The sequence below is a fragment of the Blautia sp. TM10-2 genome (assembly GCF_003480845.1).
Classification (GTDB): Bacteria; Bacillota; Clostridia; order Lachnospirales; family Lachnospiraceae; genus Fusicatenibacter; species Fusicatenibacter saccharivorans.
In genome coordinates, this window is record NZ_QUJZ01000006.1 from 1 (window position 1) to 230,686 (window position 230,686).

The 230,686-nt window shown below is 48.0% G+C and carries 198 protein-coding genes, 7 tRNA genes and 4 pseudogenes (1 of these 209 cut by a window edge); 174 read left to right on the forward strand and 35 right to left on the reverse strand.

From position 1 onward, the window contains the following. Positions 1-101 precede the first annotated feature (101 nt). The 4 genes from DXD92_RS07100 to DXD92_RS07115 all read left to right on the forward strand — a co-directional run bounded on the left by DXD92_RS07100 (position 102) and on the right by DXD92_RS07115 (position 458). Positions 102-173: transfer RNA gene (locus tag DXD92_RS07100), tRNA-Glu, on the forward strand. Between the two features lie 26 nt (positions 174-199). Continuing rightward, a tRNA-Thr gene (locus DXD92_RS07105) sits at positions 200-272 on the forward strand. Between the two features lie 4 nt (positions 273-276). Beyond that, a tRNA-Ile gene (locus DXD92_RS07110) sits at positions 277-350 on the forward strand. A gap of 34 nt (positions 351-384) precedes the next feature. Next, positions 385-458 (forward strand) — tRNA-Asp (locus DXD92_RS07115). Positions 459-578: 120 nt separating this feature from the next. On the opposite strand, the gene DXD92_RS07120 is transcribed toward DXD92_RS07115, so the two are convergent. Further along, the gene (locus tag DXD92_RS07120; protein ID WP_118640321.1) at positions 579-1,196 is read right to left on the reverse strand and encodes a flavodoxin family protein; all 618 of its coding nucleotides are present in this window, start codon (positions 1,194-1,196) and stop codon (positions 579-581) included. A 159-nt stretch (positions 1,197-1,355) separates the two neighbouring features. On the opposite strand from DXD92_RS07120, the gene DXD92_RS07125 reads away from it, so the two are divergent. Next, complete coding sequence (locus DXD92_RS07125) at positions 1,356-4,688, forward strand: alpha-L-rhamnosidase (RefSeq protein ID WP_158581771.1); 3,333 nt, start codon at positions 1,356-1,358, stop codon at positions 4,686-4,688. Between the two features lie 104 nt (positions 4,689-4,792). Here DXD92_RS07125 and DXD92_RS07130 read toward each other — a convergent pair whose 3' ends face one another. Then, positions 4,793-5,167, reverse strand: coding sequence for a metal-dependent transcriptional regulator (locus DXD92_RS07130; protein WP_055221737.1), 375 nt, complete (start codon positions 5,165-5,167; stop codon positions 4,793-4,795). Between the two features lie 220 nt (positions 5,168-5,387). Between DXD92_RS07130 and DXD92_RS07135 the strand changes: the two genes are divergently transcribed. The 8 genes from DXD92_RS07135 (at position 5,388) to DXD92_RS07170 (ending at position 21,435) form a co-directional block, all read left to right on the forward strand. Continuing rightward, entirely contained in the window at positions 5,388-6,596 is a 1,209-nt protein-coding gene (locus DXD92_RS07135; protein WP_243002049.1) for a serine hydrolase domain-containing protein, read from the forward strand. A gap of 332 nt (positions 6,597-6,928) precedes the next feature. Continuing rightward, complete coding sequence (locus tag DXD92_RS07140; protein ID WP_147326098.1) at positions 6,929-7,156, forward strand: HPr family phosphocarrier protein; 228 nt, start codon at positions 6,929-6,931, stop codon at positions 7,154-7,156. A 186-nt stretch (positions 7,157-7,342) separates the two neighbouring features. Next, positions 7,343-10,609: a 3'-5' exonuclease gene (locus DXD92_RS07145; RefSeq protein ID WP_243104857.1), complete on the forward strand. Its 3,267-nt coding sequence runs from the start codon at positions 7,343-7,345 to the stop codon at positions 10,607-10,609. Positions 10,610-10,625: 16 nt separating this feature from the next. Then, positions 10,626-12,815, forward strand: a complete 2,190-nt coding sequence (locus DXD92_RS07150; protein ID WP_118640323.1) for a DNA topoisomerase III — start codon at positions 10,626-10,628, stop codon at positions 12,813-12,815. A 176-nt stretch (positions 12,816-12,991) separates the two neighbouring features. Beyond that, positions 12,992-15,202 (forward strand): beta-glucosidase BglX, encoded by a 2,211-nt coding sequence (bglX, locus tag DXD92_RS07155; RefSeq protein ID WP_118640324.1) that lies wholly within the window; start codon positions 12,992-12,994, stop codon positions 15,200-15,202. A gap of 26 nt (positions 15,203-15,228) precedes the next feature. After that, positions 15,229-17,478 carry a glycoside hydrolase family 3 protein gene (locus DXD92_RS07160; protein ID WP_117802015.1) on the forward strand — a complete coding sequence of 750 codons (2,250 nt, stop codon included), beginning with the start codon at positions 15,229-15,231 and terminating at the stop codon, positions 17,476-17,478. Positions 17,479-17,572: 94 nt separating this feature from the next. Then, positions 17,573-20,626 carry a glycoside hydrolase family 2 TIM barrel-domain containing protein gene (locus DXD92_RS07165; RefSeq protein WP_118640325.1) on the forward strand — a complete coding sequence of 1,018 codons (3,054 nt, stop codon included), beginning with the start codon at positions 17,573-17,575 and terminating at the stop codon, positions 20,624-20,626. Between the two features lie 200 nt (positions 20,627-20,826). Beyond that, entirely contained in the window at positions 20,827-21,435 is a 609-nt protein-coding gene (locus tag DXD92_RS07170) for a hydrolase (RefSeq protein WP_118640326.1), read from the forward strand. Positions 21,436-21,482: 47 nt separating this feature from the next. Here DXD92_RS07170 and DXD92_RS07175 read toward each other — a convergent pair whose 3' ends face one another. After that, the gene (locus DXD92_RS07175; RefSeq protein WP_022462419.1) at positions 21,483-22,172 is read right to left on the reverse strand and encodes a DUF6198 family protein; all 690 of its coding nucleotides are present in this window, start codon (positions 22,170-22,172) and stop codon (positions 21,483-21,485) included. Positions 22,173-22,338: 166 nt separating this feature from the next. Between DXD92_RS07175 and DXD92_RS07180 the strand changes: the two genes are divergently transcribed. From DXD92_RS07180 to DXD92_RS07330, 31 genes are all read left to right on the forward strand, one after another. Further along, complete coding sequence (locus DXD92_RS07180; RefSeq protein ID WP_022462418.1) at positions 22,339-23,193, forward strand: LysR family transcriptional regulator; 855 nt, start codon at positions 22,339-22,341, stop codon at positions 23,191-23,193. A gap of 60 nt (positions 23,194-23,253) precedes the next feature. After that, positions 23,254-23,586: a helix-turn-helix domain-containing protein gene (locus tag DXD92_RS07185; RefSeq protein WP_055221741.1), complete on the forward strand. Its 333-nt coding sequence runs from the start codon at positions 23,254-23,256 to the stop codon at positions 23,584-23,586. Between the two features lies 1 nt (position 23,587). After that, positions 23,588-24,460 carry a hypothetical protein gene (locus tag DXD92_RS18965; protein WP_243104859.1) on the forward strand — a complete coding sequence of 291 codons (873 nt, stop codon included), beginning with the start codon at positions 23,588-23,590 and terminating at the stop codon, positions 24,458-24,460. Between the two features lie 179 nt (positions 24,461-24,639). Then, complete coding sequence (locus DXD92_RS07195; RefSeq protein ID WP_117802020.1) at positions 24,640-25,629, forward strand: helix-turn-helix domain-containing protein; 990 nt, start codon at positions 24,640-24,642, stop codon at positions 25,627-25,629. Positions 25,630-25,722: 93 nt separating this feature from the next. Continuing rightward, positions 25,723-27,009, forward strand: a complete 1,287-nt coding sequence (locus DXD92_RS07200) for an amidohydrolase family protein (RefSeq protein ID WP_117802021.1) — start codon at positions 25,723-25,725, stop codon at positions 27,007-27,009. A 26-nt stretch (positions 27,010-27,035) separates the two neighbouring features. Then, a complete protein-coding gene (locus tag DXD92_RS07205) occupies positions 27,036-27,485 on the forward strand; it encodes a hypothetical protein (protein ID WP_243001876.1) in 450 nt (149 codons plus the stop codon). 502 nt (positions 27,486-27,987) lie between these two features. After that, entirely contained in the window at positions 27,988-29,925 is a 1,938-nt protein-coding gene (gene thrS, locus DXD92_RS07210) for a threonine--tRNA ligase (RefSeq protein ID WP_117760611.1), read from the forward strand. Between the two features lie 293 nt (positions 29,926-30,218). Beyond that, complete coding sequence (locus DXD92_RS07215) at positions 30,219-30,542, forward strand: DUF1540 domain-containing protein (protein WP_118640327.1); 324 nt, start codon at positions 30,219-30,221, stop codon at positions 30,540-30,542. A 308-nt stretch (positions 30,543-30,850) separates the two neighbouring features. Next, positions 30,851-31,345, forward strand: coding sequence for a translation initiation factor IF-3 (gene infC, locus DXD92_RS07220; RefSeq protein WP_022461743.1), 495 nt, complete (start codon positions 30,851-30,853; stop codon positions 31,343-31,345). Positions 31,346-31,380: 35 nt separating this feature from the next. Continuing rightward, positions 31,381-31,578, forward strand: a complete 198-nt coding sequence (rpmI, locus tag DXD92_RS07225) for a 50S ribosomal protein L35 (RefSeq protein ID WP_022461742.1) — start codon at positions 31,381-31,383, stop codon at positions 31,576-31,578. Between the two features lie 49 nt (positions 31,579-31,627). Next, complete coding sequence (gene rplT / locus DXD92_RS07230; protein ID WP_022461741.1) at positions 31,628-31,984, forward strand: 50S ribosomal protein L20; 357 nt, start codon at positions 31,628-31,630, stop codon at positions 31,982-31,984. A 95-nt stretch (positions 31,985-32,079) separates the two neighbouring features. Next, complete coding sequence (locus tag DXD92_RS07235) at positions 32,080-33,231, forward strand: DUF362 domain-containing protein (RefSeq protein WP_117804769.1); 1,152 nt, start codon at positions 32,080-32,082, stop codon at positions 33,229-33,231. A gap of 89 nt (positions 33,232-33,320) precedes the next feature. Beyond that, the gene (locus DXD92_RS07240; protein ID WP_055221697.1) at positions 33,321-33,758 is read left to right on the forward strand and encodes a GatB/YqeY domain-containing protein; all 438 of its coding nucleotides are present in this window, start codon (positions 33,321-33,323) and stop codon (positions 33,756-33,758) included. After that, the gene (locus DXD92_RS07245; protein WP_118640328.1) at positions 33,755-35,569 is read left to right on the forward strand and encodes an ABC-F family ATP-binding cassette domain-containing protein; all 1,815 of its coding nucleotides are present in this window, start codon (positions 33,755-33,757) and stop codon (positions 35,567-35,569) included. Before DXD92_RS07240 ends, DXD92_RS07245 begins: the two co-directional genes overlap by 4 nt. 304 nt (positions 35,570-35,873) lie before the next feature. Beyond that, the gene (nifJ, locus tag DXD92_RS07250) at positions 35,874-39,425 is read left to right on the forward strand and encodes a pyruvate:ferredoxin (flavodoxin) oxidoreductase (RefSeq protein WP_117760614.1); all 3,552 of its coding nucleotides are present in this window, start codon (positions 35,874-35,876) and stop codon (positions 39,423-39,425) included. A gap of 238 nt (positions 39,426-39,663) precedes the next feature. Continuing rightward, positions 39,664-40,104 carry a DUF4869 domain-containing protein gene (locus DXD92_RS07255; RefSeq protein ID WP_055227895.1) on the forward strand — a complete coding sequence of 147 codons (441 nt, stop codon included), beginning with the start codon at positions 39,664-39,666 and terminating at the stop codon, positions 40,102-40,104. An 8-nt stretch (positions 40,105-40,112) separates the two neighbouring features. After that, on the forward strand, positions 40,113-41,090 hold the full coding sequence (locus DXD92_RS07260) for a hypothetical protein (RefSeq protein ID WP_055227896.1): 978 nt from the start codon (positions 40,113-40,115) through the stop codon (positions 41,088-41,090). A 30-nt stretch (positions 41,091-41,120) separates the two neighbouring features. Next, on the forward strand, positions 41,121-42,428 hold the full coding sequence (locus tag DXD92_RS07265; RefSeq protein ID WP_117509406.1) for a putative ABC transporter permease: 1,308 nt from the start codon (positions 41,121-41,123) through the stop codon (positions 42,426-42,428). 226 nt (positions 42,429-42,654) lie between these two features. Further along, positions 42,655-43,620 carry an SseB family protein gene (locus DXD92_RS07270; protein WP_158554973.1) on the forward strand — a complete coding sequence of 322 codons (966 nt, stop codon included), beginning with the start codon at positions 42,655-42,657 and terminating at the stop codon, positions 43,618-43,620. Between the two features lie 108 nt (positions 43,621-43,728). Next, positions 43,729-46,644, forward strand: coding sequence for an insulinase family protein (locus DXD92_RS07275; RefSeq protein WP_118600913.1), 2,916 nt, complete (start codon positions 43,729-43,731; stop codon positions 46,642-46,644). 19 nt (positions 46,645-46,663) lie between these two features. Beyond that, positions 46,664-47,581, forward strand: coding sequence for a GTPase Era (gene era / locus DXD92_RS07280; protein ID WP_055227900.1), 918 nt, complete (start codon positions 46,664-46,666; stop codon positions 47,579-47,581). A 25-nt stretch (positions 47,582-47,606) separates the two neighbouring features. Continuing rightward, positions 47,607-48,350 (forward strand): DNA repair protein RecO, encoded by a 744-nt coding sequence (gene recO / locus DXD92_RS07285; protein ID WP_118595043.1) that lies wholly within the window; start codon positions 47,607-47,609, stop codon positions 48,348-48,350. 264 nt (positions 48,351-48,614) lie between these two features. After that, positions 48,615-50,057, forward strand: a complete 1,443-nt coding sequence (locus DXD92_RS07290; protein ID WP_117509402.1) for a sugar transferase — start codon at positions 48,615-48,617, stop codon at positions 50,055-50,057. Positions 50,058-50,466: 409 nt separating this feature from the next. Further along, complete coding sequence (locus tag DXD92_RS07295) at positions 50,467-52,245, forward strand: phosphotransferase (RefSeq protein WP_117760618.1); 1,779 nt, start codon at positions 50,467-50,469, stop codon at positions 52,243-52,245. Further along, positions 52,233-52,964: an NTP transferase domain-containing protein gene (locus DXD92_RS07300; protein WP_118640329.1), complete on the forward strand. Its 732-nt coding sequence runs from the start codon at positions 52,233-52,235 to the stop codon at positions 52,962-52,964. Before DXD92_RS07295 ends, DXD92_RS07300 begins: the two co-directional genes overlap by 13 nt. Then, a complete protein-coding gene (locus DXD92_RS07305) occupies positions 52,954-54,522 on the forward strand; it encodes a BCCT family transporter (protein ID WP_055227905.1) in 1,569 nt (522 codons plus the stop codon). The genes DXD92_RS07300 and DXD92_RS07305 overlap by 11 nt, the downstream gene beginning before the upstream one ends. Then, positions 54,494-54,841, forward strand: a complete 348-nt coding sequence (locus DXD92_RS07310) for a hypothetical protein (protein WP_118640330.1) — start codon at positions 54,494-54,496, stop codon at positions 54,839-54,841. Before DXD92_RS07305 ends, DXD92_RS07310 begins: the two co-directional genes overlap by 29 nt. A gap of 128 nt (positions 54,842-54,969) precedes the next feature. Further along, the gene (locus tag DXD92_RS07315; RefSeq protein WP_158581772.1) at positions 54,970-56,406 is read left to right on the forward strand and encodes a lipopolysaccharide biosynthesis protein; all 1,437 of its coding nucleotides are present in this window, start codon (positions 54,970-54,972) and stop codon (positions 56,404-56,406) included. Positions 56,407-56,544: 138 nt separating this feature from the next. Next, positions 56,545-57,744 carry an ATP-binding protein gene (locus DXD92_RS07320; RefSeq protein ID WP_118640332.1) on the forward strand — a complete coding sequence of 400 codons (1,200 nt, stop codon included), beginning with the start codon at positions 56,545-56,547 and terminating at the stop codon, positions 57,742-57,744. Next, positions 57,744-57,998, forward strand: a complete 255-nt coding sequence (locus DXD92_RS07325) for a helix-turn-helix domain-containing protein (protein ID WP_022462342.1) — start codon at positions 57,744-57,746, stop codon at positions 57,996-57,998. Before DXD92_RS07320 ends, DXD92_RS07325 begins: the two co-directional genes overlap by 1 nt. 5 nt (positions 57,999-58,003) lie before the next feature. Next, entirely contained in the window at positions 58,004-58,576 is a 573-nt protein-coding gene (locus DXD92_RS07330) for a VanZ family protein (RefSeq protein WP_117509397.1), read from the forward strand. A gap of 75 nt (positions 58,577-58,651) precedes the next feature. Here DXD92_RS07330 and DXD92_RS07335 read toward each other — a convergent pair whose 3' ends face one another. Beyond that, positions 58,652-59,539: a DegV family protein gene (locus DXD92_RS07335; protein WP_118640333.1), complete on the reverse strand. Its 888-nt coding sequence runs from the start codon at positions 59,537-59,539 to the stop codon at positions 58,652-58,654. 206 nt (positions 59,540-59,745) lie between these two features. On the opposite strand from DXD92_RS07335, the gene udp reads away from it, so the two are divergent. Together udp and DXD92_RS07345 are read left to right on the forward strand one after the other, a co-directional pair. After that, positions 59,746-60,522, forward strand: coding sequence for a uridine phosphorylase (gene udp / locus DXD92_RS07340; protein ID WP_055220432.1), 777 nt, complete (start codon positions 59,746-59,748; stop codon positions 60,520-60,522). A gap of 41 nt (positions 60,523-60,563) precedes the next feature. After that, positions 60,564-60,995, forward strand: a complete 432-nt coding sequence (locus DXD92_RS07345) for a cytidine deaminase (protein ID WP_117760908.1) — start codon at positions 60,564-60,566, stop codon at positions 60,993-60,995. 85 nt (positions 60,996-61,080) lie between these two features. Here DXD92_RS07345 and DXD92_RS07350 read toward each other — a convergent pair whose 3' ends face one another. After that, positions 61,081-62,541: a DUF1846 domain-containing protein gene (locus DXD92_RS07350; protein ID WP_118640334.1), complete on the reverse strand. Its 1,461-nt coding sequence runs from the start codon at positions 62,539-62,541 to the stop codon at positions 61,081-61,083. Positions 62,542-63,117: 576 nt separating this feature from the next. On the opposite strand from DXD92_RS07350, the gene DXD92_RS07355 reads away from it, so the two are divergent. The 5 genes and pseudogenes from DXD92_RS07355 (at position 63,118) to DXD92_RS07375 (ending at position 66,306) form a co-directional block, all read left to right on the forward strand. Continuing rightward, positions 63,118-63,729, forward strand: a complete 612-nt coding sequence (locus DXD92_RS07355; RefSeq protein WP_118640377.1) for a DedA family protein — start codon at positions 63,118-63,120, stop codon at positions 63,727-63,729. 319 nt (positions 63,730-64,048) lie between these two features. Then, complete coding sequence (locus DXD92_RS07360; RefSeq protein ID WP_118640335.1) at positions 64,049-64,468, forward strand: hypothetical protein; 420 nt, start codon at positions 64,049-64,051, stop codon at positions 64,466-64,468. A gap of 207 nt (positions 64,469-64,675) precedes the next feature. After that, on the forward strand, positions 64,676-65,371 hold the full coding sequence (tsaA, locus tag DXD92_RS07365) for a tRNA (N6-threonylcarbamoyladenosine(37)-N6)-methyltransferase TrmO (protein WP_118640336.1): 696 nt from the start codon (positions 64,676-64,678) through the stop codon (positions 65,369-65,371). Positions 65,372-65,485: 114 nt separating this feature from the next. Further along, a pseudogene (locus DXD92_RS07370) lies at positions 65,486-65,626 on the forward strand (glycoside hydrolase family 2 TIM barrel-domain containing protein); the annotation flags it as partial. Between the two features lie 20 nt (positions 65,627-65,646). Next, positions 65,647-66,306 (forward strand): YkgJ family cysteine cluster protein, encoded by a 660-nt coding sequence (locus DXD92_RS07375; RefSeq protein WP_118640337.1) that lies wholly within the window; start codon positions 65,647-65,649, stop codon positions 66,304-66,306. Between the two features lie 110 nt (positions 66,307-66,416). On the opposite strand, the gene DXD92_RS07380 is transcribed toward DXD92_RS07375, so the two are convergent. Then, on the reverse strand, positions 66,417-66,815 hold the full coding sequence (locus DXD92_RS07380) for a LytTR family DNA-binding domain-containing protein (RefSeq protein ID WP_158565867.1): 399 nt from the start codon (positions 66,813-66,815) through the stop codon (positions 66,417-66,419). Between the two features lie 422 nt (positions 66,816-67,237). Here DXD92_RS07380 and DXD92_RS07385 point away from each other — a divergent pair, with 422 nt between their 5' ends. The 24 genes and pseudogenes from DXD92_RS07385 (at position 67,238) to DXD92_RS07500 (ending at position 91,447) form a co-directional block, all read left to right on the forward strand. Further along, positions 67,238-67,678, forward strand: a complete 441-nt coding sequence (locus DXD92_RS07385) for a hypothetical protein (RefSeq protein WP_147399293.1) — start codon at positions 67,238-67,240, stop codon at positions 67,676-67,678. 63 nt (positions 67,679-67,741) lie between these two features. Further along, positions 67,742-68,854 (forward strand): annotated as a pseudogene (locus DXD92_RS07390) (UDP-N-acetylglucosamine 4,6-dehydratase family protein); the annotation flags it as partial. Beyond that, positions 68,817-69,605 carry a tyrosine-protein phosphatase gene (locus DXD92_RS07395; RefSeq protein ID WP_118640339.1) on the forward strand — a complete coding sequence of 263 codons (789 nt, stop codon included), beginning with the start codon at positions 68,817-68,819 and terminating at the stop codon, positions 69,603-69,605. The pseudogene DXD92_RS07390 and the gene DXD92_RS07395, both read left to right, overlap by 38 nt. 26 nt (positions 69,606-69,631) lie before the next feature. Continuing rightward, positions 69,632-70,507, forward strand: a complete 876-nt coding sequence (locus DXD92_RS07400) for a DUF5011 domain-containing protein (RefSeq protein ID WP_118640340.1) — start codon at positions 69,632-69,634, stop codon at positions 70,505-70,507. 11 nt (positions 70,508-70,518) lie between these two features. After that, complete coding sequence (locus tag DXD92_RS07405) at positions 70,519-71,922, forward strand: polysaccharide biosynthesis tyrosine autokinase (protein ID WP_158576263.1); 1,404 nt, start codon at positions 70,519-70,521, stop codon at positions 71,920-71,922. Between the two features lie 16 nt (positions 71,923-71,938). Further along, positions 71,939-73,441 (forward strand): polysaccharide biosynthesis tyrosine autokinase, encoded by a 1,503-nt coding sequence (locus tag DXD92_RS07410; protein WP_158576264.1) that lies wholly within the window; start codon positions 71,939-71,941, stop codon positions 73,439-73,441. After that, complete coding sequence (locus DXD92_RS07415; protein ID WP_118640343.1) at positions 73,438-74,061, forward strand: sugar transferase; 624 nt, start codon at positions 73,438-73,440, stop codon at positions 74,059-74,061. The genes DXD92_RS07410 and DXD92_RS07415 overlap by 4 nt, the downstream gene beginning before the upstream one ends. A 180-nt stretch (positions 74,062-74,241) precedes the next feature. After that, entirely contained in the window at positions 74,242-75,342 is a 1,101-nt protein-coding gene (locus DXD92_RS07420) for a glycosyltransferase family 4 protein (RefSeq protein WP_118640344.1), read from the forward strand. 118 nt (positions 75,343-75,460) lie between these two features. Beyond that, positions 75,461-76,477, forward strand: coding sequence for an EpsG family protein (locus tag DXD92_RS07425; RefSeq protein WP_158579550.1), 1,017 nt, complete (start codon positions 75,461-75,463; stop codon positions 76,475-76,477). After that, positions 76,474-77,304 carry a glycosyltransferase family 2 protein gene (locus DXD92_RS07430; protein WP_118600897.1) on the forward strand — a complete coding sequence of 277 codons (831 nt, stop codon included), beginning with the start codon at positions 76,474-76,476 and terminating at the stop codon, positions 77,302-77,304. The genes DXD92_RS07425 and DXD92_RS07430 overlap by 4 nt, the downstream gene beginning before the upstream one ends. A 26-nt stretch (positions 77,305-77,330) precedes the next feature. After that, positions 77,331-78,029 carry a glycosyltransferase family 32 protein gene (locus tag DXD92_RS07435; protein WP_199671268.1) on the forward strand — a complete coding sequence of 233 codons (699 nt, stop codon included), beginning with the start codon at positions 77,331-77,333 and terminating at the stop codon, positions 78,027-78,029. After that, entirely contained in the window at positions 78,026-79,225 is a 1,200-nt protein-coding gene (locus tag DXD92_RS07440; protein ID WP_118600895.1) for a glycosyltransferase, read from the forward strand. The genes DXD92_RS07435 and DXD92_RS07440 overlap by 4 nt, the downstream gene beginning before the upstream one ends. Positions 79,226-79,227: 2 nt before the next feature. Continuing rightward, positions 79,228-80,334 carry a polysaccharide pyruvyl transferase family protein gene (locus tag DXD92_RS07445; RefSeq protein WP_118600894.1) on the forward strand — a complete coding sequence of 369 codons (1,107 nt, stop codon included), beginning with the start codon at positions 79,228-79,230 and terminating at the stop codon, positions 80,332-80,334. Further along, positions 80,327-81,343 carry a glycosyltransferase family 2 protein gene (locus DXD92_RS07450; RefSeq protein ID WP_055220466.1) on the forward strand — a complete coding sequence of 339 codons (1,017 nt, stop codon included), beginning with the start codon at positions 80,327-80,329 and terminating at the stop codon, positions 81,341-81,343. The genes DXD92_RS07445 and DXD92_RS07450 overlap by 8 nt, the downstream gene beginning before the upstream one ends. Before the next feature lie 13 nt (positions 81,344-81,356). Next, a complete protein-coding gene (locus DXD92_RS07455) occupies positions 81,357-82,427 on the forward strand; it encodes a glycosyltransferase family 2 protein (RefSeq protein ID WP_118600893.1) in 1,071 nt (356 codons plus the stop codon). Further along, positions 82,424-83,203: a glycosyltransferase family 32 protein gene (locus DXD92_RS07460; RefSeq protein ID WP_118600892.1), complete on the forward strand. Its 780-nt coding sequence runs from the start codon at positions 82,424-82,426 to the stop codon at positions 83,201-83,203. Before DXD92_RS07455 ends, DXD92_RS07460 begins: the two co-directional genes overlap by 4 nt. A 3-nt stretch (positions 83,204-83,206) precedes the next feature. Next, positions 83,207-84,199 (forward strand): glycosyltransferase family 2 protein, encoded by a 993-nt coding sequence (locus DXD92_RS07465; RefSeq protein ID WP_118640345.1) that lies wholly within the window; start codon positions 83,207-83,209, stop codon positions 84,197-84,199. Continuing rightward, positions 84,186-85,337, forward strand: a complete 1,152-nt coding sequence (locus DXD92_RS07470) for a glycosyltransferase WbsX family protein (protein ID WP_118600890.1) — start codon at positions 84,186-84,188, stop codon at positions 85,335-85,337. Before DXD92_RS07465 ends, DXD92_RS07470 begins: the two co-directional genes overlap by 14 nt. A gap of 12 nt (positions 85,338-85,349) precedes the next feature. Further along, on the forward strand, positions 85,350-86,561 hold the full coding sequence (locus DXD92_RS07475; RefSeq protein ID WP_118600889.1) for a Coenzyme F420 hydrogenase/dehydrogenase, beta subunit C-terminal domain: 1,212 nt from the start codon (positions 85,350-85,352) through the stop codon (positions 86,559-86,561). A 16-nt stretch (positions 86,562-86,577) separates the two neighbouring features. Next, entirely contained in the window at positions 86,578-87,447 is an 870-nt protein-coding gene (locus DXD92_RS07480) for an ABC transporter permease (RefSeq protein ID WP_118600888.1), read from the forward strand. Positions 87,448-87,457: 10 nt separating this feature from the next. Then, on the forward strand, positions 87,458-88,753 hold the full coding sequence (locus DXD92_RS07485) for an ABC transporter ATP-binding protein (protein ID WP_117804738.1): 1,296 nt from the start codon (positions 87,458-87,460) through the stop codon (positions 88,751-88,753). Next, on the forward strand, positions 88,743-89,531 hold the full coding sequence (locus tag DXD92_RS07490; protein WP_118640346.1) for a glycosyltransferase family 32 protein: 789 nt from the start codon (positions 88,743-88,745) through the stop codon (positions 89,529-89,531). The genes DXD92_RS07485 and DXD92_RS07490 overlap by 11 nt, the downstream gene beginning before the upstream one ends. Next, complete coding sequence (locus tag DXD92_RS07495) at positions 89,518-90,528, forward strand: glycosyltransferase family 2 protein (protein ID WP_118640347.1); 1,011 nt, start codon at positions 89,518-89,520, stop codon at positions 90,526-90,528. The genes DXD92_RS07490 and DXD92_RS07495 overlap by 14 nt, the downstream gene beginning before the upstream one ends. A gap of 76 nt (positions 90,529-90,604) precedes the next feature. Further along, positions 90,605-91,447, forward strand: coding sequence for a metallophosphoesterase (locus DXD92_RS07500; protein WP_158583742.1), 843 nt, complete (start codon positions 90,605-90,607; stop codon positions 91,445-91,447). A 64-nt stretch (positions 91,448-91,511) separates the two neighbouring features. Here the strand turns inward: DXD92_RS07500 and DXD92_RS07505 are convergent, their stop codons facing one another. Beyond that, entirely contained in the window at positions 91,512-91,703 is a 192-nt protein-coding gene (locus DXD92_RS07505) for a hypothetical protein (protein ID WP_022461561.1), read from the reverse strand. Beyond that, positions 91,703-92,833 (reverse strand): glycoside hydrolase family 27 protein, encoded by a 1,131-nt coding sequence (locus tag DXD92_RS07510; RefSeq protein WP_118640349.1) that lies wholly within the window; start codon positions 92,831-92,833, stop codon positions 91,703-91,705. Before DXD92_RS07510 ends, DXD92_RS07505 begins: the two co-directional genes overlap by 1 nt. A 130-nt stretch (positions 92,834-92,963) precedes the next feature. Between DXD92_RS07510 and DXD92_RS07515 the strand changes: the two genes are divergently transcribed. Then, positions 92,964-93,767, forward strand: a complete 804-nt coding sequence (locus DXD92_RS07515) for an AraC family transcriptional regulator (protein WP_117509373.1) — start codon at positions 92,964-92,966, stop codon at positions 93,765-93,767. 10 nt (positions 93,768-93,777) lie between these two features. On the opposite strand, the gene sigG is transcribed toward DXD92_RS07515, so the two are convergent. After that, a complete protein-coding gene (gene sigG / locus DXD92_RS07520; RefSeq protein WP_055220491.1) occupies positions 93,778-94,563 on the reverse strand; it encodes an RNA polymerase sporulation sigma factor SigG in 786 nt (261 codons plus the stop codon). 220 nt (positions 94,564-94,783) lie between these two features. Here sigG and DXD92_RS07525 point away from each other — a divergent pair, with 220 nt between their 5' ends. The 4 genes from DXD92_RS07525 (at position 94,784) to DXD92_RS07540 (ending at position 97,545) form a co-directional block, all read left to right on the forward strand. Next, complete coding sequence (locus tag DXD92_RS07525; protein ID WP_055220692.1) at positions 94,784-95,299, forward strand: transcription repressor NadR; 516 nt, start codon at positions 94,784-94,786, stop codon at positions 95,297-95,299. A 153-nt stretch (positions 95,300-95,452) separates the two neighbouring features. Next, positions 95,453-95,526: transfer RNA gene (locus DXD92_RS07530), tRNA-Arg, on the forward strand. A 200-nt stretch (positions 95,527-95,726) separates the two neighbouring features. Next, positions 95,727-97,229: an alpha-N-arabinofuranosidase gene (locus tag DXD92_RS07535; protein WP_118595035.1), complete on the forward strand. Its 1,503-nt coding sequence runs from the start codon at positions 95,727-95,729 to the stop codon at positions 97,227-97,229. Between the two features lie 61 nt (positions 97,230-97,290). Then, the gene (locus tag DXD92_RS07540; protein ID WP_117813736.1) at positions 97,291-97,545 is read left to right on the forward strand and encodes a DUF6171 family protein; all 255 of its coding nucleotides are present in this window, start codon (positions 97,291-97,293) and stop codon (positions 97,543-97,545) included. A gap of 58 nt (positions 97,546-97,603) precedes the next feature. Here DXD92_RS07540 and DXD92_RS07545 read toward each other — a convergent pair whose 3' ends face one another. Then, positions 97,604-98,950 (reverse strand): MATE family efflux transporter, encoded by a 1,347-nt coding sequence (locus DXD92_RS07545; protein WP_118640350.1) that lies wholly within the window; start codon positions 98,948-98,950, stop codon positions 97,604-97,606. 184 nt (positions 98,951-99,134) lie between these two features. Between DXD92_RS07545 and DXD92_RS07550 the strand changes: the two genes are divergently transcribed. From DXD92_RS07550 to DXD92_RS07660, 23 genes are all read left to right on the forward strand, one after another. Continuing rightward, positions 99,135-99,974, forward strand: a complete 840-nt coding sequence (locus DXD92_RS07550; protein WP_055227940.1) for a MerR family transcriptional regulator — start codon at positions 99,135-99,137, stop codon at positions 99,972-99,974. Between the two features lie 148 nt (positions 99,975-100,122). Then, a complete protein-coding gene (gene rfbB, locus DXD92_RS07555; protein WP_022461570.1) occupies positions 100,123-101,145 on the forward strand; it encodes a dTDP-glucose 4,6-dehydratase in 1,023 nt (340 codons plus the stop codon). 59 nt (positions 101,146-101,204) lie between these two features. Then, positions 101,205-102,386, forward strand: a complete 1,182-nt coding sequence (locus DXD92_RS07560) for a MerR family transcriptional regulator (RefSeq protein WP_118640351.1) — start codon at positions 101,205-101,207, stop codon at positions 102,384-102,386. Positions 102,387-102,575: 189 nt separating this feature from the next. Next, complete coding sequence (locus DXD92_RS07565) at positions 102,576-103,304, forward strand: CpsB/CapC family capsule biosynthesis tyrosine phosphatase (protein WP_055227942.1); 729 nt, start codon at positions 102,576-102,578, stop codon at positions 103,302-103,304. A 19-nt stretch (positions 103,305-103,323) separates the two neighbouring features. Continuing rightward, a complete protein-coding gene (locus DXD92_RS07570; RefSeq protein ID WP_055228010.1) occupies positions 103,324-104,067 on the forward strand; it encodes a YveK family protein in 744 nt (247 codons plus the stop codon). A gap of 15 nt (positions 104,068-104,082) precedes the next feature. Continuing rightward, positions 104,083-104,784 (forward strand): polysaccharide biosynthesis tyrosine autokinase, encoded by a 702-nt coding sequence (locus DXD92_RS07575; protein ID WP_055227943.1) that lies wholly within the window; start codon positions 104,083-104,085, stop codon positions 104,782-104,784. A 5-nt stretch (positions 104,785-104,789) separates the two neighbouring features. Next, on the forward strand, positions 104,790-105,524 hold the full coding sequence (locus DXD92_RS07580; RefSeq protein ID WP_118640352.1) for an immunoglobulin-like domain-containing protein: 735 nt from the start codon (positions 104,790-104,792) through the stop codon (positions 105,522-105,524). Between the two features lie 190 nt (positions 105,525-105,714). Continuing rightward, the gene (gene yqeC, locus DXD92_RS07585; RefSeq protein ID WP_118640353.1) at positions 105,715-106,500 is read left to right on the forward strand and encodes a selenium cofactor biosynthesis protein YqeC; all 786 of its coding nucleotides are present in this window, start codon (positions 105,715-105,717) and stop codon (positions 106,498-106,500) included. A gap of 25 nt (positions 106,501-106,525) precedes the next feature. Next, positions 106,526-107,014, forward strand: a complete 489-nt coding sequence (moaC, locus tag DXD92_RS07590) for a cyclic pyranopterin monophosphate synthase MoaC (RefSeq protein WP_022462471.1) — start codon at positions 106,526-106,528, stop codon at positions 107,012-107,014. Positions 107,015-107,017: 3 nt separating this feature from the next. Continuing rightward, a complete protein-coding gene (locus tag DXD92_RS07595) occupies positions 107,018-107,533 on the forward strand; it encodes a MogA/MoaB family molybdenum cofactor biosynthesis protein (protein ID WP_117804729.1) in 516 nt (171 codons plus the stop codon). Positions 107,534-107,554: 21 nt separating this feature from the next. Continuing rightward, positions 107,555-108,598 carry a selenide, water dikinase SelD gene (gene selD / locus DXD92_RS07600; protein WP_055220516.1) on the forward strand — a complete coding sequence of 348 codons (1,044 nt, stop codon included), beginning with the start codon at positions 107,555-107,557 and terminating at the stop codon, positions 108,596-108,598. Positions 108,599-108,624: 26 nt separating this feature from the next. Continuing rightward, positions 108,625-109,239, forward strand: coding sequence for a sulfurtransferase-like selenium metabolism protein YedF (gene yedF / locus DXD92_RS07605; RefSeq protein WP_082424685.1), 615 nt, complete (start codon positions 108,625-108,627; stop codon positions 109,237-109,239). Then, on the forward strand, positions 109,236-110,384 hold the full coding sequence (locus tag DXD92_RS07610; protein ID WP_118640354.1) for an aminotransferase class V-fold PLP-dependent enzyme: 1,149 nt from the start codon (positions 109,236-109,238) through the stop codon (positions 110,382-110,384). Before yedF ends, DXD92_RS07610 begins: the two co-directional genes overlap by 4 nt. 57 nt (positions 110,385-110,441) lie before the next feature. Then, on the forward strand, positions 110,442-110,678 hold the full coding sequence (locus DXD92_RS07615; RefSeq protein WP_022462466.1) for a DUF3343 domain-containing protein: 237 nt from the start codon (positions 110,442-110,444) through the stop codon (positions 110,676-110,678). Positions 110,679-110,693: 15 nt separating this feature from the next. Then, positions 110,694-111,065 carry a winged helix-turn-helix domain-containing protein gene (locus tag DXD92_RS07620; protein ID WP_022462465.1) on the forward strand — a complete coding sequence of 124 codons (372 nt, stop codon included), beginning with the start codon at positions 110,694-110,696 and terminating at the stop codon, positions 111,063-111,065. 151 nt (positions 111,066-111,216) lie between these two features. Continuing rightward, on the forward strand, positions 111,217-112,062 hold the full coding sequence (yqeB, locus tag DXD92_RS07625) for a selenium-dependent molybdenum cofactor biosynthesis protein YqeB (RefSeq protein ID WP_022462464.1): 846 nt from the start codon (positions 111,217-111,219) through the stop codon (positions 112,060-112,062). Positions 112,063-112,091: 29 nt separating this feature from the next. Then, entirely contained in the window at positions 112,092-113,117 is a 1,026-nt protein-coding gene (locus DXD92_RS07630; protein WP_117802062.1) for a molybdopterin-binding protein, read from the forward strand. 3 nt (positions 113,118-113,120) lie between these two features. Further along, positions 113,121-114,092: a GTP 3',8-cyclase MoaA gene (moaA, locus tag DXD92_RS07635; protein WP_118640355.1), complete on the forward strand. Its 972-nt coding sequence runs from the start codon at positions 113,121-113,123 to the stop codon at positions 114,090-114,092. 37 nt (positions 114,093-114,129) lie between these two features. Further along, positions 114,130-114,567, forward strand: coding sequence for an MOSC domain-containing protein (locus DXD92_RS07640; protein WP_022462461.1), 438 nt, complete (start codon positions 114,130-114,132; stop codon positions 114,565-114,567). 29 nt (positions 114,568-114,596) lie between these two features. After that, on the forward strand, positions 114,597-115,619 hold the full coding sequence (locus DXD92_RS07645) for an XdhC family protein (RefSeq protein WP_118640356.1): 1,023 nt from the start codon (positions 114,597-114,599) through the stop codon (positions 115,617-115,619). 26 nt (positions 115,620-115,645) lie between these two features. Continuing rightward, complete coding sequence (gene modA, locus DXD92_RS07650) at positions 115,646-116,593, forward strand: molybdate ABC transporter substrate-binding protein (RefSeq protein ID WP_118640357.1); 948 nt, start codon at positions 115,646-115,648, stop codon at positions 116,591-116,593. Between the two features lie 153 nt (positions 116,594-116,746). Further along, entirely contained in the window at positions 116,747-117,451 is a 705-nt protein-coding gene (modB, locus tag DXD92_RS07655; RefSeq protein WP_118640358.1) for a molybdate ABC transporter permease subunit, read from the forward strand. Positions 117,452-117,461: 10 nt separating this feature from the next. Further along, entirely contained in the window at positions 117,462-118,505 is a 1,044-nt protein-coding gene (locus DXD92_RS07660) for a sulfate/molybdate ABC transporter ATP-binding protein (RefSeq protein WP_118595021.1), read from the forward strand. Between the two features lie 91 nt (positions 118,506-118,596). Here the strand turns inward: DXD92_RS07660 and DXD92_RS07665 are convergent, their stop codons facing one another. Beyond that, complete coding sequence (locus DXD92_RS07665; protein WP_118595019.1) at positions 118,597-119,970, reverse strand: sodium-dependent transporter; 1,374 nt, start codon at positions 119,968-119,970, stop codon at positions 118,597-118,599. A 124-nt stretch (positions 119,971-120,094) separates the two neighbouring features. After that, on the reverse strand, positions 120,095-121,171 hold the full coding sequence (locus tag DXD92_RS07670) for an NAD(P)H-dependent flavin oxidoreductase (RefSeq protein ID WP_118640359.1): 1,077 nt from the start codon (positions 121,169-121,171) through the stop codon (positions 120,095-120,097). A 253-nt stretch (positions 121,172-121,424) separates the two neighbouring features. Between DXD92_RS07670 and DXD92_RS07675 the strand changes: the two genes are divergently transcribed. The 12 genes from DXD92_RS07675 (at position 121,425) to atpC (ending at position 132,682) form a co-directional block, all read left to right on the forward strand. Then, entirely contained in the window at positions 121,425-122,003 is a 579-nt protein-coding gene (locus tag DXD92_RS07675; RefSeq protein WP_118640360.1) for a nitroreductase family protein, read from the forward strand. A 411-nt stretch (positions 122,004-122,414) separates the two neighbouring features. Beyond that, positions 122,415-125,012: an alpha-L-rhamnosidase gene (locus tag DXD92_RS07680; protein WP_118640378.1), complete on the forward strand. Its 2,598-nt coding sequence runs from the start codon at positions 122,415-122,417 to the stop codon at positions 125,010-125,012. A 248-nt stretch (positions 125,013-125,260) separates the two neighbouring features. Continuing rightward, positions 125,261-125,545 (forward strand): AtpZ/AtpI family protein, encoded by a 285-nt coding sequence (locus DXD92_RS07685; protein ID WP_055220696.1) that lies wholly within the window; start codon positions 125,261-125,263, stop codon positions 125,543-125,545. 104 nt (positions 125,546-125,649) lie between these two features. Continuing rightward, the gene (locus DXD92_RS07690; protein WP_055227959.1) at positions 125,650-126,072 is read left to right on the forward strand and encodes a hypothetical protein; all 423 of its coding nucleotides are present in this window, start codon (positions 125,650-125,652) and stop codon (positions 126,070-126,072) included. 166 nt (positions 126,073-126,238) lie between these two features. Then, positions 126,239-127,000 (forward strand): F0F1 ATP synthase subunit A, encoded by a 762-nt coding sequence (locus tag DXD92_RS07695; RefSeq protein ID WP_055227960.1) that lies wholly within the window; start codon positions 126,239-126,241, stop codon positions 126,998-127,000. Between the two features lie 50 nt (positions 127,001-127,050). Further along, positions 127,051-127,329 carry an ATP synthase F0 subunit C gene (gene atpE, locus DXD92_RS07700; RefSeq protein ID WP_022462449.1) on the forward strand — a complete coding sequence of 93 codons (279 nt, stop codon included), beginning with the start codon at positions 127,051-127,053 and terminating at the stop codon, positions 127,327-127,329. Positions 127,330-127,366: 37 nt separating this feature from the next. Continuing rightward, positions 127,367-127,870, forward strand: a complete 504-nt coding sequence (gene atpF / locus DXD92_RS07705) for a F0F1 ATP synthase subunit B (protein ID WP_022462448.1) — start codon at positions 127,367-127,369, stop codon at positions 127,868-127,870. Then, positions 127,867-128,406: an ATP synthase F1 subunit delta gene (gene atpH / locus DXD92_RS07710; RefSeq protein WP_117802067.1), complete on the forward strand. Its 540-nt coding sequence runs from the start codon at positions 127,867-127,869 to the stop codon at positions 128,404-128,406. Before atpF ends, atpH begins: the two co-directional genes overlap by 4 nt. 9 nt (positions 128,407-128,415) lie before the next feature. Continuing rightward, the gene (gene atpA / locus DXD92_RS07715) at positions 128,416-129,945 is read left to right on the forward strand and encodes a F0F1 ATP synthase subunit alpha (RefSeq protein WP_055220549.1); all 1,530 of its coding nucleotides are present in this window, start codon (positions 128,416-128,418) and stop codon (positions 129,943-129,945) included. A gap of 18 nt (positions 129,946-129,963) precedes the next feature. Next, positions 129,964-130,830, forward strand: coding sequence for an ATP synthase F1 subunit gamma (gene atpG, locus DXD92_RS07720; RefSeq protein ID WP_055220552.1), 867 nt, complete (start codon positions 129,964-129,966; stop codon positions 130,828-130,830). A gap of 35 nt (positions 130,831-130,865) precedes the next feature. Beyond that, positions 130,866-132,266 (forward strand): F0F1 ATP synthase subunit beta, encoded by a 1,401-nt coding sequence (gene atpD, locus DXD92_RS07725; RefSeq protein ID WP_022462236.1) that lies wholly within the window; start codon positions 130,866-130,868, stop codon positions 132,264-132,266. A gap of 14 nt (positions 132,267-132,280) precedes the next feature. Then, positions 132,281-132,682 carry an ATP synthase F1 subunit epsilon gene (gene atpC, locus DXD92_RS07730; protein WP_022462237.1) on the forward strand — a complete coding sequence of 134 codons (402 nt, stop codon included), beginning with the start codon at positions 132,281-132,283 and terminating at the stop codon, positions 132,680-132,682. Positions 132,683-132,756: 74 nt separating this feature from the next. On the opposite strand, the gene DXD92_RS07735 is transcribed toward atpC, so the two are convergent. The 8 genes from DXD92_RS07735 to DXD92_RS07770 form a co-directional block, all read right to left on the reverse strand. Next, entirely contained in the window at positions 132,757-134,154 is a 1,398-nt protein-coding gene (locus tag DXD92_RS07735; protein WP_118640361.1) for a Na+/H+ antiporter NhaC family protein, read from the reverse strand. A 78-nt stretch (positions 134,155-134,232) separates the two neighbouring features. Continuing rightward, positions 134,233-135,111 (reverse strand): N-carbamoylputrescine amidase, encoded by an 879-nt coding sequence (gene aguB / locus DXD92_RS07740; RefSeq protein WP_118640362.1) that lies wholly within the window; start codon positions 135,109-135,111, stop codon positions 134,233-134,235. Then, positions 135,099-136,238 carry an agmatine deiminase gene (gene aguA, locus DXD92_RS07745; RefSeq protein WP_118640363.1) on the reverse strand — a complete coding sequence of 380 codons (1,140 nt, stop codon included), beginning with the start codon at positions 136,236-136,238 and terminating at the stop codon, positions 135,099-135,101. The genes aguB and aguA overlap by 13 nt, the downstream gene beginning before the upstream one ends. Beyond that, a complete protein-coding gene (gene nspC / locus DXD92_RS07750; protein WP_118640364.1) occupies positions 136,210-137,343 on the reverse strand; it encodes a carboxynorspermidine decarboxylase in 1,134 nt (377 codons plus the stop codon). The genes aguA and nspC overlap by 29 nt, the downstream gene beginning before the upstream one ends. 4 nt (positions 137,344-137,347) lie before the next feature. After that, positions 137,348-138,607 (reverse strand): saccharopine dehydrogenase family protein, encoded by a 1,260-nt coding sequence (locus tag DXD92_RS07755; RefSeq protein WP_022462242.1) that lies wholly within the window; start codon positions 138,605-138,607, stop codon positions 137,348-137,350. Between the two features lie 470 nt (positions 138,608-139,077). Continuing rightward, positions 139,078-139,608, reverse strand: a complete 531-nt coding sequence (locus tag DXD92_RS07760; RefSeq protein WP_022462243.1) for a GNAT family N-acetyltransferase — start codon at positions 139,606-139,608, stop codon at positions 139,078-139,080. Positions 139,609-139,610: 2 nt separating this feature from the next. Then, on the reverse strand, positions 139,611-140,129 hold the full coding sequence (locus DXD92_RS07765; protein ID WP_055227969.1) for a peptidylprolyl isomerase: 519 nt from the start codon (positions 140,127-140,129) through the stop codon (positions 139,611-139,613). Positions 140,130-140,279: 150 nt separating this feature from the next. After that, entirely contained in the window at positions 140,280-141,488 is a 1,209-nt protein-coding gene (locus DXD92_RS07770) for an aspartate kinase (protein ID WP_117760673.1), read from the reverse strand. Positions 141,489-141,733: 245 nt separating this feature from the next. Here DXD92_RS07770 and tsaE point away from each other — a divergent pair, with 245 nt between their 5' ends. The 5 genes from tsaE to DXD92_RS07795 all read left to right on the forward strand — a co-directional run bounded on the left by tsaE (position 141,734) and on the right by DXD92_RS07795 (position 144,931). Beyond that, positions 141,734-142,153 (forward strand): tRNA (adenosine(37)-N6)-threonylcarbamoyltransferase complex ATPase subunit type 1 TsaE, encoded by a 420-nt coding sequence (gene tsaE / locus DXD92_RS07775; RefSeq protein ID WP_022462246.1) that lies wholly within the window; start codon positions 141,734-141,736, stop codon positions 142,151-142,153. A 117-nt stretch (positions 142,154-142,270) separates the two neighbouring features. Continuing rightward, positions 142,271-143,023 carry a tRNA (adenosine(37)-N6)-threonylcarbamoyltransferase complex dimerization subunit type 1 TsaB gene (gene tsaB / locus DXD92_RS07780; RefSeq protein WP_117509348.1) on the forward strand — a complete coding sequence of 251 codons (753 nt, stop codon included), beginning with the start codon at positions 142,271-142,273 and terminating at the stop codon, positions 143,021-143,023. Further along, positions 143,020-143,475 carry a ribosomal protein S18-alanine N-acetyltransferase gene (rimI, locus tag DXD92_RS07785; RefSeq protein WP_179962753.1) on the forward strand — a complete coding sequence of 152 codons (456 nt, stop codon included), beginning with the start codon at positions 143,020-143,022 and terminating at the stop codon, positions 143,473-143,475. The genes tsaB and rimI overlap by 4 nt, the downstream gene beginning before the upstream one ends. Positions 143,476-143,643: 168 nt before the next feature. Beyond that, positions 143,644-143,886 (forward strand): hypothetical protein, encoded by a 243-nt coding sequence (locus DXD92_RS07790; protein ID WP_022462249.1) that lies wholly within the window; start codon positions 143,644-143,646, stop codon positions 143,884-143,886. Between the two features lie 46 nt (positions 143,887-143,932). Next, on the forward strand, positions 143,933-144,931 hold the full coding sequence (locus DXD92_RS07795) for an alpha/beta fold hydrolase (protein WP_118595005.1): 999 nt from the start codon (positions 143,933-143,935) through the stop codon (positions 144,929-144,931). Between the two features lie 75 nt (positions 144,932-145,006). Here the strand turns inward: DXD92_RS07795 and DXD92_RS07800 are convergent, their stop codons facing one another. Next, on the reverse strand, positions 145,007-146,095 hold the full coding sequence (locus tag DXD92_RS07800; protein ID WP_118595003.1) for an MFS transporter: 1,089 nt from the start codon (positions 146,093-146,095) through the stop codon (positions 145,007-145,009). A gap of 358 nt (positions 146,096-146,453) precedes the next feature. Here DXD92_RS07800 and DXD92_RS07805 point away from each other — a divergent pair, with 358 nt between their 5' ends. The 11 genes from DXD92_RS07805 (at position 146,454) to DXD92_RS07860 (ending at position 160,121) form a co-directional block, all read left to right on the forward strand. After that, positions 146,454-147,590: an aldo/keto reductase gene (locus DXD92_RS07805; RefSeq protein WP_238061242.1), complete on the forward strand. Its 1,137-nt coding sequence runs from the start codon at positions 146,454-146,456 to the stop codon at positions 147,588-147,590. 390 nt (positions 147,591-147,980) lie between these two features. Then, the gene (locus tag DXD92_RS07815) at positions 147,981-148,937 is read left to right on the forward strand and encodes a substrate-binding domain-containing protein (RefSeq protein ID WP_118595001.1); all 957 of its coding nucleotides are present in this window, start codon (positions 147,981-147,983) and stop codon (positions 148,935-148,937) included. 188 nt (positions 148,938-149,125) lie between these two features. Further along, entirely contained in the window at positions 149,126-149,980 is an 855-nt protein-coding gene (gene pstC, locus DXD92_RS07820) for a phosphate ABC transporter permease subunit PstC (RefSeq protein WP_022462254.1), read from the forward strand. After that, positions 149,970-150,872, forward strand: coding sequence for a phosphate ABC transporter permease PstA (gene pstA / locus DXD92_RS07825; RefSeq protein WP_330378100.1), 903 nt, complete (start codon positions 149,970-149,972; stop codon positions 150,870-150,872). Before pstC ends, pstA begins: the two co-directional genes overlap by 11 nt. Positions 150,873-150,892: 20 nt before the next feature. Further along, positions 150,893-151,645, forward strand: a complete 753-nt coding sequence (gene pstB, locus DXD92_RS07830) for a phosphate ABC transporter ATP-binding protein PstB (protein ID WP_118594999.1) — start codon at positions 150,893-150,895, stop codon at positions 151,643-151,645. A gap of 1 nt (position 151,646) precedes the next feature. Beyond that, positions 151,647-152,291, forward strand: coding sequence for a phosphate signaling complex protein PhoU (gene phoU / locus DXD92_RS07835; RefSeq protein WP_117804708.1), 645 nt, complete (start codon positions 151,647-151,649; stop codon positions 152,289-152,291). Between the two features lie 3 nt (positions 152,292-152,294). Beyond that, the gene (locus tag DXD92_RS07840) at positions 152,295-152,966 is read left to right on the forward strand and encodes a winged helix-turn-helix domain-containing protein (RefSeq protein ID WP_022462258.1); all 672 of its coding nucleotides are present in this window, start codon (positions 152,295-152,297) and stop codon (positions 152,964-152,966) included. A gap of 9 nt (positions 152,967-152,975) precedes the next feature. Next, positions 152,976-154,634, forward strand: coding sequence for a sensor histidine kinase (locus tag DXD92_RS07845; RefSeq protein ID WP_118594997.1), 1,659 nt, complete (start codon positions 152,976-152,978; stop codon positions 154,632-154,634). Between the two features lie 439 nt (positions 154,635-155,073). Continuing rightward, positions 155,074-156,555 (forward strand): 4-alpha-glucanotransferase, encoded by a 1,482-nt coding sequence (malQ, locus tag DXD92_RS07850; protein ID WP_118594995.1) that lies wholly within the window; start codon positions 155,074-155,076, stop codon positions 156,553-156,555. Positions 156,556-156,653: 98 nt separating this feature from the next. Beyond that, entirely contained in the window at positions 156,654-157,688 is a 1,035-nt protein-coding gene (locus DXD92_RS07855; protein ID WP_055227979.1) for a LacI family DNA-binding transcriptional regulator, read from the forward strand. Positions 157,689-157,856: 168 nt separating this feature from the next. Further along, positions 157,857-160,121, forward strand: coding sequence for a glycogen/starch/alpha-glucan phosphorylase (locus DXD92_RS07860; protein ID WP_055227980.1), 2,265 nt, complete (start codon positions 157,857-157,859; stop codon positions 160,119-160,121). Between the two features lie 73 nt (positions 160,122-160,194). Here DXD92_RS07860 and DXD92_RS07865 read toward each other — a convergent pair whose 3' ends face one another. The 3 genes from DXD92_RS07865 to DXD92_RS07875 are packed head-to-tail and all read right to left on the reverse strand — an operon-like array spanning position 160,195 to position 162,090. Further along, entirely contained in the window at positions 160,195-161,028 is an 834-nt protein-coding gene (locus DXD92_RS07865; protein ID WP_118594993.1) for a hypothetical protein, read from the reverse strand. Then, entirely contained in the window at positions 161,022-161,720 is a 699-nt protein-coding gene (locus tag DXD92_RS07870) for an ATP-binding cassette domain-containing protein (RefSeq protein WP_118594992.1), read from the reverse strand. Before DXD92_RS07870 ends, DXD92_RS07865 begins: the two co-directional genes overlap by 7 nt. Further along, positions 161,713-162,090 (reverse strand): GntR family transcriptional regulator, encoded by a 378-nt coding sequence (locus DXD92_RS07875; RefSeq protein ID WP_118594990.1) that lies wholly within the window; start codon positions 162,088-162,090, stop codon positions 161,713-161,715. Before DXD92_RS07875 ends, DXD92_RS07870 begins: the two co-directional genes overlap by 8 nt. Positions 162,091-162,293: 203 nt before the next feature. On the opposite strand from DXD92_RS07875, the gene pepF reads away from it, so the two are divergent. The 4 genes from pepF (at position 162,294) to DXD92_RS07900 (ending at position 167,025) form a co-directional block, all read left to right on the forward strand. Continuing rightward, positions 162,294-164,105 (forward strand): oligoendopeptidase F, encoded by a 1,812-nt coding sequence (gene pepF / locus DXD92_RS07880; RefSeq protein ID WP_118594989.1) that lies wholly within the window; start codon positions 162,294-162,296, stop codon positions 164,103-164,105. Positions 164,106-164,397: 292 nt separating this feature from the next. After that, a complete protein-coding gene (locus DXD92_RS07885; RefSeq protein WP_022462268.1) occupies positions 164,398-165,162 on the forward strand; it encodes a nitroreductase family protein in 765 nt (254 codons plus the stop codon). Between the two features lie 733 nt (positions 165,163-165,895). After that, positions 165,896-165,967, forward strand: a tRNA-Gly gene (locus DXD92_RS07890). Between the two features lie 530 nt (positions 165,968-166,497). After that, complete coding sequence (locus DXD92_RS07900) at positions 166,498-167,025, forward strand: flavin reductase (RefSeq protein WP_117509337.1); 528 nt, start codon at positions 166,498-166,500, stop codon at positions 167,023-167,025. Between the two features lie 304 nt (positions 167,026-167,329). On the opposite strand, the gene DXD92_RS07910 is transcribed toward DXD92_RS07900, so the two are convergent. Continuing rightward, positions 167,330-168,517 (reverse strand): MFS transporter, encoded by a 1,188-nt coding sequence (locus DXD92_RS07910; RefSeq protein WP_118640365.1) that lies wholly within the window; start codon positions 168,515-168,517, stop codon positions 167,330-167,332. A gap of 368 nt (positions 168,518-168,885) precedes the next feature. Here DXD92_RS07910 and DXD92_RS07915 point away from each other — a divergent pair, with 368 nt between their 5' ends. The 7 genes from DXD92_RS07915 (at position 168,886) to DXD92_RS07945 (ending at position 179,997) form a co-directional block, all read left to right on the forward strand. Continuing rightward, positions 168,886-170,298 (forward strand): amidophosphoribosyltransferase, encoded by a 1,413-nt coding sequence (locus tag DXD92_RS07915; protein WP_055227987.1) that lies wholly within the window; start codon positions 168,886-168,888, stop codon positions 170,296-170,298. Positions 170,299-170,404: 106 nt separating this feature from the next. Continuing rightward, on the forward strand, positions 170,405-171,967 hold the full coding sequence (locus tag DXD92_RS07920) for a response regulator transcription factor (protein WP_117802085.1): 1,563 nt from the start codon (positions 170,405-170,407) through the stop codon (positions 171,965-171,967). A gap of 253 nt (positions 171,968-172,220) precedes the next feature. Further along, positions 172,221-173,162 (forward strand): ABC transporter permease, encoded by a 942-nt coding sequence (locus tag DXD92_RS07925; protein WP_243104862.1) that lies wholly within the window; start codon positions 172,221-172,223, stop codon positions 173,160-173,162. 38 nt (positions 173,163-173,200) lie between these two features. Beyond that, complete coding sequence (locus DXD92_RS07930) at positions 173,201-174,112, forward strand: carbohydrate ABC transporter permease (RefSeq protein WP_118640366.1); 912 nt, start codon at positions 173,201-173,203, stop codon at positions 174,110-174,112. Positions 174,113-174,166: 54 nt separating this feature from the next. Continuing rightward, positions 174,167-175,837 carry an extracellular solute-binding protein gene (locus DXD92_RS07935; RefSeq protein ID WP_158581773.1) on the forward strand — a complete coding sequence of 557 codons (1,671 nt, stop codon included), beginning with the start codon at positions 174,167-174,169 and terminating at the stop codon, positions 175,835-175,837. A 127-nt stretch (positions 175,838-175,964) separates the two neighbouring features. Further along, the gene (locus tag DXD92_RS07940; RefSeq protein WP_118640368.1) at positions 175,965-178,010 is read left to right on the forward strand and encodes a glycoside hydrolase family 31 protein; all 2,046 of its coding nucleotides are present in this window, start codon (positions 175,965-175,967) and stop codon (positions 178,008-178,010) included. Between the two features lie 232 nt (positions 178,011-178,242). Further along, a complete protein-coding gene (locus DXD92_RS07945) occupies positions 178,243-179,997 on the forward strand; it encodes a sensor histidine kinase (protein ID WP_118640369.1) in 1,755 nt (584 codons plus the stop codon). A gap of 143 nt (positions 179,998-180,140) precedes the next feature. Here the strand turns inward: DXD92_RS07945 and DXD92_RS07950 are convergent, their stop codons facing one another. Next, complete coding sequence (locus DXD92_RS07950) at positions 180,141-182,093, reverse strand: glycoside hydrolase family 31 protein (RefSeq protein WP_118640370.1); 1,953 nt, start codon at positions 182,091-182,093, stop codon at positions 180,141-180,143. A 151-nt stretch (positions 182,094-182,244) separates the two neighbouring features. Beyond that, the gene (locus DXD92_RS07955; protein WP_022462407.1) at positions 182,245-183,153 is read right to left on the reverse strand and encodes an AraC family transcriptional regulator; all 909 of its coding nucleotides are present in this window, start codon (positions 183,151-183,153) and stop codon (positions 182,245-182,247) included. A gap of 130 nt (positions 183,154-183,283) precedes the next feature. Here DXD92_RS07955 and DXD92_RS07960 point away from each other — a divergent pair, with 130 nt between their 5' ends. Together DXD92_RS07960 and DXD92_RS07965 are read left to right on the forward strand one after the other, a co-directional pair. Continuing rightward, positions 183,284-183,631 carry an MATE family efflux transporter gene (locus tag DXD92_RS07960; RefSeq protein WP_022462408.1) on the forward strand — a complete coding sequence of 116 codons (348 nt, stop codon included), beginning with the start codon at positions 183,284-183,286 and terminating at the stop codon, positions 183,629-183,631. After that, a complete protein-coding gene (locus DXD92_RS07965) occupies positions 183,628-184,248 on the forward strand; it encodes a sugar O-acetyltransferase (protein ID WP_022462409.1) in 621 nt (206 codons plus the stop codon). Before DXD92_RS07960 ends, DXD92_RS07965 begins: the two co-directional genes overlap by 4 nt. Before the next feature lie 170 nt (positions 184,249-184,418). Here the strand turns inward: DXD92_RS07965 and DXD92_RS07970 are convergent. Further along, positions 184,419-184,491, reverse strand: a tRNA-Phe gene (locus DXD92_RS07970). Between the two features lie 180 nt (positions 184,492-184,671). On the opposite strand from DXD92_RS07970, the gene DXD92_RS07975 reads away from it, so the two are divergent. From DXD92_RS07975 to trmL, 6 genes are all read left to right on the forward strand, one after another. After that, positions 184,672-186,423 (forward strand): B12-binding domain-containing radical SAM protein, encoded by a 1,752-nt coding sequence (locus tag DXD92_RS07975; RefSeq protein WP_118640371.1) that lies wholly within the window; start codon positions 184,672-184,674, stop codon positions 186,421-186,423. 41 nt (positions 186,424-186,464) lie between these two features. Further along, positions 186,465-187,202, forward strand: a complete 738-nt coding sequence (locus DXD92_RS07980; protein ID WP_055220616.1) for a 3'-5' exonuclease — start codon at positions 186,465-186,467, stop codon at positions 187,200-187,202. A gap of 24 nt (positions 187,203-187,226) precedes the next feature. Then, positions 187,227-187,385, forward strand: a complete 159-nt coding sequence (locus tag DXD92_RS18515; protein ID WP_022462412.1) for a hypothetical protein — start codon at positions 187,227-187,229, stop codon at positions 187,383-187,385. 55 nt (positions 187,386-187,440) lie between these two features. After that, positions 187,441-188,994 (forward strand): VanW family protein, encoded by a 1,554-nt coding sequence (locus DXD92_RS07985; RefSeq protein WP_118600860.1) that lies wholly within the window; start codon positions 187,441-187,443, stop codon positions 188,992-188,994. Positions 188,995-189,129: 135 nt separating this feature from the next. Further along, positions 189,130-190,110, forward strand: coding sequence for an AIR synthase-related protein (locus DXD92_RS07990; RefSeq protein ID WP_118666573.1), 981 nt, complete (start codon positions 189,130-189,132; stop codon positions 190,108-190,110). A 32-nt stretch (positions 190,111-190,142) separates the two neighbouring features. Then, on the forward strand, positions 190,143-190,643 hold the full coding sequence (gene trmL, locus DXD92_RS07995) for a tRNA (uridine(34)/cytosine(34)/5-carboxymethylaminomethyluridine(34)-2'-O)-methyltransferase TrmL (protein WP_117802093.1): 501 nt from the start codon (positions 190,143-190,145) through the stop codon (positions 190,641-190,643). Positions 190,644-190,685: 42 nt separating this feature from the next. Here the strand turns inward: trmL and DXD92_RS08000 are convergent, their stop codons facing one another. The 4 genes from DXD92_RS08000 to DXD92_RS08015 all read right to left on the reverse strand — a co-directional run bounded on the left by DXD92_RS08000 (position 190,686) and on the right by DXD92_RS08015 (position 195,813). Further along, complete coding sequence (locus DXD92_RS08000; protein ID WP_022461605.1) at positions 190,686-191,177, reverse strand: CinA family protein; 492 nt, start codon at positions 191,175-191,177, stop codon at positions 190,686-190,688. Positions 191,178-191,240: 63 nt separating this feature from the next. Further along, positions 191,241-192,659 carry a sensor histidine kinase gene (locus tag DXD92_RS08005; RefSeq protein WP_022461606.1) on the reverse strand — a complete coding sequence of 473 codons (1,419 nt, stop codon included), beginning with the start codon at positions 192,657-192,659 and terminating at the stop codon, positions 191,241-191,243. Beyond that, a complete protein-coding gene (locus DXD92_RS08010; protein WP_022461607.1) occupies positions 192,659-193,363 on the reverse strand; it encodes a response regulator transcription factor in 705 nt (234 codons plus the stop codon). Before DXD92_RS08010 ends, DXD92_RS08005 begins: the two co-directional genes overlap by 1 nt. A 74-nt stretch (positions 193,364-193,437) precedes the next feature. Then, complete coding sequence (locus tag DXD92_RS08015; RefSeq protein WP_055220632.1) at positions 193,438-195,813, reverse strand: endonuclease MutS2; 2,376 nt, start codon at positions 195,811-195,813, stop codon at positions 193,438-193,440. Positions 195,814-196,314: 501 nt separating this feature from the next. On the opposite strand from DXD92_RS08015, the gene DXD92_RS08020 reads away from it, so the two are divergent. The 7 genes and pseudogenes from DXD92_RS08020 to rhaD form a co-directional block, all read left to right on the forward strand. Continuing rightward, positions 196,315-197,769 carry a S1C family serine protease gene (locus DXD92_RS08020; RefSeq protein ID WP_055266337.1) on the forward strand — a complete coding sequence of 485 codons (1,455 nt, stop codon included), beginning with the start codon at positions 196,315-196,317 and terminating at the stop codon, positions 197,767-197,769. Positions 197,770-198,006: 237 nt separating this feature from the next. Beyond that, positions 198,007-198,957 carry a 3'-5' exoribonuclease YhaM family protein gene (locus DXD92_RS08025; protein ID WP_118640379.1) on the forward strand — a complete coding sequence of 317 codons (951 nt, stop codon included), beginning with the start codon at positions 198,007-198,009 and terminating at the stop codon, positions 198,955-198,957. Continuing rightward, positions 198,954-200,342, forward strand: coding sequence for a 23S rRNA (uracil(1939)-C(5))-methyltransferase RlmD (gene rlmD, locus DXD92_RS08030; RefSeq protein WP_118640372.1), 1,389 nt, complete (start codon positions 198,954-198,956; stop codon positions 200,340-200,342). The genes DXD92_RS08025 and rlmD overlap by 4 nt, the downstream gene beginning before the upstream one ends. A 396-nt stretch (positions 200,343-200,738) precedes the next feature. After that, positions 200,739-201,032, forward strand: coding sequence for a ParB N-terminal domain-containing protein (locus DXD92_RS08040; protein WP_055267517.1), 294 nt, complete (start codon positions 200,739-200,741; stop codon positions 201,030-201,032). Positions 201,033-201,461: 429 nt separating this feature from the next. After that, entirely contained in the window at positions 201,462-201,725 is a 264-nt protein-coding gene (locus DXD92_RS18970) for a hypothetical protein (RefSeq protein ID WP_055267519.1), read from the forward strand. 414 nt (positions 201,726-202,139) lie between these two features. Next, on the forward strand, positions 202,140-202,376 hold the full coding sequence (locus DXD92_RS08050) for a hypothetical protein (RefSeq protein WP_118700810.1): 237 nt from the start codon (positions 202,140-202,142) through the stop codon (positions 202,374-202,376). 90 nt (positions 202,377-202,466) lie between these two features. After that, positions 202,467-203,009 (forward strand): annotated as a pseudogene (gene rhaD, locus DXD92_RS08055) (rhamnulose-1-phosphate aldolase); the annotation flags it as partial. Between the two features lie 8 nt (positions 203,010-203,017). On the opposite strand, the gene DXD92_RS08060 reads toward rhaD, so the two are convergent. Beyond that, a complete protein-coding gene (locus tag DXD92_RS08060; protein WP_158565064.1) occupies positions 203,018-204,055 on the reverse strand; it encodes an AraC family transcriptional regulator in 1,038 nt (345 codons plus the stop codon). Positions 204,056-204,269: 214 nt separating this feature from the next. Between DXD92_RS08060 and DXD92_RS08065 the strand changes: the two genes are divergently transcribed. The 13 genes from DXD92_RS08065 to DXD92_RS18520 all read left to right on the forward strand — a co-directional run bounded on the left by DXD92_RS08065 (position 204,270) and on the right by DXD92_RS18520 (position 226,050). After that, on the forward strand, positions 204,270-205,361 hold the full coding sequence (locus DXD92_RS08065; protein ID WP_055267525.1) for an alpha/beta hydrolase: 1,092 nt from the start codon (positions 204,270-204,272) through the stop codon (positions 205,359-205,361). Positions 205,362-205,396: 35 nt separating this feature from the next. Further along, entirely contained in the window at positions 205,397-207,649 is a 2,253-nt protein-coding gene (locus DXD92_RS08070; protein WP_117802661.1) for a glycoside hydrolase family 3 C-terminal domain-containing protein, read from the forward strand. A gap of 62 nt (positions 207,650-207,711) precedes the next feature. Next, positions 207,712-210,507, forward strand: a complete 2,796-nt coding sequence (locus tag DXD92_RS08075) for an alpha-L-rhamnosidase (protein WP_118594967.1) — start codon at positions 207,712-207,714, stop codon at positions 210,505-210,507. Between the two features lie 14 nt (positions 210,508-210,521). Continuing rightward, positions 210,522-213,152, forward strand: a complete 2,631-nt coding sequence (locus DXD92_RS08080; protein ID WP_117813817.1) for a family 78 glycoside hydrolase catalytic domain — start codon at positions 210,522-210,524, stop codon at positions 213,150-213,152. Positions 213,153-213,257: 105 nt separating this feature from the next. Further along, positions 213,258-214,070, forward strand: a complete 813-nt coding sequence (locus DXD92_RS08085; protein WP_227093632.1) for an SGNH/GDSL hydrolase family protein — start codon at positions 213,258-213,260, stop codon at positions 214,068-214,070. Positions 214,071-214,173: 103 nt separating this feature from the next. After that, on the forward strand, positions 214,174-215,550 hold the full coding sequence (locus DXD92_RS08090; RefSeq protein ID WP_117509310.1) for an MFS transporter: 1,377 nt from the start codon (positions 214,174-214,176) through the stop codon (positions 215,548-215,550). Between the two features lie 23 nt (positions 215,551-215,573). Continuing rightward, positions 215,574-217,829: a beta-glucosidase gene (locus DXD92_RS08095; protein WP_117813819.1), complete on the forward strand. Its 2,256-nt coding sequence runs from the start codon at positions 215,574-215,576 to the stop codon at positions 217,827-217,829. A gap of 213 nt (positions 217,830-218,042) precedes the next feature. Then, entirely contained in the window at positions 218,043-220,853 is a 2,811-nt protein-coding gene (locus tag DXD92_RS08100) for an alpha-L-rhamnosidase (RefSeq protein WP_055267552.1), read from the forward strand. Positions 220,854-220,867: 14 nt separating this feature from the next. Next, positions 220,868-222,220 carry an MFS transporter gene (locus DXD92_RS08105; protein WP_118640373.1) on the forward strand — a complete coding sequence of 451 codons (1,353 nt, stop codon included), beginning with the start codon at positions 220,868-220,870 and terminating at the stop codon, positions 222,218-222,220. Between the two features lie 212 nt (positions 222,221-222,432). After that, positions 222,433-222,843, forward strand: a complete 411-nt coding sequence (locus DXD92_RS08110) for a family 78 glycoside hydrolase catalytic domain (protein WP_081633645.1) — start codon at positions 222,433-222,435, stop codon at positions 222,841-222,843. Then, the gene (locus tag DXD92_RS08115; protein ID WP_055267539.1) at positions 222,840-223,934 is read left to right on the forward strand and encodes an alpha/beta hydrolase; all 1,095 of its coding nucleotides are present in this window, start codon (positions 222,840-222,842) and stop codon (positions 223,932-223,934) included. Before DXD92_RS08110 ends, DXD92_RS08115 begins: the two co-directional genes overlap by 4 nt. Before the next feature lie 888 nt (positions 223,935-224,822). Beyond that, on the forward strand, positions 224,823-225,653 hold the full coding sequence (locus tag DXD92_RS08125) for an alpha/beta hydrolase (protein WP_147326096.1): 831 nt from the start codon (positions 224,823-224,825) through the stop codon (positions 225,651-225,653). 82 nt (positions 225,654-225,735) lie between these two features. Further along, the gene (locus DXD92_RS18520) at positions 225,736-226,050 is read left to right on the forward strand and encodes a hypothetical protein (protein ID WP_010782299.1); all 315 of its coding nucleotides are present in this window, start codon (positions 225,736-225,738) and stop codon (positions 226,048-226,050) included. 2 nt (positions 226,051-226,052) lie between these two features. On the opposite strand, the gene DXD92_RS08130 is transcribed toward DXD92_RS18520, so the two are convergent. Then, positions 226,053-226,370, reverse strand: coding sequence for a hypothetical protein (locus tag DXD92_RS08130; protein WP_010782300.1), 318 nt, complete (start codon positions 226,368-226,370; stop codon positions 226,053-226,055). A 3-nt stretch (positions 226,371-226,373) separates the two neighbouring features. Continuing rightward, positions 226,374-227,291: pseudogene (locus DXD92_RS19490) on the reverse strand (ParM/StbA family protein). A 220-nt stretch (positions 227,292-227,511) separates the two neighbouring features. Between DXD92_RS19490 and DXD92_RS08140 the strand changes: the two are divergent. The 4 genes from DXD92_RS08140 to DXD92_RS08155 form a co-directional block, all read left to right on the forward strand. After that, positions 227,512-228,186: a response regulator transcription factor gene (locus DXD92_RS08140; RefSeq protein WP_014080778.1), complete on the forward strand. Its 675-nt coding sequence runs from the start codon at positions 227,512-227,514 to the stop codon at positions 228,184-228,186. Further along, positions 228,174-229,352: a HAMP domain-containing sensor histidine kinase gene (locus DXD92_RS08145; RefSeq protein WP_118640374.1), complete on the forward strand. Its 1,179-nt coding sequence runs from the start codon at positions 228,174-228,176 to the stop codon at positions 229,350-229,352. The genes DXD92_RS08140 and DXD92_RS08145 overlap by 13 nt, the downstream gene beginning before the upstream one ends. A gap of 116 nt (positions 229,353-229,468) precedes the next feature. Continuing rightward, a complete protein-coding gene (locus tag DXD92_RS08150) occupies positions 229,469-230,539 on the forward strand; it encodes an ABC transporter permease subunit (RefSeq protein ID WP_117509306.1) in 1,071 nt (356 codons plus the stop codon). Continuing rightward, on the forward strand, positions 230,536-230,686 hold the beginning of the coding sequence (locus DXD92_RS08155; protein WP_243002043.1) for a transporter. 506 nt of this gene lie beyond the right edge of the window; the window shows 151 of its 657 coding nt (coding positions 1-151); it begins with the start codon at positions 230,536-230,538; the stop codon falls past the right edge of the window. Before DXD92_RS08150 ends, DXD92_RS08155 begins: the two co-directional genes overlap by 4 nt.

A 230,686-nucleotide genomic window follows, 5' to 3' on the forward strand; every position in this document is an offset into this window, starting at 1 on the left:
TTCGGCTGTTAACCGAAGGGTTGTTGGTTCGAGCCCAACTCGGGGAGTGAATGCGACCTGTAAGAAACTCTTACAGGTCAGTTCTTTCAAAAAGTAAATATGGCTCCGTGGTCAAGCGGTTAAGACATCGCCCTTTCACGGCGGTAACACGGGTTCGATTCCCGTCGGAGTCACTGAATATAAAATATTTGTTATGTATGCCGATGTGGCTCAATTGGCAGAGCAGCTGATTTGTAATCAGCAGGTTATCGGTTCGAGTCCGATCATCGGCTCTTTGGACCTTTAGCTCAGTTGGTTAGAGCAACCGGCTCATAACCGGTCGGTCCCGGGTTCGAGTCCCTGAAGGTCCACTTTAGTTCTATATTTTATATTCTGTATATGTCTGGCCCGGTGGCTCAGCTGGTTAGAGCGCCGCCCTGTCACGGCGGAGGTCGTCGGTTCGATCCCGATCCGGGTCGCTTTAAAAAGTCTGCGGAAGCAGGCTTTTTTCGTGTATAAAATTTCTTCCAGCTATAAAAGATGCCGTATTCCAGACATAGAAAAAAGTCTGAAATACGGCATCTTGCTTAACAGATAAATTAACGGATAAAGTTTGTGCCGACGCGCGGTTCCTTTTCCGGAAGACCCAAGGATTCTTTTCCGAGCTGGATGCTCTTCATCAGAAAACTCATATTCCGTGCAAGGGTACGCATGATCTGCAGGCCTTCGAGATCTTGTTGTGCCTCGTCCGCATTATTTCCATGGATACTGTTCCAATACTGGCCGGAAGCAACCGGCATGCCGGAGATGGTGAAGTATTTGTTCAGCTCATCAAAGGTAGCGGAAAGACCGCCGCGGCGTGCAGAGACAACCGAAGCGCCGACTTTCATGGTCTTGTCAAAGTGTGTGCTGTAGAACAGCCGGTCAAGAAAAGCAATAAGTGTTGCATTTGCAGATGCATAATAAACCGGACTTCCGACAACAAGGCCGTCAGCCTCTTCAAATTTCGGAGCAACCTCATTTACCATATCGGAAAAAGCACATTTTCCGAGCTTGGAACAGGCACCGCAGGCAACACAGCCGCGGATATCTTTATTTCCGATATGTACGATTTCCGCCTCAATACCATTTTCTGTAAAGACTTTTTCCATTTCGTGCAGGGCAGTATAAGTGCTGCCTTTTGCGTGAGGACTTCCGTTGATTAATAATACTTTCATTTGATGGTACCTCTCTTTCATAATTTCCTTTATTATAACACCGGAAAAGATGCAAATAAAGACGCTTTTTTGGGCAAAAACTGATCTTAACAGAAATAGCTGCTGGACGGTATAATACAATCAGCAAAGAAGGCAAAACTTGCAATGGGAGGTTACCAAATGAAGATAGAGAGAATTCTGATTGAAGATCAGATGGCACCGATCGGGCTGGATGAGAAAAAACCGGCATTTTCCTGGCTGCTGACGGCAGAAGAAGGAGAACAGAATCTGATGCAGAGCGCATGCCGGATCGTTGTGCGCACCGGAGAAGATACTGTGTGGGACAGCGGAAAAATGGAAACCGGCGTATCAACAGGGATTGGTTATGAAGGAGAAGCACTGCAGCCCTGTACCAAATATGAGGTAAAAGCAGAGGTGTGGGATAACCACGGCGGAAAAGCAGAAGCAGAAAGTTCCTTCGAGACAGGCCTTATGGATTCTTTGTATGCAGCATGGGAGGGAGCTGAGTGGATCGGCGCACCGCATGCGACGGTATGCGCGGAAAACCGCGGTGTTTTTACGATCGAGAGTGAATTTCGGATGGAAGGCGGGAAGGGAGAAGCGGGTATCGTCTTTGGAGCCAATGACTTCCGTCTGAACGATCATACGAAAAATGAGCTTGGCATGGAAGGGGAGAACTATATCCGTTATGCTGTGTGCCTTGAGGAGGGAGATGCACGCCTCGAAATTTACCGCGTGGGCTATGCGCCGGAGGATACAGCGGAAAAACCGTTTGCCGTTACGAAACTGGTCAACTGGAAAGAGAAAACACAGGAAATCCTGACACCAGAGAATGCCAATGCCTTTCATAAGCTGACCGTAGAGGTTGACGGCAATGTGGCATACGCCTATGTCGACGGCATCCTCGTGGATGCCATTGAAGAGCATGGATTTTTTGGAACGAAAGTATCAGGCCGCCAGCTGAATCCGAGAGGAAATAACGATGTGCTGCCGTATCCGAGACTGAATGAGATCGGATTTTATGCAGGAAAAGGGACGACAGGATATTTTAAGAATCTGACCGTAAGAAACGTAAGAAAACCATCCGCGGAAATTGTTCGTGAGACGCCGGAAGGACGGCTGGATGGGGAAAAAAGTATCTTTGCGGATCAGATTCCGGTGGAAAACGGATACTTTAAAGTAGAAGACAGCCAGATTACGGCAGATCCGTCCCATCATTCAATTCCAATGCTGCGGTCGTGTATTTCCTGCCAGAAAGAGAAAAAACTGGTATCGGCACGCCTTTATATTACTGCGCGCGGTATCTACGACTGCCGGATCAACGGACAGGAGATCACGGAAGATCTGCTGCGTCCGGGTCTGACACAGTATGACCACAGAATGAACTATCAGACATACGATATCACAGGGCTGATGAAACCGGGCCGAAACGGAATCGGCGTGGCGCTGGCATCGGGCTGGTGGAGCGAGGCACAGACCTTTGTGGTGAAGAACTTCAATTACTTTGGAGACAAGGAGAGTCTGCTTGCCAAGGTTGTCATGAAGTACGAGGACGGCAGCCGCGAGGTCTTTGGAACAAATACCGAGGATTGGAAGTATTTCGGAGAAGGTCCTTACCTGTTTTCCAGCTACTTTGCCGGAGAGCAGTACGATGCGCGCCGGGCAGAGGTTTACGAAACTTATTCTCTGCCGGAGTTTGATGACAGCACCTGGGAAAAGCCAGTTGTTGTGGATACCGTCATGATCGAAGAGTTCTGCACGATGCCGGGCTTTGGACGGTCCTGGCCAGCGGTTCATGAGCAGAAGCCGGAATATATCGGTGAGTACGATGCGCCGGTGCGGATTGTAGACCGGAGAACGGCAAAGACGAGAAAAGAGCTGTTCCCGGGTGTGTATCTCTACGATCTGGAACAGGAGATGGCCGGTGTACCGCGGATTACACTGCATGAGAAGGCGGGCACAAAGATCATCATCCGCTATGCGGAGGTGCTTTATCCGGATCTGCCGGAGTATGCCGGAAAAGAAGGCACGATGATGCTGGAAAATTACCGGGATGCGACGAGTACGGATGTTTATATCTGCCGCGGCGGGGAAGAGGTGTTCCAGCCGAAGTTTACCTTCCACGGCTACCGCTATATTGAGATCAGCGGTGTGGAGCATGCGCCGGAGCTGGAAGAAGTAGAGAGTCTTCAGTATTCTTCTGTGACGGAATTCCATGGAAGCCTTACGAGTAGCCATAAACTGCTGAATCGGTTTGCCGAGAATGTTTCCTGGTCACAGAAATGCAACTTTATCAACATTCCGACCGACTGCCCGCAGAGAAATGAGCGCATGGGCTGGGCGGGCGATACGCATATTTTCTGCCATACGGCGCTCAACAACAGCAGCCTGAAGAAATTCTATGAGCGGAACCTGCAGGCGATGCGTGATCTGCAGACACCGGAAGGCCAGTACCCGGAGATTGCACCGGTGGGCGGCGGATTCGGCGGCATTACGTATGAGTGTGCGAGTATTTTTATGGCGTGGGAACTGTATGAGCAGTATGGGGATATCCGCACACTGGAGAAATTTTATCCTGGCATGCAGAAATATATGGACTATATGAAGGATAAGGGTCTGCCGGGAACGAAGGTAAATCCGGCGATCGGACCGCTTGGCGACTGGCTGGCACCGGAAGAGACGGATCTGCTGCTTTTATGGAATGCATTCTATTATAAAGAAGCCGATCTGATGAGCCGGATTGCCGGTGCGCTCGGAAGAACAGAGGAGCAGCATCAGTATGAGGCGCTTGCTGCGAAGGTGAAGAAATTCTGGAATGAGACATTTGTACTTCCGGATTCCGGAAAGACCTGCAATGCGGACGGAACGCTGTGTGATACGCAGTGCTCGTATGCAATTGCACTGTCTTATGGTGTGGCAGAAGACAGAAAGGGAATAGGAGAGCATCTGATCCGAAAGACGAGAGCGATCGGCCATACGGTCGGAACGGGATTCTTTGGAACGGGTATTCTGAACCAGATGCTGACCGAGCAGGGCGCTGTGGAGGATGCCTGGAAGATGATGCTGCAGACGGCATTCCCGTCGTGGCTGTATCCGGTGACCCAGGGAGCGACGACGATCTGGGAGCACTGGGATTCCTACACGAAGGAAAAAGGCTTCGGCGGACAGAATGCGATGAACTCGTTCAATCATTATTCTCTCGGAAGCGTTCTTTCCTGGCTGTATCACACGGGACTTGGTATCCAGAGAGACGAGACAAAACCGGGTTATCAGCACATTCTGCTGAAACCGCAGCCGGGCCCGCTCGAGTTTATGAAAGGTTCCGTAGACAGCCCGTACGGCGTGATTTCTGCCGGATGGGAGCGGAAAGGTGACAAAATAGAGTATCAGGTTACGATTCCGGTCAATACAACGGCAACCCTGTTTAAAAACACGCAGGATCCGGCGGATACCGTGGAACTGGGAAGCGGAACGTATACTTTTATGCTGTAAAAAGAAAACCCGAAAGGCTCCGGCAAAGAAATGGGAGACTTTCGGGCGGAAAGAGAAACGCTGTCGGAGAGAAGAGAACTCCGGCAGCGTTTTCTTTGTCATGTTTATTTTTCGGCAGTCATGTGCAGATGACGTTTGATCGCTTCAAAGCTTTCCTGGCTGATGACATGCTCGATGCGGCAGGCATCTTCCGTGGCGGTCTGCTCATCAACACCAAGGCTCATCAGGCCGCGGGAGAGGAGCTGGTGGCGCTCATAGATCATCTCTGCGATCGCGCGTCCGCTGTCGGTCAGGTAGATGTAGCCTTCCGGCGTTACGCGGATCTGCTCTTTTTCTCTTAAGTTTTTCATGGCAACGCTGACACTTGATTTTTTAAAGCCAAGTTCTTCTGCAATATCAACACCGCGTACAACGGGTTTTTTCTGACTTAAGACTAAAATAGTTTCCAAATAATTTTCTGCGGATTCGTTCGTTTTCAGCAAGATGTTCACCTCGTTTTTCTAAATAGCTGAAGATTCATAAATATATATACATATAGAATAGCATATTTTTCGGAATAGGGCAATGATGGTTTTTGATGGTTTTTCTTAATTTCAGAAAAGTTGTAAGATTTCAGAAAAAAAGACAATGAGGATAGAAGAAGAAAAGCAAGATAAAAGATGACAGGGGGCAAAAAGAGAGGTAAAATAGGAAAAAACAATGAAATTTAGATGGAGGTTAGGACATACCATGGAACAGGTGATAAAGAAAAGACTGCAGCAGGTGATGGATGCATCCGTTGCAAAAGGAGAGACACCGGGCTGTCTTCTGATGGTGATCAAAGACGGAGAAGAGCAAGTTTATCTGGAGAGCGGATATGCGGATATCGAAGCGAAAAAGCCGGTTTCCCGCGATAATATTTTCCGTCTCTACTCCATGAGCAAGCCGATTACCGCGACGGCCATGATGATTCTGGTAGAGCGCGGAATCGTCGATCTGGCGGATCCGGTCAGCAAGTATCTGCCGGGCTTCCGGAACCCGGTTGTATGTACAGCGGATGGGAAGATAGAAAAAGCGGAGAGGGAGATCCTTCTGGAGGATATTATGAATATGACATCCGGGCTGACGTACGGCGGAACGGATGAGACGGGACGGCAGACCGATGCACTTTTTCAGGAGGTGATCCACGGACTTAAGGAAGAAAACGGCGGAACGATCAGTACAGTAGAATTTGCAAACCGTCTTGGAAAAGTCCCGCTTCTGTATCAGCCGGGCCAGTCCTGGAGTTATGGAACGTCGGCGGATGTCGTAGGTGCGGTGATTGAGGTGGCAAGCGGCATGCGCTTTGGGGATTTTCTGAAAAAAGAAATTTTCGAGCCGCTCGGCATGAACGATACCGATTTCTGGGTTCCGGCAGAAAAGCAGGATCGTCTGGCGAAGGTGTATGACTGCAGGGAGGGACAGCCGTCCGTCCGTTATCTGGACAATAACCTTGGCATTCAGAACGATATGGCGTACCGCCCGGCATATGAGGCAGGCGGAGCAGGCCTTGCATCTACCATCGACGATTATGCGAAATTTACGCAGATGCTGCTGAACGGCGGCACCTACAACGGTGTACAGATTCTCCGTCCGGCGACGGTAAAATTTCTGGGAGGCCACACATTAAGCGCGGTACAGCAGGCAGGCTTTGATAACTGGATCGGTCTGGAAGGATTTTCCTACGGAAATCTGATGCGTGTTCTGGTAGATCCGACGCGTGCGGTAACGCTGGGAAGCAAGGGTGAGTTCGGCTGGGACGGCTGGCTTGGATGCTACATGGAAGTCGTGCCGGAGCAGAATATGACATTTCTGATGATGACCCAGAAAAAAGATGCCGGAACGTACACCCTGTCCCGGAAGATCCGAAATATTATTTTCAGCGAATAACTTTTCATGAGAGTGATTCTCAAGTAAGGCCTTCCGGCCCGTCAGATCAGACGAAAAAAGTGCCGGAAAAGAAACAACTTAACGAATCAGACGAAACATATGAGCAAATTGCTGTAAAACTACGTCGAATTTTGTCTAAAACGGATATTTGCAGTGAGACAGATGTATGCTATTTTAGTGTCAGTCGAAAATGAAGGCGATTTCATTACTACTTTCAGAAAAAACAGCAAAAAAGGGATATCGTGTAAGCTTTTGACCGATTTTGAAGGAAATAAAAGAAAGAATTCAAAATCATGAAAAAAAGACCAAAAAGCAGAAAGGATGCAGAAAATATGATTTCGTTACCGTTAAAGTTTGATGAAGTAGAGAGTGTAGAAGAATTTGTAAATATGGTGAAACGCCTGGATTACGACGTTGACGTAAAAATAGGACGATGCGTCTTTGATGCGAAATCCCTGATGAGTGTCCTGATGATCGCCGGAAACCCGGATGCGGTTGTGGAAGCCCATACGAACGATATCGAAGCATTTAAAAAGAAATTTAAGGATTACCTTCAGTAAGAAAAAAAGTCGGAAAGGCACTGTGTGTAAGATGCATGGTGTCTTTTTTGATGCACGAAAAAGCGGGTGAAGTATCTTGCCGGGGAGACGTGTGCATGGTAAAATAAAGTCTATTGGGATGGAAATAAGAGAATCAAAAGAACGGGCTGATGTAGAAGAAGTTTTTCGTAAAAAAGGAGGTACAAAGTGGAAGAAGAGAAACTGGAAAGAAGCATCAGAAAATCAGAGATTCCCGGACTTACGAGGGAAGAGGAGGAAGCGCAGCTTGAAAAGGTCATCGGGATTGCCGAGCGGAATCTGGAGCAGGCGAAGGCAGATATCCGGTCGGCCAATGAGGATCTGGCGGATCTGATGGAGACGTATGACGCGAAAGAGGCGGAAGGTCTGGCGCTCTGGAACAATGCGACGGCGAAGCTGAATGCGTACCAGCACGGCATGGCGCGGCTGGAAAAAGCGAGAAAGAAGCCGTATTTCGGGCGGATTGATTTTCAGGATCCGCGGCTTTCGTTTTTAGAGTCCTATTACATCGGGCGCGTCGGCATTTCCGATGAGAAGGCGGAGCCGGTTGTGCTGGACTGGCGGGCGCCGATTTCCTCCGTCTATTATGAGAACAGCACCGGGCCGTGCAGCTATACGGTGAGTTCAGAGGGTACTTTTTCGATTGATCTGAAAAGAAAGCGGACGTATGAGATTGAAAATGACCATCTGAAAGACTTTTTTGATTCCGATGTGGTAGCGAACGATGAGCTGCTGACAAAGTATCTGGCGAAGAACAAAAAAGCGGTGCTCGGTGAGATCATTGCGACGATCCAGCAGGAGCAGAACCTCATTATCCGCAGATCCCCGAAGACGAATCTGATCGTACAGGGCGTGGCTGGCTCCGGAAAGACGACGGTGGCGATGCACAGGATTTCGTACATCCTCTATAATTACGAGGAGGACTTCCGGCCGGAGGATTTCTATATCATTGGAAGCAACCGCATTCTGCTGAACTACATTACCAGCGTTCTGCCGGAACTCGATGTGTACGGCATCCGTCAGATGACGATGGAGCAGCTTTTCATCCGGCTTCTGTATGAGGACTGGGACGAAGAAAAGTACATGGTACACACCATCGACCGCGCGGATGAGAAAAACAGCATAAAGGGCGGAAGCGGCTGGTTTTTCGATCTGGAAAATTTCTGCCGTACGTACGAGGCAGAGCAGATTCCGCGGGAGCCGGTGCGGCTGGAAAAAACGGGAACATTGCTTCTGGACGCCGAGTATATTGATAACTATTGCAGGGAGCAGTCCACACTTTCCATGGAAGGAAAGATGTGCATGCTGAACGAGATCCTGCTGGCAAAATTTGAGAATGAGGTTTCGGGAAAAGAAGTGACGTTTCCGGCGCGCGAAAAAAAGGCGCTGAAGCGGAAATACGAGAAATATTTTGGAGATGGAAAATGGCGGGGATCCATTTTTGATCTCTATTTACAGTTTCTGGAGCAGCAGGCGGAGAAAGGAAAAGCGGTGGAAGTGCCGGAAAACTCCTTTGATGTCTATGATCTGGCGGCGCTGGCATACCTCTATAAGCGGATCAAGGAAAACGATCCCGTGCGCGAGGCGAGCCATGTGGTCATCGACGAGGCGCAGGATTTCGGGATGATGGCTTACCAGGTGCTTCATTACTGTCTGCGTGACTGTACGTATACCATTATGGGAGATACGTCGCAGAATATCCATTTTTCCTACGGCCTGAACGACTGGGAGGAGCTGAAAAAGCTGATTCTGACCGGCACGTACGATGCGTTCGGCGTTCTGCGGAAGAGTTACCGGAACACGGTGGAGATCTCCGATTTTGCAAATGAAATCCTGCGGCACGGGGATTTTGCGATTTATCCGGTGGAGCCGGTGCTGCGGCATGGAACGACGGTGCAAAAGGAAGCGTTTGCGGATGAGGCTGCGCTTCTGGCAGCTGGAGTGCAGAAGATCAAAGCGTGGCAGGAGCAGGGATATGAGACAATTGCCGTTGTATGCCGGGATGAGGCAGAAGCGGCTGCGACGGCGCGGAAGCTGAAAAAATATGTGCCGGTTGTGGAGGAGGATCTCGAGACGGCAGAATTTGGCGAGGGCGTGATGGTGCTTCCGGTTGCGTATACGAAGGGACTCGAGTTTGACGCGGTGCTGCTTCTTGATCCGACAGAAGAAAAATATCCGGAGAATGACGGACAGGTAAAGCTGCTTTATGTAGCGGCAACGCGTGCGCTGCATGAGCTGGCAGTGCTGTATACGGGAAAACTCACAGGAATCCTTGCAAAGAAAGCGCCAAAGGGCCGTCACAATCAGGAATTTGCCATGGAGACGCTGACGAAGGCGAAAGAGTATGAGAAGGTTTCGCTGACGCAAAAAGAGACGCGTGAGGAGAACCGCGCGATCGGCATCCAGGAGATGGACGAGCGGAACAGCCACGGACCAAAAAGGATTGTAATTAAGCCGGAGCAGATACCGGGAAGGGCGCCTGGAAATACAAGCACGACGGGAACAGCGGTGATGCCAAAAAGCAGTACGGGCATGCGGAAAGCAGCGGCAGAAACAGGAAAAGAAATTGCCGCAAAGACGATGCAGCAGCGTGCGCCGGAAGGAGTTTCTGCTGTCTTTGCCGGTGCCGCCTACCGTGGAAAGACAGGCGGCAAAGCACCGGGCAGCAGACCGGCGACTGCAGGAATACAGTCAGAAAAAGCCGAACAGCCAGAGCACATGAATACATCGCCCTACGCTTTTGGGGCAATTCCGGAAAATGAACTGCTGCGCATGAAGGGGCATTCGAGGATCAAGTGCGCGGTGAAATGGGCAAAGAAAGGAAAAGCAGCGGTTGAGATGGCGAGCATGTACGGCATTCTGCGCATCACGCCGATTACGCCGGAGGTCATCCGCATCAGCTTCGTAAAAGGTGTGACGGCAAAAGTCCAGGACACGTACTGGAAGCCAAAGGCGGATACCTCGTTCCCCTGGAGTGCAAAGGAATCGAAGACGGCGGTTCTTGTTGAGACAGAGAAGCTGCGTGTCATGGTGGAAAAAAAGGACGGCGCGGTGCAGTTCTTTACGCCGGATCACAAACTGGTTCTTTCCGAGAAACGAGACGAGCCGCGCATGATCGACGGCGGCATGACATGGACATTCTTTGACTGGAGCGGTTCCGAAAAGCTGAAAGCCAAGGGCATTCTCTCGACAGAGTGGCTGGATCTGACCGCGAAGGCGCGCTACGTCTCGTTTGGCGGAAAGCAGGCGCGGATGCCGCTTGTCGTCTCAAACCGCGGCTATGGTATTGCAGCCGCCGCTTCCAGAACGGCACTGCTGTGCAATGTGCGGACGTTTGGAACGTATCTTCATACCGCCGGGGACGGACAGATCGATTATTACTTTATTCTCGGAAAAGACCGGGATGAAATTATAAAACAGTATAAAGAGCTATAAAAGGAGCAGACATTTCATGAAAACTCTGGTAATTGCAGAAAAACCATCTGTGGCACGCGATATTGCACGCGTGCTCGGATGTGCGAAAAAAGAAAACGGAGCACTGGAAGGAAACCAGTATATTGTGACCTGGGCGCTCGGCCACCTCGTGACCTTAAAAGACCCGGAGGACTATGATAAAAAGTATAAGGAATGGAATATGGCAGTTCTGCCGATGATGCCGGAGAAACTGCAGATCAAGGTCATTCCGCAGACGGGAAAACAGTATCACGCTGTGACGACACAGCTTGCGCGGAAAGATGTCGGTGAGGTGGTCATTGCGACAGATGCCGGCCGTGAAGGCGAGCTGGTGGCGCGGTGGATTCTTGACAAGGCGCACAATCAGAAGCCGTGTAAGCGTCTCTGGATTTCGTCCGTTACCGACAAGGCAATCCGTGAGGGATTTGCCAGCCTGAAAGATGCGAAAGAGTACGATAATCTCTACCGGGCTGCTGTTTCCCGTGCAGAGGCGGACTGGCTTGTCGGCATTAACGCAACGCGGGCACTGACATGCAAATACAATGCACAGCTTTCCTGCGGCCGTGTGCAGACACCGACGCTCGCCATGATTGCACAGCGCGAGCAGGAAATCCGAGAATTTGTCCCGAAGCCGTACTACACCGTAACGGCAGCAGCAGGCGGCGCAGTATACACCTGGAAGGATGAAAAATCGGGCGGAACACGGATTTCTGATCCGGAAAAGGCAAAGCAGATCGCAGAAAAAGCAAAACGGTATCCGCTTGTCCTGCAAAAAGTAGAAAAGAAGAAAAAACAGAAAGAGGCGCCGCTGCTCTACGATCTGACGGAGCTGCAGCGCGATGCCAGTGCACGGTTCGGTTATTCGGCAAAACAGACCCTGAATCTGATGCAGAGCCTCTATGAGACGCACAAAGTCCTCACGTATCCGCGGACGGATTCGCGGTATCTGACAAAGGATATTGTACCGACTTTAAAAGAGCGCCTCGATGCCGTGAGTATCGGGCCGTACAAGACGCTGGCACAGCAGGCGAAGCGCCGTCCGCTGAAGGAAAAGCCAGGTTTTGTGAATGATGCAAAGGTTTCCGACCACCACGCCATTATCCCGACGGAGCAGTATGTGCAGCTTTCTGCACTTTCCAATGAGGAACGCCGCATTTATGATCTCGTGGTGCGCCGTTTTCTTGCGGTGCTGCTGCCGCCCTGCGTATACGAGGAGACTGTGATCCAGGCTTCCATCGAAAAAGAATGCTTTACGGCGCGTGGAAAGCGCATGGTCGAGAAAGGCTGGCAGGAGGCGTACGAGGATAACCGGTATGACGACGAGGACGAGGCGAAAGAAGAGGTGCGGGAGCAGAATCTGCCGCTTTTGCAGGCAGGCATGAAGTTCGACCAGCCAAAGATCAGCCTCCGGGAGGGAAAGACAAAGCCGCCGGCACGCTTTACGGAAGGAACGCTGCTTTCCGCGATGGAGAATCCGGTCCGTTACATGGAAAACCGCGACAGCAGTCTTGTGAAAACGATCGGCGAGGCGGGCGGCCTTGGAACGGTTGCGACCCGCGCAGATATCATTGAGAAGCTGTTCCGCAGCTTTCTGCTGGAGAAAAAGGGGAATGAGATCTATCTGACCTCGAAAGCACGCCAGCTTCTGAAGCTGGTGCCGGCGGATCTCAAAAAGCCGGAGCTGACGGCAAGCTGGGAGATGCAGTTAAACGACATTGCAAAGGGAAAGAAGCGGCGCGATGTGTTTATGAAGGAGATCCGCAGCTACACGGTGGAACTGATCGATGAGATCAAGACGGAAGAGGGAACGTTCCGCCACGACAACCTGACGAACAAGAAGTGCCCGAACTGCGGAAAACGGCTGCTTGCGGTGAATGGAAAGAACGCAAAACTGCTCGTCTGCCAGGACAGAGAGTGCGGCTACCGTGAAACGGTTTCCCGTACGACGAATGCGAGATGCCCGGTCTGCCATAAGCGCATGGAGATGATCGGAAAAGGCGAGGATGCGACGTTTGTCTGCTCCTGCGGGCACAAGGAGCGCATGACAAAATTCCAGGAGCGCCGCAAAAAAGAGGGCGGAGGCGTGACGAAGCGGGATGTGGCAGCCTACCTGAAAAAACAGAAAAAAGAGGCCGAAGAGCCGGTAAACAATGCATTTGCCGCGGCATTAAAAGGAATCAAATTATAAAAAACGGAGCGTGTCTGCCAGAATGGAAAAAGCGATGGCAGGCGCGCTTCTTTTGTTAAAATCGTAGAGAAAAGAGTCAAAAAAATAGATTGTTTTATGCAGAGTTATGCCGTAAAATAGAAACAAATGGGATAGAAAACCAAAAATTCTGAAAATAAAAAACAGGAGGTTTTTCAATGAAACAGACAGATTTGGAAAAGCTGCTGGCGGATATGTCGCTGAAAGAGAAAGTGGACCAGATGCTTCAGTTAAGCGGAGCATTTTATCTGGGAGATGAAAACAGCGTCCTGACCGGTCCGGCAAACGATATGGGAATCGGAAAAGAGGATCTTGAGATGGCAGGCTCCATTCTGGGAGCAGCAGGCGCCGATACGATGAAAAAACTGCAGGACGACTATATGGCAAAACAGCCGCATCACATCCCGATGCTGTTTATGATGGATGTAATTCACGGCATGAAGACGATTTTCCCGGCGCCGCTGGCGCAGGGGGCCACCTTTGATCCGGAACTCTCCGGCGAATGCGCATCCGCAGCTGCAAAAGAAGCATCCGCAGCCGGACTTCACGTTACCTTTTCCCCGATGGTGGATCTTGTGCGCGATGCAAGATGGGGCCGTGTCGTGGAATCCACAGGCGAAGATCCATACCTGAACAGCCGCTTTTCCGAGGCGATCGTAAAAGGCTTCCAGGGCGATGATTTAAAAACACCGGGAAAAGTTGCCTCCTGCATCAAACACTTTGCAGGCTACGGCGGAGCAGTCGCAGGAAGAGATTACAACACCGTAGAGCTCTCAGAGCATACCTTCCGTGAATTCTATCTTCCGGCATACAAAGCAGGCATTGATGCGGGCGCAGCGATGGTGATGACATCATTTAACACGATCAACGGCGTTCCGGCGAGCACCAACAAATGGCTGATGCGCGATATCCTGCGCGGCGAGATGGGATTTGACGGCGTGCTGATTTCTGACTTTGCAGCCATTCTGGAAACCGTTGCCCACAGAAGCTCGAAAGATGCCGCCGATGCAGCGAAAAAAGCGCTGGAGGCAGGCGTGGATATTGATATGATGACATCCGTTTACGCCGCAAACCTCTGCCGTCTCGTAGAAGAAGGTGAAGTGGACGAGCATCTGATTGACGAGTGCTGCCTGCGGATTCTGGAGCTGAAAAACAAACTGGGACTGTTTGAAAATCCATATAAAGATGCGGATGCCGAGAAAGAGAAAGCATACAGCCTCTGCCCGGAGCATCGTACACTGGCGAAAAAAGCAGCGGAGGAATCCTTCGTCCTGCTGAAAAATGACGGTGTACTGCCGCTCGACACTGCGAAAAAGATCGCATTTGTCGGCCCGTATACCAACAATCATGAAATCAAGAGCAGCTGGTCCTTCACCGGCGACAGCAAGGACTGCGTGACGATTCAGGAAGCAGCCGAGAAAGTATTCGACGCATCACGCACCACGTATGCAGAAGGATGCCCGGTTATCGGAAACGATGTGGAGCTGATCGGATTTACCGAGACGACACCGAAAAAATACAGTGAGGAAGAGCTTGCTGCCATGGAGCAGAGCGCACTACAGGCAGCAAAAGAGGCCGATCTCGTGGTAATGCCGATGGGTGAGCATTATCTGCAGAGCGGCGAGGCGACCAGCCGTGCCATGATCGATGTGCCGGAGATCCAGATGGAGCTGTTCCGAAAAGTGATGGCCGTTAACCCGAATGTTGTTGTTGTTCTGTTCAATGGCCGTCCGCTTGATCTGCGTGAGATCAGTGCAAAAGCAAAAGCCGTTCTCGAGGTATGGTTCCCGGGAACAGAGGGCGGAAGTGCCGTTGTGGATGTTCTGACCGGAAAGAAAAATCCATCCGGCCATCTGCCGATGAGCTTCCCGTACTGCGTGGGCCAGGCGCCGGTCAGCTACAACGAGTATTCCACCGGAAGACCGAATCTGCCGGGCATGAAAGAGCGGTTCCGCTCCAAATATCTCGATATTCCGAACGCACCGCTGTATCCGTTTGGTTACGGACTTTCCTATACCACGTTTGATATTTCCGCGGTAACACTGGATCAGAACGAGATGGATAAAAACGGCAGAATTGCAGCGCATGTGACCGTGAAAAATACAGGTGATACGGCTGGCTGTGATGTTGTACAGCTGTACATCCGTGATGATTATTCCGATGTGGTTCGTCCGGTGCGAGAGCTGAAAGGCTTCCGAAGAGTAGAGCTTGCTCCGGGCAAAGAGCAGGAAGTGACCTTCTATATTACCGAAGAAGATCTGCGCTACTACCGTCTCGACGGAACCTTTGGAAGCGAGCCTGGAACGTTTACCGTATTTGTCGGTGACAGCAGCACGACGGAAAACAGTGCGGTATTTACACTGAAATAAATGCAGCAGGAAAAAGGAGAAAACTTATGGAGAAAACAACGAAAAACGGAATCCACCGCATCACACAGGCAGACGGAAAAACGATTGCCTGGGCGGAGGAGTCCGGTGTAAAGGTATTGGAAAAAGATGGATATTACTTTAAAGATCTTGCAAAAACCGGCGAACTGCTGCCGTACGAGGACTGGCGTCTTTCCGATGAGGAGAGAGCGGCAGACCTTGCGGGTCGTCTTTCGATTGAAGAGATTGCAGGCCTTATGCTGTACTCGCCGCACCAGGCGGTACCGCCGATGCCGGGCGGACCATTCCAGGGAACGTTTGACGGAAAAACGTATCTCGAATCCGGCAAAGAGCCGTATGCCATTTCTGACCAGCAGAAGGAATTTCTGGAGGACGAACACATCCGTCATATTCTGCTGACGAATGTAGAAAGCCCGGAAATCTCCGCAAAGTGGAGCAATGAGCTGCAGAAACGGGCAGAGACACTGCCGTATGGTATTCCGATCAACCTCTCCTCTGATCCGCGGAACGGAGCAAAGGATTCCGGCGCAGAGTTCAAGAGCGGCGGAAGCGAGATCAGCAAATGGCCGGAGGGTGTCGGCTTTGCAGCATGCTTTGACCCGGAAGTAGCCGGACAGTTTGCAAAGGATGCCTCCCGTGAATACCGGGCACTCGGCATCACAACGGCACTCGGACCGCAGATCGACCTCTGCACCGAGCCGAGATGGATGCGCTTTGTCGATACGTTAGGCGAAGAAGTGGAGATGTCCAAAAAGCTTACCAAAGCGTACTGTGACGGTATGCAGACAACGGAAGGGGAAGCAGACGGCTGGGGAAAAGACAGCGTCAACACGATGGTCAAACACTGGCCGGGCGGCGGCACCGGAGAGGCTGGACGCGATGCACACTATGCATTCGGACAGTTTGCCGTTTATCCGACCGGAAATTTTGAGGAGCATTTAAAACCGTTTACCGAGGCAGCCTTCCACCTGGACGGACCGACTGACTGCGCATCCGCGGTTATGCCGTACTACACCGTATCCTACGGCGTGGACAAGAAAAACGGCAAGAACGTCGGAAACTCCTACAGCGAGTACCTGATCAAGGATTTGCTGCGCGGAAAATATGAATTTAAAGGCATTGTCTGCACCGACTGGGGCATTACCCAGGATCCGGAGAAGACGATTGAGGGATTTGGAAGCCGCTGCTACGGCGTGCAGGATATGACCGAGGCAGAACGGTGTCTGCTGGCGATCACAAACGGCGTTGACCAGTTCGGCGGAAACAGCGAGTCCGGTCCGATTGTCGAGGCATATAAGATCGGCTGTGAGAAATACGGCGAGAAAGCGATGCGTGAGCGCATGGAGCTGTCCGCCAAACGTCTTCTGATCAACATTTTCCACTGCGGCTTGTTTGAGGACCCGTATCTTGATCCGGAAGAATCCGCAAAGATTGTAGGATGCGAAGAGTTCTGCCGCCATGGCTATGAGGCACAGCAGAAATCCATCGTCCTGCTGAAAAACAGTGCGAAACGTGCACCGGAAGGACAGAAGGGTGTGCTGCCGCTGAAGAAAGGTTTGAAGGTTTATATTCCGGAGAGAAAGATCGGACCGTCCAAAGCGTTCTTCCGCATCGATCTGCCGGCAAAAACCGAAGATCCGCTGCCGGATGGACTGCCGTCCAAGTACGGTACACGCGTGGCATCACCGGAGGAGGCCGATGTGGCGCTGGTATTTATCGAAAGCCCGGCATGCAACCCGTATTCCACCGAAGATCTTGCGAACGGCGGCAACGGATATCTGCCGATTACACTGCAGTACCGCCCGTATACGGCGAAAAAAGCGCGTGAGGTGAGCATTGCCGGCGGTGATTTCCGCGAGAATTTCACGAACCGCAGCTATCTTGGAAAGACAAACACTGCCTACAACGAGGCTGATCTCGACAATATTCTCGAATGCCGCCGCGCGATGGGCGACAAGCCGGTGATCGTCTGCGCAACCGTCAACAACCCGATGGTGATGCATGAATTTGAAGCCGAAGCCGATGCGATCGTCGCAGAGTTCGGTGTTTCGAGAGCCGCTGTGCTCGACGTTGTCTTCGGCGGTTACAACCCGACCGGCCGTCTGCCGATCCAGATGCCGAAGGATATGGATGCGGTTGAGGAGCAGAGTGAGGACCGTGCGTTGGATATGGAAACCTATATTGACAGCGAAGGACATAACTATGACTACGGTTATGGCATGAATTACGAAGGCGTTCTTCCTGCATGGAAAAAGTAAAAGAATAACAGAAAACCTGATCGGCACCGGGACCGCGTGTGTTTCGGTGCCGATATTGGAAACAAAAGACAGAATAAGGAGGACTTAAAAAGAGATGATTGTTCCAAAATATTTCGAAGATTTCGATCACCTGCATGTGAATACCATGCCGAACCGTGCCTACTACATTCCGGCATCCCGCCGCATGGAGGATCTGGTGGAGAACCGGGAGGCGTCGGACCGCTTTTTCCTGCTTTCCGGCGACTGGAAATTCCGCTATTTTACCAGTGTTTACGATGTAAAAGAGGAGTTTTTCGCAGAAGGATACGACACTTCTGCATTCGAGACGATTCCGGTGCCGTCCGTCTGGCAGAATTATGGCCATGACCACCATCAGTATACGAATGTCCGCTACCCGTTCCCGGTGGATCCGCCGTATGTGCCGTATGAGAACCCGTGCGGTGCGTACGTGAGAACGTTCGAGTGGAAAAAACAGGAGGAAGCACCGAGGGAATTCCTGAATTTTGAGGGCGTGGATTCCTGTTTCTACGTGTGGATGAACGGCAGCTTCGTCGGCTACAGCCAGGTGTCTCATTCTACGAGTGAATTTGATGTAACAGACTTCTTAAAAGATGGCACCAACATCATCGCCGTACTGGTGCTGAAATGGTGCGATGGAAGCTATCTCGAGGATCAGGACAAATTCCGCATGAGCGGCATTTTCCGCGATGTTTATCTGCTTGCAAGACCAGAAAAAGGCATCCGCGATTACTTTGTAAAGGCAGCGCCGGACGCATCGTACCAGAATGGAGAAGTTTCGATTGCGATTACCTGGAATGACGGGGAACCGCAGGAAGGAACGGCAAAGCTGTTTGATGCAGAAAATCATCTTGTGGCAGAGGCAGCGTTTGGCGGCGATACGGTTCAGATGCATGTAAAAGATGCACATCTGTGGAATGCCGAGGAGCCGTATCTGTATACGCTGGTGCTGGAGACGGCGGGTGAGGTGATCACTGATCATGTCGGCATCCGTGAGATCCACGCGAAGGACGGTGTGCTGTACCTGAACGGCGTGAAGATCAAATTCCACGGAACAAACCGCCACGACAGCGATCCGGTGACGGGATTTGCAATCAGCCTTGCACAGATCAAAAAAGATCTGAAGGTAATGAAAGAGCACAACATCAATGCGATCCGGACCAGCCATTACCCGAATGCGCCGTACTGTTATCAGCTTTATGACCGTCTCGGTTTTTATGTCATCGATGAGGCGGACAATGAGAGCCACGGCACAGAGGCAATTTATGCGGATTACACGAGCTGGGAAGAGTATGCGAAGAACTGGAATAAACTAATTGCGAACAATCCGGTATTTACCGAGGCAACCGTAGACCGCACACAGCGTTGCGTGGAGCGCGATAAAAACCGCCCGAGCGTTGTCATCTGGTCGATGGGAAATGAGTGCGCATACGGCTGTACCTTCGAGGCGGCCTTAAAGTGGACGAAGGAATTTGATTCGACGCGTCTGACGCACTATGAGTCGGCACGGTATGTGGATGATCCGAAGAAATACGATTACAGCAACCTCGACCTCTACAGCCGCATGTATCCATCACTCGAGGAGATCAAAAAAGAGCTGGTGGAGTACGGGGATAAGCCGTATATCATGTGCGAATACTGCCATGCGATGGGCAACGGCCCGGGAGATCTTGAAGACTACTTTGAACTGATCCACAGCGAGGAGAAGATGTGCGGCGGCTTTATCTGGGAGTGGTGCGACCACGCGATTGATATGGGAAAAACGATCGAGGGAAAGAAGATGTACGCGTACGGCGGCGACCACAACGAGTATCCGCACGACGGCAACTTCTGCATGGACGGACTTGTTTATCCGGACCGCACACCGCATACGGGACTGATGGAATTTAAAAACGTGTATCGTCCGGTGCGCGTGACGGGATATGATGCCGAAAAGGGTACACTGACCATCAAAAACTATATGAATTTTGTGAATCTGAAAGATTACGCTGTGCTCGGCTATGAGGTGCTTGTGGACGGCGAAGTGACGGAGAGCGGCAAGATTACAGATGAAGCACTGCTGGAGCTTGCGGCAGGCTGTGAGAAGACGATTCCGCTTGCCATTTCCGTGCCGGAGCAGGGAAAATGTGCGCTGAAGGTTACCTGGTATCAGAAACAGGCCACTGAGGTGCTGCCGGAGCAGTTCGAACTGGGATTTGAAGAAGTTCCGGTGAAAACGAAAGACAATCAGAACCAGAAGGCAAAAGAGATGATGAAGCGCCCGGAGGGAACGGCTTCGTTTGGATGGAAAGAGGACGATCATTATCTGACGGTATCGACGGAACAGTTCAGCTATACCTATAATAAGTTCACCGGCCTGTTCGAGGAAATGTGCTATGCCAACCAGAATCTGATCGACCGCCCGATGGAGCTGAACATCTGGCGTGCGCCGACAGACAATGACCGCAATATCAAGAATACCTGGATGCGTGCGCAGTATGACCGCACCGTGACGCGGGCGTATGAGACAACGGCAAAAGAAGAAAACGGCTGCGTGGAGATCGAGACAAGCTATTCGATTTCGTCTCCGGCTCTGCAGCGGATCCTTGCAGGTGTGATCAAATGGACAATTTACAGCGACGGAACGACCGATGTCCATGTAGAAGCAAAGAAAGACCCAGTATTCCCGGTTCTGCCGCGTTTTGGCCTGCGCCTGTTCCTGCCGGAATCGTTTGCAAAACTGACCTACTGCGGCCTCGGCCCGGTGGAGAGCTACGTGGATAAGCACCAGGCAAGCTATCACGGCGTTTTCCACAGCACACCGGCAGAACAGCAGGAGGACTATATCCGCCCGCAGGAGAACGGCAGCCACTACGACTGCGATTATGCAAGTCTTGCCAGTGATCGTGCGGTATTGACGGCAGTGGGCGAGAAAACCTTCTCATTCCAGGCATCTATTTACACGCAGGAGGAGCTGACCGCGAAAGCCCACAACTATGAGCTTCGGCCGTGCGGAAGCACTGTTTTCTGCATCGACTACCGCCAGGCCGGGATCGGATCGGCAAGCTGCGGACCGATGCTGCTGGAAAAATATCAGCTGAAAGAAACCGAAATCAGCTTCGATGTGCGGCTGAAACCGAAACTGCTGTAAAGTGTAGAATTTGAAAAATAAGAAAAGCGCTGTGCCCTCTCTCTGAAAGGTGAGGGAACGGCGCCTTTTTATATGATGTACAAAAAAGTCTTGATAAACCTATTGAATTACTATGAATACAGGATTATAATGGACGAAATTATAATTCAAATCTAATCCAGGTGATTCTGGAAAGAGAAAAGGGAAGGAGAAAATCAAGCATGAGTGAAATTACAAGAGATGAGGCATTTACGTTATTAAAAAAATACAACAAAGATCCCTTCCATATTCAGCATGCGCTTACCGTAGAGGCCGTGATGAAATGGTATGCAAGAGAGCTTGGCTATGGGGCAGAAGAGGAGCACTGGGGTATTGTCGGACTGCTGCATGACATTGATTTTGAGCTGTATCCGGCAGAGCACTGCCTGAAAGCACCGGAGCTTCTGCGGGAAGGCGGCGTGTCGGAAGATATCATTCATGGTGTCGTTTCCCATGGCTGCGGCATTACCATTGAGTGTGGCGTCACACTGGATGTGGAGCCGGTGCATGAGATGGAAAAAGTTCTGTTTGCAGCAGATGAGCTGACGGGACTGATCTGGGCAGCTGCGCTGATGCGGCCTTCGAAGAGCACAAAAGACATGGAACTGAAATCCCTGAAGAAAAAATATAAGAGCAAAGGCTTTGCGGCTGGATGTTCGCGGAAAGTCATTGAGCGGGGCGCCGAGCAGCTTGACTGGCCGCTGGAAAAACTGCTGACTATGACAATGCAGGCCATGGCTGACAGCGAGGATGAGATCAAACGGGAAGTAGAAGCGGAGCAGAACGCATAAAAAACTGCCCGAATTTCAACAGAAAAACTGGAATTCGGGCAGTTTTTTTATGCATGGCGCATCTTTTTCCCAGGCATTACCATTTCTTTTTTCGTCAGACGGTAAAATTCTACATGATTTCCAATGAATTTTTGAACCAGAGATACGGTTCGTCCCGTCATAAAAGCACAGAAGAAAGTTCCGATGCCGATTCCGTAAAGATGGTGAAGGATTACAAGGGACAGGATTACGGTCGTTGTCAGACAGGTGAGATCAAAGGTTGTCTTGATCTGGTTATACTTTTTATGCAGAAGTTCCGACAGATCCCGCGGAAAAATATCGGTCGGGACAATCGGCAGCAGGCAGTTGTTGGCGAGGCAGATGCCGAAGCACATCAGAAGAAATCCGGTGAAAAAGCAGACCACATTCAGCGACAGAACATTTGGCAGCAGGGTAACCCAGGTATTGTGTACATCGATCATTTTTCCGAATCCGATGCCGACAACAAAAGAAAACAGATAGCCGGGACAGAACGAACGCTTCAGGACCATCAGGGTGATGACAAGCAGCGTTTGAAAGATATAGTTCCACGTTCCGAAACTGAAAACTGGAAACGCTGTGCTGAGGATGAGCGGCACGGAGGAAATTGTTGAAATTCCAAATACGCTTTTTGACATCAGATCAATGGCAAGAGGGTTGATCAGAAGCACGATCAGAAGCGCCGCTTCGCCTGGAAGATGAAATTTTCTGGTATTCATGAGTAAAAATCCTTCTTTCCTGAGAATGAAATTACGTTAAGGTCTTGAAACTATGCTTATTATAGACACAGAAACCGATAAAAACAAATGATTATTTTGAATGAATTGATTCTAAAATTAAATGAAAAGTGGTATGATAGATGCAGAACAGGAAAAGAGGCTATCTATGAATATCGAGTATTTAAAATATTTTGCAGAGCTGGCAAAACTGCAGCACTACGGAAAAGCGGCAAAAGCGCTGAATATTTCCCAGCCGGGGCTCAGCCATGCGATCAAGACACTGGAGGACGAGTACGGTGTTCCGCTCTTCCAGAAAGAAGGACGAAACGTGAGCCTGAGCCGCTACGGAAAAGAATTGATGCAGGATGTCGAGGAGATTCTGGACGCATATCTTCGAATGGAGGAGCGGGCGGCAGGCCTTCGGACGGAAGAAAAGACAGTGCGGATCGGAACCGTATATCCGCTCGCGGCAGGAACAATACCACATATGCTGCGGGAATTCGGCGCGACCTTCCCGTTTATCATCTACAACCGCCTGACCCCAGAGATCGAGGAGGGTCTGCTGGATGGAAAATACGATATCGGCTTCTGCTCAGAATTGCTGAAATCCGAAGAACTCGAATATTATCCCCTCCGGGAATCTTACATCGCGGCCGCTGTCCCGGAAGGTCATCCGCTGGAGGGGAAAGAGAACATCACACTAAAAGAAGCAGCCAAGTATCCGCAGGTCATGTTTTCCAGGACGAGCGGCTTCCGCAGCCTCCAAGAGCAGATCTTCGCCGAACAGGGCATCCAGGTAAAACCCGTGTGTGAGGCCGAAGAAATCGAAGTCATCACCGGCCTTGTGGAAAATGGTTTTGGAATATCTATCCTCCCCTACATGGACATCGTCCGCCTCCATCACATCACCGCAATCCCGGTGCAGACCTCAAGCTGGAAATCAAAATTCTACATCGCCAGAAGAAAATACGGAATCCGCACAGCGCAGGAAGAGGCGTTTTTTCAGCATTGGAGGAAATGACGGGCAGGAAATTTTATGGTATAGTAAAACAAAATCTAAGTGAAAAAGGTGAGATACAAAATGATCAGTGAAAAAATTTTTGAGCTAATTCTTCGAAACGGCATGACCCAGAAAGAATTCTCCGAAGAAACCGGAATTTCCCAGAGCACCATCAGCGACTGGAAAAGAAAGGGCACGAATCCGTCGGCGGATAAAATACTGAAAATCTGCGAAGTGCTGAAGGTTACGCCGTATGAACTTCTGGGGGAGAATGAGACAGAGCGAAATGCGGGAAATCCGGAAATGAGCGCAGGAAATGAAACAGAAAAAATCATTTTGGAAGGCTTTCGGAATCTGTCAGACAGAAAAAAAGAACGAATCCTGGGATATCTGGCAGCATTGCAGGAGGATTAAGATGAAACAGAAACCATCCTATCTGCCAAAGAAATATAAGTATTCTGCCCGTTCCGGCAATCTGAAAGCGGAGGCAGTGGGGGTTGTGAAAGGGGAGAAGCATTTTCCGGTTTTTGAAGGAGATGTTGTTTTTAAACCGCTTACAAAATCTAAACCGCTGTCTACGCCGCTGTTCGCCTATGCTGAGGTTTTCTGGTCATGGGTGATTGATGCGTATTTTATGCCGGCGCCGCAGTATCAGCTTGCGTTTTGCGAAGGGTATGAGGCGGAGGTGGAGAAATATTACGATTATGGAACAGTTTCACCGATGATTTACGGGGAAGGAGAACATCTGCTGAATCTGCTGGAGTTCTTTCGAAAATATCCTGACGACAAAGTCCATATTGATGACTACGTCAATTACTGCCAGATGTTCTACGACTACACCGAAATCCTCGAATCCGACTATTTCCAGACCCACCCGGCGATGGCGGAGGAGCTGGTACTGCAGATTCTCGTTTCGATTTTGAAAGGCGATCAGAACTACCATTACGAAAACATCGCATTTGTCTGCCGTGAAGACGATAAGATTCTGCGTCTGGCGCCGATGATTGATCATGAGTTTTCAACATATTTCATGTTCCCGGACAGTATGCCGCGGCAGATGTACTGGTTTGAACTGGAAAAAGGCCCGGGCTACCCCGAGACGGCCAATTCAGATGCTTATCTGATCGGCAAAGCACGGTACAAAGACCATGACGAAAAAAAAGCCAGAGAGTATGAAGTGAAATACAGCGGAAAAGAAAAGCAGATCAATTTTGAAGTCGTAAACAGCGTATCGGTTTATGAAATTAAAAAAATTATGCAGCAGATGCGGGAAATCCTTGAAAAATAAGCATCTGTAACCGCCAGTTGACACATTTCCAGCCCGATTTGGTAGAAGGCAACCGGAAAAAATGATAGGATTTGAAGCAGAAACAGCCAATCCATTTCCAAAACAGAAATGAATAGAATGGCTGTGAGCTGCAGCAAAAAGATTACTGAAAAAGAGCTGGAAAACAGAAGAAAACAAATATGATTTTGGCAGAAAAAATCACAGAAGCGAGAAAGAAAAATGGATGGTCACAGGAAGAGATGGCGGAGAAACTTTCCGTCTCGCGGCAGGCGGTATCCAAATGGGAGAGTGCACAGTCCACGCCGGATTTGCAGAAAGTGCTCCGTCTTGCTGAAATCTTTGGTGTCAGCACCGACTATCTGTTAAAAGACGAATTAAAATCAGAGACAGGAACAGAAATACTGGAATACGCCGCAGAGGAGTCATCCGTGCGGAGTGTATCGATGGAAGAAGCAAACGCGTTCATGGAATGGAGACGGAAAACAGGGCCGACACTCGCCGGAGCTGTTGCGCTCTGTATCATCAGCCCGGCGCTGCTGATCTTCCTTGCCGGACTTTCCGATTCCCATATAGAAAACATCAGCGAAAACATGGCAACGGGAGCAGGCATCTCCGTTTTGTTGTTGCTGGTTGCCGCTGCTGTTGTGATTTTCGTATCCTACAGTATTCACGGACAGCAGTATGAATATCTGGAAAAGGAGAGAATAGAAACTGCCTATGGTGTAACCGGCCTTGTTCAGGAACGGAAAAAGGACTACGAAAGCACCTTTACCAGAGGAATCGCCGCCGGTGTTACCCTCTGTATTCTGGCAGTTATCCCGATGTTCGCTGCCATTGCATTCAGCCAGCCGGACTACATCATCACAGCCACCGTATCCATCCTGCTGCTTCTGGTCGCCGTTGGTGTCTTTTTCATTGTGCGGGTCAGCACCATAAATGGAAGCTACGTCATCCTGCTGCAGGAAGGCGAATATACACCGGAAGAAAAACGATACAAAAAGAAAACAGAAGTTTTTACAACCGCCTACTGGTGTATTGTCACCGCCATCTATCTTGTATGGAGCTTCCAGACGAGAGAATGGGATAAAACCTGGATCCTATGGGCTGTTGCCGGTGTTCTGTTCGGCGGTGTGAGGGCAGTTATGCGGGGCAGAATAAAAGAAAAATAAAAAACAGAGAAAAACGATTTTTCTGTCGCAAAATCCCTCTCTGACGTGTTAAAATAAAACATAATACGTTTGGCAGAAAAGAGGGAATTGAGTATGAAATATGCCTACAAAAACGGAAAAATCCTAAACGGAACGAAAGATATGCAGGTTCAGACCGGTCTGATCATTCTGACGGAAGGAGAAAAAATCGCAGCGATTGTCCCGGAAGAAACCAGACTTTCCGGCTATACGGAGATAGATCTGCAGGGAAAATACATCATGCCCGGACTGATCAACATGCATGTCCATCTCGCAGGCAATGGAAAACCGCAGAAGAAGCAGCGCGACAACGCAAAACTCGTCAAAACCCTGATGAGCAACAGAATTTCCCGCGCGATCGCCTACCGCATGGTAGCAGGCTTCGCAAAAGATGAACTGCTAAGCGGCGTTACCACGATCCGCACGGTCGGTGGTCTTGGCACTTTCGATACACGGCTGCGCGATGAAATCAAAGCCGGTAAAAAGACCGGCCCGAGAATCCTTGCCGCAAACGAGGGAATCTCTGTACCGGGCGGGCACATGGCAGGTTCGGTAGCGATCGCAGCAGAGAGTATCGATGCGGCAGTCGCCCATGTAGATGAGGCAAAATGCGAAAATGTCAACCTGATCAAGCTGATGATCACCGGCGGTGTGCTGGATGCCAAAGAAAAAGGCGTTCCGGGAGAACTCAAAATGGCACCGGAAATGGTAAAAGCCGTCTGTAACCGGGCGCATGCACTCGGCTATCAAGTCGCCGCCCATGTCGAATCGCCGCAGGGTGTCCGCGTGGCACTGGAAAACGGTGTGGATTCGATCGAGCACGGTGCAAAAATGGATGACGATATGATTCGCCTGTTCAAAGAAAAGAATGCATTTCTATGTACGACACTGTCCCCGGCCCTGCCGTATGCGCTGTTCGACCGTTCCATCACCAACGCAACTGAGATAGAGCAGTTCAATGGTAACGTTGTTTTCGAAGGAATCATAGATTGTGCGAAAAAAGCCATCGCCAACGACATCCCCGTCGTCCTCGGAAACGATGTCGGCTGTCCGTGGATCACGCAGTACGACTTCTGGCGGGAACTCTTTTACATCCATAAATATGTCGGCGTCTCCAACGCCTTCGCGCTTTACACCGCAACCGCCCGCGCCGCCGAAATGGCCGGAATCGGAGCCGAAACCGGAACCATCGAGCCCGGCAAATCCGCCGATCTTATCGTGACCGTCGAAAACCCGCTTGAGGATCTTCGTGCTCTCCGCAAAGTAGAGATGGTCGTCACACAGGGAAGAAAAATCGATCATCCTCAGGTAAAAATCAATCCGGTGGTCGCGGCAGAGCTGGATCAATTTCTGGTGGAATAAAGGATACGACGGAGAAGACAAAAAAGATGGAAGAGAACAAAGAATCACAGGAAAATTTACAGGAAAAAAGAGAACAGGCTCTTTGGAGGCTTCATGAGGAACGGACAGAAGAAGCCCTGTGGGACTGCGTTGTCGCGTTCCAGGAGTTTGAATTCCATACGTATTCCGGTCTGCCGTATTCCTACCATATGAAATATGGAAGAAGCGGCACCTACACCAAAGAACTCTGGATCGACCGCCGGGAGAAAAGTAAAAGCCTTGTCTGGAGTTCCGTCCGGGCTGCGTATCATAAGGTGCTGGAACTGCAGGAAGAAAGTGCAAGACCAGTTGTCGATCGCCCGAAGGATCTGGGGGATATCCGCGGAATTACGTATATCTACGGGATTTTTTACGCGTTCGGGCTGCTGGAAATGCCGGAGAAGGCAAAAGAGAAACTCGCCATGCAGACGGAGGTACAAAAAACGCCGGAAAAATAAAGTTTCAGCCAATGCAGGACTTGACAACCACTAAATGGGTGGTATAATCTAAAAATATCGAGAGCCGAAAAAGCAATCGAAGCAAAAAAACAAAGCGTAGAAGAGACGAGTAAATCACAGCGAATGTGACAGAGAGAAACCCCATCTGGTGGTGCAAGGGTTTTCGCAGGAACGTGATCGAAGACCAGCTCTGAGCGGCCCCAATCCGGCCCGGTGATTCCGTTATCGTCAAATGAAGTGGTTTGAAAAAACAAAATGGGTGGAACCGCGGTGAATGAAAATACATCGTCCCTTTTGACAGCACAGGCGTGTCAAAAGGGACTTTTTTTGTGACAATTCAGAGCCATGCAAAAGGGAAGAAAAAATCGCGAAGCATGCTTGCATGAGTGAGCGCTTTTTTCCTGAATTTCATATGGCGAGAAGCCACATCGAGATGTAGCTCGGAACAGTTATCCCACAGATGCGCTTAAGAAAAAATATACAAAGAAAGAGGTAAAAGCAAATGATCATCACACTGAAAGATGGAAGTACCAAAGAGTACTCCGAACCGAAATCCATCATTGAGATCGCAGCAGACATCAGCGAAGGCCTTGCAAGAATGGCCTGTGCAGGTGAAGTAAACGGTGAAGTAGAAGATCTTCGTACCGTCATCGACAAGGACTGCAATCTTTCCATTCTGACCTTTAACGATGAAGGCGGAAAAGCAGCATTCCGTCACACCACATCCCATATCATGGCACAGGCAATCAAGAGACTGTACCCGGAGACCAAGCTTGCAATCGGACCGTCCATCGCAGACGGATTCTACTACGATATAGACAGAGAAACTCCACTCACCAGCGAAGACCTTGAAAAAATCGAAGCAGAAATGAAGAAAATTGTAAAAGAGGATCTGAAACTGGAGCGCTTCGAGCTGCCGAGAGCAGAAGCCATCGCTTTCATGAAAGAAAAAGAAGAGCCATATAAAGTAGAACTGATCGAAGATCTGCCGGAAGACGCAGTCATCAGCTTCTATCGCCAGGGTGAATTCACGGACCTGTGCGCAGGCCCTCATCTGATGAGCACAAAGCCGGTCAAAGCCTTCAAACTGACCAGCCTTGCAGGCGCATACTGGAGAGGCAGCGAGAAAAACAAGATGCTGCAGAGAATCTACGGAACTGCATTCACAAAGAAAGCAGAGCTTGAAGAGTACCTCCACATGATCGAGGAAGCAAAGAAGCGTGACCACAGAAAACTCGGAAAAGAGCTCGGCCTGTTTATGATGAGTGAGGACGGCCCGGGATTCCCGTTCTTCCTTCCAAAAGGAATGGATCTGAAAAATGCACTGATGGATTACTGGCGTGAAATCCACAGAAAAGCAGGATACGTAGAAATCTCCACACCGATCATCCTGAACCGTCGCCTGTGGGAGACCTCCGGTCATTGGGATCACTACAAAGAAAACATGTATACCACCGTCATCGACGATGAAGATTATGCAATCAAACCGATGAACTGCCCAGGCGGCGTTCTAGTTTACAAGTCCGAGCCTCGTTCCTACCGTGATCTGCCGCTGCGTCTGGCAGAGGTTGGTCTGGTACATCGTCATGAGAAATCCGGCCAGCTGCACGGCCTGATGCGTGTACGCTGTTTCAACCAGGACGATGCCCATATTTTCATGACACCGGAGCAGATCAAAGATGAAATCAAAGGCGTTGCAAACCTGATTGACCAGGTTTACAAATTGTTCGGATTCAAATATCACGTAGAGCTGTCCACCCGTCCGGAAGACAGCATGGGAAGCGATGAGGACTGGGAGGTTGCAACCGAAGGCCTCCGCGGCGCACTCGATGACCTTGGCCTTGACTATGTAGTCAACGAAGGCGACGGCGCATTCTATGGCCCGAAGATCGACTTCCATCTGGAAGACTCCATCGGAAGAACGTGGCAGTGCGGTACTATCCAGCTTGACTTCCAGCTGCCGCAGAGATTCGAACTGGAATACACAGGAGCAGACGGCGAGAAACATCGTCCGATTATGATCCACCGTGTTGTTTACGGTTCTGTTGAGCGTTTCATCGGTATCCTGATCGAGCATTTTGCAGGTGCATTCCCAACCTGGCTTGCACCGGTACAGGTAAAGGTTCTGCCAATCTCCGACAAATACGCAGATTACGGCAAGAAGGTTCTGGACGCCCTTCACGAGGCAGGCATCCGCGCAGAGATGGATACCCGTTCCGAGAAGATCGGATATAAGATCCGTGAGGCACAGGGACAGAAGATTCCATACATGTTGATCGCCGGAGCAAAAGAGGAAGAGGCAGGTCTTGTATCTGTCAGAAGCCGTTTTGCAGGTGATGAAGGCCAGAGAAGCCTGGAGCAGTTTATCGCAGATATCAAAGAAGAAATCGCAGGCCGCGTTAACCGCCCGGTTACTGTTGAAACAAAAGAAAATAAATAAGGTAGGTGTCAAAAAAATTGACACCTATGATACCAGATTGCTCCGTACTTTGTACTCCCGCAATCTTCAAAACATTCGTACTCCGCTCATTTTTCTTCGAAAAATGGCTACTTACTCATGTTTTGGCGTGTCCAAAATTTAAAAATCCTCGTGCAAGCTTTGCTTGCGTCGGATTTCCAAACTTTGGACACTGGTATTATCAAATAAATAAAGCATAAAAAATTACCTCTTGGAAATAATGGTTTCTATGCGGGCGAAACCGCAGAAAACTAAATTTCAGGAGGTAATTTATTATGCCAGCATTAAGTTGTTCCGCTATGACCTGTGTTTACAACCAGAACGAGCTCTGTTCCAAAGGAGATATCCGCGTAGGCGGAAGCGGAGCCAAAAGCTCCATGGAAACGTGCTGCGAGAGCTTCAAGGAGCGCGGTGAGGGCACGATGTCCAACTCCACCGGCTGCGGCTGTACGAAAATCGGTGTCGACTGCAAGGCGCAGAACTGTACCTTTAACGACAACTGTAAATGCGAAGCCGGAGACATCCATATCGCCGGAGACAGCGCATGCAGCTGCCAGGAAACCGAGTGCAGCTCCTTCCGCTGTAGCTGCGGGAGATAAATACGAAAAAATGCGAAAATCAGTATTGACAACAGGATGGGAGAGTGCTATACTGCAATAGTCTGAGAAAAAGAAAGTAGAGTATCCACTCTCACCCTAGCGCAAACACGCGACTACGGTCCAATATTGATCTTAAGTTCTCTTTGTGTAGAGATTTATGTACAATGTTAAGTGGATAGTCTGTCTATCCACTTTTCTTGCGTTATCAGTCAAATCCGGTCCGGTGAGCCGAGTTTGATTTCGTTACACCGCAAAAGCGGGAACACAGTCTTTTATAATGATGGAGGTGCACTACAATTAGCGAATTAATGATTAATGAGCAGATCAGAGACAGAGAAATTCGTCTGATCGGTCAGAACGGAGAACAGCTTGGAATTATGTCTGCCAGAGATGCGTACCTGAAAGCACAGGAAGCAGGTCTGGATCTTGTGAAAATTGCTCCGACAGCGAAACCGCCGGTTTGCAAAATTATCGACTACGGAAAGTACAGATATGAACTGGCCCGCAAGGAAAAAGAAGCAAAGAAAAAACAGAAAACAATTGAAATCAAGGAAGTTCGCCTTTCTCCAAACATTGACACCAATGATCTTAATACCAAAGTAGGTGCAGCCCGCAAGTTCATTACAAAGGGCGACAAAGTAAAAGTAACACTTCGTTTCCGCGGCCGTGAGATGGCACATATGAACAGCAGCAAATACATCCTCGATGAATTTGCAGAGAGTCTGTCCGATATTGCAACGGTTGACAAAGCGCCGAAGGTGGAAGGCAGAAGCATGACCATGTTTTTGACGGCTAAACGTTAAAATACATTTGAATCAATATCAAGGAGGAAATTAAAATGCCAAAGGTAAAAACAAGCAGAGCAGCTGCAAAGCGTTTTAAAACAACAGGAACAGGAAAATTAGTAAGAAATAAAGCTTACAAGAGCCATATCTTAACCAAGAAATCTCAGAAGAGAAAAAGAAACCTGAGAAAACAGACTACTGTTGATGCAACAAACGTAAAGAACATGAAGAAAATCTTACCTTACATGTAATTTTTGCAAGGTAGAGTTACGCCCAACAGATCAAGGAGGAAAATAAGAAATGGCAAGAATTAAAGGCGGCATGAACGCTAAGAAAAAACATAACAGAGTATTAAAACTGGCTAAAGGTTACAGAGGAGCCAGAAGCAAACAGTATAGAGTAGCAAAACAGTCCGTAATGCGCGCACTGACCAGCTCCTACGCAGGAAGAAAACAGAAAAAACGTCAGTTCCGTCAGCTGTGGATCGCTCGTATCAACGCAGCAGCAAGAATGAACGGTCTGTCCTACAGCAAATTTATGTATGGTCTGAAACTGGCAGGCGTTGAGCTGAACCGTAAAGTTCTGGCTGACATGGCAGTTAACGATGCAGAAGGATTTGCAACACTGGCTGAGCTTGCAAAAAGCAAAGTAGCATAAGTAAAAACATATTCTGTGTGAATATACGAAGAAGCTGTGAGAACCGGTAAGGGGATCGCAGCTTCTTTTGAAATATAGAAAAACATGAGGTGAATATGAAAAAAAGCAAAGTGGCAGTGGTTGCCTGTCCCGACTATGAGCCGGCGCACGTAAAGGAAAGCCTGCAAAAGGGATTGGAAGCAATTGGCGGCCTGGAATCTCTGATCGGAAAAGAAGAGAATATCTTATTAAAACCAAACCTCGTCCGCTCCGCAAAACGAGAACGCGCCGTCGTGACCGACCCGGAAGTTATGGATGCCCTGATCACGATTTTGCAGGAAAATGGCTATGAGAATATTTCCTGCGGCGATTCCTGCGGCCTTGGCACCCCGGAGGGCATTGCAAAGGAAGCCGGGCTGAAAGAGGTGCTGGAAAAACACAACGTTCCGCTGAAGGATTTCCTTACGAGCGAGCGCGTAGAAACCGCCGATGGCAAATTTCTGATGATTGCGAAAGATGCACTCGACTGCGACGCCCTCATCAGCGTCAGTAAAATGAAAACCCACGCGCTGGAACGCATCACCGGAGCTGTCAAGAACCAGTACGGCTGCATCAGCGGCGTCTACAAAAAACTCGGCCACACGCAGTATCCGAACGATGAGAGCTTCGCACACATGCTGATCGAGCTGAACCAGAAAGTCGCCCCGCGCCTCTATATCTGCGACGGAATCGTAGCAATGGAAGGCAATGGTCCGACTTCCGGCGATCCGGTTTCGATGGGAGTTCTTCTTATGTCCACCGATCCGATCGCGCTGGATACCGTGTTCTGCCATCTGGTGAACCTCGATCCGTCGTATGTGCCGACAAATCTCTACGGGGAAACGCTCGGCCTTGGAACGTGGCACGACGACCGCATCGAAATTGTGACAGCGGATGGCACCATATCCGAGGAAGAACTGAAAAGAAAGTACGGAAATCCAAACTTCAATGTCGACCGCCGCAAAGCCCGCAAAAAAGGAGCCCTCGATCTGCTCGAGATCCTCGGGGTCTTCCAGAGCCGCCCCTATATCATAGAAGAAAAATGTAAAAAATGCGGCGTCTGCGTCGAGAGCTGCCCGGTGGAAGGGAAAGCCGTCCGCTTTGATAACGGCCGCAGAAATCCGCCGGTCTACGATTATAAAAAGTGCATCCGCTGTTTCTGCTGTCAGGAAATGTGCCCGCATCAGGCAATCCAGGTAAAGAAACACCGTCTGCCGTGGGGAAAATAAGGGAGCTATTCTACAAAGTGACTGGAAAAGCAAAAAGAGAAGTGTTATACTTGAAACCGGACAAAATTTAGTACAGGAGGAACAACACCATGGAATTAGAAACTTTAAGAAGTGATATGATAGCAGCAATGAAAGCCAAAGACAAAGCGAGAAAAGAGGCCATCTCTTCCCTGATCTCCGCAGCAAAGAAAGTAGCCATCGACGAGGGCTGCCGCGATGACATCAAACCGGAGCTGGTAGACCGCGTCATCTTAAAAGAGCTGAAGACCGTAAAAGAGCAGATCGATACCTGCCCGGCATCCCGTGAGGACTTAAAAGCAGAGTATCAGTTCCGCTATGACGTCATCAGCGAGTATGCACCGAAACAGATGAGTGCAGACGAAGTCAAAGCCTACATCCAGGAGAAATTCGCAGACGTTCTGGCAACCAAGAACAAAGGTGCCATCATGAAGGCTGTTATGGCAGATATGAAAGGTAAAGCAGACGGAAAAGTCATCAACCAGACCGTTGCAGAACTGTGCAAATGAATATCATCAACATCGAACACATCAGCAAACTGTTCGGCGATAAACTGATTTTTGACGATGCTTCCTTCGGCCTGCAGGAGGGCGACAAGGTCGGCATCGTCGGAATCAACGGAACCGGAAAATCCACGCTGCTGCGCATGGCAGCAGGAGAGGAGACCCCGGATTCCGGCCAGATTATCCGCCAGAACAACCTCAAAATGGCCTATCTTCCGCAGACACCGGAATTTCCAAAGGATGCCACCGTGCTGTCCTACGCCCTTTCCGGTGATGAGGAGGACTGGCAGGTGCAGAGCAACCTTGTACAGCTCGGTATCACCGAATACGACGCAAAACTCGACACCCTCTCGGGCGGCCAGCGCCGCAAGGTTGCCCTGGCAAAAGTGCTTGCGTCCGATTTTGACGTCCTGATCCTCGACGAGCCGACAAACCATCTCGACAATGCGATGCTCTCCTGGCTCGAGGATTACCTGAAAAATTACCGCGGAACCGTCTTTATGGTCACCCATGACCGTTATTTCCTGGATAAAGTGTCGAACCGCATCCTCGAAATCAGCCACGGAAAAATGTACAGCTACGATTCCAACTATTCCCGTTTTCTGGAACTGAAAGCTGAGCGCGAGGAGATGGAACTCGCCTCTGAACGGAAACGCCAGAGCATCCTGCGCATGGAACTCGAATGGGCGAAACGCGGCTGCCGCGCAAGAAGCACAAAACAGCGCGCCAGACTCGAACGTCTCGAAGTACTCAAAAATGGCACGGCACCGACAGCAGACGCTGTCGTGGAGATGGATGCTGTCGAGACCCGCATGGGAAAGAAAACGATTGAATTCCATAACGTCAGCAAAGCCTTCGGCGATAAAACGCTGATGAAAGATTTCGAATACATCTTCCTGCGGAACCAGAGTGTCGGCATCATTGGCCCGAACGGCTGCGGAAAATCCACAATGCTGCGGATGATCACCGGAGAAGTCCTGCCGGATGCGGGAACCATCGAAATCGGCGACACGATCCGCATCGGCTATCTGGCACAGGAAGAGCCGGACATGGATACGAATCAGCGCGTGATCGACTACGTGAAAGATATCGCTGAGTATGTCCAGACCCGTGACGGCCGCATCAGCGCATCGCAGATGCTCGAACGCTTCCTGTTCACACCGGATATGCAGTACACCCCGATTTCCAAACTCTCCGGAGGCGAAAAACGGAGACTGTATCTCTTATCTGTTCTGGTGAGCGGCGCCAATGTTCTGATCCTCGACGAGCCGTCCAACAACGTTGATATCCCGACCCTGACTGTGCTTGAGGATTTCCTGAACACGTTCGTCGGCATCGTCATCACCGTTTCCCACGACCGCTATTTCCTGGATAACGTCGTGGACCGCATCTTCGAATTCGACGGAAACGGAAATCTTCTGCAGTACGAGGGCGGCTACACCGATTACCTCGAAGCAAAAGAACGCCGTTTCGGCGGAAGTGCGGAAGAAACGGCAAAAGCAGCGCCGTCCAAAACGTCCGCGGACGAACCTGCAAAGTTAAAGAACAATGACTGGAAGCAGAACCGTCCGACCCGCCTGAAATTTACGTTCAAAGAACAGCGCGAGTACGAGACCATCGATGACGATATCGCCGCACTCGAGGAAAAGATTGCATCGCTTGACGATCAGATGCTCAAAAACGCCACCAACTCTGCAAAGCTCGCCGAACTGATGGCGGAAAAAGAGAGGACCGAAGCTGCTCTGGAAGAAAAAACCGAGAGATGGGTTTATCTCACCGACCTCGCAGAACAGATTGAGGCGCAGAATCAGAAATAAAAGAAGTAAAGGAACTGTCCGCAGAAGAGAAAAAATATGCGGGCCGTTCCTTCTTTTTTTATCGAGAAATTCGACGCGGAATTACCAGAAGTTGTAAAAAACTTGTATTTTTCCCTGAACACCCACAGAAAATCTGGACAGAATGCCCAATCGGTGTTATAATTCAAATACTGGACATAGTGGCATTGCCATGCCCTTATCCGGGTTTTTCGAAGCGCGGAGGCAACCGAAACCCGGCAGAACACCAACCTGAGAAAAGCCAAAGTAATTTTTGGTCATCATTTTTTAAGGAGGATAAAATCAAATGGCTAGAAAGATGAAAACCATGGATGGTAACCAGGCTGCAGCACATGCGTCTTATGCGTATACCGACGTAGCAGCTATTTACCCAATTACCCCTTCATCCGTTATGGCGGAGCATACCGATGAGTGGGCAACCCAGGGAAGAAAGAACATTTTCGGACAGGAAGTTCAGGTAACTGAGATGCAGTCTGAGGCAGGAGCAGCAGGTGCAGTACACGGATCACTGGCAGCCGGAGCTCTTACCACAACCTACACCGCATCCCAGGGACTTCTTCTGATGATCCCGAACCTTTATAAAATTGCCGGCGAGCAGCTCCCGGGCGTATTCAACGTATCCGCTCGTGCCCTTGCAAGCCACGCACTTTCCATCTTCGGAGATCATTCAGACGTTTACGCCTGTCGTCAGACCGGAGTCGCAATGCTCTGCGAATCCAGCGTACAGGAGGTTATGGACCTGACACCGGTTGCACACTGTGCAGCACTGAAAGGCAAAGTTCCATTTATCAACTTCTTCGACGGATTCCGTACCTCCCACGAGATTCAGAAAATCGAGACATGGGATTACGAAGATCTGAAAGACATGGTAGATATGGATGCAGTAGATGCATTCCGTAAACATGCCCTGAACCCGAACCATCCGTGCCAGAGAGGATCCGCACAGAACCCGGATATCTTCTTCCAGGCAAGAGAAGCATGTAACCCGTACTACGATGCTCTTCCGGCAATCGTACAGGAGTACATGGACAAAGTAAACGAGAAAATCGGAACCGATTACAAACTGTTCAACTATTATGGAGCAGCAGACGCTGAGCACGTAATCATCGCTATGGGTTCTGTCTGCGATACCATCGAGGAGACCATCGATTACCTCGTAGCAGCAGGCAAGAAAGTCGGCGTTGTAAAGGTACGTCTGTACCGTCCGTTCTCCGCAGAAGCACTCATCAATGCAATTCCGGAGACTGTAAAACAGATTTCCGTTCTGGACAGAACAAAAGAGCCGGGATCTCTTGGCGAGCCTCTGTACCTGGACGTAGTAGCAGCATTAAAAGGCAGCAGATTCGAGAGCACACCGGTATTCACAGGTCGTTACGGACTTGGTTCCAAGGACACCACACCGGCTCAGATCGTTGCTGTATATGAAAATACAGAGAAACAGAGATTTACCATTGGTATCGTAGACGATGTTACCAATCTGTCTCTGCCGGTTGGCGCTCCTCTGGTAACAACTCCGGAAGGAACCATCAACTGCAAATTCTGGGGACTTGGCGCAGACGGTACCGTAGGTGCAAACAAGAACTCCATCAAGATCATCGGTGACAACACAGACATGTACGCTCAGGCTTACTTCGATTATGACTCCAAGAAGTCCGGCGGTGTAACGATGTCTCACCTGCGTTTCGGAAAGAAACCGATCAAATCCACCTACCTGATCCACAAAGCAAACTTTGTTGCATGTCATAATCCTTCCTATGTGAACAAATATCACATGGTAGAGGAGCTGGTAGACGGAGGAACCTTCCTTCTGAACTGTCCATGGGATGAAGCAGGACTGGAAGAGCATCTGCCAGGTCAGGTAAAAGCATTCATCGCAAACCATAACATCAAATTCTATGTGATCGACGGCGTTAAGATCGGTATCGAGACCGGCATGGGACCGACCCGTATCAACACCATTCTTCAGTCTGCATTCTTCAAGCTTGCGAAGATCATTCCGGAAGAAAAAGCCATCGAACTCATGAAAGCAGCAGCAAAAGCTACCTATGGCCGTAAAGGTGATGATGTCGTAGCAAAGAACTGGGCAGCAATCGATGAGGGTGCAAAACAGATCAAAGAAGTTGCAGTTCCGGAAAGCTGGAAAAATGCAGCAGACGAAGGTCTGACCACAACTCATGCAGAGAGCGGCCGCGCTGACGCTGTTAAATTCGTAAATACCATCCAGGCAAAAGTAACTTCCCAGGAAGGAAACAACCTGCCTGTATCCGCATTTGCAGACTACGTAGACGGAACAACTCCGTCCGGCACATCCGCATACGAGAAACGTGGTATCGCCGTAAACGTACCTGTATGGAATCCGGAAAACTGTATCCAGTGTAACAGATGTTCCTTCGTCTGCCCGCACGCTGTTATCCGTCCGGTTGCCATGACCGCAGAAGAAGCAGCAGCAGCTCCGGAAGGCATCCAGACCATGCCGATGACCGGTATGCCGGACTACACCTTCACAATGGCTATTTCCCAGCTTGACTGTACCGGATGTGGTTCCTGTGCAAACGTATGCCCGGGCAAGAAGGGTGTGAAAGCACTGGCTATGGAAAGCCTTGCAGCACACGAAGCAGAGCAGAAATACTTCGATTATGCAGCAGCTCTTCCAGAGAAGACAGACGTTGTAGCAAAATTCAAAGAGAATACCGTAAAGGGCAGCCAGTTCAAGAAACCGCTGCTTGAGTTCTCCGGCGCATGCGCAGGCTGCGGCGAGACTCCTTACGCAAAACTGATCACCCAGCTGTTCGGTGACAGAATGTACATCGCAAACGCAACAGGATGCTCCTCTATCTGGGGTAACTCCTCACCGTCCACTCCTTACACTGTAAACGAGAAAGGACAGGGCCCGGCATGGTCCAACTCCCTGTTCGAGGACAACGCAGAGTTCGGTTATGGTATGCTTCTCGCTCAGAAAGCAATCCGCGGCGGCCTGAAAGCCAAAGTTGAGGATGTTATGAACTCCGAGAAAGCTCCGGAAGAAGTAAAAGCAGCATGCAAAGAGTATCTGGATACCTTTGACTGCGGCGCTACCAACGGAACTGCAACCGAGAAACTTGTAGAAGCAATCAAAGACGCTGACTGCGACGTTTGCAGAGACATCGTTAAGAACAAAGACTTCCTCGCTAAGAAATCCCAGTGGATCTTCGGTGGTGACGGATGGGCTTACGATATCGGATTCGGCGGCGTAGACCACGTACTTGCCAGCGGAAAAGATATCAACGTAATGGTATTCGATACCGAGGTTTACTCCAACACAGGCGGACAGTCCTCCAAAGCTACTCCGACCGGTGCAGTTGCACAGTTCGCAGCAGGCGGTAAAGAAACCAAGAAGAAAGATATGGCAAGCATCGCAATGAGCTATGGCTATGTATACGTAGCACAGATCGCTATGGGCGCTGATTACAATCAGGCAGTCAAAGCAATCGCAGAGGCAGAGGCATATCCGGGACCGTCCCTCATTATCGCTTACGCTCCATGTATCAACCATGGTATCAAGAAAGGTATGAGCAAAGCACAGACCGAGGAGCAGCTCGCTGTTCAGACCGGATACTGGCATTGCTTCCGCTTCAACCCGGCACTCGCTGCAGAAGGCAAGAGCGCATTCACACTGGATTCCAAGGCTCCGTCAGGAGATTATCAGGAATTCCTGAACGGCGAGGTACGTTACAACTCTCTGAAACGTGCAAACCCGGCGAAAGCAGAAAGACTGTTCGGCAAGAACGAGCAGGAAGCAAAAGACCGTTACACTTACCTGAACAAACTCGTAAAACTGTACGGCGCAGAAGAAGAGTAATTCTTTTTCCTTAAAAAGAATTTGAAAAAGGAGAGAAGTCATACTTGAGAGAGTATGGCTTCTTTCTTTTTGGGAGAAAAAATGAATTAGCGACATTTGGCAATAGTTTTGTATCGTTTGTCAACATTTTTATCCCGGAAAATGTTGACAAACGATACATTTTTGCGCAAGAAGGCTTTGAGATATGGTATAATGTGCGTATCACGATATAATGAGCGTTAGCGAGAGGAATTTTATTATGTTGAAAATATATCTTGGAGAAATGAAAGGTGCAATCTATCATCCACCAACCTATTTTGATAATTGTTATGAAGATGAATGGCTGACCACGCCACTGGCAAAAGAAATGATCCGCGATGTGGATCGCTCGGAGGTAATCAGTGCGCATCTGATTGACAGCCCGGTGCTTGGTCCGATTCCACCGAAAGATTTATCCGGAGGAATCAAAACGTTGCTGCTGATGGCATACGATACAGACGGAAAGATCTTTAATGCCTCCGTATGTGGAGATAATTGTGCAAAATGGATTTTAAAATTAGGAGAGCAAAAGGATCTGACGATTAATCTGCGTCATGTGATGCGGTTTGGCAAAGATCCTTTTGAAATCCTGATTTTAAATACAGGGACTATTGTGCGGAATATGTCCGAATTTGTAGATGTTGCCGAGGCTTATGTATAGGTGGATGTATGAAGGGAAAGAAAAGAGTTATTATTCAAAATAACAGAGTTCATTATGAATTTGTGATAAAGCGTAATATTACAATCATCCAGGGGGATAGTGCATCAGGAAAAACAACACTGGTAAATATGATCCGGCAGGCAGAAAATTTAGGGGAGTCCAGCGGAATCAACGTTTCCTGTGAAGTACCGTGCAGAGTGCTGGAAGGTGTTAATTGGAAAATTATTTTGGAAAACAGCCGGGAAAGCATCTTTTTCATAGACGAGGAGAATTATTTTATAAAAACAGAAGAATTTGCTTCTGCCATACGGGGTTCAGAAAACTATTTTGTATTGATTACGAGAGAAAACTTATATAATTTGCCGTATAGTGTAGAAGAGATTTATGGATTGCATGTTTCCGGAAAATACAGAGATACCAGAAAAATATATCAGAAAATGTATCAGATCTATCCCAAAACAGCACGGCTTCCTGTTAGAGTACAAAAAATAATTACGGAAGATTCCAATTCTGGGTATCAATTTTTTGAAAATGTATGTGCAGAAAGGAATATTACATGTGAAAGCGCTGGTGGAAAAACAAAAATACCGGAAATGATCGGCAAGGCAGGAACAGAAGAAACCTGTATTATTGCGGACGGTGCTGCAATTGGAGCAGAAATGAATCTTCTCAGCAATAAAATAGAGGAAAAACAGAACGTACATTTATATTTACCGGAGTCTTTTGAATGGCTGATTTTAAATTCAGATCTTTTACAGGACAAAGAGGTTCGTAAAATTCTGGAAAATCCAGAAGATTATATCGACAGCACAGAGTTTTTTAGCTGGGAACAATATTTTACAAAATTGCTGATTCAGAAAACAGAAGGAACATATTTGCAGTATAAAAAAGCAAAATTAAATCCATCTTATTTGCAGGATAAAAATAAAAACAAAATACTGGAGAGTATACAAGGGATTCAGTGGAAAATAAAATCCTTAAAATAGCAAAAATAATGAAAGAATAGAGAGAAGAACATGAACTATACAATTTATGACTATCTCGGCCTGTTTTTCTTTTACGCCTTCCTTGGATGGCTTCTGGAAACTTCTGTGGCCGCGATCCGGAAAAAACATATGGTAAACAGAGGATTCTTAAATGGTCCGCTCTGCGCCATCTATGGAATCACAGCTGTCTTTATGACACGTTATCTGTATGAACTGCAGTCAAGCCCCGTCTTTTTGTTCCTTGGCTGTATGATTATCGCTACCGCAGTCGAGTGGCTGGCCGGTCACGCACTGGAACGCATTGGCCATGGCAAATGGTGGGACTATTCCAATAAAAAATGGAACATGGACGGCTATATCTGCCTTCAGTATTCTGTACTATGGGGAATTTTAGGACTGCTTGCCATGAAAATCGGCAATCGCCTCTGCTTTACAGTTCTTCATTCAATTCCGGCCGGTTTCCTGCATATCACATCCTGGATTCTCTTTGGTATATTGATAGTAGATGCCGTCGGTTCCTATGCTGTTCTGCACCACATCACGAAAAAAATGCCGCGGATCAGCGCTATGAACGATCAGATCGACGCCTTCACCAGACGCCTTTCTGTCCGTGTTTACCGCTATCTGGAGCGTCGTGTGGAACGTGCCTATCCGGCCGTACAGCCAGTTCCGGAGAAAAAAGAGAAAACAGAAACCGGCGTATTTGCCGAAGGATGCAGCTTTTACAAAATCGTTCTTCTCTTCATCATCGGCGCATTTTTGGGCGATATTACAGAAACCATATTCTGCCGCATCACCGCCGGTGTCTGGATGAGCCGCAGCAGCCTTGTCTGGGGCCCGTTCAGCATCGTCTGGGGCCTGGCCATCGCCCTCGCTACCTGGTTCCTCTACAACTACCGCGACCGCTCCGATGGATTCCTGTTTGCCTTTGGTACCTTCCTCGGCGGAGCCTACGAATACATCTGCAGTGTGTTCACCGAAATCGTATTCGGAAAAGTCTTCTGGGACTACAGCGACATTCCCTTCAACCTCGGAGGCCGTATCAACCTCCTGTACTGTTTCTTCTGGGGAATAGCCGCCGTCGTCTGGCTCAAAAAATTCTATCCTGTCATTTCGCGCTGGATTGAAAAAATCCCGATGAAATTCGGAGAAATCATCACTTGGATCCTGATCGTGTTCATGGTGGCCAACATGCTCGTATCTACCCTTGCTCTCGCCCGATACGACGAACGCGCCCACCAAAAGCCCGCAGCTAATGCCATCGAGCAGACCATAGATGCCCATTTCCCGGACGCCCGAATGGAAAAAATCTACCCCAATGCCAAAGCGATTAACTAGAATGTGTTAAAAAACATTTCCGTAGTCTGCACGCCCCAATTACAGACTACAAAAAGCCCTCTCCCGCCGTCATGCAAAGTCAGGCCCCGTTTCGACAGCTTTGGTCTGCGCGGTCCGTCACCCCAAAAGAAAACCTTTGGCAACCCACCAAAAGTATGATATAATGTCACATAGATATTTTGGGGATACCATATCCTCTAAGAGCGAAGAAAGGACTCAACCACAAATGACAGTAGACAACAGCTTCACAATGAAGAAATTTCAAAGCATGGAAATCATCTATGTCACATTTTCCCAGATCACGAAACTCCCATACGTAGAGTGCGATCCGGAAACCTTTGACGATCAGGTATATATGTTTACCGAAGAAGAAGCAGCTAAAGAATTTGCAAAATCCTATGTAGAGAAGAATACCCCGCTGCTTACCGTAAAAGTACTGCGCAAGCAGATGCCGAACTTCTATATGGGCCTCTACGCAGAAGGTGTCAACATGGTCATCTTCCACGAAGGCGATCAGACCCGCCGCATCGAGCTGGAGCAGATCTTCCCGAAACCGGACATGGAAAAAATGAACAAACAGCATCTTCCAGTCCTCAACCCTGGCGTACAGCTCACTGTAGTCTATTTCCTGCAGGAGCTCCGCAAACCAAACCAGAGAAGAGACGATGCCGAGCGCATGCAGCACCTGCGTGAACTCGAAGAAGAAATGCTTGTCAACCTGATGCGAAGCAAATTCATCCTTGCCATCGACATCTCCCAGGTACAGGGCGAATTCGATCCGGCCAACCCGGGACCGGATGTGCGCATCCCGTACATCAAAAACCAGAACGAAGAAATCTTCCAGCCATTGTTCTCCGATATCGGTGAATTCCAGAAATTCCGTCCGGATCCGCAGGCAAAACTCCGGCTGGCAGCCATCCCGTTCCAGCACCTTCTGCCGTACCTGATGAAACAGGCCAAAGGCTTCGTCATCAACCCGTCCGGCTTCAACCTTCTGTTGACCAGAGAACAGCTCCAGCGAATCATGGGAGCCCAGGCGCAGAGCGTCCGCCCGAATCTCGAGGCGATGATGGCACAGGCTGCCGCAGCTCAGGCGCAGAGAAATGCGCAGAACAATGCTGCAAATGACGAAGTAAAAGATCATGTGGATGAGGCGGAAACTACCGACGCAGAAACAGACCACGAAGAATAAAAACCGACAGGGCCGCAGAAAATCCCAGTAAACGGGCACTGCGGTCCGTTTTTGACTGCATAAAACCGGAAATAACCGAGAAAAACAACAAGAAAGGACACTTTTAACATGAACGCAGAACATTGCAAAGCCTACACCCTGCTGCAGGAACAGCAGATTGATGATATCCACGCACATGGCTACCTCCTTCGCCACAACAAAAGCGGAGCCCGCGTGCTGCTTCTCGAGACGGAGGATGACAACAAAGTATTCAACATTGCCTTCCGTACCCCGCCGGCCGACAGCACCGGCGTAGCCCACATCCTCGAGCACAGCGTCCTCTGCGGCTCCCGCGAATTCCCGTTAAAGGATCCCTTCGTAGAACTCGTCAAAGGATCCCTGAACACCTTCTTAAATGCTATGACCTACCCGGATAAAACCATGTACCCGGTAGCCAGCACCAACGATGCCGACTTCCAGAACCTGATGCATGTCTACATGGACGCCGTATTCTACCCGAACATTTACAAACACGACGAAATCTTCCGGCAGGAAGGCTGGAGCTATCATCTGGAAAGCGAAGACGGCCCGCTGACCTACAACGGTGTTGTATACAACGAGATGAAAGGAGCCTTCTCCTCCGCAGACGATGTCCTGGAGCGTGAAACCTTCAACACCCTGTTCCCGGACACTCCGTACGGCGTAGAATCCGGCGGAGATCCGTCCTGCATCCCGAACCTGACCTACGAAAACTTCCTGAATTTCCATCAGACCTATTACCATCCGTCCAACAGCTATATCTACCTGTACGGAAACATGGATATGGAAGAAAAACTGGCATGGATGGATGAAAAATACCTGTCCCATTTTAATGCAAAAGAAGTAAAATCCGAAATTCCGTATCAGAAACCATTTGCAGAGACCCTCGACATTGTACACGAGTACCCGGTACTCGACGGCGATCCGCTTGAAAACAATGCGTACCTGTCCTACAACATGGTCATCGGCAGCGGTCTGGATGTAAAATTAAACGTGGCATTTTCTGTTCTGGAGTATGCACTCCTTGACGCACCGGGAGCCCCGGTCAAACAGGCACTCCTTGACGCACACATCGGAAAAGATGTTTACGGCTCCTACGAGGACGGCATCCTGCAGCCATTCTTCTCCATCGTAGCCAAGAACGCCGATGAAAATGAGAAAGAAAAATTCCTGTCCATCATCCGCGGCACCCTCGAGGATATCGTGAAAAACGGCATGGATCAGAAAGCCATCGAGGCAGGCATCAACTATTTCGAATTCCGTTTCCGTGAGGCGGACTTCTCCAGCTTCCCGAAGGGCCTGATGTACGGCATTGACGTCTTCGACAGCTGGCTGTACGACGAGAACAAACCGTTCGCCTACCTGCAGCAGCTTGCAATCTACGATGAGCTGAAAAAACTGGCAAAAGAAGGCTATTTCGAAAACTTGATCCAGACGTATCTGCTGGACAACACCCATGCCTCCATCGTGACCCTCATTCCAAAGACCGGTCTTGCCGCAGAAAATGATGCAAAGACCGCAGAAAAACTGCAGAAATACAAAGAGAGCCTGTCAAAAGAAGAGATCGAGAAAATCATTGCTGACACCAAAGAGCTGGCAGCATATCAGGAAGAAGAGGAGAGCGAGGAAGCACTCGAGACGATTCCGCTCCTGAAACGAAGCGATATCAAACGTGAGTCTGTCAAACTTTACAATGACGAGCATGAAGTCGATGGAACGACGGTTCTTCATCACAACGTATTCACGAACGGCATCGGTTACTTAAGCTTGCTGTTTGATACGAAAAATGTGCCGAACGATCTGATCCCGTACATGGGCGTATTAAAATCCGTTCTCGGCTATGTGGACACCGAACACTACACCTACGGCGAGCTGTTCAACGAGATCAATGCACAGACCGGCGGCATCAACTGCGGACTGCAGGTATTCCGCATTCCGGAAAATGATGACGACTGCCGCAGAATGTTTGGCATCCGCGCGAAATTCCTGTACGACAAACTGGATTTCGTCATGAAAATGATCGAGGAAATCCTGAACACCTCCCGCCTGGATGATGAGAAACGTATTCACGAGATCATCGCCAGCATGAAATCCGGCCTGCAGAACCGCCTGTCTTCCGCCGGAAATGCAACGGCTGTGATGCGTGCAGCTTCCTATTACTCCCCGATGAGCAATTTCCAGGACCGCATCGCAGGCATCGGCTTCTACCAGCTCTTAAAAGATCTGGACGAGAACTTCGATGAGAAAAAAGCAGAACTGATTAAAAATCTGCAGACCCTGATGAAATACATCTTCCGCAAAGAGAATCTGACCGTCTCCTATACCGCAGACGAGACAGGCTACGCACCGCTGGAAGAAAAAATCGCAGCATTCAAAGAGAATCTGTACACCGACGAAGTGGAGCCGGGCAGCATTGTGTATGACTTTGAACAGAAAAACGAAGCCTTCCAGACCTCCGGCCAGGTACAGTACGTGGCACTCTGTGGAAACTTCGAGCGCGAAGGCTACGACTACACAGGAGCCCTGCGCATCCTGCGTGTCATGCTGAGCTATGACTATCTGTGGATCAACATCCGTGTCAAAGGCGGCGCTTACGGCTGCGGCGGAGCTTTCGGAAGAGGCGGAAACGCGTGCATTTCTTCCTACCGTGATCCGAATGTCGGAAGAACCCTTGAAGTATACCGCGGTATCGGCGATTACGTGCGCAATTTCGAAGCAGACGAACGCCAGATGACCAAATACATCATCGGAACGATCAGCGAACTCGACGTTCCGATGAACCCGTCTGCAAAAGGCCAGACCTCCGAGAGCGCATGGTTCAACGGCATCACCGAAGCAGACTTCCAGCAGGAGAGAGATCAGATCCTCGATGCAACCCTGGACGACATTCATGCACTGGCAGACCTTGTAGATGCAGCCTTAAAACAGAACAACATCTGCGTTGTCGGAAGCGAAGCAGCCATTCAGAAAGAGAAAGAACTGTTTAAGAACGTAGAGAACTTATAAATGAGGAGAAGAGACAGCAATGGAAAACAATGCAAATTATAAATCCGGCTTTGTAGCCCTGATTGGCCGTCCGAACGTGGGAAAATCCACGCTGATGAACCACCTGATCGGACAGAAGATTGCGATTACATCCAAGAAACCGCAGACCACCCGCAACCGCATCCAGACCGTTTATACGTGTGACGAGGGACAGATCGTGTTCCTCGACACACCGGGTATCCACAAGGCGAAAAATAAGCTCGGCGAGTACATGGTCGATGTAGCCGAGAAAACGTTAAAAGAAGTCGATGTGATTCTCTGGCTGGTAGAGCCGAGCAACTTCATCGGAGCAGGAGAGCGTCATATCGCAGAGATCCTGGAGAAAGTCAATGCGCCGGTCATCCTCATTATCAACAAGACCGATACCGTGGAGAAAGATAAAATCCTGGAATTCATCGATACGTACCGCAAGCTGTTCCAGTTTGCCGAGATCATTCCGTGCTCGGCACTCCGCCATCAGAACACCGATGATATCATTCCGAGCATCTTCAAATACCTGCCGTACGGCCCGCAGTTCTACGATGAGGACACCATCACCGATCAGCCGATGCGCCAGATCGTGGCTGAGATCATCCGCGAGAAAGCACTGTACGCCTTAAACGAAGAGATCCCGCATGGTATCGCCGTTGTGATCGACCAGATGAAAGACCGCCCGAACGGAAAAATCGTTGATATCGACGCGACCATCATCTGCGAGCGCGATTCCCACAAGGGCATCATCATCGGAAAACAGGGCGCGATGCTCAAGAAGATCGGAAGCAACGCGCGGTATGAGCTGGAGCAGATGCTGGAGCAGAAAGTCAACCTGAAGCTCTGGGTCAAAGTCAAAAAAGACTGGCGCGACAGCGATTTCCTCGTGAAGAACTTCGGATATGATAAAAAGAAACTCGATTTATAATATTGCATTATAATAAGGAAGAAACATGCGAGAACCAATCAATGTAAGCGGAATGGTATTATCCGCCTCCCCGGTCGGAGAGTATGACAAGCGCGTCGTGATCCTGACCCGGGAGCTCGGCAAAATCACCGCCTTCGCGCGCGGCGCCCGCCGCATGAAAAGCCCGCTGATGGCCGTCTCCAATCCGTTCGTCTTCGGCGAGTTTCAGGTTTACGAGGGCCGTGACAGCTACACCCTCTCCGGCGCAAACATTAAAGAATACTTCCTCGACCTGGCGCAGATGCAGCCCGGCGTTTATTACGGCTTTTATTTTCTGGAACTGGCCGAATATTTCGGCCAGGAAGGAAACGATGAAACCCAGATGCTGAACCTTCTGTACGTGACGATGAACGCCATCCGCCGCGGAAAACAGGACCTCCGCCTGATCCGGTGCATCTTCGAACTGCGGACGATCACAATCAGCGGAGAAGCACCGCAGATGTTCTCCTGCATGGAGTGCGGCACGAAAGAGAATCTGACCGTTTTCTCCCTGCGCGACAGCGCCATCTACTGCCCAAACTGTGGAAAAACCATCAGAGATCCATGGCCGCTGCAGCCGGGCACCGTGCTGGCATGCCGCTATATCATTGCGGCACCGCTCGCGAAGCTGTATGGTTTTACCGTAAATGAAGAGATCCTGGACGAACTGGAACGATTGCTGCGTGCATATCTCCATCGCTATGTCGAAAAGAAGATGAAAACATTACAGATTCTGGATGTGATGAAATAATATAAAATGTAATAATTTGCAAAAATGTGAAATAATTATGTCCAAAAGTGTGTCCACACCTTTACAAATAAGTAGAAATGGGATAGAATATTTGGAATAAAGAAAAAAATGGTTCTGTATTCGTCACAGAAGATATTGCAAATGCATAGTACCAGAAAAAATGAGAAGGTTTTAGTGAAAATGGTAATATAAAAGCTAGAAAAACTATGCGAAACAAGAGAATGTTACGAGTACGGCGAAAAAAATACGACAGGGGAGAAAGGTATGTACAAAAAATCATCCACAGGATGGCTGAAGCATCTGGATTTTATGGTTCTTGATATTATCTGTCTTCAGCTGGCTTTCGTCATGGGTTATTTCTTAAGACATCACAGTTTTAAGCCATATGGAAGCCCAATTTACCGAAATGAGGCTATCGTATTCGCTCTGATCCAGCTGATGATCATGTTTTTTGACGATTCCTTCAAAAACGTCATGAAGCGCGGATACCTCGTGGAAATCGGAATGACTGTAAAAAATATGGTATACATCATCGTTCTTGGTGTATTCTACCTGTTCCTGATTCAGGAGGGAGATCAGTTCTCCAGAGCAACCATTATGCTGACCGGTGCTCTGTACGGAATGCTTTCCTATCTGATGCGCATCGGATGGAAGGCTGTGGTAAAGAAACGCAGCAGCGGGGAACACAGCGGCCGTTCGCTTCTGATCATCACGACCGAAAAACAGTCACAGTCCGTTGTAAAGAGCATGCTGGATTTCGATTACATCGGCGTTCGTCCGACTGGCGTTGTTCTCGTAGACCAGGACAGAACCGGACACAAAATCCACGGCGTACCGGTGGTATCGAACCTTGCAGATGCAGCTGAGTATGTCTGCCGTGAGTGGTTCGACGAAGTGCTGATCGTTCTGCCGGAAGGCAGAGAAATCCCGCAGAAAGTATTCGACGCATTCGCCGAGATGGGCATTACGATCCACGTAAAAATTGCGGACGTGAACGAAATGCAGGGAAAAAATCAGACTGTAGAGCGCATGGGCAACTATACCGTGGTCACCACCTGCATCAATATGGCAAGCGCAGGACAGCTTGTGCTGAAACGAATCATGGACATCTGCGGCGGTCTTGCCGGATGTATTCTGACCGGAATCATCTTCCTGTTCGTTGCCCCTGCGATTTATATCAAGTCTCCGGGCCCGATCTTCTTCTCACAGTACCGTGTCGGAAAGAACGGAAGAAAATTCAAAATTTACAAGTTCCGTAGCATGTACATGGATGCGGAAGAGCGGAAAAAAGAACTGATGAAACAGAACCGCGTCAGCGATGGTCTGATGTTCAAAATGGAGAATGACCCGCGTGTCATCGGAAGCGAAAAAGGACCAGGCAAAGGAATCGGAAACTTTATCCGCAAAACCTCGCTGGATGAATTCCCGCAGTTCTTCAATGTGTTAAAAGGCGACATGAGCCTTGTAGGAACCCGTCCGCCGACAGTGGATGAGTGGGAGAAATATGAGCTCCATCACAGAGCAAGACTGGCAATCAAGCCGGGACTGACTGGTATGTGGCAGGTAAGCGGACGAAGCGAGATTACAGATTTTGAAGAGGTTGTAAAACTGGATACGAAGTACATTTCAGAATGGTCCTTTATGCTGGATATTAAGATTTTGTTTAAAACTGTACTGATTGTATTAGGCCAGAAAGGTTCTATGTAAAAAAAATGAAAAATGGAGATATATTGTAGTTTTGGGAGTAGTGTGGTAAAATAAAGGTAAATTTTAAGAAAAATTTATGAATGGAAGCGCAAAGAAGTCCTGATGACGGCGAAAAGGAAAAAGGCTTCCTTTGACAGGTGGTCCAAATAATGTTAATTATTTGGACCTTTTTATGTGAACTTCCTGAAATATTAACTCTCGTTTCGACATGTTCTTGCTTTAAGCCAGTTGTAGCATACTTTAAAAGGAATTTTATGAGAGTTAATTTTATAGGAAGTTCACATATATACTACCACAAAAGTAATTATCTTTCACTGACAACTATCCTAACACACAGGGGATTGAAAAAGTCATAAAGTTATGGTATAATCGAAAACAAAAGTTCATGAAAAATGAAAGAAGGAAGTATATGAACAACTCAAAACAAGATATATTGAACAACCTGATAAAAGAACCCTTCATCAATCAGCGTATCCTTGCCGCACAGACCGGCCATTCGCTTGGAATCGTCAATCGTTCGATCAAGGAACTGATTTCAGAAGGTTACCTGGATGAAGAGATCCGTCCGACGGAAAAGACACTGCGTGAGGCAAAAGAGAAAGCGCCGAAAAACGCCATTATCCTTGCCGCCGGATTTGGTATGCGGATGGTTCCGATTAATACAGAGACACCGAAAGGACTTCTGGAAATCAAGGGAGAGCGGCTGATAGAGCGCACAATCCGTCAGCTTCATGAAGTCGGCATTACAGAGATTTACGTCGTTGTCGGATTTATGAAAGAGCAGTATGAATATCTGATCGATGAATACGGCGTAGAATTGATCGTCGCTCCGGACTATGTGTCGAAAAACAATCTGCATTCCCTGAAAACGGCGGCAGCCCATTTATCAAACAGCTACATCATTCCCTGTGATATCTGGTGTGAAAAGAATCCATACAGCAGAAACGAATTATATTCCTGGTACATGGTCAGCGATCTGGTGGATGATGACAGTACCGTCCGCGTAAACCGGAAGCAGGAGCTGGTCGTACAGAAAGAACAGGCAGGCGGAAACGCGATGATCGGCATCTGTTATCTGCTGGAAACAGAAGCGGAGATCGTGCGGGAGCGTCTGGAAGAACTGGGAAGAGATTCCCGATACGACGGAGCGTTCTGGGAGGAAACCTTATACCGGAAAGACAGAATGATTGTGACGGCCCGTGTTGTACATGCTGCCGATGCCGTAGAAATCAATACCTATGAGCAGCTGCGTGAGATTGACAGCGATTCCAGCCAGCTGCAGACGGATGCGATTCAGGTAATCTGTGAAGCACTTGGAGCACAGCAGAACGAAGTGACAAACATTACAGTTCTGAAAAAAGGAATGACAAACCGATCCTTTTTATTCTCCTGTAAAGATAAAAAATACATTATGCGAATTCCGGGAGAGGGAACCGATCAGTTGATCAACCGCAGGCAGGAAGCCGCTGTATATCAGACGATCGCCGGCCGCAGGATCTGTGATGAGATTGCCTATATTAACCCGGAGAACGGCTACAAAATCACAGAATATCTCGAAGGTGCGCGGGTCTGCGATGCAGAAAATGAGGAAGATCTTCAGAAATGCATGAAGAAACTGCGGGAGTTTCACGGGCAGAAATTAAGAGTAGACCATTCCTTCGACCTGTTCGGACAGATGGAATACTATGAAAGCCTCTGGGAAGGAACTCCGTCAGCATATAAAGATTACGAAAAGACGAAAGCGCATGTGCTTCAGTTAAAGGATTACATCGAAGCAAATGCCGGAGAGTGGGTGCTCACTCACATTGATGCCGTGCCGGACAATTTTCTGTTTGTGGAAGAAAACGGAAAAGAGGAGATCCGCCTGATCGACTGGGAATACGCCGGAATGCAGGATCCGCATGTGGATATTGCGATGTTCTGTATCTATTCTCTCTACAAAAAAGAGCAGGTGGACCATCTGATTGATCTTTATTTTGAAGGAAACTGTGACGACAGAACACGCATAAAAATCTACTGCTACATCGCAGTCTGCGGTCTGCTCTGGAGCAACTGGTGCGAATATAAACGGAAATTAGGCGTGGAATTCGGAGAATATTCCCTGCGGCAGTACCGTTACGCAAAAGATTATTACAAAATTGTCCAGCAGGAACTGGGAGAGGAAGGAAAAGAAATATGTACAAAGTAGAGCGCGCCATTATTATGGCGGCAGGCCTCGGAAACCGGATGAAGCCGGTAACGTTAAAAACACCAAAACCGCTGGTCCGGGTAAACGGTGTGCGGATGATTGATACCGTCATCGATGGACTGCACAAAAACGGAATCACAGAAATTTACGTGGTAGTCGGTTACCTCAAGGAACAGTTCCAGACACTGGAAGAGGAGTACCCGGGTCTGAAGCTGATCGACAATCCGTGGTACGATACCTGCAACAACATCGCATCGCTGTATGTGGCGCGGGAACATCTGGAAAATGCGTTTATTCTTGACGGTGACCAGATCATCTATCATCCGGAAATTCTGGCACCGGAGTTTGAGCGATCCGGTTACAACAGCGTGTGGACGGATGATGAGACCGACGAGTGGCTGCAGACCGTGGAAAACGGCATTGTGACAGGCTGCAGCAGAACCGGCGGAAAGGGCGGCTGGCAGCTCTACAGCATTTCCCGATGGACAGCAGAAGATGGAAAGCGGTTAAAAGGCCATCTGGAGCAGGAGTTTGAAGTAAAGAAAAACCGTCAGATTTACTGGGACGATGTGGCAATGTTCTGCTACCCGAAAGAGTATCAGCTTGGCATCCGGCCAATGAAGGCAGAGGATATCATAGAAGTAGACAATTTCAGCGAGCTTGTTGCACTCGATGCATCGTATGCGGATTACGCAGAAAGGGAAGAAAATGAACAGTAAGAACCAACAGAAGAAAAAAGAAATCGACTGGATGATTACGCTGGTGCCTCTGGCGCTGATCGTTGCTCTATGTATCGTATTTTTCTTTGCACCGGAGCAGTCGAATCAGGTACTTGGCCAGATTCGATTTCTGTTTGGAGACACCTTTGGAACGTATTACCTGGTCATCGGACTTGGCATTTTCTTTCTGTCTCTGTTTCTGGCAGGCTCCAAATACGGAAATATTGTGCTTGGAAAGCCGGATGAGAAGCCAAAATATTCCTTTTTTGCATGGGGATGCATGATGTTTACCTGTGGTCTGGCAGCAGATATTCTGTTTTATTCGTTCTCTGAGTGGATTTTGTACGCAACAGATCCTCACATCGCAGAACTTGGCAGCATTCAGGACTGGGCAGGCGTATTTCCACTGTTTCACTGGAGCTTTATCCCGTGGGGATTCTATCTGGTACTGGCTGTTGCGTTTGGCTTTATGCTTCATGTAAGAAAACGAAACCGTCAGAAATACAGCGAGGCGTGCCGTCCGATTCTGGGAAAACAGACAGATGGAATTGGCGGCCGTCTGATTGACCTTCTGGCTGTCTTTGCATTGCTGGCCGGAACTGCTACCACTTTTAGTGTGGCAACTCCTCTGATGGCGGAAATCATCGGCGAGCTGTTCCATATGGAAGTCAGCAGAACTGTGATTAATATTATCATTCTTCTGATCACCTGCTGTGTTTATACCTATTCTCTTCTGCATGGATTCAAAGGAATCAGCATTCTGGCCAAGGTGTGCATTTATCTGTTTTTCGGACTCCTTGCCTTCGTCCTGCTGTTTGGGGGAGAGACGCGGTATATTATTGAAACTGGATTTTCTTCTCTTGGAAAAATGATTCAGAACTTTATCGGCTTATCAACGTATACGGACCCGATGCGTACGACAAACTTCCCACAGAACTGGACCATTTATTACTGGGCATACTGGATGGTATGGTGTGTGGCAGCACCGTTCTTCATTGGCAGCATTTCCCGCGGAAGAACCGTGCGCCAGACGATTCTCGGCGGATACGGTTTTGGTGTGGGTTCCACGCTTGTCAGCTTTATTATTCTTGGAAATTATTCGATGGGAAAGCAGATTTCAGGTGCAATTGATTTCATTTCGCAGTATAATGAAAGTGGAGATTTATATCATCTGATCGTGTCGATGATCAAAACCATGCCGTGTGCACCGCTGATTATGGTTGTTGTATTAGTTACGATGGTTGCATTTTATGCGACATCGTTCGACTCGATCGCATTGACGGCATCGTGCTACAGCTACCGGAAACTGGAAGACGGCGAAGAGCCGGCAAAAGGAATTCAGCTGATGTGGTGTATCCTGCTGATCCTGCTTCCGATTGCACTTCTTTTTGCAGAGAGTTCCATGAACAGTCTGCAGTCTGTCAGTATCGTAGCGGCATTTCCGATCGGCATTGTGATCGTGATGATTGCGGTCAGCTTCTTAAAAGATGCAAAACTGTATTTAGAAGAATTGCAGGGAGGAAAAGCGCATGGAGAGGAGAAAAAAGAGAATCGTTAAACTGACAGCATTTTTGTTTCTGCTTGCGGCATCCATTTTTGTGATGCCGCAAAAGGCGTTTGCGGACGAAAATGAGGATGTTACATTGCCGACGGGCGAGATTAAACCCATGGAACCACAGCAGGATGAGTCCGGGATTGATACATACGGGGCCGATGAAGGCGATGAGTTCAGCGGAACGGAGTATGAATTGTATACGGTTCTGGAGAATCGTGTGAAAGAAGCGATGCTGGCTGGAAATGAATGGGTATCCATTAAAGATTTAAAAATAAGAAGGGATACCTATGACATTTGGGAATCGAAACACATAAAGCAGTGAGAATCCCCCATGGTTGAATGGAAGCGTTCAACCATGGGGGCTTTTAATGGATGTTCCTCTTGCAGTCCCCCCCATTTTGTGTTAACATAAAACACGCAAATAACCAACAGCAAGGAGTTCTATTTTACATGAACATTACTTCAAAATACCGTTCTCTCTCCGTCCAGGCGAAGGCGGCGCTTTGGTTTACGATCTGCAGTTTCTTACAGAAGGGCATTTCGTTCATCACAGTTCCGATTTTCACGCGTCTGATGAGCACCGAGGAGTACGGAACCTATACGGTTTATCTGTCTTGGCTGCAGATTTTGACGATTATGACATCGCTGTATTTATTTAATGGTGTTTATGACAATGCGATGGCAAAGTACGAGAAGCAGCGGGATGAATATACATCTGCAATGCAGGGACTGACGCTTGTGATTACGGGTGCGGTTTTTGCATTGTATTGTTTTACATCGGGTTTCTGGGAGAAGATTTTAAATCTGCCGAAATCCATGATTTTGCTGATGTTTTTGGAAGCGCTGCTGAGTCCGGCGCTTTCTTACTGGTCGGGGCGGCAGCGGTTTGAGTATCGGTACCGGATTCTGGTCTGTGTGACGATTCTGCAGGCGCTGATGAACCCGATTGCAAGCCTGGTGCTGATCCGCATCAACGGCGGTACGGCCATGATGAGGATCCTGGGTATCGTCGGAGTGCAGATCTGTATCTGCGTGCCGATTATTGTGTTCCAGTTCTGCAAAGGAAAAGAGTTCTTTTCGAAGGAATACTGGGGCTACGCACTGCGGATCGGAATTCCGATTGTGCCGCATTATCTGTCCGGTATTATCCTGAATCAGGGCGATCGCATCATGATTGACAAGATGGTCGGAAAGACGGAAGTTGCGCTGTACGGGCTGGCGTACAGCATTGGTATGCTGGTGCAGCTTTTCATCAGCGGTATGAACAGTGCATTGACACCGTGGATGTACAGCAAGATCAAAAAGGGCGACATCCGTTCAATGCGGAAGGTGCTGCAGCTTCTTAGTGTTGTAGTGGTCGGTATAGCCGTGGCGCTGATGCTGATCAGCCCGGAGCTGGTGCTGATTTTCGGATCACCGAAGTACCGCGAGGCGGTGTACGTCATTCCGCCGGTGGCAGCGAGTGTGTTCTTTATCTTCATTTATAATATTCTCTCGATGCCGCAGTTTTATTATGAAAAAACACAGTTTCTGATGGCTGCATCCATGGCGGCGGCTGGAGCGAATGTGGTGCTGAACTTTATTTTTATCCGCCTGTTCGGTTACATCGCGGCCGGTTACACGACGCTGGCATGCTATATGCTGTATTCGGTCGGCCATTATATTGTGAGCAAACGGATTCTGGTGAACGAAGGAATCCAGGAAAATCTGATGAGTCCAGGATTTCTTGTGGCGTGCTCCGTTTTTCTGATTGGAGCAAGCATCATCTGCAATCTTATTTTCCCGTACAGAATCCTGCGTTACGCGATTCTGCTCGCAAGTGCAGGGCTGGTCTTCTGGAAGAAAGAACTTCTGCTGAAGACGATGGCGGATATTCGGAAAAAATAAAAAAGTGGGGGAGGATTTGAAACGAATGTTCAGAGACTCCCCGTTTTTGCGCGTTTTTTCTTGACAGTCACAGAAAAAACGATACAATGAAAGAATGAAGAAAAGTAAGGCATTTTAAATTAGAAAAGGAAAAATTACATGAGTACCAGTATTTCAATAAAAGAACTAAAAGAGCTCGATCCGTCAAGCTATCAGATCGTCGATATCCGCGATGCGGTAGAGATCTCCCACGGCGCGATTCCGGGAGCGCTTGTGATGAAGACAGAAGAAATCGAGACAAATGATGCGATTGACCGGAGCAAAAAGACGATTATCTGCTGCAGCCGCGGCCGGTTCAGTGTCGCAGCGGCGGAAGAATTACAGGAAAAGGGCTGGGACGCTGTGAGCCTGGAGGGCGGTTACATCGCCTGGCTGATGGATGTGATGAGCGCGCCGGAGGAGCAGGACAAGGCGGCAGACGTGGAGAAGAGTCTCCGCAAAAAATTCAAAAAGTCGATCTGGTCCAAATTTACGAAAGCGATCAACACATACGAGCTGGTAAAACCGGGCGATAAAATTGCTGTCTGTATTTCCGGCGGAAAAGATTCGATGTTGATGGCGAAATGCTTTCAGGAGTTAAAGCTTCACAATAAATTTGATTTCGAAGTAAAATTCGTTGTCATGGACCCGGGATACAGCCCGGAGAACCGCAAGGTGATCGAGGATAACGCAAAGAGCCTCCATATTCCGATCACAATTTTCGAGACCGATATTTTCGATTCGGTTTACCATGTCGAAAATTCGCCGTGTTACCTCTGCGCGAGAATGCGCCGCGGCCATCTGTATCATTTTGCACAGCAGCTCGGCTGCAACAAGATTGCACTCGGCCATCATTACGATGATGTCATCGAGACGATCCTCATGGGAATGCTCTACGGTGCGCAGGTGCAGACGATGATGCCGAAGCTTCACAGCATCCACTTCGAGGGCATGGAGCTGATCCGCCCGCTGTATCTGGTGCGCGAGGATGATATCAAGGCGTGGAGAGATTATAACGGTCTGCATTTCATCCAGTGTGCCTGCAAGTTTACCGATACCTGCACGACCTGCAATAACGAGGAGAATCGTTCGAAACGCGTGGAGATCAAGGAACTGATCAAAAACCTGAAAAAGGTGAATCCGTTCGTGGAGAGCAATATTTTCCGCAGTGTCGAAAATGTCAACATTGACACCGTGGTCGGCTACAAGCAGCACGGCATCCGCCACAATTTCCTGGAAGGATACGACGACAATCCGGGTTATGTGCCGGAGGCAGAAAAAGCAGCGGCGGAAACGGAGCAGGAAAAAGAAGGAAAGTAATGCACAGAAAAATAGAAGAAACGCCGGAGCGGGAGAAAATGCTGATCCGGCTGAAAGAGCTCCGTCTGGAACGCGGTTACTCGATGACACAGGCAGCGCGGAAGATTTTCAGTCACCCGGACACCTACAACCGGTATGAAAAAGGCATCCGTGAGATTCCGTTGGACTGTCTGATTACGCTGGCAAAGCTGTATGACTGCAGTCTCGATTATCTCGCGGGTGTTTCCGATCAGCCGCGAAAATACGGAAGGTGATGTAAATGGCAATTCCTCTTTATCTGACAACGATTGAACAGGATATTTTTGATACATTCCGGTATCTGCCGCATGCGGTTGCAGTCGGTGTCGGCTTTGTGACGGTTGCGGCGGCGTGGAAAAATCAGCAGATCCAGAAGAAACGGAAACGGCTGGAGCAGTACCGTGCGCTGCACGGCGGGCAGCTTCTGGCGTGGTTTCTGGTAGCCGTCTATTTTGCCATGCTGATTTCGATTACACTGCTTTCGAGAGAACCGGGTTCGAGAACAGGTGTGGATTTGAAGCTATTTGAAACCTGGGGAAACCAGTGTCTGCCGGACCGGTATTTTGTGGAAAATATTCTGCTGTTTCTGCCGTTCGGTGTATTACTGCCGGCGGCGGTGCCGTTTCTTCGGAGATGGTGGTACTGTGTGTATGCGGCATTTGCCACGAGCATGATGTTGGAAACTGTGCAGCTTTTAACAGAGCGCGGCTTCTGCCAGTTAGATGATGTTGTGACGAATACGCTTGGAGCAGCCATCGGGTATCTGGTGTTTGCACTGGTGCGGAAGTGTTGGAGAGGGAAGATAGAAGAATAGAAGGAAAACAAGAAGGCTCTGCCCAAATGGACAGAGCTTTTTTCTTCCCTGTTTTTAGATGGAAGTGCAGGAGAGTTAATCCACCCGTTCGTTCCCCCAGAAAAACAATGCCACGGTTCCTGGCCCTGTGTGGCTGCCGATGGTGGTTCCGATGTTGTTGATCTCGACTTTTCCGTTCAGATTGGGAAAGCGTTCCTCGATAAGATCCGCAACGGCCCGCGCATCGTCGTAGCAGGCGGACTGGGAAATGTAGCATTTGCCGGAGTAGGAGAGGCCGCCCTCGGCGTTTTCTTCCATCTGGTCGACGATTTTTTTGATGACTTTTTTCTTCGTACGGATTTTAAACCGCGGAATCAGACGGCCTTCGTTGTCCATGTTGAGCAGCGGGCAGATACCGAGGAGGCCGCCGATTGCGCCGGAGGCTTTGGAGATGCGGCCGCCGCGCACGTAGAAGGTGAGGTCCGTGGAGAAGAACCAGTGATGGACTTTGAGGCGGTTTTTCATCGCAAAATCGTAAACCTCTTCCAGCGGTTTTCCTTCATCGCGCAGGTCGGCAAGGCGGTCCATCAGAAGACCATAGCCGGAGGAAGCGCCGAGGGAATCCACGATGAGGATTTTCCGTTCCGGGTAGCGCTCTTCAAGGTCGGCTTTGGCGATCATCGCAGAATTCAGGACACCGGAAATGCCGGAGGAGAGGCAGACGTGGAGAATGTCTTTGCCGTCCTGCAGGAATGTTTCAAAATAGGCTTCAAATTCATCGGCATTCACCTGGGATGTTTTTGTGGAAGCGCCGGCGGCCATGGCGGCATAAAACTGATCGAACGGCATGGACTTGCCGAGATCGTCCGCGTACTCGGTGTCATTTAATTTGTAATGGAAACAGATGTATGAGATTTCCCGTTTGGAGAAATGTTCTTCGGTAAGGTCTGCTGTAGAGCAGCAGCTGATGACATAGGAACTCATAAAATAATCCCTCCTTGTAAAAATGAAAGTAAGAACTCTGGTTTCTGTGCCTATTGTAGCATCCCGAATGGGAAAAGGCAACTGCGGAACGTGATTATATCCGTAATGAAAGGGGCGGTGAAATGGTGTCAAGCCTTGTATTTGCGGTACGGCCTGTGGTAAAATAGAACTATGAGAATACGAAAATACAAAGGAGGTTTTTGCATATGCAGAATTATTCAGGAGAAGAAGGGCTGCAGTATCATCTGCAGATCCGAAAAGGCGATGTGGGACGGTACGTGATTCTGCCGGGAGATCCCAAACGGTGTAAAAAAATTGCAGCTTACTTTGAGAACCCGGTGCTCGTCGCAGACAGCCGGGAATTTGTGACTTATACGGGTACTTTGGACGGTGTAAAGGTTTCCGTTACATCTACCGGCATCGGCGGTCCGTCGGCTTCCATCGCGATGGAAGAGCTGATCCAGTGCGGCGCCGATACGTTTATCCGCGTCGGAACATGCGGCGGTATGGCACTCGATGTAGAGGGCGGCGATATCGTGGTGGCAACGGGAGCGATCCGTGCGGAGGGAACGTCAAAGGAATACGCACCGATCGAGTTCCCGGCAGTCGCAGACCTTACCGTGACGAATGCGCTGGTGCAGGCGGCAAAGAATCTTGGGAAAAAATGGCATGCGGGCGTGGTACAGTGCAAGGATTCCTTCTACGGCCAGCACGACCCGGAGCAGATGCCGGTCGGCGATGAGCTGCTGAAAAAATGGGATGCATGGATGAAGCTTGGATGCAAAGCGTCAGAGATGGAATCGGCGGCACTCTTTATCGTGGCAAGTGCCCGCGGCGTCCGTGCCGGATCGGATTTTCTTGTGATGGGAAATCAGGAGAGAGTGAAACGCGGCATGGAGAACCACATTACGCACGATACGGAAGGTGCGATTCAGGTAGCCATCGAGGCACTGCGGATTCTGATCCGGGAAGATCAGAAATAAGAAAGAAAAAATAAGGGGATACTGGAAAGGGGATGCTGGATATGAAACAGGAAATCAGTACAGAAATAAAACAGGAGCTGGTAAAACAGGCTCTGGCAGCGCGGAAATTTGCGTATGTGCCGTATTCGAAATTCCGCGTAGGCGCGGCGGTTCTGGCAAAGAATGGAGCGATTTATACCGGTTGCAACATTGAAAATGCGGCGTATACACCGACAAACTGCGCGGAGCGCACCGCGGTCTTCAAAGCCGTATCCGAGGGCATAACGGAATTTGACGCGATCGCCGTCTGCGGCGGCCCGGGAGAGGCAGAGCCGGAGGATTTCTGCACACCGTGCGGTGTCTGCCGTCAGGTGCTGCGGGAATTCGTTGATCCGAACGAATTTCTCGTCCTTCTCTGCAAGGGCGACGGTTCCTGGAAAGAAATGACACTCGAGGAGCTGCTGCCAATGGGATTCGGAAAAGAAAATTTATAAACAGAAGCCGGAAAAGAAAAAATCCAGGGCAGGTACGGAAAGTACCGTATGCCCTGGATTTTTATGTCCAAGATATAAAAATTATTTACTGAAATTTCGGCTCACAGGTCAGATCGCATCCCAGACGCTGGAACATTTTGCGGTCCACATCGGAGAGCATAACGCTGGAGTGCACCTGGCAGCCCTTTAACTGCGGCAGGCAGGAGAGTGCTTTCTGTGCATCCTCGCTCTGTGCAGCAGTAGCAGACAGCGCAATCAGAACCTCGTCGGTATGAAGACGCGGGTTCTTGCTTCCGAGGTATTTGGTTTTCAGGGTCTGGATCGGAGCGATGGATTCCGGTGAGAGAACATGTACGTCATGGTCGATGCCGGAGAGCTCTTTTAATGCATTCAGCAGAAGCGCCGCGCTCGATCCGAGCAGATCGCCGGTCTTTCCGGTGATGACGCGTCCGTCCGGAAGTTCCATGGCAGCGGCCGGTGCGCCGGTCGCCTCGGCACGAACAAGAGCCGGGGAAACGGTGGTACGGTCTGCGGCAACGATGTTTTCCTGTTTCATCAGAAGCTCGATTTTGTAAGCCTCAGTCTCGGAGCGGGAGCCGTCTGCGATACCGTCCACAGCAGTGTAGTAGCGGCGGATGATCTCCTGACGGGAAGCCTCGCGGCATGCCTCATCATCGATGATGCAGTTTCCGGCCATGTTGACACCCATGTCTGTCGGGGATTTGTACGGGCTCTCGCCGAAAATCTGCTGGAAGATCGCGCGCAGAACCGGGAAAATCTCAACATCACGGTTGTAGTTGACGGTTGTCACGCCGTATGCCTCGAGGTGGAACGGGTCGATCATGTTGACATCGTTCAGATCGGCGGTAGCAGCCTCGTAAGCCAGGTTGACCGGGTGTTTCAGCGGCAGATTCCAGATCGGGAAGGTCTCGTATTTTGCATAACCGGCATGGACACCGCGTTTGTGCTCATGGTAGAGCTGGGAAAGGCAGGTTGCCATCTTTCCGCTTCCCGGTCCCGGTGCGGTAACGACAACGAGCGGACGGGTTGTCTCGATGTACTCGTTCTTTCCGTATCCCTCATCGCTCACGATCAGCGGCACATTATGCGGGTAGCCCGGAATCGTGTAGTGAATGTAAACCGGGATGCCGAGCTTCTGCAGTCTCTTCTTGAAAGCGTCTGCACTGTGCTGTCCGGAATACTGCGTGATGACAACACTGCCGACATAGAGGCCGCGTCCGCGGAACTCATCAATCAGACGGAGCACGTCGCTGTCATAGGTGATGCCGAGGTCGCCGCGGATTTTGTTTTTCTCAATATCGGCTGCGGAAATCGCCATTACGATCTCAGCCTGGTCGGAGAGCTGCATCAGCATGCGCAGTTTGGCATCCGGTGCAAAGCCCGGAAGAACGCGGGATGCGTGGAAATCGTCGAACAGCTTTCCGCCGAATTCCAGATACAGCTTGTTGTCAAACTGGTTGATGCGGTCGCGGATATGCTCAGACTGCATTTTCAGGTACTTCTCATTGTCAAATCCAATCTTCATGGTATTTTTCTCCCTTTTTATCCATGGTGTCTGTTAAAAACAACTGTTTTCATTTTACTATACGGAAAAGTCCTGTGCAAGAAAAAATTATCGTGGGAACTTTAGAAAATTAAGGAAAAAAAGAGCTGAAAATAAAAAAATCTCCTAAAAAGGAGAGAGGCCGGGACTTGTTAGGGCCCCGGCGGTATGAAAAAGAAATCTATCTATTAGAAAGGTTGGCATTGGAGACATGCTTCCAAGGGTGCTTTGCTGTCTCCTGGTTAAAATTTATAGAAAAACGATGGAGGTTTGTGTTTGTTTCCTTCGTTGTTGATGAGATTAGTATACGGAAAAATTGTGACCAGAATGTGTACATGAGATAAAGCTTTTCTGAAGAGAAGATGAAAACAAAACAAAGAAAATCTGACGGAATCGTAAACAGAGGAAAGTTTTGGCGGAAAAAGGGGTCATGCAGAGGGGCAGCGGTGCATAGAATGCAGGGGAAGAAGGAAAAAGCAGCGATTCCGTGACGCGGAGCAGAGACGGGAAAACGCCGCAGGTCTCAAAACGGTGCGGAGCTGCTGGAACGGAGAAAGCTTGCAGAACGTAATCCTGGATATGGTCAACCGTTTTGGATATGTCGGCGTCCTGATTCTGATTGCCGTGGAAAATGTCTTTCCGCCGATTCCCTCCGAGGTGATTCTGACGTTCGGCGGTTTTATGACGACATGCACCCGTCTGCATCCGGCGGGCGTTGTGCTGTCATCCACGGCAGGATCGCTTCTCGGGGCGCTGGTTCTCTATGGAGCGGGAACGCTTGTCAGCCCGGAGAGCCTTAGTGAACTGCTCGACAGCCGCCCGATGAAGTTTCTCGGATTTCACGCGGAGGATGCCTGGAAAACGATTACATGGTTTCAGAAGAAAGGCCAGCGGGCCGTTCTGTTCGGCCGGTGCATTCCAATCATCCGAAGCCTCATTTCCGTCCCCGCCGGGATGGCACGGATGGAGATGCCGAAATTTCTGCTGTTTACAATCATCGGAAGCACGGTGTGGAACATTCTTCTCGTCGGAACCGGTGCTGCGGTCGGTGTGGCGTGGGAGCAGGCGGCGGGATATGTGAAGATGTATGCAGATATCGTTTTTCTCGTGCTGGCAGCCGGAGCGGTATGCTTTCCGGCGGTGCATTTATATAGGAAGAAACACAAATGAAAAAACGTAAGTTGCATGAAATGAGGGACAAAATGCAAAAAATATACTTGCAATTCGACAGGAAGTGTGCTAATATACACATCAACAAGTAAAAGGGAGTAGCGAAACGCCGCGGGAAACAAAAACGCATCCCGGGTGGGTTTGAAATCGTCAGCCGATGTCGAGAGACGTCCGTATCAAATGAGAACGCAAGACTTTTATTGTGGCAGTCGTCATGATAGGAGTCTTTTTTTATGCTCCTGAATACCAAAGATAACATGAACTGCCGGAGCAATCCAAACCGTTGCCAGCGGAACAAAAGTGGCGGAAAGAGGAATGTATGAGCAGCGAGAGAGTGAAAAAAGAATTATACGAAACAGCAATGACCGGAGAAAAGGCACTGACCAGTCTGATGTATGTACAGATGACACTGTACGCAGCCAAAAGCCAGAGAGCGTACGCAAAGGTACGCGGCGAGGGCAGAGCGATGATGCGCCACACAGGGATCCACATGAATCAGTATTTAAGGGCTGCAGGGAATGACCTGGAAAGCTTTCGGATCCGCTTAAAGGAAACGCACCTGCCGGATGAACTTCAGCCGAAGGCGGGAGCGTTTCTGGTTCAGACGGTACATACTTTTGATACGACAGAGAAAAATCAGATGTACCGCCAGGAACTGCTGGGACTGGAAGCGAAAGTAAAAGAAATAGCAGAACAGATTGAAGGACTGCTGAAAGGCATGCGGGAACTTGGAGCATAAAGAGGAGAGAACAGGAATCGGAACAGCAAAACGGTTCCTGTTCTTTTTTTTCGGTCATAGGATAGAAAAACGGATTTGCAAATTATGAGAAATCCGTCCTTTTCTGACACTTTTCCGCCAACCGCCGGCTGGCAGGTGGACTTTTTTCCGGCAAAATGTTAGAATAAACCTATTCAGAGTCTGGTAAGGATAAAGGAGAAAAACGTTTTGGCAGAAGAAATTGCAGTGAAAGTGATTGCCCGGATCCACACGGATTTCCCGGAAAAGTTCGGGATTCCGCGGCAGAGCGGGCTGATTGAAGAATTAAAGAGTACGATCGTCTTTGAACCGGAGTTCCGCGATGCGAATGCGCTGCGCGGCATCGAGGAATATTCCCATCTCTGGCTGATCTGGGAGTTTTCCGAGGCTGTGCGCGACACCTGGTCACCGATGGTGCGGCCGCCGCGGCTTGGCGGAAACAAGCGGGTCGGTGTATTTGCAACGCGCTCTCCGTTCCGGCCCAATCCGATCGGGCTTTCTTCGGTAAAGCTGGAGCGTGTGGAGCAGCATCCGGCACTCGGGCCGGTGCTTCATCTGTCGGGGGCAGATCTGATGGACGGTACGCCGATTCTGGACATCAAACCGTATCTGCCGCATGTGGACAGCCATGCGGAGGCATTTGGCAGCTTTACGGAAAAGACGAAGGAATACTTTATTCCCGTTGAAATTCCGGATGAGCTGCTGGAAAAAATTCCGGCGGACCGCCGGGAGGCACTGAAAAAAGTGCTGGAGCAGGACCCGCGCCCATCGTATCAGAACAGTGAAGAGCGCGTTTACGGACTTTCCTTTGCGGGAATGGAAATCAAATTCCAGGTAAAGGACCAGGTGCTGCATGTCGTGGGGGCAGAGCGCGCCGGAACGTAAACCGGCAGGAAAAACAGGGGGATATACAAGAAAAATGGAGAAGGAGGAAACAAAAGTATGTTATATCCAAGTATGACACCGTCCCGGTTTGTCAGTGACCTTTCGGGCATCTGGGACTTTGCGACGAGCCAGAGTCTCCTGCGCGTGCAGGGCAACAAGAAGGGAATCTTCACCCGTGACCGCAAGCCGAAACTGGCGGCACATTATTTCCGGGAGAGATGGCATCAGATTCCGGATTTTGAGTATAAAAAATAAAGAACAGACAGGAAGAAAGTATGGAACGGAACGTAGATATAGACAAGATTTCAGATGGAAAACGATATGGAGCGAATGACATGGTAAAAGTGGGCTGCGACGACTGCCGCGGATGCTCCGCCTGCTGCCGCGGGATGGGCGACTCGATTGTGCTCGACCCGATGGATCTTTACCGGCTCGAGAGAAAACTCGGCAAAACGATGGAGGAGATTCTGACGGCGGGATATATTTCACTCCGCGTAGTGGACGGTGTGATTCTGCCGCATCTGAAAATGACGGAGCAGTCAGACCAGTGCAGTTTCTTAAATGATGAGGGCCGGTGTAGCATTCACGATGCGCGGCCGGGCTTCTGCCGGATGTTTCCGCTGGGACGGCTGTATGAGAACGGAACGTTTTCCTATTTTCTTCAGGTCAGCGAATGTCCGAAGGAGAATAAGACAAAAGTCAAAGTCCGCCGCTGGCTCGACACGCCGGAGCTCGGAAAGTATGAAGCGTTTACGAACGAATGGCATTATTATCTGAAAGAAAAACAGAACGAGGCGCGCCGGACAGAGGATGACGCGCTGCAGCAGCAGATCAGCATGGGAATTCTGAAGCTGTTTTATCTGCTTCCGTATGACACAAAGACCGATTTCTATGCGCAGTTTGCGGCGCGGATGGAAGCGGCAGGGAAAAACTGAAAAATAAACAGAAACAGGACAGCAGCCGTTGGTTCGAAAACAGAACCAGAGGCTGCTGTTCTTTGTATCGGTGGATCAAAGGCTGCAGGACATAGAAAATCAAAATCATATTATAAGCGGCGGGACAGTGTTCTGGCATAAGCGAGGAAGGCTTCGCGGGTTTCACGCTTCCGTCTGCGGCTGCAGAAGACGGTCTGTCCGTTTTTCAGCAGAACCTCGCCGGTTGCCTGCACGAGCGCAACGTGGGAGAAATTGATCAGCAGACCTTTTCCGTTGCGGAAAAAACGGCCGGTTGAGGCAAGACATACCGTCAGGCCGGCAAATGTGCACCGGGTTGAAAAGTCACCCTGAACGGTATGCAGAATCAGCCGGTGCTGACAGGCCTCCACATAGATGAGATCATCCAGCGGAAACCGGATTCGTTCTGAGGCGCCCTGTGTGATGATGACCGGAATTTCGAGAAGAACCGGATCGTTGGAATTCAATGGAAAAATCAACTCTGAATACAAAATTACCACCTTCTGAATTACTTACCGTTTGCGTCGATGTGCAGCCGTTCACGTCGAAGCGGTTGTCCGGCGCAGGAAAACATGATACTGTAACTATGAAATCATTACAGAAACGATCATACGATTACAAACTGTAGTTTAGCACATCCACAGGATTTCATTCAAGCCGAAAGGCCTCACTTCTGATAAAATCGTTCGACGAACAGTGACGCACCGCGACACCAGAACTCGAAAAAGATCAAAAAAGTAAACTCCATGTAGAAAAAACACAGAAAAGAAAGTGAAAATCGAAAGAAAAGGAGGCATAAGCAGATTGACGATGTGAGATAGATTTGGTATAATATTCCAAAAATAAATATTACATATAACATTACTATAAAAAGAAACACAAAGAGCAGATGGAGAAGATTATGAGGAAAGAAATGGAAGAAATCAGAGAAAAGGTACATACAACAGCAGATGCAGCATTATTCTTATGTTTTCAGGAGCTGAACGGAAGCCATTCCAAAGGTGTGATCCGCCTGCCGCTTCTGCATTACGATGTTCCGTTTGCGGGATACGGGGAAATGCTGCTTCGGATGAACCGGATTTATGATTTGCTCGGTATGCCGGATGCGGGAAGCTGTATGCGAAGCCTGCGGGAAGAAGAAAAAGACGAATGGGAATTTACGGAGGATATGAAAAACCGGCAGGAGACCACGCTTCCGGCCGGAACCGAGCGGATGGTCAGCATTCAGATTCAGTTCCGCCAGCACTGCAGTCTGCAGGGATTTCTGATCTGCGGAAAGCAGAAAGCCGGTTTCCGTTCGGCGCTGGAGCTTTTGTATCTGCTCGAAGACTGTCTGCGGGAGCAGGATGCCTGAAAACGGGAGAAGATGTCGAATAGAATGAGAGCGGGAGCTATGAAGGAAGAAAAAAAGATCAGAAAAAAAATTAAAATTGAGGATTTGCTGCCTAGGGATCCGGTCCGCGTCGATCTCGATGCGATTCTCGATTATGTCCAGGGGAAAGCAGTTCTTGTGACGGGAGGAGGAGGCTCCATCGGCAGCGAGATCTGCCGACAGTTAGCTGGCCACGGTGTCGGTCATCTGATCATTTTTGATATTTATGAAAACAATGCATACCAGATCCAGAAATCGCTGGAATGGGAGTTCCCGAGGCTTCACATGACGGTGCTGATCGGTTCGGTGCGGGATGAACGGCGGCTGCAGTCGATGTTTTCCCGTTACCGGCCGGATATCGTCTTTCACGCAGCGGCGCACAAGCATGTGCCCCTGATGGAGGACAGTCCGAACGAGGCGATCAAAAATAACGTGATCGGAACCTTAAAGACGGCGCGCACGGCAAGCCGGTATCACGTAAAAAAATTTATTCTGATTTCGACAGACAAGGCGGTCAATCCGACGAACATCATGGGAGCGAGCAAACGGCTCTGCGAGATGGTGATCCAGATGATTGGAAAACACAGCACCACGGAGTTTGCGGCGGTGCGCTTTGGAAATGTACTTGGCAGCAACGGCAGCGTCATTCCGCTGTTCCGCCGCCAGATTGAGCACGGCGGGCCGGTGACGGTGACGCATCCGGACATCATCCGTTATTTTATGACGATTCCGGAGGCGGTCAGTCTGGTGCTCGAGGCGGGCGCGTATGCGAAAAACGGCCAGATTTTTGTCCTGAACATGGGAGATCCTGTCCGAATTGCGGACCTTGCGAAAAACATGATCCGCCTTTCCGGGTATGAGCCGGGAGTGGAAATCGAGATCAAGTACATTGGCCTGCGGCCGGGCGAAAAGCTGTATGAGGAGCTGCTGATGAATGAGGAGGGGATGCAGACGACAGAAAACACCCGCATTTTTATCGGCCGGCAGATTGCTTTTGATGAGACGGTATTCCGAAAACAGATGAAAGAACTCGAGCGGGCGGCGGAAAACGAATGTCCGGACATCTGCGAGAGGGTAAAGAGAATGGTGCCGGAATATCAGTACGAAGGAGAAAAGAAGCATGACGGACCTTCATATACATATTCTGCCGGGGGTTGACGACGGTTCCCCGAATCTGTCCACATCCCTTGAGATGGCGGAAATTGCGGCAAAGAGCGGAGTGTGTATCCTTGCTGTGACACCGCATGCAAACCAGACGGGAATCGAGGGCGTGGAGGATGGGTATGTCAATTACGATTCGGAGCAGCTTTTGGAGCTGTTTTACCGTCTGGAACAGGAAATCCGGAAGGAACACATCCCGATCAGCCTGGTGCGCGGCATGGAAATTATGAGCATCGGGCCGCTTAACGAAAAAATCAAAGAGAGAAAGCTGATACCGCTTCATGAAAGCCGCTATTATCTGATCGAGGTGCCGTTTGACATGGCACCGGACGGGATCAGAAGGCGGCTGATGGAATTTCCGGCCATGGGAAAGATCCCGGTGCTGGCACATCCGGAGCGGTATTTCTGCGTGCAGGATTCGCCGGAGCTTCTGTATGAGTTCCGGGAAATGGGCGCAGTTCTGCAGATGAACAAAGGAAGTGTATTTGGAAGATTTGGAAAAGAAGCAGAGCGGACAGCACAGTATCTGCTGGAAAACCGTCTGGCAGGCTGTGCGGCAAGCGATGCCCACCGCGTCAATTACCGGACACCGAACATGAGACCGATCCGGGAATTTCTGTCGGAGTGGTACGGTGAATCGTATGCGGAGCTTCTGCTGAAGGTAAATCCGAGGAGAATTCTGGAGAACCGGCCGGTTCTGTATGAGCCGTCTCCGGAACGAAGGCGGAAAAGACGCTGGTTTGTCTGAAAAACGAAAGGAGACATCAAAAGGATATGCACAAAATGAGAGCGGCTGTTCTGATTTTATTTCTTGCCTCATCGCTCGCGTTTGGCGGGTGCCTGATGCGGCAGCGAACCGGAAAAGACGGGAAAGGGCCAGAGATTTCGATGGATAACAGTGAAATTTCGGTCAGTATCCACGCGGATGAGGCGGAGCTTCTGTCCGGCGTGACGGCGTACGATGCGAAGGACGGCGATGTGACGGATTCGCTTGCGGTAGAACATATTTCCAACTTTATCGAAAAAGGGCGGCGGAAAATCAGCATCGTTGCCTTTGATTCGGACAACAATGTCACCCACGCGGAACGGGAAATGGTCTATAACGACTATACATCGCCGGTCTTTTCCCTGGATGGGCCGCTCCGGTTCAGTGTGAATGCAGATGACCTGACGGAAGGACTTTCCGCAGAGGACTGTCTGGACGGAACGATTACGGACCGCATCCGGCTCTCGTATCAGGATGAGATCAGCAGCACGCCCGGGCTGTATCAGGTAACGTATTCTGCTGCCAACCGTGCCGGGGATGTGACGAGTCTTCCGGTGACGGTGGAACTCTACGATCCGGCCGAGGAGAGCGGAAAGCCGCAGATTACTTTAAGCGAGTATCTGATCCATCTGGAACTGCAGCAGGCGTTTGATCCGAAGGATTATCTGGAGCAGGTGAATGTGGATCAGATGATGTATGAAAAAGGAGAGGACGATGAACTTCACGCGGTTTCCGCGGAAGACAAGATCCTTGGGGAAGAAAAACTTTCCATAGAGAATCCGGTTGACACCGGAAAGGAAGGTGTCTATGAAGTAACGTATACTGTGACATCGGAGGAGGGACAGACAAGCTCCATCCGCCTGATTGTCTGCGTCAATGAATGAGGAGGTTCCAGATGGGAGAATACGACAGAACAGGAAACGGACAGAACGGCGAAGCAGACTGGGATCTTCGGAGCATTCTGTGTGATATGGCAAAAAACTGGTGGATCATCCTTCTGATTGCCTGTTCGGCGGCGATGATAACCTACACGGTGCTGACGGCAGTCCATCGGGATCAGTACACGGTGAAAACCACGTTTGCCGTGATGGGGCGCGGCGAGAATGCAAATGCAGCATCGAGCCTTTCTTCGACGTATGAGATGACGCAGAAATTTCAGGCGATTCTGGAAAACAATATTTTAAAGAAAAAAGTGATGGAGGAGCTGGGATGCTCATCCTTTCCGGCGGACATGAGCGCTTCAATTGTGCCGGAATCCAATTTAATGGAGCTTTCCGTGACAGCCGATTCGCCGGAAACAGCCTTTCGGGTACTGCGGTCGGTGCTGAAGAATTACACAACCATTTCAGATTATATTATTCCCAATGTAGTATTGGAGACACTGCAGCAGCCGCAGGTTTCCGACAATCCGTCGAATCGGATTCCGACGGAAAAGTACGCTGCAATGGCATTTCTGGCGGCAGCGCTTGGTACGGCGGCGCTGGTGGGCTTCTTTTCCTTTCTGCGGGATACCGTCAAAAATGAAACGGAATTTGGCCGCAAGATTGATGCGGATCTGCTGGGAACCGTGTACCATGAAAAAAAGAGGAAAAACAGCTCCATGCTGATCACGAATCCGGCGCGGAGCTTTCCCTATGTGGAATCCCTGAAGCGCATTGCTTCCCGTGTGCGCGGAAGACTCGACCGGAGAGGGGGAAAAGTGCTGCTGGTGACCAGTGTGGCGGAAAATGAAGGAAAGTCAACGCTTGCCGCCAATCTGGCGCTTGCCCTTTCAGAGGAACAGAACCGTGTCCTTCTGCTGGACTGTGATTTTCGTCAGCCGGCGCTGTATAAGATTTTTGAACTTCCGCAAAAGGCCGGAAAAGATTTCGGACAGGTAGCAGTCGGAAAGGAGTCGGCGTCCAGCGTTTTTGAAAAATACAAGGATACGAATGTTTACATGGGCATCTGCCGGGAACGGCTGGAGGAACCGTCGGAAGCAGTCGGCGGTGAAATTTTCCGGCGGATTCTGGATACGTGCCGGACAAACATGGATTATATTATTCTGGATACGCCGCCGATGGGCGCGGCCGCGGATGCGGAGGAGCTTGTGGAGCTGGCTGATGGTGCGGTTCTTGCCGTTCGGCAGGACGGCGTGCTGACACGGGACATCAACGATGCCATCGACGCGCTGAACCAGAAAGAAGAAAAGGTCATCGGCTGTGTGTTCGGCAATGTTTATCCGGGATTCGGCGAGCGGATCGGAGGCAGCTATGGTTACGGTTACGGATACGGCGCCTATAGCAGGGCAGAACGATGAGAGGGAGCAAAAGAGCATGAACAGAGAAACGTATGAAACCTATTCCGCAGCGGAACCAGAGAAAATAGATCTGATCGCCTTTTTGGCGGAGTATTTCCAGGCGTTCCAGAAATTTTTCTTTGGTGTGCTGGCACTTGTAATCCTTGCAGGAGGCGGCTCCTTTCTGACGGCAAAGCTGCGGTATCAGCCGGTTTATGAGGCATATACATCGTTCGTGGTCGGATCGAACCGTGCGGTCGGTTATTCTTATTACGATAATGTAACGGCAGAGCAGCTTGGAAAGACCTTTCCGTATCTTGTGACAAGCGGCGTACTGAAGGATGTTGTAGCGCGGGATCTTGGAATCGGGGCGGTGACATCAGAAATTCAGGCGAGCGTGATGGAAAATACCAATCTTTTTACTATCCGTGTGCGGGACGCGTCACCGGAGACGGCGTATCGGGTGATGAAATCCGTTATCACGAATTATCCGGAGGTGGCAGAGTATATCATTGGTGCGACGACACTGACGGTGGTGGATGAAAGCGGTGTTCCGGCAGTGCCGGTTAACAGCCAGGATGCGTTGCGGGCCGGCACGTATGGTGCAGCAGCAGGACTTGCAGCGGCCTTCCTGCTGCTGTTCCTCTATGTGAGAACAAGAAAAACCATCCATTGGGCGGATGATATTAAGAAGCTGACGAATGCGGCATTCCTTGGAAATCTGCCGCAGGCGAAGATCAAAAAAAGAAGCAGCGTAAAGGAACAGACCATTACCATCTGCAATCCAAAAGTGCCGGATGCCTTCAAAGAGGCGGTGCAGCTGATCCGGACAAGGATGGAGGACAGAATAATCGGAAAAAGTGACTGCCCGGTCCTTCTTGTGACGAGTGCCGTGCCGGGGGAGGGAAAGACGACGGTTGCCGTGAACCTGGCGGAGGCGTTCGCGAAGAAGAAATACCGCGTAGTACTGCTGGACGGAGATCTGCGGAATCCTTCGGTGATGAAGTGTATGGGACTGATCGGACGGAAAGAGCGTGGAATTGCTGCCGTGCTGAAGGGACAGATGGATTGGGAGGAGGCACTTACCGACTGCCGGGATCTGACGCTGAAAATCCTGCCGGGAGCGGGAAGCACGCAGAATCCTGCAGGGCTGCTGCGCTCGGTACGGATGAAGACCATGATCGAAAGCCTGAAAGAAGAGGCCGATCTTCTGATCATCGACACGCCGCCGTGCGGAGTGCTTTCGGATGCGGCACTGTTCGGCGGAATTGCCGACGGAGCAGTTCTCGTGGTACATCAGGGAACAACGAAAGACCGGGAAGTCCGGCGCGCGCTGGAATTTTTCGAGGATTCGCAGATTCCGGTCTGCGGCTATGTGCTGAACGGCGTGCAGGAGGGCACGACGGGCTACGGATACAGCAGCTATGGCAGCTACGGGTATGGAAAATATGGTTACGGTTACGGAAAGTACGGCTATGGGAAAGAGAAGGAACGCCGGAACAGTGACCGGACAGCAAGGGAGCAGGGAGGAAAAGCATGAGGGAGAAGAAAAAAGGAGTTTATCAAAAGTATCTGAAAAATCTGTTGGACCGTCTGCTGGCGCTTGTGGGAACGGCAGCATTATCGTGGCTGCTGCTGGGAGTCGGCATTGCAGTCCGCCTGGATTCTCCGGGACCGGTGCTGTTCCGGCAGAAGCGGGTGGGCCGGAACGGGCAGTATTTTTACATATACAAGTTCCGCACGATGCGTATCGACACGCCGCATGATATGCCGACACATCTGCTGAACCATCCCGATTTCTTTATCACAAGAGTCGGACGCTTTCTCAGGAAAACATCCCTCGATGAGCTGCCGCAGCTCTTCAATATTTTAAAAGGCGACATGGCGCTCGTCGGTCCGCGTCCGGCGCTCTGGAATCAGGAGAATCTGATCTCTGAGCGGGAGCGGTACGGCGCAAACAGCGTCCGTCCGGGCCTCACCGGCTGGGCACAGATCCATGGGCGGGATGAACTTCCGATCCGGGAGAAAGCGGAACTGGACGGATATTATGTGCATCACATTGCATTAGGAATGGATCTCGAATGCCTCTGTAAGACAGCCGGCGCGGTACTGCGGCAGGATGGAATTCATGAGGGAATGATGGAAAACAGATGGCAGTAAATGGGGAAGAGAGAAGAAAAAAGTAAAAGCAGAGTGGAGGCTGTCGAAAACGAAAGAAAATTACTGGAAAATAATGAAAAAAGTAATTGCATATTAATGGGAAGATGATATAATTTGCAAAAGAAATAATGAAATAAGTAATTAAATGATGCGGGATATTACATGAAACGGGAAAGAGCAATGAAAAAACGACTTCTGATTGTAACAAACCATTCGTATATGTTCTGGCAGTTTCGAAGAGAACTGGCGGAAGCATTGCAGAAAGAGTATGAAGTGATTCTGGCGATGCCATTTGTCGGGCATGAAGAAGATTTCCAGAACATGGGAATCCAGTGCATTCCAATATCCATGAACCGCCGTGGGGTGAATCCATTTACGGAAGCAAAGCTGCTATGGGATTATGAGCGTCTGCTGAAAAAAGTGAAACCAGATCTTATACTCACCTATTCCATAAAACCGAATATCTACATAGGCCTGCTCAGCGGCCAAAAGCAAATTCCGTATTATGCCAATGTACAGAGGTTGGGAACAGCATTTCAAAAACCAGTCTTAACTGGGCTTGTTACAATTTTATATCGAAAAGCGTTCCAAAAAGTGAAATACGTCTTTTTTGAAAACAAAGAAAATGCCAGTGAATTTTGTAAAAGAAAAATCATATCCGCCGATCGCCAGATCGTCCTGGCCGGGGCAGGAATTAATCTGGAAAGATACAAAATGCAGCCTTATCCGAAGCACACACGAATCCATTTCCTGTATCTTGGACGAATTATGAAAGAAAAAGGAATCGACGAACTGTTTTATGCTGTCCGGCATCTGAAAAAAGAAAACGAAAACTTTGTCCTTGATCTGGTTGGTTTTTTTGAAGATGAATACAAAGAGCAGGTAAAAGAACTGGAAAAACACAGCATCGCCCATTTCTACGGCTTTCAGTCGGATCCACGTCCGTTTTACATAGAAGCAGACTGCGTAGTGCTCCCCAGTTACCATGAGGGAATGAGTAATGTCCTTTTAGAAGCCGCCGCCACAGGCCGCCCAGTCGTCACAAGCAATATTCCGGGGTGCAGGGAGAGCGTAGAAAATGGGAAAAGCGGTCTGCTGGTTGAGGTAAAAAATAAAGAGATGCTGTATGACGCAATGAAAGAGATGCTGCATTGCAGCAGAGAAGAACGAGAGCAGATGGGACAGGCGGGGAGAGAGAAGATGGAGAGAGAGTTTCGGAAAGAAGTTGTGGTGGAGAAAACAGTGCAGAGTCTGCGAGGGGATGAAAAAAGAGACTTTTAGTAAAACAAAAGGAGAGATGTGAAAGATGTCCATAACGAACTATTGGTTTCAATTAATTTGGATTTTGACAGCAGGGATAATTCTGACAAGATTTCTGCCGAAAAAGCAGGAGATCGTTATGGGAAGGATCGAAGAAAGATGGCAGATGGCACCGGCGGTGCTGCTGGTGATTCCGTACATAATAGCAGCAGCATTACGATCTGATAATTTTGGAGACACCTATGCATACCGGAGAGTTTTCAGCGAAGCACCGAATAGGCTAGCTGAGCTCCCATTCTATCTTCAGGGAATAAAAAAAGATAAAGGTTTTTCCGTTTTCATGGTGGTTTTAAAAAGCTTTATTGGAAATTCATCTGTTTGTTTTTTTCTGATCATAGCTGCAATACAAATGTTATGCATGGCATTTATCTACCGGAAATATAGTGAAAACTATTGGATGAGTATATTTATTTTTGTTGCAGGAACGGATTACATGTCCTGGTGTCAGAATGGTATTCGCCAGTTTTTGGCAATTGCAATTATTATGGCGGGATTTCCATTGCTTCTGAAAAGAAAATATGTATCACTGACAGTAATTATCCTGTTAGGGGCAACGTTCCATGCGTCAGCGCTTCTTATGGTACCGATTATCTTTATTGTGCAGGGGAAAGCATGGAATAAAAAGAGTGTGCTGTGTATTTTAGGATGCATTTTAATACTGATATTTGTAAACAGGTTTACAGATGGGATGAACGATGCGCTGTCAAATACACAGTATTCTAATATGGTAACGGACTGGAAAGAGTGGGAGGATAATGGAACCAATCCAATCAGAGTATTCGTCTATTCTATTCCTATGATTTTTTCTGTGGTTGGACGCAGGCAGATCAAAGAAGCGGATAACCCGGTAGTTAACATTATGACAAACTTCTCAATCCTAACAAGTGGAATTGCAGTTGTATCGATGAAAACTTCCGGTATATTCATAGGACGGCTGATTTCTTATGGATCTGTGTATTCTGCGTCCATTTTGCTTCCCTGGGAAATGGAAAATATTTTTACAGAGAATTCGGCGAAAATTATAAAAAGTGCTGCTGTTTTGGGATATATTGGATTCTTTTATTATCAGATGCATTTTATATGGGGGCTTATATGAAAAATCCAGAGATCAGTGTAATTATGGGAATGTATAACTGTGCGGATACGCTGTCAGAAGCAATTGAATCGATTTTAAACCAGACAATGAAAGAATGGGAGTTGATTATGTGCGATGATGGATCATCCGATGCAACGTACGAAGTGGCAGAGCTTTATAGGAAAAGATATCCGGAAAAAATGATCTTACTGAGAAACAGAGAAAACAGGGGACTTAATTATACCTTGAACCGATGTCTGAAAGCGGCCAAAGGAAAGTACATTGCAAGAATGGATGGGGATGATATCTGTCTGCCGGAACGATTTGCGGCTGAATATGAAACATTGGAAACAGAGAAAACAATTTCAATCGTAAGCACAGATATGGGATATTTTGATCAAACAGGAATATGGGGAAAGATAAGTCATCCGGAATATCCAAAGAAAAAGGATTTTCTGTATGGATCTCCGTTTTGCCATGCACCATGTATGGTAAGAAAAGAAGCATACGATGCAGTGGATGGATACACAGAGAAAAAAAGTATTTTACGGGTAGAAGATTATCATTTATGGATAAAAATGTATGAGGCGGGATACAGAGGTAAAAATATTCCAAAACAGCTTTATCTCATGCGGGATGACAGAGCAGCATATAAGAGAAGAAAGCTTCGATACAGAATAAATGAGGCCTACGTAAAAGGAATAGCGGTCCGAAAACTGGGGCTGCCGATAAGCGGATACCTATATACGATGCGGCCAATTCTTGTGGGAATTTTGCCAGAGAAAGTCTATGACTATTTTCATAAAAGAAAATTAGAAAGCAATGCAGGAATGATAGCCAGTGAATAAAAGATGTGATAGAAAGGGATGGATACATGATACCGAAGAAAATACATTATTGTTGGTTTGGGAAAGGGAAGAAATCCCGATTGGCTTTAAAGTGCATAGAAAGCTGGCATCAGTATTGCCCGGACTATGAAATGATCGAATGGAATGAAGAAAATTTTGACATAGACATGAATGGATATACACGAATGTGCTATGCGGAAAAAAAATATGCATATTTAAGCGATTATGTCAGACTTTGGGCGGTGGAAAAGTATGGAGGGATCTATTTGGATACAGACGTGGAAGTGATTCGGCCACTGGAAAAGCTATTGCAGGAAGATGCATATTTCGGATTTGAAAATAAGCGGTATGTAAATACGGGACTGGGATTTGGATCCGCTGCGCATGGAGCAGTGCTTCGGGCGATGCTGAAGGAATATGATGTGCTGCTGGATGGAAAGAATGGAGTAAGAATGTGTCCGGAACTGAATACAAAAGCATTGACCGCATTAGGCTTAAAACAGAATGGGCAGAAACAAAAAATATGGGAAGCGGCAGTGTATCCGGTGAATGTTTTGAATCCATATGACAGTGCAACGGGAAAGCTGGAAAAAACAGCAGATACGGTTTCTATTCACTGGTATGCGGCATCCTGGATGAACACAGCACAAAAATTACGAGGGAAGATAACAAGACCGATTCATAGGATTTGGGGAGTAGATGTATTTAAGAGGTTTCGAATATGAAGAGAACAATGTTAATTGTATCACATGCATTGGAATTGGGTGGTGCGGAAAGAAGTCTGATAGGATTTTTAGAAGCACTGGATGAAAGCAAATGGGAAATAGATCTTTTTTTGCTTCGTCAGGAAGGAGAATTAATGGATGCGATTCCGGATAAAGTCCATCTGCTTCCGCAAAAAGCTGCGTATACAGTTTTGGCGCACCCAATGAAGGCAACTTTAAAAGAGGGACATGTTTTATTAACAATGGCAAGGCTATATGGAAAAACAGCGGCGGTGATTTATGATCATAAGCATAATTACCGAGACAGTGATGTGAACTTAGAATATAGCTATAAATATACCAGCCCTTTTATGCCGCGAATACAACCCCAAAAGGAGTATGATCTGGCGGTAAGTTTTCTGACACCACATTATATTGTAACGAAGAAAGTAAATGCCAAGAAAAAGATCGCATGGATCCATACGGACTATTCCCAGGTGCAGATTGATATTTTATCCGAAACAAAAATGTGGAAGGCATATGATTATATCGCATCTATCTCAGAGGCAGTTACAAAAGAATTTTTGAAGAAATTTCCTACATTAAAAAATAGAATTATATTGATAAAAAATATTTTGCCGGAACAGCTCATCAAAAGACAGGCAGAAAGTTTTTCGGTGGAAAAAGAAATGAATGCATCGGGGATAAAAATATTGTCAATTGGCAGGTTCTGCTATGCTAAAAATTTTGATAATGTGCCGGATATCTGTCGGCAAATCAGGCAGAATGGATTGGAAGTAACCTGGTATTTAATTGGTTTTGGAAAAAATGAAAAGCAAATCCGTAAAAGAATATGTGAGACAGGAATGAAACAATATGTAAAAATTCTGGGGAAAAAAGAGAATCCATATCCATATATCAGGGCGTGTGATGTTTATGTGCAGCCATCAAGATATGAGGGGAATTGTGTAGCTGTAAGGGAAGCTCAAATGCTTGGAAAACCGGTGATTATTACGGGATATCCAACAGCAGAAAGTCAGCTGAGAAACGGAATAGATGGAATCATAGTGCCGCTGGAAAACAGAGCGTGTGGAGAAAAAATCAGTGAAATATTACGGGAACCGAAGCGGCTTGAAAAGCTGGTGCAGGAGTGCAGGAAAAAGGATTATTCTAACAGGCAGGAAATCAACAAAATAGAGTGTATTTGCAGAGGATAGAAATGAGAATACGAATTATCACTTGCTATGATGTATATAATGCAGGCGCAAGCTTACAGGCATATGCATTAATGCAATATTTGAAAGACTGCGGTCATGAGGTGAAAATTATTGACTATAAGCCGGACTACCTAAGCAGGCATTATAGTCTGAAAGCGGTAAATAATCCAGAATATGACAGGGCAGGAATTCGAGAGATTTATTTGCTGGTGAAGATGCCAGGAAGAATAAAAAAATTATTCAGTAAAAGAAAATATAGATTTGATGCTTTCCGGAAAAATGCGTTAGAACTGACAGATACAACATATAGAACGTGTGAAGAACTAAAAAATATAGAAGAAGCAGACCTGTATCTGGCAGGGAGCGATCAGATATGGAATCCAATCTTTCCAAATGGAAAAGATCCTGCATTCTTTCTGCAATTTACGGAAAAGGGAAGAAGGGCATCGTATGCGGCGAGTTTTGCAGTTGATGCGTTAAAAGAAGAAGACCGACAGCGTATGAAGGAATGGCTTAAATCCTTTGATGCTGTTTCGGTCAGAGAGCAGACAGGAGCTGCATTGGTGAAGCAAATGGGACTTCAGTCTCAAAGAAATTGTGATCCCGTTTTTTTGCTGAAACAGTGTCAGTGGAAAAAAATATTGCCGGAAACAGAGACGAATAAAAAGTATGTGCTGCTTTATGATTTTGATAAAAACTGCGTGGCAGAGGAAATTGCGGAAAAAATTTCTAAAAAAACAAAAACAGAGATCTGGTCGGTTTTTAAAACAGAAATCTGTGACAAAGTATGTGCAGATATTGGGCCGTTGGAATTTGTAAATTTAATTTTAAATGCGGAAGCTGTAGTTTCTAATTCATTTCATGCAACAGTGTTTGCAATAATTTTCCATAAAGAATTTTTTGTGATCGAAAGAAAAGAACGTATCAATACGCGGGTGAATGATTTATTGAAAGTATTTGGAGTGGAGGACAGGAAGATGGATCATGTGAAAAAACTGCAGACAGCAAAAAAGATAAACTGGCAAAGGATCGAGTTCATCCTGCAGAAAGAGAGGAAAGAAGCAGAAGAATATTTAGCGAAAATAACAGGAGAAAAGAAAAATGAATAGGCCGATAATATCTGTTGTTATCCCCGTTTATAACGTCGAAGCCTACATAGAACGTTGTGTAAACAGCGTGCGGAATCAAACGGTAGAAAATATAGAAATCATATTGATTGATGATGGATCACCGGATCAGAGTCCGGTTTTATGTGATCAATATGCGGAAAAAGATAGAAGAGTGCGAGTGATTCATAAAAAAAATGGAGGACTTGCGTCTGCAAGAAACAGGGGAATAACAGTGGCAACTGGAAAATATATTTTCTTTTTGGACAGTGATGACTGGCTGGAAAAAGACGGTCTGCAGCAGCTCTATGAGCTGGCGCAGAAATATCAGGTAGATTTCGTCAGATATAGAGCATTTCGGACAGAATGGCCAGGGATGGAAAGAAATGTTCCATGTCGAGTGGAAACAGTAAGAGAAATGCAGGGAGGAATTTATGATAGAAAGAGAATTTTACAAGAAATATATCCAAGACTGCTGGCTACGAGGCAATTAACTTTGGGACCTGTTGTTGGGGCATGGGGAGCATTGTATAGAACGGATTTTTTGAAGAAAAATCAGATATTTTTTTTCGAAGAGATTAAGTTTAGTGAAGACATCCTTTTCAGTGCAAAAGTGATTTTATGTACACAAAAATTTTACTATAAAGAAGAAGCCGGAATTTATCATTACTGGTATAATCCAGATTCTATTTCGAAATCATTTCGAGAGGGAAGATGGGAATCGTGTAAGAAAATAATAGAACATGCAGAGATAGAATTCAAAAATAGAAAAGAGTATTGTTTTGAGCAGCAATTGAACTGGCTGACATGGTTTGTTATATTAGTTGGACTGAAGGAAAGAGGTAAAATGACAGACAGGAGTGAGAGAAAAGTGTATTGTAGGAAACTACTGAACGATCCTGTAGTGAGAAGATGTCCATTAAAAATACAGGAATTTGATGTGCCCGAAAAACAAAAAATATTGTTGTATATGATAAAGAAAAACTGGTGGTGGATATTCAGCCTGATTTAAAGGGAGGTTGAAAATGATTTTTAAAAGAATAGCGGCATGGATTGCTTATGAGATACGGGAAGAAAAGATTACACTTTCTTCACAGGATGCGAAGAGAATACTGATGGATGTTGCACCGCCCGTGTCGCCGGATGTATTTTCTGAAAACAGGAGCAGAGAGATTCGATATGATCTCACGATTATAGTGCCTGTATATAACTCGGAAAACTGGCTGAAGGAATGTATGGAGTCGATCGTCCTGCAAAAAACAAAATATTCCTTTCAGATAATTGCAATTGACGATGGATCGACGGATCGAAGCGGGCAAATTTTAAATCAATACATAAAAAATCCATGTGTAGAAGTTATTCGGCAGGAGAATAAAGGGTATTCGGGTGCAAGAAATGCAGGACTTGAAAGAGTAAAAAGCAAATACATTATGTTTGTTGATTCGGATGATGTTTTATTACCGAATGCAATAGAGTGTTTGCTGTCAAAAGCGTATCTGGAAGATGCGGATATTGTAGAGGGAAATGGCTATCGCTTTGATAAAAATGGTTTTCTTGGAATGATAAAAAAAGAACATTTGCCAAAAGAAAGAAATCAATATTGGGGAGGCCCCTGTTTAAAGGTGATGAAAGCAAAACTGTGGGAAGAATTGAAATTTCCGGAGGGCTATTGGTATGAGGATGCAATTATCGGAGCTGTGATTTTTCCAATGGCGAATAAAGTGGATTGTTTGTCTGATGTAGTGTATGCATATCGAATTCATGGAGAGAGTATTACACAGAAGCATGATGAAAATCCAAAAAGAGTAGATTCTTATTGGATTATGCTGTTAATGGCTGAGATTCAAAAGAAAATGGAGATTCCTTTTGACTACGAGAATTATCAAAGGGTAATGAGACAGATTGTATTTACCTGCCGGAGGATTGTTATGCTGCCGGAAAAAATAAAAAAGGCTGTATTTGCAGGGGAATGTGAATTTGTCTGTACTAATTTTAAAGAGTATTTGAAAAAAAAGGACAGATATTATTTTCTTGCAAAAGCAATTTTAAATAAAGATTATGCAAAATATTCTATTTATTGCCAGGAGTTTATATGATACCGAAAAAAATTCATTATTGTTGGTTTGGGGAAAACGAAAAACCATTGCTGGTAATTGAATGTATTAAGAGCTGGCAGAAATATTGTCCGGATTATGAAATTATGGAATGGAACAGCAAGAATTATGATGTTCATAAAAATAAATATATGGAGCAGGCGTATCAGGCAAAACGCTGGGGGTTTGTATCTGATTATGCCAGACTGGATATTATTTACCAGTATGGAGGAATCTATCTTGATACGGATGTTGAACTAATTCGATCACTGGATGATTTGTTAGAAACAGATGGCTATATCGGATTTGAGAAGAAAGTGGATGAAGAATGTGATGAGGTTTATGTGAATACGGGACAGGGGTTTGGCGCATCTGCTTTTCATCCGGTCGTGAAGGCGATGATGGATATTTATAAAGAGATTGATTTTGTTGAGCAGGAAAAAGAAAATTTAAAAACGTGTCCTTATTATAACACAGCGGCACTGGTAAAACTGGGAATGAAGAAAGAAAATGTGGAACAGGAAATTTGTAAGTTTCATATTTATCCAGCAGAGTATTTCTGCCCGATCAATTGGAAAAGTCATAAGTGTGAATTGACAGATAATACATATTCGATTCATCATTTTAAAGCATCATGGCTTACAGAAAAAGAAAAGAAAAAAAGAAAATATCTAAGAAATATGGACTGTATGATTCATCTGCCGAACAGAATATGCAGAAGTATTTTAGGAAAAGAGAGGTATGAGAGCATAAAGGAAAAAATAAAATGGAAAGGATAGCGTATGGATGTTTCAATTATTATTGTTAATTACAATTCCATAGACTTAACAATCGATTGTGTCAATTCAATATTTCAACAAACTGCGGATGTAAAATTTGAGATTATTATCGTGGATAATGCATCAAAGAACAAAGAAGCAGAAAGATTACAGGCGGAATTTGAAAACAGCGTTAAGATGATAGAGACAGAAACAAATCTTGGATTTGGAAAAGCGAACAATCTGGGAACAAAATACGCAGCGGGGGATTATGTATTTTTTCTTAATCCCGATACGGTTTTGATGAACAATGCAGTAAAAATTTTATGGGAAGAGATGAAAAACAATCCAGATATGGGATGTACAGGCGGAAATTTATATACACCGGAGAGAATGCCGTGTCCGTCTTTTTGTTTAAGGTTTGATGATTTGGGAACGGAAAAGAGATATGCATCCTGGCGGTATTTGATGCTGTCAAAAGCAGAACAAAAATTATACAGAAAACATCTTGCATTGCAGATACGAAGAAAAGATTTTAACGATACGAATCAAAAGATAGAAGTTGCCTATATATTTGGGGCAGACATGATGGTGAAGAAAAAACTCTTTGAGCAGTTGGGAGGATTTGATGAGGATTTTTTTATGTATGCAGAGGAGGAAGAGCTGTCTTGGAGAATTAAAAAAAGAGGTGAAAAAATTTATAATATACCACAGGCAAAGATTATTCATCTGGAGGGAGCGACTTTAGAGAAACAGCATGATTTTAATGAAAAACAATTCACCCTTCGAATAAATGGAACGATGACGTATTTCTGGAAACGATATGGGAGAGAAGGCATATATCAATTTTATAAATTTCGTGCATTAAGATATCAGAGACTCAAAAAAATTGCTGAGATTCAGAAGAAAAGCGGTGTGAGCTTTCAGTTTGAAACTCGTTTGAGATGTCTTTTGGAATGTTTTGAAAAAATCATGGAAAAAACAGAAGGTGAGGGGAAGAAAAATGGCAGAAGTTAAGGATGGGAAAGGAGTTAAGCTGATTGCATTTTACCTGCCTCAGTTTCATGCAATACCATTGAACGACCAATGCTGGGGCAAGGGGTTTACCGAATGGACAAATGTACGAAAAGCACAAGCATTATTTTCCGGGCATGATCAGCCCAAAATCCCACTGGACCTTAACTATTATGATTTAATGGATGATCAGGTAAAGATCTGGCAGAGTAATCTGGCAAAAAAATATGGGATTTTCGGATTTTGCTATTATCATTATTGGTTTAAACATGGTGAGAAGTTGTTGGAAAAACCGGCGGAACAAATGCTGAAAAACAAAAAAATAGAGATCCCATTTTGCTTTTGCTGGGCCAATGAAAACTGGAGTAAGAACTGGGATGGTGGAGATCAGGAAATCATCATGGAGCAGGATTATGGCGGAAAAGAAGAGTGGGAACGGCACTTTCAGTATCTGCTGAATTTTTTTCAAGATGAACGATATATAACAGTAGATGGGTGCCCATTGCTCGTTGTTTATAAGCCGGAACAAATGATCGATATTTATAAGATGGCATCGTATTTTAGAAGAAGAGCAAAAGAAGAAGGCTTTCCGGATTTATGTCTGGCATTTCAATTTCCGGCGTATTATTCAGATATGTATTACAGAAACGATATTTTTGATTATCAAATTGAATTTGAGCCTGTATATTCACGAAATATCGAAAGCCAGGAGCTGCCTGGAACAAGCAGAAAAATTTCTTTGATCAGAAACTTTTGTGGAGAGGAAATGGTGTCGTTTTATCGAAAATGTCGAAAGAAGAAAGGAAGAATGTATTGGAAGAAAGAGCAGAGTCTGGGAATGTATTTTTACGATGAGATATGGGATTTGATTTTAAATGCGAAATGGAAGAAAAATTTTTGGCCGGGGTGTTTTGTGGATTGGGATAATACGCCAAGAAATAAACATGGAGTTATGGTCAGTGGATTTTCCGTAGAAAAGTTTGCTGAATATATGAAAATACTGGTACAAAGAGCACGGAAAGAGGAAAAGCCGGTAATATTTATTAATGCATGGAATGAATGGGGAGAAGGTGCTTTTCTGGAACCGGACACAAGATATCAGTATCGAAAGCTTGAAGCAATAAAAGAAGCATTAGAATAGGGAAAAGGGTAAATGAGAAATATAATTTCCGAAAAGAATGAGACAAATTGCTGTGGATGTGGAGCCTGCAGTAAATGCTGCCCCAGACATGCGATTTACATGGAAGAGGATGAAAATGGTTTTGATTATCCTAAAATAGATGAATCGAAGTGTACGGAGTGCGGAAAATGTTTAAAAGTCTGCAGTTTTGAGAAAAAAGAGCAATCACGAAAAGAAACGTATGCGGCACAGGCAAAGGACGCTGATCTGGAAGAAAATGCTTCGGGGGGAATCTTTACCGTGCTGGCGCAGGAAGTGCTAAAAAGAAAAGGAATTGTCTATGGATGTGCTATGCTTTATGAAAACCAAAACTTAGTAATAAAACATATCGGGATAGATAAAATAGAGGAACTTTGTAAATTAAAGGATTCAAAATATGTACAAAGCAATTTGGAAAATGTATATGTTGAAATTAAGCGGCATCTGGAACATAACGAGACTGTGTTGTTTAGTGGAACGCCTTGTCAGATAGCAGGACTGAGAGGATACCTTCAGAGAACGTATGCAAATTTATATACAATAGAAATTATATGTCATGGTGTACCGAGCGCAAAATTATTCCAGAATTATTTAGGATACATAGAATCGAAAGAAGGAAAAAAAATAGCAGGATTTTATTTTCGAGATAAAAGCAGCGGGTGGAAGTTATACGGAAAAATGATATTGGAGAACAGGGATGGAAGTCAGAAAGAAAGATATTTTGAACCGGAAGAAAGCTCCTATTATCAAATGTTTTTAAATGGATACACATACCGGAAAAGCTGCTATTTTTGTCCGTTTGCATCAGAATATCGTCAGGGTGATATTACCATAGGAGATTATTGGGGGATAGAGCTGGTGCACCCGGAATATTTGAAAAAATATGGAGGTGAAATAGAGAAAGAAAAAGGAGTCTCCTGTCTGATTGTGAATAATGATCAGGGAAGGACTATGCTTGCGAAATATGGAAGTAACATTATAAAATATCCGTCATCTTATCAGCGGGCAGCAAAATATAATGCACAGCTGGTACAGCCGTCTGTACTGAAACGGCAGCGGGAGAAAGTAATGAAACTGCAAAAACAGAACTATGCATGTGTGGAACGGTGGTATCAGAAACGAAGAAACAGAATTCTGTTTGTGAGAAAACTTCGTTTCATGATACCGAAAAGAATCAAAATATTTATAAGAAAAATCAAAGTTTAAGGTTAGAGAGAAAAAGATGGAACAACAATTTAAAACAGTTATTACGGCAAATTCAAAATGGATCAATCTTCATTTAAAGGAAACATATGAGTATAGAGACCTGATTTTTTTATTTGTGAGAAGAGATTTTGTTTCAAAATATAAACAGACAATTTTAGGGCCTTTGTGGGCGGTGATACAGCCCCTGTTAACAACCATAGTGTTCACTGTGATTTTTGGTTCACTGGCAAACCTGACTACGCTGGATGTGAAAGCGACAGAAGAAACCGTAATTCCGGCATTTCTGTTCTATATGGCAGGTACGATCTGCTGGAGCTATTTTTCATCGACGGTCAGCAGTACGGCAAACACATTTATAACAAACAGTTCTATTATGGGAAAGGTATATTTTCCAAGGCTGGTATCTCCGGCAGCGTCAACCATATCTAATTTGATTTCCTTCGGTATTCAATTTGCCATGTTTTTGATTTTTTTGCTGTATTTTATATGGAAAGGGAAAATGGAAATTCGATTGTCCGGGTATCTCTTTCTATTTCCAATATTGATCATTCAGATGATGATGCTGGCGATGGGAGTTGGAATTATTGTTTCAGCGCTTACAACAAAATATCGTGATTTGGCGATGCTGATAGGCTTTGGATTACAATTATGGCAGTATGGAACGCCAGTTGCATATGGATTGCGGCTTGTACCTGAAAAATATATGAAGATTTATATGCTGAATCCAATGACGCCGATCATCACTTCATTCCGCTATATTTTTTTCGGAACAGGATATTTTCATGCAGGATACTATGGAGTGGGGTGGGGAAACACAATGATCTTATTTGTACTTGGAATTGTGTTATTCAATAAAGTGGAAAGAACATTTATGGATACCATTTAAGGAGAACAGGATGGCAGAAAAACAGATTATGGTCAAAATAGATCATGTATCAAAAGAATATAGACTGGGTGCAATCGGGGGAACAACATTACGGGAAGATCTGGAACGATTCCATGCAAAAATAAGAAAAAAAGAAGATCCGACACTGAAAATAGGCCAGAAAACACCAGAGTATGGAAAACGTTTTATGGCGCTGAAGGATATTTCATTTGAGGTAGAAAAAGGAGAAGCAGTAGGGATTATCGGACACAACGGAGCAGGAAAATCGACATTGCTGAAACTGCTGTCAAGAGTAACGGCACCAACAAAAGGAAGCATTGGAATGAATGGCCGTGTGGCATCTATGCTTGAAGTAGGAACGGGATTTCATCCGGAATTAACGGGACGTGAAAACATTTATATGAATGGGGCAATATTGGGGATGAGCCGTGCAGAAATCGGAGAAAAACTGGATCAGATTATTGCATTTTCCGAATGTGGAGAGTTTATCGATACGCCTGTAAAACGATATTCCAGTGGGATGTATGTTAAACTTGCATTTTCTGTGGCAGCTCATCTGGATAGTGAAATTATGATTATGGATGAGGTTCTGGCTGTCGGAGATATGAAATTCCAGCAGAAGTGTCTTGGACGGATGGGAAAGGCGGCAAATTCAGAAGAAAAAACGATTCTTTATGTGAGTCATAATATGAATACCATTCGTCAGCTTTGCACCCGCTGCCTTGTACTGGATCACGGCGAACTGATATTTGACGGCGGGGTAGAAAGAGCAATTGATTTGTATATGGATACAGCTGTTAAAAACGGAAGTGTAGATATTGATCTGAAAAATAAGAGAATGGCACATCTGCCGCCAGTTATTAAGGCGAAAATGACACATGTGCATCTTGTGGACAAACAGGTACCGGTATATGAATTTGAGGAAAAGCTGAAATTTGATTTGTCGGTTGAGGCCAAAACAAATATTTCCAATCTATCCGTGAGGGCAGAAATAAGATCAGCAGATGGAGGATCTGTTGCGGCGGGAATTTTGCAGGAATTTACATCCTTTTTTGCAGGAAGAAGCAAAATATTGGAAATGGAATTGCTGCTGCGTGGACTTGTACCGGGAAAATATTTCGTATTGCTGGTGATTTATAATGTAAACGAAATGGGAACTTACGATGACCTGGATGCAGTGTTTCCAGCATTTACATTTGAAATTCAGGATAGTAAACATGCTTTAAAGATTAACTGGAACGTAAATGCCTGGGGAAAAATTCGATTAGACGATTTGAAATGCGTGGGTGAAAGAGATGATTCCTAAAAAAATACATTATTGCTGGTTTGGGAGAAAGCCAATTCCAGATTCGGTCAGGCGATGCATGCAAAGCTGGCAGAAGTTTTGTCCAGACTATCTTATTGTAGAATGGAATGAAAAAAATTTTAATATAAAAGAATGCCCGCAGTATGTAATTGACGCATATCATAGGAAAAAGTGGGCATTTGTTACAGATTATGTAAGACTCCGGGTTGTGTATGAATATGGAGGAATATATTTTGATACAGATGTAGAATTAGTGAAAAAGATTGATTTTCTGCTAAAATACAGTGCTTTTTTTGGATTTGAAAATAAAAAATATATTTCTACGGGGCTTGGATTTGGCGCTGAACGGGGATGCGGTTTGTTGTATGAAATGATGGAGATGTATCAAACGATCCCGTTTATTTTAGAGGACGGATCAGAAAATAAGAAGACATGCCCGGTTATTAATACAGAAATCTTTTTGAAACACGGACTGGAACAAAAGGATAAGCAGCAGATTTTAGAGGGAAATATTATGATTTTACCATCCATTTGTATGTGCCCCATTGATTTTGAAACAGGATATAGAAGAAAATCAAAAAAAACAATTTCGGTTCATTGGTTTCATGCAAGCTGGATGGAAAGAGCAGAAAAAGAGTATCATAAAAAACATCGTCAGGCATTGTTAGAGGAAAAGAAAAATGATTGGAAATATCTTCCGAATCGTATGATTAAAAAGCTTTTGGGAGAAAAAATCTACTTGAAAATAAAAGGATGGATCAGATATGATAACGGTTAGTATTATAATTCCGGTTTATCAAGGGAAAAGCTATTTAAAACGGTGTATCGACAGTGTGCTGGCACAGAGTTGTCAGGAATATGAAATTATTTTAGTGGATGATGGTTCAACTGACGGTTCGGCCGAGATATGTGATGAATATGCTGAAAAACAGAAGACAATAACGGTGATTCATAAAGAAAACGGGGGACTTTCTTCTGCTAGAAATGCGGGCTTAGAAATTGCATCAGGGGAATACGTAATGTTTATTGATGCGGATGATGTGGTGCATAGTAAAATGCTTGAAACAGAGCTGAAAGTTTTGAAAGAGGAAAATGCGGATATCTTTATCTGCGGATTAAAACATTTTGCTGAGATAGAAGAAGTAGATACATGCGCTGAGTTACAAATCAAGAATTGTGTGGAAATCCAGTCTGGATTGGAAATTGAAAGCAAACTTTTTTGTGGTCAAAACGTGGAAAAATATATATCCTGTTGTGGAAAATTATTTAAGAAAACAGTATTTAATGGAATCCGTTTTCCGCAAGGGAGGTTATTTGAAGATGAATATATTACGTATCAATTGTATTATAGAAGTGAGAGAATAGCAGTAACAGATATTGTATTTTATTTCTATTTTACAAATCCGTGTGGAATAACAAAAAATTTGACGCTCAATAAACGATTTGATGAATATGATGCACAGGAAGAAAGAATAAAATTTTTTAAGAAAAAAAGGTGTAAAGAACTTTATCAGGCGGCATTGTTAAAACTGCTGAATTCAGCGCAGTGGGATTTGATAAAGTGCCAAAAATGGAAAGAAGGTTTTGATAAAGAACGAGGAGAAAAATTTCAACAGCAGTATAGAGAAGCACTGGAGCAGGCAGAAAAAGAGGGGATTGTACGCTTTAAAAATAATTATGATTTTTATGTATTAGCATATCCTGAGAAAGTCAACTTTTTTAGAGTGAGAAGACAATGGCAGAATCTGCTGAGAATGATTCGATCTAAAATATAAGATGGTTAGAAATAGAATGAGAAAACGATGTAAAAACGGGTACAAGCTGCGTAGGGTAGTGGGCATATTGGTTGTTATGCTTCTGTGCATAACAGGAAAAAGTGTTATAAAATCGAAATATAATCTAAACAGCATAACATATATACTGCAATCGAAGAAAATTTCGGAAGAAATTTGTCTGATACAAATAACAGATCTCCATAACAGCATTTTTGGTTCGGATAATAAACATCTGATTTCTAAAGCAGCAATGAAGTCACCAGATTTGATTATGATCACCGGTGATCTTCTAAATGCAAATGAGCCAGATAATAATATTGTGGTAACGCTGCTGGCAGAATTATCTGCAATCGCCCCAACATACGTCTCCCTCGGCAACCATGAACTGGAATACGAGCAGAACTACGGTACAGACATTACCGCTCTCTACGAATCTGCCGGCGCCACCGTCCTGAACTATGAATATAAAGACATCACCATCAACAGCCAGCCCCTCCGTATCGGCGGCATTTACGGTTACTGTCTCCCGGATAAATATCTGGAAACTGGCGAAGCGGATCTAGGAGAGTGTAAGTTCTTGTGGGATTTTGAGAACACCGACCGTTACAAAATCCTGCTCAGCCATCTTCCGATTGCCTGGCTGAAAAATGACGGGCTGGAGGAGTGGGACATTGACTGCGTATTTTCCGGCCATCTTCACGGCGGCCAGGTCATTCTGCCTGGCATTGGCGGTGTTTATGCGCCGGACATGGGATGGTTTCCGGGACAGCTGAAGGGGATTTTTGATTCGGAGGATGGAAAACGGCATCTGGTGCTGTCGTCCGGACTTGGAAATACGGAATTGGTTCCGCGGTTCAATAACATTCCCGAGATTGTCTGCGTGGAGCTGATTCCGGATGGAAACCTTCATAAAACATAAAAATAACACAGAGCCGGATTCCTGATGCATGGAAATCTGACTCTGTGCGTTACATGCAGCGGCCTTATACAAACAGGGTACATCCCTGTCGCTTGAACTGTTCGATCTTTTCGTCAATGAGCTCCGGCGTTACACCGAGATGCTCGGCAAGACACTGCTTGCAGAAAAACTGTTCTGCGCCGCGGTTGATAAATTTACGGTGGGCGCCGATCTCGTTATGTGTGAGTTCTTTGCCGCACTGCATACAGCGTGCCATCAGAGTTTTACGACCTTTGCACGGTATACTTTTGATGCAAATGGCTCGAGCTCTGTGACAAGGGATGCATTGTTTGCACACAGGTTCTCGCAGGTCCAGACCTCAGTAAGTTCCAGAGTACGGCCAGTGGAGAACGGAAGGCCGATTTCATCGAGATTCATGGCTGCACGTGATTTTTCATCACTGAGATTGAACATACCGATGGCGAGATCTCCGTCTGCGAGTGCCTTCACATAGATCAGAACCTTGTCATTCCATGCATGGTTTTTCACTTTATACGGCTGACGGCAGAGCGGATCCTGGTTGATGCGGATCATTTCGTCATTCATGAGAATGCGGCGGGTTTCGTCGCTCATCTCGCGGATGTCGCAGCCGATCATCAGCGGGGAGCCAAGGAATGCCCACAGTGCATAGTGTGTCTGATACTGGACATCGCTGCAGCCGGCCAGTCCAACATTTCCTTTTCCATGCATGCCGACGATCAGCATGTCCATATCGTTGAAGCAGCCGACGCCGTTGTACGGATGCAGTTTTTCCTGCTGTGCCACGAGATCTTTGACAGAATCCCAGGTATCAAAGATGTCGCCGGTGGAACGCCACATGGAAGCGCCGGTTTCTTTGATCCACTCATGCGTTTCATCAGCACCCCAGGAGCAGGCAGAGAAGAGAATGTCGCGGCCGCAGTTCTCGAGTGCCAGTCCCATGCGGCGGTACAGATATTTTCCGTGCAGGATCGGGCTGTGGTAGCAGTAGTCGTATTTTAAGAAATCAACATCCCAGGATGCGAAAGTTTCCGCATCGACAAATTCGTGCTCATAGCTGCCAGGGTAGCCGGCACACGTCATGTTTCCGGCGCAGGAATACATACCGAATTTCAGCCCTTTGGAATGAACGTAATCGGCAACGGCTTTCATACCATGCGGAAATTTTTCCGGATCCGGCACAAGATGGCCGTTTTCATCGCGTTCACGTAAAGACCAGCAGTCGTCGATGACAAGATATTCGTATCCTTTATCGCGCAGGCCGCTCTCGGCCATGACATCAGCAGTTTCAAAAATCATTTTTTCATTGATATTTTCTCCGAAGGTGTTCCAGGAATTCCAGCCCATCGGCGGTGTAAGTTTGATCATAGTATTGACCTCCCGTAAGTTTTGATGTACTTTGAGTATAGATGGATTTCCAGAGCAAAACCATGGAATTTTAAGACAAAAGCATGGATTTTTGCTTCATAAAGAATAAAATACGGGAAAAGGAAAGAATATGCTTGTATCAGAAATGAACGGGATCCGGCCTGTCGATGCCGGGCGGCAGGACTGCCATGATCTGCATTCCTGGGGGCCGGGTGTACGGCAGTGCTATATTATACATTATATTATAAGCGGAAAGGGAACGTTTACCTGCGGGAAAAAGACGTACACACTTACCGCCGGACAGAGCTTTTTAATCTGTCCAGAGCAGGTGGTGCAGTATGCGCCGGATGAGAACGAGCCGTGGGAATATGTGTGGGTTGATTTTGTCGGGGAACAATGCCGGCAGATTCTGGCACGGTCGGTACTGAACCCACAGCAGCCGGCGGCGCCGCCTCTCCGTCAGGAAAGGCTTCTGCCGTATTTTGAGCGTCTCTGCCAGATGGAACTCTATCGCCGGAACAGCCAGGAGGCCGTCGGTGTGCTGCTTGCGCTTCTGGGCGTGTACCAGGATCTGGCGGAGCCGCAGCGGGAGGAGAGAAAGAAGGAGGATCCGCGGATTATGGAAGCGATGGCTCTGATTGCCGCAGGGTATCACAGGAGTGAGTTCTGCGCGGAGACAATTGCGCGGAAAATGGCGGTCAGCCGCACAACGCTGAACCGTCTGTTTCAGAAGAAAATCGGCTGGTCACCAGGACAGTATCTGCTGGAATATCGGCTGCAGCAGTCAGAAAAGCTGCTGCAGATGGGGATGACGGTCAAACAGACGGCGCTGTCGTGCGGATTTGAAGATCCCTTTTACTATTCCCGTGTGTTCCGGAAACACTATGGAATGCCGCCGTCGGATTACCGGCTGGAGTTTGCAGAAATTCAGTGAACGGCGGGCGTTACCGCTCGTCGGAGAGATAATTCCGCATAGAGCGCAGGGCGGACTTTTCCAGCCGGCTGACCTGCGCCTGCGAGATGCCGATTTCCCGGGCAACCTCCATCTGGGTCTGCCCCTCATAGAAACGCATGCGGATGATCTGGCGTTCGCGCTCATTGAGACGGGCGACCGCGTCCTGCAGGGCGAGGTTCTGCACCCAGTTTTCTTCTTTATTTTTCTTATCACTTAACTGATCCATGACATACAGGGTATCGCCGCCTTCCGTGTAGACGGGCTCATACAGACTCATTGGGCTTTGGATTGCATCGAGGGCATAGACGATATCCTCTTTTCCAATGCCGATTTCAGCGGCGATTTCCTCGATCGAAGGCTCTTTCTGGTTCTGCTTGAGATAAAGTTCGCGGGCGCAGATGGCGCGGTAGGCAGTATCCCTGAGGGAACGGCTGACGCGGATCGCATTGTTGTCACGCAGATACCGCCGGATTTCACCGATGATCATCGGCACGGCATAGGTGGAGAAACGGACGTTTAAGGTCGTGTCGAAGTTATCAATCGCCTTAATCAGGCCGATACAGCCGATCTGAAAGAGATCGTCGGCGTTTTCACTGCTGTTGGAGAAGCGCTTGATCACGCTTAAGACAAGGCGCAGATTGCCCTGAATGTAGCGTTCGCGGGCAGCAGCATCTCCTTCGCGGGCCTTTTTCAGCAGAGTCTCTTTTTCTTCGGCATTCAGTACGGGAAGGCGTGATGTATTGACTCCGCACAGTTCAACTTTATTGATCGCCATGGTATGCATCCTCCTGAAACATGGAACGTATGGTTACCGTTCGTTACTGTTATACGTTCATGATTGGCAGTTGGCGGGACGAATATACGAGAGCCCGGAAAATTTCATAAAGTTTTAGTCCTTGACAAAGCTTTTGGAAAATGATTTCCTGCTATTGTAGAAACGGCGGAAAGTGTGATAAGATAAGGGAAGTGTACGAAATGCGAGGTCTTGTTTTATGATGAGTGGAAAGGAACGAAGAGAAGAGATTCTTCAAAGAATAACAAACAGTAAGACGCCGGTCTCCGGTGCAGCGCTGGCAAAGAGCTGTGAAGTCAGCCGTCAGGTGATTGTCCAGGACATTGCCCTGATCCGCGCTGCCGGATACGATGTGATTGCGACAAACCGCGGCTACATCTGCAGCAGCCCGGTGAGAGAGACGCGGGTCTTTGAGGTGAATCACACGGATGAGCAGATGCAGGACGAGCTGAATACAATTGTGGATTTCGGCGGCGTTGTGCTGGATGTGATTGTGCGTCACGAGGTTTACGGAGAACTGCGGGCGGAACTTAATATCAGTTCACGAAATAAGGTGGCACTGTTTATGGAAGAAATCCGGCAGGGAAAATCACGGCCGCTGAAGAATATCACATCAGGGGAACATTTTCATACCGTATCGGCAGACTCTGCGCAGACCCTGGATCTGATTGAAGAGGAACTGCGAAAGAAAGACTACCTGGTGCGGACTGTGAAATAGGGGAAAAAGCCCTTATTTTCACAAAAAACTGTTATTCGAAAAAATTTTAAATTTTTTTCAAAAAGGTGTTGACTTTTCTCTTAGGATAGTGTAATATACATGATGTCAGCGGGAACGAGTGATAAACAAAGAGTTCTAAAGCGACAAAGAAATGTGCGTTTAGCTCAGCTGGATAGAGCGTTTGGCTACGGACCAAAAGGTCGGGGGTTCGAATCCTCTAACGCACGGACGGTAACCGTCCTGGTGAAAACCAGGGCGGTTTTTTCGTATGCAGAATGAAAAATAAAACAAGCGGCCTTTTGGTCAGCAGCCAGACGGCCGCACTTTTTGAAAAAATCATGGGGAAACAACTTGTACGCTCATTGACACAAGTGAGATACATCTCCTATAATAAAGCCAAATTTAAGATCTCGAAAGGGGACAAGTTATGGCTAAGTTAGTAATTGATGCGAACAGAAAGCTTTCAAAAATCAATAAGGAAATCCAGGGACAGTTTTCGGAGCATCTGGGAAGATGTATTTATGAAGGACTCTATGTAGGAGAAAATTCCGATATTCCGAACGTGAACGGAATGCGTACCGATGTTGTTGAAGCACTGAAAAATATCAAAGTTCCGGTACTGCGCTGGCCGGGCGGATGTTTTGCAGATGAATATCACTGGAAAGACGGTATCGGACCGAAAGAAAGCCGCAAAAAAATGATCAACACCAACTGGGGCGGTGTTGTCGAGGACAACAGCTTCGGTACCCACGAGTTTTTTGAACTCTGCCGTCAGATCGGATGTGAAACCTATATCAACGGAAATATGGGAAGCGGTACTGTACAGGAGATGTCGGAGTGGGTTGAATATATGACATTTGACGGTGTATCTCCGATGGCAGACCTTCGTGCGGAAAATGGGCACGAAAAGCCATGGACCGTCGATTTCTTCGGCGTCGGCAATGAGAACTGGGGCTGCGGCGGAAATATGAATCCGGAATTCTACGGAAATATGTACCGCAGATATCAGACCTTTGTGCGTGATTACGATGGAAACAAAAAGATCCGGAAGATTGCCTGCGGCGCCAATGCGGATGATTATGAGTGGACGCAGGAAGTGATGAAAGCATGCTTTCGCAGAACCTCCCCGCAGCAGCACGGCATGATGGATGGACTGTCCCTTCATTACTATACGGTGCCGGAAACCTGGGATCACAAGGGCAGTGCAACGGAATTTGCGGAAAAAGACTGGTATAAGACCATGAAAAAGACGATGTACATGGAAGAGCTGATCCGCCGTCACAGCGCCATTATGGATCAGTACGACCCGGACAAAAAGGTCGGCATGATCGTGGATGAGTGGGGTACCTGGTATGATGTGGAGCCTGGAACGAATCCGGGATTTCTGTATCAGCAGAATACCATGCGTGACGCACTGGTCGCAGGGATCAACCTGAATCTTTTCAACAAACACAGCGACCGCGTCAAGATGGCAAATATCGCACAGATGGTCAATGTTCTGCAGTCGATGATCCTGACAGAGGGGGAAAAGATGGTCAAAACTCCGACGTATCATGTTTTCGATCTGTATCAGGTACATCAGGAAAATGATCTTCTGGCAAGCTCTCTGGAAACGGAGCAGGTTGGTCTGGAAGACGAATACATGGTTCCGAATCTGACGGAATCTGTTTCGGTAGATGCCAACGGTGTACTTCATATTACGATGACGAATGTGGATCTGGAGAAAGCATATCTGGTAGAGGCGGTACTTCTTGGAAAAGAAGTCGGCGAGATCAAAGCCGAGATCGTAACCGGCCATATGCAGGATAAAAACACCTTTGAAGCGCCGGAGACGGTTGGCGTTCAGGGCTTTGACGGTGTGCAGGCAACAAAAGAGGGAATTTCCTTTACCATTCCGGCATGCAGTGTGCTTCATATCGCCGTAAAATAGGGAAACCATAAAAACCAGAAGATATTTGGGATGAAAAAAGATTCGGTTCCGGAGGAGTTTGATGGACGGAAATACCAGGATCTGTAAAAAATGCCTGCTTCGTGAGATGGACGAGGCAGGCTTTTTTCAGAATATGTACGATTATATTGCAAGAATTCCGGCGGACGATAAAACGCCGGGGGAGGAATACGAGCGGCGGCTTTCGATCTGTAAGGAATGCGAAAAGCTGCTGTCCGGCATGTGCCGCATGTGCGGCTGCTACGTGGAGATGCGGGCAGCGATTGCACTGCGGGACTGCCCGGGGAAAAAATGGTGACCGAAACGGATTGTAATCAAGCCGGAGCAGAGGCGATTGCACTGCGGGGTTTTGTGAATCAATTTGTTTTTGTCTGCGGTGCGACTTTTGGATCTCTGAAATAGCGGGACAGCTTCGGCACGGAGATGAACAGCGTCAGAAACTCAGCGACCGGAATTGACAGCCACACACCGTTGGTGCCAAGCACGAGCGGCAGAAGCAGCGCGGAAAGAACGATAAAGACGAAGGTTCGCAAAAAGGAAATCAAAGCAGAGGTCTTTCCGTCTGACAGTGCCGTAAAAATGCCGGAGGCGACGATATTCGTACCGCAGAACAGATAGGCGATGGAGAACAGGTAACCACCGTGGCGGGTCAGTTCAAAGCCATAGGTGCCTTTCTGCATGAAAACGGCGGAAATAACAGGAGAACCGAAGGCAGCCACAAGTGCAATGATCACAGAGCTTACCACGACGAAGCGGATACTGATGCGGTAAAGCCGGATCAGCCGCTGTTTGTTCCGGCTGCCGTAGTTGAAGCTGAACACAGGTGCAACGCCGATACTGTAGCCGAGGTACAGCGCAACAAAGAGAAACTGTCCGTACAGAATCGCCGTGATGGCGGCAACACCGATTTCGCCCTCGAATTTCAGCATCAGCATGTTGAAAAGGTAAGTGACAACGGCTGCGGAAAGATTGCTGACCATCTCGGAGGAACCGTTGAAGCAGCTTGTGGAGAGCAGGCCTTTGGAAAACTCCGGCCTGGTGAAACGAAGGCCTTTTCGGGCAAAGGTAAAGTATAAAATACCGGCAACGGACGGGATACACTGGCCAAGGCCGGTGGCAAGGGCCGCTCCCGCAACACCAAGATGGAGCGGAACGACAAACAGATAGTCCAGAAGCATGTTGGTAATGCCGGCGGACACCGTAAGGGAAAGTCCGAGTCCCGGGCGCCCTGCTGTTACAAAGAAGGACTGGAACAGCGCCTGGAGAAGACAGACCGGGGCAAAGGAAAGGATCGTCCGCAGATAGGCGGTACCGTAATCCATCAGCACCGGCGTTGCACCGAGCAGACTGCAGATCTGACGGCAAAACAGGTTGCCGAGCACTGCGCCCAGAATACCGATGATCAGTGTGGTAAGGGTAAGGGCAGAAAAGTTACGGTTGGCTTCCTCCAGTTTTCCCTGTCCGATCTTTGCGGCGACAACGGCGCTGCCTCCGGTACCGAACATGATGCCGACGGCAAGAAGGATGCTGACGGCAGGATAGACGATATTGGCGGCGGAAAGCGCCATGCTGTCCACGTACTGTGCGATGAAAAAGCCATCCACAATACTGTAGAGAGACATAAAGATCATCATGATGATCGATGGAAACGCAAACTTCAGCAGAGAGCGGAAGTTGAAATCCTTGGCGAGTGACTGGCTCATAATCAAAAACCTCCTTTTTATGTGTGAAAAGCCTTTTTCAGACACGCTTTAGATGGGAAAGATTTCTTGTGAAAATTTGAATCGTTTGCTATTATAAAGGATAGGGTAACCCTATAGTCAAGTGCAAAAAAGGTGAAAAACAGGAAAAATTCCGAGAGCACATATTCAGGAAAAGGAGTCAGAAATGGGAAAACAGGAGTATTTAAGCGCGGGGCGATTTGCAGCGCTGGTAGGCACGACAAAGGAAACGCTCTTCCATTATGATGAGATTGGGCTGTTCGTACCAAAAAGAAGAGGGACAAACGGCTACCGGTATTATGCGATGGATCAGATGGAAACGTTTGATGTGATCGGAATGCTGCGGGAGCTGGGCATGCCGCTGGCAGAGATTCGAAATTATCTGGAACAGCGAAGTCCTGAAAAATTCGGAGTACTGCTGGAACAGGAGGAGAAGGTGGTGCGCGAAAAAATGCAGCGGCTCCGCGAGATGCAGCGCTGGATTGGGGAAAAGAAGCGGTTTCTGGCACAGGCATCGGCGGAATGCCGTGAGGCGTTTGAAAAAGATCCCTTCTGTCCTGTGGGAATTCATACCCTGCCGTTGCAGTATCTTGTCACGAATCACAGCGAGTCAGCGGATAATCTGGCAGTCAATCAGAAAATCGGAGAGCTCTATGCTTACTGCGGGCAATACGGAAATCGAAGTTCGTATAATGTGGGGTTTGTTCAGAAACGGGAAACACTGGAAACGGGGAATTTTCTGGATTACCGTGATTTCTATCTGATTTTTGATCGTGTGCCGGCGAAAGTGCGATACACGGTTCGGCCGGAGGGAGAGTATCTTTGCTATTATTATAAAGGACCATGGCAGGGAATTGAAGCGGCGTACCGGAAGCTGTTCCGATATGCCACGGAACAGAAATTTTTGCTGGATGACCGCTTTTATGAGGAATATATGGTGGACGCGCTGACCAGTCAGGAAATGGAACAGTATATTACGAGAATCGCCGTAAAAATTTTAAGATAGACAGGTAGGAGGGGAAAAAACAAGATTTTCACAAACTTTTTTCATTCTCCTCTTGACCATGACGCAACGTCACCCATTATAGTGAGGGTACAACAAGTTGAATTGACATAAAACTGAGACGATAAACACACCAAAAAGGAGAAAAAGCATGAAAGTATTAGTAACAGGCGGAGCCGGATTTATCGGCGGAAACTTCGTACATCACATGGTAAACAAATACCCGGATTATCAGATCGTAAACCTGGACCTGCTGACCTATGCAGGAAACCTGGAGACTCTGAAACCGGTTGAGGACAAACCGAACTACAAATTTGTAAAAGGTGATATCGCAGACGAAGCTTTCATCATGGATCTGTTTGAAAAAGAGAAATTTGACGTTGTTGTCAATTTCGCAGCAGAGAGCCATGTAGACCGTTCCATCGAGGATCCGGGCATCTTTGTTCAGACCAACGTAATGGGAACCCGTGTACTGCTGGATGCTTCCAGAAAATTCGGCGTAAAGAGATATCATCAGGTATCTACCGATGAGGTTTACGGAGACCTTCCGCTGGATCGCCCGGACCTGTTCTTTACAGAGAATACCCCGATCCACACCTCCAGCCCGTACTCTGCATCCAAAGCAAGCGCAGACCTGTTTGTACTGGCTTACCACAGAACCTTCGGTACCCCGGTTACCGTTTCCAGATGCTCTAACAACTACGGCCCGTATCACTTCCCGGAGAAGCTGATTCCGCTTATGATCAGCCGCGCACTGGCAGACGAAGAGCTTCCGGTATACGGAAACGGTGAGAATGTCAGAGACTGGCTGCACGTATCCGACCATTGCGAAGCAATCGACCTGATTATCCATAAAGGTAAAGTAGGCGAGGTTTACAACATTGGCGGACACAACGAGAGAACAAACCTTCAGGTAGTACAGACCATCCTGAAAGCTCTGGACAAACCGGAATCTCTGATCAAATACGTAAAAGACCGCCCGGGCCATGACAGAAGATATGCAATCGACCCGACCAAGATCGAGACTGAGCTTGGATGGAAACCAAAATACAACTTCGATACCGGAATTGCACAGACAATTCAGTGGTATCTGGATAACGAAGACTGGTGGAAACACATCATCAGCGGTGAGTATCAGAACTACTTTGCTGAGATGTACAAAGACCGTCTGTAAGAGAGAAAAGTGAAATGCAAAGGCCGCAAAAAAGCGGCTTTTGCGAAGGAGTGGTGGATATGGATCAATATTATACCACTGGTGAATTTGCCCGGATGGCCCATGTGACCATTCGGACAATTCGCTATTACGACAAAAAAGGGCTGCTGAAGCCAAGCTTTATCAACGAATCCGGTTATCGGATGTATTCGGATGAGGATTTTCTGAAGCTGCAGAAAATATTATCGCTGAAATATCTCGGATTTTCGCTGAATGAGATCGGAAACATGACGATTCACGATACGAGCGCGGATATTCTGAAGTCATTGAAAATGCAGATCGGACTTGTGCGCAAGAAGATGGAAAATCTGGAGCAGATGGAAAAGGCGCTGCAGAATACGACGCAGATTCTGGAGGAGACGAACCAGATCGACTGGACCGGTATTCTGAACCTGATTCATCTGACCGATATGGAAAAGATGCTGGTGGAGCAGTACAAAAACGGGGAAAACCTGAATATCCGTATTTCGCTGCACGAGCAGTATTCCCAAAATAAAAAGGGATGGTTCCCGTGGCTTCTGGAACAGATGGATTTTGACGGTGCGCGCCGGATTCTGGAGATCGGCTGCGGAAACGGGCAGCTCTGGAAAAAAGCGGAGCCATCCGTGCTGAAAGGAAAGTATATCTGTCTGTCTGACCTGTCGGACGGCATGATCCGGGATGCGGCGGAAAATCTGGGAGAAGAAAAGGCATTCTGTTTTGATTTCCGGACACTGGACTGCCAGAAGCTTCCGTTTCCGGATGCGGAATACGACCGGATTATTGCAAATCATGTTTTGTTCTATGTCCAGAATCTGTCCCGCGGTCTGCAGGAAATCAGCCGTGTGCTTTCAGATGACGGCGTGTTCTACTGCAGTACGTATGGAAAAGGCCATATGAAAGAGATTACCGATCTGGTACAGGAGTTTGATCCGCAGATCAATCTTTCGGAGGTGGCGCTGTATACTATTTTTGGTCTGGATCACGGAGAAAAGCAGTTAAAGCCTTATTTTGGCAGCGTAGAGAAAAGAATCTACGAGGACAGTCTCTGGGTCGACCGGCCGGAGCCGCTTCTGGACTATATCCTTTCCTGCCATGGAAATCAGAATGAGTATCTGTATCCGAGACAGCGGGAATTCAAAGAATTTCTGGAAAAGAAAATTCAGAAACACGGCGGAATTGCGATCACAAAAGAGGCAGGGGTTTTCATCTGCAGAAAATAACGGGAGAGGCCGACATGAAAATGGAGGTCTCTTTTTTATCCCTCATTTTAGGCAAGTTTGACAAAAATGTTAAAAAATAAATACAGAGTATGTTTTTTGTATTGCCAGAGATCACAAAAGGATGTATACTAAAGTAGAATGTCTAAGTATGCGTGACTTGAAGAAAGAACACAAAAAGAGGGATAAGGTATGAAGGAATTATTTGATGTACACTGCCATATGGTCCCGGGGGTAGACGACGGTGCAGCTGACCTGGAAGAGTCGCTGGCGATGCTGAAAATGCAGCACGAGGACGGGGTCAGGAAGATTATCATCACACCGCATTATCGGCGGCGGATGTTTGAAACACCGGCAAAAAAGGTACATGAGCAGTTTCTGAAACTGCAGGAAGCGGCAAAAAAGGAATATCCGGATATGTCGCTTTATCTCGGGTGTGAACTTCACTCGAACATGGATCTTCAGGATATCCTGGAAAAACGGAAATATGTGACCATGGCCGGTTCATCCTATGTTCTGTTGGAATTTTCCGAGGGAGATTCCGCACAGCATATCCGTGAGAGAGTCTACAATGTACTGTCCTGCGGTTATGAACCGATTATCGCGCATGTGGAGCGCTATCAGGCAACGGTAAAGAGCGTCGGATTTTCCAGCGATCTGGTGGATATGGGCGCAAGACTGCAGGTGAATGTGGAAAGTATACTTGGAAAGTATACGTGGGGGGCAAAACGCTACTGCAGAAAACTGATGAAGGAAGATCTGCTCGGTTTTGTCGGCAGCGATTCCCACAACACAAAAACACGTATTCCCAACATAGGAGCAGGCGCTGCCTATGTTTCAAAAAAAATGGGAGAGGCATATGCCGAAAGGATTTTCCACGATAATCCGATGGAAATCTTAAGGGATGCCGGAGAAATCTAAAAAAAGTCAGGAGAAGAAGATGGAAACGAATCAACAGAATCAGGATGAAATTGAAATCGATTTACTGGAACTGCTTCGTGTGCTCTGGAGCAAAATTGGCTATGTGATTTTAGCTGCATTGGCACTTGGCCTTCTGATGGTACTGGTCAGCAAAGTATTTATGAAGCCGCAGTATGAATCGACGACAAAAATGTATGTACTGTCAAAACAGGACAGCAGCAGTACTGTAACAAGTGGAGATCTGCAGGCAAGTTCTCTTTTAACCAAAGACTATGCGGAGCTGATTCAGAGCCGTCAGGTTGTTGAAACCGTTATTGCACAGTTAAATCTGGATCTTACCTATGAGGAGTTTTTGAACAAAATTACTGTTACTACACAGAACGATACGCGTATCCTTTCGATTACAGTAAAAGACGAAGATCCGTATGTAGCAAGCCAGATGGCGGATGCAATCCGTGTAGCAGCATCAGATCATATTCAGAACGTTATGAACACAGAAGCTGTAAATGTGGTAGATGAGGCGAATATTCCAGATGAGCCGGTAAGCCCAAGTATTAAGAAAAACGGGCTGATCGGTGCAATAGCAGGTGCATTTATCGCGATTGTCATCATCATTATTGTTTATCTGACAAATGACACCATCCAGACCTCCGAAGATGTAGAACGTTATCTGGGTGTCAGTACACTCGGCATAATTCCTCTTGCAGAAGGACAGAAAAAGAGCAAGAAGAAAAACAAAAACGGCCGTGGAAGAAAGAAATAAGGGAGGATACGGAACGTGAATCAGGTAGTAGTAAAACAGGAAAAATCAGGCTATCAGATTGTGGAAGCCTACAAATCTCTTCGGACCAACCTTCAGTTCTGCGGAGAAGATAAGAAAGTAATCGCGGTTACAAGCTGTACACCAAATGAGGGAAAGAGCAGTGTTTCTATGCAGCTCGGCATTTCTCTTGCAGAGAGCGGAAAAAGAGTGATTTTGATCGATGCCGATCTTCGGAAATCGGTTCTTCTTGGAAGAACGAAAACACAGAAATCTGTTCGCGGACTGGCACACTTCCTGTCCGGTCAGGCAACTCTGGAGGATGTCATCTGTTCTACCAATGTAAAGAACTTTTACATGATTTATTCCGGCCCGTTTCCGCCGAATCCGGCAGAGCTTCTGGGGGGAAAGAACTTCCGAAGTCTTTTAAATGCACTTCGTAAAGTTTACGATTATGTGATTGTGGATACTCCTCCGCTTGGAAGCGTTATCGACAGTGCAATCGTTGCAGAAATCTGTGATGGTTCAATCATGGTCATTGAGTCCGGTGTGATCAGCTATCGTTTTGCACAGGAAGTAAAGAGCCAGCTCGAGAGAAGTAACTGCCCGCTGCTTGGCGTTGTCCTGAACAAGGTGGATATGCAGAAACAGGCGTATGGGAAATACGGAAAATACGGTCAGTACAAATATGGAGATTACGGCCAGGAGGAGGACGATTAACTGCCATGAAAAAAGGGATTGTTGCAGGTTTGATTGTCCTGTGCGTGGCGCTAGGAGCCGGTACAGCAGCTGTCGTAGTGACGGACGACCGAAAAGGCCCGGAAATCGAGCTTCCAGCTGATGGGGATGTAACGTATGCGGAAGGCAGTGATACAGCGCCTTTGCTGGAAGGTGTTACTGCAACGGATGAGAAAGACGGAGATGTGACAGATTCGCTGGTGATTGAAAACATTTTCCCGAACGATGACCATACCAGTGCATCGGTTGTCTATGCGGCAAAGGACAGTCACAATAATGTATCAAAAGCAACACGCCGCGTGAATTATAAAGCTGCAGCGGAAGATACCCCGGCGGAAAATGAGGCTACGCAGGAAACGGATAACAGTGGGGCGGCAGATGAGTCTGCACCGGCAGCAGAGGAGCCGCAGAAGAATGACACAGAGGGCACAAAAAATGAGACAGATGCGCAGATGGAAATCGAAGCACTGCCGGCGGAAAGCCCAAAACTGTACCTGAATACGTATGAAGTAACAGTGGAAGCCGGAAACAATCTGGACAAAACCAGCTATATCAAAGAGATGACCGATGATGCAGACAGCCAGGAGTCACTCTTTAACCAAATTGAGATCGACGGCGATGTGGATACTGCAGTGCCGGGAGATTACACGCTGACGTATCATGTGACGGACAGCGATGGAAACAGATCAAATGCAGCGGTGCTTACCGTACACGTTCAGTAAGAATAGAAGAACTGCTCTGATGGGGATGCCCGATCGGGGCAGTTCTTTTTTCAAGTTTTTACGGCGCGAGTAAAATTTGACAGCCCAAAATGAGTATGGTAGAGTGAGAAAGAAAGACGGCAGAAGGGGGGCAGAGGAGATGCTTTGAATCTGGCAGAAAACAGAAAAACAGAAGCTGGAGCCGGTAGGAATGGGAACGGCGTTCCCATTTTTAAAGGAAAAGAACCATGTAGTTTCTATCATCGGCGGCGGCGGAAAAACGACGCTACTGTACGAGATGGCAGGCTTTTGCGTAAAAAACGATCAGAAGGTACTGGTGACAACTTCGACGCACATTTACCGTCCGCCGAAAGAATGGCATGACCAGAGTCTGGAAGCGGTCGAAAGAAAACTTCGCACAGGCCGCGCAGCGATTATCGGGAGTGCCTGCCGGGATCCGGAAAAGCTTTCCATGCCGGAAACGGAACTATTTGAAGAGGCACGCAAAAAGGCCGATCTGACGCTGATCGAGGCGGACGGCGCGAGGCACCTGCCGTGCAAGGCACCGGCGGAACATGAACCGGCGCTGCTTTCCTCTTCAGATCTTGTGATTGGTGTGACAGGTCTTTCGGCACTGGGACAGCCGCTTGGCAAGGGCTGCTTTCGGGCAGAACGGGCGGCGGAACTGCTTGGCTGTACGATGGAACACCATATCACGGAAGAAGATCTGGCACGGCTGATCGCATCGGAACAGGGACAGCAGAAGGATTTGAAAGGCAGAACGTTTTATGCGGTACTGCACCAGTATGAGGAAAAAGAACACCGGGCGGCCGCAGAGAAACTTGTGGAGCTGCTGCGCAGGCAGGGGATCGAGCATGTTCTGGTTACGTGCGCGACAGGAAACAGAAGACAAAGCGGTGAGAACACGAATCCCTGGTATGGGAGAGCAGAGCTTCCCGTGCGTGAAGCGGAAGAAGAGTGGGAACCCGGAGAATAAAACGGAAATAGAACGGAGGAGACAGATGGCGGAATTTACCCATTTTAAGAAAGACGGCAGCGCCGTCATGGTCGATGTCCATGAGAAGCCTGACACGTACCGGGCAGCATCGGCGACGGGAACCATACAGGTAAGCCCGGAGGTATTTGCAGCCGTGCGGGACCATACGGCGAAAAAAGGCGATGTGCTCGGCGTTGCACGGCTGGCAGGCATCATGGGGGCGAAGAAGAATGCGGAGTTGATTCCGCTGTGCCACATTGTGCCGCTGACGAACTGCGAAGTGACATTTACCACGGACGAGAATACAAATTCTATTACGGCCGTGTGCACCACATCATGTGTCGGAAAGACCGGCGTGGAGATGGAGGCGCTGACTGGCGTTTCCACAGCGCTGCTCACGATCTACGATATGTGCAAGGCGATGGACCGCGGCATGGTGATTCGTGATATCCACATTCTGGAAAAGGACGGCGGAAAGAGCGGTCATTATATCTATCAGAAAGAGGAAAAATAAAGCATGACAGAAAAGAAAGATTTCCCGGTTTTCCGGGTGGGAATTGTAACGTTAAGTGACAAAGGATATCAGGGCGAGCGCGAGGATAAGAGCGGCCCAAGGATCAAAGAGCTGCTTCCGGCGGAGCAGTATGAGGTCGTTTCGATGCGTCTTCTGCCGGATGAGCGGGCGATGATCGAGGAGGAACTGATCCGGCTTGCCGATCTGGAGCAGTGCGATCTTGTCCTCACGACAGGCGGCACGGGATTTTCCATGCGGGATGTGACACCGGAGGCAACTCTGGCGGTATCCGGCCGTGTGGCACCTGGCATCGCGGAGGCGATCCGCGCGGGCAGCATGGCGATCACAAAACGGGCGATGCTGAGCCGGGCAGTGAGTGCAATCCGTCATCGGACGCTGATTATCAATCTGCCGGGAAGCCCGAAGGCGGTGGAAGAGAGTCTTGGATTTGTACTTGATACCCTGCCGCATGCGTTGGGACTTCTGCGCGGAACGGACGGAGAGTGCGGAAGAAGCTGAAAAAAGAGGGAACAGGTAACGATGGAAGAAGAAAAAATTATTTTCTGTAAGAGCGGCGGCTGTACGGCAAAGCTCGGGGCAGGCGTGCTCGAACATATTCTGGAGAAGCTGCCGAAAGGGGAAAAGGATCCGAATCTGCTGGTGGGCTATGACAGCAAAGACGATGCATCCGTCTACCGGCTGACGGACGACCTTGCGATGGTCCAGACGCTGGATTTCTTTCCGCCGGTGGTGGAGGATCCGTACACGTTTGGAAAAATTGCGGCGGCGAATGCCTTAAGCGACATCTATGCGATGGGCGGAGAGGTGCGGACAGCCCTGAATATCGTCTGCTTTCCGGAACAGATGGATCTGAATGTCCTCGGAGAAATCATGCGCGGCGGCGCGGAAAAGGTGCAGGAGGCGGGCGGATCGCTCTCCGGCGGTCATTCGATTGCGGATGACAGTGTAAAATACGGCCTTTCTGTCACGGGAACCGTGCATCCGGACCGGATCTGGCAGAACAATACTGGCCGCGTGGGTGATCTGCTCATTCTGACGAAACCGCTCGGAACCGGCATTCTCTGTGCGGCGCACCGCGTCGGGGAGGAAAACCCGGGGGGATTTCAAAAGGCAGTGGAATCGATGATGACGCTGAATAAGTACGCCTCGGAGACGGCACGGAAGTATAACATTCATGCCTGTACCGATGTAACGGGCTTTAGTTTCCTAGGACATCTGCATGAGATGATGGAGTCGGGCGTGTCCTGCCATATCTGGGCGGATCAGATTCCGGTGTTCCCGGGGGCTGTGGAAGCGGCGGAGGAGTTTCTGATCACTGCGGCAGGCCAGCGGAACCGGAATCATCTGGAGCAGCATGTGACCTTTAAGGATATACCGTTCGGCATGCAGGAGGTGCTGTTTGACCCGCAGACATCGGGAGGGCTTCTGATGGCCGTGGATGCCGTGGATGCAGAAAAAATGCAGAGAAAACTGCTGGAGCAGGGGATTCCGGCAGCAATCGTTGGAAAAATCACAGAGCCGGCAGGAACCGAAATTTATGTGACACAGAGCAGGAAATGGTAAGGCAGGGAGAATGAAAAATGGCAGAGATGGAGAAAAAGACAGTAAACGCAATGGGTGATGTGTGCCCGGTACCGCTGGTAAAGGCAAAAAATGCGATTGCAGAACTTGCGGGAAGCGGAAAAGTGGAGGTTCTGGTGGATAATGAAATCGCCGTGCAGAACCTGGAAAAAATGGCGCAGCAGAAAGGATATGGCTTTCTGGTAAAAGAGAAGAAAGAAAAAGAGTATCATGTGGAGTTCACCGTATCGGAAACAGAGCCGGCTGAAACAGAAGAGAAAACCGTATGCCTCGTACCGGCGGCAAAGAAAACAAAACTCGTCGTTCTTTCTGCAGACCATATGGGCGAAGGAGCCGAGGAGCTGGGTAAAATTCTGATGAAGAGCTTCCTTTATGCACTGACCCAGCAGGATGAGCTGCCGGATACGATTCTGTGCTACAACGGCGGTGCAAAGTTGACCTGCGAGGGTTCCGAGTCCCTGGAGGATCTGAAAGATCTGGCAGCGCGCGGCGTTGAAATTCTGACCTGTGGAACATGCCTGAACTTCTACGGCATCACCGAAAAGCTGCAGATCGGCAGTGTGACCAACATGTATGACATCGTGGAGCGCATGAGCAGCGCAGACCGCGTGATTAAGCCATGATTTACCTCGATTCGGCGGCAACGTCGCTGTGGCATCCAAAAGAAGCAGAGGAGCGTATGATCCAGGCACTGCGCGGCTGTGGAAATGCAGGCCGCGGTGCACACGATGCGACACTGGATGCGGGCCGCATCGTCTTTGAGACGAGAATGCGGCTGGCAGAGTTGTTTCACGCGGAGAGTCCGGAGCGGATTGCATTTACGTGCAACGATACGGAGGCACTGAACACGGCAATTTTCGGACTCTTCGGGCCGGGGGATCATGTGATCACGACAGTCTGCGAGCATAATTCCGTTCTGCGCCCGCTGTATGCACTGGAAAAACAGGGACTGGAGCTTTCCGTGATTCCGGCGGATGTATCTGGAAGGATCGATTATGATCAGATGGAAGCGGCAGTGCGGAAAAACACGAAAGCGTTTGTCGTCACGCATGCCTCCAACCTGACCGGAAATATCACGGATCTTGCGCGGGTGTGCGAAATTGCGGAACGCCATTCCCTGCGTCTGATCGTCGATGCGGCGCAGACAGCGGGGATTCTGCCGATTGATGTACAGAAAAGCGGGATCGACGTGCTCTGTTTTTCCGGCCACAAGGGACTATTAGGGCCGCAGGGAACCGGCGGAATCTACGTTCGTCCCGAACTTTCGATCCGGCCGCTCAAAATGGGCGGAAGTGGAATCCGAAGCTATGAAAAAGAACAGCCTGCGGCGATGCCGGAGCATCTGGAAGCGGGAACTTTAAATGTCCACGGAATTGCGGGACTTCTGGGAGCGCTGGAATATCTGGAGAAGACGGGGATTGAAATGATTTACAAAAGAGAGAGGGAGCTGATGCATCTCTTTCTGGAGGAAATTCAGGGAATCCCGGGACTTACTTTATATGGAACAGACGATCTGCAGCAGCGGGTACCAACGGCGGCATTAAACATCGGCTCCTATGATTCGGGATATGTCAGCGACTGGCTGTATGAGAACTATGGTATTGCAGTCCGAAGCGGGGCACACTGCGCGCCGCTGATGCACGAAGCACTCGGGACACGGGAGCAGGGAGCCGTGAGGTTCAGCTTTTCCCATGTACTGACGGAAGAAGAAGTCCGGATTGCCGCGCAGGCTCTGCGGGAGTTTGCCGAAGAAGAAATGCAGCAGTGAGAGAGGCGGCAGCCGGCATCTGGGATACAAAAGAAGCTGGAAAAAGGAAGAAACGATATGAGACAGCGAAAAGAAACCTGGATTCTGACGTTTGCGGGGACAACGCAGGCGATGCAGATGGAGCAGTATGCGAGAGCGCACGGCCTGCCGGGAAGGATGATCCCCGTTCCGCGGGAAATTACGGCGGGCTGCGGCCTTTCCTGGAAAGCAGCGCCGGAAGAGGGAAAAGAAATCCTTGCGGCACTTCAGACGGCGGGACTTGCCTATGAGGCGGAGTACCGTGTGCTGTTGTAGAGGTGTGAGGTGGAAATGGAAGAAAAAGAAGAAACATTACGACAGAAGCTGCGGTACGACATGCGGCTGCGCGTCAGCCGGACGGATCATGCCTTCGGTCCCGGTGTGGCGGAGCTGATGGAGCATGTGGAAGCAACCGGCTCCCTTTCGAAGGGCTGCAAATGCATGCAGATGGCGTACTCGAAGGGATGGAAAATCTTAAAGCGCGCCGAGGAGGATCTCGGCATCCCGCTGGTACAGGGCAACCGGGGCGGCAGCAACGGCGGCCAGACGGTACTGACCCCGGAGGGAAAAGAATTCCTGAAGCGGTACCGGAAGTTTGAACAAGAAGTCCGCGCAGGCGCCGATGCGTCGTTTCAGAAGTGGTTTGGAACAGAAGAAAAATAACATTTTTTACGGGGACACGTTGACAAAACGGGTCCTTTCCTGTATTTTTATTAATGGAAAAAGCGTTATTCTCGAACAAGAATAACGAAGCAGGCCGCGGAAGACGGAAGAAAACGGCTGCTGCTGAAACGAAAGAAGGAAGACAGCGAAGATGAAAAAGAAAGATCTGATCGTGGTACGGGGAGCAGGAGATCTTGCAACCGGTACGATCCATCGTCTGAAAAAAGCGGGCTTTCGTCTGCTGGTTCTGGAAGCAGAGCACCCGGCGGCGATCCGGCGGCAGGTGGCTTTGAGCGAAGCGGTATATGCCGGCAGTGCCAGGGTAGAGGACGTGGAAGCCGTGCGCATGGACGTGGATCTCGCAGAGAAAAAGAACCGGAAAGAACTTCTGGAACAGGAAATGGAACGGATCTGGAAGAAAGATGGTGTTCCGGTGCTCGTGGATCCGGCGGGACTAAGCATTGCAGCACTTCGCCCGGCCGTCGTGGTCGATGCGATTCTGGCGAAGAAAAATCTCGGGACGACAAAAGAGATGGCGCCGCTTGTGATTGCCCTCGGACCGGGCTTTACGGCAGGAGAAGATGTGGATGTTGTAATTGAGACGAAGCGCGGTCATAATCTTGGACGCGTGATCCGAAGCGGAAGCGCGGTTCCGAACACTGGCATTCCGGGCATCATCGGCGGGTACGGAAAAGAGCGTGTGATGCATGCACAGGCGGAAGGTATTCTGCGGAATGCGGCTTCGATCGGAGACATTGTGGAAGCCAGGGCTGTGATTGCAGAGATTGAGACAGAAAACGGGACGGTACCTGTGGAAGCATCTCTCTCCGGTCTGCTGCGCGGGCTGATCCGCGACGGCTATCCGGTGACGAAGGGATTTAAGATTGCGGACATCGATCCGCGGAAAGAAGAACTGCAGAACTGCTTCACGATTTCCGATAAGGCGCGGTGCATCGCCGGAAGCGTGCTGGAAGTGATCTGCGGGGAACTGGAATAGATTCAAATAGAAAAAGTGAGGCGTTTCAGATGAAACTGATGAAAACAGAAGACGCGGTAGGCCAGGTGCTCTGCCACGATATTACACAGATTATCAAAGGTGTGACAAAAGATGCGGTATTCCGCAAAGGCCACATCATTACAGAAGAAGATATTCCGGTGCTTTTAAGTGTCGGAAAGGACAACATTTACATCTGGGAAAAGGACGATACAATGCTGCATGAAAATGAGGCGGCACAGATTCTTTACGATATGTGTAAAAACGATCACATGCATCCGTCCGATGTCAAAGAAGGAAAAATTGAACTGATCGCGGACTGCGACGGTCTTTTGAAAGTGGACCGCGAGAAGCTGAAAAAAGTAAACAGCCTCGGCGAGATGATGATTGCGACGCGCCACGGTGATACATACGTGAAAAAAGGCGACAAACTGGCGGGGACGAGAATTATTCCGCTCGTCATCAAAAAAGAGAAGATGGAGACGGCACAGGCAGTCTGTTCCGACGGGCCGATCCTGACCTTAAAGCCGTTCCACAAGAAAAAATTTGCGGTTCTGACAACGGGAAATGAAGTGTATTACCATCGGATCGAGGACACCTTCACACCGGTTATCCAGGAAAAGCTGGCAGAATTCGGCGCGGAGATGATCTTTCATGAGGTTTACGATGATGATGCATCGAAGATCACAGACGGATGCCGCCGCGCGATGGAAGCGGGTGCCGATCTTGTCTTCTGCACCGGAGGAATGAGTGTGGATCCGGACGACAAGACGCCGCTGGCGATCAAAAATACCGGAGCACGCATCGTTTCCTACGGCGCGCCGGTGCTGCCGGGAGCCATGTTCCTTCTGGCGTATGCCGAAAACGGAACACCGATCGTCGGCCTGCCGGGATGCGTCATGTATTCGAAACGGACGATTTTCGATCTTGTCCTACCGCGCCTCATTGCAGATGATGAGGTGACAGCGGAGGAGCTGGCCGGTCTTGGCGAGGGCGGTCTCTGCCTGAACTGCAAGGTCTGCACCTTCCCGAACTGCGGTTTTGGAAAAGGCAGATAAACGATGAAGGATCAGTATGGCAGAACGATAGATTACCTGCGGATTTCCATCACGGACGCGTGCAATTTGAGATGCCGGTACTGTATGCCGGAGAGTGCGGCGGGCTGTGCACTGGAGCAGGCGGAACAGAATCCACCGCTTACCGTCGAAGAGATGCTGAAGATTGTGCACGCCGCGGCTGGGCTTGGCATCACGCATTACCGGATTACCGGAGGGGAACCGCTGGTAAGAAAAGAGTGCGTGGAGCTGGTGCAGAAAATAAAAGCAGTGCCGGGCACCGCATCCGTTGGGATCACGACGAATGGCGTGCGCCTGGCATCGTGTGCGAGGGATCTGAAGGCGGCCGGCTGTGACAGTGTGAATGTGAGCCTGGATACCGTGGATGCGGCAGAGTTTGCGGCGCTTACCGGACGCGATGCTCTGGAGCAGGTAAAGCAGGGCATCTGCGCGGCCAAAGAGGCGGGTCTTTTAGTGAAGCTGAATGCGGTGCATCGAAAAGAACTGCATGCGCAGGAACTGATTGAATTTGCAGAGCAGGAAAAAGTCCCGGTGCGGTTCATCGAGGTGATGCCGGTGGGCGCCGGAAAATCGTACGTGGGTCCGTCGAATGAGGCGCTGAAAACAGAGCTGGAACAGTGGTACGGAGCGTGCACGCCGGACCGGGAAAAAGAAGGAAATGGTCCTGCGGCTTATGTGCGGTACGAAAAGCTGTCGATGCCCGTCGGCTTTATCAGCGCGATCCACGGAAAGTTCTGCGGAAGCTGCAACCGCATACGGCTGACAAGCCGCGGCTTTTTAAAGCTCTGTCTCTGCTATGAGAACGGCGTGGATCTGCGGGAGGTTCTGCAGAACGGAACGGCGGCGGATCTGCGGGATGTGATGGCACAGGCAATCTTAAAAAAGCCGATGGAACACTGCTTTGAGCGGCCGAAGGATATGACAGAGCACCACCTGATGTCCGGTATCGGCGGATGAAATGACGGCGGTTCGAAAAGAAGAGGAAACAAAAGAAATGGGAAAAATCATAGGAATCTGTATCAGTGAAAAACGGGGAACGGCAAAGCACGAGGTGGAAACGGCGAAGCTGGTGGAAGACTGGGGCATCGAGGGCGATGCACACGCCGGGCACTGGCACCGCCAGGTGAGCCTTTTGTCGTATGAAAAAATAGAAGCCTTCCGTGCAAAAGGGGCGGATATTCCGCTCGGCGCCTTCGGGGAAAACCTGATCGTGGAAGGATATGATTTCCGGAATCTGCCGGTCGGCACGCGGTTTTCCTGCGGGGATGCGCTGCTTGAGATGACGCAGATCGGAAAGGAGTGCCACAGCCACTGCGAGATTTTCAAACGCATGGGTGAATGCATCATGCCGCGGGAGGGCGTTTTCGCGGTGGTGCTGCGCGGCGGCACGATTCAAAAGGGTGACACCATCGAACTGGTGACGGAAAAGTAGACCAGAGATCAGACACAAGGAGAGGAAACATGGACGAACTTTACCGGAAACTGCTTGCACAGCTGGAAGAGGGACAGGACACGGTTCTTGCCTTTATCACCGAAGGGGGCGGCTCCATTCCGCGCACGACGGGCGCCTATATGCTGGTCGGCCGGGAAGGACGGATTTTCGGAACTATCGGCGGCGGAAACCTGGAATATCAGGCGGTTCTGCATGCGCAGGAGCTGGTGCAGGAGAAGAAAAGTGAATACAGAGAATACGATCTCGGAACCGGAGAGGGGAAGGGGCTTGGCATGGTCTGCGGCGGCAGAGTGAAGGTGTGCTTCTATTTTATGAATGGAGCGCACGGCGAAGCAGAAAGTCTGGCGCAGGCGCTTGCGGCGCAGGAGCAGTACCGCAGTTACTGGATTTTTTTTGCGCTGGACGGAACCGGCATCCGCGTGCTGGAAAAAGAAGCGTGGGAAATGCTTCCGGCGGCACAGGAAAAAGCGGGCCACTGCCGGATTCTGGAACTGGACGGGAAAACGTATTACGCCGAGGAATTCTGCTACGACGGAAAGGTTTATCTGTTCGGCGGCGGCCATCTGGCCCAGGAACTCGTTCCGGTGCTGCATCATCTGGATTTCTGCTGTATCGTACTCGATGACCGGGAGGAATATGTGGACAAAGCATTGTTCCCGGATGCCGGGCAGACCATGCTGGTGGATTTTACGAAACTGGACGAGATTCTTTCGATCCGGAAAAATGATTATCTCGTGATTGTGACACGCGGCCACCGGTGCGATGCGGATGCCGAGGCGTTTGCGCTTCGCACCGGCGCGTCGTACATCGGTGTGGTGGGAAGCCGCAGAAAGACAAAGTATGTGCGCGAAAAACTGGAAGCGCAGGGTTTTACCGGAGAACAGCTCGACAGTGTCTATGCCCCGATCGGAATCGAGATCGGAAGCGAGACGCCGGCGGAGATTGCAATCAGCATTGCCGCACAGCTCATTCAGATCCGGTCAGCAAAAACCGGAAAACGAAAAGGTGCACATCCGGCGCTTCATACGTAAATATACAAAATGAGGAGTCAATTATCATGAAAACGAAAACCGTATCCATTCTTCTGATGGCAGCTATGGCACTTTCTCTTGCCGCATGCGGATTTTCCAATTCCACAGATTCTTCCAGTAAGAGCAGCTCCAAGGCAGAGAGCACATCTGCATCCAGCGCTTCTTCGGAAGCAGAGAGCGCATCCAGCGCCAAGAGCACAGCAGACGGCGAAGTATTTGACGATACCACTGTCACCGTATTTGCCGCAAAGAGCCTGAACTCCGTAATGGAGACGCTGATCAGCGAGTACAATAAGACCCAGCCGAATGTCAAACTGGTTGGAAGCTATGACAGTTCAGGAACTCTGATGACACAAATCGAAGAGGGTGCATCCTGCGACGTATTCTTCTCCGCAGCAGCAAAACAGATGGATCAGCTTGAGGAAGAGAATCTTCTGGTTGAGGGAACCCGCCACAATATCGTAAACAATCAGGTCTGCGTTGTAACCTATGAGGGAAGCAATACAGAAGTTACGGGCCTGGAGGATCTGAACAAGGCATCCAGCATCGCACTGGCAGACGGTTCCGTTCCGGTTGGAAAATACACAAGAGAAGCACTGGTCAATGCAGGCATTCTGGAGAAAGCAGACGACGTATCGGCCATCACAACCCAGCAGGTTTCCGAAGCGCTCAGCGGCGTGGAAATCAATGAGTGTGCAAACGTAGGAGCCGTTACTTCCGCTGTTGCAGAGGGATCCAACGAGGTTGGTACGGTTTATTATTCCGATACCTACGGTCTGGAGGACCGTCTGAAGGTTCTGCAGGTCGTTCCGTACGATCTGACCGGAAATGTCATTTACCCGGCAGCACAGGTTGTCAACAAAGAGGCAGATGAGACCGAGCAGGCAGCAGCGAAAGACTTTGTAGAGTTTCTGACTTCCGATGAGGCAGCCGCCATCTTCCGGAATTATTACTTTGATACAGAGGCAGAATAAAAAGAAGATCCCACAAAAAACAGCAGGGATTTGGAATCACCGTCCGAAAAAGAAAGATTTCGTTTTTACGGACGGTGGTTTTGCATCAGAGAAAATCCGGGCAGGATGCGTGATGCAGGTATGCAGGGCTGCCGTGGATAGAAAGGAAATGTTATGCAGGAAATACTGGATTTTTTACAGTCACTGGACTGGAGCCCGCTTGTCATTTCGATCAAGACCGGTATTGTGGCGACGATTCTGTCCTTTTTCTTTGGCATTTTTGCCGCACGTGCGGTGATGAAGCTGCGTCCCGGCGCGCGTGCCGTGATTGACGGCTTTCTGACCCTTCCGATGATTCTGCCGCCGACCGTTGCAGGCTTTTTCCTGCTTCTGATTTTCAGCCTCCGCCGTCCGTTTGGTGCTGCACTATATGAGAATTTCGGTATCAAGGCAGTGCAGACATGGCTTGGCTGTATTCTGGCGGCAACGATCATCGCATTTCCGCTGATGTACCGCAATACGAGAGCGGCATTTGAGCAGGTGGATACGAACCTGATCTATGCGGCGCGGACGCTTGGTATGTCGGAGTGGAAGATTTTCTGGAAAGTGGTTATCCCATCGGCAGGTCCCGGCGTGCTCTCCGGTACGGTGCTGGCATTTACAAGGGCGCTCGGTGAGTACGGTGCGACGTCGATGCTGGCCGGAAATATTCCGGGAAAGACGGGTACCGTTTCCCAGAAAATCGCAATGGTGATTCAGGACGGGGATTATAAAACGGCGGGTTTTTGGTCTGTTGTCGTACTGCTCGTCGGATTCCTTGCGATGACGGCAATGAACCTTCTGGGTAACCGGAGAAAGAAAAATCAGAAACAGTGGTAGAGGATAAAGAATGGCGCTTGAAGTAGATATTACGAAAAAGCTGGACGGATTTTTTATGCATATGCAGTTCCGGGCGGAGCGGGAGATTTTTGCGATTCTCGGCGCGTCGGGCTGTGGAAAAAGCATGACCTTAAAGTGCATCGCCGGAATCGAAAAGCCGGATGAAGGGCGGATTGTCCTTGACGGCAAGGTGCTGTTTGATTCGGAGAAAAAAATCAATCTGCCGCCGCAGAAGCGGAAAGTCGGTTATATGTTCCAGGATTACGCCCTGTTTCCGCATATGAATGTTGTGCAGAATATTGAGGCAGGCATGGGAAAACGGCCGGACCGGAGCCGGACGGAATCGTTGATCCGCCAGTTTCAGCTGGAAGGGCTGGAGAAAAAGATCCCGGGACAGCTTTCCGGCGGACAGAAACAGCGCGTCGCGATGGCACGGATGCTCGCAGCAGAGCCGGAGCTGATTCTGCTCGACGAGCCGTTTTCAGCGCTCGATACCTATCTGAAATGGCAGTTGGAGCAGGAGATGTACAAACATCTGAAGGAGGCCGGAAAACCGGTCATCTTCGTATCACACAACCGCGATGAGGTGTACTGCCTCTGCGATACGGTCAGCTGTATGAACCGGGGAAAGATGGAAGTCATGGAACCGCTGAAGGAATTTTTCCAGAATCCGAAGACGCGCACAGCGGCAATTTTGTCGGGCTGCAAGAACATTTCGGCGGCCGAGCGGGTGGATGCGCACACGCTGCGGGCCGTGGACTGGGGCGTAACGCTGCACGTAAAGGAGCGGGAAATTGCAGACGATATCCGCGCAGTCGGCATCCGGGCACATTTTCTGGCCACAGTAGAAAGGCCGGGTGAGGAAAATGTATTTCCGGTCAACGAATCCGAAATCTGGGAAGATCCGTTTGAATGGAACATTTCGTTCCGGAAGAATGCCGAATGCAGCTGGCTGCAGTGGAAGATCGCAAAAACAGACTGGAGCCCGGAAATGGGGATTCCAAAGGAGCTGTATCTGAAGGAGGAAGATATTCTGCTGCTGACGGATTCCTGATGCTGGTGTGACAGATTTGGATAAAAAAAGATTGTTTTCGAAATCGTGATCGTGTTTCGAAAACAATCTTTTTTCATCGTTTACAGATTCATTACATGGTGATCCAGCCGAATGCATTTGCCACGGAACTGAACAGAATGATCAGTGCAAACACCGGGCAGAGATACTGGATCATGACAAGAAAGATTTTCTTTCTGCGGAAGCGGCTCTCGCCATGGATGATTTCTTCCTCGATTTTTGCCACACCGATGACTCTCGAAACGAGAAGACAGGTGGCAATGGCAGCAATTGGCATCATTACGGAGTTTGTCAGGAAGTCGAAGAAATCCAGGAACTGCATGCCAAGAATGGTGACGGAGGAAAACGGTCCGTAGCCAAGGCAGGAGAGCGTTCCGAGCGTAATCATGATAACGCCGATCAGAACGGTCGATTTTTTACGGCCCCAGCCGAGCTCATCCTCAAAGGTGGAAACGGCGCTTTCTGTCAATGCAATGGAGCTGGTCAGTGCGGCAAACAGCACCAGAAGGAAAAACAGAATACCGATCACAGTGCCAAAGCCCATATTGGCGAATACCTTCGGGATGGTGATAAACATCAGGGAAGGTCCTGCCTGCAGGGTATCCGGATTTCCGCCGGAGAAGGCAAAGACGGCAGGAATGATCATCAGGCCTGCCATGATCGCAATGGCAGTGTCAAAGATTTCGACGTTGCGTGTGGAATCCTCAATCGAGGTGTCTTTTTTCATGTAGGAGCCAAAGGTGATCAGAATACCCATCGCAATCGAGAGGGAGTAGAACATCTGTCCCATGGCGGCAACAACGGACATCCATGAAAAGTTTTTGAGGTTCGGAACAAGGAAATACTTCACGCCTGCCAGTGCGCCCGGTCTTGTTACGGAATAAACGGTAATGATAACGGAAAGGACGATCAGAATCGGCATCATCACCTTGGAAACGCGTTCAATGCCGTTTCGCACACCGGCGTAGATGATGGCGACCGTAATAAGGCAGAAAACGGCAAAACAGAGCTCTGTGGAAACTCCGTTTGAGATGAAGCCGGAAAAATAGCCGTCCTCTGCGAGCAGGGTACTGTTGCCCTTCACGTATTCGATCAGATATTTGATGACCCATCCTCCGATGACAGAGTAGTATGGAACGATCAGAATCGGGATAATGGCGTTGATCCAGCCCCCGGCGGAAAGCCATTTCGATTTGCCGAACGACTGGAAAGCGCCGACCGGGCTTTTTCGTGTCATGCGTCCGATGGCGGACTCGGCAACGATCATGGAGTAGCCGAAGGTGAGCGCCAGCAGGATATAAATGAGGAGGAAAATTCCTCCGCCGTATTTTGCTGCGAGGTAGGGAAAACGCCAGATATTTCCAAGTCCGACGGAAGCGCCTGCTGCAGCCAGCACGTAACCGATTTTGCCGGAAAACGAGCTGCGGGATTTGTTGTGTTTGTTCATAGAGTTCCTTCCTTTTGTGTGTTACAAAAATTTTGGGTTTATGGTCAGTTCTTGAAGATTTTTTATGCTGACACCATAAAGAAGATTGTAACATTATTGGGAAGGAAAGTCACTACTAAATTTTTTATTTTTTGCTGTCCGGCAGGGATTCCCCGGCCAGTTCCGCCATCAGCTCCGGCACAGTGGTCATGTGATCGAGACGCCATGCGTTTTCCCCGCAGAAAAGAAGAGCGTTGTCGGTATCGCCATCGGCAGCGCGGGCCAGGGCTGTGGTAATACAGTAGGGAATGGAGGCTTTGTCGCATTTTTTGAGGCACTGGTAGCAGTGTGAGATTTTTTCCCGTTCCTGTTCGCGTTCCGTCAGAAACGGATTGCGGATTGCGCGGCCCGGCATGCCGACCGGACTGTGCATGATCGTGATATCTTCTTTTTTTGCATTCAGGTATGCCTGTTTGTAGCGGGGAGCGGCATCGCATTCTTCCGTGACAACGAAACGGGTAGCCATCTGGACGCCTGCGCAGCCAAGCGACAGATAGTGAAGGATATCCTCATGGGTGTAGACGCCTCCGGCAAAGACGACGGGGATGGTACAGGCATATTTTTCTTCGTAGCCATGTACAATCTGCAGAATTTCCCGGATTTCGTCATCGTAGCCGCGCCGTGCTGTTTCTTCCACGGTTTCGGCGGAGTAGCCGAGATGGCCTCCGGCTGCAGGACCTTCGATGACAACGAGATCAGGAACGCGGTGATAGTGATTGTCCCAAAGCTTCAGAAGAACCTTGGCAGTCCGGGGAGGGGAAACGATAGGGGCGAGCTTGATGGAGCTTCCCTTTGTGTATTTTGGCAGATCGGTCGGGAGACCGGCCCCGGAGATGATGAGATCGGCTCCGTTTTCGATGCAGCAGCGGACGTATTCCTCGTAGTGGGTCAGAGCGCACATGATATTGACGCCGATGATGCCGCCGTTTGAGATTTCTTTGGCGCGGCGGATGTGGAAGGCGAGGGCGCGAAGATTGGCGCTTAAGGGATCACGCGCGAATTCCGGATCGCGCCAGCCGGGCTGGGCAGCGGAGATGACGCCGATTCCGCCGGCTTTGGCAACGGCACCGGCGAGGGATGAGAGGCTGATGCCGACGCCCATTCCGCCTTGGATGATGGGGTATCTGGCAACTAAATTTCCTATTTTTAATTCTGGAAGCATATAAATTCTCCTTTTTTGATAAACGGACGATCCAGTGGCTGCCGCCGCGCCGTGGATCTGGTTATTGGTGACGAATAAATAGAATAAATATGTGATGTAAAATACTTTAGCATGTGGTTTTTAAAACTAGATATATAATACTTTGAATATCAAAGTATGTCAAGAGGGAAAATGAAAAAGGTGATTGCGGGGGGTGGGGAGGTGTGGTAGAGTGGGTGGTAGAAAGTAAATTTGAGACAGGAGGATATGGGACATGTTAAGGGATCTGGTGTTGAAGAACAGGAGTTATCGTGGTTTTGATGAGTCGGTGCGGATTTCGCGGGAGACGTTGGAAGGGTTTGTGGATTGTGCGCGGCTTTGTCCTTCGAGTGTGAATAAGCAGCCGTTGAAGTATTTTCTGGCGTGGGAGCCGGAAGAAGTGGAGAAGGTGCAGGGACTGACAAAGTGGGCGCGGGCGCTGCCGGAGATGGTTTTGCCGCATCCGGGAAAACGGCCGACGGGCTTTGTTGTGATCTGTCAGAATAAGGGGATTGATGAGAATCTGAACCGGTATCAGAAGGATGTCGGGATTGTGGCGCAGACGATGCTGCTTGCGGCTGTGGAGCAGGGGCTTGGCGGCTGCATGATCGGGAATTTTCAGGCGGACGAGGTGATGGAAGTGCTTGGACTGCCAGAGGAGATCCGGCCGCTTTTGATTGTGGCGTTTGGAAAACCGGCGGAGGAGATTCATCTGGTAGATGTGCCGGAGGATGGGAATACGAATTATTACCGGGATGAAAATGATGTGCACTATGTGCCGAAGAGAACGCTGGCGGATGAATTGCTGAACTGAAGATAGAAACTGAAGATAGAGCCGGAAAATTCCGGAAAAATGTCGGATGAACCGTCCTAAAAAGTTAGATCTAAAAAATCTGATTTCTTGGGGCGGTTCAAAGAATCCGGCATTTTTTTACTTTACAGGAAACTTCGTTGAATTTTCCTGTAAAGTAAAAAGCCCTCCGGGCAGGATCGCACTGCGGCGGAGGGGAAAGGAAAGCACAGGCTCTTATTAGTTTCGGTGTAGCCCGAAAAAGGGAAAATGTCCCATACTTTCTGGCAATCCGGGAGATGTCTGGTGGGCAGGAAATGGTGCAAATAAAGATGTTTTTTCCTGCAAAACAGAACCTTTTTTCTCGAAAGGGATCATGATAAAATGAGAAAAAATGGGGGAATTTTCAAAAATAAGGTGGAGGAGGATATTGAAATGAAAATTTATCACGCACAGGTGAATCATCTGGAAAATCCAATGGGGTTCCGAATGGAGAGAACGGTCTTTTCCTGGAAAGTGAAAGACGCGGAAGGAAAAAAACAGAGCTATGCGAGAATCCGTGTAGCATCGGATGCAGCGATGGAGCATCTGCTGTTTGATTCCGGAGAGGATGATAAGGCGAGCAGTCTTTTCTATCCGGTGAAGCTGGATCTGGAGCCGAGAACGCGGTATTACTGGAACGTGGAAGCGGGCAGTGATGCCGGGGAGACGGCGGTGAGTGAAGTACAGTTTTTTGAGACCGGAAAACGGAATGAAGCATGGACAGGAAAATGGATTTCCTGTGACAGTAAGGAGAACCGTCATCCATATTTTGAAAAAGAAATTGTTCCGGCAAAAGAGGTAGCGAAGGCCAGGCTGTATGTCTGCGGACTTGGACTGTATGAGGTGTATGTGGATGAGAAGCGTGTCGGGGATGAGTACCTGACGCCGTACAGCAATGATTACAATGAATGGGTACAGTATCAGACGTATGATGTGACAGAGGAGGTTTCAAAACAGGGAATGCTCCGTGTGCTGCTTGGAAACGGCTGGTACAAGGCGCGGTTTGGATTCAGTGCGTTTGAGGACAAGGGATTTTACGGCAATGAGTGGAAGCTGATTGCGGAGCTGCATCTGACGTATGCGGACGGTTCGGAAGAGGTGATTGGCACGGATGAATCGTGGCAGGTGCGGCGCAGTAAAATTGCATTCTCGAATCTTTACGACGGTGAGCACCGGGACGACACGCTGTCGGAACTGCCATTGGAGAAGGCGGTTTTTTGTGAGGCACCAAAAGGAGAACTGACGGAACGCATGAGCCTTCCGGTGACGATTCATGAGACGTTTGAACCTAAAGAACTGCTTCATACTCCGGCCGGCGAGCTGGTCTTCGATATGGGGCAGGAGTTTACGGGAATTTTCAAGCTGCATGTCAACGTGCCGGCAGGAACCAAAATTCATGTTCAGACAGGTGAGATTTTGCAACGCGGCAATTTCTACAATGACAATCTGCGGAGTGCAAAATCCGAATACATCTATATTTCCGATGGAACCGAAATGGATCTTGTGCCGCATTTTACGTTCTACGGCTACCGTTACGTGAAGATCGAAGGCATTCCGGATCTGAAAAAAGAGGATTTCACGGGTCTTTCTTATTACAGCAACATCACAGCGACAGGCTGGATGAAAACAGGAAGTGATTTGGTCAATCAGCTCATCAGCAATGTGCGCTGGGGCTTAAAGTGCAATTTTGTAGATGTTCCAACCGACTGCCCGCAGCGTGACGAGCGTATGGGATGGACGGGAGATGCGCAGGTATTCTCGCCGACGGCGATGTATCTCGAAGATACGTATGCATTCTATGCAAAATACCTGTACGACATGGCAAAAGAGCAGAGCGTGCTCGGCGGAAAGGTGCCGCACGTGGTGCCGTCGTGCGGCGTCGAGGATGCAGCGTGTGTCTGGGGCGATGCGGCGTGCATCATTCCGTGGAATCTGTATCTGTTTTACGGGGACAAGAGCATTCTGGAAGATCAGTTTGTGAGCATGAAATCGTGGGTGGAGTACATCACGAAAGTGGATGGGGACAACCATGGCTGGCGATCTGTTTTCCACTTCGGCGACTGGCTGGCACTGGACAATCCGGTACAGGGCGCGGAGCAGGTCATGGGTGCAACGGACGAGGAGTTTATTGCAAACCTGTATTATGCGATCAGCGCAGGAATCGTGGCAAAAGCGGCCGGTGTGCTGAGATACCACGAGGAGCAGGAGAAGTATCAGAAGCTGTCCGAGGAGCAGTTTGCTGTGGTACAGGAAGAATATTACAGCGCAACAGGCCGCTGCTGCATCAAAACACAGACGGCGCTGCTGCTGACGCTGAAATACCATCTGTCAAAGAACGAAGAGCTGACAAAACGGCAGCTTCTGAAGCTGTTTGAGCAGAGTAACCACAAACTGAAGACGGGATTTGTCGGAACACCATTGCTGAACAATGTGCTCACCGACAACGGCATGAATGATCTTGCCTACGAACTGTTGCTGAACGAGGAATTTCCGGGTTGGCTTTATGAGGTTAAGCTTGGTGCAACTACCGTCTGGGAACGCTGGAATTCTCTTCTTGCGGACGGTACGATTTCCGGCATCAGCATGAACAGTATGAACCATTATGCTTACGGCTCCATCCAGGAATGGATGTTCCGTCACGTTGCCGGCATCAACACGATGGAATCCCATCCGGGTGCCAGGACCGTACAGTTTGCACCGACGCTGAACTGGGATTTGAGGTATGCAGAGGCAAAATATGATTCTGCATCGGGAATGTACAGCATTCGCTGGGAGCTTTCCGACAAAGAGCACGTGACCATCACCATGGATGTTCCGTTCGACTGTACCGCAGAGGCCATACTTCCAATGGTTGCCAAAAGTGAAAAAGAAGCGGTTGCAGAAGTGCTCGGATCAGAAGAAAACGGCAGATACCTGCTGGAGCCGGGACACTATGAGGTAAGCTATCAGCTTTCCGGTTGGAAAGAAAAAACGGCAGTATGTGTGGAATAAAACCGCAGTTTTTTTCAAAAAATAAGAAGCGAGGTGAACGCTGCAATTTTGCAATGGGACAAAATGAGAAAATTGTTCCAATTATTATGAAAAGAATGTAAATAAAAACAAATAATTTGGAAAATATACAAATTCATTTGTCTTATGAAAACGTTTATGGTACAATCTGACTAAGCGGTTACAAAAATGGAAGACAGAACGCAGACCCGAAAGTCTGACAAAAAAGAGACGGCAGAAAGGGACAGGATATGAAGAAGTGGACGGGGATGATTACCAATCTCACAATGTTGACACAATTCGGACTGTCCCTTGTGACGCCTCTTTTTCTTTGTCTGGCACTTTGCTGGTGGCTTTGCGACCGCTTTTCGGTTGGAACATGGATTTATCTGATCGGCTTTTTCTTTGGGATCGGAGGCGGTGCCGTGACAGCCTGGAAATTCGGGCAGAGCGTTCTGCGGCATCAGAAACGCATCGAGACGGAGCCGGACGGAAAAAAGAAGAAAAAGCGGGTGTCTTTCAACCGACATATTTAGAACGTGTCTGAAAAAGTTTTCACAGTTGACGAAGATCAAGTGGCAGAGAAAAGATTTCAGACTGATTTTAAGGGGAAAATCCATTAGAAAGGAAACAAGGCGATATGAGCAATTTCGGAGACAAGGTCCAGCCGGCCGTAAAAAAGGAGACGAAAAATGTTGCCATCTATACTGTTGTCGGCGTGGTTGTGATGTGGGTCGGGTTTCTGATCCTGCACCTGATCTGGCCGGAAAAAATCCCATTTGACTATCGGGTGATCCTCGGGGGAATCGGAGGCGGTGCCGTTGCGGTGCTGAACTTTTTCCTGATGGGCATGGCAGTACAAAAAGCAGTGTCCGAGACAGACGAGGCGGGAGCAAAACGGCGGATGCAGGCAAGCTATTCGCAGAGAAACCTGATGCAGATGCTCTGGGCAATTCTGGCGATTGTGCTTCCATGCTTTCAGTTTGCCGCAGGAATCCTGCCGCTTTTAATTCCGGGAACGGCCATCAAGCTGAAGGGCATAAAAAACAGCATAAAGCGCTGAACCTGATCTTTGGCGAAAGCCGCAAAGACGGGACGGCGTTTTGAAACCGAAACAGCGAAGCAGCGATTCGGTTATGAGCAAGCAGCGAAGCGGATTGTGAAGATCCGCTTTGACAAAAGGTTCAAATTTTTTATTTTATCTCATACAGAGGAGGTGAGAAAAGAGAATGGAGGTTGATATCTCCGGTGCAAAAGTCTTTTTTACGATCCCTATCGATTTCCCGCTGTTCGGGAAAATTCAGATCAGCGAAACGCTGGTGGTAAGCTGGATTGTAATGGCACTCATTACCGGACTTTGCATCTGGCTTACAAGAGATTTGAAGGTGCGGAACATCTCCAAACGCCAGGCGATGGCAGAAATGATTGTGGAAACCGCAAACAAATTTGTCATCGGCAACATGGGAGAAAAATTCCGCTATCTGATTCCTTTTGTGTCGGCGCTTTTCGCGACCAGCGTTGTCTCAAACCTGATCAGCCTGATCGGACTTCGAAGTCCGACAGCGGATCTTTCCACCGAGGCGGCCTGGGCTGTTGTGGTCTTTATTATGATCACAACACAGAAGATCAAAACGAATGGTTTTGGCGGATATCTGAAAGGCTTTACGACTCCGATTGCGGTTATGACACCGTTTAACGTTTTGTCGGAGCTCGCAACGCCGATCAGTATGGCGTGCCGTCACTTTGGAAACATCCTTTCCGGCGTTGTGATCAATGCCCTGATCTACGGATCGCTGGCACTGGCAAGCGGAAAGCTGCTGGGACTGCTTCCCGGCGTGCTCGGAAGAACCCTTTCACAGATCCCGATTCTGGACGTCGGTGTCCCGGCTGTTCTGTCGGTCTATTTTGACTGGTTCTCCGGCGTGATGCAGGCCTTTATTTTCTGTATGCTGACTGTCATGTACATTGCGAATGCAGCAGAAGAAGGCTAAAGAGATTAAAAAATGAGGTTTACAAAAAGAAAATACAGGAGGAAAACAAGATGGATTTTCAGATTTTAGCAAAAGGTATCGCTCTCGCAGGATGCGCAATCGGCGCAGGATGCTCCCTGATCGCAGGTATCGGACCTGGTATCGGTGAAGGTAACGCCGTAGCAAAGGCACTTGAGGCAATCGGACGTCAGCCGGAATGCAAAGGTGATGTAACAAGTACGATGCTTCTTGGCTGTGCGATCGCAGAGACCACAGGTATTTACGGTTTCGTAACCGGCCTGCTTTTGATCTTCGTAGCACCGGGAATGTTCATGAACTTCCTGAAATAGTTGCAAGGAGTAAATGATTGCTAGGAGGAAAGAAACTATGCAGGTTCAGGAACTGGTAGGAATTGTCCCCTGGACTTTTATCGCACAGATCTGCAACCTCTTCATCCAGATGTATCTGATCAAACGGTTCCTTTTCAAACCGATCAATGAGATGCTGGAAAAACGGCGTGCGGCAGCCGATGCGGAGATCACAGACGCAGAGGCGGCAAAAAAAGAAGCCAACGCCATCAAAGAGGAATATGAGCAGAATATGCAGGAGGCCAAGGCAAAGGCCAACGAGATTCTCGAAAGCGCCAGAAAGACAGCGACGCTGCAGAGCGAGAAAATCGTAAAAGAGGCTTCCGAACAGGCAGCTGCCCTGAAAAACAAGGCAGAAAAAGAGATTGCCCAGGAGAAAAAGAAAGCGGTCAATGAAGTCAAAGGCGAGATCGGCGGCATTGCCATGGATATTGCCGGAAAGGTCATTGAACGTGAGATTAATGAAAAAGACCATGAGAAGCTGATAGATGAATTTATATCGAATGTAGGTGAAGCATCATGACAGAAACTGCCAGAGTATACGGTGGGAGCCTGTATGAGCTGGCCGCAGAGGAGCATCTCGAAGAGGAAATCCTTTCCGAGATGAAGGAGATCCGAGCTCTGTTCCGGGAAAACTCGGAGTATCCGCGCCTTTTATCGGAGCCTTCGATTCCGCGAAAAGAGCGGATCGGGCTGATCGACGCGGCATTTGGCAGCCAGGCGGAACCGTATTTGGTCAATTTTATCAAACTGCTGTGTGAAAAAAATCTTCTCCGTGAATTCGGCGGATGCCAGGAAGCATTCCAGCGCAGATACTACGCAGCCCACAATATTGCTGAGGCAGTTGTGACGAGCGCAGCATCCCTGTCGAAGGAACAGGAAGAGCTTCTGAAGAAAAAACTGGAAACAATGAGCGGAAAAACGGTCGTGATGGAACTGAAAACCGATCCGTCCGTTCTGGCGGGTGTCCGCGTGGAGCTCGACGGAAAGCTGTTTGACGGAACCGTAAAGGGACGTTTGGCCGAGCTTTCCAGAAGAATCAGCGATACAGTGGTGTAGGAGGAAAACATGCAACTGAAACCAGAAGAAATATCCAAGGTCATCCGCAGCCAGATCAAATATTATGAAAATGCGATCCGGCAGGATGAGACAGGCACCGTTCTGATGGTCGGAGACGGAATCGCGAGAGCCAGCGGTCTTTCGAACTGTATGGCAGGCGAGCTGCTGGAGTTTGAGGATGGAAGCTATGGAATGGCACAGAACCTCGAGGAAAACAGCGTATCTGTCGTTTTATTCGGTTCCGGCGAGAACATCAGCGAGGGACAGCTTGTAAAAAGAACGGGAAAGGTCGTTTCGGTTCCGGTCGGAGAAGGTATGATCGGACGCGTTGTCAACGCGCTCGGCCAGCCAATCGACGGCGCAGGCCCGATTACGGCAGCAGAGTACCGTCCGATTGAAAGCCCGGCACCGGGCATCTGTGAGAGAAAAGGTGTTAATCAGCCGCTGCAGACCGGTATTAAAGCGATCGATTCCATGGTTCCGATCGGAAGAGGTCAGCGAGAGCTGATCATCGGAGACCGTCAGACCGGAAAGACAACGATCGCAACCGATACCATTCTGAACCAGAAAGGCAAGGATGTGATCTGTATCTACGTTGCCATCGGACAGAAACGTTCGACAGTAGCGTCCTTAGTAGAAAATCTTGAGAAGAACGGCGCAATGGCGTACACCATCGTCGTGGCAGCGACGGCATCCGAAGCGAGCCCGCTGCAGTATATCGTACCGTATTCCGGCTGTGCCATGGGCGAGTACTTTATGTATCAGGGAAAAGATGTGCTGATCATTTATGATGACTTAAGTAAGCACGCGGTTGCATACCGTGCACTCTCACTGCTGATCCGCCGTCCGCCGGGACGTGAGGCTTATCCGGGAGATGTTTTCTATCTCCATTCCAGACTTCTGGAGCGTGCCGCAAAGCTGGACGATGAACACGGCGGCGGATCCATGACGGCTCTGCCGATCATTGAGACCCAGGCAGGCGATATTTCCGCCTATATTCCGACGAACGTCATCTCCATCACAGACGGCCAGATTTTCCTTGAGACAGAGCTGTTCCACTCGGGCGTTATGCCGGCGGTAAACCCTGGCGTATCCGTATCCCGTGTCGGTGGAAATGCGCAGATTAAGGCGATGAAGAAGGTAGCCGGAACTCTGAAACTGATCTATTCCCAGTACCGCGAGCTGGCAAGCTTTGCACAGTTCGGATCCGATCTGGATGCCGATACAAAGGCGCGTCTGGAGCAGGGTGTGCGTATCGTGGAAGTATTAAAACAGAACCAGAATGCACCGGTTCCGGTAGAAAAACAGGTGGCCATTCTTTATGCGGTAACGAAAGGAATTCTGTCAAAGGTTGCAGCTGAGGATGTCCGCGCCTATGAGGACGGACTGTATACCTGGCTTGATACCGATGCAGAGGGTGCTGCCGTGATGCAGGAGATTTCCGCAACCGGAAAACTCGAGGCAGATACCGAAGAGAAGCTGAAAAGTGCACTCGAATCGTATACCGAAAACTTTATCAATACAAGACCTGCAAAATAAGGAAAGAAGGAGGAGCCTATGGCTGCAAACATGAAAGCCGTAAAGCTGCGGATCAAAAGTGTCGAAAGCACGATGCAGATTACCAAGGCGATGGAACTTGTAGCGTCCTCCAAGCTGCGAAAAGCGAAGGAGCGGGCTGATACCTGCCGTCCGTATTTTCAGGAGCTGTACCGCACTTTGCAGGATATTGCAAAAGGAAACACGGAATTTTATTCCATTTATGCAAAAGAGGCAAAAAACGAGAAATGCTGCTACGTGCTGGTTGCCGGAGACCGCGGTCTTGCGGGTGGATACAATGCCAATCTGTTCCGATGCTTTGAGGCCGATGCCAAAGGAAAAGAGATCTGCGTGGTTCCGGTCGGTAAAAAGGCAGTGGAGTATGCAAAATCCCGGAAGCTGGACATTCTGACGGACAGCTTTGCCGAGATCGCAAATCTTTCCGTGGCAGACAGCTTTGAGATCGCGCGCGCACTGTGCCGTGAGTTCCGGAAAGGGACCTTCGGACATGTGGAGCTTTGTTACACAAAATTCGTGTCGATGCTGTCGCAGATGCCGGTTTCCGTGCCGATCCTGCCTCTGATTGACATTGCAAAAGAGGACGGAGAGGATCCGGAAGCGAAAAAAATCCGGAATCTGATCCTGTATGAGCCAAACGGTGTCGAGGTATTCGAAGCGATTGTGCCGGAATACTTAGGCGGCCTGATCTACGGCGGTATCTGTGAGAGTGTGGCAAGTGAGCTTGCGGCACGCCGTACCGCAATGGAGGCGGCAACGGGAAATGCAGAGGAGATGATTGAACAGCTCAATCTGTATTACAACCGTGCCCGTCAGGCAAGCATTACGCAGGAGATCACGGAGATCGTCGGCGGTGCGGAAGGCGTGTAAGAGTGGAAACAAGAAAAGTGAGGAGAAGTCGTTAAATGAGTGAAAAACACATTGGCGAGGTTGTGCAGGTAACGGGTCCTGTTCTGGACATCCGTTTTCCGGAAGGAGAGCTGCCGGCACTTCTGAATGCCATCGAGATAGACAACCACGGCGAGAAGCTGGTTGTGGAAGTGGCGCAGCAGACAGGCGACAACATGGTTCGCTGCATTGCCATGAAGTCCACAGACGGACTTGTCCGCGGAACGAAAGCAGTCGACACGGGCGGCCCGATCGCCGTTCCGGTCGGAGAGGAGTGCTTAGGCCGCGTGTTCAACCTGCTCGGTGAGACCGTAGACAATAAGCCGGCACCGGAAACAGCAGAAAAATGGCCGATCCACCGCGATCCGCCGTCCTATGAGGAACAGGTTCCGGCAACGGAGATCCTCGAAACCGGAATCAAGGTCGTTGACCTGATCTGCCCGTATGCCAAGGGCGGAAAAATCGGTCTGTTCGGTGGTGCCGGCGTTGGAAAAACAGTCCTTATCATGGAGCTGATCCACAACGTGGCAACGGCACACGGCGGACTTTCCGTTTTCACCGGTGTCGGAGAGCGTACCCGTGAAGGAAATGACCTTTACAACGAGATGAAAGAGAGCGGTGTTATCGACAAGACAGCACTGGTCTATGGACAGATGAACGAGCCGCCGGGAGCGCGTATGCGTGTCGGACTTTCCGGCCTTACCATGGCAGAATATTTCCGTGATGTGAAAAATCAGGATGTGCTGCTGTTCATCGATAATATTTTCCGATTTACGCAGGCAGGTTCCGAGGTTTCGGCTCTGCTTGGCCGTATGCCGTCCGCAGTAGGATACCAGCCGACGCTGGCAACCGAGATGGGCGCACTGCAGGAGCGTATTACTTCCACAAGAAAGGGATCCATCACATCGGTACAGGCTGTTTACGTGCCGGCCGATGACCTGACCGACCCGGCTCCGGCAACAACGTTTACCCATCTGGATGCCACGACGGTACTTTCCCGTGAAATCTCCAGCCAGGGTATTTACCCGGCTGTTGATCCGCTCGATTCTACCAGCCGTATCCTGACACCGGAAATCGTAGGCCATGAGCACTATGAGGTAGCACGTGCCGTACAGCAGGTGCTGCAGAGATACAAAGAGCTGCAGGATATCATCGCCATCATGGGTATGGATGAACTGTCCGAGGAGGATAAGCTGACGGTCAGCCGTGCCCGTAAGGTACAGCGTTTCCTGTCCCAGAGCTTCTCGGTAGCGGAGCAGTTTACCGGTATGGAAGGAAAATATGTGCCGTTAAAAGAAACTCTGCGCGGATTCCGCATGATCCTTGACGGCGAGTGCGACGATCTTCCGGAGAGCTGCTTCCTGTTTGCAGGTACCATCGACGAGGTATTTGAAAAAGCAAAAGCACTGAATCAGTAAAGGAGGAATGACGTATGAGTACATTTCCTTTACGTGTCGGCACGCCGGACGGACTTCTCTATGAGGGTGACGTAGCGCGAGTTGTCTGCAGAACCATCAGCGGCGACCTGGCAATTCTGCCTGGGCACTGCAATTACTGCACTGCACTCGGTATGGGCGAGGCGCATATTGTGCTGGAGGACGGAACGAGAAGAAATGCCGCCTGCATCGGCGGAATGCTTTCCATGATGAACGGGGTCTGCCGTGTCCTGGCAACAACCTGGGAGTGGGAAGAGGATATTGATGCAGAGCGCGCCGAGGCTGCCAAACACAGGGCCGAGCAGGCGCTGGCAAACGGCGGTCTGACAGACAAAGAATACCGTATTGCCGAAGCCAAGCTGCAGCGTGCGCTGGTGCGGTTGAGTGTAAAAGAATAAAAAAACAAAAAAAGCCTTCGATGAATCTGGAAAAATCCGATCGTCGAAGACTTTTTTTATTTTAAGGGTGCTTTTTAAAGAGCAAAAATTCCGCAGATTAAGAATCCTGCTACGGCGAGAGCAGCACTGATCAGGACGTAAGGAAACTGCGACACGGCATGTGACATATTGTCAATCTCGCAGGTCGCGGAGGAAAGAACCGTTGCGTCGGAATAGAAGCATGCATGGCTTCCGAAAACACCGCCGGATACGACAGCGCCAAGCGCCAGAAGTACATTAGCATCAAGGGCGATGGCAAGCGGAACAACGATGGAAACGGCTACGGCCTCAATTCCCCAGAAAGAGCTGGTGACAAAGGTCAGAACTGCAATGACAACAAAAATAATAGCTGCCAGTGTTTTGGCATTCATGTACGGAACACACAGGTTGATAACATATTCCGACAGTCCCATTTCGCCGCAGGCAGTCTTGATCATAAAGGATGCAAGAAGAATGGCGAGAACCGGAAGAATATCTGCAAAGCCGGCAAAAAACAGTTCCACGTACCGCGTAAAGGTCATTTTCTTCCGTGGAAGATAAAGAATCATACAGGAAGCAAGAGCAAGAATGATCGCCTGCATCATATCCTGTGTGGCTACTGTCACACCGATCAGAATGCCAATAGGGATCAGAAAATCCAGTATATTTCCGGTATTGGTATTTTCGGGCGGGTAATCAACGCTCATTCCGGCCATGGCAAGGTCGACGGAAGGGGCATTGTGCATTTTGGGATGCTCCGGTGTCTGCTCTTCCTTTTCCAGATCTGCATAGGCAGCTTTCATTTTTCCGAGCTTTGGCATTAGTTTGCAGGCAAACAGAATCACAACCAGAAGGGCAGCCATGGGATAAAACATATAAGGAAGCACTTTTAAGTAAACACTCATACCGGTGGAAAAGCCCATGTTGAGAATATCCGGTTCCTGAATAAAAACACCGGAATAAAAGACCACCCAGGTGGAAAAGGGAATCAGTGCACAGACAGGTGCACCGGTTGAGTCAATGATATAGGCAAGCGCCTGTCTTGGGACTTTTCGTTTGTCACAGACATCCTTCATACAGGTTCCAACGGTCATGATGTTGAGATAGTCATCGACAAAAATAATGATTCCGAGAAATACCGACATCATCATGGTGATCCGTTCATTTTTACAGAAACGGCTTAACAGGTTGGAAAAACCAAGTGTTCCTTTTGCCTCGCGGAGCAGGAAAATGAAGCCTCCGAACAGTCCGCAGAGAAGAAGAATATACTGGTTATCTGCGTTGCTGATTTCTGAAAGCAGAAGATCACACCAGGGTTCGATAAAAGCCGCTTTATACATGATGAGATAGGCAACCAGGGTTCCGAAAATCAGAGCTTCGAAAGATTTTTTTGTTTTTAATGCAAAAATCAGCATCGCTGCAGGCGGCAGCAGACATAAAACTCCATATTGCATAGCGGTTCTCCTTTGTAGTTAGAATATGTGATGCAGCGCACCGCTGTAAGAAGAGTTACAACAGGAAGAGACAGAGCTTTACTGTTTCGTCATGATACGATAAGTTTCCGGCCGCCGGTCACGGAAAAGCCCCCAGGAAAAACGTTCTTCGCGCAGGGCATCCAGATCGAAGGAAGCATACAGGATTTCCTCGGTATCTCTTCCGGCAGATGCCACGAGTTCACCGGTTGCATCGGCAATAAAGGAAGAACCGTAGAAAGTAAGAGAAGAGGACTGGCCGCCATTTTCTTCACAGGGCATTACGGTTTCAGTACCAATCCGGTTTGCAGCAGCAACCGGAACAAGATTTGCGGCCGCATGCCCCTGCATAACGCGTCGCCAGTGCCCGCTGCTGTCTACATTCAGGATCGGCTCACTGCCGATAGCGGTAGGATAGAGCAGGATTTCAGCACCCTGAACGGCCATGCATCGTGCTGTTTCGGGAAACCACTGATCCCAGCAGATGCCGACGCCGACGGCTCCGAAACGTGTTTCAAAGACCTTGAATCCCGTATCCCCGGGAGTGAAATAGAATTTTTCCTGATAAAAATGGTCGTCCGGGATATGAGTCTTGCGGTAAACGCCAAGAATGGATCCGTCTGCATCGATCATGGCAATGGAATTAAACAGGCGCTGAACATCCCTTTCATAAAAGCTGACCGGAATCACGACCCCAAGTTCTCCGGCAACGGCCTGAAAACGCCGGACAGCGGGATTTTCTGTCAAAGGCAGGGCATAATCATAATAATCGTATCGCTTTTCCTGACAAAAATACGGTCTTTCAAATAATTCAGGAAGAAGGATGAGATTGGCGCCGTTGGAAGCGGCTTCACGGACCATGGTCTCTGCTTTGTCTATATTTTCCTGTACCTGGCTGCAGCATGAAAACTGCAGTGCGGCAATTTTTATATTTCGCATAATCTGTTTCCTCTTTTCTTTGCCGGAATCTGCTGGGTAATACAGTGAATGTTGCCTCCGCCGGTCAGAATGACGCGTGCATCAATCGGAAGGATTCGTCGATTCGGGAAGCATTTTCCGAGAATTTCTGCAGCCACGGTGTCGTTTTCATCGCCGAACCGGGGAAGAAGGACACAGTGATTGGCAAGGTAAAAATTGATATAACTGGCGGCAAGACGTTCGCCGGCTTCCCGCTGGTCTTCGCCAGCTTCAAAATCATAGCCGAGAAGATCTTCTTCTGTAATACAGATGGGATGCTTCGGAATGGGCAGCTTGTGAATCACAAAGCTTCGTCCCTTCGCGTCAACGGTATGGGAGAGAAGATCAAAAGCGGCCCTGCTTCTGGCATACTGAGGATCGTTTTCGTCATCTGTCCAGGCAAGAAGCACTTCTCCTGGCTTTACAAAGCAGCACATATTATCAATATGGCCGTTGGTTTCATCGTTGTAAATACCAAAAGGCAGCCAGATGATTTTTTCAACCGAAAGATACTGACGCAGCTTTTCTTCAATTTCCGCTCTTGTAAGAAAAGGATTGCGCCCCGGACTCAGCAGACATTCTTCGGTCGTAAGCAGGGTTCCTTCCCCGTCAACATGGATGGAGCCGCCTTCCAGAACAAAGGGGCGGGCATTATAGAAGGAATCTCCGAGAAAACTGCAGATTCGTTCCGGAACCTCACGGTCATGTTCAAAGTGGGAATACAGACCGTCATACTGGCCGCCCCAGGCGTTGAATTCCCATTGAATGCCTCTTCGCCCGCCCTGATCGTTGACCACAAACGTAGCGCCGGTATCTCTTGCCCAGGCATCCTCTGTTTGGGCTTCGATCAGATGAATCCGGTCGGAGGAAAGCAGTTCCTGTGCCGATGCTTTATCCTGTGGCCGGACGAAAAGATAAACCTGCTCATAAGCGGCAATTGCTTCTGCAATTTCTGCAAATGCCGCTCTTGCCGCTTTTGCTCCGTAATTCCAGGAGCCGGGGCGCCACGGCCAGATCATCAGCGTGCCTTCGTGGGGCTCAAATTCGCCCGGCATGTAAAAGCCATCGGCTTTTGGGGTTCTAAGACAATCGGTTTTTGAAATCTTCATATCCAAACTCCTTTATCATTCGGCAGTTTCCAGCTTTGTCCATCACCGCGATGGAAGGGAGTGGGATTCCGTTAAAGGTATTGGTTTTTACCATCGAATAAATCGCCATATCTTCAAAATACAGTCTGTCACCGATCCGGATTTGGGAATCGAAGGAATATTCGCCGATTACGTCGCCCGCCAGGCAGGTATTGCAGGAAAGGCGGTAGGTATAAGGCTTTTCCCCGGGCAGTCCGCTGCCTTTGAGCGGAGGGCGGTACGGCATCTCAAGCACATCCGGCATATGGCAGGCGGCGGAAGTGTCAAGAATTAAAATTTTTCCGTTATTTTCGACAATATCGAGAACTTCTGTGACATTGTAGCCTGCGTTTAAGGCAAATGCTTCCCCGGGCTCCAGGTAAATCTGAAGACCATACGTTTCTTTCATATGGTTGATACAGGAAATCAGGCGTTCGATATCGTAATCCTCACGGGTGATATGATGTCCGCCTCCCATGTTAAGCCAGTTCATTTTAAAAAGCCACTTGCCGAATTTTTCTTCCACGGCGCGCAGCGTGGTTTCCAGATCATCCGAATTCTGTTCACAGAGGGTATGAAAATGAAGACCGTCCACAAGATCAGCCAGTTCGTCTGTAAAATCGCAGGCGCGGATGCCCATGCGGGAGCCGGGCGCACAGGGATCATAAATCGCATGGCCTTCCTGCGTGGAGCATTCCGGGTTGATGCGAAGTCCGGCTTTTGCGGTTCCGGAAGCCTTAAGTACAGGGAGGTACGTTCGGAGCTGCTTTTCTGAATTGAAAATAATGTGATCGCAGATCTGTGCGAGCTCTTCCATATCCTGCGGGCGGTAGGCCGGAGAATACACATGATTCTCCAGCCCCATTTCTTCCTTTCCAAGCCGCGCCTCATAGAGTCCGCTGGCAGTTGTTCCGCTGATATATTTTCCAATCAGCGGATATTCCGAAAAGCAGGAAAAGCATTTCTGAGCCAGCAGAATTTTTGCACCGGTGCGTTCTTCTACCTGGTGCAGGAGCTTTAAGTTTTCTTCCAGTTTGCCTTCATCAATGACAAAACAGGGAGTTGGCAGTTCGTTTATCTTATACATAGGCTTAATCTACTAAAACAGGATTTTCTACGACCTTCCACGGAAGACCCCACTTGTTGAGTGCTTCCATGTACGGATCCGGATCGAATTCATCTGTGGTGTAGACACCCGGCTTGTTCCAGAGGCCGTTCACGACCATCATGGTTCCGATCATAGCCGGAACGCCGGTGGTGTAGGAAATCGCCTGAGACTCTACTTCCCGGTAGCATTCCTGGTGGTCACAGACATTGTAAATGTAAATGCTTCTTTCTTTTCCGTCCTTGATACCGGTAAAAATACAGCCGATGTTGGTTTTACCCACGGTGCGCGGACCAAGAGTGGAAGGATCCGGAAGAAGCTCTTTTAAAAACTGGATCGGTACAATCTGCTGTCCGTTGAAGGTAATCGGAGTGGTCGAGAGAAGTCCTACATTTTCCAGACATTTCATATGGGTCAGATAGCTCTGGCCGAAGGTCATGAAAAAGCGGATTCTTTTTACGCCCGGGATGTTTTTGGCAAGAGCCTCAATTTCTTCATGGTGAAGAAGGTACATATCCTTCTCGCCTACCTCATCGAAGTTATATTCCCGTTTGATCGACATTGGCGGAATTTCCACCCAGTGGCCGTTTTCCCAGTAAGAACCGGGAGCGGATACCTCGCGGAGGTTGATTTCCGGATTGAAGTTGGTTGCAAACGGATATCCATGATCGCCGCCGTTGCAGTCCAGAATATCAATCGTGTGAATTTCATCGAAATAGTGTTTCTGTGCATAGGCTGCAAAAACGCTGGTGACACCAGGGTCAAAGCCGGTTCCGAGAAGACCGGTGATGCCGGCTTCCTTGAAACGGTCCATATAGGCCCACTGCCAGGAGTAATCAAAGTAAGCAGAAAAGCCAAGCTCTTCGCATCTCTTTTCGTAGATCGCACGCCATGCCGGATCATCCGTGTTTTCTGCTTCGTAGTTTGCAGTATCAATGTAAGGAACCTTACATGCAAGGCAGGCATCCATAATGGTAAGATCCTGATAAGGAAGAGCCAGATTTAATACGGCATCCGGCTGATACTGTTTGATTAAGGCGATTAATTCTTCTGTGCAGTCGGCATCCACCTTTGCTGTTGTGATAATGGTTTTTGTGGTCGGAGCCAGCTTTTCTTTTAAAGCATCGCACTTGGAAAGGGTGCGGCTTGCAATCATGATTTCAGAAAATACTTCACTGTTCTGGCAGCATTTGTGAATGGCTACGGATGCAACACCGCCGCATCCGATGATCATAACTTTTGACATTGTTTGGTTCTCCTTTTTCAGAAAATGGTGTTGGGTTCATCTTTGGCTATAAGCACGAAAAAAAGACAGATGATGTGCATCATCTGTCTAAAAATCGAAATTTATACATGATCGTATTGTGCAAACTTCAGGGGATGGACAAAAATCCAGGCTTCTCCCTGTTTTCCTATGCAGAAATATATAGTCACGTACTCTTATTGACCGTTTCATAAGATGATGTGCTCGTCGTAGAGCATCGATTATAAAGTAATCAACTCATAAAATTTGCGCTTTTAACGCAATCAATAATGTGGCTCTTAACCACGCTCGGCAACTACCCCTGCCTGTCCGTCGGTTTTTTACCAGGGGCATATATTTTGCATAAGAACAGAATTGTTCGCTTGCAGTTCCAAATTATAGAGTGAAATGACATGGATGTCAAGAAAAATTTGTGAAACTATTCAGAACTATGCGAAATGGAAGATTAAAAATCACAGGGTGATCCAGTAACGCTCCAGTGTTTTGTTTTCATCGGCACGATAAGCGGTGCCGTCGAACCGGCCGCCATTTTTCAGGATCGTTCTGCGGCTTCCCTCGTTGGTATCCAGGCAGCAGACCAGAATTTCGGAAAGGCCGAGGCTTTTGCAGTACGGCTGCACATTTTTCAGCATCCAGGAGGCATAGCCTTTTCTGCGTTCCGACGGGCGGACAGAGTAGCCGATATGGCCGCCAAAGGTGCGCAGAAAATCGTTCAGGTAGTGGCGCACCTGAATCATGCCGACAAGGCGGTTGTCTGATTTGCGGATGCACAGAAACTGTGTTGCGAGAACCATGCCCTCCGGCAGAGTCTCCTCTCTGGTATACCGCATGGTATCTTCAAGATACGCCTTCATATCATCAAACCGGCGAAGCGGTCCGCAGCCGTCCATGGAATCGCTGTTTTCCAGAAAATCGTTCCGGTAGGCGGCGAGTTCGGCGAAGTATTCCTCCGACGGTTCAACTAACATCAGTTCATCGTTCATCCTTAGCATTTCTCCGGTTCCGGATACTCGACGCCGAAGGTCTCAACGGTAACGGTAGCCATTCTCTGCGGCTGCAGCGGTTTGTCGCTGTAGTCGGTGTTGACAGATGCGATTTTATCTACGACTTCCAGGCCTTCTGTTACTTTTCCGAAAGCAGCGTATGCGCCGTCCAGATGCGGAGCAGCTTTGTGCATGATGAAGAACTGGCTTCCTGCGCTGTCCGGGAACATGGTACGTGCCATGGAGAGAACGCCTGGGGTGTGTGCGAGGTTGTTCTCAAATCCGTTCTGGGAGAACTCACCCTTGATGCAGTAATCCGGGCCGCCGGCGCCTGTGCCTGCAGGATCTCCGCCCTGGATCATGAATCCCGGGATGACGCGGTGGAAGATAAGGCCGTCATAGAAGCCTTTTTTTACCAGACTGATGAAGTTGTTTACGGTGTTCGGCGCGATTTCCGGGTAAAGCTCTGCTTTCATCACATCGCCGTTTTCCATAGTAATTGTAACGATTGGGTTAGACATCATTGTTTTCCTCCTGATTTTTAAACGATTTCTTGATAAGACGTAAGCAGCCATTTTTCGAAGAAAAATGGGCGGATTACGAATGTTTTTGATGATTGCCGGAGTGCAAAGCACGTAGCAATCTGGTATCAAAGGGGTCAACCCCCTTTTTCAGACACGCTCCAGGAATGTCTCATGGATCGCACGCATTGCCTGATCTGCGTATGCTTCGTCGATCAGGGCAGTGATGCGGATTTCTGAGGTGGTAACCATCTCGGTATTGATTCCTGCATTGGCGAGCGCGCCGAACATTTTGGCAGCCACGCCCGAATGGGAGCGGACACCGGCTCCGATGACGGAAATCTTTGCCACGTTCTCATCATAATCCAGCTTTTTGATGCCGAGCAAATCCTTGTTGTCGTTCAGCACATCGATCGTGCGCAGCATATCCGGCTTTGCAACGGTAAAGGAAACGGACTTTGTGCCGTCCTTTCCGAGTGACTGGATCATGACATCGATGTTCAGATTGTTCCGATCCAGTAAATTTAAGAGGCGGAACGTGCTCTCTGGATCGTTGCCAAGGCCTGCAACACGGATTTTTGCCACATTTTTGTCGGCAGCCACGCCGCTGATTAACATTTTTTCCATTTTGGTTTTCTCCCTTACCATCGTTCCGGAATTTCGGTTCAGACTGGAGCAGACCAGAAGTTCCACGCCGTATTTTTTTGCGATTTCCACGCATCTGCTGTGAAGGACTTTTGCGCCGAGCGAAGCCATCTCCAGCATTTCATCGTAAGTTACCTCTTCCATTTTGCGCGCATTCGGTACAATCCGCGGATCTGCGGTGTAGACGCCGTCTACATCCGTGTAGATTTCACAGACATCCGCGTGCAGCTCTGCAGCGAGGGCAACCGCAGTCGTATCGGAGCCGCCGCGTCCGAGCGTTGTGATATCATCGTATTTGTTGATCCCCTGGAAGCCGGTGACAATGACAATTTTGTTGTCGTCCAGCTCTTTACGGATGCGCTCGGTGTCGATCCGTTTGAAGCGCGCGTTCTGATAATCGGAGGTCGTGTGCATCGGTACCTGCCAGGCATTTAAAGAAACAGCACTGACGCCCATCTGAATCATGGTTATGGCCATCAGGGAAACGGAAACCTGTTCACCGGTGGCAAGAAGCATATCCATCTCGCGGCGGGACGGTTTTTCCGTAATCTGTTTTGCGGTTGCAATCAGTCCGTCCGTCGTTTTTCCCATCGCGGAGAGAACGACAACGACCTGGCTTCCGGCCTGCTGTTTTTCGATGCAGCGCTGTGCTACATTGCGGATGTGCGCAAGATCTGCGACGGAGCTTCCGCCAAATTTCATTACAGTCAGCATAACAGTTTTGATCTCTTTCCTTTTTGATTTACGCGGACAAAAGCGCAGAGCGTGTTTTACCGCGTTTTCCGGGCCGAAAAAACAGGAGTGGGACGTTTTTGGGCCGCGAAACTCTGATACATAGTATAGCGAAAACAGATAGAAAAAGCAAGGAAAAGCACAAGGAAAAGCGGTTTCGTTCTGCGGTTGTATTACCTTTTTGTTTGTGTTAAAATGATAGGCAGAAAAAGAGGAGAAGAAAGCATATGATCATAGAAACAAATTCTGCGTCGGAGACGCTTGCCCTTGGCGAAAAGCTGGGAAAAGCGGCGAAGCCTGGCCAGATTTATACATTAAACGGAGACCTTGGTGTTGGAAAAACCGTTCTGACGCAGGGCTTTGCAAAAGGACTTGGCATCACAGAGGCAGTCAACAGTCCTACATTTACCATTATTCAGGAATATACCGAAGGGCGCCTGCCATTTTATCATTTCGATGTTTACCGGATCGGTGATATAGAAGAAATGGAAGAAATCGGATACGATGATTACTTTTTCGGTGAGGGTGTCTGCCTGATCGAATGGGCAGAACTGATTGAAGAGCTGATCCCGGAGGGTGCGATTTCGATTACGATAGAAAAAGACCTCGAAAAAGGGTTTGATTACCGGAAAATTACGGTGGAATAAAAGAAAAAATCCTGAATGTGGTGGAAAAACAAAAGGAAATCGTAAAGATTCCTGTTTCCGGCAGACTGCCAAAATGAGTTGCACAGGAAGGAAATATCGGAAAGGAAACAAAAAATTATGAAAATACTTGCACTGGACAGCTCCGGCCTGGTGGCTTCGGTGGCTGTTGTTGAAAATGACACACTGCTTGCGGAATACACCGTAAATTATAAAAAAACACATTCCCAGACTCTGCTTCCGATGCTGGATGAAATCTCGAACATGACAGAGCTGGATCTTTCGACGATCGATGCGATTGCAGTTGCCGGAGGTCCGGGCTCGTTTACCGGTCTTCGCATCGGTTCTGCAACAGCCAAGGGACTTGGTCTGGCACTTGAAAAACCACTGATTTCCATTCCAACGACGGCGGCAATCGCGTACAATATCTGGGATACTGACAAATTTGTCTGCCCGATCATGGATGCGAGAAGAAACCAGGTCTATACCGGAGTTTACTGCTACACGGATCATCGTCTCGATACGGTCTGGGAACAGGATACGATGAGCATTGAGGCACTGGCGGAGGGACTGAACTGCCTCGACCACGAAGTGATTTTCCTCGGGGACGGCGTTGCGGTTTACCGGGAAAAATTAGAGGCACTGCTGACGATTCCGTTTTCCTTTGCACCGGCACACGTCAACCGCCAGAGAGCGGCAGCCGTCGGAGCACTGGCTGAGGTTTATTACAAAGAAGGTAAGATTCAGACGGCAGAAGAGCACGAGCCGGAATACCTGAGAAAATCGCAGGCGGAGCGTGAAAGAGCGGAGCGGGAATCTGTGAAGCATGCCGATGTGGTGAAAAAACAGGAGAACGGAGAAAAAAGCGAATGATCACAATCCGTGAAATGCAGATCGATGATCTGGAGCAGGTGATGCCGATTGAGGAGGCCAACTTTTCGATTCCGTGGACAGAAACCGGATTTTTTACATTTCTGATCCGTGACGACGCACTGTTTCTTGTAGCAGAGGAGGACGGTGAAATTTTAGGATATCTCGGAATCCTGATTTCCTTTGATGAAAGTGAGATCACAAATGTCTGCGTGGCAGAAAAAGCGAGAAGACGCGGCATCGGCCGTGCACTGATGGAAGAGCTGTTCCATCGGATGCAGGAGAGAAAGGTGCGCGTGATTCATCTGGATGTGCGCATCGGCAATACGCCGGCGCGGAATCTGTATGAGAGTCTTGGTTTTGTGCAGGACGGCCTCAGGAAGGGGTACTACGATCTCCCGAAGGAGGACGCAGTGCTGATGAGCCGGACGGATGAATCGGTTCCGAAGAGGTAGAGAGAAATCGTTATTGTATACGCATTTAACGCACAGGACTTTCCTTTCATTCCCAGTAGGAATGGCGGGAAAGATGTGTTACAATCGACAGGACACAGGAGAATCTGATTTCTGTTTTGTGTCAGGAACGAAGAAAGAAACGTTTTTTGATACACGGGAGGAAGAAAAATGCGGAAATACAACAAAAACACAAATGAGCTGGAAGCGGCGGTGTGTAACTGCTGCGGAAAAAGCATGAAAATACAGAATGGAATGCTGCTGGAGGGGATCTGCTCGGTCGACACGACGTGGGGGTACTTTTCCGGGAAGGACCTGGAAAAGCATGAGTTTGATCTGTGCGAGGAGTGCTACGATCGGATTACATTGTCGTTTGCGGTTCCGCCGGAAATTTCGGAGGACACGGAGGTTTAGAATTTCGGGCAGTTCGGCATCGTTCTGGAAGAAAGGGGAAGGTGCAATGCAAAGAGGTTTTACGATTCAGTCGAAGGTGGATGGACTGATGCTTGACGGGCTTGTGGTGGAGCCGGAGGAGGGCGTACAGCGGACGGCGCTTCTGCAGCTCAGCCATGGAATGAGCGAATACAAGGAGCGGTATCTGCCGTTTATGGAGTTTATGGCGGAACACGGTGTAGTGTGTGTGATTCATGATCACCGCGGGCACGGAAAGAGTGTGAAGTCGGAGCAGGATCTCGGATTTATGTACGGCGCAGGCGGCGCAGGGCTTGTGGAGGATCTGTTTCAGGTTACGGTATGGGCAAAAAAAGAGTACCCGGATCTGCCGTTTATTCTGATGGGACACAGTATGGGATCCCTGGTTGTGCGCACGTATGCGAAGGAACATGATAGGGAGCTGGATGCGTTGATTGTGTGCGGTTCACCGAGCAAGAATTATCTGCGGCCGCTGGGTGCGGCTGTAGGACACGCAGAAGCGGCGGTGCTCGGGGATGAGCATCGGAGCAATCTTCTGGAGGCGATGTCGTTTGGATCGTTTGCGGCGCGGTTTGCGGATGAGAAGAGCCGGTTCGCCTGGTGCTGTTCGGACCCGGAGGTGGTGCGGGAGTATGAAGAAAACCCACTCTGTGGCTTTACGTTTTCGGATGATGCTTTTTTTGCGCTGAATGACCTGCTGAAGGAGACGTATGGATTCCATGGATGGCATTGCACAAACCGGAAGCTACCGGTGCTGTTTTTGTCCGGCGGGGATGATCCGTGTTATGTGAATGTGCGGCGCTTTAAAAAATCCATTGACCATATGCGGCTGATCGGGTACCGCAATGTCAGAGGAAAGCTGTATCCGGGAATGCGGCATGAAATACTGAACGAGAAAGAGAAGTACCGCGTATATGGCGATGTCTGGAAGTGGTTGAAGAAAGAAAAAGTGGTGGGGAATGTGGAGGGGGGAAGCACACCCCCGCAGACCCCGGACGGCGCTCTGGCAGGGAGCGGCGGTGTTTGATCATTTTTTGAAAAAAACGCTCATCAGCAAAAAAACTGATGAGCGTTTTTTTCAATGTAAGTAAATTTTTGACGATCACATGATCCATCCAAATACGGTGGAAAGGACGATCATAATCATAGAAAAGACAAACGAGTTCACCGACATCAGCGTTGCCCGCTGCCTGGACGGGATCATGTCATTGAGCAGAATATCGGTCCGGACTTCAAGAAAATCATCGGAAAAGGATCCGATAAATCCGCCGAAGACCATAAGGGCCGGCAGTCCGGTAAAGCTCATAAGAAAGGCGAAAAGTACACCGATCGTGCCAAACAGCAGAATCGCGCGGTAGCGGTATTTGTGAAAGTATACCGTCATCCGCGATCCCAGTGCCGCGCCGAGTCCCATCACGAAGAGGGCAGGGCCAAGCAGCGCGCTGTTCATGCCGGTGAGTGGCAGCTTCGCCTGTAAAAAGAAGAGAACCAGCGTAGAAACGGCACCGATGAGTGCGTTCACCAGCATAATATTTCTTGCTTTTTTCTCACGGACAAGAAACTGCCAGCTTTCCTGCACAACCGAAACGATTTCCTGTCCAACAGGATAATGAACTGGTGTTGCGTCCGTTTTTACTTCCGCAAGGCGGAATGAAATGCCAAGCGCAATCAGCCCGAAGAAGAGATCAATCGCATACGCGCGCCGGTATCCCAGCCACAGGGCAAGGCCTGCGCAGAGCGTTGCGGTGGAATTGGTGATACGGTACAGCATCATTTCGGTAGAAGAAAAACGGGCATAAAACCATTCGTCCCCGTTCTGCTTCAGACTGTCATACGCAAGTGCCTCCCGTGTGCCGGATGCAAGGTTATAGCTGAGCGCACTGCATCCAAGCGCAAGCGCCGTTGTAGCAAAGCCGGTGGAAAAAATCATCAGCGTACTGGAAATCAGGGAGGTCATCTGGCTTGCAATCAGCGTTTTCCGTCGCCCGAAAACATCGGCGACAACGCCGGAGGGGAGTTCAAAGCAGAGGCTCACGATATGGAAAATACTTTCGAGCATCCCGATCTGCAGCAGCGAAAATCCACGGAGTGCGAGCAGTGCAACCCACGAAGCCGCCGCAATCTGAAAATAGCCGACCGTGGTCATAAGATATAAAGTTCGTATTTGTTTTCTGGTATTTTTCTCAGACATAAAAAAATCTCCTTGTCAAAATATAGTAAAATTCTGATGGGGAGATACGTGCATTTTCTGTGTGATTTTAAGAATACAAGATGTGAAGTTTACTTAAAAAAGAGCGCACTATCCCCATAAACAGCTGAAACATCGCCATTTGTGAGGTGAAGAAACTGGTTTTTCCAGATCATAGTGCTACTCCTTTTGTAATCATAATTTTTTATCAGAATACCACCGGAAACGGAAAAAGTCAAAGAAAAATTTTGACAAAAATAAAAAAAACTATTGACTTTCAAGTATACTTTAATGCTACAATTTTTTCAACAATACTGAGGAAACGAAGGTTTTCTGCGGAAAAGAAAGGGGATATTTTAACATGAGTGTAGATGTAACAAAAATGCCGAAATTAGGATTTGGCATGATGCGCCTTCCGGAGAAGGACGGAGAACTGGATTTGGAGCAGATCTGTAAAATGGTCGATGCGTACCTTGCCTCCGGAATGAACTATTTTGACACCGCCTATATGTACTGCGGCGGAAAATCGGAGAGCATCGTGAAAAAAGCGCTGGTAGAGCGTCATCCGAGAGAAAGCTTTACTCTGACAACCAAACTTCCGCAGTGGATGATGGACGAGGGCATTGAGGGGCGTGACCGCATTTTCAATGATCAGCTCGCGCGCACCGGAGCAGGCTACTTTGATTATTACCTGCTGCACAGTGTCGAGGACGGCGCAAACTATGACGGCTATGTGAAATACGACTGTTTTAACTGGGCCAAGAAGAAAAAAGAAGAGGGACTGATCAAACACTTTGGTTTCTCCTTCCACGGAACGCCGGAGCTGCTTGACAAGATTCTCTCCGAGCATCCGGAGGTTGAAATTGTCCAGATCCAGATGAACTATGCTGACTGGGACAATCCGCTGATCCAGTCCGGACGTCTGTATGAGGTGCTTCGGAAATACGATATGCCGTTCCTTGTTATGGAGCCGGTAAAGGGCGGTTCCCTTGCATCAGCAGGCAAAGAGATTGAAGCAGAGATGAAACGTGTTCATCCGGATGCATCGATTGCGTCCTGGGCACTCCGCTTTGCGGCTTCCCTCCCGGGTGTTGCAACCGTGCTCTCCGGTATGTCAAACGAGGAACAGATGGAGGATAATATCAAAACCTTCCGAAATTTTGTACCGTTAAACGAGGAAGAAAAAGCAGTGATCGCCAAAGCACAGGAAGCGCTGAAAAAGAGTCCGGCGGTTCCATGTACCGCCTGTCGTTACTGCTGCGACGGATGTCCGATGGGAATCGCGATTCCGGATGTGTTCAAGGCATTGAATACCATCCGCCTGTATGGAGAAGAAGACCGCGCGAAAAATTATTATAAAAAGCTGCTGGAAACATCGGGAAAAGCAGAAGACTGCGTGCAGTGCGGTCAGTGTGAGAGTGTATGCCCGCAGCATCTGCCGATCATTGACCTGTTAAAAGAAGCGTCCGAAAAGCTTGACGTGCCGGTGACGGAATAAGAGGATTGCGAATATCCGCTTTTGCATATGCTTTAGAAAAAGGCTCCCCGGAATACTCTGAAAAAAGAGTATTCCGGGGAGCCTTTTTTTCTATGGGAAATCTTGTTGGAATTTCCTGCGGAGAAAAAGATCCTTTGGGCAGGATTGCACTGCGCGGAAAAAATGTGCCACTTGCGAGAGATGTGACGGAGCGGTTTACGACCGGAAAAATGGAATGTAAAAAAGAAAAAACTCATGTTTTACATAAACTTAACATCTCTGAGATTTTGCATTTTACACGCCGTTGTTATGATGAAACCTGTAAAAACGAAATGTAAAAAACGTCGGGATTGCGATTTTACAAAATAGAAATCACAAAAATCCCGTGTGAAAAGAGGAGAAAAGAATATTATGAAGAGAAAAGTAATTGCAATCACCTTAACCGCAATGATGGCTGCAGGAATGTTTGCAGGATGTGGAAGCAGCGACAGCAGCAGTTCTTCCACAGCAGACACTACAAAAGAGGCTTCTGCAGCAGAGACAGATGGCAGCACAGACGGTGACAGCACCGCAGCAGGCGGAGATTTCTCCGGACAGATCAGCGTGATCTCCCGTGAGGATGGTTCTGGTACCAGAGGTGCATTCATCGAGCTGTTCGGTGTAGAAGAGAAAAACGATGCAGGTGAGAAAGTAGACAACACCACCGTTGATGCACAGATCACCAACAATACTTCCGTTATGATGAGCACAGTGGCAGGTAACCAGTACGCAATCGGTTATATCTCTCTTGGATCCTTAAATGATGAAGTCAAAGCACTGAAAATCGACGGAGCAGAGGCAAGCGCAGAGAACGTAGAAAACGGTTCCTATAAAGTAAGCCGTCCGTTCAACATTGTAACAAAAGACGGTCTTTCCGCAGATGCGCAGGATTTCATGGACTACATCTTAAGCACCGACGGACAGCAGGTTGTTTCAGATGACGGATATATTGCAATCAAAGATACCAAAGCCTACGAAGGAAACTGCAGCGGTGAAAAGGTTGTGGTAGCAGGATCTTCCTCTGTAACACCACTGATGGAAAAATTAAAAGAGGCTTATACAAAAGTAAATTCAAACGCTAACATCGAAGTACAGCAGAGCGATTCCACAACAGGTATCACTTCCGCAAGCGACGGTCTCTGCGACATCGGTATGGCATCCCGTGACTTAAAGGATGAGGAGAAATCCTCAGGGCTTACCGCAACCGTAATCGCAACCGACGGTATTGCTGTCATTGTAAACAAAGAGAACCCGACCGACGGGCTGACCAGCGATCAGGTAAAGAGCATCTATGTTGGCGACACAACCGACTGGGCAGATGTAAAATAAAGAATGTATAAAGCAATGGAAAAAGAAGTAAGGGCGAACAATGGAAAATCGCTCTTACTTCCGTATCCGAAAATGTTCAGAAAAAGAAGCTGTCTTTCGGAACGTGCTTGAAAAAGCAGTTCGTAAGAAAAAACGAAAGTCTTTTTCAAACACGCTCCGCGAAACAATGAAAGGAAAGGATTTATCTTATGAAACTAAGAGAAACGATCATGAAACTTGTATTCCTGATTGCGGCATGCTGCTCCGTACTGGCTGTTGCACTGATCTGCATTTTCCTGTTCATGAATGGCGTTCCTGCCATTTTTAAAATCGGACCGCTGAAATTTTTGACCGGTACCGTGTGGAAACCGGGAAACAACATTTTCGGTATCCTGCCGATGATTGTCGGCAGTATCTGCGTGACCGGCCTTGCAATCCTGATGGGTGTGCCGGTTGCCATTCTTACTTCGGTGTTTCTTTCCCGTTACTGTCCGAAAAAGTTTTACGGCATCTGCAAATCAGGTATTAACCTGATGGCCGGTATTCCGTCTATCGTATATGGATTTTTCGGACTGGTTGTGATCGTCCCGTTGATGGCACAGCTGACAGGCAAAAACGGAAACACAATGCTGACGGCATCTATTCTTCTGGCCGTTATGATTCTTCCGACCGTGGTCGGTGTAACAGAATCCGCCATTACAAGCGTTCCGGAATCCTACTATGAAGCAAGCCTTGGCCTTGGTGCCACGCATTCCCAGAGCGTTTTCTTTGCAGTTGTCCCGGCGGCAAAATCCGGAATCCTGGCAGGTATCGTGCTTGGCATCGGACGTGCCATCGGAGAGACGATGGCAGTGATTATGATTGCCGGAAACCAGCCTCGTATGCCAAAAGGAATCACAGAAGGCCTTCGTACCATGACAGCCAATATTGTACTGGAGATGGGATATGCATCTGGACTTCACCGGGAAGCGCTGATTGCAACGGGTGTTGTGCTGTTTGTCTTTATCCTGCTGATCAATTTATCGGTGTCTATGCTGAACCGGAGGGTACATTATGGTGATTAAAGGAAATGGAGCTGTAAATACAATGGAAGCTGTAAAAATAAATACAAAAGAAAAAGAAAGAACAAAGGTTACGTATCACAAAAGTGTTTTTTCTTCGGTACTGACCGGAATTACCTGTGGAGCGGCCATTCTTGCACTTGCTATTCTGGTTTTTCTGGTTGGATTTATTCTGATCCACGGTGTGAAAAACCTGACACTGGAGCAGTTTGCATGGACCTATAATACAGAGAATGTTACGATGCTTCCGGCGATCATCAACACTGTTACGATGACAGTACTTTCCCTGCTGCTTGCTGCGCCCCTCGGTATTTTCTCGGCGATTTATCTGGTTGAATATGCCAATAAACGCGGAAAACTGGTTGGCCTGATCCGGATTACGGCAGAGACCCTTTCAGGTATTCCGTCGATCGTTTACGGTTTGTTCGGTATGCTGTTTTTTACGAAAACCCTGAAAATGGGATACTCGATGATGTCTGGTGCCTGTACCCTTGCCATCATGATTCTTCCGCTGATTATGCGAACAGCAGAAGAAGCCTTAAAATCGGTTCCGGATTCCTATCGGGAAGCAAGCTTTGGACTGGGAGCCGGAAAGCTTCGTACGATTTTTAAAATTGTTCTTCCATCTGCCGTACCCGGCATTCTTTCCGGTGTCATTCTTGCGACAGGCCGTGTCGTAGGAGAGACGGCAGCGCTTCTTTTCACAGCAGGAACGATTGCAAAGGTGGCAGGCCTTATGGATTCCGGCCGTACCCTTGCCGTTCATATGTATGCACTTTCCAGTGAAGGCCTCTATATGAATCAGATGTATGCAACCGGCGTCATCCTGATGCTGATTGTCCTTCTGATCAACGGCTGTTCTGGAATGATTGCGAAGAAAATTGCAAAGAAATAAAAGAGAGACGAGGAAAAAACATGAGCAAAATAGATGTATCCAATATGGATCTTTATTACGGAGACTTTCATGCATTAAAAAATATCAACTTGAGCATTGATGCCAATGAAGTGACGGCTTTTATCGGACCTTCCGGCTGTGGTAAATCGACCCTGTTAAAATCCATCAACAGAATGAATGATCTCGTTCCGGGCTGCCGGATCACCGGTGAAATGCTGTTGGACGGAGAAAACATCTACGGCGGAAAAATGGATGTCAACGGACTCCGAAAACGGGTCGGCATGGTATTCCAGAAACCAAATCCGTTCCCGATGAGCATTTACGACAACATTGCCTATGGCCCCAGAACCCATGGTGTCCGTTCCAAAGCGAAGCTGGATGATATTGTGGAGCAGTCTCTTCGACAGGCGGTAATCTGGGATGAGGTGAAGGACCGTTTGAAGAAAAGCGCACTTGGCATGTCCGGCGGACAACAGCAGCGTCTTTGCATTGCGCGTGCTCTTGCCGTACAGCCGGAGGTTCTTCTGATGGACGAACCAACCTCAGCACTGGATCCGATTTCTACTTCCAAAATCGAAGATCTTGCGGTAGAATTGAAAAAAGATTATACTATTGTCATGGTAACCCACAATATGCAGCAGGCAGCCAGAATTTCCGACAAAACCGCATTTTTCCTGTTAGGAGAGATAGTAGAATACGGAGAGACCGAACAGATCTTCTCCATGCCGAAGGATAAACGGACAGAGGATTACATTACAGGGAGGTTTGGCTGATATGAGGGAAAGATTTGAGCAGCAGATGGAAATTCTGCACACGGAGCTGATTGAGCTTGGCGCACTCTGCGAGCAGGCAATCGGACGGACATATGAGGTTCTGCTGGAGGGAAACCAGAGAGCGGCAGAAGAGATTATCAAAAAAGACCAGGTTGTCGATGCGAAAGAACGGGAGATCGAGGATCTCTGCTTCCGCATCATTTTACAGCAGCAGCCGGTAGCACGTGATCTGCGTCAGGTATCTGCGGCATTAAAAATGATTACCGATATGGAGCGGATCGGAGACCAGGCAGCAGATATTGCGGATATCGTAAAAGTAACGAGTCTTGATGTGCCGGATGCAAGCATCCGTCTGAAGGATATGGCGAAAGCAACAGCTTCTATGGTAACAAAATGCATCGATGCATACGTTAAGCAGGATCTGAAGCTTGCACGGGAGGTTATCGATTCCGATGATATCGTGGATGATCTTTTTGATGAGGTAAAGGATGAAATTCTGCAGGGTATGCGAAAGGGAATTACCACAGATGTCCAGTCTCTGGACTATCTGATGATTGCAAAATATTATGAAAGAATCGGTGACCATGCAACAAACATTGCGGAATGGGTTGTGTACTCCATTAACGGTCACCATAAAGGGGAATAACAGATGATCTACTGCGTGGAAGATGAAAGAAATATACGGGAACTGATCGTATACACACTGGAATCGAGCGGTTTTACCGCAAGAGGCCTGGAAAGCGGAAAAGAGCTGAATGCAGCTATTGCAGAACAGCTTCCGGACCTGATCCTTCTGGATATCATGCTTCCTGGAGAGGATGGGCTTGAAATTCTTTCACGCCTCAAAGCATCGGAAGTAACAAAAGAAATTCCGGTCATTATGGTAACGGCAAAGGGCGCTGAATATGATAAGGTCATGGGTCTGGACTGCGGAGCAGATGACTATATTACCAAGCCGTTTGGTATGATGGAATTTATCGCAAGGGTACGTGCCGTGCTGCGTCGCGCCGGAAAAGAAGAGAAGGAAAACGATGTGCTGGAGACCGGGGATCTGCAGATCCAGGTGAAACAGCATCAGGTTCTGGCCAAAGGGGAGAAGGTTACCCTGACCTTAAAAGAGTTTGAACTGCTGAAATTTTTAATGGAAAATAAAGGAATTGTCCTTACGAGAGACCGTCTGCTCGGCCATGTCTGGGGCTATGATTTTGACGGAGAAACCCGTACGGTAGACGTTCATGTGCGTACACTCCGCCAGAAGCTGGGCGAATGCGGCGAGCTGATCGAGACGGTCCGCGGCGTGGGATACCGGATAGGAGGCTGAGAAAGTAAGATGCGTAAAAAAGTCTTTCAACATGCGGGAGCGTTGATTATCGCTGCGATTATCCTGACTTTTTTCACCATGAGCTGGGCAATGTACAACAATACGGCGGAGCAGCTTCGTGTTTCGGTGAGAAATGAATGTGAGTATTACAGGTATTTTCTGGACAAGATGGGTGATGACAGTCTGGATAAACCGGCCGGCAAGATTACGGCAAGCCGGGTTACCCTGATTGACACGGACGGAACCGTTCTGTTTGATTCGGTCGAGGATGAGAACATGATGGGAAACCATTCCGGGCGGCCGGAGGTGATTGAGGCGGAAAAGACCGGGGAAAGCAATATTTCCCGTTATTCCGAGACCCTGCGGAGCAAAACATATTATACGGCATTGCGCCTGGACAATGGAAAAATCATCCGTGTTTCCCTGACAACAGACAGTGTGTTCGGTGTGATGCTGCGGAATATATGGCTGGTGGTTGTACTGATTGCGGCAGTCCTTGTCGTGGAGCTGCTGATGGTCAGCCATATGACAAAGGCGCTTGTAAAGCCGATCAATGAGATTGATCTGAATCATCCGCTGGACAACAAAGCATATGAGGAATTGAGTCCGCTGCTTGGAAGAATTCATCAGCAGCAGAAGCAGATCCAGCAGCAGATGGAGGAGCTCCGCCATAATCAGGAGGAGTATCTTGCCATCACGGAATATATGAAGGATGGTCTGATCGTGACAAACCAGTCAGTCGTACTTTCCATCAACCGTTCGGCACAGAATCTGTTTGATGTGACGGCAGAGGAATGCATCAACCACAATATCGTAACAGTCAGCCGCAACGAGCAGCTGAAGGAGGCACTGGATCATGCGCTGGAGGGCAGTTCCGAGGAACGGATGCTGGAGATAAATGGAAGAGTCTATCAGCTTCTTGCAAATCCGGTGCGTGTGGACCGTGTTGTATCCGGTGCGGTCATCCTGGTGCTGGATGTGACGGAAAAACAGAAAGCCGAGGTGATGCGCCGTGAGTTTTCTGCCAATGTGTCACATGAGCTGAAAACACCGCTGATGTCGATTTCCGGATATGCGGAGATCATCGAAAATAACATGGTAAAACCGGAGGATATTCCCAAATTTGCGGGCAGAATCCACAGTGAGGCGAGCCGGTTAAGCTCTCTTGTCGAGGATATTATCAAGCTGTCCAGACTGGACGAAAACGACCAGTCAATCCCGATGGAGGAAGTGGATCTGATGCAGATCTGCCGTGATGTCGAGGGACATCTTTCCATACGGGCAAAGGAGCAGCAGGTGAAGATGACACTGAGAGGAGAGAGCTGCCGGATCAAAGGTGCACGGCAGGTTCTTTATGAGATGATCTACAATCTCTGCGACAATGCGATCAAGTACAACCGCAGGGACGGTGAGGTCGAAGTGACGGTTTCCCGCGGAAGAAACGGACGGGCAGTGGTATCTGTGGCAGATACCGGAATCGGAATTGCAAAGGAAGATCAGGAGCGGATCTTTGAACGGTTCTATCGTGTAGATAAGAGTCATTCCCGTGAAACGGGAGGTACGGGACTTGGACTTTCCATTGTGAAGCATGGAGCGATTCTTCATGATGCGAAGATTAAAATTGAGAGTACACTTGGAACCGGAACAAAGATTATTCTGGAGTTTTAAGTGAAAAACAGATACCGCAAAAGACAGCATGCGGGGACAGAACCTATATGGGAGGCTTGAAAAATTCATGATTTTTAAGTGACCAAAGCGGTTCCGTCCCCGCATGCTGTCTTTTTATGTATGGCTTTGCATCGTTACAAAAATGCAAATTCGTTGTTTTGAATAAACAGAGTATTCAATATTTGGTAAATATGATAAGGGGGTTGGGGGTTGTTTTTTGATGCAGAGTATGGTATTGTAAATATAACGAGTTCCGGAAACGTTACCGACACCGTTTCCGGAAATACAGACGAGATACCGACAGCCCTGTTTTTACGAAACAAAATGAGCTGGCTATAGGGGTTGCATAAGTTAAAATTTGCTGCGTATCCGTGAACAGGAATTATGTATTTGTGGGGTCGGATGGATAGAAAAAACGACAAGGAGAAAGGGTTAAAAAATGAGAGCAAGTGGTATTTTACTTCCGGTAGCTTCGCTGCCGTCCCGATATGGAATCGGATGTTTTTCGAAAGAAGCATATGAATTTGTGGATCGCCTGGAGGAGGCCGGCCAGAGCTACTGGCAGATTCTTCCACTTGGACCGACGGGATATGGAGATTCGCCGTACCAGTCGTTCTCTACTTTTGCAGGAAATCCATATTTTATTGATCTGGAGACCCTGGTAAAAGAGGGACTTCTGACAGAAGAAGAGTGTGATGCGTGCGATTTCGGTGACAATGCAGAGTATATTGATTACGAAAAGATTTATCTGTCCCGTTTCAAAGTACTCAGAAAAGCATTTGAAAGATTTGCGGCAGATGACGTATATGATGCATTTGTATCGGAAAATGGTTACTGGCTGGAAGATTATGCGCTGTATATGGCGATTAAGGATGCACTCGGCGGAATCAGCTGGAGTGAGTGGCCGGCAGAATTAAAGGACAGAGAAGAAGCAGCACTGAATCAGAAACGGGAAGAACTTGCCGAGGAGATTGCATTTTACAAATTCCAGCAGTTTATGTTCCTGAAACAGTGGAAAGCACTGAAAGCTTACGCAAATGAAAAGGGTATCCGTATTATCGGTGATATTCCGATTTATGTTGCATTTGACAGCGCCGACACCTGGGCAAATCCGGTTCTGTTCCAGTTTGATGAGGACAACCAGCCAAAAGCAGTTGCCGGATGCCCGCCGGATGCGTTCTCCGCAACCGGACAGCTCTGGGGCAACCCGTTATACAGATGGGATTACCATAAGAGCACAGGTTATGCATGGTGGCTGTTACGTCTGGCTCACGTGTTTAAACTGTACGATACTGTCCGCATCGACCATTTCCGCGGATTTGATGAATATTATTCCATCCCATTCGGTGATCAGACGGCAGAGCGCGGCCACTGGGAAAAAGGACCGGGCATGGATCTATTCAACACCGTCAAAGAAAAGCTCGGCGATGTGGATGTCATCGCAGAAGACCTGGGATATCTTACCGAGAGCGTGATCGAAATGGTGAAAGAATCCGGCTATCCGGGTATGAAGGTGCTGCAGTTTGCTTTTGACTCCCGTGAGGAGAGCGATTATCTGCCACACAATTACGAGAAAAACTGTGTTGTCTACACCGGAACGCACGACAATGATACCATTCTTGGATGGTATTATGTCATGAGTGAGGAAGACCGCGAATTCTCCAAAGAGTATATGGGAAATGCAAAGAGTACCGACGAGGAACTCCCGTGGGATTTCATTCGCATGTCAATGGAGAGCGTGGCAAATCTGGCTGTCACTCCGATGCAGGAATTTTTAGGTCTTGGAACGGAGGCAAGAATCAACTATCCGTCCACACTTGGAAATAACTGGAAATGGCGCCTGCTTCCGGGACAGTTTACACCGGAAATGGCAAAGAGAATTCATCGGCTGACACAGATTACAGCACGTATTGCAAAATAAAAATACGCGCCGGAGAGAAAGCAAAACAGGCCGGGAAAACAAGCCGGAAGAGATTCCGGCAGAACAGGTACAGAGTTTAAAGGAGAGGCCTGCAGAATATGGAACAGGTAACAATCAGGGACATTGCCCGCAAATGTAAGGTAGGCGTGAGTACCGTATCGAGAGCGATGAACAATCATCCGGACATCAATCCGGAAACAAAAGAGATGATTTTAAAGGTGATTGCTGAATCGAATTACGTACCGAACAACAGTGCCAGAAACCTGAAGCGGTCGAATGCCAAAGCGATTGCCATTCTGGTAAAAGGCATGGACAACATGTTCTTCAACAACATGATCAGTGTGATTGAAGAGGTTGTGCGAAAAAAGAAATACGCCTGCATTATTGAGCGAGTAGAGGAAAAGGCAAATGAGGTAGACTCCGCGATCGAGATCGTCAAAGAAAAACGGCTGCGCGGCATCATTTTCCTGGGCGGAAACTTTACGCATCCGCATGAGAAAATGGCGCAGATCCCGGTTCCGTATGTAATCAGTACAATCGGGGCGGTTTCAGACGGAGGAAAACCGTGCGCGAGCGTATCGGTCGATGACTACAGGGAAAGCTACAAGATGGTAGATTATCTCTGCAGCATTGGGCACCGGCGCATTGCCATCATTACCGCCTGCGAGGACGACATCAGTATCGGACGCCTCCGTCTGAATGCGTACCGCCAGGCTTTACTGGATCATGGGATACCTTATGACCCTGATCTGGTATTTCATATGACGAAGGACGATACGTACTCTTTCGCCACAGGGTACAAGATAACAAAAGAAATTCTGGAAAAAAAGACGGAGTTTTCCGCACTGTATGCCACCGCGGATACGCTGGCAATCGGTGCGTGCCGTGCCTTAAAAGAGGCAGGGCTTACCGTGCCGGATGACATTTCCGTCGCCGGATTTGACGGAATTGATGCGGGAGAGTATTATATACCCAGTATCACAACGATCCGCCAGCCGGTGGAGCAGCTTGCCGCAGAGACGGCGAAGATGCTGTTTTCCTTAATTTCAGGAAAAGAAGAACCCTGCAGCAAAGTATACGATGGGGAACTCGTCGTAAGGGAATCCACAAAGTCGCGGATCGCGCAGCAGTAAAATATTTGCTGTTTCGCTGCCCCCAAAAGTGATTCAGAAGTGAACCGTCCCATTCAGGGAAAAGCTTTGAATGGAACTGCGAAAGCTGCCAATTGCAGGAAATCTGGAATGGCAGCGCAACTAAATGACACTGTGGGAATTTATCCACAGCAATACGAGGAGAAAAAAATGGAAGAAAGAATTCAGGCAATCTTAAAAGAGCGTTTTGGAAGAGATCTGGACAACTGCACAAAGAGCGAAATCTTTGAAGCCCTGATGGTTATCACCAAACAGGAGATGGCAGGTCGCAAAAGAAACACCGGAAGTAAGAAGCTGTATTATATTTCAGCAGAGTTTCTGATCGGAAAACTGCTGTCCAATAACCTGATTAACCTTGGCATGTACGAGGAAGTTGAAAAAGCACTTGCAGCTCACGGAAGAGAGCTGACCGAGATCGAGGAGATGGAAATGGAGCCGTCCCTTGGAAACGGAGGTCTCGGCCGTCTGGCAGCATGCTTCCTTGATTCTATCGCAACGCTTGGCCTGCCGGGAGACGGTATCGGCCTTAATTATCACTTCGGTCTGTTCCGCCAGCTTCTGGTCGACCACAAACAGAAAGAAGTGAAAAATCCATGGATCACAAATGAGAGCTGGCTCGTCAGACAGCCGGTATCCTTTGCAGTTCCGTATAAAAACTTCACAATGCATTCTACCCTGTATGATATCGACGTACCGGGTTACAACAATGGCTGTAACCGTCTGCATCTGTTCGATGTAGATACGGTAGACGAGAGTATCGTTCCATCAGACAGCATCAACTTTGACAAGCATCAGATCCAGAAAAACCTGACACTGTTCCTCTACCCGGATGACAGCGACCGTGCCGGACAGCTGCTTCGTATCTACCAGCAGTATTTCATGGTCAGCAACGGCGCACAGTTCATCCTGATGGAGTGCGAGCAGAAGGGCTACGATCTGCATAAGCTGTATGATCACGTTGTGATCCAGATCAACGATACTCATCCGTCCATGGTCATTCCGGAGCTGATCCGTCTGCTGCAGGAGAGAGGCTTTACCATGCAGGAAGCCATCGATGTTGTAAGCAAGACCTGTGCTTACACCAACCACACCATCCTGGCAGAGGCACTGGAAAAATGGCCGATCGATTACCTCGAGGAGGTTGTTCCGCACCTGATGCCGATTATCCACGAGCTGGACGCACAGGCAAAGAAGAAATACAAAGATGAGAAAGTAGCGATCATCGACAAGGATCAGCGCGTCCACATGGCACACATGGATATCCACTACGGATTTTCTGTTAACGGCGTTGCAGCACTGCACACCGAGATCCTGAAAAACTCCGAGCTGAAACCGTTCTACGATATTTATCCGGAGAAATTCAACAACAAGACAAACGGAATCACTTTCCGCCGCTGGCTGCTGCACTGCAACCGTGAACTGGCACAGTATATCGAGAGCCTGATCGGACCGGGATTCAAAAAAGATGCCGACGAGCTGGAAAAACTGCTCAAATACAAAGACAACAAGAAGGTTCTTGCAAAACTTGAGGAGATCAAACACAACCGCAAACTGGATCTCAAACAGTTCCTGTATGAGACACAGAATATCGCGCTGGATGAAAATTCCATCATCGATGTACAGGTAAAACGTCTTCATGAGTACAAACGCCAGCAGATGAACGCCCTGTACGCTATTTACAAATACATGGATATCAAGAGCGGCAACAAGCCGAAAACCCCGATCACCATGGTATTCGGTGCAAAGGCTGCACCGGCTTATATCATCGCAAAAGATATCATCCATCTGATCCTGTGCCTGCAGGAGCTGATTGATAACGATCCTGAGGTAAGCCCGTACTTCAAAGTGATTATGCTTGAGAACTACAACGTATCAAAAGCTGCAAAGGTGATCCCGGCAGCAGATATCTCCGAGCAGATCTCCCTGGCATCCAAAGAGGCTTCCGGAACCGGAAACATGAAATTCATGCTGAACGGTGCCCTGACGCTTGGAACAGAAGACGGTGCAAACGTTGAGATTGGCGATCTTGTCGGAAAAGAGAACATCTACATCTTCGGAAAGAAACCGCAGGATGTCATCGACCTGTACGCAGATGCTGCTTACTGCTCAAAAGACATCTATGACGAAGATCCGGAGATTGCAAAGCTGGTTGATTTCATCGTCAGCGATGAGCTTCTTGCTATCGGCGACAAGGTTTGCCTGGAGAGACTCTACAAAGAGATCTTGAACAAAGACTGGTTCATGACGCTGCTCGACCTGAAAGAGTATATCAAGACAAAAGAAAGAGTATACAAAGACTACGAGAACAAAGATGCATGGAACAAGAAGTGCCTGATCAACATCGCAAAAGCAGGCTTCTTCTCCTCCGACCGTACCATTGCACAGTACAACGAGGATATCTGGCATCTGGCATAAGTGCAGAACATGCATACAAAACGCCGCCGCAGACGATTCGGTTCGTCCGCGGCGGCGTTTTTTAATGCAATTTTTATGAAAGATTCAGCCGTCTGCTTAAGATATAGCGGCAGATCAGGAACAGAACAACGCAGAGCACCACGGTGATGATAAGTGTGGAAACCGAGGATGTGGTAACCACAGCAGTCGGTGTGGAGTCCTGGAAAACACGGACGATGCTGATTCCGCCGAAGATCTGGATCACGGTAGTCATGCCGATGTAAGAGAGGACAGCCGTCAGAATTTTGTGGCTGGATACCAGGCTTCCGATGCTGATGGCGGCATAGAACAGAAGAATGCCAAAGAACAGCGAAGCGAAGAAGCCAACGATGGAAAACAGTGCCATACCGATGTGGTTCGTGATGCCGATCAGGGAAAAAGCAGCATCGGCAACACCGGTAATCTGTGCCCAGAGATAGGACAGAAAATCGGAAAAGGTCATGGCCTTGTTGTAAAAAAGCAGGGTGTTTGCGGTAAAATACCGGATTGCGTACGGCAGAAGCAAAAAAGCGAAGGAAGCGAGAACGGAAAGTGCGTTTAAGATGCTCCATGCGCCGAAAACCAGCATTTTGGAGAGAATATGATCCGTTGCCGATACCGGAAGGACGTTGGTCAGATACCCTTCGTCGGTAAAAAGATTTTTATAGTAGCGCTGGATCATCAGCACCTGTGTCATGACGGATGCGGCGATCACAATCAAAACGTACGCAAACAGATAGAGGACGATCAGCAGATCCGGCAGCTCAGAAATCTGGGAAAAGAGGAATCCGAAGCCTCCGAGAGCGCCCATGAAAATGGCAGCACCGTTCAGCAGCGCCATGTTTTTCCAGCATGCTTTCCACTCATGTTTCAGACATTTTTTTAACATTTGAATACCTCCCTGAAATAAGAATCAATCGATTCACCCTCCTGCATCCGGATATCCTCAACCGAGGCGTGCAGTTTTAACTGGCCCTCCTGAATGAAAATGACTTCATCCAGAATATTTTCGACATCTGAGATGAGATGGGTTGAAATGAGGATGGATGCGTCCGGGTCGTAATTGTTTAAAATCGTCGATAAAATATAATCGCGCGCAGCCGGGTCAACGCCTGCAATCGGTTCATCGAGACAGTACAGCTTTGCGCGGCGGCTCATGGTAAGAATAAGCTGTACCTTTTCCTTTGTTCCCTTTGACATGGTTTTTAAGCGATCCTTCGGACTGATTTTTAAAGATTCCAGCATGGCGTTGGCGCGGGAAGTATCAAAATCGTCGAAGAAATCGCTGTAATAGGTCAAAAGATCCGAGACGCGCATCCAGCTGCCGAGATACATTTTATCCGGCAGATATGAAACAATTTTTTTTGTCTCAATACCGGGATGGTTGTTGTCGATACAGATTTCCCCTTCACTTGGCGTAAGCAGACCATTCAGCAGTTTTAGCAGGGTTGTTTTTCCGCTTCCGTTCGGACCGAGCAGTCCGATGATTTTTCCAGAGTCCAGGGAAATATTGATGTGATCGAGTGCGGTATGATTTCCAAAGCGCTTCGTAAGATCTTTACACGTTACAAGTTCAGGCATGATTTTCTTCCTCCTCCATGGTTTTTGCGAGTAACTGCAGGATTTCCTCCGGTGTAATGCCGAGCTGTTTCATATGGGCAACAAAAGCAGATACTTCTGCGGCGGCAAGTTCTTGTTTCATCTGATGAATTAACTCCTTATCTTCTGTGATAAAGCGTCCGCTGGTTCGCTGGGAATAAATGAGTCCGCTGCGTTCCAGTTCGGAGAGGGCTTTCTGCATTGTGTTGGGGTTGACGGCGGCCTCCTGCGCGAGATCGCGGACGGACGGAAGCTTGTCACCCGGCTGATATTGTCCGGTAACAATGTCCATCTGGACCCGCTCGATGATCTGCAGATAGATCGGCCGCGCGGAATCGAGGTTCCATGGCATAATGGCGTTCACTCCTTTTGTACTACTGTATTAATTTGATAATACAATCATACAATCGCTTTAGGGATTTGTCAAGAATTTTAAGAAAAAATTTTAGATTTCGAGGGAAAACTGTGGTAAACTAACCATAAGTGCGGCACAATAAAATTAGAAGAAAGACCGCAGAATCGTTCCGCCTGAAAGGACGGATGAAAGGGAGAATTATGGCAGAAATTAAACTGAAAAAAAGAGAAGAGATGGATCCGGCGTACTGCTGGGATCTTTCCAGCCTGTTTGCCAGCGATGCGGCATTTGAAGAAACAGAGCGGAAAATCGAGAAAAAAATTGAGACATTCCGTTCCAGACAGGGAACCATGAAAGAAAGTGCAGAAGCACTGTACCGTGTCCTTTCGGATCTGGACGAAATCAGTCGTGTATTTTCCAGCCTGTATGTATATGCAAGTCAGAAATACCATCAGGACATGGGAAATCAGAAATATCAGGGATATGCAGGAAAGATGGACAGCATGATGGCGGTTCTCGCAGACGCAGCTTCCTTTGTGGAACCGGAAATTCTGGAGCTCGATGAGGAAACGGTTGCGAAATTTGAAGAGACGTATGAACCACTCCGTCTGTATGACCGCGTATTAAAAGAAAATTTCCGAAAAAAGGAGCATATTCTTTCACCGGAAATGGAGGCTGTTCTTGCAAAAGCCGGAGAGATGGCAGCCAGCCCGGATCAGATTTTCTCAGCTTTTTCAAATGCAGACCTCAGATTTTCACCGGTCACGGATGCCAAAGGAAATCAGGTTCCGTTAAGCCATGGTACGTTTATCGGATTTTTACAGTCGAAGGACCGCCGTGTGAGAAAAGAGGCGTTTGAAAAATATTATGCCGAATATGAAAAACACAAAAACATGCTTGCCGCAACATTTGGCGCAAATCTGAAGCAGGCAGCGTTTTTCGCAGATGTGCGGAAGTATCCGTCTGCTCTGGCAGCGTCGCTGGATGGCGGAAATATACCGGTCTCGGTTTATGACAAGCTGCTTGAGGCAATTCATGCAAAAATGCCGGCCATGTATCGTTACGTGGCATTGCGCAAGAAGCTTCTTGGGGTAGAAGAGCTTCATATGTATGATGTATACGTTTCTCTGACGAAAAAGTACGAACAGAAGTATACGTATGAGCAGGCGACCGAGATTGTAAAGAAAGCACTTGCTGTGCTTGGTGAGGACTATGTGGCACTGCTGGAAAAAGGATTTTCAGAGCATTGGGTTGATGTCTACGAAAATGAAGGAAAACGCAGCGGCGCTTATTCCTGGGGATCTTACGATTCTCATCCGTATGTGCTGATGAGCTTTGACGGAAACATTGACTCTGTCTTTACCCTGGCGCACGAAATGGGTCATTCGCTGCATACCTGGTATTCCAACCATACACAACCGTATACGTATGCAGAGTACCGTCTTTTTGTTGCCGAAGTGGCATCAACCTGCAATGAGGCTCTGCTGATCCGCTATCTGCTTGAGCATGCGAAGGAAAAAGAGGAGAAAATTTTCCTGCTGAATTATTTCCTGGACCAGTTTAAGGGAACGGTATTCCGTCAGACTATGTTTGCAGAATTCGAAAAACGGATTCATGAGAAAATGGCAGAGGACGGCACACTGACCGCAGATGGCATTTCCGAGCTGTACCTGTCGATCAATAAGGAATATTTCGGACCGGATATGATTTCAGATCCGCAGATTGCGCTGGAGTGGGCGAGAATTCCGCATTTTTACACGCCGTTCTACGTGTATCAGTATGCAACGGGTTTTTCCGCTGCGATTGCGATCAGCAGCAAAATCCTGGCTGGGGAACCGGGCATTGTGGAAAAGTACAAACAGTTCTTAAGCGGTGGCTGCTCGATGGATCCGATCGACCTTTTAAAAATCTGCGGCGTCGATATGACAAAGCCGGAGCCGGTGGAAGAGGCACTGGATGTCTTTGCTTCTTATGTGGAGGAACTGGAGAAGCTTACGGCACAAGAAGAGTAAAAGTTAAAAGTGCATAAAAAACAATGGAAATATGTGTGAAAAATATACAAAGTTTGGCGCGCTTTTCCCTTGAAAAAGTTTTTGAATATGTTACAATATTATTACGGAATAAAAATAGAAAACTGGGATATGAAAAAAAATTGCGATTAAGAGGGAGAATTTCCATATTTCTGTCGAAGAAAGGAAATTAAGCAAAATATTTTCGGAAGGCGGTTTTGACCTTAAAAACAGGGCAGCCGCAGCCGGTTTTTTGAAAAAACAGACGGATAGCAGATGAATAAAGGGTGAGAGTATGAATTTATATGAGGCTATTTTTGTTAGAAAATCAGTAAGAAATTATTGTTTCGACACGCTTCCGCCGCAGACATTAGATAAGATTTGGGAGCATTACAAGGAAATGCCGGCGTTGTTTTCCGGCATCGGTGTGGATATGGCGATTCTGGACAACCGGAAAGGGCAGGAGAGAATGCTCAGTATGTTCAGTGTGAAGGCGCCGTATTATATGGCTTTTTATTCGGAGGAGTCAGAGCGATACCTGATGAATGTGGGCTATATTATGGAGCAGATGGTGCTGTATCTGTGCAGTATCGGACTGGGAACCTGTTTTATCGGAAGTAATCGTGTGAAAAAGGCGGAGCTTGAGAAGAACGGAAAGCGGCTGGTGGGGATCGTCGCTTTTGGTAAGAGTCATGGTTCGCATACGAGACGGCAAAGTGAGGCAAAGAGACTGCCACTGGAGGATCTTTGCGTGTTCAAAGAGGTGCCGCGGCAGTGGATGACGCAGATGCTGGAGGCGGCGAGACTGTCGCCATCCAGTATGAACAGCCAGCCGTGGAGATTTGTGGTTTATGATAACAGGATTCATATTTTCTCGAAGAAGCACAGTGTGGAGAAGCTTCGGAAGTGGGATGAGGTGAATTTTGGGATTATGTTTGCAAATATGATGGTGGCAGCGGAGGAGCTGTGGCTGGATGTCGACCTGATCAGACTCGGGGATATTTCGCAGAAAAACTTCTCAAATAATCAGTATGTGCTGAGCGCGATTCTGAAGGCGTAGAGGTGAATACGGACGACCGCGGACGACCTCGTGCGGCTTCGTACCTGCGGTGCAGCGGGCGAGAAAAAGAGGGCGGAACTTGTAGCGCGGAAGGGGCCCGGAAAAATGGGAATCAACGCAATTCGTCAGGAAACCTGATGGTTTCCCGACTCAGTGCGTTTTGACCTCTGGTGTTGTGCACCAGAGGTCATCCCATTTTTCCGGGCCCCTTCTGCGCTCACAGTTCTTGCCCTCTTTTTCTATGCCCGCTGCACCGCAGGCACGAAGCCACGCGAGGTCTGACGGTGGGGACGGGGGTAAAGCGTCTGGATCCGCCAGGAGGCGGATCGGCGTGAGCATGTGGGGTGGATAGAGGTCTGGATCCGCCAGGAGGCGGATCGGCGTGAGCATGTGGGGTGGATAGAGGTCTGGATCCGCCAGGAGGCGGATCGGCGTGAGCATGTGGGGTGGATAGAGGTCTGGATCCGCTAGGAGGCGGATCGGCGTGAGTATGTGAGGTTGGGAGGACGGATGGAAAGGAGTCTGGATTCGTCAGGAGGGTGGTTCGGTGTGAATTTGTGGGGGGAAGACAGCTGTGCGGGTGTCTGATGGAGAGCGAAAATTGAGGGAATCGTAGATACTTTTGATTTTTTTTGAAAAAAATTGAAAATAGGTATTGACAAATGAGGGGAGTTCCTGTATAGTATCATTTGTAAGGTGCAGCGAGCACTTAGCAAGATAAAAATTAATAAATGCGCGAGTGGCTCAGGGGTGGAGTACAACCTTGCCAAGGTTGGGGTCGCGGGTTCGAATCCCGTCTCGCGCTCTGCTGGAAACCGGAATGTGTAAGCATTCCGGTTTTTGCGTTGTGGAAAAATAGATGAAAAAGAAATCTTATTTTTAAAACTTAAGAATATTGCATTTTAAATTTTCATATGCTATAATGCCGATAGGCAATGAAATGAATGGCTTGCAAAGTCAACAAAAGCCCCACGAGCTGCAACTCGTGGGGCTTTCTGTGCCTTTTGGGCAAGGCGGCTTAAACCTTAGGCTGGCTGCCAGTTATTTCTTACCGTCCAGCCATTTGCAGATATAGTAGGCTACTATACTTGCCATAACGGAAAGAAAAAATGAAATGAAATGAATAGAATAGTTCTTGCACTGTCAACCCTCCCTTCTCTGCCTGTCTGGGAGTGGCAACGTTCATTAGTATAACATACAATTCTTATTTCTAAAATAAAAAAATTCCCTGTTTTTATAAAAATTCAAGGCTTCGAAAAAAAGTTCTTGCCCGGTAGTTACTACCGTACGGTATGCTAAGGATAACAAAGCAAATCAGCGAAAGGGGAATGTAGTATGAACATTACGATGGAGAATTTTAAAACCGCAAAGTATGATGTGTTTTCTATTTTTGATGACCGCTGGGGTTTGTGTACTGCGGGTACGCCAAGGGAGTATAATACGATGACGATCGGATGGGGTACGATGGGGACGATCTGGGGACCGCCAAAGAAAGGAAAGCAGATCATTACCGTATTTATCCGGGAAAGCCGCCGGACGCATCAGATTCTGCAGAAGGAAGACGAGTTTACGGTCTGCTTTTTTCCAGAGAAATATCGGAAGGATCTTGGAATCCTGGGATCAAAATCGGGAAATGATGTGCCGGATAAGATCAGTCTGACCAGTCTGACACCGAAGATGCTGGGAAATGCGGTTGGATTTGAAGAGGCAGAGCTGACCTTTGTCTGCAAAAAAATCTATGCGGTCAGAATGGAGAAAGAAGATCTGCCGGAATTTACGCGCGATACTTTATATAAAGATGGCGATCTCCATTATCTGTATATGGGCGAGATTGAAGATGTCTTTGGCATGATTGAGGAATGAAACAGGAAAATTGGCGTGATGTATCAGTATTTCTTATCACAATCTTGTATATACTGCACCGGGCAGAAAGGCATCAGACTGCGTGAAATGCGGAAAATGTGAGAAAGTATGTCTGCAGCACCTGCAGATCAGAAACCTGCTGGAGGATGTGGTGAAAGAGTTTGAAGCGGAGCGTGCTTGAAAAAATTTCCGAAATTTACAAAAAGTACATCTGATCAGGGAGTAACCTGATCAGATGTACTTTTTTGTACGCAGTATATCAGAGTTTGATCCAAGGGGACCATTCTGCTGCAGAATAATTGGATTAATAGTTGGCTTTATAAGAATTTCTCTTTTCCGCCGTTACGCGGTGCATCCGCTCTGCCATTACAACCATCAGAATCAAAATGGCCATCAGGAATACCGGATACAGTCCGAAGGAAATATGCTGGCCGAGAACACCGAAAACCGGCGGCATCAGGCAGGTTCCGACGTAAGCAAAGGCCATCTGGATGCCGATGATTCCCTGGCTTAAGTCGGCACCGAAGTTTGCCGGTGTCTCGTGAATGATGGAAGGATAAATCGGCGCACAGCCAAGTCCGATCAGGATCAGGCCGATAAACAGAAGGGAATCGCCAAGCGGCAGCAGCATCAGAATCGTGCCGACTGCGATCACAGCCTGTCCGAGCCGGATCATTTTCTGGTCATTTAATTTCATTGTGATGAAACCGCAGAAGAACCGTCCGATCGTGATGCCAACGTAGAACAGGCTTGCCCAGCTTGCCGCACGCTTTGCATCGATGCCGCGGAACAAAGTACAGTAGCTTGCAGCCCACATGCCGGCAGTAGATTCTACCGCACAGTAGCAGAAGAAGCAGGTCAGAACCTCTTTGACACCGGGAACGCGGATCAGGCGGGAAAAACTTCTCTGTTCCGGAACGGAGTTCTCATCTGCAGAAGTATCAGCAGATGGCTTCTGCCAGAGAGGAAGACTGAAAAATAAAATCAGAGTCAGCACAATCTGGAACAGGGCGATGGTACGGTAGCCGTTGTTCCAGGTGGAATGATTGATGGCATATCCCATGACGACCGGACCGGTGCTGCATCCGACGCCCCACATACAGTGCAGCCAGCTCATATGGCGGGCTTTATAGTGCAGGGCAACGTAGTTGTTCAGGGCTGCGTCCACGCTTCCGGCGCCGAGGCCATAGGGGATACCCCAGAGGCAGAGGGCGAGAAAAGAGTGGCTGACGGAGAATCCAAACAGCGCCACTGCTGTTGTGAGAACGCTTACTGCCGTGATTTTTCCGGTGCCGAAGCGGGTATTCAGACGGTCGCTGTTCAAACTGGATACGATTGTTCCGGCGGCAATAATCATAGAAATGATGCCGGCAGAAGAAACAGAAGTTCCAAGCTCCTGATACATGACCGGCCACGCTGAGCCGAGCAGAGAATCCGGCAGTCCGAGACTGATGAATGCCAGATAAATGACTGGTAACAAAAGTGAAACCATGGTAAAAACCTCCTCTTAAGAAAAGATAAAATAAGAATGAATCGTTTTCTTGCGTTTAACGCAAAACCAAGATTCATAAGCAGTTTTAAAGTATCATAACCGATAAAAAGAATCAATACTTTCTTTTTTTGATTTTACAGTAAAATCTTTGTGGAAAAAGCTGTAAATTTATTTATTAATGTAGATTATTTTTTATATCAAATTTATTAGTTGTACTTTACAGTACGGAGAAGATCGTGGTACACTAAAAGAAGACTGGTTGCGGTTCCCGCATCGGTGAACAGTAACCGGGCATCCCGGTTTGCCGGGGCATTCATATTTAAGAGAACACAAGGGAGAAAAAATACACAAAGAGAGGTAGACAAGAAATGGGAGGCTTTTTTGGAGTTGCATCAAGAAAAGACTGTACACTGGAACTGTTTTATGGAGTAGACTATCACTCACATCTCGGAACAAGAAGAGGCGGTATGGCGACATACGGAGCAAATGGCTTTTCACGTGCTATCCACAACATTGAAAATTCACCGTTCCGTACAAAATTTGAGCGTGATGTGGAAGAAATGGAGGGAAACCTCGGCATTGGCTGCATTTCCGACTATGAACCGCAGCCGCTTTTGATCCAGTCACACCTTGGAAGCTTTGCGATTACCACGGTTGGAAAAATCAACAACATGGATCAGCTTTTAAAAGAGGTTTACGGCAACGGCCGTACCCATTTCCAGGAGATGAGCACCGGTCAGATCAATGCAACCGAGCTTGCGGCATCTCTGATCTGCAGTGAAAAGACGATTCCGGAGGGCATCCGCCATCTGCAGGATGTTGTTGACGGTTCCATGACGCTGTTGCTGCTGACAAAAGACGGCATCTACGCTGCGCGCGATAAAAAAGGCCGCACCCCGCTTGTTATTGGAAAGAAAGAGGGAGCGTACTGCGCATCCTTTGAAAATTTTGCATATCTGAACCTGGGTTACACGGATTACCATGAACTCGGACCGGGTGAGATTGACTTTATTACGCCGGAGAGCGTCGAGATGCTCGTGCCGCCGCAGGAGGAGATGAAGATCTGCTCCTTCCTGTGGGTTTACTATGGTTACCCGACTGCGTCCTATGAGGGGATCAATGTAGAGGAGATGCGGTATCACTGCGGCGCCATGCTTGCCAAACGTGATGCGGGAAGCAATGTCCACCCGGATCTCATTGCAGGCGTGCCGGATTCCGGCATTGCGCATGCAATCGGCTATGCGAATGAGTCCAAAGTTCCGTTTGCAAGACCATTCATCAAATATACCCCGACCTGGCCACGCTCCTTTATGCCGACCAACCAGGAACAGAGAAATCTGATTGCCCGAATGAAGCTGATCCCGGTGCAGGCACTGATCGATCAGAAAAAACTGCTGCTGATCGACGACTCCATCGTGCGCGGTACGCAGCTCCGTGAGACAACGGAATTTTTATATCAGAGTGGTGCAAAAGAAGTTCATGTCCGCCCGGCGTGCCCGCCGCTGTTGTATGGCTGCAAATTCCTGAATTTCTCCCGCTCCAAATCCGAGCTGGATCTGATCACCAGACGGATTATTCTGGAAAAAGAGGGAGAAAACGCAGAGAAAGTACTGGAAGAGTATGCAGATCCGACCAGCGACCGCTACGAGTCCATGTGCCAGGAAATCTGCCGCCGTCAGAATTTCACCAGCCTCAGATATCACCGTCTGGACGATCTGGTAGAGTCGATCGGACTGCCGAAATGCAAAATGTGTACCTATTGCTTTGACGGAAAAGAATAAACAGGTTATAATGGTTTTTAAACAGGCCAGCTGACAGAAAAATAAGAGTCTGTCGGCTGGCTTTTTTCTGTAGGAAAAAGAAGAAAAATATATTGGAGGCTTACCTATGGGGATTAGTATTCTGATTGTAGATGATGATAAGCTTCTGGTGGAAAAGCTGGAAGAAACCGTCAACTGGAGCGGAATTGGAATTGATATGGTATTTACGGCAAACAACATCCGCCAGGCGCAGAAGCTGCTGGAAGAGTATCCGATTGAAATGCTGCTGTGTGACATTGATATGCCACAGGGCAACGGGCTGGAGCTTCTGGAATGGATCCGGTACAAAAAGCTGGATATTGAATGTACCTTCCTGAGCAGCTATGCAAATTTCGCGTATGCGCAGATGGCGCTGAAGCTGTCATCAAGGGAATATCTGTTAAAACCGATTTCCAATGTGGATCTGGAAACAGCGCTGCGCAGAATTGTCGGGATTGTGCAGGAAAAACATCAAAAACAGAAGAAACAGGAGAAAAAAGGAGAGAATGAAAAGCAATTCTGGGAGGATCTTCTGGTTCAGTGTCTGCAGGAGGAGTATTGGATTGAAAGGGCAAAAAAGAGCGGATATTGTACTCCGGATGAGACCTTCCGTCTGATTCTGCTGCGGGTACTGGAAATTCCGGATAAGGAACATTATAAAAAGGAGATCAGCTTATATAATTTTGTGATTACAAATGTTCTGACGGAATATGTGGAAACAACAGAAATGAAACTGGAAACCGTGGTACATGTCAGCGATCTGGAATGGGCAGTTGTGTTGCGAAATCACGGAAGTGCGATGGGAACGCAGGAGGAACTGGCAGAACTGCGGACCTGTCTGGCGGGTGCGTTTCCGGCAAGATTCTGCATGTACATGGGAAAACCGGCGGTACTGGATGAGATTTCAAAGAGCCGCGATCAGCTCGAAGAGATGGAAAAGTATGTAGTGCCGGATGAAACAGGGATTCTGTATGAGACACGCTGGTCTTTCGTAGAGCGCGATTATCAGGAAGTGCCGTGGAAAACGTATCTGGCTGAGATGGAGCGATCCGATTCCCTTGCGGCTGTGCGGGAAAAGCTGCAGGAATATCTGAAAAAGCGTGAGAAAAGCGGCGGTCTGCGAAAAGATTTCACAAGTCGTTTTTTTGAAGAAATGATACAGAATATATATGTTTATTTAAAAGAGAGCAATATTGTTTTCGGACAGATTTTTGACAGTGAAGAGTATGAAACGAAACGGAGAGAGGCGGTTCTCTCTGTGGTAGGTGCCCATGCGTTCATCGATTATCTGTTTGATGTGCTGGAAGGTCAGAAAAAGAACGAATCCCGCAGTGACAATGTGGTGGAGCAGCTAAAAGACTATATCGAACAGAATCTGAACGAGGATCTTTCAAGATCCGTGCTTGCAGGAAAAGTGTTCCTCTCAGAGGACTACGTTTCCAAAATTTTTATGAAAACAACGGGAATGTCGCTTCCGAATTATATTGCTGAGCGGCGCATTGAGCGGGCAAAGGAGTATTTGCGCAGTTCATCGCTTCCGATTAGCAAAATTGCGATGGAAGTCGGCTATGGAAATTTTTCTTATTTCAGTAAAACGTTCCGGGAGCTGGTCGGATGTACACCAAATGAGTACCGGAGCAGACAAAAATAACAAAAAAACGATGTCAATAACAAAAAAACGTTCTGATTAAAAAAGAGATGTGAAAAGACATCTCTTTTTTAATATACAGACTGCCGGAAAATGATAGAAAAACGCCCCTCTTTTTTGTATAATATGTTCATCGGTTGAAACGAGAGCATGAAAAAGAAAAATTGTAACGATTCAGAGCCATGCGAAATGGAAGAAAAATCGAGATGGGACTCTGAACAGTTACGAAAAATTTAAAGGAAAGAAGGGATGATATGTGAGCGCCAACCATAGTAAAACCAAAAAGAAGAGTTCCATAGGATTTGTAGAGGGAGTGAGAAGAAGCAGGCCATTATATTTACTGATGATTCCTTCTATTATCATTTTTGCACTGTTTACGTACTACCCGATGTACGGAATTGTGATTGCATTTAAAAACTTTACACCTGCGGATGGAATTATGGGAAGCAGCTGGGCTGGACTGAAATACTTCAAACAGTACTTTAACTCCTATCAGTTCGGTCTGACCATTAAAAACACAATTATCATCAGTCTTTACACCATCGCGGTAACATTCCCGCTTCCGGTTATCATGGGACTGCTGGTTAACCAGATGAAGGCACAGAAGTTTAAAAAATTCTTCCAGGTATCAACCTATCTGCCGCACTTCATCTCCACCGTTGTTATGGCCGGAATGCTGATCCTGTTTCTTTCCCCAAGTACAGGTATTATCGCAAAGCTGGTCGGACTGCTTGGATTCAAGCTCCCGAACCTGATGGGAAGTGCAAAAGCATTCCCGCACATTTATGTATGGTCTGAGGCATGGCAGCATGTAGGATGGGACAGTATCCTCTATATCGCAACACTTTCCTCTGTAGACCCGACCCTGTATGAAGCGGCAACGATGGACGGCGCCAACAAATGGCACAAAATGATCCACATCGACGTTCCGGCTCTGCTGCCGACGGCAACCATCATGTTTATCATGAGAATGGGAAGCGTTATGAGCGTTGGATTTGAGAAGGTTTACCTGCTGCAGAATACACTGAACAGTACCTCAAGTGAGATCATTTCCACCTATGTGTATAAGATGGGCCTTGTGAGCAGCCAGTACAGCCTTTCCGCTGCAATTGGCCTGTTTAACAACATTATCAACCTGGTTCTTCTTCTGGCAGTCAACTTCATTTCCAGTAAAATGAGTGATACCTCACTGATCTGACAGAATTTTGAGCCTACATAGGAATGGAGAGCAAAGATATGAGTAAAGCAAAAGCAGTATCAACAAATAAAGTAAAGAAATCCAGAGAAGACTGGATTTTCGATATCATCCTGTATACGATCGGCGTGCTTCTGATCATCATCACCCTGTATCCGATGTACTTCATCATCATTGCATCGTTCAGTGATCCGGCAGCCGTATCCAACGGACAGATTATGTTCCTTCCGAAAGGAGTTAACTTCAAAGGATACAAACAGCTGGCGAGCTATGCAAAGCTGTGGACCGGCTACCGTAATACGATTGCTTACGTAATTATGGGAACGCTTGTGACACTCGTTGTCAATATTCCGGCTTCCTACGCGCTTTCCAGAAAGCATTTGTATGGAAGAAGATTTTTCACAGCATTTTACCTGATCCCGATGTTCTTCACCGGCGGTCTGATCCCAACCTACCTGGCAGTACAGAGATTTCATCTGCTGGACACCTTCTGGGTTATGGTTGTTCCGTTCTCCGTTGTAACGTATTACATCATCGTAGGACGAACGTTCTTCAACAACAGTATCCCGGAGGATCTCTGGGAGGCGGCGCAGCTGGATGGATGTGGATACCTTGGATTCTTCTTCAAGATTGTGCTTCCGCTTTCCAAAGCCGTTATCGCTGTTATTGCCCTGTGGGCAGCAGTAGGACAGTGGAACTCCTACTTTAATGCATTGATTTATATCCGAAGCGAAAGTCTGCAGCCGCTGCAGATTGTCCTTCGAAGCATTCTGGTCGGCAATCAGACCATGAGTGCCATGAGTACCGGCGCTGCAGCCGTTGAGGCAAAGCAGATGGCCGATCTTATCAAATACGCGATCATCGTGGTTTCCTCCGCGCCGATCATGTGTATGTACCCGTTAGTGCAGAAATACTTCAATCAGGGTGTTATGCTCGGATCACTGAAAGGCTGATCCTGCGGATAGGAGAGAAGTATTGCAAATAAAAATCATAAAGGAGAGATGATGATGCGAAAGAAAACAAAAATGGCCTGGAGCGTTGCTCTTTCGGCCGCAATGGCAGCTGGACTGCTTGCAGGATGTGGAAGCAATGGAGGAACGGAAAGTACGAGTGGAAGCACTGCAACAAGCTCTGCCAAGACAGAATCTTCTGCCAGTGACACGACAGATACCAGTGACCGCCCAACCTATAAGATTGCAACGGTAAGATGGACCGATACCTGGCCGACCGATTTCCTGCATGAAGGCGTCATGAAAGAAATCGAGGACAAGATGAATATCAACATCGACTGGCAGGTTTATTACAACAGTGACTGGTCCGAGCAGAAATCTCTGCTGCTGGCTTCCGGAGACCTCCCGGATGCATTTCTTGGCTCCATCTGCTTAACACAGGCAGATATGGCACAGAACAAATCGGCATTCCTGGATCTGACAGATCTGATCGAAAAAGATATGCCAAACCTGAAAGCAGCCTTTGAGGCTGATCCGGAACTGAAAGCAGTCTGCACCAGCCGTGACGGAAGAATCTACAGCTTACCGAAGAAGCTTCCGCTTCGTCCGAAGGTTTGCGGCGATGTTATGTGCATCAACCAGGAATGGCTGGATAACTTAGGACTGGAAACACCGAAGACCTATAAAGAACTGGAAGAGGTTCTTGTTAAATTTGCGACAGAAGATGCTGACGGCGATGGCGATCCGACCAACGAGATCGGTATCACAAATGCGGCAAGCAGCGGACTGTTAAGCGGTGATCTGCGCCACATCCTTTCCCCGTTCGGAACAATGGTAAGCCGTGACGGAAACTACATGGGACTGAATGGCGAAGGAAAACCGGTCTTCATGCCGATGGAAGAAAATTACAAAGAAGCAGTAAAATGGATGCGTCAGTTATGGGAAGAGGGCGTTGTTGACCCTGAGTACTTCACACAGGACGGCTCTATGCAGACAGCAAAACAGCAGGCAGATGGCGGTTCTCAGGTAGGTCTTATCTTTGGATGGACTGCAGATGCTCAGGTTGGCCCGAACGTAGATCAGTTTAAGACCCTTGAGGCAGTAGAAGGCTACGATGGAAACCACTACGTAGAAGCAGCAACCAATTACCTTGATATCTCCGACCGTGAGCTCATGATCTCCAAAGACTGTAAAGATCCTGACACCCTGCTGAAATGGGCAGATGAATTTTATACCGATCTTGCATCGTTACAGACCTTCTATGGTACGATCGGAAGCCAGATCACAGACAATGGCGACGGAACCTACAATGTAGATGTGCCAAGCGATGGATCTTCTCTGGATACTTCCGCATGGTCCAACTCCTTACGTGACTTCGGACCAAAATACATGAACGAGGATTTCTATGACAAAGTTTCTCTTCCGGAAGATCAGGGTGATGGTATCAAACTGGCAGACGATGCAATCAACGAGAAATATGTTGATACTGAGAAAAACTGCGGATTCCCGATGGTTCAGTATACCGACGAAGACCTTTCCAGAATCACGGCAATCGGAACCGATATCTATAAATATGTAGAAGCACAGTATGCGCACTGGGTAGTAGACGGCGGCATCGATGATGAGTGGGATTCCTACATCGATCAGCTGAAAGCTATGGGCATTGACGAGTTCCTCCAGATTCAGACAGATGCTTACAATGCATACAAAGAAAATCTGGCAAAATAAACAGAAAAAAATATTACCTGTAAGAAGCAGGTGTTGATCCGGCGGGTCAATGTCTGAGGTGCAAAACAGCAGGAGAAACGGCAGGCCAGAAATGACCTGCCGTTTTTGACAAAAGGAGGATTTTTACATGTTTTTGGAAAAAGAGGGGAAGTTAATTTATTCTTACGACGGCGAGACCGTCTGCATCGAAGCGTGGGGGAAAGATGCACTGCGTGTGCGTGCGACAAAAAATCGAAGCTTTACCGGCCGTGACTGGGCGCTGGAAGCAAAGGACGCGCATGCGGGAGAGGTTGAAATCTTTGAGGATCCATCAGCAAAAGGCGGAGCCTTTGCCAATATGTATGAGGGAACGGATACTTCCTACGGAAAAATCACAAATGGAAAGCTTCATGCAGTGATCGATTCCGGCAGCGTCATTACGTTCTATCATGAGGATGGAAGAGTTCTGTTAAAGGAGCATTTCCGCCGTCTGCGCGATGAGGAAAGCATGCCGCTCAACATCATGGGACGCGAGTACAGCAACGGCATCGGGGATAATTTCCGTATTGTGGCGCGTTTTGTGGCAAGAAAAGGCGAGAAAATCTTCGGAATGGGACAGTATCAGCAGCATGAGCTGGATCTGAAGGGCTGTATGCTGGAGCTGGCACAGAGAAACTCACAGGTCAGTGTTCCGTTCTATCTTTCCAGTATCGGCTACGGCTTCTTATGGAACAATCCGGGCGTCGGACAGGTGATGTTTGCGAATAATGGAACGGAATGGGTAACGGAATCCGGGAAAGAGATCGATTATCTTGTGATTGCAGGTGATACGCCTGCCGAGATCGAGGAGAATTATATGACGCTGACCGGAAAACCGCCGATGATGCCGGAATATGGCATGGGCTTCTGGCAGTGTAAGCTCCGCTACTGGAACCAGGAGCAGCTCTTGTCTGTCGCAAGAAAATACAAAGAGCTTGGCGTACCGCTTGATGTGATTGTCGTCGATTTCTTCCACTGGACGAAGCAGGGCGAGTTCAAATTTGATCCGAAATACTGGCCGGATGTGCCGGGCATGTGCCGCGAATTAAAGGAGATGGGAATTCAGGTTGTTGTGTCGGTATGGCCGACCGTCGACATTTATTCCGAAAACTTCGAGGAGATGAAGGAGAAGGGCTATCTGGTTCGCACGGAGCACGGTGTACCGCTGACGATGCTCTGCGGCGGAAATGAAGTTTTCTTCGATGCGACTAACCCGGATGCAAGAACATATGTCTGGGAGAAGATCAAGAAAAATTATTATGATCAGGGTGCCAAGCTCTTCTGGCTGGATGTGGCAGAGCCGGAATACAGCGTTTATGATTTCAAGAACTACCGTTATCAGCTCGGAAGCGTACAGGAGGTCGGAAATATTTATCCGAAATATTATCTGAAAGCGTTCTATGACGGCATGACGGCAGAAGGCGATACCATGCCGATCAGCCTGATCCGTTCTGCCTGGGCAGGCAGCGCGAAATATGGTGCACTCGTATGGTCAGGCGATATTGTAAGTACCTTTGAGTGCTTCCGGCGCCAGGTACAGGCAGGTCTTAACATGGCGGTTGCCGGTATTCCGTGGTGGACCACTGATATCGGCGGCTTCCACGGCGCAAGAACCGATGACCCGGATTTCCATCGTCTGTACATCCGCTGGTTTGAGTACGGATGCTTCTGCCCTGTCATGCGTCTGCACGGAAACCGCAACCCACAGGAGGGCTACGGTGCAGAGCAGATCGGATCCGGCAGCGATAATGAGATCTGGAGCTTTGGCGATAAGGCATATGAAATTTCAAAGAAATACATTTTCCTGCGTGAGCGCCTGAGAGATTATATCCGGACACAGATGAAGAAAGCACATGAGGACGGAACTCCGATGATGCGGCCTGTTTTCTATGATTTCCCGACAGATCAGGAAAGCTGGAATGTGGAGGATGCCTATCTGTTCGGACCGGATCTTTATGTTGCACCTGTGATGGAGGATCACGTAACGGAGCGCGAGGTTTATCTCCCGGATGGAACGGCATGGTTTAACGCATGGACCGGAGAAAAGTATGAGGGAGGACAGAACGTAACGGTTGCTGCACCGATGGATATCATTCCGGTATTCGTAAGGGAAGGAGCAGATACAGAACATCTGCTGAACATTTTTTCTGAATAAGAGAATGTTACCGCTCACCGGTACCCGGCAAACGGTAACAAAGAATCCTGTTTTCACCATGTGAAACACGGACTCTGCATGGACAAAGCGAAAAAATGTGATATAATGGGTTGTGTTACAAAGAACATAGCTGCAAATATATTCCGTGAGTGTAAAATGACTGCCGGAGCTGCGCGGTAAGGTGCGGCGTCCGGCAGTTGCTCTGTAGAAAAAAAGAGGGGTGGATGTGCTTATGAATCTCTGGCAGAAAGGAAAACGAAGGATGCTGCATAGCGTTCGAATACGCAGTATGAAAGATACGTCACTGCGGCTTGGAACTCCGGTTTTTCTGGTTTTGATGGGGCTTGTTGTCTGCCTGCTCTGGGGCATTTGGGAAAACCGCAAGCTGGCAGATAAATACATTGCCGATACGGCAAAGCTCTATGTTGATCAGATCAACCGTGATATGTCGCAGATCAACAGTGAACTGATCTATCTGCTGGATTCTGACAGCAATATCAAAGAAATCCCGGATCAGATAACATCGACAGATGCTCAGTATTATGAAATGGAGCAGACGCTGCGAGAGCGAAACCGTGTACTGAAAATCCGTTATCATGAGGTACAGACCTTCTTTGTCTACGGTCAGAAAGCCAATGTTCTGATTACGGACAGCGGAACTATGTTTACCGAGAGTAAGGGAATGACAACACTGAATCAGATGCTGATGTCATATCTGCAGATTATGACATCCAGGGATTCGATCAGCACACAATGGACCGTGATTACATTTGGCGATGACGACTATATTGTCGGCTGGTACGCGAAAAACAAGAAAGTCATCGGCTGTGTCATCAATCTGAATCTGATTTTCCGGACCATCCGCGCCAAAACAGAGGAGTATGATGTCATTCCGTTTATGGTAGATGCCAGAGGATGCGTGATGACGCAGGCAGACACATCGGAAAAATATAAGAATGAGATTATCGATTTTTCCAAAGCGAGAAAGAAGAAGGAGAAAAATGCGACGGTCTATTCCTACCAGCTTGGCACGGTCGGAAAAATCAATCTTATGGTTCTGCCGGGAGGAGGTATTCTTGAGAATGTATTGATTATGCAGATTGCATTTGTCGTCCTGATCGCGGTTCTTCTGATTGTCTGCGCATTGGAAATTACAGCATATTACCACCGGATTCTGGTACCGCTGGAAAAATTCGGACAAAAACTGGAGGATCTGGAAAAAGAGCAGAGTCTGAATGACGATGGAAGCAACAATCTGTTAGAGCTGGAGTCTGTGAGCGGCAAATTCAAGGAACTGCTGCGGAAAATACAGGGATTGAAAATTGCAATCTACGAAAAAGAGCTTGCCGAACAGAAAGCCGAGCTGGAATACACGCAGGAACAGATAAAGCCACACTTCTTTCTGAACTGCCTGAGCCTGATCCATGGCATTGCGGATAAGAATAACGAAGGCGAGATCGTTGAGATCACAACGGTGCTGTCCGACTATATGCGCTACATTTTCCAGGATTCCAAGAAGCAGCGCGATGTGGAGGAAGAGCTGGAACACATTGAGGCATATATCCGCATCCAGAAGCTGCGGTACGGAGAAGAAGCCTTTTCCTTTGAAGCAACGACGGATGGTGATATCGGAGAATGGAAGGTTCCGTCTCTTCTGCTACAGACACTGGTGGAAAACTCCGTAGTACACGGTGTATCCCTGGACCGGAAGAGCGAGATTTCCCTGTATCTGACAAATGAAACGTACGAGGACGGTGAGTACCTCTACATCTGTATTTCCGACACCGGAAACGGATTTTCGAAAGAGGCACTGGATGCAATCGAAAACGACACGCCTATCATCTACCACGGTCGTCACCATGTCGGCATCTCCAATATAAAACGCCGCCTGGCGCTGATGTACGGCGAACGGGCGAGCATTACGTGCTCCAATATGGATGAAAATTACGGAGCCGTCGTAGAGGTGCGGCTGCCGAAAACAGAATAAAGCGAAAAGAAAAAAGGCGGGAACCCGGAGAAACATAGAGGGTTCCCGCCTTTTTGCGTGAAAAAACTGCAAGAGCTTCCGGAACCTGATGGCTCCGGGAAGCTCCTGCAAAGGGGGAGATGATTCAAAAACTGTTTTCTGTATCAGATACGGGAAACTCCGTCATCGGTATAACGCTCATAGGAAGCGCCTTCGTATCCGACCATGCGGATGCTTTCCTCTTTGATATCCGGTACGGATTCTGCAAAATCGGCAACCGGGATTGCGCAGCCTTTGCGGATGAAGAGAGGAACCTCATTCAGGGCAACTTCTACGTAGTGGATACCTTTCGGAAGAACCTCCTGGAACATGTTTCCATTGCCGAGGAATTTTACAAACATCATTTCTTCCGGCAGATATACATAACGGCCGATGGCATTCTGAGTGTAAACCGGTGCAATCATGATCTCATTACCGATCATCAACTGATCTTCTGTATTTCTTGCCAGCTTGTCGTCCGGATAAACGAAGGCAAGCGGTTTGAAGTACATATCATCGTTTAAAGCAGCCTTCATGTACTCGCTGTACAGATACGGAACGAGGCGGTAGCGGACTCCGATGACGTTGCGGAAGTCTTCGATATGCTCAAACTGGTAAGGTTCCTGCTCACGTGTTCCGAGTGCAGCATGGTTTCTCATCAGAGGAGTGAAAACACCAAGTGCCAGCCAGCGAAGCAGCAGGTCTCTTGTGGTATTTGCACCGAATCCGCCGAGGTCGGCTCCGGTATAGAGGAAACCGCACATGTTGAGGGACGGCATCATCTTCAGATTCAGCAGGATGTGTGACCACCACGAGCAGTTGTCTCCGGTCCAGATTCCACCGTAACGGTGCATGCCGATGTAGGAAGAACGGGAGAACATCAGGATTCGCTTATCCGGGGAAATTCGTTCAAAAGCTTCACCGGCAGAACGTGTCATGTTGTAGCCAAACAGATTGTGTACCTTGTCATGGCGGACCTGTTCGCCGTTTACGTTGTGATAGAAGCGTTTATAGTCCTCATGGTTGTTTGCCAGTGCCTGAAGCTTTCCGCCTACCATGTAGTGCGGAACCTCCGGATCACCTTCCACATATTTCTTTGCAGTCTCCTTGAAATCAGCAAGGCCTTCCTGGGAATAGAAGATGGATGGCTCGTTCATGTCATTCCAGAAGGCATCGATTCCCTTGGAAACGAGAACATCGTATTTGTCGCCAAACCATTTTCTGGCATCTGCATTTAAGACATCCGGGAAATGAGTCCAGCCCGGCCATACAGTAGCTTCGAAGTAGGAGCCATCCTCGCGGCGGCAGAAGTAGCCTTTTTCACAGCCCTCTTCGTAAATGTCATAACCCTCTTCGACTTTCACACCGGCATCGATGATCGGAACGAGATGGATCTTTTCTTTTTTCATATCCTGTACAAAGCCCTCGAAATCCGGGAAACGTTCTTCATTTACGGTGAAGTCCTTGTAATCCTGCATGTAGTCGATATCCATGTAAACCATATCGAGCGGTACATGGTTTTCGCGGTATTTTTTCACTACCGTGCGGAAATCATCCTCTGTTTTGTAGCCCCAGCGGCTCTGACCGTAACCGAAAGCAAACTTCGGAGCAATGTAGCTGCGTCCGATGATGCCGCGGAACTGTTTTACGATATCAAGATCGGAATCACCGGTGATCATGTAAACGTAGAGATCTGCGTTTTCGCAGGAAACAGTCATTGTATCGGAAGTTGTGTAGCCGATATCGAAACGCAGGGTGCCCGGATAATCGAAGAAGAATCCTACGTGTGTCTTGCCGGAGATGATGATGAAGTTGTGTGCTGCATACAGAGAGGTTTTGCTCTCTACGTGGTTTGGATCATCAGCGCAGTCACTGATGTAAAGAAAACCGCGTTTGTTGATGCCGCGGTTGGCTTCGCCAAGTCCGAATACCATGTCCTCGTCAGCAAGCTTTGTAGTGAAGGAGAAGCCGTTCTCGGTGGAGAAGGTACCGTAATCCGGGTTTCCTTCGGAAGAGGGGATCTCTTTTACGACAGCTTCGGTTTCAAATGGGGTTCCGTAGACAAATTTTTTTACCATGTCATCCTCCTTGTAAAATAAATGGAAAATATAGTGTTTTGGTTAGGTTTAGCGCAACACCTTTGTAATTTTATTATAACAGGGATCGGAAAAATGTCTAGCAAAATTCTTCCTTTTTTTAACAAAAAAACGTGTACAGAAAAAAATCAGGTTATGTTGGCAGGCCTTCTGCGCGTTTCCGGAAATCTCTCGGCGTACAATGGTAAGTACGCAGAAAAATTTTGGAATAATAACTCTGATGATTGAAACCGCATGCGGTACAGATTTCCGCGATGGACATTTTGGTTGTGTTTAGCAGATGACAGCTTACTTCCAGACGGTAATGATTCAGAAAATCAATTGGGCTCTGGCAAAGATAGCGGCGGAAAATCTGACAGCATTTATTGCGGCAGACTTTTCCGGCGGCGGCGATCTCTTCCAGATTGATGGATTCACTGTAGTGGCTGTAAATATAGGAAACCATATCGCGCTGGATCAGAAGATCTGGATCCTGTGAGACGGCGGTGTTGCCGTCCGGCATCATCGGATGCGTGCGCAAAAGACGGCACCACAAAAGGGAAAGCAGAGCAGCAGCCTCGATTTCGTAGGCGGTTGGCTGTTCCTTCTTCAGCCGGAGAATTTCCGGGAGGGTCTGCAGCGCTTCAGTATCTTCCGGATTTTCCGGCTTCAGATGAAGATATTCCAGAGCCGGATTCGAAAGAACCGGCGTAATATAAGACTGGTACAGAACGCTGTTCGCGGTGAGGATTTTCGGATGGCACAGGATACAGATAAAGTCACATTCCTGGCCGTTTTCGGAATATCCGTAGTGCATCTGGCGGGAATTGACGATAATCGCCTCCCCGGCGTTTAAAAGGACTCTTTTTCCATTGATATAGTAGTTCATCTGACCGGAGCGGATCTGTACCCATTCGATATCCTCATGCCAGTGGCAGAGCGCCCGGTGATCTGGATAGGAAGAAAGCAGTCCTTCCCGGATATAAAGCGGAATGCCGACTTCATCGTAGCGGACGATCTCGGATGCGTCCTGCATGACTTTTGTAATTGGGTCATTTATCATAAAAACCTCCGTGAAAAAGTACAATTATTATAAAAAATAAGGAATATTGTCGTAGAAAAAACGCAAAACCTAAGATAATATGATTATAACATATACGTGTATGGAATAAAACAGAAAAAAGGAAAAAGAAATGAAAAATCAGAGGGAAATCAAGAAAAAAGATCCAGAATTCTACCGGAAACTTCTTGCACTGCTGATCCCGATGGTTGTACAGAATCTGATGAATGCACTGGTAAGTGCGTCCGATGCGTTAATGGTCGGTACGCTGGACCAGAATTCCCTGTCCGCAGTTTCGCTTGCCACACAGATTTCTTTTGTCCTGAATCTCTTTTATGCGGCGATTACGATCGGAACAACGGTCATGGTCGTTTATTTCCTGCTGAATCTGGATGAAATGATTAAGCTTCCTGCCGTTTACAGACACTATAAAAAATATCAGTGGGTGAATAATATTACCAGGGAGGATACAGAACAATGAAAAACGTAGAGAGAAGAGACAGACAGTTACCGTACATTTCCGATGCAGAGGTGATGGAGCAGCAGATGAATGCGAGAAGACTGACGCAGAAACTGAACACCATCGACCGTTCGGATTTTGACGGAATCGCAGCCATTGTAAAAGAACTGTTTGGAAAATCCGAGGGTGCATTTGTCAATCCGCCATTTTACTGTGACTATGGCTTTCATATTGAGGTCGGAAAAAATTTCTTTGCAAATTATAACTGCACCATTCTCGATGTGGCAAAGGTAAAAATCGGAGACAACTGCCAGATGGCGCCGAACGTTGCCATCTATACTGCAGGTCATCCGGTGCATCCGGCGGCAAGAAACAGTGCGTATGAATACGGCATTGAAGTTACCATCGGAGATAATGTCTGGATTGGCGGAAATACCGTTATTTTACCAGGCGTACATATCGGAGATAACGTTGTTATCGGCGGCGGAAGTGTTGTAACAAAGGACATTCCGGACTGGTCGATTGCAGCAGGAAATCCGTGTAAAGTCATTCGGAAGATTACCGAAGAAGATAAACAGTATTATTTCAGAGATAGAAAATTTGATGATGAAGCATGGGAGGTCATCAAAAATCTGTAAAAACGAAAAGCTTTCTTGGGCAGTTGTGCGATGAAAAAAACTCTGTACCGTATCCATCCGGGAATTTCCGGGGATGCGGTGCAGAGTTTTTTTGCGATAGGGAGACAGGAGATTCTGCCGGATTTTGCTGTGGCAAAAAAATGTGAATCCTGCTTTTGTGCAGCAAAAAATGCCCAGAGCCGGAATCGAACCAGCGACACGAGGATTTTCAGTCCTCTGCTCTACCAACTGAGCTATCTGGGCATTTTGATTTCCTGTTGGAAACCTTTGTTAATATAACATGGATTCGCGAAAATTGCAACTGTTTTATCGAAAATCTCGAAAAAATTGTGCTTTTGGAGGAATGGCGGTGTATTTTCGTTCGAGAATGTGGTAGTATAAAAGATATGCAAAGAGGAACCAAGGAGAAGTATTAGAAAGATTATGAAAATTATTCTGACTGCGGTCAACGCAAAATATATTCATTCCAATCTCGCAGTTTATACACTGCAGGCGAGCGCGGAGAAAGCCGGCGTGTTCCCGGAGATCCGCGAATTTACGATCAATCAGTCAAAGGATTCCATGCTGCGAAGCCTGTTTCTGGCGCGTGCAGACGTTGTCTGCGTTTCCTGCTACATCTGGAATATATCAATCGTAGAGGATCTGATTACAGAATATCATAAAATCAGTCCGAAAACAAAGATCTGGCTTGGCGGGCCGGAGGTTTCGTACCATGCAGAGGAGATGCTGGAACAGTATCCGTTCCTTGCCGGAATTATGAAAGGCGAGGGAGAAGTGACTTTCCGGGAAATAGCAGTTTATTATCAGAACCAGGGGAATGGGATGGAGGGGAAAACGCTGGAGGAGATCCATGGCATTACATACCGTGATGCAGACGGTGCAGTCAAAAGCAACCCGTGGCGTCCGGTTATGGATCTGTCCGAGGTGGATTTTCCCTATGCAAACCTGAAAAAATTTGAGAACCGCATCATTTATTATGAGTCGAGCCGTGGCTGTCCGTTCTCGTGCAGCTACTGCCTTTCTTCCATTGATAAAAGGCTCCGGTTCCGAAATCTCGATCTCGTAAAAAAGGAGCTTGCCTTCTTTTTGGAGCAGAAGGTACCGCAGGTTAAATTTGTAGATCGTACCTTCAACTGCAAAAAAGATCACGCAATGGCGATCTGGAAATTCATCGCAGAACATGATAATGGTGTGACAAATTTCCATTTTGAAATTGCTGCCGATCTGATTACGGAAGAAGAGCTGGAACTTTTGAATACGCTGCGGCCGGGACTCGTACAGCTCGAGATCGGCGTGCAGTCTACGAATCCGCAGACGATCGAAGCAATTCACCGGAAGATGGATTTTGGAAAAGTGACAGAGATTGTCAATCGGATTGCGAAAGGAAGAAACATCCACCAGCATCTGGACCTGATTGCGGGACTTCCCTACGAGGACTATGCAAGTTTCCGCCGTTCTTTTGCGGATGTCTATGCGCTCCGGCCGCAGCAGCTGCAGCTCGGATTTTTAAAAGTGCTTCGAGGCTCCTTTATGTATGAGCATACGAAAGAATATGACTGCCATTATCAGGAACGGGAGCCGTATGAGGTGCTTTATACAAAATGGCTGCCGTATGATGATGTGCTGAAACTGAAAGACGTGGAAGAGATGGTAGAAGTCTATTACAACAGCGGTCAGTTTGTCCACACGCTGCCGATGATCGAGCGGTTGTATGAGAACCCGTTCGACTTCTTCCAGGAACTCGGTGATTTCTACCGGGCAAAGGGCTACAGTGAGGCGGCGCATAACCGGATCCAGCGGTATGAAATTCTGCTCGAGTTTTTACGGGACGAAAAACAGCAGGACGAAGCATTCTTCCGCCAGATGATGGTACTCGATCTGTATGCGCGGGAAAATATGAAGACGCGGCCGCATTTTGCAAAGGATCCGTCGGAATGGAAAAACGAATCGCGTGATTTTTACCAGAAGGAAGCCGAAACGAGAACGCTTCTGCCATCGTATACGACATACGATTGGAAGCAGCTGCAGCGCATGACGCATGTGGAAGTTTTTGATTACGATGTGCTCGGAAACGGGGAAAAGGCGCGTATGGTACTCCTGTTTGATTATCAGAAGCGCGATCCGCTGACGGGAAATGCGGAGATGATCGACTGTAGTGAGCTTTTTTACGCTTGACATTTCAAAAGAACATGAGATACTAGAAAAGGTAATAAAAGATGAAAATACAAGATTTTGTAGTGCTCGATCTTGAGACAACGGGTCTTTCTGTAAAGGAAGACCAGATTCTGGAGATCGGTGCAGTAAAAGTGCAGGGCGGAGAGGTCACGGCATCGTATGAGACTTTCGTCAATCCGGGCAGAAAAGTGCCGGAGCGGATCACGGAACTCACCGGAATCCGGGATGAGATGATTGCGAATGCGCCCGATGTGGAGACTGCTGTCCGCGGCTTTCTGGATTTCTGCGGCGGCCTGCCGCTTCTGGGGCACAATATTCTGTTCGATTACAGCTTCATCAAGCAGGCAGCGATAAATGCCCGTCTGGACTTTGAAAAAGAAGCGTGGGATACGTTGAAAATTGCACGGAAAGCCCTCCCGGATCTGGAGAGCAGAAGCCTTGAAGCACTCTGCGGCTACTATCAGATCCCGCGGGAACACGCACACCGTGCGATGGACGATGTGCTGGAAACGCTGGCACTGTTCCGAAAACTGGAAGAAGGATTTTCGGAAGATCACCCGGAATGGTTTGCCGCAGCGCCTCTGAAGGCCAAAATGAAACGTGAGGTTCCGGCGACGGAGGCACAGAAAAAATATCTGGCGGATCTGATCCGGTACCATGAGCTGGATCTCGAACCGGAGTGGGGAGCACTCACAAAAAGCCGTGCATCCCGCATGATCGATCAGATTATTCTGGCACATGGAAGAATGGAAAAACGACAGAGAACTGAGAAAAAATAGAAGAGAAAAAGAAAGGATGGAACGATGAGTAATAAAGTCAATCGAAAAGCCCCGACAGAGGCACAGAAAAAGAAGAAAGATCCGCTGGCAAAGAAGAGAAATGCAGCAAAGATACTGGCATTGATTCTTGCAGTGGTTATGGTGCTTGGTATGGTTCTTCCAGCACTTTTATGGCTGGTGTAAAGAGATTCTGTAAAAGACAGAGTGAAATGGGAAACGGATCAAGAAGAGGCACAGTATGAAAAACAGCAGAAAAATGAGAGGCCTGCTGGTGATGCTTATCGCATTCGCATTCTGCTTTCTGGCAGAACCAGTCAAAGCGGATGACCGGACAGCGCTGGACGGAATCTATGTAGAAGACATTTCCGTCGGCGGTATGACCGAAGAGCAGATCACACAGGCAGTAAACGACAAAATTGAACAGTTAAAACCCTCGGTTATCAACCTGTCTGCCGGAGAGCAGAATGCACAGGTGACAGCAGGGGATCTCGGACTTTCCTGTGCCAACCCGGAGGTGGCAAGAGAAGCCGTCACAATCGGGCAGGAAGGCAATGTACTGAAGCGGTTCCTGACACAGAACCGGCTCAAAAATGGAGAGACGGTGACGTTTTCCCTGAAATATACAGTCGATGGCGAGGCAGCGCGCCAGGCGGTAGAAAACAACACGGCTGTGCTGAACCGCGAGGCAACAGATGCAACGCTGACCCGCGAAAACGGCGAATTTATCGTCAATCCGGGCCAGACCGGATGCAGCGTCAACGTGGATGAGTCCATGGCGAAGGTTGTCAATTACCTGACGACAAGCTGGCGGGGCGGCATCGGCGGCGTAGAACTGGTAACAGAAGAAACACCGGCAGGCGGTAATCCGGAGCAGCTTGCACTTGTCAAAGATCTGCTCGGCGAGGGTACGACGGAGTATGGCAACGGTACGAGCGGCAGAAAACAGAATGTCGCAGTCGGCGCAGAGAAGATTAACGGAACGCTGGTACAGCCGGGCGAGGAATTTTCCGTAGAGGCGGTCGTTGTGCCGTTTGATGCGGAAAATGGTTATGCACTGGCAGCATCGTATGAGATGGGCAAGGTCGTCGATTCGTACGGCGGCGGTATCTGCCAGGTTTCCACAACGCTCTATGTTGCTGTCTTAAAAGCAGAGCTTGAGGTGACGGAGCGGTACAGCCATTCCATGATTGTCCACTATGTGGATCCGTCGATGGATGCGGCGATTGCAGAGGGATTGAAAGACCTGAAATTCATCAACAATACGGATGCGCCGATTTATATTGAGGCGAGCGCGGACGGAAGCACCCTGCATTTTGCCATCTACGGCCATGAGACGAGAGATCCGAACCGCACGGTCCGCTATGAGAGTGAGACGACAAACACGGAGGATCCGACGCCGAGCCTGACGGAAGATGCGAATGCATCGTTTGGAACAATTGAACAGACATCGTACGGCTATCAGGGTTCGACGGCGCGGCTGTGGAAGATTGTGAATGACAATGGAAATGAGACGAAGGAGCAGGTGAATTCCAGCACTTACCGCATGACATCGGATGTCTATACCGTGGGAACAAAGACGGACAATGCAGCGGCGCGTGCGGAAATGCAGGCGGCGATTGCGGCAAATGATCTTGCAAAAGCAAAGGAAGTTGCAGCGAAATACAGCCAGAGCAGTTCGTCATCGAGTTCTTCGGAGAAGAAGGAAGACAGCAGCGATGATTCGGATTCGGATGGTACGGAAAAGACGGACGACAGCAGCAATACAGAGAAAACGGAGGACGATGAGGACTAGGCGTTTTCTGGTTACAGTTCGCTGGGAACCAGTGAACTGTAACATTTTCCGTGAAAAATGGGAAAGCAGAGGGAAAAGGAGTACGGATTCCGTCTGCTTTTTCGTTTGAAACAGGAAGTTCGAGGAGGACAAGGGATGCGAAAGGGTAAATTACAGCAGAGCGTGCTGGTGCGCTCGGTGTTTAAGATGCTGGGGCAGAAAAGAGAGGACGCAGCAGGGCCGGCGGTTGGACGTGGGGTATCGGCATTTGCAGGAGAAAAGGAGACGCAGGTGTTTTCGTGTGCGCCGGTGCTGGTGAAGGATCCGGAGGACGCGGTGCTCGCGGTCTGCCGGGTGTGCAACAGTGTGGCCGCGGCGGGGGCATCGGCAAAAGGAGTGCTGGTGTCGCTGATGCTGCCGGAGGCGATGGAAGAAAAGGATTTAAAGGAGCTGATGCGGGCGGTTGACGGTGCGTGTGTGCGGTATGGAACTGCGGTGATCGGCGGGCATACGGAGGTGACGGACGGGGTTTTGTATCCGGTGCTTACCGTGACGGCGGCAGGCGGGACAACGCGTGCGGGGCTGTTTGATCCGTCGTGTGTGACAGCGGATTTGGATCTTGTCGTGACGAAGGGGATTGCGCTTGGCGCGGTGTCTTATCTGGCAAAGACAAGAAGGGATGAGCTTCTGACGAGATTTTCTCCGGGATTTATCCATGGGGCGGCGGATTTTTCGGAGGATTACTCTGTCTGCCGTGAGGCGGAGATTGCGATCGAGCACGGTGCGGCTGCGATGCAGGATCTCTCGGAGGGCGGGATTTTCGGGGCGCTCTGGGAGATGGCGGACGGCGCGGGTATCGGGCTTGATGTGGCGCTGAAGAGGATTCCGATCCAGCAGGAGACGGTGGAGATCTGTGAATTTTTCGGGGTGAATCCGTATCAGATGCTTTCGACGGGGGCGCTGCTGATTGCGGCGGCGGACGGCGAGGGGCTGGTGCAGAAAATGGCACTCGAAGGGATTCCATCGGCGGTGATTGGGCGGACGACATCCGGGAAGGAGAGGATTCTCCGGAACGGGGAAGAGGTCCGGTATCTGGATAAGCCGCAGATGGATGAGATGTACCGGGTTGGCAGATAAGGCTTAAATATACGACAGGAGTGATTGGTAAAATGGCACATTTGAATATTGTTCTTCATGAGCCGGAGATTCCAGCAAATACAGGTAATATCGGACGGACGTGTGTGGCGACGGGGACGAGGCTGCATCTGATTAAGCCGCTGGGGTTTGATATTTCGGACAAGGCGGTCAGGCGCGCGGGGCTGGATTACTGGCCGAAGCTGGATGTGACAGTGTATGAGAGTTACGAGGATTTTCTGGAGAAAAATCCGGGGGCGAAGATTTACTATGCGACGACGAAGGGGCCGCAGACGTATGTGGATGTGCAGTATGAAGAGGACTGCTTTATCATGTTCGGAAAGGAAAGCGCGGGGATTCCGGAGGATATTCTGTACGATAATCAGGAGACGGCGGTGCGGATTCCGATGATTAATGATATTCGGTCGCTGAACCTTTCAAATTCCGTGGCGATCGTACTGTACGAGGCACTGCGGCAGAATAGCTTTGACCATATGCAGCTCGCGGGGCATTTGCGGACGCATGAGTGGAGGTAGACGGACGGGACTCTGGTGATCGTAGACGGAGCTGCATTCTTTTTATAAGGAAGAAGTTAAGATCATTTCCAATTCGGCAAAGACCTGCTCTGCGTAAAGCTGTTTGATTTCGTGGCGGGTCATGCCGGAGACGTTGGTCTGGAAGGTGAAGGTGTGGGCTTGGGCTTTGTATAAAATACAGAAGTAGACGACGCCCTGTACGCTGTCAGCGTTGTTGGGGTCGAGATTTCCGGTTGTGCCGGTGATTCCGATGGCGATGGCGGTGTGCAGGTTTTCTTGTACTGTGCGGGCCATGGCTTCGGCGCATTCGGGGGAGTAGACGCCGTGGATTTCGATGACGGAAGGGTCGACGCCGACGAGGACTTTGGTTTCGTTCAGATACGTGACGTAGCCGCCGGGGAAAATGGCGGAGGCGCCTTCGGTGTCGGTGATCAGGGAGGCGATCAGACCGGAAGTGCAGCTTTCCATGGTGGAAATGGTGGTGTGGGATGCAATGAGCTGTTTGATGATGGAATCAATGGTGTTTGGGTTCATAGTGAAAATTACCTCCAGAGTTAGTTTGATATGTCTGGCAAAAAAGCCCCTCGGCGGAGGGGCTTATTTTGGTGCTTCGCCTTTGGCGAGTGTAAAGATAAATTCGGTACCAACGCCCTCTGTACTGATGACATTGATATTCTGGTTATGCGCAGTGATGATCTCTTTGACGATCGAAAGCCCAAGTCCCGTTCCTTTGCGGTCCTTGCCGCGGGAGGCGTCGAGCTTGTAGAAGCGCTCCCAGATTTTCGTGATGCTTGCCTTTGGAATGCCGCAGCCGGTGTCCTTGACGGAGACGAAGACTTTACCGTGCTTCTCCGTTGTCTCAACTGTGATGGTGGAATCGTTGTTGCTGAATTTGATTGCATTATCAATGAGATTGTACAGCACCTGCTGGATTTTTCCCATATCGGCGCAGACGTATAAGGTGCGCGATGCGAGGATCAGTGAAATGGAAATCCGCTTTTTTGTGCAGGTTCCCTCAAACGAAGCGGCGGTATCCTTGATGACGGCGTTGATGTCAAACGAGGTCAGATCAAGCATATTCCCTTTATCGTCGATGTCGTTCAGCGTCAGCAGGCTCTGCGTCAGCTTGTGCAGCCGTTCTGTCTCAAACAGAACGATTTTCAGATATTTTTCCTGCATTTCCGGCGGAATCGTTCCGTCTAGGATTGCCTCCACGTAGCCTTTGATCGAGGTCAGCGGTGAGCGGAAGTCGTGAGAGACGTTCGCCACAAATTTCCGCTGGTATTCGCCGGTCTTGTTCAGCTCGCCGGACATGTAGTTCAGCGTGGAAGCGAGATACCCCATCTCATCGTGAGATTTAACATCAATTTTGTGGGTCAGGTTGCCGGAGGCATACTCCTTTGCACCGTTGATGATCTTTTTCAGCGGCCGGTACACGACGAGGGAGAAAAAGATCAGAATCACAAACGAGAGTCCGAACACGAGCAGGAACAGAAAATCAATCCGTGCCAGCAGACTTTCCCTCTGCTGATAGACGTCCTGCAGCGGAAGGTGGATGGCGACATAGCCATTGATCCGGAAATCGGAGGTGACGGGAACCATGACGCTCAGCATCTTGTCTTCGAAATAGCCGAAAAACGTTCCCGTGCTGTAATACTCGCTGCCGAGCGCAACTGGATCAAAACCGTCGATGATCTCCGGGTTTTCCTCATCGAGTGCAGCTGCCGTGTTCAGCAGAATTTCCCCGTCTGCGCTGATGAGCCAGATCTGGGAATTGTGATAGGAAGCCAGTGCACTGAGCGAATTGTAAAGATCCGTCAGGGAACGCTCACTGTGGTAATAAAGGTCGCCCTGTTTGGAAGCGATCTGCGTGGCCTCCCGGTACAGACTGGTGCTCGCGCTGGAGACCAGACTGTCCTCCACCATGCGGGAGCCGACCGTTGAGATCAGCGTAAAGCCGGCAATGGCGAGAATGACATAAATGAGAATTAATTTCCGGTAAAGCGTGCGTCGCATTATTTTTTAACCTCAAACTTGTAACCGATGCCCCAGACCGTCGTGATGGCCCAGGAGGCATGGTCCTTGATTTTTTCGCGGAGACGTTTGATATGAACGTCTACCGTGCGGGTATCGCCGATGTACTCATAGCCCCAGATATGGTCGAGGAGCTGTTCCCGCGTAAAGACCTGGTTTGGTGAGGAAGCAAGGAAGTAGAGAAGCTCCAGTTCCTTCGGCGGCATATCGACGGTGCGGCCCTGGTAAATGACGGAATAGTTCGTCTGGTTGATGATAAGATCCGGGTACTCGACACATTTTCCTGCGGTCGCGGACACCGGGATCGTGCGTGATGGCTGAAATCTCCGCAGCACTGCTTTCACACGGGCAACGAGCTCCTTGGAATCAAATGGTTTGATGATGTAGTCATCCGCGCCGAGTTCCAGGCCGAGGACTTTGTCGAACACCTCGCCCTTTGCCGAGAGCATGATGATCGGAACATCGGAATCGTGCCGGATTTCGCGGCAGACCTGGTAGCCGTCCATGCCGGGCAGCATCAGGTCGAGCAGAATCAGGTTCGGCTGGAAGGAGTGAAACTCCCGGACAGCCTCTTCTCCATCGTTTACAATTTTTGTGTCATAGCATTCCTTGGTCAGATAGAGAGAAATCAGTTCTGCGATATTGTTATCGTCATCGACAATCAGAATTTTCTGTTTGGAAGCCATAAAAGATTCTCCTTCACTGGGGACAGGACGGAACCGCATACAGTATGCGTTCCGTCCCATATTTTCCTGAGTTTTTATTTCTTAAACGTAACAATCGTAACGCCGGCATCGCCCTCGCCGAATTCCGCTAAATGGAAGTCCGCTACGTGTTTCTGGCGGCGCAGATAATTGTGAATGCCTTTCCGCAGTGCGCCCGTTCCTTTTCCGTGGACAACGCGGACACTCGGCAGATGGGAGAGATAAGCGTCATCGAGATATTTGTCGAGTTCGGCAACCGCTTCATCCACCGTTTTTCCGAGCAGATTGATCTCGGTAGAAATCGTGGCAGCCTTGGAAAGCTTCGATTTTCCGCTGCTTGTGCGGGAGATGGACGGGCCGGTGATGACAGCCTCGTCGATCAGCACAAGGTCGGAGATATGCACTTTGGTCCGCATGATACCCATCTGGACGAAGAGATTTCCCTTTGAATCCGGGCGGGTGCTGACAGTACCTTTGAGATTCATGCTTAAGACTTTGACGGCATCGCCGAGATGAAGATCCTGCGGGCGGAGATTTCCGGTGCGCTTCGGCACTTCCTTCGCCTTTTTCTTATCGAGCTTGTTCATTTTTTCACGCAGAGCGGTACGTTTCTGCTCCATTTCGCGGACGGAAACATTCTCTTTTCCAAATTTCTGGAAATCGCGCATCGTCTGGTCGGCGTATTCCTTCGCCTCGCGGAGAATTCTCTGTGCCTCCTCGGTTGCATTGGAGATCATCTTTTCTTTTCTTGCGTCGATCTGTTCCTGATTCTTGGCAAGGCTCTGCTTCAGGGATTCGACTTCCGCGCGGGTGCGGGCAAGCTCTTCTTTTTCGCGTTCCAGCGTGATCCGGTTCTGCTCGAGAGTGGTCAGAACGTCCTCAAACGATTCATCCTGCTCGCTGATTTCGTCTTTTGCCTTGTTGATGATGTAGTCCGGCAGGCCGAGTTTGCTGGAAATCGCAAACGCATTACTCTTTCCAGGAACGCCGACGAGCAGACGGTATGTCGGGCTTAAAGTCTCGACATCGAATTCACAGCAGGCATTCTCCACGCCCGGTGTGGATAAGGCATAGATTTTCAGTTCACTGTAGTGTGTCGTTGCCATGGTGCGGATGCCGCGCTCGTGGAGCGTAGAGAGGATCGCGATGGCAAGCGCCGCGCCCTCTGTCGGGTCGGTACCGGCGCCGAGCTCATCGAACAGGACGAGGGAATTGCGGTCTGCCTTGTCGAGGAAGGAAACCACATTCGTCATGTGGGAGGAGAAGGTACTCAACGACTGCTCGATGCTCTGCTCATCACCGATATCGGCGTAAACCTCGTCGAAAACGGAAAGGGAGGAGCGGTCGAGTGCCGGAATGTGAAGTCCGGACTGGCCCATCAGTGTTAAGAGTCCGACCGTCTTTAAGGAAACCGTTTTACCGCCGGTATTCGGTCCTGTGACGATCAGAAGGTCGAAATCTTCGCCGAGCGACAGATCAATCGGAACGACTTTTTTCGCATTGATCAGCGGGTGGCGTGCCTTGCGCAGGTGGATTTTACCTTCGGTGTTGAAGATCGGCTCATTGGCGTTCTGCTCCATTGCAAGAGCGGCGCGCGCGAAGATGAAGTCAAGCTCTACCATGTTTTCGAGGTCGTAACGGATCTCATCGCGGTGCAGGTCTGCCTGGGCACTCAACGTAGAGAGGATGACCTCGATTTCTTTTGCTTCTTCAATTTCCAGCTCACGGATATCGTTGTTCAGTTTGACAACGGCCATCGGCTCGACAAAGAAGGTGGAACCGGTCGAGGACTGGTCATGTACCATGCCAGGAACCTGGCCTTTGTACTCGGATTTGATCGGGATACAGTAGCGGCCGTCGCGCATCGTGATGACGGCATCCTGCAGATACGTGCGGTAGGAACCGTTGACGAGCGAGATTAACTGGCTGTGGATTTTTTCCTCACACGATTTGATGGAACGACGGATGCGGCGTAGATTCGGGCTTGCATCATCGCTGATTTCATCCTCGGAGAGAATACAGCGGCGGATTTCCGTGGAAAGCAGCGTCAGAGGCTCCAGTGTTTCGAAGAGATCTTCGAGGCTGTCCGGCGTCTGGTCCGCATTTTCGCGGCGGCCGTACGCTTTGACGCGTGCCGTGTTTTCCAGAAGTGCGGCGGTCTGCAGAAGCTCCGTGATGTTCATGGAGCTGCCGATTTCGAGACGCTTTAATGCGCCGCGGATATCTTTGGCATCACCAAAGGAAATGTGGCCTTTTTTAAAGAGCCGGGTGAGCGCGTCGTGTGTCTCGTGCTGCATCCGCGTAATCTGGGAGAGGGAAGAAGAAGGAACGAGCTCCAGACATTTCTTCCGGCCCAGCGGAGAACTGGCATACGAAGCCAGTTGTTCGATAATTTTGTCGTATTCGAGCGTTTTTAATGCTTTCTGATTCATAATACTTACCTTTTCGTAATTCATAATTCAGTCATTGTCTACAGATAACGCGGTATTTTTGATGCAATACCGCACGGATCTGATGTTACAGTTCACAGGTACCCTGCAAACTGTAACATTCGCAGCCCTCATTTAAAGTTTTGTTTCGCAAAAGGAGGGCTGCTCACACCTGAATCACTTTCTTACGCAGCGAAACAGCAAGTGTTTCACTGCTGAGTGAACAGTAGCGATCTGATTATATATCTGCACGGGAAGTACAGACCGGAAGTGGAATGTGGGTCACAGGTTTTTCCACTCCCCCAATTATACCTTAAAAAAGAAAAGAAAGAAACCCCAAGAACGAGAAAATGCAGGATGTTGCGCAAATGAGAAAAAAATGTAACAGTCTTCATAAAATGTTCATATCTATCTGGTAAAGTTTTTTATATATGTGAAGATTGCGGAAGCGCATATGCGCAGAGCAGTTCGGTATGGAATACAGATGTATGGAGAAAGAAATGTATGGAAAATGACCCAAAACCTTACAAATTCATGAAAGAGAGCATCAAAAAGCAGCCGCCCGACTGGAAAAAGATTGTTCTTCTGATTGCCGGATGGCTGGCACTTGCGGCGCTTGGCGGTCTGGTTGCGGCTGCGGTATTTGCGGTGACAGAGCCAAAGATTGCAGAAGCAGTTACCAGGGAAGAGCCGCCGGCGAAAGTGGATATCCCGGGAGATGAGGATCCAAACAGCGGACAGGAGCCGGATGAGACAATTACCGCATCTTCGGCGAGTGCGTCGGTAGACAGCAGCGGCTCCGGTTCGGAAATCAGCAGTTCTACAGTGGATAGCAGTACTTCAGAAAGCAGTGTATCCGAAAGTACGGTTTCCGAAAGCACAGAGGAGAATGGAGCGGCAGAGGGAACGGAAAGCAGCACTTCCGAAGAGCCGGAGGAGGGCAGCGAGGTTTCCAGTGTCGATGGGGAAACGGATGCGGAGGAAAAGGACAGCAGCCTGAAAAATTATGAAGCGCTCTACCAGGATATGCTGGAAGTAACGGAAAAACCAAAACGAGCGCTGGTTACCGTCATCGGCATTACCAATCAGATGGACTATTTTAACCAGAACTATGAAAACCAGCAGCAGATTTCCGGTCTGATTGTTGCGGACAACGGGCAGGATCTCTTTATTCTGACGGAATACCGCATCGTGGAAAATGTGGAGCGGATTCAGGTCACCTTCTGGGACGAGACGATGGTGGATGCCACATACCAGCGCCACGATCCGAGCACCGGCCTTACGATTGTGAAGGTGGATGAATCGAAGCTGGATGAGGAAACACGGGACGGTCTTGCGGTTGCGCCGCTCGGCAGTTCGTATCTCGTCAGCCAGGGTGACCCGGTCGTGGCTGTCGGAAGCCCGGTCGGCTACAGCAATTCGATTGCGTATGGTGTGGTGACTTCGGTTACGAACAAGATTTCCGCGCTGGACAATGAGTACAATCTGCTGACCACCGACATCCTCGGCAGCACGGACGGCAGCGGCATTCTGGTAAATCTTGACGGCGAAATCGTCGGCATTATTGCGCAGAGTTACAGTGCCAAGGGAAACAACGTGGTGACGGGCATTGCGATTTCCCAGATCAAAAAGCTGATCGAAAATCTTTCCAACAACGTGAGCCGCGCGTATATCGGCATCCGCGGACAGGATGTCACAGAAGAACTTTCCGATAAAACCGGCATTCCAAAAGGCGTTCTCATCAGCCGCGTCGCAGACGATTCTCCGGCGATGATGGCAGGCATGAAAGAGTACGATGTGATTGTAAAGCTCGGGGAGCACAAGGTTGAGACGATCAAACAGTACCATGAACAGCTTGGCAAATACAGCACAGGAGACGTGGTTACCGTGACGGCGATGCGGAAAGGCGCCGAAGGGTATGCGGAGATGACGTTTGATGTGACGATGGGGGAAGTATAAAAAACAGAGGCTTTCGGGAGCAGAAAAAGCCGGTTTTAGCCGGTGGGGCTTCCGGAAGCTTTTCTTTTCGAATGGTTTTCCACTGGCGGATGAAAAAATACGTGCATTCTGCAGGAAAATCTGGTAGAATTGGTAAGGCATGCAGGAGCACAGGCTTTGCATCATAAAAACGGCATCATAGAAACAAAAACGGAACACTGTGTCCGCATTTATTTTAGAAAAAGAGGATTTATTTTTATGAAGTATATCAACGAACTCCGGGAAGGAAACCGCATTTCCGGAATTTATCTCTGCAAACATAAACAGTCGGCTGTTACCAAAAACGGAAAACAGTACGAAAACGTGATCTTACAGGATAAAACCGGTACGATCGATGCGAAAATCTGGGATCCGAATTCTATGGGAATCCGTGAATTTGAAGCACTAGATTATGTAGATATTATGGGAGATGTTTCCAGTTTCAATGGAGCACTTCAGGTTTCCATTAAAAATGCAAGAAAAGCGGAAGAGGGCGAATATAATCCGGCGGACTATCTGCCGACGAGCCGTTACGACATCAATACGATGTATCAGGAGCTGCTCTCCTGGATCGGAACGGTGAAAAATCAGTATCTCTCCGGACTGCTGACGTATTATTTTATCCAGGATCAGGAGACCGCAAAACGGTTCCGCATGAGCTCTGCAGCAAAAAGCGTGCATCACGGATTCGTCGGCGGCCTTTTAGAGCATACGTTAAGTGTCACCCGTTTCTGCGATTTTATGGTAAAATCGTATCCGATTCTGAACCGCGATCTGCTGATTACGGCAGCGATTCTGCACGATATCGGAAAGACGAAAGAACTCTCCTTATTCCCGCAGAACGATTACACCAATGACGGACAGCTGCTCGGCCACATCATGATCGGTGCGGAGATGGTACACGATGCGGCGCAGAAGATCGACGGTTTCCCACAGGAACTCGAGAATCAGTTAAAGCACTGCATTCTGGCGCACCACGGCGAGCTGGAATACGGTTCCCCGAAAAAACCGGCAATGGTGGAGGCGGTAGCGCTGAACCTGGCGGACAATGCCGATGCCAAAATGGAAACCCTGACCGAGCTGTTTGACGCAGCGCCGGCCGGCAATGAGTGGCTTGGCTACAACCGGTTTTTTGAGTCCAACATCTGCAGAACAGGAGACTTTTCATGAGCTATCAGAAAAATGATGTACTGACGGTGAAAATTGAAGATATGGGACACGACGGAGAGGGTATAGGCAAATGCGAGGGCTATACCCTCTTTGTCAAGGACACCGTCATCGGCGATCTTGCCGAGGTAAAAGTGATCAAAGCAAAGAAAAATTACGGCTACGCGCGCCTGATGCGCCTGATCGAGCCGTCCGCACACCGTGTCGAGCCGGTCTGCCCGGTTGCACGTCCGTGCGGCGGATGCCAGTTGCAGATGCTCGACTATGCGGAGCAGCTTCGCTTTAAGGAGAAGAAAATCGCCGGAAATCTCCAGCGCATCGGCGGCATGGCGGAGATCCCGATGGAGCCGATCGTGGGGATGGAAAATCCGTTCCGCTATCGAAACAAAGCCCAGTTTCCGATCGGGCAGGATAGAAATGGAAAGCTGATTACGGGATTTTATGCGGGAAGAACGCATCAGATCATGGAAAACCGGAACTGTTATCTCGGCGTGGAGCAGAACGAGGAGATTCTGAACCGCATTCTTGCCTGGATGGAGGAGAACGGCGTTCCGGCATACAACGAGGAGACCGGCAAAGGCCTGGTGCGCCATGTGCTGATCCGGTTTGGATTTATGACGAAAGAGATTATGGTTTGTCTCGTTGTGAACGGAAAGAAACTGCCGGCCGAGGAGAAACTCATCAAATCGCTGACAGAACTCGAAGGCATGACAAGCATTACCCTAAGCGCAAACCGTGAGCGGACCAATGTGATCATGGGAAAAGAAATCCGCTGCCTGTGGGGACAGGGGTATATCACCGACTATATTGGAAACGTAAAATATCGGATCTCCCCGCTGTCCTTCTACCAGGTCAACCCGGCGCAGACGGAAAAGCTGTACGGCCTTGCCCTGGAATACGCAGGCCTCACTGGAAATGAGACGGTCTGGGATCTCTACTGCGGCATCGGAACGATTTCCCTGTTCCTCGCGCAGAAAGCCAAAAAAGTCTACGGCGTCGAAATCGTCCCGGAGGCAATCGCGGATGCGAAGAACAATGCGAAAATTAACGAGATCGAAAACGCTGAATTTTTCGTTGGAAAATCGGAAGAGATTCTTCCGGCCTACTACGAACAGTACGCCAAAGACCACCCGGGCGAACACGCCCACGCGGACGTCATCGTCGTCGATCCGCCGAGAAAAGGCTGCGAAGAAAACCTCCTCCACACCATGGCCAGCATGCAGCCGGACCGCATCGTGTATGTATCCTGCGATTCCGCAACGCTGGCACGAGATGTGAAGGTGCTTGGGGAGCTGGGGTATGAAGTAAAGAAAGTCCGAGGGGTTGACCAATTCCCGATGACGTGCCATGTGGAGTGCGTGGTTGCACTACATCGGGTCGATATGTAAGAATCCTTGATTTGCGCGAAGGCAACGAGGAGAGTTCCGAAGAAATAACTGGCTGTAAAGCCAGTGTTTATGCGGAATTCGACGACTGCCCGCGAGTCGGGAAGTTTGTAAAACTTCTCGACTTCCGGCACTTTGAGCGACATATGATGTTCTCACAGAGTGATAGAAAAACCTACAAAAAAGCAATTTCAGACGGTGTGAATGTCTCAGTCGTATTGGATGTGGGGTGTGGAAACACATAAAAGTACAATTAATATTTTGAAGTTATTCAATAGAATACGAAGCGTGAAAGACCGTTCATTTTCAAGTAATTGGAGATGAGCGGTCTTTTTCTGTTTGCAGATAACATTGACGTAACTGAGTAGAAGTTATTCTACCGGAAGAACGGAGGTTGTAATGGAAGAGATAAAGAGTATCAGAATAAGCGAGTTAAAGGACTTTAAGAACCATCCTTTTCATGTGCAGCAGGACATAGAGCTGTGTGCCCTTATGAAAAGTATTGAAGATGAGGGTGTGATTGTACCTTTGCTTGTAAGACCGAATCCTGACGGAGAAGGTTATGAAGTGATTGCAGGACACAGACGAAAGGCAGATGCCGGCTGGGCTGGTCTTGCGGAGGTTCCGGCAGTTATAAGAGAATTGGATGATGATCAGGCGATAGTGGCGATGGTAGATTCTGTGCGCCCGTAAGGCGTTTGGGGTGGACACCCAAGCGACGTGGGTCATTATGATTTTGTTTTGAGAAAACAATAAGAAAAATTATCAAGTGTGAAGAACACAGTCTTATCGCCAACAACTAACCTTGAATGGAAACATAAAGGGGACAACAGCACGTTTGTAAAGGCACAAGTCAACAAAGCTTCCAAGTTGCGACTGAGTGTCGAGGTGAAAGGTACTATATGAGGATGAAAGCTAAACTGCTTGAAGGAAAGTCAGAGGCTAGAGCTAACCATCTCCGCACCGAAGGGAAGATGTTACGGTGATGTATTGGCAGATTAGTATTTTGCTGTCTGCAATCTGCGTGATAATCAATGCAAGCTAGCCATAGGTTCATTTGAGGATGCATCTGAAATCAAGGAAAAATTCAGAGTATTTCTCGAGGATACTCTGCATCTTGAGATGTCCGAAAAAAAGACCAAGATAACACATAGTCAAGATAAAGCAAGATTTCTTGGATATGATATCACCACCGCAAAGAACTCAGCGCTTATGCAATCATCAGGGCATACAGAAATGCCTATTCAGGCGGTTGGACAGGAACAACCTGTGCCTGACGATAAGGGTGCTTCTGGGAATATGGATTACACAGAGGAGGATGTGAAGAAGTATCAGATGGATCCTGATATCAATGAGTTGCTGGATTTCAGTTTTTGCGGGGAATGACAGCAGAAGGCTACAAAACATTTATAAATGGAAGTGTTATGGCATCATTTATGGAAGGAATTGTAGCCTCAATTTTAGAAGAAAAAAGTGGTGCCGGATACGGCACGAATTGTAGCCAATTAAATACAGTTATCAGCGTAATTGAAGCCATGTATCTTTGCGAAGGTATGTGGCTTTTTCCTTTTTGCGCTGAGGATAGATTTTTTAACCAGCCCTCGTGCATTTATGCGAGGGCTAAGCCTCGCAGAGCGAAATACACCCATCGCACAAAACTTCGTTTTGTACTCTGTGTATTTCGCCCTTGCAGGGGGCTATCACGCCGGATACGGCGGTGGGTTCGTAAACGGACACCTATATGTCCACTCACATTGGCATTAGAAGTGAAAGAAAGAGTTGCAGGAGCAGATTGCTGTATTGGATAGAAAAGCAGGGAGGATGAAATCAGAGCTTTCAAATGTGCTTCAGGATGCAGACTATGCAAATGCTTCGGAGTTTTATACCGAGCTATTCATGGTTCGTGAGGAGAGGCAAAGGTATGAAGAGGCTTGTAAGGAATGGCAGCAGAAGTGTGTTGAGGTGGAACTTGTAGCGGTGAAGGATAGTAAGTATTTTGGGGACGTAATTCCGATTAGCAGGAATAGAGGGCGATAAAGTAAGGCGATGCTATTAGTGAATCTGATAGCATCTGTGTAACTACATAGTGACAATTTTGCATCTTCGAAGTGGTAGTCTATGCAAAATATCATCGAATTGGATGAAAAAGGAGAGAATTACCGCATCCTTTGGGGTCTGGTAAACGGAGGCAGACCGACCAGTGAGCTGCCGAGTCACCTGATGAACCATGAAGTGAAAAAAGGCGTTACCAATGTTTATCATGCACATACCACGAATGTGATCGCACTGACATTTGTACTGCCGTTGGAGGATAAAGTATTTACTAGAGAACTCTGGGAGATGGCGACCGAGTGCCCGGTTGTATTTCCTTCCGGAATCGGTGTAGTAGGATGGATGGTGCCGGGCGGCCGTGAGATCGCAGTGGCGACAAGTGCCCTGATGAAAGAATATGATGTGGCAATCTGGGCGCATCACGGCATGTTCTGCTCAGGGGAAGACTTTGATCTTACATTCGGATTAATGCACACCGTAGAGAAATCCGCGGAAATCCTTGTAAAGATGCTGTCCATGAGACCGGATAAAAGACAGACAATCTCACCTCAGAATTTCAGAGATTTGGCGAAAGATTTTAAAGTAACTTTACCGGAAAAGTTTCTATATGGCAAATAATGTACATATCACATATTTGGCGTATCAGAAGCATGAAGCATGTTTCGATATTCCATAGGCGTACATCCGTATTTCTTGCGGAACAGCTGAAAGAAAAAGCTGGTATTCTGATATCCGACGGCAAGGCTGATATCATTTGTGGAAAGTGCGGTGCTCCTTAACAATTTTGCCGCCTGAGAGAGCCGGTGTGTCTGGACCAGCTCTTTGTAAGTGGTTCCGGTATGCTGGCGTATGTAGGCAGAGAGATAGTTTGGGTGCATATTAAAAAACTCAGCTGTAGAAGAAAGGGTACAGTCCGCAAAGTTTGTTTCGATATATCGGAGTATGGTATAAATCTGATCCACAGAGGCGTGATCTAGAACCATACCGTGCTGGAACAGATTGATCATCTCGCAGGTAATCAGCGTAAAAAGACTGTCTAAAAAAGGTCCGGATGTTACGGACGGAGAATAAAATTCACAGAGAAACTGGTTGGCAAGATCTGCCAGCCGGTTTTGTTTTTGTTCCGGGGAAAAGACAATATACATGCTTTCCTGCATCGTGGTGTTCAGAGCCTCAATGAAAAAGTGTGTAAGGTAATTATCCTGAGACAGGCGTTCAAAAAAAGTACCGTTCAGATATTCGCGCGTCAGCAGAAAATTGATGATAATATCATTTTCTGAACATCTTTTGACAGAATGAGGTGCATTCTGGCTGATCAGAACCATCTGCCCGGCTTTTAGCCTGAATGTAGTCTTATTTATCGTCATTGTGCAGGAACCAGAATAAATATAACTCAACTCCAGCCACTCATGGATATGCAGAGGTACGTTTTCAAAACGATCCTGTTTTACAACAGCGAAGTTGTAATAACTCGGAAGCACTTTCTTTGAAAGAAATAAAGAACGCAGATCTTCAAGGTTCGTATCAAAACGGTAACAGGGTGTATCAAACTTACCTCTGGCAACAGGAAATTGTGAATAATCTTTCTTTACACCATTCAGACGCTGGGTTTCTTCGGTAGTGTGCTGCTTCAGAAATTGATTCAATGCAGATAATGTCATCATATATAATCTCTCCTTTTCGAGATATGAATGAACTGTGATTATAGTCATCAGCAGTTTATTTAACCTGTCTAAAATATACCATATTGGGGGCAAAGGTGTACAGAGTAATCTCGGATATTTATTAAGTTTGGTCGGTAAATCACTTATGTTTCGTTGATGTAATTTTAGTCTGTATAAAGTAAGATGTCAGTAAGAAAAGGAGGCATAGGTTAGGATGAAGATATTTTTTGCAGTAGTGGTGATTGTTTTATTATTTGTAATCGGTGCGACATTATATGTCTATAAAAAAAGTGCCATGTTTTTGCCGGCACTTCTTGGCATCTGCGGATTTCCAAAAATAAAGGAAAGCAGCTATTACGATGAAAACGGACATTTCCGTCCGGGAACGGGGGAGGACAAAGTTGGATTTTTCATGCAGCATCCGGTATTCGGCGGTTTTAAACATATGTTTTTCAATGTGGAGGACAACGTGCTGAAAGCTATTGCGCCTGTAAAGTATAAGGATTTTTTAAAGGCGCCGGGCCGTGAGGAACAATTGGATGCAGCCTTGGAATCTTTCAATTATCTAACCGGACTTGTTGAGAAAGGTCAGGCAAGGCTGGTGTCGGATCTGTATCCTGCGGAAGCAGTGAAGGGTCATCCGTACAGGTCACATCTGACGGGAATGTTTTATCAGGGACAACAGGGAAAACCACTTGCCATTGTAGTTCCGGGAGGCGGATTTATCAGTAATGTAACTGATTGCGAGGGGTATCCTGTGGCGATGAAGCTGCATAAAATGGGATATTCTGTTTTCGTCGTAAGTTATCCGGTCGGCAGACAGCTGGGTGAGACAGAACAGGTAAAGCAGGGACAGGCTGCCGCGAGGGAACTGACACAAGTGATTCGATATCTGACGGAGCATCAAAAACAGTTTTCTGTAAACATGGATGATTATGCCATCTTTGGTTTTTCAGCAGGAGGACTTATGACCACGGCGTATTCATTTGCCAATTATGAGGACTGCTGCCACAAGAATCATCTGCCAAGACCGAAGGTGATCTTCCCTATGTATGGTCTGGACTGGAATATCAAAGCTTTGCAGGAGGACAAGGGACTGGCGGTATTTTCTATCGTAGGGCGGGATGATGAGTTCGGTTTTGCAAATGTGGAAGATAAACTGCCGGAATTAGAGAAGGTACTGGGCAAAGAAAATGTGTCGGTCAGAATCGTTGACGGACTGGGACATGGATTTGGAATAGGAAATGAAACAAAAGTGAAAAACTGGCTTCAGGAAGCAGTCATCTTCTGGGAAGCCCACAGATAGGAACAGATAAGAATTTATTTAAGGAGGATTTCATAATGAGCAGAAACCTGAAAGAATTGATCAGACAGATGACACTGGAGGAAAAAGCAGGACTATGTTCGGGAGCGGATTTCTGGAACACGATGGGAATCGAAAGGTTAGGGATTCCTTCCGTTATGATGACAGACGGCCCGCACGGCTTGCGCAAACAGGAAGGCGCGGCAGATCATCTCGGCCTGAATAAAAGTGTGAATGCAGTCTGCTTTCCGGCAGCCTGCGCCACGGCATCCAGCTTTGACGTGGAACTGATGGAATGTATGGGACAGATCCTTGGGGACGAGTGTCAGGCTGAGAACGTGGGCATGCTCCTCGGCCCTGCAGTTAATATCAAACGCAGTCCTCTCTGCGGAAGGAATTTTGAATATATGTCCGAAGATCCATATCTGACAGGAAAGATGGCGTCAGCATATATCCGGGGCGTACAGTCGAAAGGCATCGGAACCAGTATGAAACACTTCGCCGCGAATAATCAGGAAACAGACCGTATGCAGATATCGTCGGAAGTATCGGAACGGGCTTTCCGGGAAATTTATCTGCCGGCTTTTGAGGAGGCGGTGAAGAAAGCGCAGCCAAAGACTGTGATGTGCAGCTACAATAAGATCAACGGAGTATTTTCTTCAGAGAATAAGAAGCTTCTGACAGATATCCTGCGGGATGAGTGGGGATTTGAAGGATATGTGGTCAGTGACTGGGGAGCTGTAAATGACCGGGTGAAAGGACTGAAAGCCGGTCTTGACTTGGAGATGCCGGGATCAGGAGGATATAATACAAGAAAGATTATTCAGGCAGTGGAGAATGGAGAACTGGAGGAAGAAATTCTTGACAGAACGGTGGAACGCATACTGAAAGTAGTCTTCTCCTACACAGATAACAGGAAAGCGGAGACTGTATTTGACAGGGAAAAGGATCACAAAGCAGCGGCAGATATCGAAACAGAGTGCGCCGTACTTCTGGAAAACAGGGGAGTGCTGCCGCTGAAAAAAGAACAGAAAGTAGTCTATATCGGGGAATTTGCAAAGAAACCGCGATACCAGGGCGGGGGATCGAGTCACATCAATACGGACAGCGTAGTGTCGGCTCTGGAAACTGCGGTGAGAAAAGGCAGGGCAGTGGAGTACGTGAAAGGCTTCTCGTCAGAGCGTGACGAGATGACAGAAGAGGATCTGAAACAGGCGTGTGAAGCGGCAGCGGGCGCAGATGTAGTTGTAATCTTTGCCGGACTGCCGGACAGCTTTGAGTCGGAAGGATATGACAGAACATCCATGGAACTGCCAAAGTGTCAGAATCGCCTTATAGAGGCTGTGGCTGAGATACAGAAAAATGTGGTAGTGGTTCTTCATAACGGAAGTCCCGTAGAAACTCCATGGGCGGAGTCTGTAAATGCCATTCTGGAGATGTATCTGGGAGGAGAAGGCATTGGGGAGGCCAGCGACCGGCTGTTATTTGGGGAGGCAAATCCAGGAGGACGTCTGGCGGAGACGTTCCCATATCGTCTGGAAGACAACCCGAGTTACCTGAATTTCCCTGGAGACGGCAGGACTGTTCTCTATGGAGAAGATATCTTTGTCGGATACCGTTACTATGATGCGAAGAAAGTACCGGTGCGCTGGGCATTCGGCCATGGACTGTCATATACGGAATTCAGCTACAGCAATATGAAACTCTCTTCTGCGGAAATGAAAGATGGAGATATTCTGAAGGTGAGCATTGATGTGGAGAATACAGGGAAGAGGGCAGGAAGTGAAGTGGTTCAACTCTATGTCAGTGACAAGGACAGCACGGTGCCAAGAGCAGTGAAAGAACTAAAAGGGTTTGCGAAAGTATTTCTGAATCCGGGTGAGAAGAAGACGGTTACAATGGAACTTTGCGCGAGAGATTTTGCTTACTACGAGACAAAGATTCACGACTGGTACACTCCGTCAGGTACATATGAGATCCAGATCGGGCATGCCAGCGATGAGATCAGAGAGGCTGCAGAACTTACATTTACTACTGATGTGCTGCTGCCGTTCACTGTGGATATGACCACTACAATGGGGGAATTGATGAACCACCCGAAGACAGCAGGGAAAATGATGGAGTATCTTGAGGGGATATCACAGGGAGAAGAACCTAAGAAAGAAGATGGGGAGGTACAGCTTGTGACTCCGGAAATTATTGCGCAGATGCCGCTGAAATCATTTTTAAGCGTTATTCCGGGCGAAGCGATCGAGCAGATGATCGTGGAGTTAAATGCTCTGTGTCAGTAGTGGGAGGAACGGTTGGCTTATTATTGGATGAAAAAGTATCAGCATGAAAATGAGGAAGAATTATGGGCAAGATTTATGCGGCAAAAACAAATCATATCACAAACCCTTTAGGGTTTTATCTGAAACCGTTGGTATTTTCATGGAAAGTGAAAGGCGGCAGAGGACAGGAACAGAAACATGCAAGGATTGTGATCAGCAAGAACAAAACCTTTACAGATATCTGTCACGACACGGGGGAGGCAGAGCTGGACAGTCTCTCTGCAAGAGTGGAATTTGAACCGCAGCCGTATACAAGATATTACTGGAAAGTTATTGTGACAACAGATGCAGAGGAAGTGATCGAATCAGACACGCAGTTCTTTGAGACCGCCAAAATGGATGAACCGTGGACGGGCAGGTGGATTACCTGTGACAGCAGTCAGGAACGGCATCCGATTTTCTCAAAGAGGATTCGTCCGGCAAAAGAAGTGAAAAGCGCAAGACTGTACATTTGCGGCCTGGGATTGTATGAGGCATATTTTCTTGGGGAAAATAAAGAAAATCCTAAGAAAATCGGTGAAGAGTATCTGACTCCGTACTGCAATAATTATGACCGGTGGATCCAGTATCAGACGTATGACATCACAGAACAGGCAGAACGAGGAGGTGTGCTGTCTGTTCTTCTCGGAAACGGTTGGTATAAAGGCAGGTTCGGTTTCAATGATCCGGAGCGGGAAGCATATTACGGTGACGAGTGGAAGCTGATTGCGGAGATTCACATAGAGTACAAAGACGGAACGAAAGATGTGATCAGTTCTGATGAAACCTGGTCAGTTACAAGAAGCAATTTGTGGTTTTCCAATATCTATGACGGTGAGAGAAGAGATGATACGCTGCCGCCGGTAGAGGAGTCTCCTGCGCGGATCGCAAAGGTTCCGAAAGGCCGGCTTATGGAACGGTTATCTCTTCCAGTTAAGGTACAGGAGGAGATGAAGCCGGCAGAGCTGATCCATACTCCTGCCGGAGAAGAGGTATTTGATCTGGGGCAGGAGATCACGGGGATCTTCCGGCTGCGGGTGCATGAGCCGGCGGGGACAACTATCAGGATTCAGACGGGCGAGGTGCTTCAGGACGGATGTTTCTACAACGAGAATTTAAGAACTGCACTTTCGGAGTACATTTATGTTTCTGATGGTACAGAAAAGGTGATTACGCCTCATTTTACATACTATGGTTATCGATATGTGAAAGTGACCGGGGTTAGGGACCTTTCGTGTGAGGATTTTACGGCGCTTGTTCTTTACAGTGATTATGAGAGCATCGGGGCAATCGAGACAGGGAATGATCTTGTGAACAAATTAATCTCCAATATCGAATGGGGAATGAAAGGGAACTTTCTGGATGTGCCTACAGACTGTCCCCAAAGAGATGAGAGGATGGGCTGGACAGGAGATACACAGGTATTTTCCGCGACTGCAAGCTATCTGGCTGATACCTATGCGTTTTACCGAAAATATTTATACGACCTGTATCAGGAACAGCTTCTGGCGGGCGGAATGGTTCCGGAGATTGTCCCCACATTCGGACCGACAAAATGTTCCTGCGCATGGGGAGACGCCGCATGTATCATCCCCTGGAACGTATATTTGTTCAGCGGGGACAAAACAATACTCGAAAACCAAATTGAGAGCATGAAAGCGTGGGTCGATTATATCCGGAGAATTGATGGAGACCATCATGGATGGAGACAGGTTTTCCATTATGGTGACTGGCTTGCTCTTGACCGTACAGGTGCCGCTGCGAACAGCGTGTATGGAGCGACTGATGAAGCATACATTGCAGACATCTACTACGCGGCAAGTGCACAGATTGTTGCAAAAGCAGCAGAGGTGCTTGGACTGGAAGAAACGAGACAGGAGTATCAGAAAATCGCAGACCGTCAGTGGCAGGTCGTGAAAGAAGAATATTTTACTGCTACAGGCAGATGTGCGGTGAAGACGCAGACAGGGCTTATTCTTGCACTGAAATATCATCTGTCTGAAAATGAAGAACTGACAAAGCAGATGCTGCAAAAGCTTCTCAGGGATAATAAAAATAAATTAAATACCGGGTTTGTAGGAACCCCGCTTCTGTGCAATGTCCTGACTGATCATGGAATGACAGACGCGGCATACCGGCTGCTTCTGAATAAGGAATACCCGGGCTGGCTCCATGAAGTGAAGCTGGGAGCAACAACGGTGTGGGAGCGTTGGAATTCACTGGATGAGAGCGGACATGTCTCCAGCACGGGGATGAACAGTCTAAATCATTATTCTTACGGCGCTGTATTGGAGTGGATCTTCCGTCATGCGGCCGGGATTGATGTGACGGAACAGAACCCGGGAGGCAGGGTGATGCGGATCAGCCCGAAAGTGAATAATGGACTGAAATATGTAAAAGCTGTTTATGATTCGGCAAGCGGATGCTATCAGTGCGGCTGGGAGATATCAGAGGATAATAAAATCACGGTCACTGTTACGGTTCCGTTCGGCGGAAGTGCAGAAGTGGTTCTTCCATATGCGTCGGAATCTGTATATGAAGATAAAGAAAATCCATTATTTGAAGAGGTGGAAAATGGAATCTGCCGTGTGAGAGCCGGAGAATATGAAGTCGCTTATGAGGCGTCACAGCCTTTAAAGAAGAAATACAGCATAGACTCGACAATGGAAGAACTGCTGAACCATCCGGATATCCGCGCGTTTCTTTCTCAAATGATGGAAGTGGATATGATCCCCGATATTGCATATGGGCTTTCGCTTAGAGATGTCGCGAAAACATTCGCAGGAGAGATAAAAAAAGATGAGGCGCAGATGCTGGATGCGGCACTGGCAAAATTCTAATCAGGAGGGTTGCTATGGAGCTTATAAGGCTTAAAGTAAACAGTCAATATAGACCATGCGTGGACGAAGCACCTTATTTTTCATGGGTAATCACTAGTGATGAAAAGAATGTGATGCAGACATCCTATCATATCACAGTGAAAAATATGGACGAAGTAATGTGGGATTCTGGAATGGTAGAAAGTGATAAAAGTATTTTTGTGGAGTACTCCGGGAAACCATTACAAAGTCTCAGTGACTACAACTGGACAGTGGAAGTGACAGTTAATAACGGAGAAAAGGCGGCGGCATCCTCATCCTTTGAGACAGGATTTATGAAGAAAGAATGGACGGCCGAGTGGGTGAAATCTCCGTTTCCTATGAAAAAGGTAAAACCCGGAACCGGCGGGCAGAACCCGGCAGAATATTTTCGCAAAGAATTTGATGCACGAGACGGCATAAAACGAGCGCGCGTTTATGCCACCTGTCACGGAGCATATCAGCTCAGCATGAACGGAATGCGTCCGGATGACAGAGAGTTTGCGCCGGAATTTACCGTCTATTCTAAATATCTGTGCTACCAGACTTATGATGTGACCCCGTTTTTGAGAGAGGGAGGAAATGTCATAGGAATGCTGGTGGGGGACGGCTGGTATGACAGCGCGAACTTTAAACCGAGAAGCAGGAAGTTTAAAGCCGAACATTCTGTGTTATTTCAGATAAAGATTGATTATGAAGACGGAACGAGTGAAATGGTGCTGTCAGATGATACGGTGAAAGTTTCAGAAAGTCCGATTCGTTCATCAGATCTGTTTGCAGGTGAACTCTATGACGCACGGATGGAACAGGAAAACTGGAACTGCTGCGGATTCGATGACAGCAGCTGGAAAACCGGTATTCCATGCGGAAAAATTTACGTGAACCTGGTGGCTCAGTACGGGGAACCGGTGCGCCCGGTAAAAGAAGTGCCGGCAGTAGGAATGACAGTTAGCCCGAAAGGCGAGACGATCATTGACTTTGGACAGAACTTGGCAGGTGTTCTGCGGGTAAAAAGCAAACTGCCGGCCGGAACAAAAATGGTATTAGATCATTTTGAAACTCTTGATCAATATGGAAACTATTTCAACAATATTTTCATGTCAGAGAAAACAGGGCACAAGCAAAGTGATATTTATATCTCAAACGGGAAATTCACAGAATACATACCGCATTTTACATATCATGGATTCCGCTATGTGAGAGTGACATGCGATCAGCCGGTGAGCCCGGAGGATTTCACAGCGATTGTCCTGTCTTCTGACAATGAGGATCTGGGAACATTTGAGACGTCCAACGAAGATATAAACCGGCTTTACGAAAATACAAGATGGTCTCAGCGGTCGAATCTGTTTTCAATCCCCACGGACTGCCCGCAGAGAGAAAAAGGCGGATGGACCGGAGATATCCAGATTTATGCAAGAACAGCCATGCTCAACGAAAATGTAACCCCATTTCTGACAAGATGGCTGCGTAATATGACCTTCAGTCAGCAGAAAAATGGGGCAATCCCCAATGTGATCCCCCTTACCGGAATCTATGAATTACTGGAGAAACTGAATCGGATCGTATACCGCAATTTTGAACCGGTGGGAGAAGCAGGATGGGGAGATGCCGCCTGTATCGTACCGTGGAGCATGTATCAGCTTACAGGAAATATCAGGATACTGAGAGAGCAGTATGACACAATGAAAAAGTGGTGCGACTATATCATCAACACTGCAAAGAAGCGTAGAGGCAAGATGAAACATCCAAAAGAAATTGACCAGTATCTGTGGAATACAGGACATCAGTACGGGGAGTGGCTCATACCGAGCCAGACAGTAGACGGAGCAGACCAAAGCGCTGCAAAACTTATCAATACTTCTACATACTGCGCGCCAATTTTTGGATGGAATTCCTGCCGGATCATGGCAGATACGGCAGCACTCCTCGGGCATACATCAGACGAATTATACTATGATGACATTGCGTCCAGAATGAAATCTGCCATTCAAAAAGGACTGATCGATGATGATGGGAAGATGCCTCTTGATTTTATGGGCAGTTATGTGCTGGCAATCGCATTTGATCTTGCTCCTGAAAGGAAGAAAAAAAGTATCGCCGGACATTTGATCCGCAAGATAGAAGAAAACGGGGATTGTCTGGATACAGGGTTCCTGACGACGCCGTATCTGCTGGATGCGCTCTGTAAGATCGGCAGGATGGACAAGGCATATAAAATCCTGCTCCAGACAAAGTGCCCGTCATGGCTTTATGAGGTGAAGCAGGGAGCGACAACAATCTGGGAAAATTACATTTCTTACAAGGAGGACGGGTCTCCGGTTATGACAAGCCTGAACCACTATGCCTTTGGATGCGTGGACGACTGGATGTTCCGGAAGATAAGCGGCATTGATATGGCTGCTCCCGGATTTAAGGAGATTGTAATCGCACCGGAGCCGGACAATGCGTTTACCAGTGTAAAACGTACTTATATAAGTGAGTACGGGGAAATCGCAGTCAGGTGGAGTATGGACGAAGGGAAATTTAAGCTGAAAGTAAAAATCCCCTGCAACACGACTGCCGTTGTAAAGATGCCGGATGGCAGATTATACAAGGTAGGAAGCGGAATGTATCAGTTTGAATAAAGAATCAAAGAAAACAAAATGACAGTATTTGCGAGAACTGACCGGTAAATACAGACGGTTAGTTCTCTTAATATGAAAGTTGAAAATAATAAGGAGTTAGGGATTATGAAAAAGAAAATATTGAAGATTATCTTAAGTATCGTTTTAATTCTGATTCTGGCTGTGGGAATCGGCCTGACATATTTAGTAGGAGCAGCAGGCGGTGGAGGACCGTTTGATTTTGTCTGGAAGAACAAACTGAAAAAAATGCCGGGAAACGCAGAAAAATACAGTCTGGAAAATATAGAACCGTTAGAAAACAGCCCTCTTGAAGGGAAGCGTATCTGCTACCTTGGATCATCTGTAACCTTAGGTCTGTACTCAATGGATGTTTCTTTCGCAGATTATATCTCTTACAGAAATGGCTGTGAGTATGTAAAAGAAGCTGTAAGCGGTACTACTTTAGTGGATAACGGAAAGACGTCTTATATCCAAAGGATGAAAAATAATATCGGTACAGATGAGAAATTCGATGCATTTGTCTGTCAGCTTTCCACGAATGACGCGTCGAAGGAAATGCCGATGGGAGAAATCAGCAGTTCAGAAAATCTGGAGGATTTTGATACACAGACGATAACAGGAGCAATGGAATATATCATTGTATATGCAAAGCAGACATGGAATTGTCCCGTGATCTTTTATACCGGAACAAAATATGACAGTAAACAGTATCAGCAGATGGTAGATGTATTGTTTGAGCTTCAGGATAAATATGGAATAGGCGTGATCGACCTTTGGAATGACGAGGAGATGAATGACGTTTCTGAAAAAGAATATGAAGTTTATATGGCAGATCCGGTTCATCCGACGCAGGCAGGATATCTGGAATGGTGGACGCCTAAGATGGAAGAATACTTATATCAGTTTTTAGAAAGATGATTATTATATTAAGTTTCGTCGGTAAACTGCTTATATATCGTTGGTGATTTGCCCTTTGGAATTATTTATAATTGAATCAAACAATGAAAGGACGGATAACGAAATGGAAAATTCAGTTACAAAAAGAGAAAAAATCAGTTATGGTTTGTATTTTATGGGACAGAATGTATTCTATGGACTGGTAGGATATATGACTACATATTTTACAGATATCGGCATAACGGCAGCATTGGTTGCGATCGTGGCGCTTATCACGAAAGTGTGGGATGCCATCAACGATCCGATCTTCGGTATGATCATGGATAAGGTGAATTTTAAGAAAGGGAAATTCCTGCCGTGGCTTCGAATATCTGTCATAGCGATTCCGGTGGCAACTATTCTTCTTTTTATAATACCTACCGGGATTTCCATGACGGCTAAAATCATATGGGCAACACTTGCTTATATGTTATGGGATACAGCCTATACCCTTTGCGATGTACCGATTTTTGGTATTGTTACCACGATGACAATAGACCAGAAGGAACGTGTTTCACTAAACAGCATAGGAAGATTGTTTGCTATTTTTGCAGGTATTGTTACAGGAATTGCCCTGCCGTTGGTACGGCAGCGGTTAGGCGGCTGGTCAACAACAGTAATTGTGTTATCTCTTTTGTCATGTGTTATGATGATTCCGATTTGTCTGTTCGCAAGGGAGAGAGTAATTGAAAAAGAAAGAGTCCAGAATGACGGGGCAGAAGAAAGTTATACATTGCGAGATATGGTAGAATGTCTGCGGAAGAACAAATATTTATTGCTTTTCTTTGCGGCTCCGCTCATCAGCAGCCTGCTTAATGTTGGTGCAAATTGGGGCTTATACGTTGCCCGGTACTGCCTTGGCGGTGAAGAAGCTGCCTCATATGTTTCGATGGCGGTAATTATTCCGACCTTAATCGGTGCGGTTATGGCAGTAGAATTATGCAAAAAATATGATAAATTTAAAGTCTTCTATATTTCATATATTTTCGCGTTACTTCTGGGAATTGTAAGATTCATAGCCGGGTATGAGAATATGATGGTGTATGTGATTTTAAATGCCTTAGGAGGAATTCCGCTGGGAATAGCAGTTATACTGCAGTATCAGTTTACGCCGGACTGCTACGAGTATGGACAGTACAAGACAGGATTAAAAATGCGTGGTGTAACGTTTGCGGCGCAGACATTTTTTACAAAATTAAGTGGAGCGATCGCAACAGCAGTCAGTGTGTTTGCGTTAACTATAATCGGCTTCCGAGAGGGAGAAGGCGTTGTTCAGGCGGCAGGATTTGCCGATAAATTATGGACATTCAGCTGTCTTGGCAGCATTATCGGGGGTATTTGCACTCTGCTTATACTTCGTCTTTACAAGCTTAATGACCATGATGTCCAGCTGATGGCAAAATGCAATAATGGTGAGATCAGCCGTGAAGAAGCAGAGGCACAGATGATCAATCAGTATTAAGAAAAGAAAGGAGGACTTTTGCGATGGACAGAATAAAGGAACTGATTTCAAAAATGACGCTGGAAGAGAAGGCAAGTCTCTGCTCGGGCGCTGATAACTGGCATACGAAAGAAATCAAACGACTGAACATTCCGTCAGTTATGATGGTGGACGGCCCTCACGGACTGAGAAAGCAGGAAGGGGAAACGGATCATCTGGGATTGAATGAAAGTGTGAAGGCCGTTTGTTTCCCGGCAGCCTGTGCAACAGCCTCCAGCTTTGATGTTGACCTGATGGAACGGATGGGAGAGACGCTGGGAGCGGAGTGTCAGGCCGAGAATGTAAGCATACTGCTTGGCCCGGCGGTGAATATTAAAAGGAGCCCGTTATGTGGGCGGAACTTTGAGTATCTGTCGGAGGATCCATATCTGGCAGGTAGGATGGCATCGGCATATATCCGCGGAGTACAGAGTCAGGGCGTGGGGACAAGCATTAAGCACTTCGCACTGAATAACCAGGAAACACTCCGTATGACGATATCTTCCGAAGTGTCAGAACGTGCGCTCAGGGAAATCTACCTGCCTGCGTTTGAGGAAGCGGTGAAAGAATCAGCTCCAAGAACCGTCATGTGTAGCTACAACAAAATAAATGGAGAATATGCTTCGGAAAACAGATATCTTCTGACAGATATCCTGAGAAAAGAATGGGGATACAAAGGCTGCGTCGTCAGTGACTGGGGCGCTGTAAATAACCGTGTGAAAGGACTGCAGGCCGGACTGGATCTGGAGATGCCTTATTCCGGAGGATACAATGACAGACAGATTGTGAAAGCAGTACAGGAGGGAAGACTGGACGAAGCTGTGCTGGATGAAGCGGTGGAGCGGGTATTGAATGTTGTGTTTGCCGGTGAAGAGCAGCATCGTCCGGAAGATATATCTGATAAGGAAACAGATCATAAAAAAGCAGCTGATATTGAGACGGAATGTGCGGTCCTGCTGGAAAATAACGGTATACTTCCGCTGAATACAGACAGAAAGGTTGCCTATATAGGGGAATTTGCCGAAAAGCCGCGGTATCAGGGCGGCGGCTCCAGCCATATCAATCCGTTCAGGGTTGTTTCGGCATTGGATGCTGCCGGAGAAAAAGGGCGTAGCGTGACTTATGCAAAAGGATTTTCTAACGAAAATGACTCGATGACGGAACAAGAGCTGGAAAAAGCGCTTCGGACTGCTGCAGAAGCAGACGTCGCGGTAATCTTTGCCGGGCTGCCTGAGATATTTGAGTCGGAAGGGTATGACAGAACATCCATGAAGCTGCCAAAATGCCAGGACCGGCTGATCGAAGAAGTGTTGAAAGTACAGCCTAATGTTGTAGTGGTACTCCACAATGGAAGTCCGGTAGAACTGCCATGGGCAGACCGGGTAAGCGCGATCCTTGAAATGTATCTAGGAGGTCAGGGCGTTGGCGAAGCCTGCGACCGGCTGTTATTCGGGGAAGCAAATCCGTCCGGCAGGCTGGCAGAGACATTCCCGTACCGGCTGGAAGATAATCCGAGCTTCCTTCATTTTCCGGGAAATGGAAAGCGGGTGTTATATGGCGAGGATATCTTTGTCGGATACCGTTATTATGATACAAAGAAGGTTCCGGTGCGGTATGCATTCGGACATGGGCTGTCTTACACGGAATTTACTTATGGGGACCTGACTTTGTCATCGGCTCAAATGACGGGTGAGGATATACTGACAGTCTCTCTCAAGGTGAAAAATTCAGGAAAGACAGAAGGAAAAGAAGTCGTACAGTTGTACGTGGCTGACCTGTGCGGCATATCGGAGAGACCGGTCAAGGAATTGAAAGGATTTGCCAAAGTTCATCTCCTGCCGGGAGAGGAGAAAACGGTGTCGATGGAAATTTCGGCGAGGAATCTATCCTATTATGAAGAACGTCTTGGGGACTGGTATGCGCCATCCGGAACATATCGGATCCTGATCGGCCATGCTTCTGATGACATCCGCTTACATGCTGATGTTGTGTTTGAAATAAAGAAAAAATTGCCCCTTCGCGTAGATTTCACAACAACGTTCGGAGAATTATTGGATCATACGAAAACCGCTCCCGTTATTACGGAACTGCTGGCGCCTTTGGCAGCAGCGGCCGCATCAGCAGAAGGGATGAGTGACGAATACAAGAAGCTGGGAGAGCAAGTTATCCGGGAAATGCCGCTGAAATCTCTGCTGGGGCAGATGCCGGGAGAGCAGGTGGAACAGCTGATCGGGCAGCTGAATTGTTTACTTGCACAATAGGATAATTGAGGATGAGGTAGCGGTAAATGGTATTCGTAATATGGCAGAAGAGATTGTGTTGAAAGAATTGATTTACAGGTAAACAAAGAGCTGAAATCTTAAGCTTGGTAGGTAAAATGATGAAATTCCGTAAATGATTTTATGAGGCAAATCCATTATACTCGAATTACAGTGTACACAATGAAAAAAGGAAGGAGCTTAGAAAACGGCAATATGAATCAGATTTACGCAGCAAAAACAAATCATATCACGAATCCGGTGGGATTTTTACTGAATCCGGTGGTTTTTTCGTGGAAGGTCAGAGAATGCAGGGGAAAGAACCAGAGATGTGCCAGAATCCTTGTGGCAAAGGATGAAACCTTCGCGGATGTTCTTTGGGACACCGGGGAGGCAAAGCTCGACAGTCTGGCTGTAAAAGCGGAGATGAATCTGGAGCCTTGTACCAGATATTACTGGAAGGTAATCGTTACTACGGACGCAGACGAAGTGCTGGAGTCCGACGTACAGTTCTTTGAGACGGCAAAGAGGGACGAGCCGTGGGTGGGAAAATGGATTACCTGCGACAGCAGGATGGAACGCCATCCCATTTTCTCAAAGCGAATCATTCCCCGTGGAAAGGTAAAAAAAGCCCGTCTCTATCTCTGCGGACTGGGGCTTTATGAGGCATATTTTACGGATGGAGAGAAAACCGAAACAGATATTTTAAAATCCGCGAAAATTGGGGAAGAATATCTGACCCCGTACTGCAATAACTACAATCAGTGGTTACAGTATCAGACGTATGATGTGACCGCGCAGATGCAGCGCGAAGGTGTGTTGTCCGTTCTTTTGGGGAATGGGTGGTACAAAGGGAGGTTCGGGCTCAATCAGACAGAACAGAAAGGATTTTACGGCGACGAGTGGAAACTGCTGGTAGAGGTGCATCTGGAATATGAGGATGGCACACAAGAGATAATCGGCACGGATGACACATGGGAAGTGACAAGGAGCAATCTGTTTTTTTCCAATATATATGACGGGGAGAAACGGGATGATACCTTGGAACCTGTCGAACCTGTCAGCGCGCAGCTTGCGGAGGCGCCGCAGGGGCGACTGACGGAGCGGCTGTCCCTTCCGGTGACTGTGCATGAACAGTTTACACCGAAGGAACTGATTCACACCCCGAAGGATGAATGGGTGTTTGACTTAGGGCAGGAGATTACCGGGATTTTCAAACTTCATGTCCATGAGCCGAAAGGAAAAGAAATCAGAATCCAGACAGGCGAAATCCTGCAGGACGGATGTTTTTATAACGAAAACTTAAGAACCGCTTTGTCGGAATATGTGTATATCTCTGACGGGGAAGAAAAAGACATTGTTCCGCATTTTACATTTTACGGATACCGGTATGTAAAAATCAGCGGGGTAACCAATGTCTCCTGTGAAGATTTTACGGGAATGGCACTCTACAGTGATTACGAAGGTACCGGTAGTATACAGACAGGAAATGAACTGGTAAATCAGTTGATTTCCAATGTGGAATGGGGCATGAAGGATAATTTCTTAGATGTGCCGACAGACTGTCCGCAGAGAGATGAGCGCATGGGATGGACAGGCGACACACAGGTGTTTTCGGGTACGGCATGTTATCTGGCGGATACCTATGCATTTTACAGAAAATATCTGTACGATTTGTATAAGGAACAGCTGATTGCCGGAGGGATGGTTCCGGAGGTGGTGCCGACCTTCGGTCCGTCGAAATGTTCCTGTGCATGGGGCGATGCGGCCTGTATCGTTCCGTGGAATGTCTATCTGTTCAGCGGGGATGCTGCCATATTGGAACAGCAGTTTGACAGTATGAAGGCTTGGGTGGACTATATCCGTAAGGTGGACGGAGAGCACCACGGATGGAGACATTCCTTCCATTACGGAGACTGGCTGGCGCTTGACCGGGTGGGAGCCGCGGCGGGAAATGTATACGGAGCGACCGATGAAGGCTATATTGCGGATATTTATTATGCGGCAAGCGCGGAGCTTACAGCGAAGGCAGCGGCGGTTCTCGGGCGAAAGGAAGAGGAAAAACAATATCGGGAAATCGCCGAAAAACAATGGCGTGTGGTAAAAGAAGAATATTTTACCCCGACCGGAAGATGCGCGGAAAAGACACAGACGGGTCTTCTGCTGGCTCTGAAATATCATTTGTCAGAGGACGAAGAGCTGACCAGAGAGATGTTAAAGAAACTTTTCCGCGAGAGCAGAAACAAATTGAATACCGGATTTGTGGGAACCTCTCTTTTGTGCAATGTGTTGACCGATAACGGAATGACGGATACCGCCTACCGCCTGCTTTTGAACGAGGAGTATCCGGGGTGGCTGCACGAAGTGAAACTGGGAGCCACCACAGTCTGGGAACGATGGAATTCACTGGATGAAGACGGTAAGATATCCAGTACCGGAATGAACAGTCTCAACCATTATTCTTACGGGGCGATTCTGGAATGGATGTTCCGCCATGTGGGAGGAATCCATCTTTTGGAAGAATCTCCGGGAGGAAGAAGGATTGCAATTTGTCCGAATGTCCATTATGATTTGAGAAGGGCAGAGGCAGTGTATGATTCGGCCGTCGGACAGTATGCATGCAGCTGGGAAATTATGGAGGATAACAGGATTAGAATCAAAATTACGATTCCGTTTGGCGGAGAAGGCGAGGTGCGATTGCCGCATGCTCCGGAGATTCTGTTTGAAGATAAGACAAATCCACTATTCGCAACAGTGGTGAACGGTATTTGTTATATCACTGCAGGAAACTATGAAGTCGTATATGAGGCAACTGAGAAGTTAAAGAAAATATACAGCGTGGAGTCAAAGCTGGAAGATTTGCTGAACCATCCGCAGATACGGGCATTTTTGTCGACGATGACCGAGGTGGATATGATACCGGATGCGGTCTATGGACTGTCGTTTCGACAGGTGGCGGAGATGTTTTCCGGACCGATGGATGAAGGGCAGACAGAGATGTTGAATACAGCATTATCACAATATTAACGAGGAGAGAACAAATGAGTGAGAAGAGTAAAAAACAAAAGGTTAGTATCGTGGAAAAAATGGGCTTATTTATGGTATGTGCGGGAAATATTCCACTGATGGGATTATTGTCAGGATTCTTTATGATTTACTATACGAATGTGGTTGGTCTGGAACCGGCAGAACTGGCGACCCTGTTTTTAATATCCAAGGTGGTGGATGGAATCAGCGACCCGATTATGGGATATTTTCTGGACAAATTTCCGGTAACAAAAATGGGAAAATTTCGCCCTATGATTATTCTGGGAACAATCATCTGTGTTATAAATTATATTTTACTGTGGTTTGGCGCAGTCTGGATTCCGGTCGGAAAATATGTGATTGTGTATGTGACGTATCTGCTGCTGGGCTGGACGTTTGATATTATGGATATCTCCAAGAACAGTTTGCTCCCGGTCATGAGCGCGGATGACAAGGAGAGAAACAGTTTGTCACTTTTCAACGCGTTGGGAACAATGATAGGTAGCGCGGTACTGGCTGTGGCAGCACCGATTCTTGTGGCGGAAGGAACGTTACAGAACTATTACGTGTTAATTTTCGGTTCCATGGCCATGGTGTTGGTTTTATCTATTGCAGGGGCTCTTTGTGTAAAGGAAAGAGTAGCTTTTGAAGGAAAAAAAGAAGAAAGTTATACATTCAGGGAATTGTTACAGTTTTTGCGGTATAAACCTGTCTGGGCACTGTTTTTAGTGGCACTGGTAGTCGGGGTGGGCAGTAATATAGCAGGAGGAGCCGGCGCTTATTTTTACACATATATATTGGGTGATATGACGCTTATGTCAGGGGTGTCACTTGTTTCAATGATAACTGCTCTGGTGGGAATTTTCCTTGGACCAATTCTGGCAAACCGGTTTGGAAAGAAACAGATTTTTGTAATGGCAATCGTCGTATCCATCCTGTTTTCCGCACTGCGTTTGATTGATGTGAGATCTATGCTTTTGATCTATATTAGTACAGTGGCAGGAGGTGTGGCAGGCGGATGTATAGCACCGCTGACAACCAGTATACAGGCAGATAATACTACTTACGTGCAGTATAAAACCGGAAAACGTGCAGAAGCGGCGATCGCATCGCTTACATCTTTTATTACAAAAGTGGCGCAGGGACTCGGAGGAGCGATTCCGGGGTATGTATTGGCAGCTACAGGTTTTGTTACCGGCTCGGTTGCCCAGCCGGAGAGTATCAATACAGGAATTATCCTCTGCGTACTGATACTTCCGACTATCCTGACTGCCGCAGGGGCGATTCTTTTTGGTACACAGTATACGTTGGATAAAAAAGCAGTAGAGGAAATGCACACGGCAATCGCAGCGCGCAGCAATAAGTAACATATTGAAGGAGAATGCGATGGAACTGTCAAGATTAAAAGTAAACAACCACAGCGACGGATAACACCGGTGATACCGCCACCGCCACATCCTCCTTTGAAACAGGTTTTATGAAAAGGGAGTGGAGTGCGCAGTGTTGTTTGAAACGAGAATTGAGTATGAAGACGGCACATTTGAGACAGTTCTCTCTGACGATAAGTTGAAAGTTGCCGATGGTACAGTATGGTGAACCTGTGCGGCCGGTGAAAGAAGTGGAGGCGGTCGGTATGGAGGTAAGCCCAAAGGGAGAGACCATTATCGATTTCGGTCAGAATCTGGCAGGTGTACTGCGGGTAAAGGTGGATTTGCCCGCAGGAACAAAGTTGATACTAGATCACTTTGAGACCAAGGATTCTCAGGGGAATTATTTTAATAATATAGCTGGTGCTGACATGACAGGTCATACACAGACGGATGTATATATATCTAACGGGAAACCCGCAGAGTACAGACCGCATTTTACATATCATGGTTTCCGCTATGTGAGAGTGATATGTGATGCTCCGGTAAAGCCGGAAGATTTTACGGCAGTGGCGCACGCAGGACAATTTTGGGCAAGAGATAAGGAGGAAAAGAACATATGAAAATTCTGGCAATGATAATGCTCGTGCTGCTCATTTTAGCAGTCGGCTTTGTGGGGTATGTTTATAAGAAAAATGCGATGTTTCTGCCGGCACTGTTTGGCATCGGCGGTTTTCCGAATATAAAAAAGAAAGATTATTATCAGGCAGACGGAACATTCCGGAAAGCGGAAAAAGATGATAAAATGGCATTTTTTATGCAGCATCCGGTGTTTGGCGGCTATAAGCATATGTTTTTTAATGTTGAGGATAACGTGTTAAAAGCGATTGCCCCGGCAAAATATGCAGATTTTCTAAAAGCGCAGGGCAGAAGTGATCAGATGGAAAATGCACTGGAGGCTTTTAATTACCTGACCCGGCTTGTGGAAAGTGGAGAGGCGCAGTTGATTTCCGATATTAACTCGAAAGAAATGATAGAACAGAATCCATATCAGTCTCATTTGACCGGAATGTTTTACAAAGGAAAGCAAGGAAAACCGTTGGCGGTGGTCGTTCCCGGAGGTGGATTTATCAGTAATGTGACGGACTGCGAGGGATATCCCGTGGCAATGAAATTACACAAGTTGGGGTACTCCGTATTGGTAATCAGTTACCCGATTGGCAAACAGCTGGGAGAAACGGAACATGAAAAACAGGGGCAGGCAGCGGTCAGGGAGCTGGTGCAGGTAATCCGTTATCTGAAGGAGCATGAGCAGGAACTGTCTGTGGATATGGATGACTATGCGATATTCGGTTTCTCGGCAGGCGGCATGATGACTACGGCATATTCCTTCGCAAATTACGAGGACTGCTGTCACAAAGTAAAACTGCCGAGACCGAAAGTGATTTTCCCGATGTATGGTCTGGACTGGAATGTGAAAGCGCTTGAGCAGGATAAGGGACTGGCGGTATTTTCCATCGCAGGGCGCGAGGATGAATACGGATTCGGAAATGTAGAGAAGAGACTTCCGCAATTGAAATCCGTGTTGGGTGAGGACAATGTGTCTGTACGGATTTACGATAATCTCGGACATGGATTTGGTATTGGTTCCAATACCATAGTACCTCATTGGTTTGAAGAGGCAGTGGAATTCTGGGAGGCACATCGGAAATAATTTTTTCAAGAACAGGAAGAGTGAATTTTGAGAGGTCAAGTGTTTTATAAAATTATAAAACATCTGACCTTTTTTAAAGATGTTGGGGTCAAAAGCCCCCAACTATGATGCCTACGGATTGTTCCGTGCTTTGCACTCCCACAATCCTCCCAATTATTCGCAGAGTAGTCTCGGAAACTCAATAAATAATTGATATAATTCAGAGAGTATTCCAGCAAATCAGTAATACAGTGGTTTGCGAGCGGAGGAGATGATGTTTAGAAGAGCTGCAGTAAAAAAAGACATGGTAAGCAGCCATCTTGAATGAGAGCTGAAACAAACGCTATTGGGGAAAGAGTCCGCTTATATGTTGGATAGTTATCCATGGCAGAATCAAGGCACATATTTGATATGTGCAGGTCGGGCATGTGTTTTTCAAATTCATGGAAAGCTACCAGAAAACTGACAGAATCATGTCTTTTGGCACTGGTAAACCGCAAAAGGAGTGGAATATCAACGTGTAGTGAATGGCGCACAATTCACGAGAAATGACAATAGTTTTTTGGAAATTTGCTGAAAAAATTTAAAATCCCTCTCTGAAAATGGGAGGAAACGAAAAAAGTAACAAGTACAAAAAGAGCGGAGATTCGGGTTTTATGGAGTTTCCGAGACCGTTCTGAAATAGATAAGGAGGAAAAAAACATGGGTAAGTACAAAGGGCTGTTCTGGCCGGCAATCTTAGGCGTCAAGCATATGCCGAAGGTAAAGGAATCGGAGTTTTACAATGTCGCGGGAGGGTTCCGCAGGGCTACGATCAATGACAAGATTGCGTTCTTCCTGCAGCATCCCGTATGGGAGGGCAGGCCGGAGCTTTTTATGAAGACCGGGTCGCCAAAGGAAATATATGCCATGTCAGGCATGAGCGTCCATGGTTTGTGCAATCTTATCGGGCAGCCCGCACAGGCGCAGAGCATCGTGGATGGTTTCAACTATGTCGTGGAGCAGAAAGGGCTGAAAAAGGTGCATTTCATCAGCGGGCTTTATGCGGAGGATGAGGTAAGGCGTGATCCCGACAAGGGAAAGGTACAGGGGATCCTGTTCCAGGGGGAGCCAGGGAAGCCCGTGGCTGTGCTGATTGCGGGCGGCGGGTTTGACGGCGTAGCCTCTTATTTGGAGAGCATCCCGGCAGCCATGGAGCTGCACAGGAGGGGATACAGTGCGTTTGTGCTGGTCTACCGTGTGAATGTGGAGCTGCATGAAACCGAACCGCAGGCCAAGGGCGGGGAGGCATCCAAGGATGTGCTGCCGGCGGTAAGGTATCTGATAGGGCATCAGGCAGAGTACGGCTATACGATGGACGGCTTTGGTATGTTCGGGTTCTCCGCTGGAGGCCTGATGACGACAGCCTACGCATTTTCTGATTATAAGGACTGCTGCCATAAACATAATCTGCCAAGGCCCGCCGCCATCTTCCCCATCTATGGCCTGCACTGGGAGCTTAAGGTTCACGAGGAGGACAAGGGGCTTGCTATATTTTCCAGGGTCGGGCGGGATGACCCTACCGGTTTTGCGGCCGTGGAGAAGATCATCCCGGACATCAGGAAAGCGCTGGGGCAGGAAAATGTCGATATCGTCATGTATGATAAGCTGGGTCATGGCTTTGGCCTGGGGATAGATACTGCGGCAGAGGGCTGGCTGCGGGATGCAGTCGCATTCTGGGAGGAGCATCGGAAATGTTGATTTGCTCTTCACGGATTTCAACTGTTGTTTGTGCCGCGGTGCGGCATGTCCGAAAGCGTGGGAGAACAGGAGAAATGACAGTATGGGACAGGTAAAAAACAATGATTCTTTTTTGGGCAAGGCTGAAAAATTAAAGCCTGTGCTGAAGCACAGGATGCTCCGGCCGGTGGGCGTTGTGTCCTTTGAGCGGAAAAAGGCGGACAGCGGGGCGGATTTCTGGAATACGGTGGGAATTGAGCGGTTGGGGATCCTCTCCGTTATGTTATCGGACGAGCCTCTCGCATATCGTGGGATTGTCATCCCACTTTTAGGCTCATATTGGGGCGGGTCCCAAGGCCTTTCATCCACTTATGAGCAAGCTCATGTGGATTTAGACCTTTTGACCTTGGCATCATGACATTACCTGATTTGGGGCTCCCTTTGCGCCATGCCTGCAGTCAGTCCGGAAAGAAAAAGTGGCAATGCCTGTTTCAGACTGTTTTCCACTGCATCTACAATCTGTTTCACAAAAAGTTCTTCCCGTTCTCTTGTTTCCAGATAAGGATCAGCCCGTGTGCGGTAGTAGCGGTCAAAATAATCTACCAGTGCAAGAGAGATTACCTGACTGTAAGATTTAAAATCCTGCCTGTCCATTGTCTGTAAATATTCCCAGGCTCTCCGCTGCTGTTCTTTGTCCAGATTAAAACGCAGGTTTGTGTTGCGGATATTGTTCTGCATGGTTTATCCCCTCCTTTTCAGGCTCATATAAGCAAGAGATTCGTAACCTTTAGCGGTGGCGCAGATGTCATCAATGATGGTGACTCGTGATTTGTCATACGTTCCGAAGTTACGGAACAGGCATCCACCGCCGCCAACCACATACAGGCGCATCAGGTCAGGATTGTATTCATATTTGCGGAGCGTGGAAAAAAGTTCTGCCACATACTGTCTGGCAATAGAACTGATACAATCCAGATATGGTGCTGAAATGTCAGCTGTTCCAAACCGCAGAATCTGTTCTACTGTGGATTCTTCAATTTTCACTCCGAATTTGTCCAGAACAGCGTTCTTTGCAGCAATCATGCATTGGTTTACACCAAGTTTTTCTGTCCAGCATCGGCTCTCCTGCGCTTTCTTATTGTTGATATACAGAATGTTCATGGTTCCGTTTCCGATATCTGCAAGGAGATTGGTTCCCTTGAAATCTCCAAGTTGGTTTACGATAGCCGGATACCCCTGTGGGTAAAGGCTGCATCCCACAAAGTGGAGATGATACTCTTTGCTGTTAAAAAGGTAACGGACTTCTGGATTCTGGAGCAGATAGGAACGAAAAGCTTCTCTTTGAGTTCAGATCCATGTCAGAGGGAGTCCGGCAGCCAGATGAACATCTGCTTCACGGATGGAAAAGACATTCAGTTCCCTTGCAATAGCCATTAGCGTCAGAAGATAATATTCTTCGTCCATAGCTTTATCCGGGATAAATTCTTTGTGTCCTTCGCCAATCCGGTAGTAAATGCCGTTATATTCCAGAATATTCCCGGTGAAGATTGGTTCGGTTTCATAGGCTTTGATGCCGGTTGGTGTGACGATGTTTGCTGTTTTCATATTGCCGTAGCCATGATCTACAGCAATGATTTTTGTGTTTCTGAGTTCTCGCATAAAAAATACCTCCGTTTTCGTATTGATTGATTCAGCAGGTCGTACCGGTGTGGTACTGCTCTGCTGTGAGATAAGCATACGAAGATCGGAGGAAAAAGGCATTGAGGGGAAATTGAGCAGGAATTGAGAAAAAAGATATATTGTGCTTACGTTCTTCATGTACTCTTGTTGTGATTTCATTGTTTTTTATCGTATAATATGGATACTGGAGGTGGTTTGGATGAAATACAAGATTTTAGTTGTCGATGATGATAAAGAATTGGTGAAAATGCTTTGTAGTTATTTTAATATGAAACAATATGAAACCATTACGGCTACAGATGGAATGGAAGCATTAAATAAAATAAAAATGAAACCGGATATTATTTTGTTGGATATCAATATGCCACGCATGGATGGGATTGAAGTATGTCGTCTGATACGCAGTAAAGTGTTATGTCCAATTTTATTTCTAACAGCAAGAGTTGACGAAGATGATAAAATTAATGGGTTGCTTTCAGGTGGGGATGATTATATTACGAAACCATTTAGTCTTCGGGAGTTGGAAGCGAGGATTGTTACAAACATAAAGAGAGAAGAAAGGCATCAACAAAAAACGGAATACCGTTTCATGGATGAAATGCTGATTGATTATTCTGAAAAAATAGTAGCTATAGCTGGACACAGGATGGAGTTCACAAAAATTGAATATCAGATTATTGAATTCTTATCCATGCATCCAGGGCAGGTGTTTGATAAAGAACGTATATATGCACAAGTCTGTGGATATGATGCGGAAGGGGACAGTAGAACGATAACGGAATTAGTACGGCGTATAAGGAAAAAAATAGCGGATTATTCAGAAAAAGAATACATAGAAACTGTATGGGGGATTGGATACCGATGGAAAAAATAAGAAACTTGTCACTGAAAAAAACAATTCTGCTTTATTTTGTGATCAGCTTAACGGCAGCATTTCTGTTATCTGGATTTACAGTTCATTTTGCAAGAAATATGCAGAATAAAATATGGGAAAAATATATTGAGTATGCAGATTATACGGACGTGTTTCAGCAATATGGAAAGAAATACGAGATTGAGATATCAAGACCTAATCAATCACAGATGAATCGTTTGGACCATCATCTTTCGGAAATGTGTGACTTTATGGAAACATATTCGGTACTGATTTTTTCGATTGTTGGGAGTGTTGTTGCGGTATTCTTTTTTTATAAAAATAAGTTAAAGACACCTCTACAGGAACTAAAAGATGCCTCACAAATGATTGCAGATAATGAACTGGATTTTCATGTGTCCTATGAAAATAAAGATGAGATGGGAACTTTGTGTAAAGAATTTGAAATGATGCGAAGTGATTTATCAGATAACAACAGAAAGATGTGGCGAATGATTGATGACGAGAAGGCTTTGCGGAATGCAATTGCACATGATATACGTTCTCCACTTTCCATATTGCGTGGGTATCAGGAAATGCTCTTAGAGTTTGTTTCTGCTGAGAGTATAAAAACAGAGGATGTTATTGATATCTTACAAACAGGCATGTATCAGATTGACCGTATAGAGCATTTCACGGAAAACATGAGAAAAATGTCCCATTTAGAACAGAGGGAACTGCAATGCTCAGAGATAGAATTATCGGAACTGGCAAAAAAGATTGAGGCAGAAGCTGCCATGCTGTCCAAGAAGGAAAGTAAATTATGTAAGGTAGAAAGAGTGCAGGAACAAAACATTGTGAAAGTGGATGAGGAACTTGTCATGGAAGTGACAGACAACTTACTGGAAAATGCGGTTCGATATGCACAAAAAAGTATTGCTTTGCAGATAAAGAAAAAGGATGGTTTTCTTATAATTTCTGTTGAAGATGATGGAATAGGATTTGTGGATACTGAGGAAAAAGTAACAGAACCATTTTATCATAAGAATCCACAAGATGATTTAAAGCATTTTGGCCTTGGTATGTATATTTCTCGTATTTTCTGTGAAAAGCATGGAGGAAATTTGAAAATATATAATGCCAGACAAGGCGGTGCTCATGTAGAAGCTCTTTTCAAAGCTGAATAAAAATACTTTATAAGGCTGAAATCACAAATAAAGTGGTTTTAGTCTTTTTTGTTGTGAATTTATTGAGAATTGATTTGTATGATGTTGTTAAAGAAATAAAGAAAGGAAGAGATACAATGAAAACAATCATAAAAAGAAGTATACTTGATTATTTAAAGAACCCTGTTTTGTGGATTGGCTTGATTATTATAGTTGCCAGTATGTATCAATGTCTGTCACCGTATTTGCAAATTCATTATATCAAACAGAATGAACAGGTCACACAAAATGATGTAGAATTGGAAGATGCCGATGTCATGGATGGGTACATTCCCACATCTGATGATAAAGAAAGAAGAAGGGAGTGGGAAGATACGATCAAAGAGACGTTAATGGACACCTCCCAAAATGGTTTTGGATTTAGCAGGCAGGAAGCGGATCATGTAATGAAAGAAATTCAGAATATGGATGTAAAGACTGCTTCTGAGTTTTTGGAATCCCAATATGGCTATTATAATGCAATATATGCTTATGAGGACCTTGAAATTCATAAGGGGACAGCAGAAGAAATCAATCATTATATCGAGCGGAAATTATCCGAACATTCTTTTTCCTGGTACTTTGCCAAAAAGTTCACGGATTTTGCAGGATTGCATATGGCCTTTTTTGCAACAGTCTTGCTATCATTTTTATTTATTCAGGATACACGAAAAAGTACCTATGAATTATTACATACAAAGCCTGTTACGGCAATCCAATATATATGTGGGAAAGTAATAAGCGGATTCATTAGTATGCTGGGAGTATTAGTGATTTTGAATGTTATATTCTTTATGCTGTGTTTGAAAACGTCTTTAGAATCGGGATTTCCGGTAACACCAATTGATTTTTGCGTGAATTCTCTGATCTATATTGTGCCGAATCTTTTGATGATATGTTGTGTCTATACAATTACAGCATTAATATTTAAAAATCCGCTTCCGGCAGCACCAGTTTTGTTTTTACACATTATATATTCAAATATGCTGACCGAGAAGAATGATATTTATTATATGAGACCGTTCTCTATTATGGTGCGATTTCCTGGCAGGTTTTTTGAAACACATGCAGCCAAAATGTCAAATATAAATCAGATTATGCTTGTGATCGCATCTGTTATATTAGTATGTATTTCTGTTACAATCTGGAAAAGGAGGAGGGTTCATTGAAAACGGAACTCAAAAACTGCCTGTCGTTATATAAGATTTTTTATTCATGTGCCTTTATACTGATATTGTGTGTTATTCATCCGATTATATACTATGAAGAAATCGGTTCAGCAATTCAGTCTCCAATAGCATTTTTAACAATTATTT

What these genes read in the sequence shown, in the direction of transcription:
- DXD92_RS07620 (WP_022462465.1), top strand. Translation starts at nt 110,694, where the DNA reads ATGGAAGAAAAAGAAGAAACATTACGACAGAAGCTGCGGTACGACATG.
- modB (WP_118640358.1), top strand. Translation starts at nt 116,747, where the DNA reads ATGCAGGAAATACTGGATTTTTTACAGTCACTGGACTGGAGCCCGCTT.
- DXD92_RS07350 (WP_118640334.1), bottom strand. Translation starts at nt 62,541, where the DNA reads ATGAAGATTGGATTTGACAATGAGAAGTACCTGAAAATGCAGTCTGAG.
- atpH (WP_117802067.1), top strand. Translation starts at nt 127,867, where the DNA reads ATGACAGAAACTGCCAGAGTATACGGTGGGAGCCTGTATGAGCTGGCC.
- DXD92_RS07245 (WP_118640328.1), top strand. Translation starts at nt 33,755, where the DNA reads ATGAATATCATCAACATCGAACACATCAGCAAACTGTTCGGCGATAAA.
- DXD92_RS07510 (WP_118640349.1), bottom strand. Translation starts at nt 92,833, where the DNA reads ATGATCAAACTTACACCGCCGATGGGCTGGAATTCCTGGAACACCTTC.
- DXD92_RS08110 (WP_081633645.1), top strand. Translation starts at nt 222,433, where the DNA reads ATGGTACAGTATGGTGAACCTGTGCGGCCGGTGAAAGAAGTGGAGGCG.
- DXD92_RS08040 (WP_055267517.1), top strand. Translation starts at nt 200,739, where the DNA reads ATGGAAGAGATAAAGAGTATCAGAATAAGCGAGTTAAAGGACTTTAAG.
- DXD92_RS07410 (WP_158576264.1), top strand. Translation starts at nt 71,939, where the DNA reads ATGAACAGAGAAACGTATGAAACCTATTCCGCAGCGGAACCAGAGAAA.
- DXD92_RS07375 (WP_118640337.1), top strand. Translation starts at nt 65,647, where the DNA reads ATGGAACGGAACGTAGATATAGACAAGATTTCAGATGGAAAACGATAT.
- DXD92_RS08000 (WP_022461605.1), bottom strand. Translation starts at nt 191,177, where the DNA reads ATGAACCCAAACACCATTGATTCCATCATCAAACAGCTCATTGCATCC.
- DXD92_RS07950 (WP_118640370.1), bottom strand. Translation starts at nt 182,093, where the DNA reads ATGGTAAAAAAATTTGTCTACGGAACCCCATTTGAAACCGAAGCTGTC.
- DXD92_RS07515 (WP_117509373.1), top strand. Translation starts at nt 92,964, where the DNA reads ATGCTTGTATCAGAAATGAACGGGATCCGGCCTGTCGATGCCGGGCGG.
- DXD92_RS08025 (WP_118640379.1), top strand. Translation starts at nt 198,007, where the DNA reads ATGAAGTATATCAACGAACTCCGGGAAGGAAACCGCATTTCCGGAATT.
- DXD92_RS08095 (WP_117813819.1), top strand. Translation starts at nt 215,574, where the DNA reads ATGGACAGAATAAAGGAACTGATTTCAAAAATGACGCTGGAAGAGAAG.
- DXD92_RS07960 (WP_022462408.1), top strand. Translation starts at nt 183,284, where the DNA reads ATGAAAAATCAGAGGGAAATCAAGAAAAAAGATCCAGAATTCTACCGG.
- DXD92_RS07570 (WP_055228010.1), top strand. Translation starts at nt 103,324, where the DNA reads ATGGAAACGAATCAACAGAATCAGGATGAAATTGAAATCGATTTACTG.
- DXD92_RS07240 (WP_055221697.1), top strand. Translation starts at nt 33,321, where the DNA reads ATGGAATTAGAAACTTTAAGAAGTGATATGATAGCAGCAATGAAAGCC.
- DXD92_RS07930 (WP_118640366.1), top strand. Translation starts at nt 173,201, where the DNA reads ATGAGTAAAGCAAAAGCAGTATCAACAAATAAAGTAAAGAAATCCAGA.
- DXD92_RS07840 (WP_022462258.1), top strand. Translation starts at nt 152,295, where the DNA reads ATGATCTACTGCGTGGAAGATGAAAGAAATATACGGGAACTGATCGTA.
- DXD92_RS07870 (WP_118594992.1), bottom strand. Translation starts at nt 161,720, where the DNA reads ATGCCTGAACTTGTAACGTGTAAAGATCTTACGAAGCGCTTTGGAAAT.
- DXD92_RS07435 (WP_199671268.1), top strand. Translation starts at nt 77,331, where the DNA reads ATGATACCGAAGAAAATACATTATTGTTGGTTTGGGAAAGGGAAGAAA.
- DXD92_RS07755 (WP_022462242.1), bottom strand. Translation starts at nt 138,607, where the DNA reads ATGTCAAAAGTTATGATCATCGGATGCGGCGGTGTTGCATCCGTAGCC.
- DXD92_RS07800 (WP_118595003.1), bottom strand. Translation starts at nt 146,095, where the DNA reads ATGTCTGAGAAAAATACCAGAAAACAAATACGAACTTTATATCTTATG.
- DXD92_RS07150 (WP_118640323.1), top strand. Translation starts at nt 10,626, where the DNA reads ATGAAAACTCTGGTAATTGCAGAAAAACCATCTGTGGCACGCGATATT.
- DXD92_RS07535 (WP_118595035.1), top strand. Translation starts at nt 95,727, where the DNA reads ATGGCTAAGTTAGTAATTGATGCGAACAGAAAGCTTTCAAAAATCAAT.
- DXD92_RS07460 (WP_118600892.1), top strand. Translation starts at nt 82,424, where the DNA reads ATGATACCGAAAAAAATTCATTATTGTTGGTTTGGGGAAAACGAAAAA.
- DXD92_RS08100 (WP_055267552.1), top strand. Translation starts at nt 218,043, where the DNA reads ATGAATCAGATTTACGCAGCAAAAACAAATCATATCACGAATCCGGTG.
- DXD92_RS07985 (WP_118600860.1), top strand. Translation starts at nt 187,441, where the DNA reads ATGAAAAACAGCAGAAAAATGAGAGGCCTGCTGGTGATGCTTATCGCA.
- DXD92_RS07445 (WP_118600894.1), top strand. Translation starts at nt 79,228, where the DNA reads ATGAGAATACGAATTATCACTTGCTATGATGTATATAATGCAGGCGCA.
- DXD92_RS07480 (WP_118600888.1), top strand. Translation starts at nt 86,578, where the DNA reads ATGGAACAACAATTTAAAACAGTTATTACGGCAAATTCAAAATGGATC.
- DXD92_RS07385 (WP_147399293.1), top strand. Translation starts at nt 67,238, where the DNA reads ATGGAAGAAATCAGAGAAAAGGTACATACAACAGCAGATGCAGCATTA.
- DXD92_RS08060 (WP_158565064.1), bottom strand. Translation starts at nt 204,055, where the DNA reads ATGATGACATTATCTGCATTGAATCAATTTCTGAAGCAGCACACTACC.
- DXD92_RS07630 (WP_117802062.1), top strand. Translation starts at nt 112,092, where the DNA reads ATGAAACTGATGAAAACAGAAGACGCGGTAGGCCAGGTGCTCTGCCAC.
- DXD92_RS08090 (WP_117509310.1), top strand. Translation starts at nt 214,174, where the DNA reads ATGGAAAATTCAGTTACAAAAAGAGAAAAAATCAGTTATGGTTTGTAT.
- rlmD (WP_118640372.1), top strand. Translation starts at nt 198,954, where the DNA reads ATGAGCTATCAGAAAAATGATGTACTGACGGTGAAAATTGAAGATATG.
- selD (WP_055220516.1), top strand. Translation starts at nt 107,555, where the DNA reads ATGGAAGAAGAAAAAATTATTTTCTGTAAGAGCGGCGGCTGTACGGCA.
- DXD92_RS07255 (WP_055227895.1), top strand. Translation starts at nt 39,664, where the DNA reads ATGTTGAAAATATATCTTGGAGAAATGAAAGGTGCAATCTATCATCCA.
- trmL (WP_117802093.1), top strand. Translation starts at nt 190,143, where the DNA reads ATGGCACATTTGAATATTGTTCTTCATGAGCCGGAGATTCCAGCAAAT.
- DXD92_RS07400 (WP_118640340.1), top strand. Translation starts at nt 69,632, where the DNA reads ATGCACAAAATGAGAGCGGCTGTTCTGATTTTATTTCTTGCCTCATCG.
- DXD92_RS07395 (WP_118640339.1), top strand. Translation starts at nt 68,817, where the DNA reads ATGACGGACCTTCATATACATATTCTGCCGGGGGTTGACGACGGTTCC.
- yqeC (WP_118640353.1), top strand. Translation starts at nt 105,715, where the DNA reads ATGGGAACGGCGTTCCCATTTTTAAAGGAAAAGAACCATGTAGTTTCT.
- DXD92_RS07805 (WP_238061242.1), top strand. Translation starts at nt 146,454, where the DNA reads ATGAGTGTAGATGTAACAAAAATGCCGAAATTAGGATTTGGCATGATG.
- DXD92_RS07495 (WP_118640347.1), top strand. Translation starts at nt 89,518, where the DNA reads ATGATAACGGTTAGTATTATAATTCCGGTTTATCAAGGGAAAAGCTAT.
- DXD92_RS07265 (WP_117509406.1), top strand. Translation starts at nt 41,121, where the DNA reads ATGAACTATACAATTTATGACTATCTCGGCCTGTTTTTCTTTTACGCC.
- thrS (WP_117760611.1), top strand. Translation starts at nt 27,988, where the DNA reads ATGATCATCACACTGAAAGATGGAAGTACCAAAGAGTACTCCGAACCG.
- DXD92_RS08065 (WP_055267525.1), top strand. Translation starts at nt 204,270, where the DNA reads ATGAAGATATTTTTTGCAGTAGTGGTGATTGTTTTATTATTTGTAATC.
- DXD92_RS08010 (WP_022461607.1), bottom strand. Translation starts at nt 193,363, where the DNA reads ATGGCTTCCAAACAGAAAATTCTGATTGTCGATGACGATAACAATATC.
- DXD92_RS07565 (WP_055227942.1), top strand. Translation starts at nt 102,576, where the DNA reads ATGAAGGAATTATTTGATGTACACTGCCATATGGTCCCGGGGGTAGAC.
- DXD92_RS07910 (WP_118640365.1), bottom strand. Translation starts at nt 168,517, where the DNA reads ATGGTTTCACTTTTGTTACCAGTCATTTATCTGGCATTCATCAGTCTC.
- DXD92_RS07215 (WP_118640327.1), top strand. Translation starts at nt 30,219, where the DNA reads ATGCCAGCATTAAGTTGTTCCGCTATGACCTGTGTTTACAACCAGAAC.
- DXD92_RS07135 (WP_243002049.1), top strand. Translation starts at nt 5,388, where the DNA reads ATGAAATTTAGATGGAGGTTAGGACATACCATGGAACAGGTGATAAAG.
- DXD92_RS07945 (WP_118640369.1), top strand. Translation starts at nt 178,243, where the DNA reads ATGAATCTCTGGCAGAAAGGAAAACGAAGGATGCTGCATAGCGTTCGA.
- DXD92_RS07305 (WP_055227905.1), top strand. Translation starts at nt 52,954, where the DNA reads ATGAACAGTAAGAACCAACAGAAGAAAAAAGAAATCGACTGGATGATT.
- DXD92_RS07330 (WP_117509397.1), top strand. Translation starts at nt 58,004, where the DNA reads ATGGCAATTCCTCTTTATCTGACAACGATTGAACAGGATATTTTTGAT.
- DXD92_RS07140 (WP_147326098.1), top strand. Translation starts at nt 6,929, where the DNA reads ATGATTTCGTTACCGTTAAAGTTTGATGAAGTAGAGAGTGTAGAAGAA.
- atpD (WP_022462236.1), top strand. Translation starts at nt 130,866, where the DNA reads ATGAGTGAAAAACACATTGGCGAGGTTGTGCAGGTAACGGGTCCTGTT.
- rfbB (WP_022461570.1), top strand. Translation starts at nt 100,123, where the DNA reads ATGAAAGTATTAGTAACAGGCGGAGCCGGATTTATCGGCGGAAACTTC.
- DXD92_RS07665 (WP_118595019.1), bottom strand. Translation starts at nt 119,970, where the DNA reads ATGAACAAACACAACAAATCCCGCAGCTCGTTTTCCGGCAAAATCGGT.
- DXD92_RS07860 (WP_055227980.1), top strand. Translation starts at nt 157,857, where the DNA reads ATGGAAGAAAGAATTCAGGCAATCTTAAAAGAGCGTTTTGGAAGAGAT.
- DXD92_RS08020 (WP_055266337.1), top strand. Translation starts at nt 196,315, where the DNA reads ATGGAAAATGACCCAAAACCTTACAAATTCATGAAAGAGAGCATCAAA.
- moaC (WP_022462471.1), top strand. Translation starts at nt 106,526, where the DNA reads ATGGCGGAATTTACCCATTTTAAGAAAGACGGCAGCGCCGTCATGGTC.
- DXD92_RS07470 (WP_118600890.1), top strand. Translation starts at nt 84,186, where the DNA reads ATGGCAGAAGTTAAGGATGGGAAAGGAGTTAAGCTGATTGCATTTTAC.
- DXD92_RS07865 (WP_118594993.1), bottom strand. Translation starts at nt 161,028, where the DNA reads ATGTTAAAAAAATGTCTGAAACATGAGTGGAAAGCATGCTGGAAAAAC.
- DXD92_RS07125 (WP_158581771.1), top strand. Translation starts at nt 1,356, where the DNA reads ATGAAGATAGAGAGAATTCTGATTGAAGATCAGATGGCACCGATCGGG.
- DXD92_RS07675 (WP_118640360.1), top strand. Translation starts at nt 121,425, where the DNA reads ATGTTAAGGGATCTGGTGTTGAAGAACAGGAGTTATCGTGGTTTTGAT.
- DXD92_RS07415 (WP_118640343.1), top strand. Translation starts at nt 73,438, where the DNA reads ATGAGGGAGAAGAAAAAAGGAGTTTATCAAAAGTATCTGAAAAATCTG.
- DXD92_RS07560 (WP_118640351.1), top strand. Translation starts at nt 101,205, where the DNA reads ATGGATCAATATTATACCACTGGTGAATTTGCCCGGATGGCCCATGTG.
- DXD92_RS07550 (WP_055227940.1), top strand. Translation starts at nt 99,135, where the DNA reads ATGGGAAAACAGGAGTATTTAAGCGCGGGGCGATTTGCAGCGCTGGTA.
- pepF (WP_118594989.1), top strand. Translation starts at nt 162,294, where the DNA reads ATGGCAGAAATTAAACTGAAAAAAAGAGAAGAGATGGATCCGGCGTAC.
- DXD92_RS07645 (WP_118640356.1), top strand. Translation starts at nt 114,597, where the DNA reads ATGGACGAACTTTACCGGAAACTGCTTGCACAGCTGGAAGAGGGACAG.
- aguB (WP_118640362.1), bottom strand. Translation starts at nt 135,111, where the DNA reads ATGCGAAATATAAAAATTGCCGCACTGCAGTTTTCATGCTGCAGCCAG.
- DXD92_RS07420 (WP_118640344.1), top strand. Translation starts at nt 74,242, where the DNA reads ATGAAAAAACGACTTCTGATTGTAACAAACCATTCGTATATGTTCTGG.
- DXD92_RS18520 (WP_010782299.1), top strand. Translation starts at nt 225,736, where the DNA reads ATGGGACAGGTAAAAAACAATGATTCTTTTTTGGGCAAGGCTGAAAAA.
- DXD92_RS07275 (WP_118600913.1), top strand. Translation starts at nt 43,729, where the DNA reads ATGAACGCAGAACATTGCAAAGCCTACACCCTGCTGCAGGAACAGCAG.
- nifJ (WP_117760614.1), top strand. Translation starts at nt 35,874, where the DNA reads ATGGCTAGAAAGATGAAAACCATGGATGGTAACCAGGCTGCAGCACAT.
- DXD92_RS07545 (WP_118640350.1), bottom strand. Translation starts at nt 98,950, where the DNA reads ATGAGCCAGTCACTCGCCAAGGATTTCAACTTCCGCTCTCTGCTGAAG.
- DXD92_RS07935 (WP_158581773.1), top strand. Translation starts at nt 174,167, where the DNA reads ATGCGAAAGAAAACAAAAATGGCCTGGAGCGTTGCTCTTTCGGCCGCA.
- DXD92_RS07160 (WP_117802015.1), top strand. Translation starts at nt 15,229, where the DNA reads ATGGAGAAAACAACGAAAAACGGAATCCACCGCATCACACAGGCAGAC.
- DXD92_RS07300 (WP_118640329.1), top strand. Translation starts at nt 52,233, where the DNA reads ATGTACAAAGTAGAGCGCGCCATTATTATGGCGGCAGGCCTCGGAAAC.
- phoU (WP_117804708.1), top strand. Translation starts at nt 151,647, where the DNA reads ATGAGGGAAAGATTTGAGCAGCAGATGGAAATTCTGCACACGGAGCTG.
- DXD92_RS07345 (WP_117760908.1), top strand. Translation starts at nt 60,564, where the DNA reads ATGAAACAGGAAATCAGTACAGAAATAAAACAGGAGCTGGTAAAACAG.
- bglX (WP_118640324.1), top strand. Translation starts at nt 12,992, where the DNA reads ATGAAACAGACAGATTTGGAAAAGCTGCTGGCGGATATGTCGCTGAAA.
- DXD92_RS07485 (WP_117804738.1), top strand. Translation starts at nt 87,458, where the DNA reads ATGGCAGAAAAACAGATTATGGTCAAAATAGATCATGTATCAAAAGAA.
- infC (WP_022461743.1), top strand. Translation starts at nt 30,851, where the DNA reads ATGATTAATGAGCAGATCAGAGACAGAGAAATTCGTCTGATCGGTCAG.
- pstC (WP_022462254.1), top strand. Translation starts at nt 149,126, where the DNA reads ATGAAACTAAGAGAAACGATCATGAAACTTGTATTCCTGATTGCGGCA.
- rpmI (WP_022461742.1), top strand. Translation starts at nt 31,381, where the DNA reads ATGCCAAAGGTAAAAACAAGCAGAGCAGCTGCAAAGCGTTTTAAAACA.
- DXD92_RS07975 (WP_118640371.1), top strand. Translation starts at nt 184,672, where the DNA reads ATGAAAATTATTCTGACTGCGGTCAACGCAAAATATATTCATTCCAAT.
- atpE (WP_022462449.1), top strand. Translation starts at nt 127,051, where the DNA reads ATGGATTTTCAGATTTTAGCAAAAGGTATCGCTCTCGCAGGATGCGCA.
- DXD92_RS07965 (WP_022462409.1), top strand. Translation starts at nt 183,628, where the DNA reads ATGAAAAACGTAGAGAGAAGAGACAGACAGTTACCGTACATTTCCGAT.
- DXD92_RS07615 (WP_022462466.1), top strand. Translation starts at nt 110,442, where the DNA reads ATGAGACAGCGAAAAGAAACCTGGATTCTGACGTTTGCGGGGACAACG.
- DXD92_RS08015 (WP_055220632.1), bottom strand. Translation starts at nt 195,813, where the DNA reads ATGAATCAGAAAGCATTAAAAACGCTCGAATACGACAAAATTATCGAA.
- yqeB (WP_022462464.1), top strand. Translation starts at nt 111,217, where the DNA reads ATGAAAAAGAAAGATCTGATCGTGGTACGGGGAGCAGGAGATCTTGCA.
- DXD92_RS18970 (WP_055267519.1), top strand. Translation starts at nt 201,462, where the DNA reads ATGTCCGAAAAAAAGACCAAGATAACACATAGTCAAGATAAAGCAAGA.
- DXD92_RS08070 (WP_117802661.1), top strand. Translation starts at nt 205,397, where the DNA reads ATGAGCAGAAACCTGAAAGAATTGATCAGACAGATGACACTGGAGGAA.
- DXD92_RS08075 (WP_118594967.1), top strand. Translation starts at nt 207,712, where the DNA reads ATGGGCAAGATTTATGCGGCAAAAACAAATCATATCACAAACCCTTTA.
- DXD92_RS07235 (WP_117804769.1), top strand. Translation starts at nt 32,080, where the DNA reads ATGAAAAAAAGCAAAGTGGCAGTGGTTGCCTGTCCCGACTATGAGCCG.
- DXD92_RS07475 (WP_118600889.1), top strand. Translation starts at nt 85,350, where the DNA reads ATGAGAAATATAATTTCCGAAAAGAATGAGACAAATTGCTGTGGATGT.
- DXD92_RS07205 (WP_243001876.1), top strand. Translation starts at nt 27,036, where the DNA reads ATGGAAGAGAACAAAGAATCACAGGAAAATTTACAGGAAAAAAGAGAA.
- DXD92_RS07920 (WP_117802085.1), top strand. Translation starts at nt 170,405, where the DNA reads ATGGGGATTAGTATTCTGATTGTAGATGATGATAAGCTTCTGGTGGAA.
- DXD92_RS08105 (WP_118640373.1), top strand. Translation starts at nt 220,868, where the DNA reads ATGAGTGAGAAGAGTAAAAAACAAAAGGTTAGTATCGTGGAAAAAATG.
- DXD92_RS07335 (WP_118640333.1), bottom strand. Translation starts at nt 59,539, where the DNA reads ATGAGTTCCTATGTCATCAGCTGCTGCTCTACAGCAGACCTTACCGAA.
- DXD92_RS07430 (WP_118600897.1), top strand. Translation starts at nt 76,474, where the DNA reads ATGAAAAATCCAGAGATCAGTGTAATTATGGGAATGTATAACTGTGCG.
- DXD92_RS07490 (WP_118640346.1), top strand. Translation starts at nt 88,743, where the DNA reads ATGATTCCTAAAAAAATACATTATTGCTGGTTTGGGAGAAAGCCAATT.
- moaA (WP_118640355.1), top strand. Translation starts at nt 113,121, where the DNA reads ATGAAGGATCAGTATGGCAGAACGATAGATTACCTGCGGATTTCCATC.
- DXD92_RS07260 (WP_055227896.1), top strand. Translation starts at nt 40,113, where the DNA reads ATGAAGGGAAAGAAAAGAGTTATTATTCAAAATAACAGAGTTCATTAT.
- DXD92_RS08115 (WP_055267539.1), top strand. Translation starts at nt 222,840, where the DNA reads ATGAAAATTCTGGCAATGATAATGCTCGTGCTGCTCATTTTAGCAGTC.
- rplT (WP_022461741.1), top strand. Translation starts at nt 31,628, where the DNA reads ATGGCAAGAATTAAAGGCGGCATGAACGCTAAGAAAAAACATAACAGA.
- DXD92_RS07425 (WP_158579550.1), top strand. Translation starts at nt 75,461, where the DNA reads ATGGGAAGGATCGAAGAAAGATGGCAGATGGCACCGGCGGTGCTGCTG.
- DXD92_RS07320 (WP_118640332.1), top strand. Translation starts at nt 56,545, where the DNA reads ATGAGTACCAGTATTTCAATAAAAGAACTAAAAGAGCTCGATCCGTCA.
- era (WP_055227900.1), top strand. Translation starts at nt 46,664, where the DNA reads ATGGAAAACAATGCAAATTATAAATCCGGCTTTGTAGCCCTGATTGGC.
- DXD92_RS07405 (WP_158576263.1), top strand. Translation starts at nt 70,519, where the DNA reads ATGGGAGAATACGACAGAACAGGAAACGGACAGAACGGCGAAGCAGAC.
- DXD92_RS07295 (WP_117760618.1), top strand. Translation starts at nt 50,467, where the DNA reads ATGAACAACTCAAAACAAGATATATTGAACAACCTGATAAAAGAACCC.
- rimI (WP_179962753.1), top strand. Translation starts at nt 143,020, where the DNA reads ATGATCACAATCCGTGAAATGCAGATCGATGATCTGGAGCAGGTGATG.
- DXD92_RS08145 (WP_118640374.1), top strand. Translation starts at nt 228,174, where the DNA reads ATGGAAAAAATAAGAAACTTGTCACTGAAAAAAACAATTCTGCTTTAT.
- DXD92_RS07990 (WP_118666573.1), top strand. Translation starts at nt 189,130, where the DNA reads ATGCGAAAGGGTAAATTACAGCAGAGCGTGCTGGTGCGCTCGGTGTTT.
- DXD92_RS07270 (WP_158554973.1), top strand. Translation starts at nt 42,655, where the DNA reads ATGACAGTAGACAACAGCTTCACAATGAAGAAATTTCAAAGCATGGAA.
- DXD92_RS18515 (WP_022462412.1), top strand. Translation starts at nt 187,227, where the DNA reads ATGAGTAATAAAGTCAATCGAAAAGCCCCGACAGAGGCACAGAAAAAG.
- DXD92_RS07690 (WP_055227959.1), top strand. Translation starts at nt 125,650, where the DNA reads ATGAGCAATTTCGGAGACAAGGTCCAGCCGGCCGTAAAAAAGGAGACG.
- DXD92_RS07120 (WP_118640321.1), bottom strand. Translation starts at nt 1,196, where the DNA reads ATGAAAGTATTATTAATCAACGGAAGTCCTCACGCAAAAGGCAGCACT.
- DXD92_RS07685 (WP_055220696.1), top strand. Translation starts at nt 125,261, where the DNA reads ATGAAGAAGTGGACGGGGATGATTACCAATCTCACAATGTTGACACAA.
- DXD92_RS18965 (WP_243104859.1), top strand. Translation starts at nt 23,588, where the DNA reads ATGAAACAGAAACCATCCTATCTGCCAAAGAAATATAAGTATTCTGCC.
- DXD92_RS07540 (WP_117813736.1), top strand. Translation starts at nt 97,291, where the DNA reads ATGGACGGAAATACCAGGATCTGTAAAAAATGCCTGCTTCGTGAGATG.
- nspC (WP_118640364.1), bottom strand. Translation starts at nt 137,343, where the DNA reads ATGTATAAGATAAACGAACTGCCAACTCCCTGTTTTGTCATTGATGAA.
- DXD92_RS07845 (WP_118594997.1), top strand. Translation starts at nt 152,976, where the DNA reads ATGCGTAAAAAAGTCTTTCAACATGCGGGAGCGTTGATTATCGCTGCG.
- pstA (WP_330378100.1), top strand. Translation starts at nt 149,970, where the DNA reads ATGGTGATTAAAGGAAATGGAGCTGTAAATACAATGGAAGCTGTAAAA.
- DXD92_RS08080 (WP_117813817.1), top strand. Translation starts at nt 210,522, where the DNA reads ATGGAGCTTATAAGGCTTAAAGTAAACAGTCAATATAGACCATGCGTG.
- DXD92_RS07595 (WP_117804729.1), top strand. Translation starts at nt 107,018, where the DNA reads ATGACAGAAAAGAAAGATTTCCCGGTTTTCCGGGTGGGAATTGTAACG.
- DXD92_RS07500 (WP_158583742.1), top strand. Translation starts at nt 90,605, where the DNA reads ATGCTTCTGTGCATAACAGGAAAAAGTGTTATAAAATCGAAATATAAT.
- modA (WP_118640357.1), top strand. Translation starts at nt 115,646, where the DNA reads ATGAAAACGAAAACCGTATCCATTCTTCTGATGGCAGCTATGGCACTT.
- DXD92_RS07315 (WP_158581772.1), top strand. Translation starts at nt 54,970, where the DNA reads ATGAACATTACTTCAAAATACCGTTCTCTCTCCGTCCAGGCGAAGGCG.
- DXD92_RS07915 (WP_055227987.1), top strand. Translation starts at nt 168,886, where the DNA reads ATGGGAGGCTTTTTTGGAGTTGCATCAAGAAAAGACTGTACACTGGAA.
- DXD92_RS07660 (WP_118595021.1), top strand. Translation starts at nt 117,462, where the DNA reads ATGGCGCTTGAAGTAGATATTACGAAAAAGCTGGACGGATTTTTTATG.
- DXD92_RS07680 (WP_118640378.1), top strand. Translation starts at nt 122,415, where the DNA reads ATGAAAATTTATCACGCACAGGTGAATCATCTGGAAAATCCAATGGGG.
- DXD92_RS07525 (WP_055220692.1), top strand. Translation starts at nt 94,784, where the DNA reads ATGAGTGGAAAGGAACGAAGAGAAGAGATTCTTCAAAGAATAACAAAC.
- DXD92_RS07580 (WP_118640352.1), top strand. Translation starts at nt 104,790, where the DNA reads ATGAAAAAAGGGATTGTTGCAGGTTTGATTGTCCTGTGCGTGGCGCTA.
- tsaE (WP_022462246.1), top strand. Translation starts at nt 141,734, where the DNA reads ATGATCATAGAAACAAATTCTGCGTCGGAGACGCTTGCCCTTGGCGAA.
- DXD92_RS07885 (WP_022462268.1), top strand. Translation starts at nt 164,398, where the DNA reads ATGAATTTATATGAGGCTATTTTTGTTAGAAAATCAGTAAGAAATTAT.
- DXD92_RS07900 (WP_117509337.1), top strand. Translation starts at nt 166,498, where the DNA reads ATGAACATTACGATGGAGAATTTTAAAACCGCAAAGTATGATGTGTTT.
- aguA (WP_118640363.1), bottom strand. Translation starts at nt 136,238, where the DNA reads ATGAAGATTTCAAAAACCGATTGTCTTAGAACCCCAAAAGCCGATGGC.
- tsaB (WP_117509348.1), top strand. Translation starts at nt 142,271, where the DNA reads ATGAAAATACTTGCACTGGACAGCTCCGGCCTGGTGGCTTCGGTGGCT.
- DXD92_RS07175 (WP_022462419.1), bottom strand. Translation starts at nt 22,172, where the DNA reads ATGAATACCAGAAAATTTCATCTTCCAGGCGAAGCGGCGCTTCTGATC.
- DXD92_RS08130 (WP_010782300.1), bottom strand. Translation starts at nt 226,370, where the DNA reads ATGCAGAACAATATCCGCAACACAAACCTGCGTTTTAATCTGGACAAA.
- DXD92_RS07450 (WP_055220466.1), top strand. Translation starts at nt 80,327, where the DNA reads ATGAATAGGCCGATAATATCTGTTGTTATCCCCGTTTATAACGTCGAA.
- DXD92_RS08085 (WP_227093632.1), top strand. Translation starts at nt 213,258, where the DNA reads ATGAAAAAGAAAATATTGAAGATTATCTTAAGTATCGTTTTAATTCTG.
- DXD92_RS07290 (WP_117509402.1), top strand. Translation starts at nt 48,615, where the DNA reads ATGTACAAAAAATCATCCACAGGATGGCTGAAGCATCTGGATTTTATG.
- DXD92_RS07465 (WP_118640345.1), top strand. Translation starts at nt 83,207, where the DNA reads ATGGATGTTTCAATTATTATTGTTAATTACAATTCCATAGACTTAACA.
- DXD92_RS07180 (WP_022462418.1), top strand. Translation starts at nt 22,339, where the DNA reads ATGAATATCGAGTATTTAAAATATTTTGCAGAGCTGGCAAAACTGCAG.
- DXD92_RS07795 (WP_118595005.1), top strand. Translation starts at nt 143,933, where the DNA reads ATGCAAAGAGGTTTTACGATTCAGTCGAAGGTGGATGGACTGATGCTT.
- sigG (WP_055220491.1), bottom strand. Translation starts at nt 94,563, where the DNA reads ATGGCGATCAATAAAGTTGAACTGTGCGGAGTCAATACATCACGCCTT.
- DXD92_RS07735 (WP_118640361.1), bottom strand. Translation starts at nt 134,154, where the DNA reads ATGCAATATGGAGTTTTATGTCTGCTGCCGCCTGCAGCGATGCTGATT.
- DXD92_RS07940 (WP_118640368.1), top strand. Translation starts at nt 175,965, where the DNA reads ATGTTTTTGGAAAAAGAGGGGAAGTTAATTTATTCTTACGACGGCGAG.
- DXD92_RS07760 (WP_022462243.1), bottom strand. Translation starts at nt 139,608, where the DNA reads ATGAACGATGAACTGATGTTAGTTGAACCGTCGGAGGAATACTTCGCC.
- DXD92_RS07455 (WP_118600893.1), top strand. Translation starts at nt 81,357, where the DNA reads ATGATTTTTAAAAGAATAGCGGCATGGATTGCTTATGAGATACGGGAA.
- DXD92_RS07505 (WP_022461561.1), bottom strand. Translation starts at nt 91,703, where the DNA reads ATGGCACGCTGTATGCAGTGCGGCAAAGAACTCACACATAACGAGATC.
- DXD92_RS07360 (WP_118640335.1), top strand. Translation starts at nt 64,049, where the DNA reads ATGAGCAGCGAGAGAGTGAAAAAAGAATTATACGAAACAGCAATGACC.
- DXD92_RS07765 (WP_055227969.1), bottom strand. Translation starts at nt 140,129, where the DNA reads ATGTCTAACCCAATCGTTACAATTACTATGGAAAACGGCGATGTGATG.
- DXD92_RS08150 (WP_117509306.1), top strand. Translation starts at nt 229,469, where the DNA reads ATGAAAACAATCATAAAAAGAAGTATACTTGATTATTTAAAGAACCCT.
- atpG (WP_055220552.1), top strand. Translation starts at nt 129,964, where the DNA reads ATGGCTGCAAACATGAAAGCCGTAAAGCTGCGGATCAAAAGTGTCGAA.
- DXD92_RS07955 (WP_022462407.1), bottom strand. Translation starts at nt 183,153, where the DNA reads ATGATAAATGACCCAATTACAAAAGTCATGCAGGACGCATCCGAGATC.
- atpA (WP_055220549.1), top strand. Translation starts at nt 128,416, where the DNA reads ATGCAACTGAAACCAGAAGAAATATCCAAGGTCATCCGCAGCCAGATC.
- DXD92_RS07185 (WP_055221741.1), top strand. Translation starts at nt 23,254, where the DNA reads ATGATCAGTGAAAAAATTTTTGAGCTAATTCTTCGAAACGGCATGACC.
- atpF (WP_022462448.1), top strand. Translation starts at nt 127,367, where the DNA reads ATGCAGGTTCAGGAACTGGTAGGAATTGTCCCCTGGACTTTTATCGCA.
- recO (WP_118595043.1), top strand. Translation starts at nt 47,607, where the DNA reads ATGCGAGAACCAATCAATGTAAGCGGAATGGTATTATCCGCCTCCCCG.
- udp (WP_055220432.1), top strand. Translation starts at nt 59,746, where the DNA reads ATGCAGAATTATTCAGGAGAAGAAGGGCTGCAGTATCATCTGCAGATC.
- DXD92_RS08005 (WP_022461606.1), bottom strand. Translation starts at nt 192,659, where the DNA reads ATGCGACGCACGCTTTACCGGAAATTAATTCTCATTTATGTCATTCTC.
- DXD92_RS07165 (WP_118640325.1), top strand. Translation starts at nt 17,573, where the DNA reads ATGATTGTTCCAAAATATTTCGAAGATTTCGATCACCTGCATGTGAAT.
- DXD92_RS07790 (WP_022462249.1), top strand. Translation starts at nt 143,644, where the DNA reads ATGCGGAAATACAACAAAAACACAAATGAGCTGGAAGCGGCGGTGTGT.
- DXD92_RS07695 (WP_055227960.1), top strand. Translation starts at nt 126,239, where the DNA reads ATGGAGGTTGATATCTCCGGTGCAAAAGTCTTTTTTACGATCCCTATC.
- atpC (WP_022462237.1), top strand. Translation starts at nt 132,281, where the DNA reads ATGAGTACATTTCCTTTACGTGTCGGCACGCCGGACGGACTTCTCTAT.
- yedF (WP_082424685.1), top strand. Translation starts at nt 108,625, where the DNA reads ATGGAGAAAAAGACAGTAAACGCAATGGGTGATGTGTGCCCGGTACCG.
- DXD92_RS07325 (WP_022462342.1), top strand. Translation starts at nt 57,744, where the DNA reads ATGCACAGAAAAATAGAAGAAACGCCGGAGCGGGAGAAAATGCTGATC.
- DXD92_RS07310 (WP_118640330.1), top strand. Translation starts at nt 54,494, where the DNA reads ATGGAGAGGAGAAAAAAGAGAATCGTTAAACTGACAGCATTTTTGTTT.
- DXD92_RS07170 (WP_118640326.1), top strand. Translation starts at nt 20,827, where the DNA reads ATGAGTGAAATTACAAGAGATGAGGCATTTACGTTATTAAAAAAATAC.
- DXD92_RS07815 (WP_118595001.1), top strand. Translation starts at nt 147,981, where the DNA reads ATGAAGAGAAAAGTAATTGCAATCACCTTAACCGCAATGATGGCTGCA.
- malQ (WP_118594995.1), top strand. Translation starts at nt 155,074, where the DNA reads ATGAGAGCAAGTGGTATTTTACTTCCGGTAGCTTCGCTGCCGTCCCGA.
- DXD92_RS07640 (WP_022462461.1), top strand. Translation starts at nt 114,130, where the DNA reads ATGGGAAAAATCATAGGAATCTGTATCAGTGAAAAACGGGGAACGGCA.
- DXD92_RS07440 (WP_118600895.1), top strand. Translation starts at nt 78,026, where the DNA reads ATGAAGAGAACAATGTTAATTGTATCACATGCATTGGAATTGGGTGGT.
- DXD92_RS07200 (WP_117802021.1), top strand. Translation starts at nt 25,723, where the DNA reads ATGAAATATGCCTACAAAAACGGAAAAATCCTAAACGGAACGAAAGAT.
- pstB (WP_118594999.1), top strand. Translation starts at nt 150,893, where the DNA reads ATGAGCAAAATAGATGTATCCAATATGGATCTTTATTACGGAGACTTT.
- DXD92_RS07770 (WP_117760673.1), bottom strand. Translation starts at nt 141,488, where the DNA reads ATGCTGACTGTAATGAAATTTGGCGGAAGCTCCGTCGCAGATCTTGCG.
- DXD92_RS07610 (WP_118640354.1), top strand. Translation starts at nt 109,236, where the DNA reads ATGATTTACCTCGATTCGGCGGCAACGTCGCTGTGGCATCCAAAAGAA.
- DXD92_RS07875 (WP_118594990.1), bottom strand. Translation starts at nt 162,090, where the DNA reads ATGCCATGGAACCTCGATTCCGCGCGGCCGATCTATCTGCAGATCATC.
- DXD92_RS07855 (WP_055227979.1), top strand. Translation starts at nt 156,654, where the DNA reads ATGGAACAGGTAACAATCAGGGACATTGCCCGCAAATGTAAGGTAGGC.
- DXD92_RS07980 (WP_055220616.1), top strand. Translation starts at nt 186,465, where the DNA reads ATGAAAATACAAGATTTTGTAGTGCTCGATCTTGAGACAACGGGTCTT.
- DXD92_RS08140 (WP_014080778.1), top strand. Translation starts at nt 227,512, where the DNA reads ATGAAATACAAGATTTTAGTTGTCGATGATGATAAAGAATTGGTGAAA.
- DXD92_RS07670 (WP_118640359.1), bottom strand. Translation starts at nt 121,171, where the DNA reads ATGCTTCCAGAATTAAAAATAGGAAATTTAGTTGCCAGATACCCCATC.
- DXD92_RS07195 (WP_117802020.1), top strand. Translation starts at nt 24,640, where the DNA reads ATGATTTTGGCAGAAAAAATCACAGAAGCGAGAAAGAAAAATGGATGG.
- DXD92_RS08125 (WP_147326096.1), top strand. Translation starts at nt 224,823, where the DNA reads ATGTCAGGCATGAGCGTCCATGGTTTGTGCAATCTTATCGGGCAGCCC.